The 200265-nt window shown below is 68.2% G+C and carries 205 protein-coding genes and 5 tRNA genes (1 of these 210 only partly in view); 110 read left to right on the top strand and 100 right to left on the bottom strand.

The features are described 5' to 3' along the window. The 7 genes from mutM (FJ887_RS05770) to coaD form a co-directional block, all read right to left on the bottom strand. Positions 1 to 650 (bottom strand): bifunctional DNA-formamidopyrimidine glycosylase/DNA-(apurinic or apyrimidinic site) lyase (gene mutM, locus FJ887_RS05770; RefSeq protein ID WP_250786163.1); only part of this gene is annotated, 650 nt, incomplete at its 3' end. After that, complete coding sequence (gene mutM / locus FJ887_RS05765) at positions 643 to 1590, bottom strand: bifunctional DNA-formamidopyrimidine glycosylase/DNA-(apurinic or apyrimidinic site) lyase (RefSeq protein ID WP_101624822.1); 948 nt, start codon at positions 1588 to 1590, stop codon at positions 643 to 645. The genes mutM (FJ887_RS05770) and mutM (FJ887_RS05765), both read right to left, overlap by 8 nt. Before the next feature lie 22 nt (positions 1591 to 1612). Further along, positions 1613 to 2317 carry a ribonuclease III gene (gene rnc, locus FJ887_RS05760; RefSeq protein ID WP_101624821.1) on the bottom strand — a complete coding sequence of 235 codons (705 nt, stop codon included), beginning with the start codon at positions 2315 to 2317 and terminating at the stop codon, positions 1613 to 1615. A 3-nt stretch (positions 2318 to 2320) separates the two neighbouring features. Further along, the gene (gene rpmF / locus FJ887_RS05755) at positions 2321 to 2524 is read right to left on the bottom strand and encodes a 50S ribosomal protein L32 (protein WP_063249041.1); all 204 of its coding nucleotides are present in this window, start codon (positions 2522 to 2524) and stop codon (positions 2321 to 2323) included. Positions 2525 to 2526: 2 nt separating this feature from the next. After that, a complete protein-coding gene (locus tag FJ887_RS05750) occupies positions 2527 to 3045 on the bottom strand; it encodes a YceD family protein (RefSeq protein WP_009378265.1) in 519 nt (172 codons plus the stop codon). Positions 3046 to 3176: 131 nt separating this feature from the next. Continuing rightward, positions 3177 to 4364, bottom strand: coding sequence for an MFS transporter (locus FJ887_RS05745; protein WP_009378263.1), 1188 nt, complete (start codon positions 4362 to 4364; stop codon positions 3177 to 3179). A 3-nt stretch (positions 4365 to 4367) separates the two neighbouring features. Continuing rightward, entirely contained in the window at positions 4368 to 4856 is a 489-nt protein-coding gene (coaD, locus tag FJ887_RS05740) for a pantetheine-phosphate adenylyltransferase (protein WP_009378261.1), read from the bottom strand. 79 nt (positions 4857 to 4935) lie between these two features. On the opposite strand from coaD, the gene FJ887_RS05735 reads away from it, so the two are divergent. After that, positions 4936 to 5442, top strand: a complete 507-nt coding sequence (locus FJ887_RS05735) for a hypothetical protein (RefSeq protein ID WP_009378258.1) — start codon at positions 4936 to 4938, stop codon at positions 5440 to 5442. 55 nt (positions 5443 to 5497) lie between these two features. Here FJ887_RS05735 and FJ887_RS05730 read toward each other — a convergent pair whose 3' ends face one another. The 3 genes from FJ887_RS05730 to FJ887_RS05720 are packed head-to-tail and all read right to left on the bottom strand — an operon-like array spanning position 5498 to position 7194. Next, a complete protein-coding gene (locus FJ887_RS05730) occupies positions 5498 to 5947 on the bottom strand; it encodes a hypothetical protein (RefSeq protein WP_009378255.1) in 450 nt (149 codons plus the stop codon). 43 nt (positions 5948 to 5990) lie between these two features. Beyond that, positions 5991 to 6440 (bottom strand): hypothetical protein, encoded by a 450-nt coding sequence (locus FJ887_RS05725; protein ID WP_131248111.1) that lies wholly within the window; start codon positions 6438 to 6440, stop codon positions 5991 to 5993. A gap of 4 nt (positions 6441 to 6444) precedes the next feature. Beyond that, complete coding sequence (locus FJ887_RS05720; RefSeq protein ID WP_009378251.1) at positions 6445 to 7194, bottom strand: GntR family transcriptional regulator; 750 nt, start codon at positions 7192 to 7194, stop codon at positions 6445 to 6447. 113 nt (positions 7195 to 7307) lie between these two features. On the opposite strand from FJ887_RS05720, the gene FJ887_RS05715 reads away from it, so the two are divergent. Genes FJ887_RS05715 through FJ887_RS05700 form a run of 4 tightly spaced genes read left to right on the top strand, consistent with a single transcriptional unit; the run spans position 7308 to position 10448 of the window. Next, positions 7308 to 8189 carry a transporter substrate-binding domain-containing protein gene (locus FJ887_RS05715; RefSeq protein ID WP_009378249.1) on the top strand — a complete coding sequence of 294 codons (882 nt, stop codon included), beginning with the start codon at positions 7308 to 7310 and terminating at the stop codon, positions 8187 to 8189. 21 nt (positions 8190 to 8210) lie between these two features. Beyond that, positions 8211 to 9002 carry an ectoine/hydroxyectoine ABC transporter permease subunit EhuC gene (gene ehuC, locus FJ887_RS05710; protein ID WP_063249045.1) on the top strand — a complete coding sequence of 264 codons (792 nt, stop codon included), beginning with the start codon at positions 8211 to 8213 and terminating at the stop codon, positions 9000 to 9002. Continuing rightward, a complete protein-coding gene (gene ehuD / locus FJ887_RS05705; RefSeq protein WP_063249046.1) occupies positions 9002 to 9658 on the top strand; it encodes an ectoine/hydroxyectoine ABC transporter permease subunit EhuD in 657 nt (218 codons plus the stop codon). The genes ehuC and ehuD overlap by 1 nt, the downstream gene beginning before the upstream one ends. Beyond that, on the top strand, positions 9645 to 10448 hold the full coding sequence (locus FJ887_RS05700; protein ID WP_140954586.1) for an amino acid ABC transporter ATP-binding protein: 804 nt from the start codon (positions 9645 to 9647) through the stop codon (positions 10446 to 10448). The genes ehuD and FJ887_RS05700 overlap by 14 nt, the downstream gene beginning before the upstream one ends. Positions 10449 to 10541: 93 nt before the next feature. On the opposite strand, the gene rsmD is transcribed toward FJ887_RS05700, so the two are convergent. Genes rsmD through thiL form a run of 4 tightly spaced genes read right to left on the bottom strand, consistent with a single transcriptional unit; the run spans position 10542 to position 15966 of the window. Next, on the bottom strand, positions 10542 to 11132 hold the full coding sequence (rsmD, locus tag FJ887_RS05695) for a 16S rRNA (guanine(966)-N(2))-methyltransferase RsmD (protein WP_140954587.1): 591 nt from the start codon (positions 11130 to 11132) through the stop codon (positions 10542 to 10544). 12 nt (positions 11133 to 11144) lie between these two features. Further along, positions 11145 to 13292, bottom strand: a complete 2148-nt coding sequence (locus tag FJ887_RS05690; protein WP_101624817.1) for an ATP-dependent DNA helicase RecG — start codon at positions 13290 to 13292, stop codon at positions 11145 to 11147. Continuing rightward, a complete protein-coding gene (locus FJ887_RS05685) occupies positions 13289 to 14947 on the bottom strand; it encodes a DAK2 domain-containing protein (protein ID WP_223289962.1) in 1659 nt (552 codons plus the stop codon). The genes FJ887_RS05690 and FJ887_RS05685 overlap by 4 nt, the downstream gene beginning before the upstream one ends. 5 nt (positions 14948 to 14952) lie before the next feature. Then, the gene (gene thiL, locus FJ887_RS05680) at positions 14953 to 15966 is read right to left on the bottom strand and encodes a thiamine-phosphate kinase (protein ID WP_137825215.1); all 1014 of its coding nucleotides are present in this window, start codon (positions 15964 to 15966) and stop codon (positions 14953 to 14955) included. Positions 15967 to 15998: 32 nt separating this feature from the next. On the opposite strand from thiL, the gene FJ887_RS05675 reads away from it, so the two are divergent. After that, entirely contained in the window at positions 15999 to 16526 is a 528-nt protein-coding gene (locus FJ887_RS05675) for a DUF3515 domain-containing protein (RefSeq protein ID WP_081590999.1), read from the top strand. Here FJ887_RS05675 and FJ887_RS05670 read toward each other — a convergent pair whose 3' ends face one another. The 7 genes from FJ887_RS05670 to leuC form a co-directional block, all read right to left on the bottom strand. Then, on the bottom strand, positions 16527 to 17642 hold the full coding sequence (locus FJ887_RS05670; RefSeq protein WP_140954590.1) for a D-alanine--D-alanine ligase family protein: 1116 nt from the start codon (positions 17640 to 17642) through the stop codon (positions 16527 to 16529). A gap of 70 nt (positions 17643 to 17712) precedes the next feature. Then, complete coding sequence (locus FJ887_RS05665; protein ID WP_009378233.1) at positions 17713 to 18246, bottom strand: YbhB/YbcL family Raf kinase inhibitor-like protein; 534 nt, start codon at positions 18244 to 18246, stop codon at positions 17713 to 17715. 41 nt (positions 18247 to 18287) lie between these two features. Continuing rightward, positions 18288 to 19301 carry an NAD(P)H-dependent glycerol-3-phosphate dehydrogenase gene (locus tag FJ887_RS05660; protein WP_009378231.1) on the bottom strand — a complete coding sequence of 338 codons (1014 nt, stop codon included), beginning with the start codon at positions 19299 to 19301 and terminating at the stop codon, positions 18288 to 18290. Then, entirely contained in the window at positions 19298 to 20104 is an 807-nt protein-coding gene (locus tag FJ887_RS05655; RefSeq protein WP_009378228.1) for a lysophospholipid acyltransferase family protein, read from the bottom strand. The genes FJ887_RS05660 and FJ887_RS05655 overlap by 4 nt, the downstream gene beginning before the upstream one ends. Then, positions 20101 to 21417: a UDP-N-acetylglucosamine 1-carboxyvinyltransferase gene (gene murA, locus FJ887_RS05650; protein ID WP_009378226.1), complete on the bottom strand. Its 1317-nt coding sequence runs from the start codon at positions 21415 to 21417 to the stop codon at positions 20101 to 20103. Before murA ends, FJ887_RS05655 begins: the two co-directional genes overlap by 4 nt. A gap of 120 nt (positions 21418 to 21537) precedes the next feature. Further along, positions 21538 to 22137, bottom strand: coding sequence for a 3-isopropylmalate dehydratase small subunit (gene leuD, locus FJ887_RS05645; protein ID WP_063249053.1), 600 nt, complete (start codon positions 22135 to 22137; stop codon positions 21538 to 21540). Between the two features lie 9 nt (positions 22138 to 22146). Then, a complete protein-coding gene (gene leuC, locus FJ887_RS05640) occupies positions 22147 to 23631 on the bottom strand; it encodes a 3-isopropylmalate dehydratase large subunit (RefSeq protein WP_063249054.1) in 1485 nt (494 codons plus the stop codon). A 185-nt stretch (positions 23632 to 23816) separates the two neighbouring features. Here leuC and FJ887_RS05635 point away from each other — a divergent pair, with 185 nt between their 5' ends. From FJ887_RS05635 to FJ887_RS05620, 4 genes are all read left to right on the top strand, one after another. Next, positions 23817 to 24533: an IclR family transcriptional regulator gene (locus tag FJ887_RS05635; protein WP_009378215.1), complete on the top strand. Its 717-nt coding sequence runs from the start codon at positions 23817 to 23819 to the stop codon at positions 24531 to 24533. 7 nt (positions 24534 to 24540) lie between these two features. Beyond that, positions 24541 to 25299 carry a DeoR/GlpR family DNA-binding transcription regulator gene (locus FJ887_RS05630; protein WP_119296440.1) on the top strand — a complete coding sequence of 253 codons (759 nt, stop codon included), beginning with the start codon at positions 24541 to 24543 and terminating at the stop codon, positions 25297 to 25299. A gap of 130 nt (positions 25300 to 25429) precedes the next feature. Next, positions 25430 to 27127, top strand: a complete 1698-nt coding sequence (locus FJ887_RS05625) for a sodium:solute symporter family protein (protein ID WP_119296439.1) — start codon at positions 25430 to 25432, stop codon at positions 27125 to 27127. A gap of 17 nt (positions 27128 to 27144) precedes the next feature. Then, positions 27145 to 27402 (top strand): hypothetical protein, encoded by a 258-nt coding sequence (locus FJ887_RS05620; protein ID WP_063249057.1) that lies wholly within the window; start codon positions 27145 to 27147, stop codon positions 27400 to 27402. A 13-nt stretch (positions 27403 to 27415) separates the two neighbouring features. Here the strand turns inward: FJ887_RS05620 and galK are convergent, their stop codons facing one another. After that, complete coding sequence (gene galK, locus FJ887_RS05615; protein ID WP_063249058.1) at positions 27416 to 28630, bottom strand: galactokinase; 1215 nt, start codon at positions 28628 to 28630, stop codon at positions 27416 to 27418. Then, complete coding sequence (gene galT / locus FJ887_RS05610) at positions 28627 to 29763, bottom strand: galactose-1-phosphate uridylyltransferase (RefSeq protein ID WP_063249059.1); 1137 nt, start codon at positions 29761 to 29763, stop codon at positions 28627 to 28629. Before galT ends, galK begins: the two co-directional genes overlap by 4 nt. 119 nt (positions 29764 to 29882) lie before the next feature. Here galT and FJ887_RS05605 point away from each other — a divergent pair, with 119 nt between their 5' ends. Further along, on the top strand, positions 29883 to 30809 hold the full coding sequence (locus FJ887_RS05605; RefSeq protein WP_063249060.1) for an aldose 1-epimerase family protein: 927 nt from the start codon (positions 29883 to 29885) through the stop codon (positions 30807 to 30809). 195 nt (positions 30810 to 31004) lie between these two features. Then, positions 31005 to 31814, top strand: coding sequence for a DUF4282 domain-containing protein (locus FJ887_RS05600; RefSeq protein WP_063249061.1), 810 nt, complete (start codon positions 31005 to 31007; stop codon positions 31812 to 31814). Positions 31815 to 31864: 50 nt separating this feature from the next. Here the strand turns inward: FJ887_RS05600 and FJ887_RS05595 are convergent. From FJ887_RS05595 to FJ887_RS05575, 5 genes are all read right to left on the bottom strand, one after another. After that, a tRNA-Glu gene (locus FJ887_RS05595) sits at positions 31865 to 31937 on the bottom strand. A gap of 37 nt (positions 31938 to 31974) precedes the next feature. Next, positions 31975 to 32046: transfer RNA gene (locus FJ887_RS05590), tRNA-Gln, on the bottom strand. A 136-nt stretch (positions 32047 to 32182) separates the two neighbouring features. Beyond that, a complete protein-coding gene (locus FJ887_RS05585) occupies positions 32183 to 33421 on the bottom strand; it encodes an alpha/beta fold hydrolase (protein WP_137826281.1) in 1239 nt (412 codons plus the stop codon). Between the two features lie 41 nt (positions 33422 to 33462). Continuing rightward, on the bottom strand, positions 33463 to 34929 hold the full coding sequence (gene gltX, locus FJ887_RS05580) for a glutamate--tRNA ligase (protein WP_140954592.1): 1467 nt from the start codon (positions 34927 to 34929) through the stop codon (positions 33463 to 33465). Positions 34930 to 34993: 64 nt separating this feature from the next. Continuing rightward, on the bottom strand, positions 34994 to 35800 hold the full coding sequence (locus FJ887_RS05575) for a fumarylacetoacetate hydrolase family protein (RefSeq protein ID WP_063249152.1): 807 nt from the start codon (positions 35798 to 35800) through the stop codon (positions 34994 to 34996). A gap of 55 nt (positions 35801 to 35855) precedes the next feature. Between FJ887_RS05575 and FJ887_RS05570 the strand changes: the two genes are divergently transcribed. From FJ887_RS05570 to FJ887_RS05555, 4 genes are all read left to right on the top strand, one after another. Beyond that, positions 35856 to 36887: an FAD-dependent monooxygenase gene (locus tag FJ887_RS05570; RefSeq protein WP_171007083.1), complete on the top strand. Its 1032-nt coding sequence runs from the start codon at positions 35856 to 35858 to the stop codon at positions 36885 to 36887. A gap of 12 nt (positions 36888 to 36899) precedes the next feature. Continuing rightward, entirely contained in the window at positions 36900 to 39536 is a 2637-nt protein-coding gene (gene hrpB, locus FJ887_RS05565; protein WP_137826283.1) for an ATP-dependent helicase HrpB, read from the top strand. 89 nt (positions 39537 to 39625) lie between these two features. Further along, positions 39626 to 40465, top strand: a complete 840-nt coding sequence (locus FJ887_RS05560) for a 3-methyladenine DNA glycosylase (RefSeq protein ID WP_137826303.1) — start codon at positions 39626 to 39628, stop codon at positions 40463 to 40465. An 89-nt stretch (positions 40466 to 40554) separates the two neighbouring features. Continuing rightward, on the top strand, positions 40555 to 41634 hold the full coding sequence (locus FJ887_RS05555) for an alcohol dehydrogenase catalytic domain-containing protein (RefSeq protein WP_063249066.1): 1080 nt from the start codon (positions 40555 to 40557) through the stop codon (positions 41632 to 41634). Between the two features lie 27 nt (positions 41635 to 41661). Here FJ887_RS05555 and FJ887_RS05550 read toward each other — a convergent pair whose 3' ends face one another. The 11 genes from FJ887_RS05550 to FJ887_RS05500 form a co-directional block, all read right to left on the bottom strand. Continuing rightward, entirely contained in the window at positions 41662 to 42240 is a 579-nt protein-coding gene (locus FJ887_RS05550) for a maltokinase N-terminal cap-like domain-containing protein (protein WP_063249067.1), read from the bottom strand. Between the two features lie 49 nt (positions 42241 to 42289). Then, positions 42290 to 43075, bottom strand: a complete 786-nt coding sequence (thyX, locus tag FJ887_RS05545; protein ID WP_137826284.1) for an FAD-dependent thymidylate synthase — start codon at positions 43073 to 43075, stop codon at positions 42290 to 42292. 56 nt (positions 43076 to 43131) lie between these two features. After that, complete coding sequence (locus tag FJ887_RS05540; RefSeq protein WP_137826285.1) at positions 43132 to 43569, bottom strand: hypothetical protein; 438 nt, start codon at positions 43567 to 43569, stop codon at positions 43132 to 43134. Beyond that, a complete protein-coding gene (locus FJ887_RS05535) occupies positions 43566 to 44282 on the bottom strand; it encodes a Type 1 glutamine amidotransferase-like domain-containing protein (RefSeq protein ID WP_137826304.1) in 717 nt (238 codons plus the stop codon). The genes FJ887_RS05540 and FJ887_RS05535 overlap by 4 nt, the downstream gene beginning before the upstream one ends. A 2-nt stretch (positions 44283 to 44284) precedes the next feature. Further along, positions 44285 to 45364, bottom strand: coding sequence for a lipoate-protein ligase small subunit (lplB, locus tag FJ887_RS05530; protein WP_137826286.1), 1080 nt, complete (start codon positions 45362 to 45364; stop codon positions 44285 to 44287). A gap of 49 nt (positions 45365 to 45413) precedes the next feature. Then, positions 45414 to 47633 carry a prolyl oligopeptidase family serine peptidase gene (locus tag FJ887_RS05525; RefSeq protein WP_137826287.1) on the bottom strand — a complete coding sequence of 740 codons (2220 nt, stop codon included), beginning with the start codon at positions 47631 to 47633 and terminating at the stop codon, positions 45414 to 45416. A gap of 70 nt (positions 47634 to 47703) precedes the next feature. Beyond that, positions 47704 to 48348, bottom strand: coding sequence for a GNAT family N-acetyltransferase (locus FJ887_RS05520; protein WP_137826288.1), 645 nt, complete (start codon positions 48346 to 48348; stop codon positions 47704 to 47706). Positions 48349 to 48577: 229 nt separating this feature from the next. Further along, positions 48578 to 50332, bottom strand: a complete 1755-nt coding sequence (locus FJ887_RS05515; protein ID WP_249356845.1) for an HNH endonuclease — start codon at positions 50330 to 50332, stop codon at positions 48578 to 48580. Between the two features lie 104 nt (positions 50333 to 50436). After that, complete coding sequence (locus FJ887_RS05510; RefSeq protein WP_137826289.1) at positions 50437 to 52107, bottom strand: MFS transporter; 1671 nt, start codon at positions 52105 to 52107, stop codon at positions 50437 to 50439. 281 nt (positions 52108 to 52388) lie between these two features. Further along, entirely contained in the window at positions 52389 to 53480 is a 1092-nt protein-coding gene (locus FJ887_RS05505; RefSeq protein ID WP_137826290.1) for a branched-chain amino acid aminotransferase, read from the bottom strand. A 213-nt stretch (positions 53481 to 53693) separates the two neighbouring features. Beyond that, positions 53694 to 54734: a 3-isopropylmalate dehydrogenase gene (locus FJ887_RS05500; RefSeq protein ID WP_137826291.1), complete on the bottom strand. Its 1041-nt coding sequence runs from the start codon at positions 54732 to 54734 to the stop codon at positions 53694 to 53696. Between the two features lie 233 nt (positions 54735 to 54967). Here FJ887_RS05500 and FJ887_RS05495 point away from each other — a divergent pair, with 233 nt between their 5' ends. Next, positions 54968 to 55819 carry an HpcH/HpaI aldolase/citrate lyase family protein gene (locus tag FJ887_RS05495; protein WP_137826292.1) on the top strand — a complete coding sequence of 284 codons (852 nt, stop codon included), beginning with the start codon at positions 54968 to 54970 and terminating at the stop codon, positions 55817 to 55819. Positions 55820 to 55935: 116 nt separating this feature from the next. Then, positions 55936 to 56559, top strand: a complete 624-nt coding sequence (locus FJ887_RS05490) for a phosphatase PAP2 family protein (RefSeq protein ID WP_137826293.1) — start codon at positions 55936 to 55938, stop codon at positions 56557 to 56559. Between the two features lie 10 nt (positions 56560 to 56569). Here FJ887_RS05490 and FJ887_RS05485 read toward each other — a convergent pair whose 3' ends face one another. Continuing rightward, positions 56570 to 57157 (bottom strand): TetR/AcrR family transcriptional regulator, encoded by a 588-nt coding sequence (locus FJ887_RS05485; protein ID WP_137826294.1) that lies wholly within the window; start codon positions 57155 to 57157, stop codon positions 56570 to 56572. Positions 57158 to 57219: 62 nt separating this feature from the next. On the opposite strand from FJ887_RS05485, the gene FJ887_RS05480 reads away from it, so the two are divergent. After that, positions 57220 to 57678 carry a nuclear transport factor 2 family protein gene (locus FJ887_RS05480; RefSeq protein WP_137826295.1) on the top strand — a complete coding sequence of 153 codons (459 nt, stop codon included), beginning with the start codon at positions 57220 to 57222 and terminating at the stop codon, positions 57676 to 57678. Positions 57679 to 57692: 14 nt separating this feature from the next. Here the strand turns inward: FJ887_RS05480 and FJ887_RS05475 are convergent, their stop codons facing one another. The 3 genes from FJ887_RS05475 to FJ887_RS05465 all read right to left on the bottom strand — a co-directional run bounded on the left by FJ887_RS05475 (position 57693) and on the right by FJ887_RS05465 (position 61507). Next, positions 57693 to 58298 carry a DUF805 domain-containing protein gene (locus FJ887_RS05475; protein WP_137826296.1) on the bottom strand — a complete coding sequence of 202 codons (606 nt, stop codon included), beginning with the start codon at positions 58296 to 58298 and terminating at the stop codon, positions 57693 to 57695. Positions 58299 to 58473: 175 nt separating this feature from the next. After that, on the bottom strand, positions 58474 to 60066 hold the full coding sequence (gene serA / locus FJ887_RS05470; RefSeq protein ID WP_137826297.1) for a phosphoglycerate dehydrogenase: 1593 nt from the start codon (positions 60064 to 60066) through the stop codon (positions 58474 to 58476). 148 nt (positions 60067 to 60214) lie between these two features. Then, a complete protein-coding gene (locus FJ887_RS05465) occupies positions 60215 to 61507 on the bottom strand; it encodes a GNAT family N-acetyltransferase (RefSeq protein WP_137826298.1) in 1293 nt (430 codons plus the stop codon). A 207-nt stretch (positions 61508 to 61714) separates the two neighbouring features. Between FJ887_RS05465 and FJ887_RS05460 the strand changes: the two genes are divergently transcribed. The 4 genes from FJ887_RS05460 to FJ887_RS05445 all read left to right on the top strand — a co-directional run bounded on the left by FJ887_RS05460 (position 61715) and on the right by FJ887_RS05445 (position 67189). Beyond that, positions 61715 to 62719 (top strand): ABC transporter permease, encoded by a 1005-nt coding sequence (locus FJ887_RS05460; RefSeq protein ID WP_140954593.1) that lies wholly within the window; start codon positions 61715 to 61717, stop codon positions 62717 to 62719. Further along, positions 62716 to 63714: an ABC transporter permease gene (locus FJ887_RS05455; RefSeq protein WP_140954594.1), complete on the top strand. Its 999-nt coding sequence runs from the start codon at positions 62716 to 62718 to the stop codon at positions 63712 to 63714. Before FJ887_RS05460 ends, FJ887_RS05455 begins: the two co-directional genes overlap by 4 nt. 93 nt (positions 63715 to 63807) lie before the next feature. Next, the gene (locus FJ887_RS05450; RefSeq protein WP_137826301.1) at positions 63808 to 65478 is read left to right on the top strand and encodes an ABC transporter substrate-binding protein; all 1671 of its coding nucleotides are present in this window, start codon (positions 63808 to 63810) and stop codon (positions 65476 to 65478) included. Between the two features lie 4 nt (positions 65479 to 65482). After that, a complete protein-coding gene (locus tag FJ887_RS05445; RefSeq protein ID WP_140954595.1) occupies positions 65483 to 67189 on the top strand; it encodes a dipeptide ABC transporter ATP-binding protein in 1707 nt (568 codons plus the stop codon). A 66-nt stretch (positions 67190 to 67255) separates the two neighbouring features. On the opposite strand, the gene ilvC is transcribed toward FJ887_RS05445, so the two are convergent. The 3 genes from ilvC to FJ887_RS05430 all read right to left on the bottom strand — a co-directional run bounded on the left by ilvC (position 67256) and on the right by FJ887_RS05430 (position 70863). Continuing rightward, positions 67256 to 68287 carry a ketol-acid reductoisomerase gene (gene ilvC / locus FJ887_RS05440; RefSeq protein WP_137826545.1) on the bottom strand — a complete coding sequence of 344 codons (1032 nt, stop codon included), beginning with the start codon at positions 68285 to 68287 and terminating at the stop codon, positions 67256 to 67258. A gap of 129 nt (positions 68288 to 68416) precedes the next feature. Continuing rightward, positions 68417 to 68929, bottom strand: a complete 513-nt coding sequence (gene ilvN, locus FJ887_RS05435; RefSeq protein ID WP_137826546.1) for an acetolactate synthase small subunit — start codon at positions 68927 to 68929, stop codon at positions 68417 to 68419. Beyond that, positions 68926 to 70863 carry an acetolactate synthase large subunit gene (locus FJ887_RS05430; protein WP_140954597.1) on the bottom strand — a complete coding sequence of 646 codons (1938 nt, stop codon included), beginning with the start codon at positions 70861 to 70863 and terminating at the stop codon, positions 68926 to 68928. The genes ilvN and FJ887_RS05430 overlap by 4 nt, the downstream gene beginning before the upstream one ends. Before the next feature lie 340 nt (positions 70864 to 71203). Between FJ887_RS05430 and FJ887_RS05425 the strand changes: the two genes are divergently transcribed. Both FJ887_RS05425 and FJ887_RS05420 read left to right on the top strand, forming a co-directional pair. Further along, positions 71204 to 73015, top strand: a complete 1812-nt coding sequence (locus FJ887_RS05425; RefSeq protein WP_140954598.1) for an ABC transporter ATP-binding protein — start codon at positions 71204 to 71206, stop codon at positions 73013 to 73015. Continuing rightward, positions 73012 to 74883 (top strand): ABC transporter ATP-binding protein, encoded by a 1872-nt coding sequence (locus FJ887_RS05420; protein ID WP_140954600.1) that lies wholly within the window; start codon positions 73012 to 73014, stop codon positions 74881 to 74883. Before FJ887_RS05425 ends, FJ887_RS05420 begins: the two co-directional genes overlap by 4 nt. Before the next feature lie 229 nt (positions 74884 to 75112). Here FJ887_RS05420 and FJ887_RS05415 read toward each other — a convergent pair whose 3' ends face one another. Next, positions 75113 to 76120, bottom strand: coding sequence for a PDDEXK family nuclease (locus tag FJ887_RS05415; protein ID WP_137826550.1), 1008 nt, complete (start codon positions 76118 to 76120; stop codon positions 75113 to 75115). Positions 76121 to 76375: 255 nt separating this feature from the next. After that, complete coding sequence (locus FJ887_RS05410; protein ID WP_250786162.1) at positions 76376 to 76966, bottom strand: protein-L-isoaspartate O-methyltransferase family protein; 591 nt, start codon at positions 76964 to 76966, stop codon at positions 76376 to 76378. Positions 76967 to 77095: 129 nt separating this feature from the next. Between FJ887_RS05410 and FJ887_RS05405 the strand changes: the two genes are divergently transcribed. Both FJ887_RS05405 and FJ887_RS05400 read left to right on the top strand, forming a co-directional pair. Beyond that, positions 77096 to 77614: an adenine phosphoribosyltransferase gene (locus FJ887_RS05405; RefSeq protein ID WP_140954601.1), complete on the top strand. Its 519-nt coding sequence runs from the start codon at positions 77096 to 77098 to the stop codon at positions 77612 to 77614. A 264-nt stretch (positions 77615 to 77878) separates the two neighbouring features. Next, the gene (locus FJ887_RS05400; RefSeq protein WP_140954602.1) at positions 77879 to 78700 is read left to right on the top strand and encodes an aldo/keto reductase; all 822 of its coding nucleotides are present in this window, start codon (positions 77879 to 77881) and stop codon (positions 78698 to 78700) included. Between the two features lie 84 nt (positions 78701 to 78784). Here the strand turns inward: FJ887_RS05400 and FJ887_RS05395 are convergent, their stop codons facing one another. The 12 genes from FJ887_RS05395 to FJ887_RS05340 form a co-directional block, all read right to left on the bottom strand. Continuing rightward, a complete protein-coding gene (locus FJ887_RS05395; RefSeq protein WP_140954603.1) occupies positions 78785 to 79327 on the bottom strand; it encodes a MerR family transcriptional regulator in 543 nt (180 codons plus the stop codon). A gap of 2 nt (positions 79328 to 79329) precedes the next feature. Further along, positions 79330 to 80265 (bottom strand): SDR family NAD(P)-dependent oxidoreductase, encoded by a 936-nt coding sequence (locus FJ887_RS05390; RefSeq protein WP_250786161.1) that lies wholly within the window; start codon positions 80263 to 80265, stop codon positions 79330 to 79332. 92 nt (positions 80266 to 80357) lie between these two features. Then, positions 80358 to 81299 carry a D-2-hydroxyacid dehydrogenase family protein gene (locus FJ887_RS05385; RefSeq protein WP_140954605.1) on the bottom strand — a complete coding sequence of 314 codons (942 nt, stop codon included), beginning with the start codon at positions 81297 to 81299 and terminating at the stop codon, positions 80358 to 80360. Then, positions 81299 to 83011, bottom strand: coding sequence for a dihydroxy-acid dehydratase (ilvD, locus tag FJ887_RS05380; protein WP_140954607.1), 1713 nt, complete (start codon positions 83009 to 83011; stop codon positions 81299 to 81301). Before ilvD ends, FJ887_RS05385 begins: the two co-directional genes overlap by 1 nt. Before the next feature lie 99 nt (positions 83012 to 83110). After that, positions 83111 to 84058 (bottom strand): 2-hydroxyacid dehydrogenase, encoded by a 948-nt coding sequence (locus FJ887_RS05375; protein ID WP_140954608.1) that lies wholly within the window; start codon positions 84056 to 84058, stop codon positions 83111 to 83113. A gap of 136 nt (positions 84059 to 84194) precedes the next feature. Next, positions 84195 to 84674, bottom strand: a complete 480-nt coding sequence (locus FJ887_RS05370) for a MarR family winged helix-turn-helix transcriptional regulator (RefSeq protein ID WP_137826557.1) — start codon at positions 84672 to 84674, stop codon at positions 84195 to 84197. 2 nt (positions 84675 to 84676) lie between these two features. After that, positions 84677 to 85384: a CE1759 family FMN reductase gene (locus tag FJ887_RS05365; RefSeq protein ID WP_140954610.1), complete on the bottom strand. Its 708-nt coding sequence runs from the start codon at positions 85382 to 85384 to the stop codon at positions 84677 to 84679. Continuing rightward, a complete protein-coding gene (locus FJ887_RS05360) occupies positions 85381 to 86610 on the bottom strand; it encodes an LLM class flavin-dependent oxidoreductase (protein WP_140954612.1) in 1230 nt (409 codons plus the stop codon). Before FJ887_RS05360 ends, FJ887_RS05365 begins: the two co-directional genes overlap by 4 nt. A gap of 199 nt (positions 86611 to 86809) precedes the next feature. After that, positions 86810 to 88741, bottom strand: a complete 1932-nt coding sequence (locus FJ887_RS05355) for an acyl-CoA synthetase (protein ID WP_140954614.1) — start codon at positions 88739 to 88741, stop codon at positions 86810 to 86812. Positions 88742 to 88806: 65 nt separating this feature from the next. Continuing rightward, complete coding sequence (locus FJ887_RS05350) at positions 88807 to 89766, bottom strand: fumarylacetoacetate hydrolase family protein (protein WP_137826561.1); 960 nt, start codon at positions 89764 to 89766, stop codon at positions 88807 to 88809. Then, the gene (locus FJ887_RS05345; RefSeq protein WP_137826562.1) at positions 89763 to 90908 is read right to left on the bottom strand and encodes a VOC family protein; all 1146 of its coding nucleotides are present in this window, start codon (positions 90906 to 90908) and stop codon (positions 89763 to 89765) included. Before FJ887_RS05345 ends, FJ887_RS05350 begins: the two co-directional genes overlap by 4 nt. Beyond that, positions 90871 to 92535 (bottom strand): bifunctional 3-(3-hydroxy-phenyl)propionate/3-hydroxycinnamic acid hydroxylase, encoded by a 1665-nt coding sequence (locus FJ887_RS05340; protein WP_181365592.1) that lies wholly within the window; start codon positions 92533 to 92535, stop codon positions 90871 to 90873. The genes FJ887_RS05345 and FJ887_RS05340 overlap by 38 nt, the downstream gene beginning before the upstream one ends. Before the next feature lie 59 nt (positions 92536 to 92594). On the opposite strand from FJ887_RS05340, the gene FJ887_RS05335 reads away from it, so the two are divergent. Continuing rightward, positions 92595 to 93350 carry a TetR/AcrR family transcriptional regulator gene (locus FJ887_RS05335; RefSeq protein WP_140954617.1) on the top strand — a complete coding sequence of 252 codons (756 nt, stop codon included), beginning with the start codon at positions 92595 to 92597 and terminating at the stop codon, positions 93348 to 93350. Between the two features lie 69 nt (positions 93351 to 93419). On the opposite strand, the gene FJ887_RS05330 is transcribed toward FJ887_RS05335, so the two are convergent. Next, complete coding sequence (locus FJ887_RS05330) at positions 93420 to 94037, bottom strand: TetR/AcrR family transcriptional regulator (protein WP_137826565.1); 618 nt, start codon at positions 94035 to 94037, stop codon at positions 93420 to 93422. Between the two features lie 200 nt (positions 94038 to 94237). On the opposite strand from FJ887_RS05330, the gene FJ887_RS05325 reads away from it, so the two are divergent. Genes FJ887_RS05325 through FJ887_RS05315 form a run of 3 tightly spaced genes read left to right on the top strand, consistent with a single transcriptional unit; the run spans position 94238 to position 97345 of the window. Beyond that, positions 94238 to 94846, top strand: a complete 609-nt coding sequence (locus FJ887_RS05325; RefSeq protein ID WP_137826566.1) for a hypothetical protein — start codon at positions 94238 to 94240, stop codon at positions 94844 to 94846. 11 nt (positions 94847 to 94857) lie between these two features. Then, on the top strand, positions 94858 to 96249 hold the full coding sequence (locus tag FJ887_RS05320) for a Dyp-type peroxidase (protein WP_250786159.1): 1392 nt from the start codon (positions 94858 to 94860) through the stop codon (positions 96247 to 96249). Between the two features lie 10 nt (positions 96250 to 96259). Next, a complete protein-coding gene (locus FJ887_RS05315; protein WP_140954618.1) occupies positions 96260 to 97345 on the top strand; it encodes a catalase family protein in 1086 nt (361 codons plus the stop codon). A gap of 18 nt (positions 97346 to 97363) precedes the next feature. On the opposite strand, the gene epsC is transcribed toward FJ887_RS05315, so the two are convergent. Beyond that, positions 97364 to 98029, bottom strand: coding sequence for a serine O-acetyltransferase EpsC (epsC, locus tag FJ887_RS05310; RefSeq protein WP_140954620.1), 666 nt, complete (start codon positions 98027 to 98029; stop codon positions 97364 to 97366). A 101-nt stretch (positions 98030 to 98130) separates the two neighbouring features. Beyond that, complete coding sequence (gene cysK / locus FJ887_RS05305; protein WP_137826083.1) at positions 98131 to 99060, bottom strand: cysteine synthase A; 930 nt, start codon at positions 99058 to 99060, stop codon at positions 98131 to 98133. 423 nt (positions 99061 to 99483) lie between these two features. On the opposite strand from cysK, the gene def reads away from it, so the two are divergent. Beyond that, positions 99484 to 100056 carry a peptide deformylase gene (gene def / locus FJ887_RS05300; protein WP_140954621.1) on the top strand — a complete coding sequence of 191 codons (573 nt, stop codon included), beginning with the start codon at positions 99484 to 99486 and terminating at the stop codon, positions 100054 to 100056. A gap of 41 nt (positions 100057 to 100097) precedes the next feature. On the opposite strand, the gene FJ887_RS05295 is transcribed toward def, so the two are convergent. The 11 genes from FJ887_RS05295 to FJ887_RS05245 all read right to left on the bottom strand — a co-directional run bounded on the left by FJ887_RS05295 (position 100098) and on the right by FJ887_RS05245 (position 115378). Next, positions 100098 to 101156 carry a hypothetical protein gene (locus tag FJ887_RS05295; RefSeq protein WP_137826081.1) on the bottom strand — a complete coding sequence of 353 codons (1059 nt, stop codon included), beginning with the start codon at positions 101154 to 101156 and terminating at the stop codon, positions 100098 to 100100. 159 nt (positions 101157 to 101315) lie between these two features. Next, entirely contained in the window at positions 101316 to 102797 is a 1482-nt protein-coding gene (gene gatB / locus FJ887_RS05290) for an Asp-tRNA(Asn)/Glu-tRNA(Gln) amidotransferase subunit GatB (protein WP_137826080.1), read from the bottom strand. Further along, positions 102794 to 104293 (bottom strand): Asp-tRNA(Asn)/Glu-tRNA(Gln) amidotransferase subunit GatA, encoded by a 1500-nt coding sequence (gene gatA, locus FJ887_RS05285; protein WP_140954622.1) that lies wholly within the window; start codon positions 104291 to 104293, stop codon positions 102794 to 102796. The genes gatB and gatA overlap by 4 nt, the downstream gene beginning before the upstream one ends. Continuing rightward, positions 104293 to 104598, bottom strand: coding sequence for an Asp-tRNA(Asn)/Glu-tRNA(Gln) amidotransferase subunit GatC (gene gatC / locus FJ887_RS05280; protein WP_140954623.1), 306 nt, complete (start codon positions 104596 to 104598; stop codon positions 104293 to 104295). The genes gatA and gatC overlap by 1 nt, the downstream gene beginning before the upstream one ends. A gap of 106 nt (positions 104599 to 104704) precedes the next feature. Further along, the gene (locus tag FJ887_RS05275; RefSeq protein WP_140954624.1) at positions 104705 to 107065 is read right to left on the bottom strand and encodes a molybdopterin-dependent oxidoreductase; all 2361 of its coding nucleotides are present in this window, start codon (positions 107063 to 107065) and stop codon (positions 104705 to 104707) included. Positions 107066 to 107078: 13 nt separating this feature from the next. Continuing rightward, a complete protein-coding gene (locus tag FJ887_RS05270) occupies positions 107079 to 107543 on the bottom strand; it encodes a hypothetical protein (protein ID WP_140954625.1) in 465 nt (154 codons plus the stop codon). A gap of 62 nt (positions 107544 to 107605) precedes the next feature. Then, positions 107606 to 109801 carry an NAD-dependent DNA ligase LigA gene (gene ligA / locus FJ887_RS05265; RefSeq protein ID WP_502799902.1) on the bottom strand — a complete coding sequence of 732 codons (2196 nt, stop codon included), beginning with the start codon at positions 109799 to 109801 and terminating at the stop codon, positions 107606 to 107608. Further along, complete coding sequence (locus tag FJ887_RS05260) at positions 109802 to 110941, bottom strand: uroporphyrinogen decarboxylase/cobalamine-independent methonine synthase family protein (RefSeq protein ID WP_140954628.1); 1140 nt, start codon at positions 110939 to 110941, stop codon at positions 109802 to 109804. After that, entirely contained in the window at positions 110898 to 112907 is a 2010-nt protein-coding gene (locus tag FJ887_RS05255; protein WP_140954630.1) for a S9 family peptidase, read from the bottom strand. The genes FJ887_RS05260 and FJ887_RS05255 overlap by 44 nt, the downstream gene beginning before the upstream one ends. A 69-nt stretch (positions 112908 to 112976) precedes the next feature. After that, positions 112977 to 114152 (bottom strand): tRNA 2-thiouridine(34) synthase MnmA, encoded by a 1176-nt coding sequence (gene mnmA, locus FJ887_RS05250; protein ID WP_140954632.1) that lies wholly within the window; start codon positions 114150 to 114152, stop codon positions 112977 to 112979. Beyond that, on the bottom strand, positions 114149 to 115378 hold the full coding sequence (locus FJ887_RS05245; protein WP_181365594.1) for a cysteine desulfurase family protein: 1230 nt from the start codon (positions 115376 to 115378) through the stop codon (positions 114149 to 114151). The genes mnmA and FJ887_RS05245 overlap by 4 nt, the downstream gene beginning before the upstream one ends. A gap of 138 nt (positions 115379 to 115516) precedes the next feature. Here FJ887_RS05245 and FJ887_RS05240 point away from each other — a divergent pair, with 138 nt between their 5' ends. Then, positions 115517 to 115867: a hypothetical protein gene (locus FJ887_RS05240; RefSeq protein WP_137826071.1), complete on the top strand. Its 351-nt coding sequence runs from the start codon at positions 115517 to 115519 to the stop codon at positions 115865 to 115867. Positions 115868 to 115905: 38 nt separating this feature from the next. Further along, on the top strand, positions 115906 to 116313 hold the full coding sequence (locus FJ887_RS05235; protein ID WP_181365621.1) for a hypothetical protein: 408 nt from the start codon (positions 115906 to 115908) through the stop codon (positions 116311 to 116313). A gap of 5 nt (positions 116314 to 116318) precedes the next feature. Here FJ887_RS05235 and FJ887_RS05230 read toward each other — a convergent pair whose 3' ends face one another. The 3 genes from FJ887_RS05230 to FJ887_RS05220 form a co-directional block, all read right to left on the bottom strand. Beyond that, positions 116319 to 118025: a hypothetical protein gene (locus FJ887_RS05230; protein ID WP_250786158.1), complete on the bottom strand. Its 1707-nt coding sequence runs from the start codon at positions 118023 to 118025 to the stop codon at positions 116319 to 116321. A 65-nt stretch (positions 118026 to 118090) separates the two neighbouring features. Continuing rightward, a complete protein-coding gene (locus FJ887_RS05225; RefSeq protein ID WP_250786157.1) occupies positions 118091 to 119035 on the bottom strand; it encodes a tetratricopeptide repeat protein in 945 nt (314 codons plus the stop codon). A gap of 22 nt (positions 119036 to 119057) precedes the next feature. Continuing rightward, positions 119058 to 120650 (bottom strand): DUF8094 domain-containing protein, encoded by a 1593-nt coding sequence (locus tag FJ887_RS05220; protein WP_140954917.1) that lies wholly within the window; start codon positions 120648 to 120650, stop codon positions 119058 to 119060. A 200-nt stretch (positions 120651 to 120850) separates the two neighbouring features. Here FJ887_RS05220 and orn point away from each other — a divergent pair, with 200 nt between their 5' ends. Then, positions 120851 to 121513: an oligoribonuclease gene (gene orn, locus FJ887_RS05215; RefSeq protein WP_350457220.1), complete on the top strand. Its 663-nt coding sequence runs from the start codon at positions 120851 to 120853 to the stop codon at positions 121511 to 121513. Here orn and FJ887_RS05210 read toward each other — a convergent pair. Continuing rightward, entirely contained in the window at positions 121510 to 122430 is a 921-nt protein-coding gene (locus tag FJ887_RS05210) for an SCO6745 family protein (RefSeq protein ID WP_140954635.1), read from the bottom strand. The two genes, orn and FJ887_RS05210, sit on opposite strands and share 4 nt — an antisense overlap. Positions 122431 to 122545: 115 nt before the next feature. On the opposite strand from FJ887_RS05210, the gene FJ887_RS05205 reads away from it, so the two are divergent. After that, positions 122546 to 123262 (top strand): LmeA family phospholipid-binding protein, encoded by a 717-nt coding sequence (locus FJ887_RS05205; protein ID WP_140954636.1) that lies wholly within the window; start codon positions 122546 to 122548, stop codon positions 123260 to 123262. A gap of 1 nt (position 123263) precedes the next feature. Here the strand turns inward: FJ887_RS05205 and FJ887_RS05200 are convergent, their stop codons facing one another. After that, positions 123264 to 124856 (bottom strand): MFS transporter, encoded by a 1593-nt coding sequence (locus FJ887_RS05200; protein ID WP_140954638.1) that lies wholly within the window; start codon positions 124854 to 124856, stop codon positions 123264 to 123266. Between the two features lie 109 nt (positions 124857 to 124965). Between FJ887_RS05200 and FJ887_RS05195 the strand changes: the two genes are divergently transcribed. The 5 genes from FJ887_RS05195 to FJ887_RS05175 all read left to right on the top strand — a co-directional run bounded on the left by FJ887_RS05195 (position 124966) and on the right by FJ887_RS05175 (position 129744). After that, positions 124966 to 126222, top strand: coding sequence for a sensor histidine kinase (locus FJ887_RS05195; RefSeq protein WP_140954640.1), 1257 nt, complete (start codon positions 124966 to 124968; stop codon positions 126220 to 126222). Then, positions 126219 to 126881, top strand: coding sequence for a response regulator (locus FJ887_RS05190; protein ID WP_140954641.1), 663 nt, complete (start codon positions 126219 to 126221; stop codon positions 126879 to 126881). The genes FJ887_RS05195 and FJ887_RS05190 overlap by 4 nt, the downstream gene beginning before the upstream one ends. 101 nt (positions 126882 to 126982) lie before the next feature. Next, complete coding sequence (locus tag FJ887_RS05185; protein WP_137826068.1) at positions 126983 to 127345, top strand: antitoxin; 363 nt, start codon at positions 126983 to 126985, stop codon at positions 127343 to 127345. A gap of 156 nt (positions 127346 to 127501) precedes the next feature. Next, the gene (locus FJ887_RS05180) at positions 127502 to 128836 is read left to right on the top strand and encodes a glutaminase (protein ID WP_140954643.1); all 1335 of its coding nucleotides are present in this window, start codon (positions 127502 to 127504) and stop codon (positions 128834 to 128836) included. Between the two features lie 95 nt (positions 128837 to 128931). Further along, complete coding sequence (locus tag FJ887_RS05175) at positions 128932 to 129744, top strand: siderophore-interacting protein (RefSeq protein WP_140954645.1); 813 nt, start codon at positions 128932 to 128934, stop codon at positions 129742 to 129744. 26 nt (positions 129745 to 129770) lie between these two features. Here the strand turns inward: FJ887_RS05175 and FJ887_RS05170 are convergent, their stop codons facing one another. The 5 genes from FJ887_RS05170 to FJ887_RS05150 form a co-directional block, all read right to left on the bottom strand. Then, positions 129771 to 130214, bottom strand: coding sequence for a MarR family winged helix-turn-helix transcriptional regulator (locus FJ887_RS05170; RefSeq protein WP_137826065.1), 444 nt, complete (start codon positions 130212 to 130214; stop codon positions 129771 to 129773). Then, positions 130204 to 130569, bottom strand: coding sequence for a transporter suffix domain-containing protein (locus FJ887_RS05165; protein ID WP_137826064.1), 366 nt, complete (start codon positions 130567 to 130569; stop codon positions 130204 to 130206). The genes FJ887_RS05170 and FJ887_RS05165 overlap by 11 nt, the downstream gene beginning before the upstream one ends. A gap of 42 nt (positions 130570 to 130611) precedes the next feature. After that, complete coding sequence (locus tag FJ887_RS05160) at positions 130612 to 132801, bottom strand: choice-of-anchor I family protein (protein ID WP_181365595.1); 2190 nt, start codon at positions 132799 to 132801, stop codon at positions 130612 to 130614. A gap of 245 nt (positions 132802 to 133046) precedes the next feature. Beyond that, positions 133047 to 133955: a dihydrodipicolinate synthase family protein gene (locus FJ887_RS05155; RefSeq protein WP_140954646.1), complete on the bottom strand. Its 909-nt coding sequence runs from the start codon at positions 133953 to 133955 to the stop codon at positions 133047 to 133049. After that, on the bottom strand, positions 133952 to 134836 hold the full coding sequence (locus tag FJ887_RS05150; RefSeq protein WP_140954648.1) for a ribokinase: 885 nt from the start codon (positions 134834 to 134836) through the stop codon (positions 133952 to 133954). Before FJ887_RS05150 ends, FJ887_RS05155 begins: the two co-directional genes overlap by 4 nt. A 100-nt stretch (positions 134837 to 134936) precedes the next feature. Here FJ887_RS05150 and FJ887_RS05145 point away from each other — a divergent pair, with 100 nt between their 5' ends. Further along, positions 134937 to 135608: a DUF1345 domain-containing protein gene (locus FJ887_RS05145; protein WP_181365596.1), complete on the top strand. Its 672-nt coding sequence runs from the start codon at positions 134937 to 134939 to the stop codon at positions 135606 to 135608. Between the two features lie 12 nt (positions 135609 to 135620). On the opposite strand, the gene FJ887_RS05140 is transcribed toward FJ887_RS05145, so the two are convergent. The 3 genes from FJ887_RS05140 to FJ887_RS05130 all read right to left on the bottom strand — a co-directional run bounded on the left by FJ887_RS05140 (position 135621) and on the right by FJ887_RS05130 (position 137038). Next, on the bottom strand, positions 135621 to 136034 hold the full coding sequence (locus FJ887_RS05140; protein ID WP_140954651.1) for a VOC family protein: 414 nt from the start codon (positions 136032 to 136034) through the stop codon (positions 135621 to 135623). 41 nt (positions 136035 to 136075) lie between these two features. Continuing rightward, entirely contained in the window at positions 136076 to 136702 is a 627-nt protein-coding gene (locus FJ887_RS05135) for a hypothetical protein (protein WP_140954653.1), read from the bottom strand. Between the two features lie 263 nt (positions 136703 to 136965). Next, a tRNA-His gene (locus FJ887_RS05130) sits at positions 136966 to 137038 on the bottom strand. 225 nt (positions 137039 to 137263) lie between these two features. On the opposite strand from FJ887_RS05130, the gene FJ887_RS05125 reads away from it, so the two are divergent. The 5 genes from FJ887_RS05125 (at position 137264) to FJ887_RS05105 (ending at position 141735) form a co-directional block, all read left to right on the top strand. Continuing rightward, a complete protein-coding gene (locus tag FJ887_RS05125; RefSeq protein ID WP_140954654.1) occupies positions 137264 to 139081 on the top strand; it encodes a hypothetical protein in 1818 nt (605 codons plus the stop codon). A 109-nt stretch (positions 139082 to 139190) separates the two neighbouring features. Continuing rightward, positions 139191 to 140762: a hypothetical protein gene (locus tag FJ887_RS05120; RefSeq protein ID WP_140954656.1), complete on the top strand. Its 1572-nt coding sequence runs from the start codon at positions 139191 to 139193 to the stop codon at positions 140760 to 140762. Between the two features lie 197 nt (positions 140763 to 140959). Further along, on the top strand, positions 140960 to 141247 hold the full coding sequence (locus tag FJ887_RS05115; protein ID WP_137826388.1) for a DUF3618 domain-containing protein: 288 nt from the start codon (positions 140960 to 140962) through the stop codon (positions 141245 to 141247). Next, a complete protein-coding gene (locus tag FJ887_RS05110) occupies positions 141240 to 141560 on the top strand; it encodes a GroES family chaperonin (protein WP_140954658.1) in 321 nt (106 codons plus the stop codon). The genes FJ887_RS05115 and FJ887_RS05110 overlap by 8 nt, the downstream gene beginning before the upstream one ends. Before the next feature lie 102 nt (positions 141561 to 141662). After that, positions 141663 to 141735, top strand: a tRNA-Lys gene (locus FJ887_RS05105). Here FJ887_RS05105 and FJ887_RS18490 read toward each other — a convergent pair. Beyond that, a complete protein-coding gene (locus FJ887_RS18490; RefSeq protein ID WP_140954919.1) occupies positions 141697 to 142032 on the bottom strand; it encodes a helix-turn-helix domain-containing protein in 336 nt (111 codons plus the stop codon). The two genes, FJ887_RS05105 and FJ887_RS18490, sit on opposite strands and share 39 nt — an antisense overlap. A gap of 134 nt (positions 142033 to 142166) precedes the next feature. Here FJ887_RS18490 and FJ887_RS05100 point away from each other — a divergent pair, with 134 nt between their 5' ends. Continuing rightward, positions 142167 to 142454 carry a helix-turn-helix domain-containing protein gene (locus tag FJ887_RS05100; protein ID WP_140954659.1) on the top strand — a complete coding sequence of 96 codons (288 nt, stop codon included), beginning with the start codon at positions 142167 to 142169 and terminating at the stop codon, positions 142452 to 142454. Positions 142455 to 142468: 14 nt separating this feature from the next. On the opposite strand, the gene FJ887_RS05095 is transcribed toward FJ887_RS05100, so the two are convergent. Further along, a complete protein-coding gene (locus FJ887_RS05095; protein WP_140954661.1) occupies positions 142469 to 142828 on the bottom strand; it encodes a hypothetical protein in 360 nt (119 codons plus the stop codon). Between the two features lie 226 nt (positions 142829 to 143054). Here FJ887_RS05095 and FJ887_RS05090 point away from each other — a divergent pair, with 226 nt between their 5' ends. The 49 genes from FJ887_RS05090 to FJ887_RS04850 all read left to right on the top strand — a co-directional run bounded on the left by FJ887_RS05090 (position 143055) and on the right by FJ887_RS04850 (position 182464). Continuing rightward, entirely contained in the window at positions 143055 to 143417 is a 363-nt protein-coding gene (locus tag FJ887_RS05090) for a hypothetical protein (RefSeq protein ID WP_140954663.1), read from the top strand. Further along, entirely contained in the window at positions 143417 to 143737 is a 321-nt protein-coding gene (locus FJ887_RS05085) for a hypothetical protein (RefSeq protein ID WP_140954664.1), read from the top strand. The genes FJ887_RS05090 and FJ887_RS05085 overlap by 1 nt, the downstream gene beginning before the upstream one ends. Before the next feature lie 110 nt (positions 143738 to 143847). After that, positions 143848 to 144651 (top strand): hypothetical protein, encoded by an 804-nt coding sequence (locus FJ887_RS05080; RefSeq protein WP_181365597.1) that lies wholly within the window; start codon positions 143848 to 143850, stop codon positions 144649 to 144651. Next, positions 144648 to 144836, top strand: coding sequence for a hypothetical protein (locus tag FJ887_RS05075; protein ID WP_140954668.1), 189 nt, complete (start codon positions 144648 to 144650; stop codon positions 144834 to 144836). Before FJ887_RS05080 ends, FJ887_RS05075 begins: the two co-directional genes overlap by 4 nt. Then, positions 144833 to 145189: a hypothetical protein gene (locus FJ887_RS05070; protein WP_140954669.1), complete on the top strand. Its 357-nt coding sequence runs from the start codon at positions 144833 to 144835 to the stop codon at positions 145187 to 145189. The genes FJ887_RS05075 and FJ887_RS05070 overlap by 4 nt, the downstream gene beginning before the upstream one ends. After that, entirely contained in the window at positions 145186 to 145539 is a 354-nt protein-coding gene (locus tag FJ887_RS05065) for a hypothetical protein (RefSeq protein ID WP_140954670.1), read from the top strand. The genes FJ887_RS05070 and FJ887_RS05065 overlap by 4 nt, the downstream gene beginning before the upstream one ends. Further along, a complete protein-coding gene (locus tag FJ887_RS05060) occupies positions 145533 to 146528 on the top strand; it encodes a DNA-methyltransferase (RefSeq protein WP_140954672.1) in 996 nt (331 codons plus the stop codon). The genes FJ887_RS05065 and FJ887_RS05060 overlap by 7 nt, the downstream gene beginning before the upstream one ends. Continuing rightward, positions 146525 to 147052 (top strand): hypothetical protein, encoded by a 528-nt coding sequence (locus tag FJ887_RS05055; RefSeq protein ID WP_140954674.1) that lies wholly within the window; start codon positions 146525 to 146527, stop codon positions 147050 to 147052. Before FJ887_RS05060 ends, FJ887_RS05055 begins: the two co-directional genes overlap by 4 nt. Beyond that, positions 147049 to 147288: a hypothetical protein gene (locus tag FJ887_RS05050; RefSeq protein WP_140954676.1), complete on the top strand. Its 240-nt coding sequence runs from the start codon at positions 147049 to 147051 to the stop codon at positions 147286 to 147288. Before FJ887_RS05055 ends, FJ887_RS05050 begins: the two co-directional genes overlap by 4 nt. Positions 147289 to 147433: 145 nt before the next feature. After that, on the top strand, positions 147434 to 147598 hold the full coding sequence (locus FJ887_RS05045; RefSeq protein WP_181365598.1) for a hypothetical protein: 165 nt from the start codon (positions 147434 to 147436) through the stop codon (positions 147596 to 147598). Positions 147599 to 147600: 2 nt separating this feature from the next. Continuing rightward, positions 147601 to 148431 (top strand): hypothetical protein, encoded by an 831-nt coding sequence (locus FJ887_RS05040; protein WP_140954678.1) that lies wholly within the window; start codon positions 147601 to 147603, stop codon positions 148429 to 148431. Positions 148432 to 148507: 76 nt separating this feature from the next. Beyond that, entirely contained in the window at positions 148508 to 148885 is a 378-nt protein-coding gene (locus FJ887_RS05035) for a hypothetical protein (RefSeq protein WP_140954680.1), read from the top strand. A gap of 2 nt (positions 148886 to 148887) precedes the next feature. Next, on the top strand, positions 148888 to 149169 hold the full coding sequence (locus FJ887_RS05030) for a hypothetical protein (protein ID WP_140954682.1): 282 nt from the start codon (positions 148888 to 148890) through the stop codon (positions 149167 to 149169). A gap of 2 nt (positions 149170 to 149171) precedes the next feature. Then, positions 149172 to 150368 (top strand): RtcB family protein, encoded by a 1197-nt coding sequence (locus tag FJ887_RS05025; RefSeq protein WP_140954920.1) that lies wholly within the window; start codon positions 149172 to 149174, stop codon positions 150366 to 150368. A 2-nt stretch (positions 150369 to 150370) separates the two neighbouring features. After that, a complete protein-coding gene (locus FJ887_RS05020; protein ID WP_140954684.1) occupies positions 150371 to 150712 on the top strand; it encodes a hypothetical protein in 342 nt (113 codons plus the stop codon). Beyond that, positions 150709 to 151179, top strand: coding sequence for a hypothetical protein (locus FJ887_RS05015; protein ID WP_140954686.1), 471 nt, complete (start codon positions 150709 to 150711; stop codon positions 151177 to 151179). Before FJ887_RS05020 ends, FJ887_RS05015 begins: the two co-directional genes overlap by 4 nt. Beyond that, positions 151176 to 151394 carry a hypothetical protein gene (locus tag FJ887_RS05010; RefSeq protein ID WP_140954688.1) on the top strand — a complete coding sequence of 73 codons (219 nt, stop codon included), beginning with the start codon at positions 151176 to 151178 and terminating at the stop codon, positions 151392 to 151394. The genes FJ887_RS05015 and FJ887_RS05010 overlap by 4 nt, the downstream gene beginning before the upstream one ends. Further along, positions 151391 to 151795, top strand: coding sequence for a DUF7574 domain-containing protein (locus tag FJ887_RS05005; RefSeq protein ID WP_140954690.1), 405 nt, complete (start codon positions 151391 to 151393; stop codon positions 151793 to 151795). Before FJ887_RS05010 ends, FJ887_RS05005 begins: the two co-directional genes overlap by 4 nt. A 16-nt stretch (positions 151796 to 151811) precedes the next feature. Next, positions 151812 to 152039, top strand: coding sequence for a hypothetical protein (locus tag FJ887_RS05000; RefSeq protein WP_140954692.1), 228 nt, complete (start codon positions 151812 to 151814; stop codon positions 152037 to 152039). 135 nt (positions 152040 to 152174) lie between these two features. Beyond that, the gene (locus FJ887_RS04995) at positions 152175 to 153359 is read left to right on the top strand and encodes a hypothetical protein (RefSeq protein WP_140954694.1); all 1185 of its coding nucleotides are present in this window, start codon (positions 152175 to 152177) and stop codon (positions 153357 to 153359) included. Then, positions 153356 to 153688: a VRR-NUC domain-containing protein gene (locus tag FJ887_RS04990; protein ID WP_250786156.1), complete on the top strand. Its 333-nt coding sequence runs from the start codon at positions 153356 to 153358 to the stop codon at positions 153686 to 153688. Before FJ887_RS04995 ends, FJ887_RS04990 begins: the two co-directional genes overlap by 4 nt. Further along, a complete protein-coding gene (locus FJ887_RS04985) occupies positions 153685 to 154458 on the top strand; it encodes a hypothetical protein (protein ID WP_140954695.1) in 774 nt (257 codons plus the stop codon). Before FJ887_RS04990 ends, FJ887_RS04985 begins: the two co-directional genes overlap by 4 nt. An 818-nt stretch (positions 154459 to 155276) precedes the next feature. Beyond that, positions 155277 to 155690, top strand: a complete 414-nt coding sequence (locus FJ887_RS04980) for a hypothetical protein (protein ID WP_140954699.1) — start codon at positions 155277 to 155279, stop codon at positions 155688 to 155690. A gap of 100 nt (positions 155691 to 155790) precedes the next feature. Further along, positions 155791 to 157317: a terminase large subunit domain-containing protein gene (locus FJ887_RS04975; RefSeq protein WP_250786155.1), complete on the top strand. Its 1527-nt coding sequence runs from the start codon at positions 155791 to 155793 to the stop codon at positions 157315 to 157317. A gap of 15 nt (positions 157318 to 157332) precedes the next feature. After that, complete coding sequence (locus FJ887_RS04970) at positions 157333 to 158715, top strand: phage portal protein (protein ID WP_219993814.1); 1383 nt, start codon at positions 157333 to 157335, stop codon at positions 158713 to 158715. 43 nt (positions 158716 to 158758) lie between these two features. Beyond that, the gene (locus tag FJ887_RS04965; RefSeq protein ID WP_140954702.1) at positions 158759 to 160252 is read left to right on the top strand and encodes a hypothetical protein; all 1494 of its coding nucleotides are present in this window, start codon (positions 158759 to 158761) and stop codon (positions 160250 to 160252) included. Positions 160253 to 160399: 147 nt separating this feature from the next. Next, positions 160400 to 161020, top strand: a complete 621-nt coding sequence (locus FJ887_RS04960) for a hypothetical protein (RefSeq protein WP_140954703.1) — start codon at positions 160400 to 160402, stop codon at positions 161018 to 161020. A gap of 20 nt (positions 161021 to 161040) precedes the next feature. After that, the gene (locus tag FJ887_RS04955; protein ID WP_140954704.1) at positions 161041 to 162021 is read left to right on the top strand and encodes a major capsid protein; all 981 of its coding nucleotides are present in this window, start codon (positions 161041 to 161043) and stop codon (positions 162019 to 162021) included. Between the two features lie 5 nt (positions 162022 to 162026). Beyond that, positions 162027 to 162458: a hypothetical protein gene (locus FJ887_RS04950; RefSeq protein ID WP_140954705.1), complete on the top strand. Its 432-nt coding sequence runs from the start codon at positions 162027 to 162029 to the stop codon at positions 162456 to 162458. An 18-nt stretch (positions 162459 to 162476) separates the two neighbouring features. After that, a complete protein-coding gene (locus tag FJ887_RS04945) occupies positions 162477 to 162887 on the top strand; it encodes a Gp19/Gp15/Gp42 family protein (RefSeq protein ID WP_140954706.1) in 411 nt (136 codons plus the stop codon). Further along, positions 162884 to 163273, top strand: a complete 390-nt coding sequence (locus FJ887_RS04940; RefSeq protein WP_140954707.1) for a DUF6093 family protein — start codon at positions 162884 to 162886, stop codon at positions 163271 to 163273. The genes FJ887_RS04945 and FJ887_RS04940 overlap by 4 nt, the downstream gene beginning before the upstream one ends. Positions 163274 to 163283: 10 nt before the next feature. Continuing rightward, the gene (locus FJ887_RS04935; RefSeq protein ID WP_140954708.1) at positions 163284 to 163661 is read left to right on the top strand and encodes an HK97 gp10 family phage protein; all 378 of its coding nucleotides are present in this window, start codon (positions 163284 to 163286) and stop codon (positions 163659 to 163661) included. Beyond that, complete coding sequence (locus tag FJ887_RS04930) at positions 163658 to 164077, top strand: hypothetical protein (RefSeq protein WP_140954709.1); 420 nt, start codon at positions 163658 to 163660, stop codon at positions 164075 to 164077. The genes FJ887_RS04935 and FJ887_RS04930 overlap by 4 nt, the downstream gene beginning before the upstream one ends. Positions 164078 to 164148: 71 nt before the next feature. Next, positions 164149 to 164433 carry a hypothetical protein gene (locus FJ887_RS04925; RefSeq protein ID WP_140954710.1) on the top strand — a complete coding sequence of 95 codons (285 nt, stop codon included), beginning with the start codon at positions 164149 to 164151 and terminating at the stop codon, positions 164431 to 164433. An 8-nt stretch (positions 164434 to 164441) separates the two neighbouring features. Next, complete coding sequence (locus FJ887_RS04920) at positions 164442 to 164951, top strand: phage tail tube protein (RefSeq protein WP_140954711.1); 510 nt, start codon at positions 164442 to 164444, stop codon at positions 164949 to 164951. A 91-nt stretch (positions 164952 to 165042) separates the two neighbouring features. Further along, complete coding sequence (locus FJ887_RS04915; protein WP_140954712.1) at positions 165043 to 165582, top strand: hypothetical protein; 540 nt, start codon at positions 165043 to 165045, stop codon at positions 165580 to 165582. 209 nt (positions 165583 to 165791) lie between these two features. Continuing rightward, positions 165792 to 165962, top strand: coding sequence for a hypothetical protein (locus tag FJ887_RS04910; protein ID WP_181365599.1), 171 nt, complete (start codon positions 165792 to 165794; stop codon positions 165960 to 165962). Beyond that, positions 165955 to 172248 (top strand): phage tail tape measure protein, encoded by a 6294-nt coding sequence (locus FJ887_RS04905; RefSeq protein WP_140954713.1) that lies wholly within the window; start codon positions 165955 to 165957, stop codon positions 172246 to 172248. The genes FJ887_RS04910 and FJ887_RS04905 overlap by 8 nt, the downstream gene beginning before the upstream one ends. A 2-nt stretch (positions 172249 to 172250) precedes the next feature. Then, a complete protein-coding gene (locus FJ887_RS04900; protein WP_140954714.1) occupies positions 172251 to 173123 on the top strand; it encodes a hypothetical protein in 873 nt (290 codons plus the stop codon). A gap of 12 nt (positions 173124 to 173135) precedes the next feature. Further along, a complete protein-coding gene (locus FJ887_RS04895; protein WP_140954715.1) occupies positions 173136 to 174146 on the top strand; it encodes a hypothetical protein in 1011 nt (336 codons plus the stop codon). A 10-nt stretch (positions 174147 to 174156) separates the two neighbouring features. Next, positions 174157 to 175272 carry a hypothetical protein gene (locus FJ887_RS04890; protein ID WP_140954716.1) on the top strand — a complete coding sequence of 372 codons (1116 nt, stop codon included), beginning with the start codon at positions 174157 to 174159 and terminating at the stop codon, positions 175270 to 175272. Further along, positions 175269 to 179156, top strand: a complete 3888-nt coding sequence (locus FJ887_RS04885) for a hypothetical protein (protein WP_140954717.1) — start codon at positions 175269 to 175271, stop codon at positions 179154 to 179156. Before FJ887_RS04890 ends, FJ887_RS04885 begins: the two co-directional genes overlap by 4 nt. Positions 179157 to 179165: 9 nt before the next feature. Then, on the top strand, positions 179166 to 179462 hold the full coding sequence (locus FJ887_RS04880) for a hypothetical protein (protein ID WP_140954718.1): 297 nt from the start codon (positions 179166 to 179168) through the stop codon (positions 179460 to 179462). A 17-nt stretch (positions 179463 to 179479) separates the two neighbouring features. Then, entirely contained in the window at positions 179480 to 179932 is a 453-nt protein-coding gene (locus tag FJ887_RS04875) for a hypothetical protein (RefSeq protein ID WP_101624032.1), read from the top strand. After that, positions 179929 to 180282, top strand: a complete 354-nt coding sequence (locus FJ887_RS04870; RefSeq protein ID WP_140954719.1) for a hypothetical protein — start codon at positions 179929 to 179931, stop codon at positions 180280 to 180282. The genes FJ887_RS04875 and FJ887_RS04870 overlap by 4 nt, the downstream gene beginning before the upstream one ends. A 74-nt stretch (positions 180283 to 180356) precedes the next feature. After that, on the top strand, positions 180357 to 181391 hold the full coding sequence (locus FJ887_RS04865) for a peptidoglycan recognition protein family protein (RefSeq protein WP_219993815.1): 1035 nt from the start codon (positions 180357 to 180359) through the stop codon (positions 181389 to 181391). Positions 181392 to 181406: 15 nt separating this feature from the next. Next, complete coding sequence (locus FJ887_RS04860; protein WP_140954720.1) at positions 181407 to 181967, top strand: hypothetical protein; 561 nt, start codon at positions 181407 to 181409, stop codon at positions 181965 to 181967. Between the two features lie 12 nt (positions 181968 to 181979). Next, on the top strand, positions 181980 to 182174 hold the full coding sequence (locus tag FJ887_RS04855; RefSeq protein ID WP_140954721.1) for a hypothetical protein: 195 nt from the start codon (positions 181980 to 181982) through the stop codon (positions 182172 to 182174). A gap of 134 nt (positions 182175 to 182308) precedes the next feature. After that, complete coding sequence (locus FJ887_RS04850) at positions 182309 to 182464, top strand: hypothetical protein (RefSeq protein WP_181365600.1); 156 nt, start codon at positions 182309 to 182311, stop codon at positions 182462 to 182464. On the opposite strand, the gene FJ887_RS04845 is transcribed toward FJ887_RS04850, so the two are convergent. The 9 genes from FJ887_RS04845 to FJ887_RS04805 all read right to left on the bottom strand — a co-directional run bounded on the left by FJ887_RS04845 (position 182433) and on the right by FJ887_RS04805 (position 188934). Next, positions 182433 to 182768, bottom strand: coding sequence for a helix-turn-helix domain-containing protein (locus FJ887_RS04845; protein WP_140954722.1), 336 nt, complete (start codon positions 182766 to 182768; stop codon positions 182433 to 182435). The two genes, FJ887_RS04850 and FJ887_RS04845, sit on opposite strands and share 32 nt — an antisense overlap. 102 nt (positions 182769 to 182870) lie before the next feature. Beyond that, entirely contained in the window at positions 182871 to 183014 is a 144-nt protein-coding gene (locus FJ887_RS04840) for a hypothetical protein (RefSeq protein ID WP_181365601.1), read from the bottom strand. A 67-nt stretch (positions 183015 to 183081) separates the two neighbouring features. Continuing rightward, positions 183082 to 183918, bottom strand: a complete 837-nt coding sequence (locus tag FJ887_RS04835) for a tyrosine-type recombinase/integrase (RefSeq protein WP_181365602.1) — start codon at positions 183916 to 183918, stop codon at positions 183082 to 183084. Between the two features lie 171 nt (positions 183919 to 184089). Further along, positions 184090 to 184329, bottom strand: coding sequence for a hypothetical protein (locus FJ887_RS04830; RefSeq protein WP_140954724.1), 240 nt, complete (start codon positions 184327 to 184329; stop codon positions 184090 to 184092). 248 nt (positions 184330 to 184577) lie between these two features. Continuing rightward, entirely contained in the window at positions 184578 to 185270 is a 693-nt protein-coding gene (locus FJ887_RS04825) for a FadR/GntR family transcriptional regulator (protein ID WP_140954725.1), read from the bottom strand. Between the two features lie 114 nt (positions 185271 to 185384). Further along, positions 185385 to 186206: a fumarylacetoacetate hydrolase family protein gene (locus tag FJ887_RS04820; RefSeq protein WP_140954726.1), complete on the bottom strand. Its 822-nt coding sequence runs from the start codon at positions 186204 to 186206 to the stop codon at positions 185385 to 185387. Positions 186207 to 186278: 72 nt separating this feature from the next. Continuing rightward, positions 186279 to 186818, bottom strand: a complete 540-nt coding sequence (locus tag FJ887_RS04815; protein ID WP_140954727.1) for a DoxX family protein — start codon at positions 186816 to 186818, stop codon at positions 186279 to 186281. A gap of 72 nt (positions 186819 to 186890) precedes the next feature. Further along, positions 186891 to 187805 carry a VOC family protein gene (locus tag FJ887_RS04810; RefSeq protein ID WP_137826393.1) on the bottom strand — a complete coding sequence of 305 codons (915 nt, stop codon included), beginning with the start codon at positions 187803 to 187805 and terminating at the stop codon, positions 186891 to 186893. A 490-nt stretch (positions 187806 to 188295) separates the two neighbouring features. Then, entirely contained in the window at positions 188296 to 188934 is a 639-nt protein-coding gene (locus tag FJ887_RS04805) for a GntR family transcriptional regulator (RefSeq protein ID WP_140954728.1), read from the bottom strand. Between the two features lie 375 nt (positions 188935 to 189309). Between FJ887_RS04805 and FJ887_RS04800 the strand changes: the two genes are divergently transcribed. The 12 genes from FJ887_RS04800 (at position 189310) to FJ887_RS04745 (ending at position 198653) form a co-directional block, all read left to right on the top strand. Further along, entirely contained in the window at positions 189310 to 190482 is a 1173-nt protein-coding gene (locus FJ887_RS04800) for an NRAMP family divalent metal transporter (RefSeq protein ID WP_140954924.1), read from the top strand. 1 nt (position 190483) lies between these two features. Then, complete coding sequence (locus tag FJ887_RS04795) at positions 190484 to 191254, top strand: LamB/YcsF family protein (RefSeq protein ID WP_140954729.1); 771 nt, start codon at positions 190484 to 190486, stop codon at positions 191252 to 191254. Next, on the top strand, positions 191251 to 192081 hold the full coding sequence (locus tag FJ887_RS04790) for a putative hydro-lyase (RefSeq protein ID WP_140954730.1): 831 nt from the start codon (positions 191251 to 191253) through the stop codon (positions 192079 to 192081). The genes FJ887_RS04795 and FJ887_RS04790 overlap by 4 nt, the downstream gene beginning before the upstream one ends. Next, positions 192078 to 193685 (top strand): 5-oxoprolinase subunit B/C family protein, encoded by a 1608-nt coding sequence (locus FJ887_RS04785; RefSeq protein ID WP_140954731.1) that lies wholly within the window; start codon positions 192078 to 192080, stop codon positions 193683 to 193685. The genes FJ887_RS04790 and FJ887_RS04785 overlap by 4 nt, the downstream gene beginning before the upstream one ends. Positions 193686 to 193688: 3 nt before the next feature. Further along, on the top strand, positions 193689 to 195443 hold the full coding sequence (locus tag FJ887_RS04780) for an acetyl/propionyl/methylcrotonyl-CoA carboxylase subunit alpha (RefSeq protein ID WP_137826398.1): 1755 nt from the start codon (positions 193689 to 193691) through the stop codon (positions 195441 to 195443). Between the two features lie 133 nt (positions 195444 to 195576). Then, entirely contained in the window at positions 195577 to 196053 is a 477-nt protein-coding gene (bcp, locus tag FJ887_RS04775; RefSeq protein ID WP_137826399.1) for a thioredoxin-dependent thiol peroxidase, read from the top strand. Between the two features lie 49 nt (positions 196054 to 196102). Then, a tRNA-Leu gene (locus FJ887_RS04770) sits at positions 196103 to 196184 on the top strand. A gap of 343 nt (positions 196185 to 196527) precedes the next feature. Then, positions 196528 to 196863, top strand: a complete 336-nt coding sequence (locus FJ887_RS04765) for an ArsR/SmtB family transcription factor (protein WP_137826400.1) — start codon at positions 196528 to 196530, stop codon at positions 196861 to 196863. Next, the gene (locus tag FJ887_RS04760) at positions 196856 to 197290 is read left to right on the top strand and encodes an SRPBCC family protein (protein ID WP_137826401.1); all 435 of its coding nucleotides are present in this window, start codon (positions 196856 to 196858) and stop codon (positions 197288 to 197290) included. Before FJ887_RS04765 ends, FJ887_RS04760 begins: the two co-directional genes overlap by 8 nt. 86 nt (positions 197291 to 197376) lie before the next feature. Then, positions 197377 to 197733, top strand: coding sequence for a nuclear transport factor 2 family protein (locus FJ887_RS04755; protein WP_137826402.1), 357 nt, complete (start codon positions 197377 to 197379; stop codon positions 197731 to 197733). Between the two features lie 4 nt (positions 197734 to 197737). Next, the gene (locus tag FJ887_RS04750; protein ID WP_249356857.1) at positions 197738 to 198127 is read left to right on the top strand and encodes a TfoX/Sxy family protein; all 390 of its coding nucleotides are present in this window, start codon (positions 197738 to 197740) and stop codon (positions 198125 to 198127) included. A gap of 61 nt (positions 198128 to 198188) precedes the next feature. Continuing rightward, positions 198189 to 198653 carry a GNAT family N-acetyltransferase gene (locus FJ887_RS04745; RefSeq protein ID WP_137826403.1) on the top strand — a complete coding sequence of 155 codons (465 nt, stop codon included), beginning with the start codon at positions 198189 to 198191 and terminating at the stop codon, positions 198651 to 198653. On the opposite strand, the gene FJ887_RS04740 is transcribed toward FJ887_RS04745, so the two are convergent. Further along, a complete protein-coding gene (locus FJ887_RS04740; RefSeq protein ID WP_137826404.1) occupies positions 198644 to 199093 on the bottom strand; it encodes an ASCH domain-containing protein in 450 nt (149 codons plus the stop codon). The two genes, FJ887_RS04745 and FJ887_RS04740, sit on opposite strands and share 10 nt — an antisense overlap. 31 nt (positions 199094 to 199124) lie before the next feature. Between FJ887_RS04740 and FJ887_RS04735 the strand changes: the two genes are divergently transcribed. Further along, on the top strand, positions 199125 to 199829 hold the full coding sequence (locus FJ887_RS04735; protein WP_137826405.1) for a hypothetical protein: 705 nt from the start codon (positions 199125 to 199127) through the stop codon (positions 199827 to 199829). Between the two features lie 85 nt (positions 199830 to 199914). Here FJ887_RS04735 and FJ887_RS04730 read toward each other — a convergent pair whose 3' ends face one another. Further along, positions 199915 to 200265, bottom strand: the 3' portion of a protein-coding gene (locus FJ887_RS04730) for a TetR/AcrR family transcriptional regulator (protein ID WP_137826406.1). Its footprint extends 306 nt past the window's final position; the window shows 351 of its 657 coding nt (coding positions 307–657); the start codon falls outside the window, past its right edge; the stop codon is at positions 199915 to 199917.

Genomic DNA, 200265 nt, shown 5'->3' with positions numbered 1-200265 from the left:
AGCGCGGCGGCCATGACGTCGCGCGCAGCATCGATCAGCGTTGAGATCCTTGGCTTGCTCAAGGACGATGCCGCCGTCTCCCCGTGCACCTTGGCAGCCCAGAGTGCTTCGTCGGCGTAGATGTTCCCGATGCCGGACACTACCGTCTGATCCAGCAGCACGCGCTTGATGCCGGTTTTTTTGGCCTTGATCACCGCAACTACCCCCGGCTGGTCGAACAGCGGATCGAAGGGATCCCTCGCGATGTGGGCGATCGGCGACGGGAGCACTGCTCCGCCCTCGTCGTACATCAGATGCCCGAACGTGCGCTGGTCATCGAACCGCAGATCGTGGCCGCCGTCGGTGAAGGTGATCCGCGCGCGCTCGTGCGCACCGACTGCAGCATCGGGGGACGTGATGAGCATCTGCCCGCTCATCCCCAGGTGCGCGAGCAGCGCGTCGTCGCCGTCCAAGATCAGCCACAGGTACTTGCCGCGGCGGGCGGTCCCCGTGATCGTCGCACCGACCAACCGCGCAGCCAGATCATTCGGGCCACCCACATGACGGCGCGCCGAACGAGGATGCCGGACAACAGCCGAGGCGATCGCCCGTCCGCGGACATGTTCGTCGAGTCCCCGGCGCACGACCTCGACCTCAGGAAGTTCAGGCACGGGTAGCACCTCGCATGATCCGGGACCCGGAGTTACGGCGGTGCGCTACTGAACAGGTAGGACCGTCGAATTGCTTGCCCCGTGCCTGGTCAGACTGCGGTATAGGTGGTCTACGCCCGACCGGTGCCCGGCACAGCCAATCGCGACCTTTGTGTCTGCGACTTGCTTCGACCCGCTCTACGTCAATGTCGAAGCGGCCGGACTCCCCGTTGACGTTGACATAGAGCGAGTCGAAGCTCGTCCCGCCCACGGCCAGGGCATCGCCCATGACGGTCGTCGCCGATTCGAGGACGGCGGCCAGGCGGGAGCGCCGGGTCCGCGCCGGCAGTGCGAGCGGGTGGACTCCGGCCCGGAAGAGCGCTTCGTCGGCGTAGATGTTGCCGATCCCGCTGACGAGCGTCTGGTCGAGCAGGGCCGCCTTGATCGGGGTGCGCTTGCGCGCGAGCGCATCGACCGTGGCCTCGACGTCGAAGGCGTCCTCGAGCGGGTCGGGCGCGATGTGGATCGCCGAGGCGGGCACGAGCCGACCGTGGGAGGCGACGAGGCCCTGCACGCTGAGATGGCCGAAGATCCGCTGGTCGACGAACCTCAGGTCATAGGGTTCCTCACCGCGTTCGAGGCGGAGCACGGCACGCGTGTGCCGGTGCGTCTCATCGGCGGCGAGGTGGACGCGCAGCTGACCGCTCATGCCGAGGTGGATGAGCAGCCCGGCATCCCCGTCGAGGGTGAGCCACATGAACTTCCCGCGTCGCTCTGCCCCGGTGATGGACGCCCCGGTCACGCGTTCGGCGAACGCGGCGGCGGTGGCCTCGTCGATGCGACGCGCCGAGGTGGTCCCGAGGATGCGGGGGTCGACCACCTCGGCGGCGGTGACCCGGGCACCCGCGGTCCATTCGTCGACGCCGCGGCGGACGCTTTCGACCTCGGGGAGTTCGGGCACGGTGCCGGGTCCGACCTGCGCGTCAGCGCTGGTAGTCGGGGTAGAGCGTCCGGATGGCCTTGACGGCGACCTCGGCGGCGGCCGCCTCGGCGGACTTCTTCGACGATCCGTCTCCCGAACCCCAGCCGTTGTCGCCGAGGCGGGCGGTGGCGGTGAAGATCATTGCGTGGTCGGGGCCGGTCGAGGTGATCTCGTAGCTCACGGGGCCGAGTCCGAGGTCGGCGGCGGCCTCCTGGAGCGTCGTCTTGTAGTCCATGCCCGCGCCGAGGTTGACGGCGTCGGCGAGCATCCCGTCGATGAGGCGGTGGACGAACGCGAACGCGACCTCGCGGCCGGAGGAGACGAAGGTGGCGCCGATGAGGGCTTCGACGGTGTCGGCGAGGATCGAGTCCTTGTTCCGACCTCCCGTGAGCTCCTCGCCTTTGCCGAGCAGGATGTGCTGGCCGATGTCGTGGCGGCGGGCGATCTGAGCCAGCGCCCTCGTGTTGACGACGGCGGAGCGCATCTTCGCCAGCTGGCCCTCAGGCAGGTCCGGGTTGTCGTAGTAGAGCGACTCGGTGGCGACGAGCCCGAGCACGGAGTCGCCGAGGAACTCGAGGCGCTCGTTCGTCGGGATGCCGCCGGCCTCGAAGGCGAAAGAGCGGTGGGTGAGCGCTAGACGAAGAGTCTCGGGATCGATGTCGATCCCGAGACTCTTCTGCAGTTCTGCTGTGGTGTCAGTTTCCACAGGTCAGGCGTCAGCGACCTTGCGTCCCTTGTACTCAAGGAACAGCGGAGTGCCGGCTGCGTCTTCGACGACCTTGGCCTGGTGGGGGCGCGAGTACACAACGCGACCGTTCTCCACAGTCTTGACCAGGTTCGGAGCCTGAGCCTTCCACTGCGAACGACGGTGGCGGGTGTTGCTGCGCGACATCTTACGCTTGGGAACAGCCACGTCTAGCTCTCTTTCTTCTCATCCAACAAGTTCTTCAGCTGCGAGAACGGCGAATCGGATTCGCTGTCGTCCTCCTCGATGTCCTCACCGAGGGTGTAGGAGAACTCCTCGCTTCCGTCCTGGGAAGGACTGAAGGGCAGAGCCATCACGACTGCGTCTCTGATCGCGGGTTCGAGGTCGAGCTGATCGCGATTGATGACGTAGGAGTCCTCGTCGCCATCGGCCTGCTCATAGACGTACATCTCGTTGATGTCGACATCTATGGGCAGCTCGATCTCGTCGAGAGTCCTTGCATCCTCGCCGCGGGCCACGGTCGAGACCGTACCCGTCACGTAGATCCCCTCGGAAACGCTCTCGAACATGAGCTCGAGATTCATCGGCGTTCCTTCGGCGACCCCGATCACTTCGATCTTGAGATCCGCCGGAGCCGGCACCGTGGCATTGACACGTTCCCACTCACCCGGATGACCGAGCAATCCCATGGATCGGAGATCGTAGACGAACTCTGACCGCTTCTTCATGCTCTCTCCTCCGGATGCGAATGAGATGCCGCTCCTGCGTTCACACGCGACTCACCATTCTAATCAACGCGGGCCACCATTGCCAATCGTCGCCTCATCCCCGCCGAGGTGTTCCTCGTCACCCCTGACTCTCACCACTTCTCGTGGCTGTTGCGCCAGGTCACCCCTCCGGCGAGGAGGAGCAGCGCCCCGGAGATCGTGAAGACGATGCCGGAGCCCGCGACGATCGTGAGCACCGAGGCGAGCGAGGGGATCGCGACCTGGCTCAGCCGGTTGCCGGCCAGCCGGATCGAGAGCACCGCCGCCCGGTTCGCCGGATCCGACAGCGTCGAGACCCACGTCATCGTCAGCGGCTGGGTGAGCCCGAAGCAGAAGCCCGCGATCGCCAGGAGGATCGCCAGCGTCCACGTCTGAGTGAGGATCGGGATGAGGATGACGCAGACGCCCGCCGTCGCCGAGGCGGTCCACAGCAGCGAGAGACTCCCCCACCGGTTCGCGAGCATCCCGATGATCATCCGCGAGATCACCGAGGCGAAGGTCCGCAGGGCGAGCAGCCACGTCACCGTCGTCACGCTCAGCCCGTTCTCCTGCCCGATGAGCGGCAGGTAGGCGGTCATGAGGTCGACGGCGGCCAGGGTCGCCATCGACGCGAGGATCGCCGGCTTCATCCCCCGGATCCGCAGCAGCGCCCACGGGGTGCGGACGGTTTCGGCCGCCTCGGCGCGGGAGACGTGAGGGGTCCGCCCGCGGAGCATGACGATAACGGCGGCGATGAGGGTGAGCGCCGAGAAAGCCGTCATGAACCACAGGGCGCCGACGATGTGCGGGGAGCCCCCGGTGGCGTCGGCGATCATTCCGGCCAGGGGCAGGCCGATCGTCTGCCCGATCGAGACGCCCAGGGTGAGGTGGCCGAACTTCGCCGTCAGCCGGGAAGCCGGGAAGCTCTGCGGGATGAGCGCCTGGGAGGCGACGGTCGTGAGCAGCTGCCCGAAACCGAGACTCATCGTCGCGACGAGGAGCACGCCGAGGTTGGGCGCGACGGCGGCGAGCGCGACGGGCGCGATCGAAAGGACGGTGCCGACCCAGAGCACCGCGGTCGCGTATCCGCGGTCGACGAGGCGGCCGACGAAGAGCGCGGTGAGCAGAGGGACGAGCGAATAGCACGCGGTCATGAGGCCAAGGACGACTCCGGTCCCGCCGAGTTCGAGGGTGCGGTAGGAGATGAGGACGCGCACACCGTTGTACGTCGCGTGCGCGAGGACAGTGTGGATGACGAGGCCCGTGAACCAGGCCCGAGAGGAGGAAGGAGTCGCGGCCATGCCTTACGTGTCGGCGCTCAGCGCCGCGAGCACGGGCTCGGGCACGAGGCCCGTGATGTCGCCGCCGTGCCTGTGCACCTCTTTGATGAGGGAGGAGGAGACGTGTTCGAACTCGGGGTTGCCGGGGACGAAGATCGTCTCGAGGTCGGTGAGGTGCTTGTTCATCAGCGCCATCGGCAGCTCGTAGGCGAAGTCCGTGCCCGAGCGCAGACCCTTGACGACGGCGGGGGCACCGATCTTGGCGCAGTAGTCGACGAGGAGGCCACCGGGGACGACGTCGATGGAGATGTTCTCGGCATCCCGGGTGCGTTCGTCGGCGGCGAGCGAGGCGCGGATGAGATCGGCCCGGGTCTCGGGGTCGAAGCGGCCGGACTTCGAGGGATTGTGGACGACGGCGACGACGACCTCGTCGAAGAGCTTCGCCGCACGGGCGATGATGTCGAGATGACCCATGGTGATCGGATCGTAGGATCCGGGACTGACGACCTTCATGGCCTCATCGTATCCCGCGCCGTACGCTTGGCCCGGTCGGTCCGCTTGCCGAGCACTCGGCTGAAGCTATGGTGCAGCCATGAGTTGTTTCGACACTGGCTCCCGAGTGATGGTCGGCGGACTCTCCCGGCAGCGACTGCTTGCCGCACTCGATTCTGCGGAGGTGCGCCTGAACGACCACGCACGCGTGCTCATCGCCGGACCGGCATTCGACCGCCGTGACCCGGAACCCATCAGAGTGATCACGCGCAGCCTCTCGACCCTCGGGCTTACTTCCGGAGGCACCCTGCGCCAGATCTTCTCAACCGCAGAAAGCCGAGGGCTTCACCCCTGCCCACCCGACAGCGGTCCGTACCTGAGAATTGCTTGGCTCTCCCAACCGCAGTCGCATGACTCGGTCCAGTCGACCGGGCGCGCGCCGGCCGGGGCCGTGACGATCGCCTCGGAGCCGATCGACGAGACGTTTGCAACGCCCAAGGGGTTCTATCTTCGCCTCGTCGATGGCCAAGCATGGCTGCGCGCTTATCGATGTGACGAGGCGTTCGAGTTCTCAGCCGATGACGTCTTCGCATTCCGAGCCGATTGATATCGGTGTCGAGCGGCGTTCGAATCGGTCAGGACCCGGTCGGTCCGCTTGCCGTTCAGTCCGGGTGGCCCCGCTGCTCCTTGAGCGCCGACCAGCCGTGCCAGGCAGCGGCGACGACGACCATGGCCCCGAAGAGGATGAGCGAGCTGAAGCTCTGAACCATCAATGCGAGTTTCGCCGACTCCCGTCCTCCCGCGGCGGCGAAGACCATCATGCCGCCGATCGAGACGGCGGCGGCGACGAAACCGACAAGGGCCACCCACGCGACCCGCAGCACATGCGAATGCTCCCACCGCAAGCGGGCGGCGAGGAGGCCGAGCCCGAATGCGGAGGCTGCCGCGGAGGCCGTGAAGATCAGCCCGAACCACGTGAGCACTCCCCCGTAGACGTGGACGAAGAACTCGGTGAGGACGACGACGAGGACCATGGCCACGAGCACCGTGACGACCGCTTCGCGCACGAGCGCCCAGTAGCGCGCGGCGTACGAGCGCCCGAGAGGATCCATGCCCAGATCGTATCGCCGGGCCCGTCATGCGATCCCGGTCGGGTCAGGATCCGGCAAGCAGCGCCTCGTGTGCGCGCCGGTCCCGCACCGACATCCACGCGTTCCAACCGAGGCCGACGACGAGGACGGAGCCGAAGAAGTACAGCGACTGCACCGCATACGCGGTGACGACCATGTCAGCGGGAGTGCCGCCGAGCGAGGAGAGCGCCCAGACAGAGATGACCACGAGCACCACGGCCCCGGCACCGGCGATGAGGATGCGGACGGCCGACCACAGCCTCGGTCGCGGGGATTCCCTCCTCAGCAACAGAGCGACAGCGGCCGCCGCGACGGCGAAGGCGATGAGGTAGATGAGACCGAACCACGCAAGGATCGACAGCGGGGAAACGAAGATCTCGGCGGCCATGAAGACGAGGAGAACCCCGACCGCGCCCACGCCCATCAGCTCTCTGACATCGGCCCAGAAACTGGAACGGCGTGGCATCTCACCCATACGCTCACTCTCGCAAGCTCGCCCACTGGTCGTCAACACCGGTCCTCCGCCCCTCACCGCGGACGACGACGGCGTCGGGCTCGGAGGCGGGATTGTGGAGGCGGGCGACCGCCTCGGCGGAGATCCGGCCGATGATCGCCACCGCCTCGGACTCGTCTCCGGCGGCGATCACCTCGGCGAGGCGACGGTGGATGTCGATGAGGTCGCACCTGACCTCGTAGCCGGCCGGATCGGACAGCGACAAGAGCCGCGTGTGGACCATCGAGGCCTTCATCATTGCCCGCAGCCGCGGCGACCCGGAGCACGCGACGATCGCATGGTGGAAGTCGAGGTCGGCGTCGCCGATGGTGCGGGCGGTGTTGTCCTCGATCGCCTTTTCGAGCGCGCTGAGCGCCTCGTCGATGAGCACGGTCGACCGTCTGCCCCGGATGATCATGCGCGCTGCCTGGACCTCGATGGCCTCGCGGACGGCGTAGACGTCGTCGATGTCGTCAGGTCCCATCCGCTTGACCCATGCGCCCCGGCCTGGAGCATGGCTGATGCTGCCCTCGCTGACGAGCCGCTGCAGCGCCTCACGCAGCGAGGGCCGGGAGACTCCGAGGAGTTCGGCCGTGCGGACCTCGCTGATCGACTGCCCGGGAAGCAGACTGCCCCGGTAGATTGCGTTACGGATCTCCTCGGCGACGAGGTCGATCGTCGACGAGCGCACGACTCTGCGGAGCACGGGAAGTTCCGAGGTGTGCGGATCGCTCATGTCACGAGCATATAACGTTGTCTGACAGTGTGACATCACGACTGTAAGAGGATTGAATGGGGCGATGAGACGCACGTCACCCAGTGCGCCGATGCTCACCGAAAGGACCCGCAATGAAATCCCTGAAAGGACTCGCAGCCGCGACCTCGATCCTCGCGCTCACCTTCACCCTCGGTGCCTGCAGCGGAGGAGGCTCAGACAAGAGCACCCTGCAGCAGGCCATCGACGACGGGAAGATCACGGTCGGCTTCGCCGGTGAGGCCCCGTACAGCTTCGAGGAGGGCGGGGAGCTCCAGGGCGCGAGCGTCGCGCTCGCCAAGGAGGTCTTCAAGAACCTCGGGGTCGACAACGTCGAAGGCGTCAACACGGAGTTCGGCTCCCTCATCCCCGGGCTCAACGCCGAGCGCTTCGATGCGATCTCCGCGGGCATGTCGATCCTCCCCGACCGCTGTGAGCAGGCGGCCTTCGGCAACCCCGAGTTCATGTACACCACTGCCCTGATGACGAAGAAGGGCGAGAACGAGGGGATGAAGAACCTCGACGAAGTCAAGGAGAAGGGCCTCAAACTCGCGACCATGACCGGTGCCGTCGAATCCGACTACGCGGAATCGCTCGGCATCGATTCGCAGAAGGTCGGGACTCCGCAGGACGGCATGGACGCCGTAACCACTGGACGCGCCGACGCCTTCGCACTCACCGGCATCTCACTCAACTGGATGGCGAAGAACACGCCTGACGCCGATGTCGCGGTGAGCGAGTCGTTCGTCCAGGAGATCGACGGGGTCCCCCAGGTCGGCGCCGGTGCCACGGTCTTCCGCACCGACGACACCGAACTCCGCGACGCCTGGAACAAGGAGCTCGACAAGATCGTCGGCGATGAGAAGGCCTACCTCGACATCGTCGGCGACTACGGCTTCACGAAGGAGGAGCGGCCCGACGGGTCGATCACGACCGATCAGCTGTGCAAGGGCGAGCTGCCGACCGCTGACTCCTGAGTCGCAGCGCTTCCCGCACTCATGACCGACAAGCTCAGTGCGCTCCAGGGTTTCCTCCCACAGGTGTGGGAGGGAATCCAGGTCACGCTCATTCTCACTCTCGCCGGTGCCGCAGGTGCGCTGGTCATCGCGATCGTCCTCGGACTCGCAATGACCTCCTCGCACGCGTGGCTGCGGATCCCTGCCCGGATCATCGTCGAGTTCTTCCGCGGCACGTCCCTGCTCGTCCAGCTCTTCTGGCTCGTGTTCGTCCTCCCGCTCTTCGGACTCCAGCTCGACCCGATGGCGTGCGGCATCGGTGCGCTGGCCCTCAACTACGGTGCCTATTCCGCCGAGGTGGTCCGGTCCTCGATCGCGACCGTGCCCAAGGGCCAGTGGGAGGCGGCGATCGCGCTCAGTCTCTCCCCGGCCCGCCGGATGCTGCGCGTGATCTTCCCGCAGGCGTGGGCGCTGATGATCCCGTCGCTCGCGACCCTGTTCATCCAGCTGCTCAAGGGCACTGCCGTCGTCTCCTTCATCACGCTCTCCGACCTCACGGACAAGATCGGGCAGCTGCGCATGGCGACGAACGACACGTTCTTCGCCTACTCCGTCGGACTGCTCATCTACTTCGTCATCGCCTGGCTCATCCAGGAGTTCATGAACCTCCTCGAGCGCCGCGCGGTCAAGAGGCTGGGCAGACGCCGTCCCGGTTCGCGCAACGACCGTCGAAGGGCCCGGCGCGATGCCCGTGTCGGCTCGACCGAGGTGACCGGCCCGCGCACGGCCGCCGGTCAGTCCACGGGCAACGTCGGATACGGACAGCCGCTGTGATGTGGAACTGGGAGTTCGCCGCCGAGGCGCTGCCGATCCTGCTCCGCGGCTTCGTCAACACGCTCATCGCCACAGTCGTCGGCACGATCATCGCCGCGATCCTCGGCCTCATCCTCGCCATCGCTATCCGCGGGCTGCCGCGATGGATCAACTGGGTCGTCCGGCTCTTCGTCGCGTTCGTCCGCAACACCCCGCTCGTCGTCCAGCTCGTCTTCGTCTACACCGCGTTCTCGGAGATCCCAGGGCTCGTCGACATCCCGGCGCTCGTCGTCGGCTCCGGGGTCATCGGCGTCCACTATGCGACGTACATGTCCGAGAGCTACCGTGCCGGCATCGACGCGGTGCCGCCGGGACAGCGCGAGGCCGCCATCGCCCTCTCCCTGCCCCCGGTGCGCACCTTCACCGCGGTCATCCTCCCGCAGGCGCTGCGGGCGACGATCCCCTCGCTCGGCAACTACGCGGTCGCGATGTTCAAGGACACCCCGTTCCTCTTCGCGCTCTCCGTCGTCGAACTCGTCACCTCGGCGCAGCAGTTCGGGGCGTCGAAGTTCGCGTACACGGAGGCGTTCACCCTGGCCGGACTCATCTTCCTCGCCGCCAGCTACCCCACCTCCCTCCTCATCCAACGATTGGAGCGGCGCCTTGCCACCTACTGAGAACACCCCGTCCCCGCACAACGACACCGCGCCGGCGATCGAGTTCAGGGACGTCGAGAAGCGGTTCGGGACGACGACGGTGCTCGAGAACCTCAACTTCACCGTCGCTCCCGGTGAACGGGTCACCCTCATCGGCCCCAGCGGTTCGGGCAAGACGACGATCCTTCGGCTCGTCATGACGCTCGAGGAGCTCACGGGCGGATACATCTACATCGACGGCATGCCGCTGACCTTCGAGGAGAGGGACGGCAAGCGCGTCGAGCTGCCGAAGAAGACTACTCGGGAGATGACGACGCGCATCGGCATGGTCTTCCAGCAGTTCAACCTCTTCCCCAACATGACCGTGCTCGAGAACATCATCGAAGCCCCGATCCACGTGCTGAAGAAGTCGAAGGAGACAGCGGTCGCCGATGCCCGGTCACTGCTCGAGCGGGTCGGGCTGAGTGAGAAGGCCGACGAGCACCCGACCCGGCTCTCCGGCGGTCAGCAGCAGCGGGTGGCGATCGCCCGGGCGCTGGCGATGAGCCCGGAGATCCTCCTCCTCGACGAGGTCACCTCCGCCCTCGACCCCGAACTCGTCGGCGACGTCCTCGCGGTGCTGCGCGACATCGCCGAAACCACGGACATCACCATGCTCCTCGTCACCCACGAGATGCAGTTCGCGCGCGAGGTCTCCGATCGGGTGATGATGTTCGACAGCGGCCGCGTTCTCGAGGAGGGCCCGCCCGACCTCATCTTCAACGACCCGAGCCACGAACGCACGAGGTCGTTCCTCTCGAGCGTGCTCTGAGCCGCTTCGACGGTGCTCTGAGCGCTTCGACGCGGTGATCCGACAAAAACGCGGTCTGCTCACCGCGTATTTGTCGGATCACCGCGTCGGTGGTCAGCTGTCGCCCGGACCCTCGACGGCGAGCTGGACGAAGTGGAGGGCGGTCTCCCCGAAGGTTTTCGAGCGGAAGACCTCGAGGCCGTCCGGCATCGTAGGCTCAGGGGCCCGGGAGGAGCGTTCGACAACGACGATCGACTCCTCGTCGAGGTGGCTGCGCAGGCGGCTGAGCACCTGGGTCACCGCGTCCTCGCCGAGCGGGTAGGGCGGGTCCATGAAGACGAGGTCGAAGACCCGGGACTCCGGATGGTCCGGGTCGGGGAGGTTCCCGAGGAACTGGAGGACGTCGCCGCTGCTCACCGACGCCGAATGCCCGATCCCGAGCTTGTCGGCGTTCGCTTCGATCGCCCTGGCCGAGGCGAGCGACGAGTCGACGAAGACGACCTGCGCGGCCCCGCGCGACATCGCTTCGAACCCGAGTCCCCCGGATCCGGCGAAGAGGTCGAGGACATTGGCGGCCTGGAGCACCCCGTAGCCTTCGAGCATCGAGAACAGCGACTCCTTGACGCGGTCCGAGGTGGGTCTCGTCCCGGTGCCGCCCGGTGTGACGAGCTTCGACCCCTTGTGCGCTCCTGCGATGATCCTCATCAGCTCCTCCTCTCAGCTCGCCTCGATGAAGTGGGCGTTGTCCGCGGGCAGCACCCGCTGCCGCAGCACCTGCAGGGCCGGCAGCAGTTCGAAGGTCGGATCGCGGTCGACGATGTGCTCGGCCTCGACCCGTGCCGCCTCGAGGATCTCCGTATCGCGGAGCACCGAGAGGTGCTTGAGCGAGGATCCGCCCCACTGCGAGGCGCCGAGCACATCGCCCTCTCCCCGGTTGTCGAGATCGTACTCGGCGAGGGCGAACCCGTCGAGGGTGCTCGCCACCGCCTGCAGGCGCTCGAAGCTCTCATCGGCCTCGGGACGCTCGGTGAGGAGGAAGCACATCGCCTCCGAGCCGTCACGGCCGACCCGGCCGCGCAGCTGGTGGAGCTGGGCGACGCCGAAGCGCTCCGCCTCGGCGACGAGCATGATCGTCGCCCGGGGCACGTCGACGCCGACCTCGATGACCGTCGTCGAGACGAGGATGTCGATGTCGCCGATGGTGAACGCGTGCATCACCCGGTCCTTCTCCTCCGTCGACATCCGCCCGTGGAGGAGGCCGAAGCTCAGCCCCTGGAGATGCGGGGACCGCTGGAGCTTCTCGATGAAGTCCTCGATGCTCTCCCGCTGACCGATGACGTCGCCGCTCTCGGGATCGACGATGTCGCTGCGTTCGATCCGGGGGAAGACTGCGAACGTCCCCCGTCCCGCCTCGGCAGCCTTCTGGACACGGGCGAGGGCCCGCGGCAGCCAGTCCTTGTGGTCCTCGATCGAGACGGCGAAGGTCGAGATGTGCTTGATCCCTGCGGGCATCTCCCCCAGCGTCGAGACGTCGAGGTCGGCGAAGACCGTCATCGCCACCGTCCGCGGGATCGGGGTCGCAGACATGACGAGTGTGTGGGGCACCGTGATCCCGCCCTTCGCGCGCAGGGCCTCGCGCTGCTCGACGCCGAACCGGTGCTGCTCGTCGACGACGATGAGGCCGAGGTTGTCGAACATCGTCGAGTCCGAGAGGAGTGCGTGCGTGCCGACGACGATGTCGATCTGCCCGGTCGCGAGGTCGAGGGCGAGCTGCTTGCGCTCCCTGGCCGGCATCGACCCGGTGAGGAGCGCCACCCGGACCTGGTCGTCACCGGAGAGCAGCGGGGAGAGGGCCATCTGGTCGCCGAGGAGCTTCTGGATCGACGCGAAGTGCTGGGAGGCGAGCACCTCGGTGGGGGCGAGCATCGCCGCCTGCGCCCCGGAGTCGACGGCCATGAGCATCGCCCGCAGCGCGACGACGGTCTTGCCGGAGCCGACGTCGCCGTGGAGGAGCCGGTGCATCGCCGTGGTCTTCGCGAGGTCCCCGGCTATCTCCTTGCCGACCCGGACCTGGGAGGAGGTGAGCGCGAACGGCAGGTCGGCGTCGAAGCGGCGGCTGCGCTCCCCGACCTCGAGCAGCGGGGTCGCGACGAACTTCTCGTACTCGGTGCGCCGGGAGACGATCTCGGTCTGCAGGGCCAGCGCTTCCTCCCACTTCCACCGCAGTCTCGCCCGCTCGGTCTCCTCAGTCGTCGACGGCCTGTGCATCGCGTTGAGTGCCTGCCGCAGGTCCGGCAGATCGTACTTCTCCCGCACATCGCGCGGCAGCGGATCGGCGAACTCGGCGGGGTCGGCGACGTCGAGGAGGACCTTGATCGCCTTCCACAGCCTCGTCTGCGCGATCCCCTGCACCCGCGGGTAGACGGGGAACGGCGAGTTGAGGTCCTCAGGCGTCCACTTCGTGTCGTGCTCGTCGCGGTTGAGCCACACCGGGGAGTTCAGCGTCAGCTGTCCCCGGAACTGCTCGACCTTGCCGGCGAAGACGACGACGAGTCCGGGGGTCAGCTGCGCGTCGAGCCATTTCTGGTTGAAGAACGCGATCTTCATCGACTGCCGCCCGTCGTGGACGATGACGTCGGTGATCGTGCCCTTGCGCTGCCGCATCCCGCGGGTCTCCACGGAGACCACCTCGGCCTGGATGATCGCCGTCTCCCCGAGCGGCAGGTCGCCGAGCGGCGTCTTCTCGCCGGGGACGAGGAAGCGCCGGGGGAAGAACCGGAAGAGCTCGCCCACCGAGGTGATCCCGCGCTTGCGCAGGGCACCGAGGTCGCGTTTGGAGAAGTAGTCCTCAAGTCGTGCGCTCATTCGACTCCCATGATGAGCAGGGTCGCCCGGTCCCGCGAGTCGATCTCCTGAAGGCGCACGTGCTCGTGGGACTTCGTGAGCCACCCGCGCAGGTGCGCGAGCACCTCGGTGTCGCAGCCGGGTCCGTGGACGACGGTGAGCAGCTCCCCACCGGCGCCGAGGAGGCGGTCGGCGAGCTTCTCGACGAGGTCCGACAGCTCCGTGCTCTGCGACTTCGCCTTCCCGTCGATGACGACCCGGTAGAACTGCGACGCCGAGGCGGCCGTCCGGTCGGACTCCACCGTGTCCTCCTCGACGACGGACAGCGCTCCCGTGGGCGGGTTGAGCGCAAGCTGTTCAGCGGAGACGATCGTGCCCACGCGCGTCCCGGCCGCCGCATCGGTCATGTCGGCGACGATCTCGACCGTCGGGGCGAACGGGTCGTAGACGGCGAGCGCCGAGAGCAGGGTCGCGACATTGCGCGAACGGATGAGGTGGGCGCCGTCCGTGCCGATCAGGGCAGTGAGCGTCGTCGAGGAGGCGGGGACGACGATGACGTCGCGCTCCTCTGAGGCGATGACCTCGGCGACCGCCTCGGCGATGGGATTCGACTCACCCCGACCAGTACTCGGCACGCCCCGACCCGGCGCGGCGGCAGGGGCGGCTGCGGCGAGGACTGCCGGGTCGAGGACGGTGGCCCCGTTGAGGGCGCAGTGGAGGAGGAGCCCGGTGCCGCCGACGAGGGCGATGAGCTTCGTCTCCCCCGCCTCCTCGTGGAGGCGCAGGTCCTCCATGTCGAGGCGGGCGATGCCGTAGTCGGTGAGAAGGTCGAGGGCCCGCGCGGCGCCGGTCTCGTCGGCGACGTGGACATGGACCTTGGGCCCGTTGAGGACGATCGAGGTTCCGCCGAGGCGATCGAGCGCCCCGGCGAGCCCGACACCTGGGACGGTGCCGAGGGTGGCGACGATCTCGAGCTCCTCGGCTCGGGCCTCGTGGACGATGCGCGGGGTCTTCGCGACCTCCCCGAGCATCGATGCCTGGCCGGTGCGACCGGTGACGGTCGCGTACAGGAGGTCGAAGAGTTCGACGATGCCGGTTGAGCCGGCATCGACGACGTCGGCCTCGCGGAGGACAGTGAGCTGCGCCGTCGTCTCCCTCAGCGCCTCACGGGAGCGCTGGCGCACCGCGGAGATGAGGTCGACGAGGGCGGCGCCGGCGTCGGCCTGTTCGCGGGCTTCGGTCGCCATCGCGTCGAGGACGGTGAGCATCGTCCCGTCGACGGGGCGGGCGACGGCCTGCCGGGCCCGGTGGGAGGCGAGTTCGAGGGCGGAGGCGAGCGCCTCCGGGGTCGCGACCGTCACTCCCTCGAGGGCGTCAGCGACCCCTTGGAGGGCGACGGAGAGGATGAGTCCCGAGTTGCCGCGGGCCCCGCGCGCGGCCCCGGCGGCCATCGCGGCGACGACCTGGGGCAGCGTCACGGGACCGGAGAGCTCCTCGACGGCGAGGTAGGCCGCGCGCAGCGTGTGGTACATGTTCGTGCCGGTGTCGCCGTCGGGGACGGGAAAGACGTTGAGCTCGTCGATCTCCGCGCGCTCACGGCGGAGACGATCGACCGCTCGCCGCGCCCATCTGGCGGCCAGGCGACCGTTGAGCCCGATGGCCGGATTGGGTCCCACGTCCGTCACTTCCCGAAATGGCTGAAGCCGCTCGTCGGCACGGGGGCGCCGTCGAGGCTGACTCCGCTGCCGTCCTGCATCTCTCCGATTCTCCGCCAGCCTACCGGGTCACCCTGACTCACCGGTGCCGACGCGACGAAGCCGTGGTCCTCTCCCCCGTCGAGCACCCAGTGCAGGGCGAGCTCGTCGATACCCGCATCTGTCGTCTCCCCGCCGCGGGCGTCGAGGACGTAGCGGGCGGCGGGGCGCAGCGCAGCGATGAGGTCCTCGAGCGCGGCCCGGTCGATGTCCGCGCGGACCCCGGAGGCCTCCGCGATGCGTCCGAGGTCCGTGCTCAGTCCGTCGGAGACGTCGATCATCGCCGAGGCGGCCGGACGGTGGGCGATCGCCGCGTAGTCCGGTTGCGGGGCGAGCTGGGTCCCGATGAGCCCGGCGATGTCGTCCGGCAGCTCGGGGTCGCTGCCGGCCCCGGCGAAGAGGAGGTCGAGTCCGGCCGCCGAGCGCCCGAGGGTGCCGGCGAGCCAGATCTCGTCACCCGGGCGGGCGCCCGCCCGGGTGACGGCCTCCCCGGGGGCGACCGTGCCGAGGGCGGTGATCGCGGTGACGATGAGACCCGACGAGGAGAGATCGCCGCCGATGATCGGCACTTGGGCGCCGAGTGCCCGACCTGCGCGCTCGGCCTCGGCGACGATCCCTGCGAAGAGCGCTTCGAGATCGGTCACGTCCGTGTCATCGGGCACAGCGAGGGAGGCGAGGAGGCCGTGGGGCCGGGCGCCCATCGCGCAGACGTCGGCGAGGTTCTGGGCGGCGGCCTTCGTGCCGAGGCGGGACCAGTCGAGCCAGTCGCGGGTGAAGTCCTCGTTCTCGACGAGCATGTCGGCCGTCGAGACGAGCCGGCCGGTGATCTTCGTCACGGCCGCGTCGTCGCCGGGGCCGACCTCCTCATGGGCCCCTGACCTGCGGTGGGCCAGGAGACGGCGGAGCACTTCGGATTCGCCGAGATCGGACAGTCGGGTCATGTCACCACCCTATCGGGCGATACGCTGGAACCATGCCTGCGAACTCCCGCCGACGCCTAAGCGCCACCTCGCCGCTCGTGCGTGCTGTCGCCGCTGTGACCATCGGCGTGCCCGTGCTCACGACGGTCCTGTCCGGCTGTGCGAAGACGGTCATCGTCGAACCCGCCGAGGATGCGGCGAACCCGAAGTGCGCGGACATTTTGCTCCGCCTGCCCGTCGAAGTGGGCGGCGAGCAGGAGCGCGACACCTCCTCGCAGGGGACGAAGGCGTGGGGCGACCCGAACGTCGCAGTGCTCCGCTGCGGCGTCACCCCTCCGGGTCCGACCACGGACAAGTGCGTGAGCGTGAGCGGGGTCGACTGGGTCTCCAAGGGAGGCGAAGAGGACGACACGTGGGTGTTCACGAGCTACGGCCGCACCCCGGCCGTCGAGGTCCTCGTCAACCGCAAGCTCGGCTCGGGCGCCGACGTCCTTGCCGGCATCTCGCCCGCGCTGCAGGCGTTCCCGCCCGAACGCGAATGCGTCGGTGCCGAGGACGTCGACGCTCCCCCGGAGGGCTAGTCAGCTCCGGCGGGCGTGGTCGGTGAGCGCGATGCCGATGAGTTCGCTGATGAGGCTCGGATAGTCGATCCCGGAGTTCGCCCACATGAACGGGTACGCCGAGGTGGGGGTGAAGCCGGGCAGCGTGTTGATCTCGTTGATGAGCACCTCACCCGAGTCCGTGACGAACGTGTCGACGCGGGCCAGCCCCGTGCAGTCGAAGAGCCGGAACACCGCCGCCGAGAGCTCGCGGATCCGTGCCGTCGTCGCATCGTCGACGTCCGCGGGGCACGTGAGCTTCGCATAGGCGAGGTCGAGGTACTTCGCTTCGAAGTCGTAGAAGTCGTGATCGCCGGAGACCTCGATCTCCCCGGGGTACGAGGTCCGCAGTTCGGCGTCGTCGAGGGATCCGAGCACGGCGCATTCGATCTCCCGGCCGATGACCTGGGGTTCGACGATGACCTTCGTGTCGTGCTCGTAGGCAGCGAGCAGCGCGGCCTCGAGCCCGGCGGGGTCGGCCACCCGGCTCACGCCCATCGACGATCCGGCTCGGGCCGGCTTGACGAAGACGGGGAAGCCGAGGGCTGCCACCCGGGCCTCCGCCTCGGCGCGGTCGGCCTCCCACATCGTCTCGGTGACCAGCTCCCACGGGCACGTGGGGATCTCCGCATGGGCGAGCAGGGACTTCGTGAAGTGCTTGTCCATGCTCGCAGCCGAGGCGAAGACGCCGGAGCCGACGAACGGGGTGTCGCTGAGCTCGAAGAGTCCCTGGAGGGTGCCGTCCTCTCCGTACTGGCCGTGGAGGACGGGGAAGAAGACGTCGACGGTCTCGAGCTCGGAGTAGACGCCGTCGGCGTCACGGTGGATGAGCGGGGCGCCTTCGGCGGAGACGCGCGGGATGATCTCGGTGCCGTCGTCGGTGACCTCGGGCATGTTCTCGGGGTCGAAGCGCATGCTCGCCCAGTCCTCGACGATGCGCCAGACACCGGACTTCGTGATCCCGATCGGCAGGACCCGGTACGCGTCGTCGTCGATGGCGCTGATCACCCCGGCGGCCGTGACGCAGCTGACGGAGTGTTCGCTCGACCGTCCTCCGAAGAGGACTGCGACGAAGGGCCGGTGATCGGTGTCTGACATATGTTTCCTTGCTCGGGGACTCTCATGTGTCCCCGCACGCTCTCACGTGCGGGGACGGGGGCGTGCAGGCTCAGCCGGCCTCATAGGTGCATTCGAGCCAGGCCCGGCCGATGCCCTTGAAGTACATGTTGAAGCCGGCGTAGGCCGGGCTCGCGCTCTCGTCGATGCCCAGCGGCTCGGAGAGTGCGGTGACGATGAAGTAGTACCGGTGCGGGCCGTGGCCCTCGGGAGGGGCGGCGCCGACGAAGCGCGGCTCGCCCGCGTCGTTCTTCAGCGTCACGGCACCGGCGGGCAGGAGGTCGGCCTCGGGGTTGCCGGCGTCGGTGGGCAGTTCGGTCACCGAGGCGTCGAGGTCGGTGACCGTCCAGTGCCAGAACCCCGACCCGGTCGGGGCGTCGGGGTCGTAGCAGGTGACGGCGAACGCCTTCGTCTCCTCGGGGAAGCCCGACCACGACAGCTGCGGGGACTTGTCCTCACCGCCGGGCACACCCATCGCTCCGGAGGCCTGCGCCGCCGGAAGCGGTGCCCCGTTCTCGATGTCGGTGCTGGTCAGGGTGAAGGTCGGCAGCTCGGGAAGGTTGTAGAACGGTGAGTTGACGCTCATGTCTGCTCCTTGGCTCGTGGGACTCGTGGGACGATTCCGGCTCACGCCGGCGGGCCTTCGTGCTTACGCTTCCGAGACAACAGCAATCCCGCGAGTTCGTCAACCTGCAGGTGACCGGCGAGCACCGCGCTCACCGCCTCGGTGATCGGCAGGTCGACGCCGTATCGCTCCCCGAGGGCGAGGACCGCGGGTGAGGACTTCACCCCTTCGGCCGTCTGCTCGGTGTGCGCGATCGTCTCCTCGAGGCTCATCCCCTCGCCGAGGTGGCGCCCGAACGTGCGATTGCGCGAGAGCGGGGAGGCGCATGTGGCGACGAGGTCGCCGAGCCCGGCGAGACCGGAGAGCGTGTGCGGCTGGGCTCCCATCGCCGCGGCGAGACGGGAGGTCTCGGCGAGGCCGCGGGTGATGATCGAGGCCTTCGAGTTGTCGCCGAGGCGCTGCCCGTCGGCGATGCCGACGGCGAGAGCGATGACGTTCTTCACCGCCCCGCCCATCTCGACGCCGACGACGTCGGTGTTCGTGTACGGCCGGAAGTACGCGTTCGCGCTGATCTCGGCGACCACCTCGGCGGTGGCGGCATCGGAGGAGGCGACGACGGTCGCAGTCGGCTGGCGTTCGGCGATCTCCCGGGCGAGGTTGGGCCCGGAGACGACGGCGATCCGTCCGGGATCGACCTCGGCGACCTCGGCGATGACCTCCGACATCCGCTTGCCCGTCTCGACCTCGATGCCCTTCATCAGGCTGACCAGGCGGACGTCGGGACGCAGGTGCGCCTTCCACCGGCTGAGGTTCTCCCGCAGGGTCTGCGCGGGCACGGCGAGGATGACGACGTCGGCGTCGGTGACGGCGGCGATGTCATCGGTGGTGGCGGTGATCGTCTCCGGCAGCTCACGGTCGCCGAGGTAGCGGGAGTTCGTGTGCGCCGTGTTGATCTCCTCGACGGTCTCCTCCCGGCGTGCCCAGAGCGCGACCGGGAAGCCTGCGTCGGCGATGACGGCGGCATACGTCGTCCCCCACGATCCTGCGCCGAGCACGGCGATCTTGTCTGCGCTCATGAGCCGGCCTCCTCGGTGCGGAACCTCTCGGGCAGCTCACGGCCGGAGAGATCGGCGACCATGCCTGCGATGGTGTTCGTCAGCCTCGTCGTCAGCGTCGCCATCGAGCTCCTCTCCCCCCGGTGCTCCCAGAGGTCGGTGTAGTCCAGCGGTTCGCCGAAGCGGACGACGCTGGTGTGCGTGAGCGGGCGCGGGCGGGGAATGAGCCGACCGCGGGGTTTGACGGTCTCGAGCCCCCAGTGCGCGGCGGGGACGATCGGCGCCCCCGTCTCGAGGGCGAGCCGGGCCGTGCCGGACTTGAAGCGCTCGGGCCAGAAGTGCTCGTCCTTCGTCAGCGTCCCCTCGGGGTAGATGACGACGGTCTCGCCCTTCTGCAGGGCCTCCTTCGCGTATTCGAGGGAGTCCCCCGCCTGCGCCGAGGCGCGCAGCACCGGGATCTGGCCGAGTCCCTTGAGGATGACGCCGAGGGGCCCGGAGAAGAGCGTCGACTTCGCGAGGAAGTGCGGGAGCCGGCCGCTGCGCCACACGGCGAGTCCGACGAGGATCGGGTCGAGGTGGTTGGCGTGGTAAGCGGCGACGATCGTGCCCTGACCCACCGGCAGCGCCTGGGCGTTCTCGATGCGCATCTTCGAGGTCAGGCGGAAGAGCCCGTAGGCCGCCGAGGCGACACCGAAGGCGACCCGGCGCTGCGAGGCGACGTCCTTGGGTTCGAACGAGACGATGTGCTCACCGGGCTGCCTGCTCGCGCCCCTGCCGCCGTTCGCGCCCCTGCCCGTGCCGGCATCCCTGCCGGTGCCGCTCATGCCGAGACCTCCGCACCGAGGCCCTGGAGTTTGTCGAGGAAGTTCTCGTACCCGCGGTTGATGAGCTCGATCCCGTGGACCTCGCTCCGGCCCTGGGCGGCGAGGGCGGCGATGAGATGGCTGAAGCCGCCGCGCAGGTCGGGGACGTCGATGCGGGTGCCCTTGAGCTCGGTCGGTCCGGACACGACGGCCGAATGCGCGTAGTTCCGCCGCCCGAACCGGCACGGGGTGCCGCCGAGGCATTCGCGGTAGAGCTGGATCTTCGCCCCCATCTCGACGAGGGCGTGGGTGAAGCCGAAACGGTTCTCATAGACGGTCTCGTGGATGATCGACAGTCCCTCGGCCTGGGTCATGGCGACGACGAGCGGCTGCTGCCAGTCGGTCATGAAGCCGGGGTGGACGTCGGTCTCGAGGGCGAACGAGGAGAGCCGGCCGCCGGGGTGGCGGAAGCGGATGCCGGTCTCATCGACCTCGAATTCGCCGCCGATCTTGCGGAAGACGTTGAGGAACGTGATCATCTCCGGCTGCGAGGCGCCCTCGACGACGATGTCACCGCCGGTGGCGAGTGCGGCAGAGGCCCACGAGGCGGTCTCGTTGCGGTCGGGCAGTGCCCGGTGGATGTACCCGTGGAGGGAGTCGACCCCTTCGATGCGCACGACTCGGTCGGTGTCGACGGTGATGATCGCGCCCATCTTCTGCAGCAGCGCGATGAGGTCCATGATCTCCGGTTCGATCGCCGCTCCCCGCAGCTCGGTGATGCCCTCGGCACGCACGGCCGTGAGCAGGACCTGTTCGGTCGCTCCGACCGAGGGGTACGGGAGTTCGACCTTCGTGCCCTGGAGGCGGCGCTTCGTCGAGAGCATGATGCCCCCGGCGGTCTTGTCCACCTCGGCGCCGAACTGCCGGAGCACGTCGAGGTGGAAGTTGATGGGGCGGTCGCCGATGTGGCATCCGCCGAGGTCGGGGATGAACGCCTGCCCGAGGCTGTGGAGGAGGGGTCCGCAGAAGAGGATGGGGATCCGGGAGGATCCGGCGTGGGCGTCGATGTCGACGATCGAGCCCTGGGCGACCTCGGAGGGGTCGAGGTGCAGCTCGCCGTCAGGCTGGTCCCCGTCGGGGGCCTGGCTCACCCGCACCCCGTGGAGTTCGAGGAGACCGGTGACGATCTCGACGTCGCGGATCTGCGGGACTCCGCGGAGGACGGACGGGGTCTCTCCGAGCAGGGAGGCGACCATCGCCTTGGGCACCAGGTTCTTCGCGCCCCTGACCCGCACGGTTCCCCCGAGCGGATTTCCGCCGCGGACTTCGAGCATGTTCCTCCCTCTGATCGTCGAACAGCGCACTCGTCGGCACCGCCTCGGGAGGCCGTCCCGAGTCGATTCCGGACTCGTCCAAGACTAGCGCAGACGACGCCCCGACCCGGAGTCGGCGGATCAGACCCGCGCAGGCAGGGTGCGGGGTTTGTGAGCGGGCCGCCCGGCCTCGTACGCCGCGATCTCGTCCTCTTTCGCCAAGGTCAGGCTGATGTCGTCGTGGCCCTCGAGGAGACGCCAGCGCGTGTAGTCGTCGATCTGGAAGGGCACCGTGAGCGAGTCGCATGTCACGGTCCTCGACTCGAGGTCGACGGTGATCGAGGTGCCCGGATGGTTCTCGAGGATCTTCCAGATGAGTTCGATGTCGTCCTGCTCGAGCTGGGCGGCGAGCAGGCCCTCCTTACCGGAGTTGCCGCGGAAGATGTCGCCGAAGCGCGAGGAGAGGACGACGCGGAACCCGTAATCCTTGAGCGCCCACACGGCGTGCTCACGGGAGGAGCCGGTGCCGAAGTCGGGGCCTGCGACGAGGACGGAGCCGGATGCGAAGTCGGGGTCGTTGAGGACGAAGTCCTCGGCCGTGCGCCAGCGGGAGAAGAGGGCGTCTTCGAAGCCGGTGCGGGTGACCCGCTTGAGGAACTTCGCGGGGATGATCTGGTCGGTGTCGACGTTCGACCGGCGCAGGGGCACGCCGATGCCGGTGTGGGTGGTGAAGGCTTCCATGGCTGCTCCTTACGCGTTCGCCGAGGTGGGGGTGAGGGGGATCGTCGGGCGCTCCGGGATCCAGTCCACCGGTTCGGCGTCCCGGGGCAGGTCGGCGACGTCCCCGGGCGAGGACAGGGTGCCGCGGACCGCGGTCGCTGCGGCGACGAGCGGGGAGACGAGATGGGTGCGTCCGCCCTTGCCCTGCCGGCCCTCGAAGTTGCGGTTCGACGTCGAAGCGCACCGCTCCCCCTCGGCGAGCTGGTCGGGGTTCATCCCCAGGCACATCGAGCAGCCGGCGAAGCGCCATTCGGCACCGAAGTCCTTGAAGATCACGTCGAGGCCCTCGGCTTCGGCCTGGAGGCGGACCTTCGCGGATCCGGGGACGACCATGAAGCGGACGTTCTCGGCCTTCCGCCGGCCCCGGACCACCTCGGCGGCGGCACGGAGATCCTCGATCCGGGAGTTCGTGCACGATCCGAGGAAGACGGTGTCGACCTCGATCTCGCGCAGCGGGGTGCCCGGGGTCAGGCCCATGTAGGCGAGCGCGTTCGCGGCGGCGACCTTGTCGTTCTCATCGGCGAAGTCGTCAGGCGAGGGCACCGCGGCCGACAGCGGCAGGCCCTGACCGGGGTTCGTCCCCCACGTGACGAAGGGTTCGATGTCGGCGGCCTCGAGGACCACCTCGGCGTCGAAGGTCGCGCCCTCATCGGTGTAGAGGGTCTTCCAGTACTCCACGGCGGCGTCCCAGTCCTCGCCCTCGGGGGCGTGGGGGCGGCCCTTGACGTAGTCGAAGGTCGTCTCGTCGGGGGCGACCATGCCCGCGCGAGCGCCGGCCTCGATGGACATGTTGCAGATCGTCATCCGCGCCTCCATCGACAGGGAGCGGATCGCCGAGCCGCGGTACTCGAGCACGTAGCCCTGTCCGCCGCCGGTGCCGATCTTCGCGATGATCGCGAGGATGATGTCCTTGGCCGTCGAGCCCTCGGGCAGCTGCCCGTCGACGGTGATCGACATCGTCTTGAACGGCTTGAGGCTGAGCGTCTGGGTGGCGAGGACGTGTTCGACCTCGGAGGTGCCGATGCCGAAGGCGAGCGCCCCGAACGCTCCGTGGGTCGAGGTGTGCGAGTCGCCGCAGACGACGGTCGTGCCCGGCTGGGTGAGCCCGAGCTGGGGGCCGACGACGTGGACGATGCCCTGATCGGCGTCGCCGAGGCTGTGGAGCCGGATCCCGAACTCCTCGGCGTTCTTCCGCAGGGTCTCGATCTGCGTGCGCGAGGTCGGTTCGGCGATCGGCTTGTCGATGTCCCACGTGGGCGTGTTGTGGTCCTCGGTGGCGATCGTGAGGTCGGGGCGGCGCACGGGGCGCCCGGCGAGTCGGAGTCCGTCGAAGGCCTGCGGGCTGGTCACCTCATGGACGAGGTGGAGGTCGATGTAGATGAGGTCCGGCGCTCCGTCCTCCCCCTCGGAGACGACGTGATCGGCCCAGACCTTCTCGGCCAATGTGCGTGGCATGGTTCCTCCCGCCGGTACGGAGATCCTCCGTACGCGTTGTGCTTCTTCTCGGCGTCCGAGTGCGGTCGCCTGGGGCATCCGATCGGCTCGCCGGATGCTCACCGATGGGTGTGGACAGGAATCTACTCGCCCGTATCGCATTCCGAACTTGCATCTCGCTCAATGAGACGCGCACAATGGTGTCTATGACAAGCAATGGTAGCGGCGTCGGCGTCATCGACAAGGCCGCAATGGTTCTCTCCGCCCTCGAGGCCGGACCTGCGTCTCTGGCCGAGCTCGTCTCGCTCACCGGACTCGCTCGACCGACCGCTCACCGTCTCGCCGTCGCCCTCGAGTTCCACCGCATCGTCGGCCGTGACCTCCAGGGACGCTTCGTCCTCGGTCCGCGACTGGCCGAGCTCTCGTCTGCCGCCGGCGAGGATCGCCTCCTCGCCGCCGCCGGACCGGTGCTCGGGCAGCTGCGCGACCAGACCGGCGAATCGGCGCAGCTCTTCCGCCGCCAGGGCGATCTGCGCCTGTGCGTGGCCGCGGCCGAACGCCCCGTGGGTCTGCGCGACTCGGTGCCGATCGGGGCGACCCTGAGCATGCGGGCCGGGTCCGCTGCCCAGGTGCTGCTGGCCTGGGAGGAGCCCGACCGCCTCCACACCGGCCTGCGCGGCGCCCGGTTCTCCGCGACCATGCTCTCCGGTGTCCGCCGCCGAGGCTGGGCGCAGTCGATCGCCGAACGCGAACGCGGCGTCGCCTCCGTTTCCGCCCCCGTGCGGGGTCCGAGCAACCGGGTCGTCGCCGCGGTCTCGATCTCCGGACCCGTCGACCGCCTCACCCGCCAGCCGGGCCGGCTCCACGCGAAGGCCGTCGTCGACGCCGCCCGGGCGCTCACCGAGGCCCTCGTCCGAGGCTGACGGCGCGATGATCGCCGCCCAGAGACGCCGCATCATCGTCGAGACGATCGAACGCGACGGCGCCGTCTCGATCTCCGCCCTCACCGAACTCCTCGACGCCTCGGCGGTGACCATCCGCCGTGACCTCGATCAGCTCGCCGACGAGGGCCGACTCCACCGCACCCACGGCGGTGCAGTGATCGCTTCGAGTGCTCGCGAGTCGAGCTACGCGGAGAAGCTCGAACAGGCGCTGGCTGAGAAGACCGCGATCGCGATCGCCGCGGCCGCCCACGTGCGCCCCGGCGACGTCGTGGCACTGGGGCCCGGGACGACGACCGAGCTGCTCGCCAAGGAGCTCGTCGGGCGCACCGGTCTGCGCGTGGTGACGAACTCCCTCCTCGTCGCCGAAGCCATGGTCGGCTCCCCCGACAACGAGGTCATCGTCGTCGGCGGCGCCCTCCGCCATCCGATCCGCGCCCTCGTCGGAGGGAGCACCGTGACCCAGTTGCAGGGGCTGCGCGTCGACACGGCATTCCTCTCCGGCAACGGTCTCGCCGCGGACTTCGGCCTCTCCACCCCGGCCGTCCCCGTCGCCGACACCGACCGGGCGATGGCCTCGCGGGCCGAGCGCGTCGTCGCCCTCGTCGACCACACGAAGATCGGCGTCCGCTCCTCCGTCCTCACCGTCCCCACGGACGAGATCGGCACGGTCGTCACCGATGGGAAGAGCGACGCGGGAGAGATCGAAGCCCTGCGCACGGCCGGGGTCGACGTCGAGGTCGCCTGAGACGACCGCGGAATAACGATCAAAACTTTTCAAACCCGTTCACTAGCGATCACGCGAACTCTGTTCTAGAGTGTCGATCTGAGACGGCTGTCATGATGCGCAGCCATTCACCGACGACGCTGGAGGACCCGTGGACGACATCCGACTCGACGCGCAGTGGATCGACTATCTGCTCATCGCGATCTACTTCGTCTTCGTCCTCGGAATCGGCTGGTTCGCCAAACGCGGCATCTCCTCGAGCATCGAATTCCTTCTCTCCGGACGCAGCCTTCCCGCCTGGGTGACCGCACTGGCCTTCGTATCCGCGAACCTCGGCGCCGTGGAGATCATGGGCATGTCGGCGACCGGTGCTCAGTACGGCATGCCGACGATGCACTACTTCTGGATCGGCGCCGTCCCGGCGATGCTCTTCCTCGGCGTCGTGATGATGCCCTTCTACTACGGTTCGAAGGTCCGCTCGGTCCCCGAGTTCATGCGCAGACGCTTCGGCACGGGAGCCCACCTCGTCAATGCGCTCTCCTTCGCGATCGCGCAGATCCTCATCGCCGGCGTCAACCTCTTCCTCCTGGGCACGATCGTCAACCGTCTTCTCGGCTGGCCGCTGTGGCTTGCGCTCGTCGTCGCCGCGGCGATCGTCCTCTCCTACATCACACTCGGCGGTCTCACTGCTGCGATCTACAACGAGGTACTCCAGTTCTTCGTCATCGTCGCCGCCCTCCTCCCGCTGACGATCATCGGACTCAATCGTGTCGGCGGCTGGGACGGCCTCGTCGAGAGAGTGAGCAATGATGGGATGCTCGGGGCGGAGCAGCTGAGCAGCTGGCCCGGCGAACAGCTCTCGGGCTTCTCCAACCCCGTGCTCTCGGTGATCGGGATCGTCTTCGGTCTCGGATTCGTCCTCTCATTCGGCTATTGGACGACGAACTTCGTCGAGGTGCAGCGGGCCATGGCCTCGAAGAGCATCAACGCTGCCCGACTGACTCCGATCCTCGGTGCCTTCCCGAAGATGCTCATCCCCTTCATCGTCGTCGTTCCCGGCATGATCGCCGCCGTGCTCGTCACCCAGCTCACGCAGTTCAAGCAGATCTCGATGACCGTCGACGAGGCGACCGCCCAGGCCCAGACCGGTGTGACCTACAACGACGCGCTCCTCCTGCTCATGCGCGAGGTCCTGCCCAACGGTCTCCTCGGCATCGCGATCGCCGGTCTCCTGGCGGCATTCATGGCCGGGATGGCCGCGAACATCTCCGCATTCAACACGGTCTTCAGCTACGACCTGTGGCAGCAGTACGTGGTCAAGGACCGCGAGGACGACTACTACCTCAAGGTCGGGCGGTACGCCACGGTGGGAGCGTGCGTCGTCGCAATCTTCACCGCCCTCATCGCCGGCAACTTCTCCAACCTCATGGACTACCTGCAGACGCTGTTCGGCTTCTTCAACGCTCCGCTGTTCGCGACATTCATCCTGGGCATGTTCTGGAAGCGCATGACCGCGACCGCCGGCTGGGTCGGTCTCGTCGGGGGCACCCTCTCAGCCGTGGCCGTCTTCATCCTCAGCGAAACCGGCGTGTTCGACCTGCCCGGACAGGGCGCAGCGTTCCTCGCCGCCAGCACGGCCTTCGTCGTCGACATCGTCCTCTCGGTGATCGTCACCTATCAGACCACTCCGAAACCGGCTGCGGAGCTGCGCGGACTCGTCTACTCGGAGACGCCGAAGGCCGACTTCGCCGATGCGAACGAGCCGACGCCTCCGATCTGGAAGCGACCGGTGCCCGTCGCCGGCGTCGCCCTGGTCCTTGTCATCATCCTCAACGTGACCTTCGGGTGAAGGAGAAGGAGAGCGCAATGAGCACACCGAACGAACTGACCAAGACCGCAGGCGCCTTCGACATCCGCAACGTCATCGGAGCCCTGTTGGGGATATTCGGAATCATCCTTGCCCTTGTCGGCATCATCGGTTTCACTCCGGACGAGGCGGCCCGGACCGGGGGAATCGACGCCAACCTCTGGACCGGCATCGGTCTCATCCTCACCGCGGCGGTCTTCTTCATCTGGGCGCGGATGCGTCCGATCCGCATCGTCGACGAGGATGCAGGCGAGTAGCCTCAACCGCGGATCAGGCGATGCGCCCTGCGCCCTCCCCCGCACTGACGGCGAAGATGTCGGGGGCGAGATATCCGCGTGCTGCGAACGCGGCCGTGATCGCCTCACCGACCACGTCGACGTCGGCGGCCTCGACAAGAGCGATCGCCGATCCCCCGAAGCCGCCTCCGATCATCCGGGCCCCCAGCGCGCCTCCCTCAAGCGCCGCTGCGACAGCAGCGTCGAGTTCGACGCATGAGACCTCGTAGTCCTCGGCGAGAGAGCGGTGGGAGGCGGTGAGGAGTGCGCCGATGCCGCGGATTCCGCCGCCACCGTCGAGATGGTCGATAGTCGCCCGCACCCGCGCGTTCTCACTGCGGACGTGCCGCACCCGCTTGCCCTGCTCATCGGTGAGCGGGCTGAGGTCGGTGTCGTCGTCGAGGTCGCGGAGGCTCTCGATCCCGAGGACTCTCGCGGCTTCCTCGCAGGTGCGTCGCCGCCGGCCGTAGCCGCTTTCGCTGTGGGAGTGGCTCACGCGGGTGTCGATGACGAGCAGGCGCAGCCCCTCGGCATCGAGATCGAACGGGATCTGACGCGTGCTCAGATCCCGACAGTCGAGAAAGAGCGCGTGACCGGCCGCGGTCATGATCGAGGCCGCCTGGTCGACGATCCCCGTGGGAGCGCCGACGAAGTCGTTCTCCGCCCGCTGGGTGAGCAGCACCTTCTCACGATCGTCGAGGCCGAGGCAGCAGATGGCGTCGAGGGCGATGAGTACGGCGACTTCGAGCGCATGGGACGACGAGAGACCGGCTCCGACGGGCACAGTCGAGGAGACGAAGAGATCGAGGCCGCCGACACGGTCTCCAGTGGTCTTGGCGATCTCGTCGACGACTCCGGCCGGGTGGCTGATCCATCCCTGCACCGCACCGGGGACGAGCTCATCGGCCGTGAACTGTCCGGCGAGCCGCCGCCCCGCGGCGTCTCTGTGGTCGGAGACGATGCGGATGCTCTCCACTCCCCGAGGCGGCTCCGCGCTGCCTCGCATGTGACCGGCCGGTCGCCGACCGATGGCCACGTGCACGGCCCGGTCGATGGCGATCGGAAGGACGAGACCTGAGTTGTAGTCGGTGTGCTCGCCGATGAGGTTCACACGCCCGGGAGCGCGGAAGGTGCCGAGAGGTGTGTAGCCGAAGAGGGCCGCGAACTCGCGGCCCAGGCTCTCCGGGGTCGGTGCGTCGACCGTGCTCATCGGCTCTCCTCCTTCAACGCCCGCAGTCGGGCGGCGGTCTCCTCGGCGGAGACGTCGCTGACGAAGGCCCCCATGGCCGCTTCCGATCCGGCGAGGAACTTGAGCTTGTGCTCGGCCCGGCGGGGGCTGGTGATCTCGAGGTGCATCCACTGCGCCCCCGCGTCCTCGCAGCCCACCGGCACCTGATGCCATGCTGCGATGTAGGGGGTCGGGGTGGAGTAGAGACCGTCGAGGCGGCGGAGGAGTTCGGGGTAGACCTCGGCGAGGTCCGCACGCTCGGCCTCGGTGAGGTCGGCCAGTGTCGCGACCTGCCTGTGCGGGACGAGGTGAACCTCGATCGGCCACCGCGCGGCGAAGGGGACGAAGGCCGAGAAGTGCTCGGAGGTGAGCACCATCCGTTCGCCTGCCGCCTGTTCTGCGGCGAGAAGATCGCCCATGAGCGGCCGGCCCGTCGCCTGCTGATACCTCGCTGCCCGCGCGGTCGTCCGGGCTGCACGCGCAGTGACATAGGGGTAGGCGTAGATCTGGCCGTGTGGGTGGTGCATCGTCACCCCGATGTCCTCTCCGCGGTTCTCGAAGACGAAGACCTGTTCGATGCCGGGCAGGGCCGAGAGCTCGGCCGTCCTCTGCGCCCAGGCGTCGATGACAGTACGCACCCTCCGGGAATCGAGGCCGGCGAACGAGTCGTGGTGGTCCGCGGTGAAGACGACGACCTCGCACCGTCCGACGTTGGGGGCGGCGAGGTGGGACTGCGCGTCGGCCGGGGCGGCGACCGCCTCGGCGAAGGCCTCACCGGGGTCGGAGGGAATCGTCCCGAGGGCGGGGCCGAGCGACGGGAACCTGTTCTCGAAGACGACGACATCGAAATCCGAGGCGGGGATCTCCGTCGGCCGCTCGGGAGTCGACGGGCACAGCGGGCAGTCTGCGGCATCCGGGAGATGGGTCCGGCTCTGGCGGTGGGTGGCCACAGCGACCCACTCACCGGTGAGCATGTCGAAGCGCAGCGCTCCGCCGCGGGGGCGATCAGCAGTGGGACGGCTGTCGGGGCGGATCTCGGTGGGGCTCGAGCCGGAGTCCTCGAAGAAGAGGAGCTGCCGACCGTCGGAGAGTTCGGTCCGTCGGAACAGAGTCATCAAACCTCCCAAAACTGATCATTTTCGATCATAATGCTAACACCCTGCGGTCGGGCGAGAGGCGAGGCACGTACAATCGTCGACCAGGACCACCGACCACGACGATACTCGGGAGCCGCATGACCGACTTCATCGACCTCGCCTATGGGACAAGCACTGCTGTCGTCTCCCCGGTCGGCGCGAGCCTGCGCGACTATACGGTTGCGGGACGATCCGTCGTCGTCGAGACGGGCACCTCCGACGGCGCGGTGCTCGCGCCGTGGCCCAACCGCATCGCCGACGGACGCTACGAGTTCGACGGCACGGTCCACCAGCTTCCGATCACCGAGCCGGCACGGAACACCGCTCTGCACGGGCTGGTCATCGACGTCGAATGGGACGTCGTCGAGGCGACGGAGACTTCGGTGACGCTCACGACGCAGCTCTCCCCTTCACCCGGGTACCCGTTCCGATTCCTTCTCACCGTCCGCTACGACCTCGGCGAGGAGGGACTGCGGGTCCACGCGCGTGCTGAGAACATCGGCACCGAAGCGGCTCCGTTCGGCTTCGGCTTCCACCCGTGGTTTCATCCGGGGGCCGAGTACGTCGACGCCGCGCAGCTGGTCATTCCCGCCGGAACCTGGCTCGTCCCCGATGAGCGCCTCATCCCCGTGGAGTCGCGCCCGTTCGACGACGGTTCGGAGGTCCCTCTCGACCACGAAGCGGAGATGTCCGATTGCCTCACGTGCAAGGACTTCCGCGCCCTGCGCAGCGTGGACGGGACGCAACTCGACGATGCGTTCGGTCAGCCGCGCCGAGACCCCGACGGCCGGTCGCGGGCGCGGCTCAGGGGTGCCGACGGTCGGGAGACGGTCATCGACGTCGACTCGGGATTCCGCAACTGGCAGGTCTACACGGGGGACGAACTCGGCGACGGACTCTCCCGCCGCGCGCTCGCGATCGAGCCGATGACCTGCCCGCCCAATGCCTTCGCGACCGGAGAAGACGTCGATGTCGTCGAGCCCGGCGGAACACTCGCGGTCGAGTGGGGCATCCGACTGGTCTGAGCCCGGTGCCTCTCCCGGTCCGCTCCCTTTCGACCTGCTCCGCTTGAATGGAACCTGTGTGTTCGCGTCGATGATCGGCGCGCTGTGACGGACAGCCAGCGGCCGGTGAAGATGCCCTGATAGATTGCGAAGACGCAGGTGGGCGGCGTCACATCGTCCATCTGGCAATCAGCACCGCCGAGAGAGAGGTCGACTATGACGACGTCCCCGCAGGACCCGAACCAGGACCCCAACCGCCCCGACACCCCGTCCTCCCAACCGGGCGATTCGCGGCAGCAGCAGGGCGATTCGCTCTCGTCGCGGGGCGATTCGCCGTCGTCGCAGGGCGGGCCTGACCGCAGCCACGATCCGGCGGCCGCCTCATCGAACGAATCGGTACTGCCGACCGGCAGTCAGCCGCCGCAGCAGTACGGCAGTCAGCCGCAGGCCGGCAGCCCGTACGACGGCAGCCCGTACGACGGCTACGCACAATCCAGCGGCTACGGCCAGTCGGACGGCTACGCACAGTCCGGCGGCTACGGTCAGTCGGCCAGCTACGGCCAGTCCGGCGGATACGGAGCACCCGGCCCCTACGGTCAGGCGGGGACGCACGGTCAGCATCAGCACTACGGTCAGGCCGCGCCCTACGGTCACGAGGCCGGCTACGGTCAGCCCGGTCAGCCCTCGGAGCCGGGATTCCTCAAGTCGCTCTTCGACTTCCGCTTCGAGAACTTCGTCGCCGTGCGCTGGGCCGGGATCATCTACCTGCTCGCCATCATCGTCGCAGGACTGTGGTGGTTGGGAGCGATCCTCTCGGCGATCGCGATCGGAGCCGCGGCGAACACCCCGACGATGTTCAACCCTGAGCCCTCGTTCAATGCGTGGCCGCTCGTCCTCACGATCATCTTCGGCTGGATCGGGCCGGCCCTGTGGGTGATCTTCGTCCGTCTCGTCCTCGAGCTCATCGTCGCCAGCGTCAAGACCGCCGAGCACACGAAGCGCATCGCCGACTCATCCGGTCGGTGAGGTTGAATAGAGTGAGCCCCGCACCGATGGATCGGTGCGGGGCTCAACCGTACCCCCGAGCAGATTCGAACTGCCGTTACCGCCTTGAGAGGGCGGCGTCCTAGGCCACTAGACGACGGGGGCCGATGAACAGATCCTCAGATCGCTCTGAAGCTGTCCGCTGGGGTACCAGGACTTGAACCTAGACTAAGTGAACCAGAATCACTCGTGCTGCCAATTACACCATACCCCACTGCTATGCGGGACTTCCCTGGAGGAATTCCCCTCAGCAACGAGATATAACTTTACACAGGCCCCTCCCCCGCCGCCAAATCCAAACCGTGTGACCTTCTTAACACCGCCGAGGCGGAGAGGGAGGACCGCGTCCCTCACGCCCTCGCGAGCGTGATGAGTCGGTCGAGGACCCGGTAGCCGTCGGCGCGCAGGCCGTTGTGCTCGTACTCGTTCGTCACCCACGGGCGCACGCCGTCCATGAGCTCGGCCGTGGCCAGAGAGTACTCGGCAGGGACGTAGGCGTCCTCGAAGTACACGGCAGCGGCCCCGCGCACGGTCGAGGCCCGCAGCGCATCGACGTCGTAGAGCTTCGGCCACTCATAGGCGGCGACGACCTCGGCCACCTCGGCGAACGGTGCGAGCTCGGGATCCTCGGCGAAGGACTCAGGGCCGGCATGCTCACCGGCGAGCAGGGTGGGATCGTCACGGACCTCCGCAGGCATCGCCCGCCTCGCCGCCCAGTTCGTCACGGTCCCGTCGGCCCAGCACGATTCGTGGACGACCGCGTACAGCGGGTTGCGTCCCGAGAACGGCAGGGCACCTGCGAGATCATGGCGCAGGCCGGAGGAGCCCGGATCGAGATCGAGGAGGTAGTGGAGGGCCTCAGGTCCGTCGGAGGCGCCGAGGTGGTGGCCGAGGAGGCGCACCCGCTCGGTCGTCGCCCGTGCCCCGCCGGGCAGCGCGATGCCGCCGTCGGCTCCGGCGAGGTCCATGAGCGCGGCCATCCGGTCGCGATCGCCGGGGAAGTTCCGGTAGTGCTGCTCGGACTTGCGCATCATCTGCGCCCACGTCGCCCGATAGACGTCGACGGGATCGACCCCGATCGCGAGCAGCCCGCCGGTGAAGTAGGCCTCGGTGAGCGACTCCGAGTGCGCGGAGACGTAGCGCAGAGCGGTGAAACCGCCGAAGGACTGCCCGAGCACCGACCAGCGGTCGACGCCGAGCTCACGGCGCAGCGCCTCGGCGTCCTCGACGATCGAGTCCGCCCGGTAGCACGCGAGCACCTCGGCGATGGCCTCGGGATCGTCGCCGGCGATGTCGAGACCGGTGATCCGGCCCTCGACCGAGCCGATCGGACTCGACTTTCCGGTCCCCCGCTGGTCGAGCATGACCACCTGGAAGTCCTCGAGCGCCCGGGCCAGCCACGAGCCCTGCCCCACCGGAGTCGTCGGGCGAGGCGCCTCGAATCCGGGTCCGCCCTGGAGGAAGACGAGGTAGGGCTTGGAGCTCTCGGCCTCATCGGCGACGATCCGGGCGAAGACCTCGATCCTCGCAGAGGCCGCCGAGTCCGCGTCGAGCCGACCGAAATGGTCGAGCGGGACCTCGACGGTCACGTCACGGAGATGAAGGACCCCGCGCTGCCATGGGTGGACGTTCACAGCTGCGCCGCCAGCGCGCGCAGACGGGTGAGCGAGGACTCCTTGCCGAGGATCTCGAGTGACTCGAACAGCGGCGGGGAGACGCGGCGCCCGGAGACGGCGACGCGCAGCGGGCCGTAGGCCAGGCGCGGCTTGATCTCCATCTCGTTCACCAGCTTCTCCTCGAGCACGGCCTGGAGCCTCTCCGTCCTCCAGTCCTCGAGTCCCTCGAGGACCTCGATCGAGGCGGCGAGCACCTCGGGGGCGGAGTCCTTGAGGGTCTTGAGCCCGTCCTCGGACATCGTCAGCTCGACATCGGGGGTGAAGAGGAAGGCGAGGAGGTCGGGCGCCTCGCCGAGGAGGTTCATCCGGGTCTGGACGAGCGGTGCCGCCTGGTCGAGGATCGCCAGCTGAGCATCCGTCGGTTCGGCCGGGAGCACCTCGGCGGCCTGGAGGTAGGGGATGAGGCGGTCACGGAAGTCGTCCGGGGCGAGCATTCGGATGTGGTCGGCGTTGATCGCCGTCGCCTTCTTGATGTCGAAGCGCGCCGGGTTGGGCAGGACGTCGTGGATGTCGAAGGCCTGGGTGAACTCGTCGACGGTGAACACGTCACGGTCGGGACCGATCGACCAGCCGAGCAGACCGAGGTAGTTGATGAGCCCTTCGGGGATGAACCCGTGCTCACGGTGGAGGAAGAGGTTCGACTCGGGGTCGCGCTTGGACAGCTTCTTGTTCCCCTGGCCCATGACGTAGGGCAGGTGACCGAACTCGGGGGTCGCCTCCGCGATGCCGATGTCTTTGAGGGCTTCGTAGAGGACGATCTGACGCGGGGTCGAGGAGAGGAGGTCCTCGCCGCGGAGCACATGGGTGATGCCCATGAGCGCATCGTCGACGGGGTTGACCAGCGTATAGAGCGGCTGGCCGTTCGCGCGGACGACGACGAAGTCGGGGATCGTGCCGGCCTTGAAGGTGATCTCGCCGCGGACGAGGTCGGTGAAGGTGATGTCGGCATCGGGCATGCGCACCCGCCACACGGGCTCACGGCCATCGGCCCGGAACGCGGCGATCTGCTCGTCGGTGAGGTCGCGGTCGAAGCCGTCGTAGCCGAGCTTGGGGTCGCGGCCGGCGGCGGTGTGGCGGGCTTCGACCTCTTCGTTCGTCGAATAGGACTCGTAGATGTGTCCGGCGTCCTTGAGCTTCTCGATGACGCCTGCGTAGATGTCACCGCGCTCTGACTGCCGGTAGGGGCCGTCGGGTCCGCCGACCTCGATGCCCTCGTCCCAGTCGAGCCCGAGCCACTTCATCGCCTCGACGACCTGGGAGAAGCTCTCCTCGGAGTCGCGGGCGGCGTCGGTGTCCTCGATGCGGAAGACGAAGGTGCCGCCGGTGTGCTTGGCGTAGGCCCAGTTGAACAGGGCAGTGCGGACCATGCCGACGTGCGGCGTGCCGGTGGGCGAGGGACAGAAGCGGACTTTGACGGTCATGTGGTGATCGGCTCCAAGGAGTGGTGGTTTGTGTAGTTTTCGTGCAGGGGCGAGCAGGTTCGGCTCAGGCGTCCATGACGGGGTTGGAGAGCACTCCGAGACCGTCGATGGCGATGTCGACGCGGTCGCCGGCGACGATCCGACCGACCCCGGCGGGCGTGCCGGTGAGGATGACGTCGCCGGGCAGCAGCGTGATCGTCTCGGAGAGGTGCTCGATGATCGTCGGGATGTCGAAGATGAAGTCCGCGGTCGTCCCGTCCTGCTTGAGGTCACCATTGACCCACGAACGGATGCTCAGGTCGTCGACGTCGAGGTCGGTCTCGATCCACGGGCCCAGCGGGCACGAGGTGTCGAAGCCCTTGGCCCGGGTCCACTGCGTGTCCGACTTCTGCAGGTCGCGCAGGGTGACATCGTTCGCCGAGGTGTACCCGAGGACGTGGTCGAGTGCGTTCTCCGCCTTCACGCCCTTCGACACGCGTCCGATGATGACGGCGAGCTCGGCCTCGTAGGAGACGTACTCACTGATCGCGGGCAGGCGGATGGGGTCGCCGGGTCCGATGACCGAGGTGTTCGGCTTGAAGAACGTCACCGGGGTCACCGGCACCTCGTTGCCGAGTTCGGCGGCGTGGTCGGCGAAGTTCCGGCCGACGCCGATGACCTTCGATCGCGGCAGGATCGGCGAGAGGAGGCGCACGTCGTCGAACTTCAGCCGCTCCCCCGTCGACTGCGCGGGAGCGAAGAAGGGGTCGGAGTCGAGGACGGCGAGGCTGAGACCCGAGGTGTCCCACTGCCCGTTCTCGATCGGCGGAACCTCACCTTCGACGACTCCGTAGGCGGGTTCGTCCTTGTGCACAAATCTCGCAATACGCATGATGCCCAGTCTAGACGCCGAGTTCGCTTCGCTCGGGTCGCGGTATCGTGACGGCATGACGAGCGTGCGGATCATCGGCAGCGGAATCGCCGGGGCGACCCTGGCCGCCGCGCTCGACCGGCCCGAGTGGACGGTGACCGTCCACGAACGCGATCCCCAGGCGAGAGCCCTGGACACGGCGTTCGCCCTCTTTCCCTCCGCCATGACCGCCCTGCGCCGGGCAGGCCTGAGCACTGCGGTCGAAAAGTCGGGCGTCCGCGTCGACGAGGCGACGATCCGCAGCTCCGACGGTCGCCTCCTCGCCCGGCCGCCCCGCCTCGGCGCGCTGATGATCGGCCGCGCACAGCTCCACTCCCTCCTCACCGCCGCCCGACCGGCCTCGACACCCCTGCTCACCGGGGAGGTAGCCGACCCGACGACGCTTGCGGCCGATGTCCTCGTCGGCGCCGACGGTGCCCGCAGCGCGGTCCGATCCGGAGCCTGGGGAGGCCGAACCGCGCCTCGACGCCCTCCGCTCACGGTCATCCGCGGAGTCATCGACGCCGACCTCTCCGCCGGCGCCGTCACCGAGTACTGGGGCGATCGGATGCTCTTCGGCATCACCCCGCTGCCGGGGAACCGGACCAACTGGTTCACCGCCTTCCCCGAACGCCGGTTTGCGACCACGGCGGCAGGGCTCGACCATCTCCGCAGGGCGGCGCGGGTCTTCCCCTCCCCGGTCACCGCGGTCGTCGAGGCCGCAAGGACCGGGCAGACCGTGATCAGCGGCATCCACGTGTCTCGTCCCCTGCGGTCCTTCGTCCGTGGCCGGACCGTGCTCATCGGCGACTCCGCCCACGCGATGCAGCCGAACCTCGGCCGTGGGGCGTGCGAGTCGATCTGCGATGCCGTCACCCTCGCCGAACTCCTCAACGCCGACGAACCGGCGTCGGCGCTCGCACGCTACTCTCGCCGCCGCGTGGTGACTCCGCAGGTCATCCACTCGGGCGCGAGCGTCGCCTCGGGAGTGGCGTTGGCCGGTGGACCGGTCGGGCGCGTCCGTGACCGTGTCCTCTCAGCCCTCGCGCGGCTGGGCACTGCACCCTGAGAGACTGGGGGCATGGACTCCTTCGACCTGACGACGATCGGCGCCGACCTCCCGGCGGCTGAGCTCATCGATCGTCTTCCCGCCGAGGTGGCCGACCCCTTCCCGCGCCTCGTCGTCGAAGCCCCGCCCGGCACCGGCAAGACGACCCTCGTGCCCCCGCTCATCGCCGAGCATCTGCGCACCACCGCCGGACCCGACTCCGGCCGCATCGTCGTCACCCAGCCGCGACGGATGGCGGCCCGCGCTGCGGCGAGGCGGCTCGCGCACCTGACGGGGACCCGCCTCGGCGAGGACATCGGCTTCACGGTGCGCGGGGAGTCCACGGTCTCGGCACGCACCCGGATCGAGTTCGTCACCACGGGAGTGCTGCTGCGGCGGATGCTCGGCGATCCGGAGCTGCCAGGCGTCGCCGCGATCATCCTCGACGAAGTCCACGAACGCCACCTCGACACCGACCTCGTCTTCGCCATGAGCAGGGAACTCGTCGAGCTCCGTGACGACCTCAGCCTCGTCGTCATGTCCGCGACCCTCGATGCCCGCGATTGGGCGAGTCGTGTGGGTGCCCCGACCGACCCGGCACCGGTCCTCTCCGTCGCCGCGCAGACGCATCCGCTCGACGTCCGGTGGGCACCGGCTCCCGAACGCCCCCTCGACGCCCGTGGGGTGAGCCGGGCCTTCCTCGACCACCTCGCCCGCACGACTGTCCGTGCCCTCGAGGAGTCAGCAGGCGGCGACGTCCTCGTCTTCGCCCCTGGAGCTCGCGAGGTCGACGAGGTGGCCGACCGGATCCGCGGGCAGCTGTCCGGATCCGCGGCGTCCCTCGGTTCCGGGATGCCTGCCGTGAGCGTCCACACGCTCACCGGCCGCACCTCGTCGGCCGACCAGGACGCGATCCTCCGGCCCCGGAGCCCCGACGACAGTGAGCGCCGGGTCATCGTCACCACCTCGGTGGCGGAATCTGCGCTCACGGTGCCCGGCGTGAGCATCGTCGTTGATTCGGGGCTCGCCCGTGGTCCCCGCCTCGATACCAAGCGGCGGATGTCGGGGCTCGTGACGACCCGGGAATCGAAGGCTTCCGGTGTCCAGCGCTCGGGTCGCGCCGCCCGCCTCGGCCCCGGCGTCGTCTACCGGTGCCTGTCCGAGGCCGACTGGGCCTCCCTGCCTGAGCACACCCCGCCGGAGATCGCGACCGCCGACCTCACCTCGGCGGTCCTCGACCTCGCTTCCTGGGGCGGTGACACCGAGCTGCTGCCCGACCCGATGCCGCAGCACGCGTGGGCCCTGGCCGTGGACAACCTCGTCGGCCTCGGTGCCGTCGAGGTCGACACCAGTGATAGGACGCCCCCGGAGGCGCGGCGCGCCGACCTGCACGTCACCGACCTCGGGCGGGCGATCGCCCGGGTGCCGGCGTCCGTGTGGGCGGCACGCGGACTCCTCGACGGGGCGGCGATGCTCGGGGCCCGGGCCGCCGCCGAGGCGGTCGCCTCAGTCGAATCCGACCGCCGCTCCCCCGGCGCCGACCTCACCGCGGTGCTGCGCGACCTCCGTGCCTCCCGCGACCGGCGCTTCACCCAGGACGTCGACCGGTTCACCCGCATCGTCGGCGAGTACAGCGGCGGCGGCACGGCGGGTGAGCGCCTGCGACCGGAGGACCTCGGGCTCGTCGTCGCCCTCGCCTTCCCCCACCAGATCGCCCGAGCGCGCAACGGTGCCGATGCCGAGTATCTGCTCGCCTCGGGCACGGCAGCCGCGCTGCCGAGGAACTCTCCGCTCATGGGCAGCCCGTGGCTGGCGATCGCCGAGGTGGGTCTGTCAGGCGGGCGGCCGACGATCCGCTCGGCCGTCCCCATCGACGCGGACACGGCCGAACTCGCCGGGGCGGGACTGCTCGCCACGGAGGAGTCGGCGACGTTCACGGGAGGCAAGGTGCGTGCGGTCCGGCAGACCCGCCTCGGCGGGATCGCACTGACGTCGACGCCGATCACGGCGAGCCCGGAGCTCGCGCGGGAGGCGATCGCCCGCTCGATCGAGGACAAGGGTGCGCGGGAGGTGCTGCGGCCGAGTCCCGCCTTCGACCAGCTGCGGGCACGGCTCGGGCTGCTCCGCCACGTCATCGGACAGCCGTGGCCGGACGTGCGGTGGTCGCATCTCACTCACACTCTGCCCGACTGGTGTCCGGCGGCGCTCGATCATATGGCCCGCGGCGCGGACCCGGGCGCCGTCGACCTCGTCGGTGCGCTGCGCACGCTCCTGCCCTGGCCGGAGGCGGCCCGTCTCGACGAACTCGCCCCGGAGACGATCGAGGTGCCGAGCGGATCGCGGGTGCGCCTCGACTACCCCGATCCGGACGACGTCGGCGACGACGACTCCCCGCATGGGCCGGTCCTCGCCGTCAAACTCCAAGAGGTCTTCGGGTGGACCGAGGTCCCGCGGATCGCCGACGGTCGGGTGCCCGTCGTCCTCCACCTCCTCTCCCCCGCACGCCGGCCGCTGGCGGTGACGAGTGACCTCGCATCGTTCTGGGAGGGCGCGTACCCGCACGTGCGGGCGGAGAACCGCGGCCGCTATCCCAAGCACCCGTGGCCCGAGGATCCGCTCAGCGCTCCCGCGATGCGCGGAACGAAGCGGTCTGGGACAATGGAACAGTGACTCAGACTCTCCCCTCCGCACCGCCGGCCCCCGCAGCTGACGCTGTCGCCGGGCCCGGTTCGCGGTTGTCGGCTCCCGCGTGGCGGACGTTGCGCGAGGAGCACGAAGCGCAGGTCGCCGCCCGCACCGATGCGCACGTCGCCCGCCGGATGGCCGGGGAGAAGCACCCCGTCGAGGACTTCCTCTTCACGTACTACCCGTTCAAGGCCGGTCAGCTCGCGAAGTGGAATCCCGGAGCCGGGGTCCTCCTCGAGCTCGAGACCTCAGGCGACCGCGAGTACGTCGACCGTCGGTGGTATCGCACGGACGGCACCGTCGCCGAGGTGGACCTCGAGTCCTGGAGAGCCGACCGCGGCGAGGGGGCTCGGTTCATCGCCGCGCTTCTGTCCGCCACCCTCGATCGCGAAGCGAACCTCGGGTGCTTCGGCCTCCACGAATGGGCGATGGTCTATCGGATGAGCGAGGACGAACGCCGCCATCAGCAGGTGCCGCTGCGGCTGAGCTCCGCGGAGACCGACGCCGTCGTCGAACGCCACCGCATCCAGTGCTCCCACCACGATGCGTTCCGCTTCTTCACCGCCGCTGCCAGGCCGCGCAACACGCTCCAGCCGACACGTGAGGGCATGGTCGGCAACGAACAGCCGGGTTGCCTCCATGCGGGCATGGACCTCTACAAGTGGGCGATGAAGATCGGGCCGATCGCCCCGTCGCCGCTCGTCCTCGACTGCTTCGATCTCGCCCTCGACATCCGCACGCTCGACATGGAGGCCTCCCCCTACGATCTGCGCGGCTGGGGCTACGGAGTCGTCGCGATCGAGACCGCGGCAGGCAAGGCGGAGTACATGGAGCGCCAGCAGGCCTTCAGTCACCGTGCGCAGGCGCTGCGCCGGCGCCTCCTCGACGCACTGGCCGCCGCCGGCATCAGCTGAGGCCGGACCCCATGGCCTGGGGCCGACGGTCATCGTCTGGGGCCGGACGCCACTGACGCGGCTTTGCCCCGAGGGCTATCATCGGCGGCATGCGCGCCATCGTCTACGACCGCTTCTCCACACCGCCGCAGCTTGCCGACATCCCTGCCCCGACGGCTCCCGACCATGGCGTCGTCATCGACGTCGACGCCACAGGCGTCTGCCGCAGCGATCATCATGCCTGGTCAGGACACGATGAGACGGTGAGTCTGCCGCACGTGCCCGGGCATGAGCTCGTCGGGCGGATCGCCTCGGCGGGGCCGGCGGTCGAGGGATTCCACGTCGGTGAGCGGGTGACGGTGCCCTTCGTGTGCGGGTGCGGGACGTGCCGGTGGTGCCGCTCCGGCAACGCCCACGTGTGCCCGAACCAGACGCAGCCGGGCTTCACGCACTTCGGGTCATGGGCTGATCAGGTCGTCATCCATCACGCCGACGCCAATCTCGTCGCCGTGCCCGAGGAGCTGCCGGACTCCGCACTCGTCGGGCTCGGGTGCCGCTTCGCCACCGCCTTCCACGGACTGCGGGTCCGCGCCGAGCTGCAGGCCGGTGAGACCGTGGCCGTGTTCGGCTGCGGCGGGGTGGGTCTCTCGACGATCATGATCGCCCGCGCGATCGGGGCACAGGTCATCGCGGTCGACATCAGCGATGCCGCCCTCGACCGGGCCCGGGACCTCGGAGCGAGCCGAACGGTCAGCGCACGCGGACTGGGACCCGGGGAACTCGCCGAGGCTGTCATCCGGGCCGCCGGGGCCGTCGAGCCGGCAGCCGACCGTCCGGGCGGCGTCGCCGTGACCGTCGATGCCCTGGGACGGCAGGACACGATCACCTCGGCGATCGCCTCCCTCGGCCCATTGGGCAGGCATGTGCAGATCGGGCTGCTCGACGGCGAGCCCGTCATCGACGTGCCCCGCGTCATCGCGCTCGAGCTGAGCATCCTCGGCTCCCACGGCATGGCCGCCGCCGGCTACCCCGAGCTCGTCGCCCTCGTCGCCTCCGGCGATCTGCGGCCGCAGGATCTCGTCACCACGACGATCGGTCTCGACCAGGCACCGCAGGCGATGCTCGATATGGATGACGCCGGCGCGGCGACGGCTGGGATGACGCTCATCGACCTCGGGCTCGGCCGCTGACCAGCGGCTCACGCCAACCGGCCGAGCTCACTCCATGACGGCGAGCACGACCGAATGGTCCTGACCGGGCCAGCGTCCGAGCAGGAGACCGGATTCGGTGCCCTCGAGCGGCGAGTCGAGTGTGAGCTCGGTGATGAGTTCGACGTCGCCGGCACCGGCCAGCGGGCCCGTGCCGTGGACGTGGGCGACATCGGTGATCTCCTCGACACGCTCGCCCGCGTCGTCGACGAGGTACTGCTTCGCCGAGGTGCCCGCGGTGGCGATCGTCGCGTCAAGGCGGCGCCGGAACAGGGGATCGCCCATGCCCGCATAGACCCAGCGCGTGCCGAGGACCGAATGCTCCATCGTCGTGATGAGGGCATCGGCGGCACCGTCGAGGGGCTCACCGCGGTACGTCAGCGGCACCTGGAACGTGCGACCGCCGCTCGAGACGATGTGGACCTCGAGCCCGACCTCACCGGCGGGGTCGTCGAACCGATAGGCGGTGACCTTCTGCAGCGGCTCACGCTCGAGGTCGAGGTCGGACGCCCAGTCCTGCGCGGCCACCCACTCCGTGATGACCTCGAGTTTGCCGGGGCTGAGCTCGGCGTCGAAGATGTCAGCCATGGTGTGCCCTTTCGTGGGTCGCGAGGGTGCGGGGCCGGCGGTGCGGTGGTCAGGCCTTGCGTGTGCCGGGGATCCACTCCCCGTCGACGATCTCGTAGTCGGAGAAGATCGCCGGAGCCTCGGTCTGCATGATCTCGCCGATCTTGTTGAACACGAGGCGGATCTCCTCCTCGGCGCCCTTCGCGGTGCGCATCTCGATGACGTGGCGCAGGGAGCGGAGGTTCGCGGTGTAGACGATGCCGGTGGCCAGGCCTTCGGGCGCGAAGCGGCGCATGAACGACGTCATGTGCTTCTTGTGCGCGAACTTCGTGCCCTCCTCGTCGAGGCCGAAGTGCTCGGCCATCCACTTCTGGTGCTCCTCGAGGGTGTCGAGGACCTGGAGGGAGCGCTCCATGAGCTCGGGATCCTCACGCGCCCAGTCGGGGAACCAGAACGGGATGTCGGCGAGGCGGACGTAGCGCAGCGACTCCTGCGAGAACGCGGATCCGGCGCGGTGGCGGATGAGCTCGTGGGTGAGCACCCGTGAGACGTTGTGGAGGACGAACGTGAAGTTCGCGTGCTCGAGCACCGAGCCGTGCTGGGAGGAGATGACGTTGCCGAGGTAGGAGGCCGAATCCGTGCGCACGCGCGAGACGTTGGGGTTGAGTCCCGGTTCCCACGAGCGGTAGCACATGCGGCCGGAGAATTCGAGGAGATCCTCGGCGTCCGGGGACTCGGCGGTCTCGACCCGGTCCGCCCATGAGGAGCCTCCGACGTCGTCGAGGTAGGTCCTCATCGCCTCCCAATCGATGCTGGGCTTGGCGAGCAGTTCAACGGACGGTTCGACCTGGCGCATGGTGCTCCTTGGAGATTGAGGACGACGTTCGCCCCAATCCTACAGAGTCACGACTCTCAGCGATCCGTCGGCGGTGCGTTCGGTCCGGAGCGGTTCCGCCACGCGAGGACGGCCAGCAGGATGCCGCCCCCGCCGAAGAACACGACGCCGACCGCGGCGATGAGCGCGAGGGTCCGCTGGGAGAGGTACGCGGAATCGAACGGCACTCCGGTCAGGGCGAGGATGAGGATCCCGGCGCATGCGGCCGCGAAGCCGAAGCAGCTGAGAATGCAGGCCAGCAGAGCGGTGCGGGCACTCACCCCGGGCAGGCGCATGATGCCGGCGAGCAGGCAGCCGGAGAAGAAGAGGATGACGAGGATCGCGACGACTTCGCCGGTCAGGGCGAGGATTCCACCGAAGAGGACGAAGATTCCCGAGACGACGATGAGGGCGATCGCCTCCCGCCGCTGGCTGCGCTCCCAGCGCTCACCGGGTGAGAGCTTCCGCCGGCTCATGTCGGCCCGCCCAGCGGGGTCGTCGCCACGGGCGTCTCGGAGACGCGGTCGATGAGGTGGGCACCGGCGCCCGGTTCCTCGGTGAGCGCCGAGGTGAGCGTTCCGTCCTCGAAGACGAGCGCTGTGCCGTCGTCGATGCCGTACCCCGGCCCCGGCAGTGCACCTTCGCCGATCCACGTGCGGAAGGAGTCGGCGCGGCCCTCCTCTCCGTGGAAGTGGGGGCAGGCGCTGCCGGCGAGGAACCCGAGGCCGTCGCGCAGCGGAGCGAGCGGACCGAACGAGTCCGTCGAGGAGCCCTCGAACCAGCAGTTCGCGCCCGCACTGATGCCGGCGAGGATCGTGCCGGAGGCCGCGGCCCTGGTCAGCACGGTGTCGACGCCGTGTCGGCGCCACAGGGAGAGCAGGTTGACCGTCGATCCCCCGCCGACGTAGACGAGATCCATGTCGAGCAGCATCTCCGGGTCCGTGTAGTCCCACGGGCTCTGCCCGAACAGCGAGAGCACGTGCGTCTGCGCACGGCCGGCGAAGGCCGCCTCGAAGCGCTCACAGTAGTCACGGCTGTCACCTGCCGCGGTGGGGATGAAGCAGACGGCAGGCAGAACGCCGGGCCGGGTCGCCCTGGCCCGCGCGAGCAGCCAGTCGTCGATCGCCGACTCCCCGGTCTCGGACATCGAGAACCCTCCCCCGCCGAGGGCGACGATCGTGCCGGGCATGCTCACGGGACCCGGTGCGTCCACGCCTCGGTGCCGAACTTCTCGGTGACGAGCTCACGCGCGCGGGCCAGCTCCGCCTCGGTGTACGTGTCCTCGGCGGCGCCGTAGCGGTCGGTGAAGGTCCGGGCCATCGTGTCGATGATGGCCTCACGGGACTCCCCGGTCTGACTGCGCAGCGGGTCGACGCGCTTCTTCGCACTCGCCACGCCTTTGTCCGAGATCTTCGCCTCGCCGATGCGCAGGATCTCGACCATCTTGTCGGCGTCGATGTCGTAGCTCATCGTCGCGTGGTGGAGCAGCGTGCCGTCGCGCAGGCGCTTCTGCGCGGCGCCGCCGATCTTCCCGGCCGTCGAGGAGATGTCGTTGATCGGCTTGTAGAACGCGTCGACGCCGAGGCCCTGCAGGGCCGCGAGCACCCACTGGTCGAGGAAGACGTAGGACTCCTGGTAGTCGAGACCGGCGACGAGCGAGGGCGGAACGAACATCGAGTAGGTGATGCAGTTGCCGCCTTCCATGAACATCGCCCCGCCGCCGGAGATCCGCCGCGCGACCTCGACGGCGTACTTCTCGACGCCTGCGGGCCGGATCTCGTTGGCGTAGGACTGGAAGGCGCCGATGACGGTGGCGGTGTCGTCCCATTCCCAGAACCGCAGGGTCGGTGCCCGACGGCCGGCGGAGACCTCTTCGAGGAGGACCTGGTCGAGGGCGACGTTGACTCGGGTGGGCAGCACGTCGCCGCGGATGAGCTGCCAGTCGAAGTCAGTGAAGTTCGCGGCCGAGCCGAGAGCGCGGCGCACGACGGTGGCGACATCGGCGGTGGAGAACCCGTGCATCGCGAGTTCGGACCCGTACGCAGCCAGGGCCGCGTCGAGGCGGTCGCGCAGCTGTGCGTTGTCGGCGGTGACGCTGGCACCGATGAGCGCGGGAGCGAGGTCGAAGTAGGCGTCCTCGGGTTCGAGGAAGAAGTCGCCGGAGATCTGCAGACCGGTGATGACCTGCCCGTCGGTCTCGACGTCGGCGACGACGAGCTTGCCGCCGATCACCTTGTATTCGGCGTGGAACTGCTGGGTCTCATTCGTCATGGTCCCACGCTACGCCGCCCCACGTGAGGCGGCCAGTTCGCTCACTCGGTCACTGTCCGGTCAGGGACCTCCAGAGGAAGCGGTAGCTGAGCGCGCGGACGAACGCCGCCTGCTTGTTGTCCGAGGCCGCGGCATGCCCGCCCTCGGTGTCCTCGAAGAACCAGACGTCGGGGATGTCCATCGCCTGCATGCGGGCGGCCATCTTCCGCGCCTGGACGGGGCCGACCCGGTCATCCGAGGTGGCCGTCCAGAAGAGGACGGGCGGATAGTCGGCGTCGGCGGCGAGGAGGTGGTACGGCGAGAATGTGCGGATGAACTCCCAGTCCTCCGGCACGTCGGGGTCACCGTATTCGGCCTTCCACGAGTAGCCGGCGCTCAGCTTCGTGTAGCGGCGCATGTCGAGCAGCGGCACGCCGCAGGAGACGGCGCCGAAGAGCTCAGGGTACTGCGTGAGCATGTTCCCGACGAGGAGGCCGCCGTTCGATCCTCCGGCGCAGCCGAGGTTCGCCGGGCGGGTGACGCCGCGGTCGATGAGGTCGCGGGCGACGGCGGAGAAGTCCTCGTAGGCGCGCATCCGGTTCTCGCGCATCGCCGAGGTGTGCCAAACCGGTCCGTACTCGCCGCCGCCGCGGATGTTGGCAAGCACGTAGACGCCCTTCCTGCCCGCTGGGAGCGACGCGTCGCCCGTCGTCTCCCGGCTCAGCCAGCCGAGGCCGACGATCGGCGAATAGACGGGGGTGCGGCTGACTTCGAATCCGCCGTAGCCGTCGAGGAGCGTCGGGTTGGCGCCGTCGAGGGTGAGTCCCTCCTCGGCGATCTGGAAGTACGGGATCCGGGTCCCGTCGGCGCTCGTCGCAAAGTGCTGTTCGACGCTGAATCCGTTTGCGGGGAAGAGCGCGGGCGAGGATTTGATGACGGCGGTGTCCTCGCGGTCGGCGTCTGCCGCATCGCGGTCGGCGTCTGCCGCGGTGCGGGCGCTGTCGAGGCTGCCGTAGGACAGCGTCGACGGGGTGAGGAACCCGGTGCTGACGAGCCAGAAGTCGTTGGCCGTCGCGTCGTCGTCGGGGTCGACGGGGCTGAGGCTGACCATGTGGTTCGCGGGCACTCCCGGCAGCGGCGTCGACGAGAAGTCATCGCCCGGGTCGAGGACGAGGAGTTCGGACTGGACGTCGTGGAGGAGTTCGAGGACAAGGAAGTCACGCGTCTTCGCCCACGACCGCAGGGCGGTGTGGCCATCGGGGGCGAAGATGACACGGGGTCGGATCGTGCCGGCCGTGACCTCGGCGGTGGGGGCGGCGGCCAGCCCGCCGGCGGGCACGACGATGCTCCCGGCATCCCAGGCCGTCTGCGGCCGGAAGAGCACGTAGTCGTCGTCGACGCCGACGGAGACGTCGGTCGGAACGTCGACGCTGATCCAGGCCTCCTCCCACGTCGCGGCGGTCGTCGGCAGGCTGCCGTCGTCGGCCCGGATGTCGTCGAGGTCGAGGAAGCTCAGCGTCGAGTTGAAGAAGTCGATGGCGTCGATGACGACGGCGCGGTCGCGGGTCCGCTGCTGCGGGGCGCCGACGTCGCTGCCGACGAAGATCGCGACGTGGTCGCGGGGCACTTCAGCGACGATGGGTGCCTCGGCGATCGCCTGCCCGCGGCGGAGGACACGTGCCTGGCGGGGGTAGGACGAGGTGGTCAGTGAGCCGGGTCCGGTGTCCGTGGCCACGAGGATCGTGTCGGCGTCGAGCCACGCGAAACGGGTCTTCGCGGCGGGAATGTCGAAGCCGTCGGCGACGAAGGTCTTCGTCTCGAGGTCGAATTCGCGCACTCGGTGGGCGTCGCCGCCGTCGGGCGAGAGCGACACGAGGGCCCGAGTGTGGTCGGGGCGCAACACCGAGGCACCCGCCCAGACCCACGGAATGCCTTCGGTGCGGGCGAGTTCGTCGACGTCGAGGAGGACATCCCACTCGGGGTCGGCGGTGCGGTAGCTGTCCCAAGTGGTACGGCGCCAGACGCCCTTCGGATGCTCTTTATCGCGCCAGAAATTGACGTAGTGGTCGCCGCGTTTGGTGACCATGGGGATCCGGTCGTCGGAGTCGAGGGCCGTGAGGATCTCGTCGGACATCTGGTCGAAGAGTCCGTCGCGGAAGTGGTCGAGGGTGGCAGCGTTCTGGTCGCGGACCCAGGCGAGCTGGTCATCGCCGTCGATGTCTTCGAGCCAGAGGTTCTCATCGTCGGGTTCGGGAGACTGGGCACTGGGTTCCGGCGAAGCACTGTTCATGCTTCCATCCTGCCAGCTCAGCGGGTCTCTTGCGACTCAGGTCACATGACTGCGCGGGGCCGGGCTCGGGTCACAGCGGCGGACGGTGCATGACGAGGCCGGGGCGGCCGTTGGGGGCCTGGGGTCCGTGTCCGAGCGCGGTGAAGCCGAGGCTTGCGTAGAGGCGGCGCGCGGGGCTGTCGATGTCATCCGTCTGCAGCCAGCAGCCGTAGCCGGCGATCGCGCTCAGCCAGGTCACGAGCGTGATGCGCCCGAGGCCGGAGGTCCGCAGCCGAGGGTCTCGGGCGAGGAGGTTGAGCGCGAACGTCCACTCGAGCGTCGGGGCGGCATCGCCGAGGCGGTCGCGGAGTTCGTAGGCCCATTCGTAGTTCTGCTCCTGCCATGCCCAGAAGTGGCCGTAGGCGATCGCGCGGAGTCTGCCGTCGCCGGCCGAGCGGACGAGGGCGGTGAGGACCTGGCCCTTGCGCACCGAGGCGTCGTAGACCTTCGCGAAGTGCGCCGCGTACTTCGGATCCTCGTTGAGCGGGGGTTCTGCGGCGGCGGCGCCGTAGAGTTCGCCGACTTCGTCCGGGGGCGGAAGCACGCCGTGCACGCCGACGGCCGATGCCACCGGCTCCCACGCATCGCCGAGGCCGCCGGGAAGCCCCCAGACGAGTTCGACAGGCAGTGTTGCGTCCGCGGCCGTCGGTGCCCCGGTCCCGGGAAGGTCGTTCATACTACAACCTTAACGACTTGAGTAGTCATTGCACTGAACACCAGGCAAACTGATGTCACAGTCCGGTGAGGGAATCGGCAGTGGACTGCGATCCGACATCGGGTTGCCGGTCGGCATTGGGCAGTCGGTCGACTGCCGCGGGTCATCAGGCACCTGTCCGCGCCGCGACGTCTCTGGCCAGCCGGGCTTCGACCGGGCTCTCCCCTGGCCGCCGACTCGCTCGCGGCGCTCATCGCCGCCGACCCGACGTAGCGCATCGACCATCCGGTGGCCGCTCTCGATCGTGGGGAGTCACGACAGACCCGTCCCCTCGAGTCAGTCCCGCGCTGAACTCATCGGTGATGCGCCATCTCGACTCCGACGACACCGGAACTGCTTCGACGATCTGCCAGATGACATGCGAGTTCGTCTGGTCCGAGACCTCTGACGTGACGCGTTCTCTCCCACGGGTCTCTGCTTCGCCCACGTTTCCCACACCGCCCGGGTCGCGGGCATGCGCTCGTTCGCCTGCGCGCTCGTCGCCGCGGGTCGGCTCGAGGGTGTGCCGTCGCTCGTCAGTGTGCTGCCGCCCCGTCTTCGGCTGCCGCTCCGCCTCTGGTTGCGCTCCGGCATCTTGTTTCCGTCCGGGGTCTGGTTGCGCGGCGGCACTCTTCCGCGCTCCGGCATCTGGTTGCCGCCCGGCGCCTGGTTGCGCGGCGGCACTCTTCCGCGCCCCGGCATCTGGTTGCCGTCCCACGCTGGATCTTCGGCTGTCGATCGGGCGGGTTCTCATTGTGTATCGGTGGCCGGTCGGCGTCGTGACGATGAGTTCTTCGGCGGTGGCGCGGTGCCGCCACCCCGCGAGCTCTTTCGTGTAATTGCAGGCGGCGCACAGTCCTGAAGCGTTGCCCCAGGTGGTGGCGCCGCCGTCAGCGACAGGCGTGGCATGGTCGACATGTCTGATCAGGGCGTCACACCACGGGGTCCGGCACACGTCATCGCGGACGAGGACCATCTGGCGCAGCAGGCCGCCGAACTCCCGGCGCTTCGAATCCATGGCGACGAGCTGACCATCCGCGGGTCGGGTGTAGAGCCGCCGCAGGAACACGCTCGCGTCGTTCTCGGCGATGAGCGACCGTGCCGCGCCGGCCGGAATCGGGCCGAATCCCGGCAGCCAGGCCGGGTCGTCACCGACGTCGAACATCGTCTCGTCGTTCATCACGACGAGCACGTCGAGCGGAACCGCCTCGGCGCTCTCCTGCCCGGTCACGCGCTCGACGAGCAGGTCTGCCATCGTCTGGCTCTGCGTGCTGCCACCGGATTCTCCGGTTCCCACCCGGGTTGCCGCGGATGTCGAGAGATTCGCGAATGCGGCGACGGCCTGCTGCATCGGCAGGAATGCCGTGAGGTAGGCCATGTTGCCCGGAGCCGGTCGAACGGTGACGCGGCGTTCGGTCGTGCAGTGATCGAGGTGGTCGACGGCCGCGACCTGGTCGAGCTTCTGTGCCAGCATCCGCACTTCGCTGCTGAGTCGCCCCACCCCCACCTCGGCGAGACGATCGGCCATCTGCGCATCGAGCTCCTGCTTCTTCTCCCGTGGCAGCCAGGAGGACTCCCGCGCGACCGCCTGGGCCTTCTCCTCCGAGATCTGTCCCTGCGACAGGGCCGAGTACGTGTGCGGCAGATCCATGAGCAGGGTGCGAGCGAATCCGATGAGCTTGCTGCCGCGCGCACGCGACACCTTGCGGGCGAGACCGACCTCCGCTCCCACTCCCCTGCCCTGACGTGCACTGGGCACACCGTCCTCGGCCTCCCGGTTGCGGCGATGCATGTCGAAGGTGAGGGCCTCACGTGCCTGGGCGGCAGCGGCGGCCGAGGTCAGCTCCTCGAGCGCGGTGATCCGCTCGATCGCCTCACGCTCAGTCGTCGCCGGAGGCAGAGCGGACAGCGCTTCGCGCCAGCGGACGATGTCCGCGATGACGTCTGACACGGTCTCCGACTCCATGACACAACCCTAGAGGTCGGTACTGACACGAGCCTGCCGAACGATGTCACCGCAGGTCAGGCCGCTTCCGCCGGATTCGGCGACGGGGCGCCCGACCACCCGGCTCAGACGAGCTTCTCCCCCGTCGTCTCCCGCGCGAGGAACCCCATGAGCACGACGGCGACGACGACGAGCACCCCGGTGAGGACGAACGTCGTGACGAGCCCGAGCACGGGCCACATGAACGCCCCGAAGACCAGAGGTGCGATGCCGGTGGCGATCCGGGACGCCGCTGACGCCCACCCGAAGCCGGAGCCGCGCAGCCGGGTCGGATAGAGCTCGGAGACGTAGGTGTAGAGCGTCGGGATGGCGATCTGGATGACGAATCCGAAGCCGATGATGCTCGCCTTCGCCGCAAAGCTCAGCTCCGATCCGGAGGCCTCGATGAAGACGGCCACGCACACGAGGAGGCCCGCCGAGACGATCGCCGTGACCCCGAGCACCAGTTTGCGTCCGAGGCGCTCGACGACGAGCGCGGAGACGACGACACCGAGGATGCCGACGGCGGTCATCGCACCGGTGACGAGGAAGGCCGCCTGGTCGCCGAGTCCCTGCTTCTTGAGGATCCCCGGCAGCCATGTCAGTACCGCGTAGTAGACAAGGAGGACGGAGACGAAGAGCGCCCACGACACCAGCGTCGTCTTCGCCGAGTACTGCCACAGCTGAACGAGCTGACCGCTGGCAGCCCGCAGCTGACCGCTGACGGAGGTGATGAGACCCGCAGAGTTCCCCTGCACGCCCGAGGAGTCCCCCGGGGTGCCCGCAGAGTTCCCCAGCACGCCCGAGGAGTCCCCCGGGGTGCCCGCAGAGTTCCCCCGCACGCCCGAGGAGTCCCCCGGGGTGCCCGCAGAGTTCCCCTCCATGCCCGCGGAGTCGCCCTGCCTGGCCGCCGCGCCCTCGCGCAGATCGACGATGTCAGTCCGGGTGCGGTCAGTCTGAATGCGATCAGTCTGAGTGCGGCGCCTGGTTTCCTCGCCGAGGCTGTCGTGGCCGTCGCTGGCGGACACCGCGGTCGGCACGTCGTGCGTCCAGGTCGTGACGTTCGCGCCTGTGCGCTTGACGAGTCTGGCGATGATGGCGTCGGCTTCGGCCGTGCGCCCGACCGAAGCGAGATAGAGGGGTGATTCGGGGATCCCGAACCGCACGGCGACCGTGAGCAGGGCGGGAATGATCATGACGAGCATGATGAGCCGCCAATCGCCCATGGTCAGCAGCCACGCGGAGACGAACGCGCACAGTGAGGCGCCGATCGGCCACCACCCGTCCATCGCGGTGAGGACGCGTCCGCGGTGCCGGCTCGGAGTGAACTCGCCGACGAGTGCGTAGTCGACGGGGATGCATCCGCCGAGCCCGAATCCGGCGAGGAACCGGAACGCGATGAACCACCCGAACTCGGGCGCGAAGGCTCCGGCGACGGTGAAGATCGAGAAGACGAGGAGCGTGAGTGTGAACGCCTTCTTGCGGCCGATGACATCGGCGATGCCGCCCCAGACGAAGGCACCGAGGGCCATGCCGATGAGGTTGGCCGTGGCGATCCACGCCGCCTCGCCGACGCTCAAATCCCAGTGCTCGCTGAGCAGGGGGATGAGGAAGCCGTTGAGGGCGACATCCCAGGCGTCGAACATGAAGCCGAGACCGCCGATGAGGAAGATCACGCCCTGCGTGTTCCATTTCCACGGCAGGTTTGCGATGACGTCGGAGGCAGTGGGCGTCGAGGTCGAGGCTGCGGCTGTCACGAGGACACAGTACAACGTTTAACGCACAGATGCGCAAAACATGCGTCGGGGCGAGATGCACCGAGGCGGACCCCGCTCGCGACCACGATGGTCAGCGAGCCGGCTCCGCCTCCGCAGAGCAGGTGGCGTTCGATGCCCGAGCGTCCGGATGTCGGAGCACCCGGGTACCCGATCGCCCGAATGTCGGCGCACCCGGGTACCCGGACACCCGACCTCCCGAGCGCCAGAGCCTCAGAGCGCCGCAGCGCCCGAGCCCCTCAGCGCCTCGAGTGCTCAGCTCCTCACGCGAGGCGCACGAGCCAGTTGTTCTTGTCCTCGGCGCGGCCGTACTGGATGTCGAGCAGCGCCTTGCGCAGCGCCATCGTCTTCTCTCCGGGCTCGTCGCCGTGGTCGATCGTGAACTCGTCGGACACGAGCTTGCCGATCGGCGTGATGACGGCGGCGGTGCCGCATGCGAACGCCTCGACGATGTCGCCGTTCTCCGCGCCCTCACGCCATTCGTCGATGGTGATCGGCCGCTCGACGGGTTCGAGGCCGAGGTCGGGTGCGAGGTCGAGCAAGGACCGCCGGGTCACACCGTCGAGGATCGTGTCGCTGAGCTCGGGGGTGAGCAGCTTGCCGTCCTTCGTCACGAGCATGAGGTTCATGCCGCCGAGCTCATCGATGTACTTGTGCTCCTCGGCATCGGTGAAGAGCACCTGCTGGCAGCCGTTATCCGCCGCCTCCTGCTGCGCGAGGAGGGAGGAGGCGTAGTTGCCGCCGCACTTCGCGAAGCCCGTGCCGCCGGAGCCGGCGCGGTTGAGCTTCTTCGACAGCCAGATCGAGACCGGCTTGATGCCGCCGGCGAAGTAGGGACCGGCGGGCGAGGCGATGACGTAGTAGTCGACCTCGTGGCTCGCCCGCACCCCGAGGAACCGCTCCGAGGCGATCATGAACGGACGCAGGTAGAGGCTCGACTCGTCACCGTCGGTGCCCGGCGTCGGCACCCACGCCTCATCCGTCGACACGAGTGCCTTGAGCGAGTTGATGAAGTCCTCTTCGCTCAGCTGCGGCAGCGCGAGGCGCTCGGCGGAGCGGTTGATGCGCACGGCGTTGCGGTCCGGGCGGAACGTCCACACCGAACCGTCGGCGTGACGGTAAGCCTTGAGGCCCTCGAAGATCTCCTGCGCATAGTGGAAGACCGCGGCCGCCGGGTCGAGGACGATCGGACCGTAGGGTTCGACCTGGTGGGCCTGCCACCCGTCCTCGTTCGTGTACCGGATGTGGGCCATGTGGTCGGTGAAGTACTGCCCGAACCCGGGATCCTTCTTGATGTCCTCGCGCACCAGCTCCGGCTGCGGCTGGATGTTCTTGAGGACGGCGAATTCAGTCATCAGAGCTTCTTTCCCAGTTGTGAGGCGTAACACGTCTCAGGGTAGTCCATCGGACGGCCCCGTCATCCATCGGGGGTCGACTCCCACTTCGCCGAGGCGGGGCTTCCCTCCGCGGCGAGGTGGCCTGTCGTCCCGGTGGGCCCGAACGACCCCTCCCCGCGGGCCCGAACGACCCGTCTCGGCGGGCCCGGACGACGCGCTCAGTTGCCCGGTTCACCCCAGTCGGGCGGCGATCGCGTCCCCCACCTCGGCGGTGGTCCGCGAGGTGCCGTCGCGCTCGGCGAGGTCGGCCTCGACGGCGGCCTCGATCGCGGCGGCCACGGAATCGAGTCCGAGGTGGGAGGCCATGAGCGCTCCCGAGAGGATCGACGCGGTGGGGTCGGCGATCTGCTTGCCGGCGATGTCCGGCGCCGAACCGTGGATCGGTTCGAAGAGGCTCGGCGCGGTGCCCTCGACGTTGAGGTTGCCCGAAGCGGCCAGGCCGATTCCCCCGGTCACCGCGGCGGCGAGGTCGGTGAGGATGTCACCGAAGAGGTTGTCGGTGACGATGACGTCGTAGCGCTCGGGGTCGGTGACCATGTAGATCGTGCACGCATCGGTGTGCTCGTAGTTGACGGCCACCTCGGGGAACTCCTCCCCGACCTTCTCGACGACGCGACGCCACAGGTGCCCGGCATGGACCATGACGTTGTGCTTGTGGACGTAGGTGAGCTTCTTCCGCCTGGCCTGCGCACGCTCGAAGGCATCGCGCACGGCCCGCTCGACGCCGTACCAGGTGTTGACCGACACCTCGGTCGCGACCTCGTGCGGGGTGTCCGTGCGCACCGAGCCGCCCATGCCGGTGTACGAGCCCTCCGTGCCCTCGCGGACGACGACGAAGTCGATCGCGGGACGGGCGGCGAGCGGGCTCTCGACGCCGGCGAAGAGCTTCGCGGGACGGAGGTTGACCGCGTGGCCGAGCCCGAAGCGCATCTTGAGGATGACCCCGCGCTCGAGGACGCCCGACGGCACACTCGGGTCGCCGCACGCGCCGAAGAAGATCGCATCATGGTCGCGCAGGGCCGCGAGTTCGTCATCGGTGAGCGTCTCGCCCGTCTCGTGCCAGCGCTTGGCCCCGACCTCGTAGTCGGTGAGCTCGAGGGCGACCGGCTCCCCGGAGACCTCGATCGCGCGCTGGAGGACCTTGAGCCCCTCCGGCACGACCTCGGTGCCGATTCCGTCGCCGGGCATGACCGCAATGGAGTACGTCTTCATGCCCGCCAGACTAGAGTGCATCTCATCATGCAACCAGCCCATATCAGTATGTGAAACGACCGCTCAGGTGCCCACCGATCCTCCCACAGGTCCGAACGTGGACAATTTCACGTCTCAAACTTCGTCTGCGGCTACAAATTCCTTGGTCGACCGACGAAAATGGTGGTCAGCCGTCGCGACTCGAGCGCGACCGCAGACTCGCCGACTCACCGCTTCCGAGAGAAAGTCGATCCTTGACAGAAACGATCCGCAATCGTCGCGCCGCCTCCCTCCCCGCCAAGCTGTCCCGCTCGTGGCTGCTCGTCAATGCGGCGAAGGAGGCCCTGTTCGCACCCGCACAGGCGTCCGAGGCCGATTCTGTCATCTTCGACCTCGAGGCCTCGGTGGCCGAGGACAAGAAGCTCGAGGCCCGCGACAACGTCGTCCGCGCGCTCGAGTCCGGCATGTCGGCGTGGGTGCGCATCAACAAGATGGAGTCGGAGTTCTGGGACGACGACCTTGCGGCCGTCGCGATGCTGCCCGGTCTGCGCGGGGTCATGCTGCCGGAGACCGAGCGCCCCGAACAGGTCTCCTACACCGCGATGCGCGCGAAGGCCGGACTGCCCGTGCTCGCGCTCCTCGAATCGGCCCGCGGCGTCGAGAACGCGACGAAGATCGCCGAGGCGCCCGGCACCTTCCGCCTCGCCTTCGGCACGAACGACTTCCGCAAGGACACCGGTTTCTCCGGTGACCCGATGGCGCTCGCCTACGCCCGGTCGCGCCTGACCATCGCCTCGCGCATGGGCGGTTTGCCCGGCGCGATCGACGGCCCCTCGGCCGCCGATGCCAGCGACGAGCAGGTGCGCGAGGACGCCGACGTCACCCACAACATGGGCATGACGGGCAAGCTCGTGCTGGGCATCGACCAGGTCAACGCCCTCAACGAGGCGATGAGCCCGAGCGAGGACGAGCGCACGTGGGCCCGCCAGATGCTCGCGGCGGCCGAAGGCGGCACGGAGATCACCGACGGCTCCTACCTGCCGCGTCTGGCGCGCGCGAAGAAGATCGCCTCGCTCGCCGACACCTACGGTCTCTGGAACGCCTGATCAGCGCCGATGCACCCGGGGCCGGGCAGCCGGCCCCGCGCTCCCGTCCGCCTTTCCCGGGACCGTCCGAGGTCGCCCCCACACCGCGGTGGGCGCTGTGGTCGGTGCTGCCGGCCATGCTCCTCGTCGGCGCGTTCGGCCTCTGGCTGCGCCTGACCCGCACCGGTCCGACCCCGCTCGATGTGTGGTGGGCCCACCTGGTCAAGGTGCCCCTCGACTCCGTGCCGTACTGGGTCGCGGTCACCCTCGCCGAGGTGGGCGGCGGCAATGGGGCGATGATGTGCACGGCACTGGCTGCCGCGATCTTCATCCTGTTGCGCCGGTTCCGCGCCGCTGTCGTCATCGTCACGACGATGCTGCTCGGCGTCGGCCTCTCCGAGCTCATCAAGCTGCTCGTCGAGCGGGCACGCCCGGGCGATCAGCTCTACTCGTCGCTGGGCTATTCCTATCCCTCCGGTCATTCGATGGGCGCGGCGGCGCTGGCCTTCGGGCTCGCGCTCATCGTCACGCGGGCGGCGACGAGCACCCGCGCCGATCCCCTGCGACTCCACTTCCACTGGTCGCTGCTGCTCGCCGCAGGCTGGGTGCTCGCAATGATGTGGTCGCGCACCGCACTCCAGGTCCACTGGCTCACCGACACGATCGCCGGCGTCCTCGTCGGGCTCACCGCCGCGATCCTCGCCGATGCCCTGTGGACGTGGATCGGCGTGCGCACCCGCTCACCCCTGCTGCTCCGTTAGGCGCTCTCCGCTAGCCCCTCCCGGCAGCGCCGAGCACATCGAGGGCGGCGCTGACCGTCTGCGCGACGAGGCGGTCGTCGATCGGGGGCAGGCCGGGGAGGACGAGGCGCATGAGGAGAGGCCCGGTGAGCAGATCGGCGAGCCAGTCGGGGTCGGCACCGGGGGCGATCTCGCCGCGGTCGACGGCGCGGGCGAGGATGACCTGCGTGAATTGCCGCCGCGGTGAGAGGTAGGAGTCGAAGAACGCCGCCGCGCCGGACACATCGCCGGCGATGTCAGCGGCCCATCCGGCGAAGCCGCGGGTGACGACGGGGTCGGTGAAGAGCCGCTGCTGGCGAGCCTGCACCTCAGCGAGGTCGCCGGCGAGGCTGCCGGTGTCGATGTCGGTGTCCGTGCCGTGGCGGGCGGCGAGCACGAGCGGCACCACCTCGGCGAGATTGCGGAACCGACGGTAGAAGGCGGGCTTGTTCGTTCCCGCGCGCTCGACGACGAGGTCGACGGTGACGGACGCGTATCCGCGTTCGATGACGAGATCGGTGAGGGCGCTGACGATCTCGGATTCCGTTGCGCTCTTGCGCGGGCGACCGGTTCGGCTCATAGTGTAACCAATAGTAACGTTAATCAGCGCGGACGACCCCCGGTCGCCGGTGAGGGGATCCCATGTACAAGCGCATCGTCAAGGCCCGCATCCGCGCGGTCTTCGATCAGATCAGCCGCGGCGAGGTCATGCCCATGGTCGACAGCCTCGCCCCGCGGTTCGTCTACGTCTTCCACGGCGACCATGCGCTCGGCGGTCGGCGCACCACCCGGGAGGCGATGATCCGCTGGTGGGAGCGGGTGGGGAGCATCCTGCCAGGCGCCCGGTTCGCCGTCGACGACGTCATCGTCGACGGCGGACCGTGGCACACGCGGATCGCTGTGCGCACCCGCGTCTCGGGCGCACTGCCCGGCGGCGGCCGCTACGAGAACACGATGTTCCAGTTCCTCACCCTGCGGTGGGGACGGATCACCGCGGTCGAGACGCTGGAGGACCTGCAGGTCCTGCAGCGGGCGCTCGCCGAGGTGGCCGCCGCGGGCAATCCGGACGCCGCGGCCGCACCGATCTCGGACTCGCCCTGACCGGCACGTCGGCCTCAGTGCGCGCCGACGGCGTCGAAGCGCGCACCCTCCGGCTTCGCCTCGAGCAGCATGAAGACGAGGACGATGAGCGGTCCGGCGAACGGGACGAGGGCGATGAAGAGCAGCGGCCCGGGCATGTTGACGTCGTGGAGACGACGGACCATGAGCGCGAGCAACGGCACGATGACGGCGAGGAAGACGACGACGAGGAGCACGAGGCCGAGCCAGATGAGGATCGCCGCCGGCGCATGGTTCATGATGCCCGGGGGCTGCTCGAAGGTGATCGCCTCACCGGTCGACGGGTCGACACCGAGTTCGGTGACCTTGGGGTTCGCAGCCGCCCACGCGAAGCCGATCGACATTCCGATGACGACGAGCGCATAGGGGATCGCCATGGCGATGGCGACGAACAGGTAGACCCACCAGAACTCGCTGCGCGAGGCGCGGCCGGAGAACACCGAGTACTTCTTGACGAAGCGGGCCAGCGCCTGCTTCGGACGGGCACCGCGCAGCGGCAGCGCCAGATCGCCGAGGCCGCCGGCAGCGGCCGTGCCGGCCGCCGGGGCCTGGTGGGTGTCCTGCCCGGGGACGGGCAGAGGGGACTGAGGGGAGTTGGTCATGAGGTTCCTTCATGGAGTGGAACCGGCCCGACGCAGGCCACCCGAGGACGACCAGCGCTGGACCGGCGATGGTCGATGCAGTCACCGAGGGATTCGATGTGCGCTGACCATCATAGCGGTGCCCCGCACCCGCCTGCGCGAATTCGGGGCACCGAGGCGTCTGTGACGGTCTCGCTCAGTCCTCGTCGAGCGAGACCGCGGAGAACGCCGAGGCGTTGACGGCGCCGGCGACGGCCCGCACGACCTCCTCGGGCACCGCCGAATCGACGGCCATGACCGAGAGCGCCTCGTTGTCCTCCGAGGACGGTGAGACCTGCATGCCCGCGATGTTGATCTCGTTGGCACCGAGCGCGAGCCCGAGCTGACCGATGATGCCCGGACGATCCTCGTAGCGGAAGATGAGGAGGTTGTCGGTGAGCTCGATCTCGAGGTCGAAGCCGTCAACCTCGGTGAGCTTCTGCACGAGCCTCGGGCCCGTCACGGTGCCGGCGACGGTGATCCGCTGGCCGTCCCCGGTCGTCGCGGTCAGGCGCGTGATGTTGCGGAACGATTCGCAGTAGGGATCGGTCGTCAGTTCGACCCCGATCCCCCGCTCCTCGGCGAGCAGCGGGGCGTTGACATAGGAGACCTGGTCGGAGACGACGTCCTTGAACAGGCCCTTGAGCGCCGAGAGCTTGAGGACGGAGACGTCCTTGTCGGCGATCTCGCCGTTGACCTCGACCTTGAAGTGCGTGACCGAGGATTCGGCGAGCGCGTTGACGACCCGACCGAGGCGCTCGGCGAGCGGAATGCCGGGACGGACGTCCTCGTGGATCGCTCCGCCCGCGACGTTGACGGCGTCGGGGACGAGCTCACCGGCGAGCGCCTTGCGCACGGACTTCGCGACCGCGACCCCGGCCTTCTCCTGGGCTTCGGCCGTCGACGCGCCGAGGTGGGGCGTGACGTTGACGGCGTCGAGCTCCATGAGCGCAGACGGCTCGGGCGGTTCGACGTTCCACACGTCGATGCCGGCGCCTCCCACGGTGCCCGCGGCGACCGCCTCGGCGAGGGCCTCCTCATCGATGATGCCGCCGCGGGCGACGTTGATGAAGCGGGCGCCGGGCTTCGCGAGCGCGAACTGCTCGGTGCTGATCATGCCGATCGTCTCGGGCGTCTTGGGCATGTGGACGGTGACGAAGTCGGAGACCGCGAGCAGCCCGGGCAGGTCGACGACCTCGACGCCCATCTGCGCGGCGCGCGCCTGCGTGATGTAGGGGTCGTAGCCGACGAGGCGCATCCCGAAGGCCTTCGCGCGTTCGGCGACGAGCCCGCCGATGCGTCCGAGGCCGATGATGCCGAGCGTCTTCTCGTAGAGTTCGACGCCGGTGAACTTCGAGCGCTTCCACTCCCCCGCCTTGAGCGAGGTGTTGCCGGCGCCGAAGTACCGCGCCGAGGCGAGGATGTGGGCCATCGTCAGCTCGGCGGCGGAGATGATGTTCGATGTCGGGGCGTTGACGACCATGACACCCGCCGAGGTGGCGGCCGGGACGTCGACATTGTCGAGGCCGACGCCGGCGCGGGCGATGACCTTGAGGTGCGCAGCCGCGGCGATCGCCTCGGCGTCGACCTGGGTGGCCGAGCGGACGAGGATCGCATCGGCGTCGACGATGTCGGTGAGCAGGCGGGAGCGGTCAGCGCCGTCGGTGTGACGGATCTCGAAGTCCCCTCCGAGTGCGTCGATGGTGGCCGGTGACAGGTTTTCGGCGATGAGCACGATGGGCTTGGGCACTGAGTTACTCCTTCAGGGATCCGGGACGGGCTCATCATATGAGACTGAGTGAAAACCTTCACAAGGTCTCAGGATCTGGGAACACCGTCCGCACCCCGAGCACCCCTGGAGCCTCGGGCACCTCGGGGCACCCCGAGCACCCCCGGCGTCAGAATCCGTTCGGCGAGTACGGCATCCGCTCGAGGCCGAACATCGACTTCGCCTGGACGGCGGCTCCCGGCACGTTCTCCTCGATGCGACCGGCGCGCACGAGGATGACCGGGTCCGCCCCGCCGAAGTAGAGGGAGCCGAGTTCGGCGATGCCGAGGCTGAGGTCGGCCGGCGTCGACTCCGAGACCGTCTCGACCGTGGCGCTCTGCCCGTCGGAGGTGAGGCGGAAGCGTCCTCCGGTGAGCTCCTGCGGGTCGTCGATGTCGAGGACGAGGGTGCCGGGGACGAACCATGCGCGGGCCTCGAGGGCGGCCCGGACGTCGAGGATCCGGATCCAGATGTTGTCCTCCGTCGACGTCGTCTTCACGCGGCGGGAGTCGGTGAGCAGCCACGGCAGCGGTGAGTCCTCGGCGGATTCGCCGAACTTCACGCGCGTCGAGAGGTCGATTGCGGCGAGGAAGGACCACAGTGAGGCGTATGCGGCGTCGGTGACGGCGACGAAGTCGATGAGCTCGATCGTCGGCGGGGTCGTCGACCAGCCCGCGAACTTGTAGGAGACATAGCCGTCGGGTTCGCCGTCCTCCCCGAAGTGCAGGGCCGCGCGGACGCCGCGATCGGCCTCGCCGGTCTCGGTGTTGAGCGCGCCGGTGGCCCGTTCGACGTAGGTCTGCTGCCGTTCCATCGCCCCCGGCGAGGTCTTCATGAACTCGCCGTAGATCTTCGGCGCGAGTTCGCGCAGGACGCTCGGCAGGCACATCTCCACCCGCCGGTCGGGTTCGCGGATCATCTGGAAGCCCGGTGAGGTGTCGACCTCGATCGCGTGCGACCACGTCGCCACCCCGAAGCCGTAGCGGGAGTAGATCCCGCCCTCGGTCGCGGTCAGGGCCGCGAACGGGTAGCCGGCGGCCTTCGCCTCGGCGAGGTCCGTGGTGATCATCGACCGGAGCAGTCCGCGGCGGCGATGGGTGGGCCGCACCGTCACCCACGTGATGAGGTGCGCGGGCACAAGCCGACCGGCGCCGACGTTGACGAGCTTCTCGAACCACGCGAAGGTCGCGACGGGGATGTCGGCGTCGAGCGCATAGTCGTATTCGGCGTCGGCGTAGACCGCGGTGAGACGGCGATCGTCGTCGATCGCCCGCTGCACCCGGGCCTTGAGCGCCGCATCGGTCGACCGGGAGTCGTGGAACCCCACACTCGTCGACGCGAAGTAGCCCTTCGTCCTGGCATCCGGCTCCCCCGTGGACTCGTCGAAGGCGGGAGTGAAGCTCTCGAATCGGTAGTTCGTCACGGTGTCGTCTTCCTCGAGTCGGCCAGGGTTCCCTGCCTGCGACTCTAGCACCGGGGCCCCTGGTGACGAACGGAGCAAACTGCGCTACTGTCACGGAACTTCATGAGTTTGCGCAGACGACGATCAGGCGCATAATTGTTGAGCAGTTCGGCGATCCCGGACGCGACCGAGCCCACCGTCCGACCGACCACGAATCGAAGGACCACGATGACAGCAGCCCCGCCCGAGCGGCCGGGACGCGCGACCCGCACAGACACCGTCTGGGCGCGCCTCAAGCGCTCCCGACCAGCGATGATCGGCCTCGGGCTCGTCGTGTTCTTCGTCCTCCTCGCCGTCCTCGCCCCGGTGTTCGCGGCCCTGACCGGCAACAGCCCCTACGCCTACAACCCGGAGCTGCTCGCCCCCGACACCGCTCCGGCCGGGCCGCTCGGCGGGATGAGTGCTCAACACTGGTTCGGTGTCGAGCCCCGCACCGGGCGCGATCTCTTCGCGATCGTCTCCTACGGCGCGCAGGTCTCCCTGCTCATCGGACTCGCCGCGACGCTCGTCTCCGTCATCGTCGGCGTGGCGATCGGACTCATCGCCGGCTTCTACGGGCACCTCGCCGATCGACTGCTCTCCCGGTTCACCGACATCGTCTTCGGCTTCCCGTTCCTCATCTTCGCCATCGCGCTCTCAGCGACCGTGCCCGCGAGCTTCCCGCGCCCGCTCCTGCTCATCCTCGTCATCGGCTTCTTCGGCTGGCCGCCGGTCGCCCGCGTCGTCCGCAGCGAGACGCTCTCACTCAAGGAGCGCGGGTTCGTCCGCGCCGCCGCCGCGCAGGGCACGAGCAGCGCGCGCATCCTCGTCCGCGAGATCCTCCCGAACCTCGCCGCGACGATCATCGTCTTCACGACCGTGTCGATTCCCGGCAAGATCGGCGCCGAGGCGGCTCTGTCCTTCCTCGGCGTCGGCGTCAACCCGCCCACGCCGTCGTGGGGACGGTCGATCTCCGACGCGATCTCCTGGGTCCAGGTCGATCCGATGTACCTCATCTTCCCCGGCATGGCGCTCTTCCTCGTCACGCTCGGGTTCAACATGTTCGGCGACGGACTCCGCGACGCCCTCGATCCCACCGCCGGACAGGGCCCCGACCGCAGTGCCGACCGGAGCCCGGACCGCGGCCCCGACACCCCGAAGATCGACCCGATGAGCGCAGGAGGCCAGCCGTGAACCGCGTGAAGTTCGCCGCGTCCCGGATCCTCGGGGCCGTCGTCGTCCTCATCATCATCGCCGCCGCGTGCTTCGCGATCTTCTACCTCATGCCCACCAATCCCGCTCAGCTCTCGTGCGGCAAGCCCTGCTCCCCCGAGCGCCTCGCCGAGGTCGAGGCCTACCTCGGCGTCGACCAGTCGTGGTGGAAGCAGCTCTTCGACTTCCTCGCCGGCATCATCGGCGGGCGCACCTTCGGCGAGGGGGCGGCGGCGATCCACTGCAACGCCCCGTGCTTCGGGTACTCGTTCCGGCTCCGGGACTCGGTGACGAACCTCATCCTCCAGCGGCTGCCGATCACCGTCTCCCTCACCCTCGGCGCCGCGGTGCTCTGGGCGATCGGCGGGATCGCGGCAGGACTCATCGCCGCACTTAGGCGGGGCCGGTTCACCGACTCCGCGGTGATGGGGGCGGCGATCACGGGAATCTCCGCACCGACGTATCTGCTCGGCCTCCTCGGCGTCCTCCTCTTCGGGTTCACCCTCAACGTCCTCCCGATCGGCGGCTACGTCCCGCTCACGGAGAACCCCCTGATGTGGGCCTTCCACCTCATCCTGCCGTGGATCGTGCTCGCGATCGCCAACGGCGCGATCTACGCGCGGCTCACCCGCGGGCAGATGCTCGACGTGCTCAGTCAGGACTACATCCGCACGGCCCGGGCGAAGGGCCTGAGCGAGACCTTCGTCGTCGGCAAGCACGGTCTGCGCAACCTCGTCGTGCCGCTGACGACGCTGTTCGCCATCGACATCGGCGGCCTGCTGGGCGGAGCGGTGATCACGGAGAAGGTCTTCGCCCTCGGCGGGGTCGGCACCCTGCTGCTCGAGTCGGTGTCGAGCCTCGACATCCAGGTCATCGTCGGCGTCACCCTCTTCGCTGCCGCCGTCGTCATCGTCGCGAACCTGCTCGCGGATCTCAGCTACTCGATCCTCGACCCGCGGATCGGAGCACGCGCATGATCCCGCACTGTTCCAGCCCACGGCTGCCAGCCCACAGCTCCTCCTGACCCTCTCCGCTCAACTCACGCAGCTCAACTCATGCAAAGGACCATCATGAAGCGCTTCGGCCTCCTCGCCGCCACCCTCGCCCTGGGGCTCGTCCTCACCGGGTGCAACGCGAATCCCGAACTCAACGACGACTCCCCGGGCAACACGCTCGGCGAGACGCAGAAGGGCGGGACCCTCAACATCTTCTCCGAGGACCCCGACATCGACTTCGACCCCGGCAAGAGCCAGGGGCTCGCGATCACCTCGCTCTCCCTCGTCCACCGCCGGCTGACGACGTGGGACATCCAGCCGGACAAGCCGGGCAAGGTCGTGCCCGACCTCGCCACGGACACCGGCACGGTCAGCGACGACGGCAGAACGTGGACGTTCACGCTCAAGGACGGGCTGAAGTTCGAGAACGGCGACCCGATCACGACCGCCGACATCAAGTACGGCATCGAACGGTCGTTCTCCACTGAGCTCTCGGGCGGACTGAGCTACCACAAGGGCCTCATCGAGGGCGGCGACGACTACGCCGGTCCGTTCACCGGCGACGACCTCGAATCGATCGAGACGCCGGATGAGAAGACGATCGTCTTCCGCCTCAATTCGACGTTCGGCGACTTCCCGTGGATCGTCTCGATGCCCGCTTTCTCCCCCGTTCCCGAAGGCAGCGACGACCCCGGCACGTACGGCCTCGATCCCGTCGCCTCGGGTCCGTACAAGGTCGAGTCGAACCAGTCCGGCGCCGAGGCGGTGCTCACCCGCAACGACCAGTGGAATGAGGAGACCGACCCGGTCCGCACGGCCGGGCCCGACCAAGTCGTGTTCAAGCTCGGACAGGACGCCTCGGTGACCTCGCAGGCGCTCATCTCCGACTCCGGGGACGCGAAGAACGGGTTCTCCGCGAGCTTCGTGCCCGCCTCGCAGCTCGCGCAGGTCCAGAACGATCCGAACGCGAAGTCCCGGCTCGTCACCTCGGGGCCCGGCGCCCTGTCCTACCTCGCGATGAACAACGAGCGGGAGGGGCTCAAGGACCCCAAGGTGCGGCAGGCGATCAACTACGCCGTCGACAAGAACACGTACCGGATCGCCGGCGGCGGTGAGATCTCCGGTGACTATGCGACGACGCTCATCACCCCCGGCATCCCCGGACGCGTCGACTACGACCTCTACCCGGCCGGTCCCGGCGGTGACGTCGAGAAGGCGAAGTCCCTCCTCGCGGAGTCCGGTGCCGACCTCGGCACTCTGCGGCTGCTGACGAAGAACTCCGCCACCGACGTCGCCCAGGCCGAGGCGATCCAGCAGGCGCTGGCCCGCGTCGACATCACCGTCGAGATCAGGTCCGTCGACACGAACACGTTCTCCGCCGACGCGACGAACGACGAGGGCGACTACGACCTCGCACTGACCTCATGGCAGCCGGACTACCCCTCGGCGTTCGGCAACATCCAGCCGCTCTTCGACTCCTCGCAGATCGGCGGCGGCAACTACAACATCTCCCGCTACTCCAACCCCGAGGTCGACGACCTCATCCAGCAGGCCACCGAGACCGTCGACGCGGCCGCGGCCGAGAAGATCTGGGCCGAAGCCGACAAGCGGATCATGGAGGACGCGCCGATCGTGCCGCTGACGTACAACCGGAACTCGTTCCTCCACGGCTCGAACGTCGAGAACTTCATCATCGGCGAGTTCCCGGCCTACCCCGTGTACTTCAAGGCCTCGCTGAAGGGCTGAGCCGATGACCGCGACCACCCCCGCCCTGAGCTACCGCGACTACTCGGTGTCCTTCGGTTCCCGCACCGTCACCCGGGACGTGTCCTTCGACCTCGTGCCCGGGTCGATCCTCGCCCTCGTCGGCGAATCGGGGTCGGGGAAGTCGGTCACCGCACTCGCCCCGCTCGGCCTCGTGCCCGGTGCGCGCCAGGCCGGATCCGTGAAGCTCTGGGATCCCGCCGGCCCGGCCGGTGGCGGGGTGGGGCTGACCGGGGCGATCGAGCTCGTCGGACTCGACCCCGCGGAGCTGCGTCCGATCCGCGGCGAGCGGATCGGCGTCGTCTTCCAGGAGCCGATGAGCGCGTTCAATCCGATGTTCCGGGTCGGCCATCAGATCGCCGAGGCGGTCCGGGCCCACGCCGGCAGCGACGGTGCGGGCGGGGCTGGGCGCGGGGACATCGGGCAGCGCGTGCTCGCGCAGCTGCGGGCGGTCGGCCTGCCCGATCCCGAGAAGGTCGCCGAGGCCTACCCGCATGAGCTCTCCGGCGGTCAGCTGCAGCGGGCGATGATCGCACTCGCGACGATCAACTCCCCACAGGTCCTCATCGCCGACGAACCGACGACGGCCCTCGACGTCACCGTGCAGACGGGCATCCTCGACCTCCTCGTCGACCAGGCCCAGGCCGGACAGGCTGTGCTCCTCATCACCCACGACATGGGCGTCGTCGCCGACATCGCCGACCGGGTGGCCGTGATGAAGGACGGGCGGATCGTCGAGACCGGCTCCGTCGAGGACATCTTCGACCGTCCCGCCTCGGACTACACGCAGCAGCTGCTCGCCGCCGTGCCGAGGCTGAGCGCGGTCGTCGATGCCCGGGCACCGCGCGAGGAGCGCCCGGTCGCCCCGGCGCCTGCCGCGGACACCGTTCCCGCCGCCGAACTCCGCGACGCCACCGTCGTCCACCGCTCGTCCGGACGCCAGGTCATCGCGCTCGACGACGTCAGCCTCGTCATCCCCGCTGGTCGGATCACCGGTCTCGTCGGGGAGTCGGGGTCGGGCAAGTCGACGATCGCGAACGTTCTCACCGGCGGTCAGGCGCTGACCTCGGGTGAGGCGTTCGTCGCCGGGGAGCGCGTATCCACTCGGCCGAACCGCCGCCAGCGCCGGCTGCGCGCCGAGGTCGGCGTCGTCTTCCAGGACCCGCGGGGCTCGCTCAACCCGCGCCGCTCGGTCGGGTCGCAGATCGCCGAACCCCTGAGGGTGCACACGGATCTCAGCGGCCGGGACATCGACGCCCGGGTCGATGTTCTGCTCACCGACGTCCAGCTGCCGACCGACTTCGCCGCCCGCTTCCCGCACGAGCTCTCCGGCGGACAGCGGCAGCGCGTGGCGATCGCCCGCGCCCTGGCGCTGCGGCCCAAGCTCCTCATCGCCGACGAACCGACCTCGGCGCTCGACGTCTCCGTGCAGCGCGGGGTGCTCACGCTCCTCGGTGAGCTCCACGCGTCGCTTGACTTCGCGTGCCTGTTCATCAGCCACGATCTCGCCGTCGTCGAACAGCTCGCCGGTCACGTCGTCGTCCTCAAGGACGGGCGCGTCGTCGAGCAGGGCCCGAGCCTCGAGGTGCTCACGGACCCGGCCGAGGCCTACACGCGCCGGCTCATCGAGTCCGCGCCCGTGCCCGATCCGCGGATCCAGGCGGCCAGACGGGCCGCCCGCCTCGCCGCGTAGGACACGCGCCGACGACGAAGGCGCCGCCGGAATCCCTCCGGCGGCGCCTTCTCACACTCTCGACTCTCAGCGAGCGGCAGTGCCCTCGGTGTAGTCGTCGTCGGTGTCCTTGAGCCAGGCGAACATCTTGCGCAGCTCCCGACCGGTGGCCTCGATCGGGTGCTTCTCCTCCTTGGCGCGCAGCGACTTGAACTCCTCGCCGCCGTTCTTCTGGTCGGTCATGAAGCGCTCGGCGAAGGTGCCGTTCTGGATGTCGACGAGGACGCTCTCCATGTTCTCCTTGACCTCGGGCGTGATGACCCGGGGACCGGAGACGTAGTCGCCGTACTCGGCGGTGTCGGAGATCGACCAGCGCTGCTTGGCGATGCCGCCCTCGACCATGAGGTCGACGATGAGCTTGAGCTCGTGGAGGACCTCGAAGTACGCGATCTCCGGCTGGTAGCCGGCCTCGGTGAGGACCTCGAAACCGTACTGGACGAGGTGGGAGACACCGCCGCAGAGCACGGTCTGCTCACCGAAGAGGTCGGTCTCGGTCTCCTCGGTGAACGTCGTCTTGATGCCGCCGGCGCGCAGACCGCCGATCGCCTTCGCGTAGGAGAGGGCGAGCTCCCAGGCGTGTCCGGTCGCATCGACCTCGACGGCGACGAGCACGGGCACGCCGCGGCCGTCGACGTACTCGCGGCGGACCACGTGGCCCGGGCCCTTGGGCGCGATCATGACGACGTCGACGCCCTCGGGGGCCTTGATGTAGCCGAAGCGGATGTTGAAGCCGTGGATGAAGACGAGGGTCTTGCCCGGGGCGAGCTGGTCCTTGATCTCCTTCTCGAAGATCTCCGCCTGCACCTGGTCGGGGGCGGCGATGGTGATGACATCGGCCCAGGCGGCCACCTCGGCGGGGGTGCCCACTTCGAGCCCTTCGGCAGCGGCCTTGTCCCGGCTCGATGAGCCTTCCTTGAGTCCGACGCGGACCTGCGCGCCGGAGTCGCGCAGGCTCAGCGCGTGGGCGTGGCCCTGACTTCCGTAGCCGATGATGGCGACCTTCTTGCCCTGGATGACGGACAGGTCGGCATCGTCGTCGTAAAAGCGTTCTGCTGCCATTGTTGCTGCTCCTTAGAGGTTTCGGGGTGCTCACCCCATTGTTTCACAGTTCGGTACAGTTGCTCACCCACTGAGACGGTCGGTGTTCCACGGCGTGGAACGCCGGCCGTCTCAGTTGCGCAGGGCGTCTCAGTTGCGCAGGGCGCGGTCGGTGATCGACTTCGGTCCGCGTCCCACGGCGACGACGCCGGACTGGACGATCTCCTTGATCCCGAAGGGCTCGAGGACTTCGCGGAGGGCTTCGACCTTGTCGAGTTCACCGGTGGCCTCGACGCTCACCGAGTCGGTGGAGACGTCGACGATCGAGGCGCGGAACATCTCGACGGCGGCCGCGACCTGCGGCCTGGTCGCCGCATTGGCCTTGACCTTGTAGATGACGTGGGCCCGGCGCACCGACGCCGCCGGTTCGAGCTCGACGATCTTGATGACGTTGACGAGCTTGTTCAGCTGCTTCGTCACCTGCTCGAGGGCGACGTCGCGGACGTCGACGACGACGGTGATGCGCGAGAGCTCATCGTGCTCGGTCACCCCGACGGCGAGGCTGTGGATGTTGAAGCCGCGGCGGGCGATGAGTCCGGTGAGACGCGCGAGCACACCGGGCTTGTTCTCGACGAGGACTGAGAGCGTGTGCCGGTTGTTCATTCCAGGCCTCCTTCGATCTGCGCCACGGAGCGCACCGTTCCGTCTTCACCGGCCGCGGCCTCGGCGATGGCCGCTTCGGCCTGCTCCTCACCCTCGTCCTCGAAGTCCGGACGGATGCCGTTGGCGTACTGGATCTCGTCGTTCGAGACTCCGGCGGCGACCATCGGCCACACCATGGCATCGGGCGGGACGGTGAAGTCGAGGACGACGGGTCGGTCGTTGATCTCGAGCGCCTTCTCGATCGCGGCATCGACCGCGTCATTGCTGTCGACGCGCAGCGCGAAGCAGCCGTACGCCTCGGCGAGCTTGACGAAGTCGGGGATCCGGATCGTCTCGTGCCCGGTGTTGAGGTCGGTGTTCGAGTAGCGGCCGTCGTAGAAGAGCGTCTGCCACTGCCGCACCATGCCGAGGGAGGAGTTGTTGATGATCGCGACCTTGATGGGGATGTCGTTGAGCGCGCAGGTCGCAAGCTCCTGGTTCGTCATCTGGAAGCAGCCGTCGCCGTCGATCGCCCACACGACACGGTCGGGTTCGGCGGCCTTCGCGCCCATCGCGGCGGGCACGGAGTAGCCCATCGTGCCGAGCCCGCCGGAGTTGAGCCACGAGCGGGGGCGTTCGAAGTCGACGAACTGGGCAGCCCACATCTGGTGCTGGCCCACGCCGGCCGCATAGACCGCCTCGGGGCCGGTGAGGGCGGAGATGCGAGAGATGACGTACTGCGGATCGCAGAGCTCGCCGTGGGAGGAGTACCCGCGCGGGTACGTCTGCTTGAGGCGCCGGAGGAACCGCCACCACGGCTCGCGCTGCCGCTCGAGGGCCTCAGGGAACCTGCCGCGCAGCTCGGTGAGGATCTCCGAGAGCACTTCGCGGGCGTCGCCGACGATCGCGACCTCGACCGCGCGGTTCTTCCCGATCTCAGCGGGGTCGATGTCGGCGTGGATGACCTGGGCGTCGGGCGCGAACGAATCGAGGTTGCCGGTCACCCGGTCATCGAAGCGGGCACCGATGGCGATGAGCAGGTCGGACTTCTGGAAGGCCGCGACGGCCGGCACGCTGCCGTGCATGCCGGGCATCCCGAGGTGGAGCGGGTGGGAGTCGGGGAAGGCGCCGCGGGCCATGAGCGTGGTGACGACGGGGATGTTCGTCGCCTCGGCGAGCTTGAGCAGCTCCTTCTCCGCCTCGGAGCGGATGACGCCGCCGCCGATGTAGAACACGGGACGCTGCGCCTCGCTGATGAGGCGCGCGGCCTCGCGGATCTGCTTCGCGTGGGGTTTGAGGATGGGCCGGTAGCCGGGCAGTTGCGGCTCCTCGGGCCAGACGAACGGGGCCTCACCGGTCTGCGCGTCCTTCGTGATGTCGACGAGGACGGGTCCGGGACGGCCGGTCGTGGCGATGTGCGCGGCGTTCAGTATCGCGGCGGGGATGTCCTCGGCCTTCGTGACGAGGAAGCTGTGCTTCGTCACCGGCATCGTCATGCCGACGATGTCGGCCTCCTGGAAGGCGTCGGTGCCGAGCAGCTTCGAGCTCTGCTGACCGGTGATCGCGAGCAGTGGCACGGAGTCCATGTGGGCGTCGGCGAGCGCGGTGATGAGGTTCGTCGCCCCGGGTCCCGAGGTCGCGATGCACACGCCGAGGCGGCCCGAGGCGGACGCGTAGCCCTCGGCGGCATGGCCGGCGCCCTGTTCGTGGCGGACGAGGATGTGGCGGATCTTGTCGGTCTCGAGCAGCGGGTCGTAGGTCGGAAGGATGGTGCCGCCGGGAAGCCCGAAGACGGTGTCGACGCCGAGGCGCTCAAGGCTGCGGACGATCGCCTGCGCGCCGGTGAGTACCTCCGGCGCCGAGGATCGCCGAATGCTGGTCGGGGTCGCGGTCACCGGGGGTGCGCTCTGCGCAGTCCCGGCGGCCGCCTTCTGAGCCGAGGGCGTGGCTGCCATCGTGTCGTATCCTTCCTGGGTTGACCCGCTCGCGTTTCGTCCCTGCATGAAAAAAGCCCCTCCGGTGTCGGTAGGGGCGCGCGGAACGTGTCGTACTGACAGGCTACGGATGATCCGCGCGCTGGCTAATGACGACGACGAGAAGGTGAGTCATGCCTCAATGGTTCACCGCCCCACCGGGAGTGTCAAACGGCAGAAACGATCGTCTCGCGATTCGGGATCAATGGCGTTTGATGGATGAGATCGACCGCCTCGGCGAGCAGGGGCCGTTCTCTCACCTGATCAGTGAAACTCCACTTCAGAGCACCATGGACGCGGGAGTAACCGCGGACTAGGCTTGATGTTCGTGCGCCCCCTTCTACGCTTCTGGCCCGATCTGCGAGCGCGGATCGGCATCTACCTCGTCGTTCTCGTCCTCACCCTGCTCGCGAACGGCATCCAGCTCATCGTCCCGGTCATCACCGGGTACATCATCGACGGCCCCATCACCTCGGGTGATCTCTCAGGTCTGTGGCTGCCCGTGCTCGGAGTCCTCGGCATCGGCATCGCCGAGGCGGTCGCGCTGTGGGCGCGGCGGATGATCGTCGCACCCGTGGTCTCGACGTGGGAGATCCGCTGGCGCGCCCGCCTCTTCGACCGACTCCAGTACACCTCGGTGGCGATCCACGACTCATGGGAGTCGGGCCAGCTGCTCTCGCGCGCGACCAACGACCTCTCGCAGCTGCGGCGGTTCTTCGCCTTCGGACTGCCGTTCCTCTTGGCGACCCCGATCGTCATCATCGTCGGCACGATCATGCTCACCGTCCTCCAGCCGGTCTTCGGCCTCATCATGCTCGTCATGGCCGTGCCGACGATCCTCGCCGTGGCGATGTTCGAACGGCGGTATCGGGAGACCTCGCGGCAGTCCCAGGACGCCGTCGGTGAGATCACGACCGATGTCGAGGAGTCGATCCAGGGCATCCGGATCCTCAAGTCCTTCGGCCGCTCGCCGTGGGCCGCCGAGCGCTTCTCCGTCCTGTCGCGGAAGTTCCAGCGCCTCGAGGTCCGCAAGGCGAAGCTCGACTCGTGGTTCTGGAGCGTCCTCATCCTCCTGCCCACCCTCGCCCAGGCCGCGATCGTCGGCATCGGGACCTTCGGCGTCGTCCAGGGCTGGACGACGATCGGCACCGTCGTCGCCGGGGTGACGATCTCCATGGTCCTGCGGATGCCGATCGAGATGCTCGGCTTCCTCCTCGCCGATGCCATCATGTCGATCACCGCGGCCGGCCGCTACTGGGAGGTCATCGACATCCGCCACGACATCACCGATGCCGCAGGCGGCATCGACGACGACCCCGATGTCGGTCGCCACCGCGGGGAGCTCGTCTTCGACGACGTCGACTTCCACTTCTCCGACACGGACCGCCTCACGCTCGCAGGCCTCGACCTCACGATCGAACCCGGGCAGACGCTCGCGCTCGTCGGCACGACCGGCTCGGGCAAGACGACGCTCGCCTCGCTCGTGCCGAGACTCCAGGACGTCACCGGCGGGGCCGTGCGCATCGACGGCGTCGACATCCGCGACCTGCCGGTCAACGAACTGCGCCATCTCGTCTCCGTCTCCTTCGAGGATCCGATCCTCTTCTCCGCCAGCGTCCGCGACAACGTCGTCATGGGCGCCCCGGGCTCCGACGACGATGCCGTGTGGCAGGCCCTGGAGATCACCGCGGCGAACGACTTCGTCTCCCGTCTGCCCGAGGGACTCGACACGCAGGTCGGCGAGCAGGGGCTCTCCCTCTCCGGCGGACAGCGGCAGCGCCTCGCCCTGGCCCGTGCGGTCATCGGCAAGCCGCGCATCCTCGTCCTCGACGACCCGCTCTCGGCCGTCGACGTCGACACCGAGGACCGCGTGCAGCTGAAGCTGCGGGAGATCCTGCCCGATTCGACGACGCTCATCATCGCCCACCGGCCGTCGACGGCCGCGCTCGCCGATGTCGTCGCCGTCCTCGACGAGGGCCGCATCGTCGCACAGGGCACGCATGAGGAGCTGCTCGAGACCTCCCCGCTCTACCGCGAACTCATGGGAGCCGGGATGCAGGCGACCGCCTCGGCGCGCGGCGAGGGAGCGACCGCCTCGGCGGGGAACCGTCCGACGGAAGGGGGCCCGGCATGAGCGCGCCGCGCCTGGCACAGGACGACGGAGTCGAGGAGCTGCCGCCGGACATCGCGGCCAAGGCGCGGGCGCTGCTCTTCTCGCTCGTGCGTCCCCACCTGCCGATGGCCGTCCTCCTCCTCGTCATCGTCGTCCTCACCTCGGCGACCCTCGTCATCGGGCCGATCTTCATCGCCGACGCCCTCGACACCGGCATCCCGCAGGCCGTCGCCGGCGACCCGACGGCGCTGACGCGGGCGATCACGCTCTTCGTCGCCTCCGCCGTCGCCTCGGCGGTGCTCGCGTTCACGGCGACGCGGCTCGTCGGCATCACCGCGCAGAAGATCATCTTCACCCTGCGGCAGCGCGTGTTCACCCATGTTCAGCGCCTTGACCTGGGGTATCACGAGAAATCGACGTCGGGGCGGCTCGTGTCCCGGCAGACCTCGGACATGGAGTCGGTCCAGCAGTTCCTCTCCTACTCGCTGTTCGAGACCGCGCTCGCGCTGCTCCAGATGGTGTTCATCGCGATCACCCTCATCGTCCTCGATGTGCCCCTGGCGATCGTCGTGTTCGCCGGGTTCATCCCGCTGTTCTTCATCACGAAGGCCGCGCACCAGACGCAGCGCGGGGCGTACCGGCGCACCCGGACGTCGATCGCGAAGGTCATCGTCCACTTCGTCGAGACGATGGGCGGCATCCGCGCCGTCCAGGCCTACCGGCGCCAGCCCGACCGTCGCGGCACCCTGCGCGAGCAGGACTCGGCGTACCGAGACGCCAACACCGATGCGCTGCGCGGAGTCGCGTGGTTCGCCGGGTGGACGCGGCTCGTCGGCAACGTCACGCAGACGGTCATCATCGTCGTCGGCGCGTGGCTCGTCATCGAGGGGTGGACGCAGATCGGCGTGCTCGCCGCGTTCATCCTCTATCTGCGCCGGTTCTACGGTCCGCTCGACGAGCTCGTGCAGTCGTTCAACCTCTACCAGTCGGCGTCGGCGGCGCTCGAGAAGATCGCCGCCGTCCTCGACACGGATCCCGGCGTCCCGGCACCGGCCCAGCCCACCCCCCTGCCCGCGCACACGGGGGCCGGGGGTACCGCCGGAGCTGCGGCCGCGGTCGCGGTCGGCACGGAAGGGTCAGCCGCCTCGGCGACGGGACGGTCGATCGACCTCACGGACGTCCGCTTCGCCTACGCCGACGGCCCCGACGTCCTCCCCCGCTTCGACCTGACGATCCCGGCGGGGCAGATCGTCGCGCTCGTCGGCGCCACGGGGGCGGGCAAGTCGACGCTCGTCAAGCTCGTCACGCGGTTCTACGATCCCTCGGAGGGCACGGTGTCCCTCGACGGAGTCGACCTGCGCGACCTCGATGACGCGGAGCTGCGCTCGAGCGTCGTCATGGTCACGCAGGAGTCGTTCCTCTTCGCCGGCACGATCGCCGACAACATCCGCATCGGCAATCCGGAGGCCAGCGATGCCGAGGTCGTCGCGGCCGCCGAGGCGGTGGGCCTCGACCCCTACATCCGCCGCCTGCCCGACGGGTACGACACGGACGTGAAGAAGCGCGGCGGCCGGCTGAGCTCGGGCCAGCGGCAGCTCGTGTCGTTCGCCCGGGTGTTCCTCGCCGATCCCGATGTCGTCGTGCTCGACGAGGCGACCGCCCACCTCGACATCCCGTCGGAGAGGCTTGTGCAGAAGGCGCTTGCGACGGTGCTCGAGGGCAGAACGGCGATCATCATCGCCCATCGGCTCTCGACCGTCGAGATCGCCGACCGCGTGCTCGTCATGGACGCCGGGCGCATCGTCGAGGACGGCACGCCCGAGGAGCTCATCGCCGGCACCGGTCGCTTCGCGCAGCTCCACCGCGCGTGGCGCGACACCCTCGTGTGAGGGCCGCGACGGCCCGTCCGCGTTCGACGCCCCGTGCCGACGCCGGCTCGATTCCGACGCCCGACGCCGGCTCGTCTCCGACGCCCTCAACCGACAAATACGCCCTGCGCCGACCTCCGCCCGTCTTCGACGCCCCCAACCGACAAATACGCCCGGGGCTAACGGCGTATTTGTCGGTTCACCGCGTCGAAGACTGGCGCGCGCGACGTGTGACTGCGTAACTGTCGCTTCACCGCGTCGGTGTCGCGGGCGTGCGGGCGCTGACGAGCCGTGCCAGATCGGTGAACGGGCGCCGGCGCCACAGGTCCTTCCAGAAGATGCGGACGACCGTGTAGCCGAGAGCCCTCAGCTGCCGCTCCCGTTCGCGCTCCTTGTCGAACGCGTCACGGGGATCCGTGTCGTCGATCGTGTATTTGATCCGGCCGTCGAACTCGAGGATCGTCTTCGATGCGGCGTGGAGGAAATCGACCCGAGCGACGAAGCGACCGTGGTCGTCGACGATCTCCACCTGCGGTTCGAATCCCGTGAGGCCGACCTCATGGAGCCTCACGGCGCTGATCGACTCTCCCGGTGACTCGCGCCGCGGATCGGCGAGGTCGAGAGCCGCCGCGACTCGGAATCGACCGCGCGTCTCGCGACATTGCCCAGCGGCGTCGCGGAGCCCGTCGGGCGTCACGACATGACGACGCAGCGCGTCATCGAGCATGGGCACGCTGATGTCGAGGTCGCAATCGCGGGCGACATCGATGAGCGTGCGCTCCCGTGTCGTCAGGGCGACATCGCCGAGGCGGTCGATCTGTCCTGGAGGAACATCGCGCCGTCGTATGAACAGGTGGGCGTGCCGCTTGTTCGTGGAGGTCCGGATGACTTCGACGAAGGGCTTGTCCATCTTCGCGATGGTGAAGTCCCACAGCAGAGCGGCCGACAGATGGGAGAAGACCTCCACGCCGAAGCGCCCCGACTCACCTGACCGACCGTTGACGAGATCGGCACGGGTGCGGATGAGGACCTTGACCCGAGCGAGCACGTCGCGCACATCGCCCACCTGCTCGAACAATTCGGCCTCGCCGAGCGTGACTGCCTCCGTGATCCGGGCGTGCCGGGGGTTGTCGCACCGGCGCTTGACCGCGAACCGCCCCCGAGCGATTCTCTCCAGGCAGCAGTCGGCTGCCACGCTGACGTCGCGGTCGGAGCAGCCGAGACGTCTCAGGTCGGCGGTTGTGAACACCTGATACATGACATCATTCTGCTCCTATGGTCATCAAACGTCAATAAACATCCGGCAATAAGACACATCGCGTCCAAACTGCATTGCGCCGCGAGTCGCGCGGGCACTCTCCACCGGCTGGCTCGCGACCCATTCCGCTCCGACGCCCCCAACCGACAAATACGCGGTTAGCGCAGAGCGTATTTGTCGGTTCACCGCGTCGGAGCCGTCGCGTGTGGAGTGTGACCGCGTATTTGTCGGTTCACCGCGTCGGTGCGCGCCGCCTCACTCCGTGATGAGAGGGACGAACCGGTAGCGGCCGTGCTGGGTGATCGTCACCTCGCCGGCGGCCTCGCCCGTGCGTTCGACGCGAAGCATCATCTCGGCGACCGGGATGACCATGACTCCGCCGATGGACAGTTGCGCGACGAGGCTGTCGGGCAGTTCATCGGCGCCGGCGGACACGAGGATGCGGTCGAAGGGCGCGCGCTCGGGTCGACCGAGAACTCCTGGCGTCGCCTCGGCGAATTCGAGGCAGTCGATGTCGAGCCCGGCGACGGCGGCGATGGAACGCTCGAGGAGCTCCCGGTGACGCTCGATGCCGAGGACATGGCCGCCGGGTCCGACGAGCGCGCCGAGGAGGGCGGTCGTCCATCCCGAACCGGACCCGAGATCGAGGACGGTCTCGCCCGGTTCGACGCCGAGAAGCGCGAGCATGTCGGCGACGGTGCTCGGCTGCGAGTTCGTCTGCCCGCATCCGATCTCGAGCGGCACATTGCTGCCCGACCAGCCCTGCTGGTCAGCTGGCAGGAAACGGTGCCGCGGCACCTGCGCGAACGCCTCGGCGAGCGTGACTGGATCGATCGGCGAGGCCAACTCGTCTCCTCTCCACGGCCGCCGCCCCAACGTCCCACGATAGACGGCGCCCGGCAACGGATCCGTGTCGACGAGGATACGCTCGTGCGATGCCCACGGGAAGCGAGCGGCCGCGAGTACAGTTGACCCGTGACGACTGCAGAGCTCGACCGCGCGCGGACCCTCATCACCTCGATCCCCGACTACCCGGAGCCCGGGGTGAACTTCCGCGACATCTCTCCGCTGCTCGCCGACGGCACCGCGTTCAACGCCGTCACCGATGCGCTCATCGCCCCGTTCGTCGGCCACTTCGACTTCGTCGGCGGACTCGAGGCGCGCGGGTTCCTCTTCGCCGGGGCGATCTCGGCGAAGACCGGGGCGGGCATCCTCCCCATCCGCAAAGCCGGCAAACTGCCCAAACCCGCCGCGGCCGTGTCCTACACCCTCGAGTACGGCACCGCGACGATCGAAGCCCCCGACGTCCTGCGCCCCGGCGATCGGGTCCTCCTCGTCGACGACATCCTCGCCACCGGCGGAACGCTCACCGCGGCGCAGGCTCTCGTCACCGAACTCGGCGCCGAGGTGGTCGGCTCAGCAGTCGTCCTCGAGCTCACCGATCTCGGCGGCCGCGCCCACACCGGCGACGTCCACACGGTGTTCGCAGACTGACATCCTGGCCGCGGACTGGACCGCCCACCGCCGACTGAAACGCCGGCCGCGCTGACGCGGCAATGCACCCTGCCTGCACGACCGCCTCGGCGCCGGAGAATTCACGCTCAGCGCAATCGGAGAAATCATCCAGATTTCGGGAATGATTCGGGCGGTGAGTGTCGTTGTACGCTCTGTTGTGTGCCGGATACCGGCGCGCGACTTCGGGTCGAGGCGTCCCACCGGGCGCCGACCAGACCATCATCCGTGACGAAAGGCGACACCATGTCGGTACCAGATCTCACCCTCAATGACGGCTTGACCATCCCGCAGCTCGGGTTCGGCGTCTTCAAGGTCGACCCCAAGGAGACCGAGCGCATCGTCACCGATGCCCTCGAAGTCGGCTACCGTCACATCGACACCGCCGCTGTCTACGGCAACGAAGAGGGCGTCGGACGCGCCCTGGCCGCTTCGGGCATCCCCCGCGACGAGCTCTTCATCACCACCAAGCTGTGGAACGACCGCCACGGCGCCGCCGAATCGCGCCGCGCGCTCGAGGAGAGCCTGACGAAGCTCGGACTCGACTACGTCAACCTCTACCTCATCCACTGGCCGACCCCGGCGCAGAAGAACGCCGTCGAGACCTGGGAGGCGTTCCCCGGCTACCGCGACGAGGGCCTCACCCGCTCGATCGGCGTGTCGAACTTCGACTACCGCTACCTGCCGGAGATCCTCGACACCGGCATCATCCCGGCCGTCGACCAGATCGAGCTGCACCCGCAGTTCCAGCAGATCGACACCCGCCCCCTCCTGGCCGAGAACGACATCAAGATCGAAGCCTGGGGACCGCTGGGTCAGGGCAACGTCGACTACGCATCGACCGTGATCGGCGAGGTCGCCGAGGCCCACGGCAAGTCGTGGGCCCAGGTCATCATCCGCTGGCACCTGCAGCGCGGCCACATCCTCTTCCCCAAGTCGAACAACCGTGAGCGCATGGCGCAGAACTTCGACGTCTTCGACTTCACCCTCACCGACGCCGAGATGGCCTCCATCGACGCGCTCGAGAACGGTGGCCGCGTCTCCGCTGATCCCGCCGACGTGAACTGACCTCACCGAGGCTGCTTGGGTCGGTAACACTGCACCGTGAGAACGCGGGCGAAATCGTTTCGCCCGCGTTCTGCGTTGGTGAGGTCAGTTCGGATCGGCGGCAGTGTGTTCAGCGTCGACGCCGACACCGTCAGCGTGATCCCCGCCGAGCACGTCACCGGTGCGACCGCCGTAAGCGGCGATCTTGTATTCGGTGGCCGCCAGCGACAGTGTGAGTTCGCGGATCCGGCGACGGATCGTGTCGCGGTGCTCGATGAGCAGGTCGAGCCTCTCCGGAACGGTCGCCTCCCCCGCCTCGACGAGGTCGACGTAGTGGGCGAGGTCGCGCATGGGCATCCCAGACAGCCGCATCCGAGTGAGGAACACCAACCGCCGCTGAGCCTCGGCGCCGTAGACACGGTGCCCGGCTGCGTCCCGGTTCACCGCGACGAGCCCCTTGCTCTCGTAATAGCGCAGGGTGTGGGGAGAGAGGCCGAGCAGCTCGGAGATCTCCGCGATCGGCAGCGGAGCGGCCTCGTCACCGGTGTTGACCATCCGGTGGATGATCTCGACGGGCAACGTCCCGTCGATCTCGGCGAAATCTCCGAGGTCCGCCAGGATCCGGCTCATGAGATCATCGGTCGCCATGCTCACACCGCCCGCTGTGAAGGTCGCATGCCGGGAAAGTCAGCGCTCTCCGCCACGGCGGCCAGGCGCTCGACCTCGGCCGCATTTCCACTGTACGCCGCCCGCAGACGTCGCACCGCCTCGGCGCCGAGAGGCAGACGCAAGGGCAGCCCACCGTCGGTTGCGAGACTTGGCTCGACCAGATCGACGATGATCGCTGCCGCACGGACCGGGTCTCCCTCCTGCCTGCCGTCTACCTCGGCGAGATCAGCGCGGGCTGGTCCGACGATCGCCGCATAGGCGTCCGTCTCCGACGTCATCCCCAGCGAATGCGCAGTATTGAACCCGGTCCGGAACCGTGAGGGCTCCACGAGCATCACGCCGATGCCCAGCGGCCCCACCTCGGCGGCCAATGCCTCCGACCAGCCCTCGAGCGCGAACTTGCTCGCCGAATAGGCCCCGGCCGCAGGAAACGACACCCGCCCTCCCTGGCTGCTCATCTGCACGATCGCCCCGCTGCCCTTCGCCCGCATGAGCGGCAGGACGGCGCGGGTGAGAGCGGCGGCGGCGAAGAAGTTGAGCTCCAGCTGCTCCCTGAGCTCACCGAGGCCGATCTCCTCGACGGCACCGACGATCGCCCGCCCCGCATTGTTGATGAGCACATTGACGTCGAGGTCGGTCAGCGCCTCACCCACCTCGGCGACGGCGGTCTCATCACGGAGATCCGCGGTGAGGACGGCGAGGCGCTCCCCGAATTCCGCCTTGAGCTCCTGCAGGGACTCCGGGTCGCGGACAACGACGACGGCATCGTGCCCGCGCGCCAGCACCTCCTCGGTCAGTGCCCGCCCGAAGCCCTGCGAGGCACCGGTGATCGCCCAGCGCCGCCGGTGCTCGGACGGCCCGCGGACCTCAGTCGTCATTGTCGTCGCTGCTGTGATGTTCTCGATGTGTGAGTTCATGACAGCGACGCTACGAGTTCGAGCGCGCTCGAACGCAAGGCTTCACGCCGACGAATTTCGCTGCCCCGGCACCCAGCGCGGCGCCGCGCCCTTTACGTCAGCACACGGATCGGCTCACCGGCGATCCACGCCGCGATGTCCTCGACCGCCTGCGGGTAGAAGATCCGATACGTGCCCTCGGTGACGTAGCCGAGGTGCGGGGTGAGCACGGTCCGCGGGCTCGTGCGCAACTCATGGTCGGCGGGCAACGGCTCGGCGTCGTAGACGTCGAGGCCCGCCCCGCGGATCGCTCCGGCTGCGAGCGCGTCGGTCAGCGCCGCAGTGTCGACGAGCCCGGCCCGCGAGGTGTTGACGAGGATCGCACTCTCCTTCATCAGCGCGAGCTCGCTCGCCCCGAGAAGCCCACGACTGCGATCGCTGAGCTTGTAGTGGATCGTCACGACGTCGGAGGTCTCCAGCAGCTCCTCCCGGCCCACGGCACGCACCCCCACCTCGGCGGCGCGCTCCGGCGTGAGATTGGCACTCCACGCGACGACGTCCATCCCGAAGGCCTGCCCGATGCGGGCAACGCGCGATCCCAGCCGACCCAGACCGATGACGCCGAGGCGGGACCCGGCCAGGTCCGCCCCGATCGTCTCCTGCCATCCCCCGGCCCGCATCCGCGCATCCTCGGCGGGGATGCTGCGAGCCACGGCGAGGATGAGACCCCACGTCAGCTCCGGCGTCGCCGTCCGCGGGGCGTCGGTGCCGCAGACCATGATCCCGTGCGCACGGGCGGCGTCGAGGTCGATCGAGGCGTTCGCCGCTCCCGTGGTCACGAGCAGCCGCAGGTCGGGAAGGGCTGCCAGACGCTGCGCGTCGAAGACGGTGCGCTCACGCATCGCGACGACCACCTCGGCGCCGGAGAGCAGCGCTGCCAGGTCAGCGGTGCCGGTGACCGGACGCGTGACGACGGTGAGGTCAGCCGGCAGCGTCGCCCAGTCCGCGAAGGACCGGGCGACGTCCTGGTAGTCGTCGAGGACGACGATGCGCATCAGCCGCAGACGGCTCCGGTCGACGCCGACTGGACGAGCTTCGCGTACTTGCCGAGCACCCCGGTGAGCCGGTGGTTCTCCGGGATCGTCCACGTCTTGCGACGCTCGGCGAGCACCTCCTCGTCGACGTGGAGCTCGATCGAGCGTGCCGCGATGTCGACGGTGATCCGGTCCCCGTCCTCGACAAGGGCGATCGGCCCGCCGTCGACGGCCTCAGGGGCGACGTGACCGATGCACAGCCCGGTCGAGCCCCCGGAGAAGCGGCCGTCAGTGATGAGGAGGACGTCCTTGCCGATGCCCGCGCCCTTGATGGCCCCGGTGATCGCGAGCATCTCACGCATCCCCGGCCCGCCCTTGGGTCCTTCGTAGCGGATGACGACGACGTCGCCCTTCTTCAGCTCACCGCCGAGCACCGCGTCCATCGCCGGCTGCTCCTGGTCGAAGACGCGCGCGGTGCCCTCGAAGACGTCGGCGTCGAAGCCCGCGGACTTGACGACCGCGCCCTCGGGGGCGAGCGATCCGCGCAGCACCGTGAGGCCGCCGGTCGCGTGGATCGGGTTGTTGAGCGCCCGGAGGATCTTCCCGTCGGGGTCCGGTGGGTTGATCGCGGCGAGGTTCTCGGCCACCGTCTTGCCGGTCACCGTCATGCAGTCGCCGTTGAGCAGACCCGCATCGAGGAGGGCCTTCATGATGACGGGCACCCCGCCGATCTTGAACACGTCGTTCATCACGTACTCGCCGAAGGGCTTGACATTGCCGAGGTGGGGCACCTTGTCGCCGATCCGGTTGAAGTCGTCGAGTTCGAGCTCGACGCCCGCCTCGTGCGCGATCGCCAGCAGGTGGAGAACGGCGTTCGTCGATCCGCCGAAGGCCATGACGACGGCGATCGCGTTGTGCAGCGACTCCTTCGTGATGATGTCCTTCGTCGTGATCCCCCGGCGCAGGAGTTCGACGACGGCCTCGCCGGACTGGCGGGCGAAGATCATCCGGTTGCGGTGGATCGCCGGGGGCGCTGCCGATCCGGGCAGGGACATCCCCATCGCCTCGGCGGCCGAGGCCATCGTGTTCGCGGTGTACATGCCGCCGCAGGCTCCTTCACCGGGGCAGACGGCACGTTCGATGGCGTCGACGTCCTCGCGGGTGATCGTCCCGGCCCGGCACGCCCCGACGGCCTCGAAGGCGTCGATGAGCGTGACCTCCTTCTCCGTGCCGTCGGAGAGCTTCGCGGTGCCCGGCATGATCGAGCCGTTGTAGAGGAAGACGCTCGAGAGTCCGAGGCGGGCGGCGGCCATGAGCATGCCGGGGATCGACTTGTCACAGCCGGCCATGAGGACGGAGCCGTCGAGGCGCTCGGCGCTCATCACGGTCTCGACCGAGTCGGTGATGACCTCGCGCGAGACGAGCGAGTAGTGCATGCCCTCATGGCCCATCGAGATGCCGTCGGAGACGGAGATCGTCCCGAACTCGAGCGGGTAGCCGCCCGCGGCGTGGACGCCTTCCTTCGCGGCCCCGGCGAAGCGCTGGAGGGAGAGGTTGCACGGGGTGATCTCGTTCCACGACGAGGCGACGGCGATCTGCGGCTTCGACCAGTCCTCGTCGCCCATGCCGACGGCGCGGAGCATGCCGCGCGAGGCGGTGCTCTCGAGCCCGTCCGTGACATCGCGGGAACGCGGTTTGATGTCCGGTGCTGAAGTGGGGGTATCAATGCTCATGGGGGCACTCTACGCTTCCGTCCGGCATACGTCGGCGCGGTTCTCGCATGGTGGAATCAATGTTTCGGGCCGCCCCGGACCCCCTCCTCCCCCGCGCGCTCAGTCGAGATCGACGACGTTGAGCAGCTTCTCCCCGTCGTTGATCCGGCGCACCTGTTCGGCGAGGATCTTCACCACGCGCGGCTCGAACGCCGAGGTGTCACCGCCGACGTGCGGGGTGATGAGCGTGTTCGGGGTCCCCCACAGCGGGTGGTTCTCCGGCAACGGCTCGGGATCCATGACGTCGAGGGCGGCGTGGAGGCGCCCGGTGTTCAGCTCCGCGACGAGAGCGTCGGTGTCGACGACCTTGCCCCGGGCGACGTTGACGATGAGCGCGTTGTCCGGCAGTGCCTTGAGGAACTCGGCATCGACGAGGTGGTGCGTCGAATCCGTCAGCGGCGTGATGAGGACGACGACGTCGGTGTGCGGGAGCAGCTCGGGCAGCTCGTCGACACCGTGGACGACGCCGTGGTCGTCTTCCCGGGCGGTCGTGCCCACCCGGGTGAGCTCGACCTCGAACGGGGCGAACCGGTCGGCGATCGCCCGCCCGATCTCACCGACTCCGACGACCATGACGCGCCGATCCTGGAGCGACCGGTAGCGCTGGTGATTCCACGTCCGCGACACCTGGTTGCGCACCGCATCGTCGATCCCGCGCAGGCTCGCCAGGGTCAGCGCGAGCGCGAGCTCGGCTGTGCCGCCCGTGTGGACACCCGACGCCGTGGCCACCTCGATGCCCTGTTCGGGCAGGTGGGCGACGGGATCGTAGCCGGTCGTCTGCGTGATGACGAGGCGAAGATTGGGCAGCTCGCCGAGGAGGTCGATCGTTCCCGCCGAATCCATGTACGGCAGGACGACGACGTCGACATCGTCCTTGCTCAGCTTCGCCGACTTCTCCTTGTCGGAGTAGACGACCAGGTCGACGTTGGCCCGCTGGTGGGCGGGGATGCGCGCGATGACGCGGTTGCGGAGTTCGGAATCGGGGAACGCGATGGTCGTGATCGTCATACGGCCATTGTGACACGGGCCTCACGGCCGCAGGCAAGACCGCTTGCCGGTCGGATGCGGACGGGCACGCACCCGACGCGAACGCGCGGTCGGACAGTGCTGTCCGACCGCGCGATGACGCAGTGGGAGCCTTTCCTCAGTCGAGGCCGGCGGCGATCCGGGAGAACACCGTGCCGATGACCTCGAGCTCCTCGTCGCCGACCTGCGAGAGGACCACCTCGTCGATGGCCCGCCGATGCAGCCGGGCGGCGTCGAGGAACCGCCGGGCCCCCACCTCGGTGAGGCGGACATTGTGGGACCGACGATCATCGGCACACGTCGTCTTCTCGACGAGACCGGCGTCCTCGAGGACCTTGATCCGGTAGTTCAGCCGCGACGGGGAGAACACGAGCCCCTTGGCCAGCGCCCCCATCGTCAGCGTCCGATCCGGTGCCTCCCACAGGAGCAGGAGGGCGTTGTAGTCGCTGACCGTCAGCCCCGCCTGCTCCTTGAGGCGATCGTCGAGCTCCTGGCGGATGCGCTGGGACGTCTCGAAGTACGTCCGCCACGCCCACTGCGCGCGCTCTTCGCGGCCGCGCCCGAACCGGATGACCGGGGCGGCTGTCGTCTCACTCATCGTCAGCCCTCGAGCAGCTGCGCGAACGGGGTGATGCGGTTCGGGTCGAACTCGTCGTCGACGCCGCGCTTCTCCCCGCGCCCGATCGTGATCCGATGCGGGGCGAGGCTGTCGGGACCTTCGTTCCCGTCGACCTCCCCGTCCTCGCCGCTCTCGCCGCCGGTCAGACCCCGGATCGACGCGGTCAGCGCCACGAGCTCCTCCCCGGCCTGCCTGACCCGCGAGTTGAGTGCGCGTCCGCCCTCGGCACTGCCCCAGTCGTCCGTGGCGGCGAACACCGTCGTCGGCACGACGATGCCCTTGAGGTAGGACAGCATCGGACGCATCGCCGTCTCACCGGCGAGCGAGTGCCGCGAGGTGCCGCCCGTCGAGGCGATGAGCACGGGCGTGCCCGCCAGTGCCTTCTCGTCGATGAGCTGCCAGAAGAGCGTGTGCAGCCCGACGGGGGCGACCTTGTAGACCGGGGTGACGGTGACGATGGCGTCTGCCTCGGCGACCTTGCGATAGGCCTCCTCGAGCTCCTCGGAGCGGAAGCCGGTGAGCGCCATGTCCGTGAGCGCGGTGCTGAGGCTGCGGACGTTGATGTGGTCCGTCTCGACCGTCAGGCCCGCGGCTCTGCCCGCCGAGGCGGCCGCATCGACGATCCGATCGCTGAGCTTCTGCGTCGTCGAGTCCTCGCTCAGCGAGGTCGTGACTGCGAGGATCTTCATTCGGTCTGCGCTCCTGTCTCCGCTTCGGCCTTCTTCTCGGCGTCGGCCTTCGCGGCTTCCTGGCGAGCCTGCTCGGCCTCGGCCGCGCGGGCTTCGCGATCCTTGTACGCCTGCGATCCGGGTCCGCCGCCGGGGATCGGATCCCGGCCCTCCTTGTGCCGCAGCACGAGCGACTCGTGGGTCGGGGCGTCGGGCACGTCGGCGGGACGGTTCTTCGCGAACTCCTTGCGCAGGACCGGCACGACTTCCTCACCGAGGAGGTCGAGCTGTTCGAGCACGGTCTTGTGCGGCAGGCCCGCGTGGTCGATGAGGAACATCTGACGCTGGTAGTCGCCGGCCCAGTCGCGGAAGCTCAGGGTCCGTTCGATGACCTCCTGCGGGGATCCCACGGTCAGCGGTGTCTGCTTCGCGAAGTCCTCGAGGCTGGGGCCGTGGCCGTAGACCGGGGCGTTGTCGAAGTAGGGACGGAACTCCTTGACGGCGTCCTGCGAGTTCTTCCGCATGAACACCTGCCCGCCGAGTCCGACGATCGCCTGGTCGGCACGACCGTGACCGTAGTACTCGTAGCGCTGACGGTAGAGCTGCACCATCCGCGCGGTGTGCGAGGTCGGCCAGAAGATGTTGTTGTGGAAGAAGCCGTCGCCGTAGTACGCGGCCTGTTCGGCGATCTCCGGGCTGCGGATCGAACCGTGCCACACGAACGGCGGAACGTCGTCGAGCGGCCACGGGGTGACGGTGAATCCGTTGAGCGGAGTGCGGAACTTGCCCTCCCAGTCGAGGTTCTTCTCCCGCCACAGACGGTAGAGGAGGTTGTAGTTCTCGACGGCCAGTGGGATGCCGGCGCGGATGTCCTTGCCGAACCACGGGTAGACGGGACCGGTGTTGCCGCGGCCCATGATGAGGTCGAGGCGTCCGTCCGCGAGGTGCTGGGCGTACGAGTAGTCCTCGGCGATGCGGACGGGATCCGTCGTCGTGATGAGCGTCGTCGCGGTCGAGAGCTGGAGCTTCTCGGTCTGCGCGGCGATGTTGGCGAGCAGCACGGGCGGGTTCGCGGGAGCGACGAACGGCGGGTTGTGGTGCTGTCCCGTCGCGAAGACGTCGAGGCCGACCTCTTCGGCCTTCTTCGCCAGCTCGACCGTGTTCTTGATCCGCTGGCGCTCGGAGATTGTGGTGCCGTCGGTCGGGTCAGTGGTGACGTCGCCGATGGTGAAGATACCGAATTCCATGACTGCTCCTCGTCTCTGTGGCCGGCCGTTGGGGCCAGCCTACAGTGGTTGAAACTTCAGTTTTGAAGCAACTTGTTGAAATCTTAACAGTCAAGGTTTCAGATGTATTCCCGCGGTTCGGGCACCATGTGCGGCGCCGACTCACCGTGGTCGTAGACGTGCGATTCTCTCTGATCATGGAGCAGTCAGTGCGAGGGCATCAGGACGAGGGTGTTGTCCGAACCTCGAAGGCGAAACCGTATCCGGCGAGCGCCCCGCTCAGGTCACCCGGTTGACCGGCCACTGTGATCTCAGCCATCAGGCCACGGGTCTCGTCCTGATGGACCGTCACACCGCTCAGCGTGACCTCGACCCGGCGTGCGGCCTCAGCGATGACAGACTCGATCTCCGCCATGATGAGCGCCGGCTTGAAGATCTTGCCGACCGCAGTCGTCGGCAACTGCTCGATGATGTGGACGGCTCTGGGTCGGGCTGCCCGTTCCGGCACCTTGGCGCGAGCGAATTCGAGCAGGTCCGACTCCGCGGCCTCGGCATCCTGAGACAGCTGCACGTAGACGACGGGAACCTCACCGGCATGGGTATCGGGACGTCCGATGGCCGCGGCCGCGGCGACGGCCGGATGAGCATGGAGGACCTCCTCGATGATCTGCGGATCAATGTTGTGTCCTCCGCGGATGATGAGGTCCTTGGCGCGCCCGGTGAGCCAGAAGCAGCCGTCCTCGTCCTGTCTCGCAAGATCCCCGGTGTTGAACCACTGTCGGCCGTCCGCGTCGAACCAGACGCCCTCATCGTGACGAGGATCGGCATAACCTGCGAACACGTTGGGACCACTGAGGAGCAGGGCCCCCACCTCGTCGGTGCGAGCCCAACGGTCGAACCCGCCGTCGGTGCCGAGCACGGCTGCGCGCATGTGCTGATAGGGCAGGCGCAGGCCGATCGACCCGATCCGCGCCGCGGCGGTCGGTGGGTTGACACTGGAGACGCATGCGCCTTCGGTCAGTCCGTAGGCTTCGAGGATGCGGATTCCGGTGGTCGACTCGAACCGGCGGAACACGTGTTCCGACAGAGGTGCGGCGCCGCAGAGTCCGTAGCGGATGGAGCTGATGTCACTCACTCCCACGGGGTGGTCGAGCAGGGTGGAGTAGATGGTCGGGACTCCGGAGAACGCGATCACCCGGTAGTGCTCGGCGATGTCCCAGAATGATGGCAGCACACCCTCGCCGCGGTAGCCCTGCGGTGTGCCGAGCACGACGTGTGCCCCCTGCGACCACGGGGCCAGCCCGGTCACGAGCTGGCCGTTGACGTGGAAGAGCGGCAGTCCGCAGAACACCGCATGGTGCGGCGCGAAGGCACCGGGCACGAAGGTCTGCATCGCCCAGCTGTCGAACACCTCGGAACCATGGGTGCGGCGGGCGATCTTCGGAAGCCCGGTCGTGCCTCCGGTGCAGAAGTACGACGAGATGTCATCTCTCCCCGGCAGGTCGAAGGTGAGGGCGTCGTCTCTCGCCCCGGCGATGGCGCAACGGAAGTCCTCGACGGGAACCGATCCCGCCGAGCGGCGCTGCAGCACCTCGCGAGTGCGGAGGACCACCCGGGCAGCGGGGCCGAGATACGGCGCGACGCTGACGGTGAGGATGCTGCGCAGGCCGGGAACGTCACGAGCCGCTGTCGAGACCCGCTCCCAGATGTCGGACCCTGGGTTTGGGCCGAGCGTGATGAGATGTGAGGCCCCCGAAGCACGCAGCAGCCGGGCGATCTGGTCGGTCTCCAGCAGCGGGTTGATCGCGAACGCGATGCCCGCGGCTTCGGCTCCCCAGATGACGAAGTGGGTCTCCGGAAGGTTGGGCAGCGCGAAGGCGACGACGTCTTCACGGCCGACGCCTCGCGCGCGCAGGGCGTTGGCCGTCCGGGTGATCTCTGCGAACAGCCCCGCGTGGGTCCAGACCGTCGGTCGTGCGAAGTCGCGGGACCGGAGGAAGAAGGAGAGCGCGGGGGCACCCGGACTGATCGCCGCACCGGCGGCGAGCATCTCATAGGTGGTCGCGGGCAGACGGCGATCGCTCAGCGGCACGGCTTCGATCGCTGCGATATCCGTCATTCCGGTGATGCCGGTGGGGGCAGTGGAGCTCATCGTGGGTCCTTGTCTGTCGAATCGGATGCGAGGTGCGGTACGGACTGCAGAGTGAGGTAGGTCGGTCATCGGTCGACGCGCACAGTCGTCCGCTGCGTACCGGCGTCGATGGCGCCGTCCTCGGTGGCGATGGTCGCCTCGATGAGGTCGCCGTCCTGGAGGTAGCGCGGGTTCTTCGCCTGTGCGGAGAAGAATGCCTGCCACCTCCTCTTCGGTGGGAGCAGCGAGCCAAGGATCTCGACGATCTTGGCGGGCGCTTTGAGCGCCGTGCCTCCCGGTGTTCCGGTGAGGACGACGTCTCCCGGGTCCAACCGCTGGAACCGCGCCAGGGACTGCAGAGCCTGTGCAGGGGGATAGATCATCTCCGCGGCGCTCGAGTCCTGTCTGGTCTCGCCGTTGACACTCAAGCTCAGGCGCAGGTCCCGGAAGCGCTGGGCGTCACCCGGCTCGAAGAGCGTCAGGGCCGGCCCCAGGGGCGTGAAGGTCGGGTAGGACTTCGACTCGTAGAACTGCGTCTTGGGCAGCTGCACGTCACGCGCAGAGACGTCGTTCGCGGTGACGACACCGGCGATCCAGCGGTCCCAGTGGTCCGGATCGATCGTCGCCCCCACGGGGATCGGTCTCCCGACCACGAGTCCGATCTCGACCTCGTAGTCGAGGTATTCCACGTGCGCGGGTCGGCGAATATCGGCATCGGGCCCGGCAATGGACCCCGATGCCTTGCGGAAGAAGGTCAGTGGCACGGTAGCGGGATCCATGCCCGAGTCCCGCACGTGCGACGCGTAATTGGTCATCTGCGCCACGACGCGGCAAGGCGGGGTCACTGGCGAGAGCAGTCGGAGGTCCTCGCGATCGATCAGACCCCGGTCCGTCGCGCGCGCCTCGGCGATGGCGTGCGCGAGCTCGCTTCGCTGGTCGAGCAGCTCTCGGGTCGAGTCGTACGGCAAGCCGAGGCCGACCATCCGACCCCCTGAGACGGCGTCCGCCCACCAGCCCTCGGCGGTGCGGTAGATGTTCACGCTCATGACCTCGGCACCTTGAGGAGTCCGCGCAGCCTGCGGAGATCGAATTCGTTGTCCGAGCTCGAGAGCGAGATGATGGTGTCGCGCAGCATCTGCAACGTGTCGCGCTGCACTCCGAGCCCGAGGAAGTCGGCGGTGGCACGAGGCCCCCACTGCGACAGCCCCGAGGCGGTCATCGCCGCCCACCCCGGATCCATAGAGCTGTCGAAGAGATCACCGTCGGCATAGTGCTCGACGAGGAAGCCGTCGGGATCACGCCAGTAATCGAAGATCTGACTTCCCTGGATGTGTCGACCGACTCCCCAGGAGCGTCCGTAGCCGCGATCGAGGAGGTACTCGCCTCCCGCCTCAACCGCGTCGAAGTCCGTGACCTCGTAGGCCGAGTGCACGTACCTGTTCGACGGTCCGAGCGTCATCGCCAATGTGTGGTGATCGGCGGCCTCGCCGCCGCGGTCACAGCGGATGAAGCTCATCACCGGCCCGCGGTGGCGCTGTCCGGGGTAGTAGAGGAAGTCGCTGACGATCATGCCGAGATTGTCGAGATACCACTGGAGGGCCCGCTGGTAGCGATTGCTCATCACGACGACGTGTCCCAAACGCAGGACCTGCGCGGGTGCGCGGGGTGGCCGCTGGGTCGCGTTGACGCGGTTGCGGGCGCGCCCGAAGTTGAAGTCGTGCACCTCGGCACTCGCCTCGGCGGCAAGGGGTGTCACGTCGGCGACGACACGCAGGGGCATGCCGCTCGGGTCTTTCATTCGCACCCCCAATCCATCCAGTGGGGTGTCGAGGCGCTCGAGGGGGCGCCCGAGAGCGTCGCCGAGGCGCAGCACATCCGAACCGTCGGCCGCGGTGAAGGCCGGTCCGAGGAACTTCGTCCGCGGCCCGCGGCGCACGATGACGCAGGGCGGATCGGGTGCGGCTCCGCGGAGGTAGAGGGTGTCCCGGGTCCGGTAGGCGGTGGAGAACCCGAAAGCGTGTGCGAAGGTCTCGGCCCGGTCGAGGTCGGGTTTGGCGAACTCCAGCCACGCGAGTCCGCGGACCTTGATGAGCGGGTTGCGGCTTCGTCCGGGGTGCTCCCCGCGCTGCGCGCCCTCCTCGCTATGCAGGTCATTGTGGTCGGCGCCGTGCGCATTCCTCACTGACATGGTGATCTTCTTTCCGGGTCGCCGAGCCGGCAGCCCTGGTTCGGGTGCGCACCGGCGCACACTGAGGCGGATGCTGGTGGGTGGGTTCGGGAGATGACGTTGCGACGGCGGGGACCCGGTGAACCGGGGTGCTCAGCAGGCGTTCGGCCTCCGCAACCCACCGCCCGGGACCATCGGGAGTCGACGAGTGCGCGACACGAGCACCATGGGCTACGCGGGCGTACCTCCGCAGACGGCGGAAGAAGCCGGAGGGCGTGCGTGCCGCGACCGCGATGACCCCATCGGGCCTGACCAGGATGAACGGCCTGCCGGCCGCTCCGATCATGAGGCCGTATCCCGTCGTGGAGGCGTTGTCGAAGATCTGGGGCGAAGCGAGGCGGCCCCGCAGCCGCCCGGCGAATCGCGTGCGGACGAGCGCACTCCTCCGCAGACGTGGGGTCGCGGCCGACGAGGCGAGCTGGCCGACCCCGGGGAGCCGGTGGGCCCTGGGCAGGATCGCTTCGCGCAGGAGGCGACCGAACGACGCAGTGTTCGTCATGGCCACCCCGATGAGCACAGCACGACGGATCATCGCTGTGGAATGGGGTCGGCGTTCGTCCTCGTAGGTGGCGAGGATTCGAGCCGACCCCGTGCGGAGAACCGAGGCGAGCTTCCAGGAGAGGTTCGCGGCATCGCGCAGGCCGGACCCGAGACCCTGCCCGATGAAGGGCGGCGTGAGATGGGCGGCGTCACCAGTGAGGAAGGTTCGACCCAGTCGCCACCGGTCTGCGACACGGGCATGGAACTCGTACTCCGCGCAACGCACGATGCTGATCTCCTCGTCGCGAACGTCGGGAAGCCACGGGGCGATGAGCGCTCGGAGTTCGCGCACCGAGGAGAAGTCGGCCGATGTCTCACCGGGCCAGAGCCGGAACTCCCAGCGGTGCCGGTCGCCGATGACGCGCATATACGTGCCCGGGCGGTCGCCGTCGAAGACCTGGTCGACCCCGTCCCACGTGTCGACCGCACCCGAGATGTCGACGTCGACGACGAGCCACCTCTGCCTGAAACCTCGATCGATCATCGCGGCACCGATGACCTCGCGGACCCGACTGGCCGCCCCGTCCGCACCGACCAGGTAGGCGCCCTGGTGGCTTTCCCTCGCCCCGGTGGCCCGATTCCTCACCTCGACGCGGACCCAGTCCTCAGTTTCACTGGCGCCGAGGAATTCGATCCCCTCAGCCAGCACGATGTTCGGCATCCGGTCGACGCGGTCGCGGAGGAGTCGCTCGAGTTCGGGTTGGTCGAACATGTTCGCCTCCGGGATCCCGGCGTCGTCGTCTACCGTCCGATCGAACTGAGCGAACACGTTGAGAGCGCGGTCGACGAGACACAGGCCTGACGCGGGGCGACTGATGCGACGAAAGGCCGATGCCACGCCCGCCGATTGGAGGATGCGGAACACCTCGGCGTCCAGATGCACCGCGCGAGGCAGCGGGTACGCCGCAGAATGGCGCTCGACGACGAGGATGCGATCGACGCCGAAGGCGCTCAGGAGAACAGCGGTGCACAGACCCACCGGCCCTGCACCGACGATGATGACGTCGGTGACGCTGTCGGGACGCGAACCCCCTGGAGATGTCGACACTCTGCCTCCTTGCTGAGCAACGGAGGCGATCCCGCCCTCGTTGAATTGACACTATTGTCATGTTTGACATTATTGTCAAGTTTTTTGACCGGGATCCCTTACGTCGATCTGGGAGGATAGTGGCCAGCAGCGACCGAGCCGGGGTCGGAACATCCGAGAAGCGAACGAGGTGGAGCGTGGGCCGGACACGACGGGACACTCAGCGGGAGCGCACCCGCGCAGCGCTCGTGTCGGCGGCCCAGCGCATGTTGGCGGATGGGCGAACCGCAGCGAGCGTGCAGGAAGTGACCAGAATGGCCGATGTCGGGCACGGGTCGTTCTACAACCACTTCGCCACGAAGGACGCGCTCTTCACAGCGGCTATCGAGGAGGCGCTCGAGGACTGGGCTCGGCTGCGTGACGCCGCGGTCGGCGGAATCGACGACCCCGCCCTCGCGTTCGCCACGAGCTTCCGGATGACTGGACGACTCCAGCGACGCCATCCCGACCTCGTCCGCGTGCTTCTGAGCGCGGGGGCGTCGATCCTCGTCTCCGAGCGCGGGCTGCGAGCGGATGCGAAGGCGGACATCGCACGAGGAATCGACAGCGGGCAGTTCTCGATCCCGGACGCCGAATCGGGCCTGATGCTCACCGGAGGAATCCTGCTCGGTCTGCTCCAGATGCTCGATGCCGACCCTCGCAGCGACGCCGAGGCCGCGGCGGACGAGATGGCGCAACGGGCCCTCATGGCGCTGGGGGTCACAGAGGTCGAGGCATCCGAGATGGCGAGGTCGGCGCTGCCCCCGTTTCCCGACCTCGTCGTCAGCCACAACTGAGCGCCCACGGCCGGCGGTGAACGCAGGCGCACCCGCATCGGAGCGACCGACAGTCGGCCCGATCCGCCCTCAGCGCGCCAGCCCGGCCCTGGCGATCTCCTCGGCGGTCGCTCCCGACGCCGACAGGAGCAGCGCGGCGATCTCGTCGACGAAGGCGTCGACCGACGCCTCGGATGCCTGGTCGCTGCGCAACCACGCGCGCACATGCCAGACGGTCCCGGCCGCGAGGAACTCCGCCCGTTGCTGTGCGGTGTAGGCCCCCGGTCGACGGCGGATGACGGGCCCGATCGGCGAGACGTTGAGGAGATGGTCGCCGAGGAAGGTGACGAAGTCATTGGAGATCGCCGTCTCTGCGAGGTCGAGCGCGCCGAGGTAGAAACGCGAGTGCCGCACGAGATCGGTGAGGATCCCGTGGAAGACTCCGCGGACGTAGTCCAGCCAGCTCTCCCCCAGGGCCGCCTCGGGAATGGCGTCGAAAGCACCGGCGAGACCGCTGCGCACCGCCTCCCGCACGAGCGCGGGGATGTCATCGAAGTTCTTGTAGAACGTCGGTCTGCTCACCCCGGCGAGGGCGACGACTTCGCTGATCGTGATCTCATTCGTGCCGTCGCCCTGCTCCAAGAGCGCCGACACCGCCTCGACGAGCGCGGTCCGTGACCGTGTTGTCCGTGCGGGCCTTTGAGCCATGCCACCTCCTGCTTCCCATGTTAACAGCTGTAAATCTTTAATGGTCGGATTCCGACTGGAGTTCGCATCCAGCAAACCCCCACTCGATACCGCTGGAGCTGAGTGTTCGCCGAGGATCCTCGTCGCGACTTGCCTCCTTAATTTTACATTTGTAAAGTTTGGAGTGTCGGACAGTCCGACAGCTGAGAAAGGAGAGGACCATGTCCACCACTGAACTCGAAACGCAGTACCGCAGTCTTCCCGAACGCATCCGCACCCGCGTCGAGGAGCAGCTGAGCGACGCCGCGATCGCCTTGAAGCTCAAAGTCGGCCTCATGCTGGCCGACCGCGAGGAGATCGCCGCGCATGCGGTCACACCGGCCGGACGCATCGGGCTGAAGAGCGGCCAGGTCTCCGAACTGACGGCGATCATGCCGCTCAAGCCCGGTGGGGCGGAACGCCTGCGGAAGTTCTTCAGTCTCCTCGACGGCAACCTCGCAGGAGCCGGACAGGTCGGCACCCTCCACAACATGCGTTTCGTCTTCCTCGACGACGACACCAAGCTCCTGTTCGCCACGGCCTACGACGGCGAGTGGGACCCCTACATCGACGACTTCGCCACGAAGATCCCTGAGATGATGGACTACCTCTTCGGCAACGTCGAAGGTTGGCCCGGCATCAAGTCGTCTGAGGTTAAGGACTTCATCGTCGGGTACCAGATCGGCGCGGCAGGCTGGTTCGTGGCGCACCCCACGCTCACTGTCGCCGAAGGCACCCGGCTGCTCGAGCAGGACGACAATGTCCGCGGCTTCGTCGAGACGCTCAACTGAGGGACTGGGCCATGGCTGCACTGCGCAAGGGTGGTCCGGGTATCCCACCCCCACCCAAGGGTCCGCTCCGGGGGCTGTTCCGCCGGCTCGTGCCCCCGACCCTCGACCTCGACGACATCCAGGCGCTCATCCTCCGCCCACGTCCGGCGCCGTACTACGGCAGCCACGCCTTCGTCGAGATCACCGATCCCGCCGGCGGACGTGAAGCCGTGCGCAAGCTGCTCACCCGAGTGACGTCGGCTGCCGACTGGCGGGAACCGCGTCCCGCGTGGACCGCGGCAGCGCTGACGTATCCCGGGCTCGAGGCGCTCGAGGTGCCGCGCTCCTCACTGGAGTCCTTTCCCCGGGCCTTCCGCGAGGGCATGGCGGCACGAGCGGACAGACTCCGTGACCACGGGCCGAACGACCCGTCGCGATGGCAGTCACCTTTCGGCACCGGGCGCGTGCACCTCATGGTCAGCGTGTACGCGGACTCGGAGGAGGCCTGGCGCAGGGAACTGACCGGCTACGAAGAGCAGCTGTCCATGCTCACCGGTCTCCGCGTCCTGCTGCGGCAGGACTTCGGGGCACAGCCAGACTCCCGCAACGCGTTCGGCTTCAAGGACGGCTTCACGCAGCCCGTCGTCGAAGGCAGCGGCGTGGAGGGATGGCCCGGGGACGGGCGTGCGATCCGACCCGGAGAGTTCATCCTCGGCTATCCCTCAGAGGGTGGCCACGTATTGGACTCTCCAGCGCCGGATTCGCTCGGCCGGAACGGCACCTACCTCGTCTTCCGCAAGTACCACTCCCATGTCGACGCGTTCAACCGCTACCTCCACCGCGGCGCCGACACGGAGGAGGGGCGTGAGCTCCTCGCCGCGAAGCTCGTGGGCCGCTGGCGCAGCGGCGCACCCCTCGAACTCGCCCCCGATCACGACGACCCCGAGCTCGGAGCCGACGACTCACGTAACAACGACTTCCGCTACAGCGGCGATGCGTTGGGACTGCGCACTCCGGTCGGGTCGCACATCCGACGGATGAATCCTCGCGACACGCAGTTGAAGGTGCTCAGCGACGTCAACATCCGCCGCATCATCCGTCGATCCACCACCTACGGAGAGCCGCTGGGCGATTCGCTGCGCGACGACGGCCGACCGCGCGGTCTCGACTTCATCGCCATCAGCGCCCGTGCGATCGACACCGTCGAGTTCCTGCAGAGCGAATGGATCAATTCCGGCAACTTCATCGGCCGGGGAACGGAGAAGGATCCACTGCTCGGCGTTCAGGACGACAACGCCTACTTCACCGTGCCCGGCACCCCGCCTCGGCGCATCTCCGGAATCGAGACGTTCAACACGCTCGACGGCGGGGAGTACTTCTTCATGCCCAGCCTCACGGCACTCAAGTGGCTGGGCGACCTCTGAAAGGACTGACGTGACAACGACCTTCACCCGCTACCGAGACGACCTGGAACAGCCGGCCGAGAACGAAGACGAGATCATCGCCACGATCCTCGCCTCGATGGGCCGCGCCAACCAGGCCGTCGCCGAGAAGCACAGACACGGCCTCCGCGATGCCCATGCGAAGAGTCACGGCATCCTCGCCGGAGAACTCCGCATCCATGCCGATGCCCCCGCACCCTACCGGCAGGGTCTGTTCGCCGAACCGGCGACTTATCCGGTGATCGTCCGCTTGAGCACGGCTCCGGGCGACCTGCGCTCGGACGAGTTGAACACCCACCGCGGCATGGCCGTCAAAGTGATCGGAGTGCCAGGCGAGCGCGCCGTCGACGACGGCGCGATCACACAGGACTTCCTCCTCGTCAACGACGAAAGACTGCCGTTCGGGACGCTCGAGAAGTATTTGGAGTTCCAGAAGGTTCTCGAAGCCCAGCCGGGTCAGACCGACTCCGAGATCCGCTCCTCGACCCGAGCGGCGAAGGCGGTTGCTGCGGTCCTCACCGCGGCCCGACGCCCGCTGCCGGTTCCCGTCGAGGTGGCCACTGCGAGCAACAACGACATCCTCGGTGAGACATTCAACTCGCTCGCGGCGCTGCGTCACGGGGACTACGTCGCGAAGATCAGCGCTGCTCCGCGCACCCCGGCGCTGCGAGCCCGCACCGGAGCCGCGATCCCCAAGGGTGAGTCCGCACTCCAGCAGGTGGTGGCGGACTACTTCGCCCACAACGCCGGCGAGTACGATATCCGCGCGCAGCTGTGCACCGATCCGGCCGAGATGCCCATCGAGGACGCATCGGTCACCTGGAACGAGGCGAAGTCACCGCACGTCTCCGTCGCCACCTTGCATCTGCCTGCGCAGGAGACATACAGCGATGCCCGCCGCATCTACGCTGACGACACACTCTCATTCAGCCCCTGGCACGCGCTGGCTGCGCATCGCCCGCTCGGAGCCATCATGCGCTCACGGGCCCGCGCGTATCCCTCGTCCTCACACTTCCGACATGGATACAACCAAGTCGCAGCCCATGAGCCGCGGGACATCTCGGAACTGCCCGACTGAGCTGAGGTGCTGGTCGGGTCAGATCCAGATCGCGGGGTCGAAGAGCTCGAAGTCGGCGTCCGCCGTCTCCTGCGGCTCCGGGGTCGGAGCGGCACCGGTGCGCTTGGGGCGGACCGTGGCGGGGATGCCGACCGCGCTCGATTCGGCGGGCACATCCTTGACGACGACGGCATTGGCCCCGACTGAAGAGTTGTCGCCGACGACGACGGGTCCGAGGATCTTCGCACCGGCGCCGACGAGGACGTGGTTGCCGATCGTGGGGTGCCGCTTCGTCTTCTCCATCGACGTGCCGCCGAGGGTGACCTGGTGGTAGAGCATGACGTCGTCGCCGATGTCCGAGGTCTCGCCGATGACGACGCCGTTGGCATGGTCGATGAAGAAGCGCCTGCCGATCGTCGCACCGGGGTGGATCTCGACTCCAGTCAGCGCCCGTACCGCTTGGGACAGGAGTCGCGCGGGGACCTTGAGCTCATCGTGCTGCCACATCCGGTGCAGCCCCCTGTGCGCCCAGATCGCATGGAGGCCCGGATAGGAGAGGATCGAGACGAGATCACTCGAGGCCGCCGGGTCGCGGCGCTTGACGGTATCGAGGTCCTCCCGCAGCGCGGCCCGGACCCCCGGCCTCGTCAGACCGTATGCCGCCGCACCCGCCGCGGCGGCCGCCGCCGCCCACAGTGCCTTCATGTCCTCATCTCCTCATCCCGCGTGCTTCTCTTCCCCTCACAGAGTGCTCAAGGGGCGCCGGTGACCGACGCCCCTTGAGCGATCCCGTGCCGTCGGTTCCCTCAGTCGTCGAGGTACTGGGAGAAGAGCGGCGTCGAGAGGTAGCGCTCGCCGAAGTCCGGGAGGATGACGACGATGCGCTTGCCGGCGAACTCCGGCCGCGAGGCGACCTGTTCGGCGGCGACGAGCGCGGCACCGGAGGAGATGCCGACGAGCAGGCCCTCCTCCTTCGCGAGCTCACGGGCCCGATCGAAGGCGGCGTCGTTGTCGATGTCGATGACCTCGTCGTAGATCTCGGTGTCGAGGATCGCCGGGACGAAGTTCGCACCGATGCCCTGGATCGTGTGCGGACCGGCCTTGCCCTCGGTGAGCAGCGGCGACGCCGAGGGCTCGACGGCGACGATCCGGACGTCGGGCTTCGCCTCGCGCAGGGCGGCTCCCGCACCGGAGATCGTACCGCCGGTGCCGATTCCGGAGACGAAGACGTCGATGTCGCCATCGGTGTCGGCGAGGATCTCAGGGCCGGTCGTCGCCTTGTGGATGGCGGCGTTCGCCTCGTTCTCGAACTGACGTACGAGCACCGCGCCGTCGGCGGCGATCTCCTCGGCCTTCTCGACCGCGCCCTTCATACCCAGGGCCTTGTCGGTGAGGACGAGTTCGGCGCCGAAGGCCCGCAGCAACGCGCGGCGCTCCTTCGACATCGACTCGGGCATCGTGAGGACGACCTTGTAGCCGCGGGAGGCCCCGACCATGGCCAGGGCGATGCCGGTGTTGCCCGAGGTCGCTTCGACGATCGTGCCGCCGGGCTGGAGCTGACCGGACGCCTCGGCGGCGTCGATCATCGCCACGCCGATGCGGTCCTTGACCGAGTTCGCCGGATTGTAGGATTCGAGCTTCGCGATGATCTCGGCCCCGGTGCGCTCGCTGGCCTGATTGAGGCGGATGAGCGGGGTGCGACCGACGAGTTCGGAGACGTTGCTGTAGATGGTCAAGTCATGTCCTTCCAGATGTCCGTGGGCAGTCGAGCCTCGGCTGCGGCTGTCATCTCGTGGAACGAGACGTCACACGCCCATCTTAACCACGCGGTCCCGACGATCGCCTCCTCACAGGTTGCTCAACAATCAGTGTTCGCTGGGGGCGAAATCCTGCGTCACATTCCGACGCACGGAATGAATGACCTGGCACCGTGCGCGTTCGTACGTGCCTGGTTGCTCCGAAGCTCGGAGTGGTGACGATAACCGCTGAGCAATTACAGGCGCAGTGGGCGCGCTCAGGCGCTTCGCCCGTTGACCGAGCGCTGCCGCACACAGGCGACCTCAGCGCGAATTCTGAGACAATTCGGCGGGTCTGCGGATGACGAAGCTCTCGTCCGCAGCGGGCCCCTGCCCTGCCTGCGGCTCGATACGATGGAGACCATGACCGTTCATCCCATCGTCATCTACGGCGAACCCGTGCTCCACCGCCCTGCCGACCCCGTCACGGAGTTCGATGACGCCCTCCGGACTCTCGTCGCCGACATGCACGAGACCCTCGATGCGAGCAACGGAGTCGGTCTCGCCGCGCCGCAGATCGGCGTGGGTCTGCGGATCTTCGTCTACCACGCCGAGGATGACGCCGGGGTGCGCCGCCGCGGGACCTTCGTCAATCCCCGACTCGTCGCCTCCCGGGTGCCCGACGGTCGCCCCGATCCCGGCGAGGACACCGAAGGATGCCTGTCGGTGCCGAGCCTCGTCTACCCGCTCAAGCGCGCCGACCGGGTCACGGTCACCGGCGTCGACGAGGCGGGCGAGCCCGTCTCGCTGAGCGCCGAGGGCTGGTTCGCCCGCGTCATGCAACACGAGTTCGACCACCTCCAGGGCACCCTCTACGTCGACAGGCTCGACAAGCGCTGGGCGAAGAAGTGGAAGAAGGAGCAGGCCGCCGCCGGCTACGGCGAACCGGGAATGTCCTGGATGCCGGGCGTCGACCCGGATCCGTTCGGCCACTGAGCGATCAGGTCACCGAGGCACCAGGCCACTGAGCAACGCGCTCACTGAGCGGGCGCGCCGTCTCCGGTCTCGAGTGACTTCTGCGCCGCGGCCAGCCGGGTGTCGAAGTCGTCGAAGGTGTCGGCAGTCTCCTCGAGCTCGGTGAGGAGACCGGAGATGACCTCGGCCTGGGAGTCCGCGTCGATGCGCAGCTCCCGGAACTGCCAGTCGGCGGAATCGTCGGCGGCGGTGCGGGAGAGGACGTCGAGGACCCGGTCGCCGAGCTCCCGCGAGCGCTCGGAGTTGTGGAGCAGCACGAGCTGCTGGTCGAGCTCGAGCAGCCGCAGATAGTAGTCGTGCATCGACACGACGCGATTGGCCATCGAGGTGAACGCGACCGCGAGCTTCGTCAGGTACGCATCGACGGTCTTCGCCGTGCCCGCGTCCTTGATGCTCTCGATCTCCTCGCGGAGGCGGACGAGTTCGCGCAGCCGCACACCGATCGACGCCACAGCGTGGTCGAGGTCGACGCGGGAGACGTGGTCGGTGAGGATCGGATGCGTCCAGGCGCGAGTGCGCACGATCTTGCGGGCGATGGTGACGGCGAGATGGAAGAGACGCTGCTCATCGGTGTCGCGTCCCTCCTTCCGGCCGGGCTGGAAGCCGAGGCTCGCCGGTGTCAGCCACTCCGCGTGTGCCGCGCGCTGCCGGTTGCGGCGGTTGAGGCGGCGGGGATCGCGCAGGTACTTCGGTCCCGTCACGGCGGCGAAGACACCGGTGCCCACGGCGGTCGCCCCACCGAGGACGCCGAAGGTCAGGGCGGCATCGAGGTACCCCGCGAGCAGCGCAAGGCCGCCGGGAGCGGCGAAGCCCGTGGTCACGGCGGCACCGGTGGCGGTCCCGCCCTTGAACACCGCGGAGGTGCGGAAGAAGTTCCGGCGCATCGCGCCGGTGAGCATGATCGCGCTCGGGGCTCCGGCCGTGTACCGGTAGCCGCGGGCCTTCCAGGCGGCGAGGATCTCCTCGTTCACGCTGTCGGGCACCAGCACCCGGTAGATCGGCACGGTTCTGCCGCATTCGTCCTTCCACAGCGACTTCCACGCATGTGCCACTGCGTCCACCTCCACGCTCAGCAGGGGCGAGCCGGCTCGGCCGCCGACGCGCGCTCCGGGGAGAATGCGAACAGCCACACCCTCCGACTCTCTGAGGGAACCCCCGGGGTCCCCATTGCTCAGAAGTCTAGAGGGTGTGGCTGGATCAACGCTGAGTCCGGCTGGGCGTCAGCCGTTGATCTTCGCGAGGATGAGCTCCTTGGCCTTGCCGGCGTCGGCCTGACCGCGGGTGGCCTTCATGATCGGCCCCATGAGCGCGCCGATGGCCTGCATCTTCCCGCCCCTGATCTTCTCGACGACGTCGGGGTTGCCGGCGATCGCCTCGTCGACGGCGGCCTCGAGCGCACCGGTGTCCTCGACGATCTCGAGACCGCGGGCAGCCATCACCTCGGCGGGGTCGCCCTCTCCGTCGGCGACTCCGGCGAGGACCTCCTTCGCCAGCCGGTCGTTGAGCTTGCCGTCGGCGAGCAGGGCCGTGAGATCGGCGACCTGGGCCGGGGTGACGAGCTCGGTCGGGTGGATCTCCCGCTGGTTGGCGAGCCTCGCGACCTCACCGGTCCACCATTTGCGCGCGGCAGCGGCGGGCGCCCCGGCGGTGACGGTGTCCTCGATGGCCTCGAGGAGACCGGCGTTGACGATGTCGCGCATCTCGAGGTCGGAGAAGCCCCATTCGGCGGTCAGTCGGCGGCGCTTCTGGGCGGGCAGCTCGGGCAGCGACTCCTTGATCTCGGCGACCCAGTCGCGGGAGGGCACGAGCGGGACGAGGTCCGGCTCCGGGAAGTACCGGTAGTCGTCGGCGTCGGACTTCAGGCGGCCCGAGGTCGTCTCACCGGTGTCCTCATGGAAGTGGCGGGTCTCCTGGACGACCTTCTCACCGGCGTCGAGGACGGTGGCCTGGCGGGCGATCTCGTAGCGCACGGCGCGTTCGATCGAGCGGAACGAGTTGACGTTCTTCGTCTCCGTGCGGGTGCCCAGCGGTGCCTCGGGGCTCTCCCGCAGCGAGACGTTGACATCGGCGCGGACGTTGCCCTGCTCCATCCGCGCCTCGGAGACGCCGAGGGCGCGGAAGATGTCGCGCAGGGTCCGGACATAGGCGGCGGCCACCTCGGCGGCCCGCTCCCCCGTCCCCGTGATCGGGTGGGTGACGATCTCGACGAGGGGCACCCCGGCCCGGTTGTAGTCGACGAGCGAGTGGTCGGCTCCGTGGATGCGGCCGGTCGCCCCACCCACGTGCGTGTTCTTGCCCGCGTCCTCCTCCATGTGGGCGCGTTCAACGGGGATCGTGAACTGGGTGCCGTCCTCGAGTTCGACCTCGACCTGGCCCTCGGAGGCGATGGGCTCATCGGACTGGCTCGTCTGGAAGTCCTTGGGCACGTCCGGGTAGAAGTAGTTCTTCCGGGCGAAGCGGCAGGACTCGGCGATCTCGCAGCCGAGCGCCAGACCGATCCTGATCGCGTACTCGACGCCCTTGGCGTTGACGACGGGCAGGGAGCCGGGCAGACCGAGCGAGGTCGGGGTGATGTTCGAGTTCGGTCCGCCGCCGAAGGTGTTCGGGGCCGCGTCGAACATCTTCGTCGCCGTGCCGAGCTCGACGTGGACCTCGATGCCGATGACCGGATCGTACTTGGTGATCGCCTCTTCGTACTTCACTTGGTCAGTCCTTCCGCAAGGGTGTCGAGGACACGGGATCCGGCGGCTTCGAGAGCGGCCTCGAGGGGGCCGGCGACGGCGTACATCCGCCGGTCCTCACGCGCTGGAGCGAGCACCTGGAAGCCGACGGGCAGGCCATCGGCGAGGCCGGCGGGCAGCGAGAGGCCCGGGATGCCGGCGAGATTCGCCGGCAGGGTCGCGACGTCGCCGAGGTAGAGGGCCATCGGGTCGGAGGCGGACTCCGCCCCGAACTTCAGAGCCGTCGTCGGGGCCGTCGGGGAGACGAGGACGTCGACGGTTTCGAAGGCCTTCGCGAAGTCCCGCTGCACGAGGGTGCGGATCTTCTGCGCCGACCCGTAGTAGGCGTCGTAGTATCCGGCCGAGAGCGCGTACGTGCCGAGGATGATGCGGCGCTTGACCTCCGCACCGAAGCCGGCAGCGCGGGTCGCGGCCATGACGGTCTCGGCGGTCACCGGCCCCTCGGTCGGTTCGACGCGCAGACCGTAGCGCATGCCGTCGTAGCGGGCGAGGTTCGAGGACACCTCGGAGGGCATGATGAGGTAGTACGCGTCGAGGGCGTAGGAGATCGAAGGCACATCGACCTCGATGATCTCCGCCCCCGCGGCCGCGGCGACGTCGAGGACTGCGGTGAACGCGTCGCGGACCCCGGCATCGTAGCCCTCGCCGATGAGCTGCTTGATGACGCCGAGCTTCTTGCCCTTGAGCGTTCCGTTCTGCGCGAGCGCGACGAAGTCGTCGACCGGGTCGGGCAGGGAGGTCGAATCGAGCGGGTCGTGTCCGGCGAGCAGCATGTGCAGAGCCGCGGCATCGGCGACGCTGCGGCCCATCGGGCCGACCTGGTCGAGGCTCGAGGCCATCGCGATGATGCCGTAGCGCGAGATCGACCCGTAGGTGGGCTTGACGCCGACCGTGCCGGTGAAGGCCGCGGGCTGGCGCACCGAGCCGCCGGTGTCGGTGCCCACCGACAGCGGGGCCTGGAAGCCGGCGAGCGCGGCGGCCGCACCGCCCGAGGAGCCGCCGGGAACGTGCTCGAGGTTCCACGGGTTGCGGGTCGTGCCGAAGGCCGAGTGCTCGGTCGTCGATCCCATCGCGAACTCGTCGAGGTTCGTCTTGCCGAGGACCGGCAGACCCGCGGCCTTGACCTTGAGATGGACGGTCGATTCGTACGGGGGAACCCAGTTCTCGAGGATCTTCGAGGCCGCGGTCGTGCGCACGCCCTCGGTGACGACGAGGTCCTTGAGGGCGACGGGCACACCGGCCAGCGCATGGAGGTCCTCACCGCGGCTGCGCCGGTCGTCGACGTCCTTCGCCGTCGCCAGGGCGAGGTCGTCGGTGACGGTGATGAAGGAGCCGAAGTCCTCCTCGGTGTCGCGGATGCGGTCGAGGTGGGCCTGGGTGACCTCAACGGAGGAGAACTCGCCGGATGTCAGTCCTGCGGCGAGTTCGAGGGCGCTCTTGGCAATGAATTCGCTCATCATTCCTCCCCGAGGATCTGGGGGACGAGGAACTTGTCGTCGGCTGCGGCCGGAGCGGCGGCGAGCGCCTGCTCGCTCGTCAGGGTCGCGCCGACCTCGTCGGGACGGAGCACGTTCGACAGGGCGATCGGGTGGCTCGTGGCCGGAACGTCGTCACCGACGACCTCGTTGACCCGCGCGACGTTCTCCAGGATCGTCGAGAGACCGCCGGCGAGTGCGGCCAGTTCGTCTTCGCTCATGGCGATCCGCGACAGCGACGCCAAGTGCGCCACCTGTTCGGGGGTGATTGCGGAGGACTCCGTCATTCCCTGCCTTTCATCGTCGTTCAACACTGCGCTCCAGTCTAATGTCTCGACCTGCGCGCACCGGCACGCTGTGACCGTGACCCATCCCTCGCCGAGGCGGGCGTGCTCACTCCGCGAAGACCGGCGGACGACTCGTCACCGTCACCGGCGGCAGGCCGGCGGCATCGACCGGTTCGACCCGCACGAGCGTCGACAGCGCCGCGGGTCCCTGCGCGAGGCGGGACGTGCCATGATCGGCGGTGAGGACATTGGGGTTGCCGTGGATCTCGAGCGAGGCGGGGTCGGTCGGGTCCGCGGCCTCGTACCAAGCCCCGGCGGAGAGCTGGACGACGCCGGGGCTGATGTCCTCGCTCAGTTCGACCCCGGCCAGGCACGCGCCCCGGGAGTTGACGATGCGGACGACGTCGCCGTCGGCGATGCCGCGGGCCGCGGCGTCGGCGGGGTTGAGGCGGCAGGGTTCGCGTCCGGCGATCTTCGCCGCCTGGCTCGTCTCACCCGTGTCGAGCTGGCTGTGGAGGCGCTGCCCCGGCTGGTTCGACACGAGATGGAGCGACCCGGCCGGGGCGTCGGCGGCGCCGAGCCATTCGGTCGGGGGCAGCCACGCGGGGTGTCCGGGGCAGTCGTCGTAGCCGAAGGCGTCGATGGTCTCGGAGAAGAGCTCGATCCGTCCCGACGGGGTCGACAGCGGATGGCCTGCGGGATCGGCGCGGAAGTCCCCGAGCAGCACCGTGCTGCCCTGCGGGACGTCGACTCCCCCGTCCGCCCAGAACGTGGCGAAGTCGGGCAGCGCGATGTCATGGGCGGCGGCGGCCTGCCGGGTGCGCGTGTAGAGGTGTTCGATCCACTCCATCTCGCTCCGGCCCGCGGTGAAGGACTCGTGCGTGCCGACCCGGGCCGCGAGCGCTGAGAAGATGTCCCAGTCGGCGCGGGCGGCGTGGCGGGGACTGAGCGCCCGGTGCATGGCGACGATGCGCTTGTCCCCCGAGGCGGCGCCGAGGTCGTTGCGCTCAAGGGTCGTCGTCGCGGGCAGGACGATGTCGGCCTGCCGGGCCGTGGCCGTCCAGAAGGGTTCGTGGACGACGATCGTCTCCGGCCGCTGCCACCCGCGGCGCAGCCGGTTGAGGTCCTGATGGTGGTGGAAGGGGTTCCCGCCCGCCCAGTAGACGAGACGGGTGTCGGGATACGTCCTCACCTCGCCGTTGAACTCGTAGTCCTCCCCGGGGTGGAGGAGCATGTCGGCGATGCGGGCGGCCGGGATCGGCGCCGTCACCGGGTTCTCCCCGACGGGCAGGCGCGGCGCGGGGAACGGGTACTGCCAGTTGCCCATCGTGCCGGCGGCCCCGTACCCGAAACCGAACCCCGCTCCGGGCAGGCCGATCTGCCCGAGCATCGCCGCGAGCGCGAGCGCCGCCCAGTACGGCTGCTCCCCGTGGTCGGCGCGCTGCAGCGACCAGGCGACGGAGATCATCGTCGTCGTGCCCGCCATCTCACGCGCCAGTTCGCGGATCGTCTCCGCGGGGATCCGGGTGATCTCGGCCGCCCAGTCGGCGTCCTTGGCGATGCCGTCGCTGTCGCCGAGGAGGTAGGGGCCGAAGCGCTCCCACCCGACGCAGTGGGTGATGAGGAACTCCTCGTCGTGGAGGTTCTCCGTGAGCAGCGTGTGGGCGAGTCCGAGCATGAGCGCGGTGTCCGTGTTCGGTCGCACCGGCAGCCACTGCGGGTCGAGGAAATCGGGGGCGTCGTCCCTGAGCGGGGAGACGGAGACGAACCGGCAGCCGTTGTCGTGGGTGGTCCGCAGCCGGTCGGGGATCGGGTGGTCGGAGAGGCCCCCGGATTCGAGCTGAGTGTTCTTCAGCGCGATCCCGCCGAACATCACCCACAGCCGGGTGTGCTCGGAGACGACGTCCCAGCTGCTGAGCCGACCGTTGGCGAACTGGGCGGGCCCGAGGACGTGCGGGAGGATCATCGCCGCCGCCCCGAAGCTGTAGTTGCCGACCTGCGAGGTGTGTCCGCCGAAGGCGTTGAGAAACCGGTGGAGCTGGGTGCGGGCGTGGTGGAATCGTCCGGCGCTCGCCCAGCCGTAGGACCCGCCGAAGATCGCCGCATTCCCGTGCTCGCTGCGCACCCGCTCCAGTTCCCCGGCGTCGAGGTCGAGGGCCTCGTCCCAGTCGATCTCGACGAAGGGCTCGGCGCCGCGCAGATCGGTTCTGCGCTCATCGGTGCGGTGGGCGGAGGCGTCCGGCGCCGATCCCGTCGCGCCGCGGCGTTCGGCGCGCACGGCCATCAGCCACGAGCGTCGCACGGCGGGTCGGCGCACGCGCAGGTCGGAGTCGACGGAGTCGGCGAAGTCGTGGATGAGTCGGCTCGGGCGGGCATCGGTGGCGGGCGGAACCGCCTCGATGAGGGTGTCGTCGTCGACGACTGCGGTGAAGGACCCCCAGTGCGAACTGTGCGGAACAGTGCTCATGGGGTCCTCTCTATCACACGCTCACGCGCTCCGGCCAGGTTCGCTCACCGCGGATGTAGCCCGCCATGTCGCCGAGGACGCGGTCGGCGTCGGCCTGGGTGAATTCGCCGGAGCGCACCCCTGCCTGGAGGTCGGCGGCGAGTTCGGTGATCCGCGCTTCGACCGATTCGCCTCCCGCCCCGGCAGCGAGTGTGAGGTTCGGTGACGTCGCGGCCGTGACGGTGGCGTCGGTGGTGCGCGGGGCGAGGGCGAGCGGGTCGGGTCTCTCGAGTCCCTCACCGCGTTCGGCGCTGCCGGGCAGTCCCCCGCCCCACGGTTCGCCCTGCTCCTGCGGAGCCCCGGCCGTCGCGGTGCTCCGCTTCGTGTGGTGGTCAGGGCTGAGGACGAAGTCGGCGAGACCCGCTCCCAGAGGTGCCGCGGTGAGAACTGCTGCCAGAGCGACCGCGGTGCCGGCGATCAAGCGGGGGAATGCCTTCATGGCTCCCACTCTGCCAAACCATTCTGTCCTCATTCTCCGCTCCGCCTGAGACGTTCCTGGTCTCAGGCAAGGGACCCGGTCGCCAACAGCGTCCGGAAGCCGTCTTCGTCGAGCACGGGCACCCCGAGCGATTCGGCCTTCTCGAGCTTCGATCCTGCGTTCTCCCCGGCGACGACGTAGTCGGTCTTCTTCGACACGGAGCTTGCTGCTTTGCCTCCGGCGGCGAGGATCGCCTCCTTGATGCCGTCGCGGGTGAACGTGCTCAGCGATCCGGTGGCGACGATCGTCAGCCCGGCCAGGGTCTGTGGCGCGGTCTCACCGACTTCGTCCTCCATCCGGACTCCGGCGGCACGCCACCGGTCGACGATCTCGAGGTGCCAGTCGACGGTGAACCAGTCGCGGATGCTCGCAGCGATCGTCTCCCCGATCCCGTCGACGGCGGAGAGCTCCTCGAGGCTCGCCTCGCGGATGGCGTCGAGGGAGTGGAAGTGTGCGGCCAGGGTCCGGGCGGCGGTCGGTCCGACGTGGCGGATCGACAGCGCCACGAGCACCCGCCACAGGTCCTGGTCGCGGGCCTTGTCGAGTTCGGCGAAGAGCTTCTTCGTGTTCTGGCTCGGGGCACTCGGCTTCTTCGCCGTCCCCCGGGTGTAGAAGTACGGGACGAGTTCCCGCTCCCCCGTCTCGACGCCCTTGACGCGCTTGTTCCGCCAGATCTTCACGTCCGCGAGATCGTCGGGGGTGAGGTCGAAGAGTCCGGCCTCCGAGGACAGCGGCGGGGTCGCGGGTTCGGCGGGCGCGGTGAGCGCGAGGGCGGCCTCCTCGCCGAGGGCTTCGATGTCGAAGGCGGCCCGGGAAGCGAGGTAGAAGATCCGGTTGGTCACCTGCGCCGGGCACGACTGCGCGTTCGGGCAGCGGACGTCCTTGTCGCCCTCCTTCTGCTCGCCGAGGAGGGTCCCGCACGACGGGCAGTGGGTGGGCATGACGAATTCGCGTTCGGAGCCGTCGCGGGCGGCGACGACGGGGCCGAGCACCTCGGGGATGACGTCTCCGGCCTTGCGCAGGGTGACGGTGTCGCCGATGAGCACGCCCTTGCGCTTGACCTCGTATCCGTTGTGCAACGTCGCGCGTTCGACGGTGGAGCCGGCGACGGTGACGGGTTCCATCACCGCGAACGGGGTGACGCGGCCGGTGCGCCCCACCTGCACCTGGATGTCGAGGAGCTTCGTCGTCACCTCCTCGGGCGGGTACTTGAACGCCGTCGCCCAACGCGGGGCCCGTGAGGTGTAGCCGAGCGCCTCCTGGACGGCGAAGTCGTCGATCTTGACGACGATGCCGTCGATCTCGTGGGAGACGTCGTGGCGGTGCTCACCGTAGTAGGAGATGAACTCCTCGATCTCCTCGACGGCCTCGAGGACCTTGTAGTACTCGCTGATCGGCAGCCCCCACGAGCGGAACTGCTCGTAGACCTCCGACTGCTCCTTCGGCTCCGGGTGCGAGGCGTCGGCGGGTGCCCATGCGGCGATGCCGTGGACGAGCATGTGGAGCGGACGGCTCGCCGTGACCGCCGGGTCCTTCTGCCGCAGCGACCCGGCGGCGGAGTTGCGGGGGTTGGCGAACGGGGGTTTGCCCTCGGCGACGAGCTGCGCGTTGAGTTCGGCGAAGGCCTCGATGGGGAAGAACACCTCGCCGCGGATCTCCACCTCGGCGGGCGGGAACTCCGTATCGAGGTGCTGCGGGATGTCGGAGATCGTCCGGACGTTCGCGGTGATGTCCTCGCCGATGCGCCCGTCGCCGCGGGTCGCGGCGCGGACGAGTTCGCCGTCCCGGTAGAGGAGGTTGACGGCGAGTCCGTCGATCTTGAGTTCGCAGAGGAACTTCGACTCAGCGCTCACCGCGCCGCTGACCCGGTCGTACCACTCGCGCAGCTCGGCGAAGTCGAAGACGTTGTCAAGGCTGTACATGCGCCCGATGTGCGTGACCGGGGAGAACGTCGTGGTGTCGACGGATCCGCCGACGGTCTGCGTGGGCGAGGAGTCGGTGACGAGCTCCGGGTACTTCTCCTCGAGCGCTTCGAGTCGGCGGGAGAGCTCGTCGTATTCGGCGTCGGAGACGAGCGGCGAATCGTCCTTGTAGTAAGCGGCGCGATGCGACTCGATCTGCTCGGCGAGTGCAGCGTGAGCCTTCGCCCGGGCCGCGGCGTCCTGCAGGTCCAAGGTGTCGTCCATGGTCGTGTCTCCGTCTCGCTGTGTCTGGCTCATCTATCCCTCCGTCAGGGCTCGCCGCAGTCCCGCCGCCAGCCGCATCGCCGGCTCATCGGCTCGCTCCGGCGTCGCCGCCGGAGCGAGCAGCGGCGGGTGCCCCAGCGGCAGCTCCTCTCCCGTGAGCACGCCGAAGTCCGCGAGGCTCGCCGCACCCATGCCGACCCGCTGCCACGGTTCGGCGATGCGGTCGAGCCACTGCCGCACGTCACCGGGTTGGGAACCGGCGTCGGCGGGCAGGCGGATCCACGTGCCGACTCCCGCCTCGGCGAGGATCGCCAGCTGCTCCCACCCTGCTGCCCTCAGACTAGCCAACGGCACGGACACGGCGCCGGCGCCGGTGGAGGCGACCACCTCGGCGGCGGGGATCTCCTTGCCGCGCAGCCGCAGGGGCGCGAGGTCGGGGAGGCTGAGCAGGGACGGCGGCAGGTGACCGAAGGTCGAGGTCAGCGCCGCGAACACCTGGGTCTCGCTGATCGCGGGCAGGCTCGCGAAGCCGGAGACGGTGGGCCAGGTGCCGGTGAGGACGGGGTCGAGCCGCATCTCGGCGAAGCGGATGACGGTGCGCAGCCCGAGCCTGCGCAGCCTCTCGGTGAGGCCGGCGATGCCGAAGGCGTAGGCCTGGACGACGTCGCGTCGCGCTCCGGCGTCGCCGAGGACGCGGCCTCCCGACGGCAGGCTGAGCGCGGTGACGAGCGTCCAGGGTCCCGGCAGGGAGACCTGCACAGCACCGGGGAAGCCCTCGCCGTATTCGGCGACGGCGTCGAGGGCTTCGCCGAGTCCGGAGGTCTCGAGCCGTTCGTCCCGTCCCGCCGCGGCCGTCAGCCGCCACCCATAGGACGCGCGGTCGACGTGGAGGTCGGTGAGCAGGCCGACGGCCCGGCCGATCGCGTCGGCGCCCCACCGGTCACCGGAGGGGTGGGCGATGAGCGGGACGGGAGGCAGGCCTGAGGCGAGGATGTCGAAGCCCGCCGAGGCGGCCCGCCGGGAGACGTCACCGGGACGGGGCGCGGCGCCCGAGTCGGAGGCGCCGAGGCTGTCCCCACCGGGAATCCACACCGACGTCGTCGTCGCCGACGGGGTCAGGGACTGCGTCTCAGCGGTGCCTGCGGCTGCGGGGGATTCCGAAGACGTCGACATAGAATCCGAACTCGCTTTCCAGGGAATCGATGATGGTCTCGGTGCGGACGAAGCCGTGGGATTCGCCCTTGTACAGACGGTAAATGTACTCCACTCCGGCCAACCGGAGCATGTCGACGAACTCCTGCGCCTGATTGGGCGGGACGATCGGGTCGCGGTCGCCCTGCATGATCGCCACGGGCACCCTGATGTCGCTCGTGCGGTGGATCGGCGAACGGGAGAAGAGCGCATCCTGCGCCTCGGGCCAGGGGCCGACGAGACCGTCGACGTAGTGCCTCTCGAAGTCGTGGGTGTCGACGACGAACCGCATGAGGTCGGTGACCCCGAAGTACGAGGTGCCGCACGCGAAGACGTCGGAGCTGATGAGCGCCGACAGCGCCGTCCAGCCTCCCGCCGAGCCGCCGGAGATCGCGATCCGCAGCGGGTCGGCGAGACCGGCAGCGATGAGGCCCTGAACGGCTGCGACGATGTCGGCGACGTCGACGATCCCCCACTGTCCGCGCAGGCGCTCGCGCCAGGCCCGGCCGAAGCCCGTCGACCCGCCGTAGTTGACCTCCATGACACCGATGCCGCGGGAGGCGAAGAAGCTCATCCGCGCCGACATGTCCGCCGTCGCCTGCCCGGTCGGTCCGCCGTGGGCGATGACGACGTAGGGCGGGCGCTCCCGGCCGAGGGCGATGAAGCGGGGATTGTGGGGCGGGTGGAGGACGACGGGGACTCCGCCGAGGACCGTCGTGTGCGGGTGCGCGTAGTAGTCGGCGTGAGCGTCGAGGCGCTCCGTTGCGATCTCCGTGAACGTCCCGGTCGCCCGGTCGACGGCGATGAGCGCGCCCGGGCAGTCCGGGGACTTCGCGGTGAGCAGGACGTGAGTGCGACCGAGATCGTGGAGTTCGATGCTCCCGAGCGTCGCGATCTCCTCGACGACGAGCGCCGAGGCGGCGGTGGCCTCCCCGGTGAGAGTGGCGGTGGCAACGGTGGCGGCGGTGTCGCGCGCCCGCACGAGGGCGGCCATGTCCGACTGCGCGTGCGCCCACACCTCGTGACCGTCGCCGAGGTGCCACAGCGCCCCGAGCTGCCACAGCGGTCCGCCGATCTCGGTTCCCGTGTCGAGGACGGGACGGAGGTCGGTCAGACTGAGGTCGACCGCCTCGGCGGCCGACGACGCAGCACCGGCCCCAGAGCCCACCACATCACCGAGGTCGAGTTCGTAGAGCGCCCAGTGCCCCTGATGATCCGAGCACAGCCGCAGCGTCGCCGGTCCGCTGAACTCCGGTTGGAGGAGGGCGACCTCGTCGCCGTGGAGGACTGCGGCGACGGACGGGTCTCCCCCGGCGCCGAGGTCGATGACCCACAGGCTCGTCTCGTCCCACGGCATGTGCGGGTGCTCCCACCCGATGAACGTGAGGAGTCGGCCGTCGGCGGAGATCCGCGGCCAGGCCATGAAGTGCGCCTGCGTCGCGAGCTCCCGCATCGTCCCGAAGCGGGTGATGAGCACGATCGAGCGCCGCCGCACCGTCGAGCGGCAGTCCTCGCGCACGCAGAGCAGCCCCCACGGGGTCATGTGGAGGTCGCCGTAGCGGATGAGACCCGAGGTCTCCGGTGTGAGCGCATGCGGCGAGCGGCCGGGGATGAGCTGCCAGACGCGCTGATCGGCGGCGTTGACGAAGTAGACGATCTCGCTGTCGGGGTCGAGCGCCCATGCTCCGCCGCCGTATTCGTGGACGGCCGAGCGGATGTTGAACGGCTCCGGCAGGATCCGCTCCCCCGAACCCGGATGCGGCAGGGAGGTGCGGACCAGACCTGTCCGGGAGTTCTCGGTGGGGAACTTCGCCGAATAGTAGACGTGCTCACCGCGGAAGGCGGCTTCGAAGATCGGGGCTGCCCCGGTGGCGACCTCCGCTGCGCTCAGCGGCGAGGACCACGTGCCGTACGGCGCGGTGACGACGTCCTGGGGCGATTCCTTCATTCCCCCAGGCTACCGCCCCCGGCGGGCCCGTCACCGGTGCGCATCACCGGTGCTCATCACCGGTGCTCATCACCGCGCGCCGAGGCGGTCCCTGCCGGTGACGTCGATCGTGGCCTGACCGAGGACGCGGGTGCCGCGGTAGACGACCATCGTCTGTCCCGGGGCGACGCCGGAGAGCTCCTCGGCGACGTCGACGTGGAGGAGCTGGCCGGCGGGCCGGGCCGCCGGCACCGCGGCTTCGTGGTCGGGCGCCTCGGTGACGACGTCCCCGAGCCATGCCCGGGCGGGCACGGGGTCGGAGTGGGCGCGGATCTGGACCTCGCAATCGATCCCCGTCTCCGGTGAGGTGCCGATGTCGGCGGGCGCGGGCCCGGCCCACGAGGTGCGGATGCCGGTGAGATGGGAGACGCCGAGGTCGGCGCGGGAGCCGACGGTCACGGTGTTCGAGGCGGGGTCGAGACCGGTGACGAAGCGCGGCTTGCCGTCGCCCGCGGGCTTCTCGATGCCGAGTCCCTTGCGCTGGCCGATGGTGAAGGTCATCGCGCCGTCGTGCTCGCCGAGGACTTCGCCTTCGGCGTCCTTGATGAGACCCGGGCGCATCGGGATCTTGTCGGCCAGCCAGGCCTTCGTGTCGCCGTCGGGGATGAAGCAGATGTCGTAGGAGTCGGGTTTGTTCGCCACCGAGAAGCCGCGCTCGGCCGCCTCGGCGCGGACCTCGGCCTTCGAGGCGGTCGCCCCGATCGGGAAGTAGCAGTGCTCGAGCTGCTCGCCGGTGAGGACGCCGAGGACGTAGGACTGATCCTTTGCGAGGTCCTCGCCGCGGTGGAGCTCGGGGCGGCCGTCGGCGTCGCGGACCACCTCGGCGTAGTGCCCGGTCGCGATCTGGTCGAAGCCGAGGGCGAGCGCCCGATCGAGGAGGGCGGCGAACTTGATGCGCTCGTTGCAGCGCATGCACGGATTCGGGGTGCGGCCGGCGGCGTACTCGGCGATGAAGTCATCGACGATGTCCTCCTTGAACCGCTCGGAGAAGTCCCACACGTAGAAGGGGATGCCGAGCATGCCCGCCACCCGGTGGGCATCGCGGGAGTCCTCGATCGTGCAGCAGCCCCGCGACCCGGTGCGCAGGGTGCCGGGCATCCGGGACAGGGCGAGGTGGACGCCGACGACTTCATGGCCGGCGTCGACGGCGCGGGCGGCGGCGACGGCGGAGTCGACTCCGCCGGACATCGCGACGAGGACCTTCATGCGCTCTCCTGACTCTCGTGTGCCGTCTGCCGCCAGCGCGGCGTTGCCGAGACCATGCCGGCCCGGCGGGCCTGGTCGACGACGGCGGGCAGCGCCTCGAGGAGCGCGTCGATGTCGGAGGCGGCGGTGTCGTGGCCGACGGTGAAGCGCTGCGCGGAGCGGGCGACGTCCTCGCTCATGCCCGCGGCGAGGAGGACATGGGAGGGGCGGGAGACGCCGGCCGAGCACGCCGATCCCGTCGACGTCGCGATCCCGCGGGCGTCGAGGCCGAAGAGCAGGGAGTCGCCCTCGCAGCCGGCGAACGTGAAGTGGGCGTTGCCGGGCAGACGGCCGGTCCCGCGCGGGCCCGACAGTCTCGCGCCCTCGATCGTCGCCTCGACGCCGGCGATGAGGCGGTCGCGGAGGTCGGAGAACTTCGCGGCCCGCGAATCGAGGTCGGAGGTCGCGAGGTCGACGGCCGCGGCGAAGGCGACCGCGCCGGCGACGTCGAGGGTGCCCGAGCGCACGCTGCGCTCCTGACCGCCGCCGTGGAGGATCGGGGTGGGCGAGGCGGCGCGGTCGAGGAGGAGGGCGCCGATGCCGACGGGACCGCCGATCTTGTGCGCGGTGATCGTCATCGCCGTGGCTTCCAGTTCGGCGAAGTCGAGCGGGATCTGTCCGAGCGCCTGGACGGCGTCGATGTGGAACGGGATGCCGAGGTCGCGGGCGAGGCGCCCGAGTTCGGCCAGCGGCTGGATCGTGCCGATCTCGTTGTTCGCGGCCATGACCGACAGCAGCGCGGTCCGGTCGGGGTCGCGCCGCAGTGCCGCCTCGGCGGCGGGCAGGTCGATCCGGCCGGTCTCGTCGACGTCGAGGAGGACGATCTCCGCGCCCTGGGACTCGAGCCAGTCGACGGAGTCGAGGATCGCATGGTGCTCGATCGCCGAGGTGAGGACGAGGGGTCGGGAGGGTTCGGCGAAGCTGCCGTTGTTGCGGGAGAGGTAGAGGCCCTTGACGGCGAGGTTGTCGGCCTCCGTGCCGCCGGAGGTGAAGACGACCTCGGAGGAGCTCGTCGCCCCGAGTGCCCGGGCGATGTCGTCGCGGGCCGTCTCCAGCCGCATCCGGCCGGCCTGACCGACCGCGTGCAGCGACGACGGATTGGCCCGGCGGCTCAGCTCGGTCGTGTAGACGTCGAGCACCGCCTGGGGCATCGGCGAAGTCGCGGCATGGTCAAGATAGATCGGCACGTCGAGTATTTTAGGCGCTCGGGCCCGGCCCCGGCCAGGTTCCGTGCCCGATCTCACCCGCCGCCGTGCCCGATCTCACCCGGTTCCGCCGGTCGGAGCGGTCTTCGCCGCGGGGCCCTGCGGACTAAACTTGTCCGGGTGTTCACCGTTTTCACGCTCGTGCTCTATGCCGTCGCCGCCGTGCTCACCGTGTGGGCGATCGTCGAGACGATCCGCAATCGACCTGCCGGCCCGCTGCTGCTCGGCTGCTCCGCGCTCCTGCTGCTCCTCCTCATCGTCGAGCTCGTCATCTCGATCGCGACCTTCGGGGGCACCGACGGCGTCGACCCGCTCCTCTACTTCGGCTATGTCATCACCGCGATCCTCGTCATCGCGCTCGCCGGGTTCTGGGCGTTCGCGGAGCTGAGCAGGTGGGGTCCCGGCGTGCTCGCCGCCGCCGGACTGACGGTGATCATCATGATCGAGAGAATGGACCAGATTTGGCTGTGAACAGACGTGCCACGGCACCGCGCTCACCGTACTCGGCGATGCATTCGGGCCCCGGTCGGGCCCTCACCGCGGTCTACGGGATCTTCGCACTGTCGGCGACCGCGCGGGCCGGCTACCAGGTCATCCGCGAATTCGACGTCGCCCCGGTCGCCTACACGCTCTCGGTCATCGCCGCCGCCATCTACATCCTCGCGACGGTGTGCTTCGTCATCGGCAACCGGGTCACGCACCGCATCGCGATCGCCGCGTGCCTGACCGAGTTCGTCGGCGTCATCATCGTCGGCATCCTCAGCTTCACGCATCCCGAGGACTTCGCGAAGCCCTCGGTGTGGTCGAACTTCGGCTCAGGCTACGGCTTCATCCCGCTCGTGCTTCCCCTCATCGGCCTGTGGTGGCTGCTGCGGGTGGGCCGGCGGGTGCGCCAGGAGCAGACGAACCCGGCGTGACCTCCTCACTCGATCCGTGAGGAGAGGATGTCCCAGTCGGTGTTGAGGGCGGTGATCGTCTCCCCGTCCTTGAGCAGGACGTAGGGCTGGGCGGTGTCGACCTTGACGGTGTTGCCGTCCTTGTCGTTCGTCTTCACGGCCTCGATCGTGTCACCGAGGTCGACCGAGTAGTCCTCGGGCACCTTGATCGTCAGCGTGCAGCGGATCTCGCCCATGCCGAGCGCGCCGTTCTCCGTCGTCAGCGTCATCGACCCGAAGTCGAGGTCCTGGTACGGAGTGCATTCGACGGTGACGTCGTCGAAGCCGGAGTCTTCGTTGCGCAGACCGCCGACGTAGTCCTGGAACGACTTGAAGCCGCCCTGGTCGAGTCCGGAGACGATGCCGCCGTCGACCTTGCCGTCCTTGAGGAACGTCGAGATCTGATCGGCTGCGGTCGCCATCTCCTCGGTGAACTTCTGCGGGGCAGGTTCGACCGCTCCGCTGCCGTCGGCGAGCAGGGTCGGGGCCTGATCGGCGGGAATGAAGACCGCGGTGCGCACGAGCGGCTGCACCGAGGCGGATTCGCGGGTGGCCAGCTGCACCTGCGTGAGCTTCTCGTCCCCGCCCGTCGTGCCGAGGGCGTAGAACCACATCGGGTAGTCGGTGAAGGCGGGTCCGCCGGCGACGACCTCGGTGAAGTTCGGGGCGCGCAGGTTCTGCTTCGTCTTGTCCGCGATCTGGATCTGCGCGCGGGTCCGGTCGATGAGCGGGGCGCCCTGGATCGTTTCGAGTCCCTCACCCTTGTCGGCGAGGATCTTGTCGAGCGACTCCGTGTACGCGGTCATGAACTCCCCGGCCTCGCCCGGGCGGACAGCAGTGCGCTCGTACGGGGTGACCTGCGGGGTGTCGGGCTGGGCGATGGGCAGCGCACCGCAGCCGGTCAGCGCCAGTCCCGAAGCCAGCGTGATGCCGGTGGCTGCACGCACCCGGGTGTTCCGGCGCCGAGGCGGGGCCGCAGGTTTCGCCGGCTCCCCGGTCGGTTTCCCGGTCGGGTCCCCGTTGCCGGTCGGGGCGCCGTCGGCGGGCTCCTGCCCGGTCGTCGAGGCGGACTTCCGGGACTTCCGGCGGGGCGCCTCGGTGCTGGGGCGGCGCTCCTTGAGCTTGCCGGACTGCTTGCGCGGGCGGATCCGACCGTTCCACCAGCGGAGGAAGAAGTAGGCGGCGAAGCCGAAGGCGATGATCGCGGCGGCCAGGCCGATGAGGCTGAGCGCGAGCACACCGGCCACGCGCATCTTCAGCTGCACGGTCGTCCCGTCGAGGTTCTCCCCCGCCGTCGCCGGCGCGATGACGAGGACCTGCGGGTCGGCGTCGAGGTCGAAGGTCTTCGACACGGTCGCCCCGGTCTCCGCCGATGTCCACCAGTCCCGACCGGCGATGTCCGCGGCGGGCGCCGGGTCACCGGGGATCGAACGATGGGTCGCCTCGTTGGGGAAGTCGACGTCGCTGATCTGGACCTGGGAGACCCCGTCAAGGTAGCTCGCGGTGTCGACGCCGTTCGCGGTGCCGAGGAAGAGCTCCTTGCCGTCGGCGTTCGTCGCCTCGATGGTGACGTTCGTGCCGGAGAACGGCACGATCGCTTCGTCGAGGACGACGGCGTAGGACCCGTCGGAGACTTCGAAGGCCGGGGTCTCGGTGACCTCGTCGGTGCCGACGACGGACATGGCAGAGGCCACCAGCACAGTCAGGATCACGCCGGTGATCGTGAACAGGATGGCGGTGGTGAGGCGGACTATCTGGTTCAGAACAATGCCCTCATCAGTTTGGTGCGTGCTTTGGCGACGGCCGGGTCATCGGGTCCGACGATCTCGAAGAGGTCGAGGACACGCAGGCGCAGCGCCTCCTTCTCCGGCCCCGTGGTCGTGCGGATGAGCGAGATCAGGCGGTCGAACGCCCCAGCCGGGTTGCCGCTGACGACTTCGGCGTCGGCGGCAGCCTTCGCGGCCTCGACATCGGCGGGGTCGGCGTCGGCGGCGGCGATGAGCTGCTCGGGGTCGGCGTCGATGAGGCGGCGGCCGAGGCCGGCGCGGGCGAGGCCGAACTTCGCCTCGTCATCGGCCGGTGATTCGGCGAGCGCGGCCTTGAAGAGGGATTCGGCGGTGTCGAAGTCCCCGGCGGCCAGGGCCTCCTCGGCCTCGGGATGCTTGGGGCCGGCCGGTTCGGGTTCGGCTCCCCCGACGACCGCGTGACCGCTCACGCCGTTCTCCGCGGCGAGGGTGAGGAGCTCGTCGAAGTAGGCTGCGATCTGCGGTTCGGGCAGTGTGCTCTGGAACAGCGGCACCGGCTGGCCCTTGATGATCGCGACGACCGTCGGGGTCGACTGGACGCCGAAGGCCTGGGCGACCCGCGGGTTCTGGTCGACGTCGACCTTCGCGAGCACGAGCCTGCCGCCGTAGGACGGGATGAGGCGCGCGAGGACGGCGGAGACCTCACGGCTGGCGTCACTGGCGCTCGAGGCGAGATCGATGACGACGGGCACGCGCTCGGAGAGCGCGACGATGTCGTTGAAGACCGCTTCGTCGACGTCGAGGACGAGCGAGGGCAGCGGCACCGCGGTGGGATCCGCGGCCGGCGCACCCGCCTCGTCGGCGGGCATGTTCTTCGTGCGGACCGCGGAGAGGTCGAGCCCCTGCTGAGGGGCGCTGCCCGACTGCGGGCCCGGACCCTGGTTCGGATCGAAAGACACGGGATCTCCTTTGCTGGGTGCGTCAGCCGAGCTTGGCTCCGCTGAGGGTTTCGAGGCCGCCGATGAGGCGGGGCTTGCCGTCCTGGGGCACGAGGAAGGTGAGCACCTGGTACGTCGTCGTCGTCACCGGCTGCTGCGTGCTGCTCTCCCCGGTGAGCTCCTTCTGCGGGGTGCTCAGGGTCAGCGTGCCCGTGCGACCGCCCGTCGACTGCGGGGTGATCGTCGATTCGGCGGTGATGACGCCGGTGACGACCGCGGAATCACCCGCCGTCTCCTGGGCGACGATCTGCTGTCCGGGCTCGTACGAGTACTTGACGCTGGCCTTGCCCTCCTCCGCGCTCTTCTTCTGCTCGTCCTGGTTCGCCCAGATCGACTTCGAGAAGTCGTCGGGTTCGAAGAGCTTCGCCTCCTTCGACGAGGCACCGCCGCCGAGGGCCTTCGCGTAGTCGGCGACGGTGGCCTGCGGGGTCATCGCGAAGCCCTCCGCGTTCGCGTCGAGCGGCTGCGAACCCTGGCGCGCGTCGGCGATCTCCGGCAGCTCGGTGCCGGGGACGAGAACGGTCTGCGACCACAGCTTGTAGTCGGACCGGGCGTCGTCCTGGGTGAGGACGAGCAGCTGCGTCTGATCCCCGGCCGAGGTGATGAGGCTCGTCATCCGCGGCCACGTGTCGGTCGCGGCCGTGAAGTTGACGACGATCTCGTCGGCGGCGATCGCCGGCGGCATCGTCTGGTCCTTGACCTTGTCCTTGACCTTGTAGACGGCGGTGCGCTGTTCGAGTGCGGGCCCGGTGGCGCGGGCCTCGAGCTTCTTCGCGTCAGTCTCCTTGTCCGCGGCGGCGATGTCGGTGGCCACGGCGCCGAGGATGCGCTCGGCCTGGCCGCTGCTCACCCCGGCCATCGGCGTCGTCGGGGCTGGTGAGGCTTCGGGGGTCGGTAGCTCGGTGGGGCCGCAGGCGCTGAGCGCGAGGACCGGGACGATGGCGAAGGCGGTGCCGTATTCGGCGAGCTTGCGCCGACGATCCTGCCGGGCCTGACGGCGGTTGGCTTCGCGCTTCGCGGTGCGACGGCCGAGGAAGAGGAGGATGAGGCCGATGACGAAGATCGCACCGCCGGCGATCATCAGCGGAATCGCCCAGGGGGTGTCGGCGCGGTTGGGCCAGGACAGGGACACCGAGGTGACGTCGCCGGGGGCGCCGGAGCCGGCGATGAGGAACCCGGTGCGGTTGGCGTCGGAGTCCCAGTCGAGGCTCACGGTGTCGGTGCCGGTGACTTCGGCCTCCCAGAGGTCGGAGCCGGCGGGGTTCGGCAGCTCCGCCTCGCCGTCCTTCGGTTCGACGGTGAGACCGTTCTCCGCGGCGAGTCCGGTGATGCGGGCGGCCGGGGAATCGCCGACCCAGGCGTCGATGCTCTCGATCGGGGCCTGCGCGATCGTGAGATCACCGGTGCCCTGGGCGGTCAGCGTCGCGGGCGTGTCATAGAGGTTGAGCATGCCCGGATCGACGATGACGGCCGGGGCCGACCCGTCGATCTGCGTCGTGGCGGTGATCGTGTCGGAGGGGGCCCACAGGGTCTTCTGGAGCAGCCCGAGCCCTGAGACAACGACACCCACCACCATGAGAATCACAGCAAGTGTGTAACGCACGCGAAAAACCTTCTCCTCGAGTCGGCACGATTCTTCCCACCCTGTCCGGGCAGAGGTCAGTACAAGTTTAGGTCACCGACGGCCGCGGTGTTCTGCGGATGCACTCAGCGTGTGTCAGCGGACACACAGGCCCACCTGGCTGGTCCCGACCCGCACACCGTTAAGCTTGCAGCGTGAGCAACGACAGAATTGTGTGGATCGACTGCGAAATGACCGGCCTCGACGAGGCGCGTGACGAACTCATCGAGATCGCCGCGATCGTCACCGACTTCGAGCTGCGACCGCTCGACGAGGGCATCGACATCGTCATCCGGCCCTCTGCGGAGGCCCGGGCGAACATGAACGACTTCGTCACGACGATGCACACCGATTCCGGGCTGATCACCGAACTCGATGCCGGCACGACCGTCGCCGAGGCGCAGGCCCAGGTGCTCGACTATGTGAAGTCGCACGTCAAGGAGGCCGGCAAGGCGCCGTTGGGCGGGAATTCGGTGGGCACCGACAAGGTGTTCCTCACCAAGCAGATGCCCGAGCTCGTCGCCTACCTCCACTACCGCATCATCGACGTCTCCTCGATCAAGGAGCTGTCGAAGCAGTGGTTCCCCCGCGCCTACTACCAGGCGCCGGCGAAGCTCGGCGGCCATCGTGCCCTCGGCGACATCCGGGATTCGATCGTCGAACTCGAGTACTACCGCCGGGCCGTGTTCTCCGCGGAGGGCCCGACCTCCGATGATGCCAAGCGCATCGCCGCCGAGGTGGTCGCCCAGTACTCCGCGGACGCGGAGCAGCCGGCGGGCGACGCTGCTGAGACTCCCGCCGACGCGCCGACGAACTAGCTCGACTTCCGCTCCGGCTGCGCGAAGACGGTGGACGGGAACGCCCCCGACTGGACGAGCACCTTGACGAGGGTGCGGCTCGGGGAGACGAGGGAGGCGATCTGCTCGTCGCTGAGCACCGACCAGGCGGCGGCCACGGTGCCGTCGGTGAGGATCTCGACCTCCTCTTTGAGCTGACGTCCCGCGTCGGTGATCTGCGGCAGCGGATAACCGCGGTCGTCGGTGCCCACGGTGATCAGCCCCGCCTCGGCGAGTCCGTCCTGGGCTCTCTGCCACTCCTCATCGGTGTAGCCGCGGGTCTTCTGCGCGGCCCGCGGCTTGAACGACGCGCCGGTGGCGACGTCGAGCATGAGGGCGTCGATGCCGGCGACTCCGGCGGTGACGAGCGAGGCGACGTGTCCGTCGCCGCGGAACTCGCGCGCCACGGTGGCGAGATCCCAGAGGGCTTCGAAGGCCGTGGTCGGGGTGTGGGCGGCGACGGCGTCGGCGGTCGAACCGGCCAGGGAGCGGCCGGTGAAGTCCATCGCCTCGCGCACGGGGGTGAGCGTCTCCGTGAGCTGGGCGGCCGCCTCGGTGAGGAGGGCGATGTCGTCACGGTCGCCGAAGAGTCCGTCGAGGTAGAGGGACACGGCGTCGAAGCGGGCGGAGACCATGACGTCCGGGGAGACGGTGTCCCAGATCCGCGGGATGATCGTCGCGATGAACGTCGGCGAGTAGTTGTAGAAGGTGCCGGCGACGACGCCGGCGTTGACGCGGCCCATCGGCGCCGAGCGGGCGGCCATGTTCGCCGGGATCCCGGGTTCGAGGCCGAGTTCGGCGAACGAGGCGCCGACGACCTCGGAGAAGTAGATCGAGGAGTGGAACGAGTTGAGGCGACCGGAGAGCGTCCTGATGTTCTGCGTGCGAGTCGAATCCATTCCCTCATCCTAGGCGGGACAGAGCCCTGCCGACAGGGCACGCGGGTGTCGGACCGGCACATCCGACAGCCAGGTCGCACGCATCCTGGGCAGGGACAATGGGAGAATGAGCGTCATGACGACTGGAGCAACCCGAGCCCATCCGAGCCGCCGGTCCCGCCGCCGTCCCCTCATCGTCTCCGCGATCATCGTCGTCGTCACCCTCGTCGTCGGGGTCATCGCCGCCGACCGGATCGTCGATTTCACCACCGAGCGCCGGATCGCCGAGGGGCTGGAGAACTACGGTGACGCGCAGGTCGATGTCAGGGGCTTCCCGATCCTCAACCAGTTGGCTGCGGGCAGGCTCGACGCCGTCGACGTCACGGCGACGCGGGCGACGTACGAGGACCTCGACGTCACCGATGTCGATCTCAGCCTCTTCGACGTGCCCACCGACTCCTCACGACCGATCGGCACCGTCGACGGGGAGGCGACGATCCCGCTGTCGACGATCGATCGGCTCGCCGGGCAGAACGCCTCCCTGCCCGACGGGATGACGTTCACGACGACCGACGGGACGCTCTACCTCACCGGCACTCTGCTCGGGCAGGATGTGCGCATCGGGATCGATGCGCAGCCCGACGGGCGGCAGATCCTCGTCTCGGCGACGACGCTCACCCTCGGCGCGGCCGAGGTCGACCTTTCGACGATGCCGGCGTTCCTCACCTCGGAGATCTCCGATATCGTCATCGATCTGGGCGACATGCCCGAAGGCCTCGAGGTCACCGGCATCGACGCCGTCGGCGACGGCATGCGGGTGAGCGTCCACGGCAACGGGGTGATGCTCGAGTAAGTCAGTCCGTCGAAGGCTGGGGTGCCTTCGGCACGATCATCCGGTAGCCGGACCAGAGGATGTCGATGAGGACGACGATCGTCCAGATCCGTGAGATCGAGCTGATCCACCTCTGCATGTCCGTTCCTCCGGCGTTCCAGCTCAGCAGAGTCGTCACCGAGGTCCCGCCCGTCATCACCTCCCACGGCCAGCTGGCGGCGACGAGGGCGAAGATCACCTGCGCGATCACGTAGATGCCGACGTGGATGGCCAGGGTCGCTGCTGTTCTCTTCATGGCTGGGCTCAGCCCCTTTCTCTCTGTGGTGGTGATGCTTCGGCGAGTGCCGTTTCGGCGAGTGCCGTTTCGGCGAGTACCGTGCTGGCGACTGCCGCGCGGGCGCTGGTCTCGCATGCGCTGGTCTGCCCCGAGGTCTGCGGCGGGGAAGCGGCGCAGACCCCGCCACCCGGTGAGCGCGGCGATGACGAGGACGATCGCGGCGGCGATCGTCGCGACATGCCAGAGGCCGGCGCCGAAGAGCGCTCCGGCCGCGAGCGTCCCGGCAGCGGTCCCGATGAGCTCTGCGCTCTGGGCGTACCCGAACCCGGCTCCCGCCCTGTGGCCGGAGACGACGGCGATGAGCCTGTCGAGCAGCGGTTCGAGCAGCGAAAAGCACAGGGCGGAGAGGACCCAGAGCACGGCGAGGGCGACCGGGGCGGGGCGGGTGACCATCGCCGCGGCGAACCCGGCGGAGCACGTGAGGCCGAGGAGGAAGATCCACCGCGGCTCGATGCGGCGGACGAGACGGTGGAGAGGACGCGGGGCGATGCTGAGCACGATCGCCCCCGGCAGGTAGACGAGCGCGATCTCTCCGAGCTCCAGCCCGAGCTCGACGGCGAGGTGGAGGATGAGGAGGAGTGAGATGATGCCCTCGGCGAAGGCGAGGACAACGACGAGCGCGAGGATGCCGCGCAGGGATCGCAGCAGATGCGCAGAGTCGGGCGCAGGCATGTGCCGAGCCTCTCCACGCCCAGGACTGTGCGCCCCGATCCGCGCGAGCAGGATCCCCGCGACGAGGCAGGCGGCCGCGCACGCGAGGAAGACGGCCTGCGGTCCGGCGACCTGGAAGAGCGGGATGCCGATGATGAATGCGATCCAGGCGCCTGAGGACTCGTTCTCCATGAGCGCGGCGAAGCGGTCATCGCCGACTCCGCTGCCCTCGTCGCGCTCGGCGATGAGGGCGCGCACCGCGACCCAGAAGAGCGCACCGGCGATGCCCCCGAGTGCGGCAGCGGCGAACGCCGGCGGCAGCGTCGTCGAGACGGCGAAGACGAGGAAGGAGAGAACCCCGACGCCCGATCCCGCCGCCGCGATCATCGCTGAGCTGCGCGGCGATCCGCACCGGTCGACGAGCCTGCCGGCCAGGGGTCGGATGAGAAGCGAGACGAGGAGCTGGACGGCGACGAGCGCTCCGGTCTCGGCCCCGCTCGCCCCGAGGTGCTGCGCGGCGACGACGGGGAGGACGAACGCTAAGAGCTCAGCGGGTCCGCTGAAGAATCCCGACGCCGGCGACGCCTGTGCCCTGCCAGAACTCCGGGCCGCCTCGGTGCTGTTCATGCCGCCACGCTATGCGGGAGGAAGGAGTCCCGTCGTCGGGAGGAAGTCGCACGTCGACATCCGACTTTGGGATGATTCCACCCTTCGGTGTCGTCACTAGACTCGGATCATGTCCGATAAACGGCACCTGAGAGTGCCGGGTCTGCCCGCGTTCTCCCTCGAGGATCTCCTCACCGCGCTCGTGCTCAGCGCGATCGGCATCCTCTTCATCGTCCTCGGCCCCCAGAATCAGTGGTTCGACACCGACGTCATTCCCGATCAGGTCGCGCAGCCCGTGCTCATCATCTGCGGTTTCGTCGGCACGCTCTACGCCCCGCGGGTGGCGATCTCGACGACGAGCTTCCTCATCGGCCTCGGTGTCGACGTCCTCGCCGGCGGCCACGACTTCGCTCTGTGGCTCGTGTTCCAACTCGTCTTCGCCCTCGTCGGACACGCTTCCCGGCGCGTGTCGACGGTCGTGTTCACCCTCGCAGGCGTCTCGACGATCGTCGCGGGTGTCGCCTCATTCGCCTCCGGATTCGATCCGTCGACATCGTTCCAGTTCTCGGTCCTCGCCGTCATCATCCTCTTTCTCCCAGCCCTGTGGGCGAGCAGCGTCCGCGAGCACCGCAACACCGCCGCCGCCGAACACGAACGGGCCGAGGCCGAACGCGCCCGCGCAGACGCTCAGGCGCAGGCGGCTCGCCTGGCTGCCGAGAACGCCGCGGTGAGCGCCCGGCTCGCCGAGCAGAAGGTGCGCACTGCCGCCGCCGAAGACCTCCACGACCTCGTCGCCGGGCACATCTCCGCGATCGCCCTCCACTCCCAGGCGGCGCTGGCCGCGCACGATGAGAGGATCCGCACCGAGGTGCTCACCACCGTCCACGCCGCCGCCGACCGGGCGCTGAGCGAGATGCGCCGGATGATCGATGTCCTGCGCTCCGACGTCGAGGCTGATCCGCCCGTCGCAGCGTCCGCGGCCGAGGCGATCGCCCTCGCCAGGAGCCTCGGGGTCACCGTCACCGGGGCGGAGGCGCTGACTGCGCTGCCCGACCGGCAGGAGGCGGCGCTGCGTCCGGTCATCGCCGAACTCATCTCTAACGTCGTCAAGCACGCGAGCGCACCGGAGCTGACGATCACCGTGACCGAGGCGGGGGCGATCGCCGCGTCCAATCCTGTCGCGCTCTCCCCCATCGCGAGGACGATCGACCGGGCGGGGCACGGACTCGACAACATCACCCACCGGCTCGAGCGCCTCGGCGGGGGTGCCGCATTCACCCGAACGACGGACACGTTCACCGCCACACTCACCCTGCCGGAAGACAGGGTGGCCCCCGAGTCGAACATCGTGTCGGAGGCGCCGCGACCGAAGGGAACGACTCAGTGACCACCGTCCTCATCGCCGACGACCACGGAGCCGTGCGCGCCGGCATCCGCCTGCTCCTCGACACCGCCGACGGCATCTCCGTGGTCGGTGAGGCCGCCGACGGGCGCACGGCGGTGAGCATGGCCGACGCGTTGCGCCCGGACATCGTCCTCATGGATGTGCGGATGCCCGTCCTCGACGGAGTCGCCGCGACCCGGCAGCTGCGGTCGGCCCCGGGCGGACCGACGGTTCTCATCCTCACGTCGTTCGGACTCGACGACATCATCCTCGCCGCCCTGCGCGCGGGGGCCGCGGGCTTCCTCCTCAAGAGCGCTTCGGCCGAGGAGCTCATCGGCGCCGTGCACCGCGCAGCCGCCGGGGACACCGTCCTCTCACCCGAGGTCACCGCGAGCGTCGTCACCATGCTCTCGGCACTTCCCGAGGAACCGGCACCCGCTGCCGTACTGCCCGACGATCTCACCGACCGGGAGCGCGAGGTCCTCGCGGGGATCGCCGCAGGCCGGAACAATCGCGCCCTGGCCAAGCAGCTCGGCATCACCGAGGCGACCGTGAAGACGCACGTCTCCCGAGTGCTCGTCAAGCTCGGGGTCGAATCGCGGGTGCAGGCAGCGCTTGCCTACACCGCCGCGACCGGCCCTGCCGCGGACAAGTCGGGTTGAGGCGAGGCGAAGCTCGCCCACAGGACCGACTCAGCCTTGCGGACTACGATCGGTGGCGACCATCACATCTGTGAAGCACACCTGTGAAGAAGGGCAGTCCCATGGGATTCGACAAGTTCATCAACAAGGCGAAGAACCTCGCCAACGACCCCAAGGTCCGCGAGAAGCTCAACAACCCCAAGGTCGAGAAGTTCAGCGATCAGGTTCTCGACAAGGCTGCCGGTGCCGCCGATTCGCTGACGAAGGGCAAGTACAGCGACAAGATCAAGAGCGCCCGCGATGCCGCGGACCGCGCAATCGGCCACGACGACCAGCGCCCTGGCGACGCCCGCCCGGGTGACCCGCGCACCGGTGATGTCCGGCCCGGTGACCCGCGTCCGGGAGATCCGCGCCCGGGTGAGCAGAACCCGGTCGACTTCCGCGATCGCCGCGACCCCGAGGACCCGCAGAGCCCACGGCGCTGAGCCGACTCAGCACCATCGACGATGCCCCGCCCGGCTGACGCCGTGCGGGGCATCGCGTGTCTGATCCCACACTCCCGGGACGGCCTCGTGTGTGAGAATGGCAGTCGGCCCGCGCCCGTGCGGCCGACTGCCGACACTGCCCCCGAAGGAGGTGCTGTGCGATCCCCCATTCCCGATTTCCTCGATGAGACGCTCGAGCGTCATCGCCACGACCGCAGCGGTGCGATGGCCGACTACATCCCCGACCTCGCGGCCGCGGATCCGAACAAGCTCGCGATCAGCATCTCGACGCTCGACGGCGTCCTCTACGACTCCGGGGACGCCGATTTCGAGTTCTCGATCCAGTCGATGTCGAAGCCCTTCATCTACGGCATCGCCCTCGAGGCCCTCGGCATCCCCGCCGTCCTCGACAAGGTCGGCGTCGAACCCACCGGTGAGGCGTTCAACGAGCTCTCGCTCGACAAGACCTCGGGCAAACCGCTCAACCCGATGATCAACGCCGGGGCCATCACCATCCACTCCCTCCTCGGCGGTCAGAACGCGACCCTGGCCGAGCGCACGGAGATCGTCCGCGCCGGCCTCTCTCGGTTCGCCGGCCGGCAGCTGCGCGTCGATGAGCACATCGCCGCCGGGGAATGGCAGCAGGCCTACCGCAACATCGCGATCGCCAACATGCTCCGGTCCTACGATGTCATCACCGATGATCCCGACGAGGTCGTCCAGGGCTACATCAACCAGTGCTCGGTCCTCGTCAGCGTCCGGGACCTCGCGATGATGGCCGCCACCCTCGCCGGCGGCGGGGTCAACCCGATCACCGGCGAGCGGGTGCTCTCCCCCAGGGTCAACCGGCAGGTGCTCGGAGTGATGATGACGTGCGGGATGTACGATGCCGCCGGTGACTGGATGACCGAGGTCGGGGTGCCCGCCAAGAGCGGCGTGTCCGGTGGCCTCTTCGGTGTCCTGCCCGGTCAGGTGGGCATCGCGACGTATTCGCCGAAGCTCGACAAGCACGGCACGAGTGTGCGCGGAGCGAAGATCTTCCGCTCGCTGTCGGCCGACCTCGGCCTCCACATCATGAACGCCCCCGAGCCCGCCCGCTCGATCATCCGCCGTGACCGGCGCTTCGTCGATGCGAAGGGCCATATGGTCCGCATCGTCAGCCTCCAGGGGCTCATCCAATGGAGCGGCGCGGAGAACGTCATGCGCGAGATCGCCTCCCCCGACGATGCCATCGACGTCTTCGCCCTCGACCTGCGCCGGGTGTACTCGATCAACGAGGTGGCCCGCCGGATGATCGTCGAGGCGCTGCGCCGCCTCGGCGAGGAGGGCAAGCAGGTCGTCCTCCTCGACCCGGAGAACTCGATGGGCTGCAGCGGACCGGCCTCGGCGCTGCCCGGGGTCGAGATCCTCGAGTCGCCGAAGCAGCTGCGCAACCTCGACCTGCGCGGGCTGCGACGGGTGCGCGACGACTTCGCCGATCAGGTGTCCTGACCGCCTCGCCGGCCAGCGGGGTCGCGAAGCCGGCGACCACCTCGGCGAGGTTTGCTAAGGTGAACCTAACTCCACCCTCAGCGAAAGGCCCCCGCATGTCGACTCCCGCCCCCGCCCGCACGAAGCGCCCGGATCGCCCGCAGGCCATCCTCTCCGTCATCAGCACGGAGACGGTGAGCCCGCATCTCGTCCGGATCGTCGCCGGCGGCGAGGGGTTCGACGCGATCAGGAACAACGACTCGACGGACAAGTACGTCAAGATCATGTTCGCCGATCCCGCGCACGGCCTCACCCCGCCCTACGACCTCGCCGCCCTGCGGGAGACCGCCCCGGAGACCCTGCCCCGCAACCGCACGTACACGGTCAGGGAGATGGATGTCGCGGCCAAGCGGGTGACGATCGACTTCGTCGTCCACGGCGACGAGGGCATTGCGGGCCCGTGGGCGAAGGCAGCACAGCCCGGGGACACGCTCGTCCTCATGGGCGCCGGCGGGGCCTACCGCCCCGATCCGGCCTCCCCATGGCATCTGCTCATCGGCGATCACACGGCGCTGCCCGCGGTGAGCTCGGCGATCGAGGCGATGGACGCCGAGGCGACCGGCCACGTCCTGCTCTCTGTCGCGCACTCCGCCGACCGCCTCCTGCCCGCGGTCCCGGCAGGACTGACCGTGACCTGGGTCGACTCCGATGAGGACCTCATCGCGGCGGTGAGCGACCTGTCCTGGGCGACGGGGACGCCGCAGGTCTTCGCTCACGGTGAGCGCGAGACGATCAAGGTGATCCGGCGGATCCTCAAGGAGCGCGAGGTGCCACGGGAGGCGCTGTCGATCTCCGCGTACTGGGCGCGCGGACGGGCCGAGGACCAGTTCCAGGCCGAGAAGCGCGAACCCATCGGCCAGATCGAGTGATCGACCCGGCCGACGTGATCAGCGCGTCAGTCGGAGGTGAACGCGCCCTTGAGTTTTGACAGGGCCGCGGCGATCTCGGTGAGGTCGTCGGCGGAGAGCCGCTCGAGGTAGCGGTCGACGAGGAAGTCCTCGTAGCTGACCAGCGCATCACGGTACTTCCTGCCGCGGTTCTGCAGCTCGAGGACCTGCACGCGCCCATCGCGTTCGCTGCGGCGGCGGGCGATGTAGCCTCCCGCCTCGAGGACGCCGAGGTGCTGGCTGATCGCCCCTTTCGTCACTCCGAGGTCGGCCGCGAGCTCCCCAGAGGTGATTTCGGGGTTGTTCGCGATCCGCTCGAGGACGGCGTGCTGCTGAGCGCTGAGCTCGAAGTCGTCGTACTGCGGGCCCTCCCCCTCGGAGACGCGCCACAGCTCGATGAGCAGCGTATTGATCCGCGCGGCGGCCGCGCGGGCCTCGGCCTCATCCGGCATGACGGGCCTGCCTCACGCCACCGACCACGGCGGGCTTCGCCGTCGGGGCGTCGGTCGTCGTCTCGGTCGCCTCCTCCACGGGCTTCTTCTTCCGGCGGAGGATCTTCGCCTTGATCGCCTGGAACGCCTCCTTGCCGACGCACGCGATGGCGAGCAGCAGGACGCCTTCCCCGGCGGCGAGGACGCCGGCCACGAGGCCGACCTTGCTGCCGGCGTCGATGGGCAGGAACGGAGCGATCGGGATGATGAGGAAGAAGAGCGGATAGAGGATGAGCAGGGCGATTCCGAACTTGAAGCGGAGTGGTTTCTTCGCTCCCCTGACGGGAGCCTTGCGGGTGCGGGGGTTCGTTGTCATGTCATTTAGTTTAGCTCTCTAAACTAAATGAGTCAACTCGGGTCAGCGCTTCCTCCGCGTCACGACGAAGGCGATGACGCCGATGGCGATGAGCCCGACCGCAAGTGCCCCCATGAGCAGGTACTGCCCGAGGTCGGCACCGGTGCGCGGCAGCGATCCCGCGTTCTCGTCGCCGCCGTCGGCCGAGTCAGCGCTCGCGCCCGGATCGGCGCCCTGCGCGTCCGCGGAGGCCGATGAGCCGCTCGCGTCCGCGTCAGTCCCCTGCGCGTCCGCGTCGGATCCCTTCGCGTCAGAGCCGTCGGCGTCCTGGCTGCCTGCGGTCGACCCGGTCGCCGCGGTGGTGCCCTCGGCGCCAGCGTCCGCCTCGGCGCCTGCGGTCTCGTCCGCACCGGACGCATCCGCGTCGGCGCCAGCGCTGTCATCGGACCCGGCGGTGCTGTCGGCCCCGGCGTTGTCCCCGGCTGAAGCATCCGCCTCGGCGCCGGCATTGTCATCGGCACCGGCGTCGGATCCGCCACCGCCGTTGCTCAGGTCGGCGATCGAGTAGATGCTCGTCGTCCCCGACACCTCACTGCCGACGACGAGAGCGGCCTCACCGGACGGCGATTCGTCCGGGCTGAGGAACGTGATGCCCTCCGGACCGAGGTCACCGGCGCTGGCGAGCAGGGCCGCCGGATCCTCGGCGGTCTCGATCTCGTCCTCGACTGAGACGGAGAAGTCGCGGTTGTTGAAGTAGGTCGCGAACTTCGGCTGCGCGGGATCCGAGAGGTCGTAGGCGGCGATGCCGCCGACGCGTTCGAAGCCGATGAACGCATACGTCGTTCCGCCGACCTCGCCGATCGTCAGCGCCTCGGGCTCCGGGCCCTTGTCGTCGCTGCGCCCTTCGAGGTTCGACTCGGAGTGGTTGGAGTTGAAGAAGTCGGGATTCGCCTCCGCGGTGAGCCGCTCGAACTCGTCACCGGAATCGGCGACGAGCTGACCGTCGGTCGTCCACACCGCGAACGAGCGGGCGCCGAAGGAGTAGAGCTCCTCGTAGCAGCTGCCGTCCTCGCTCAGGCCGAGGTCGGTGATGACGTTGAGGCGTCCGAGCTCGTCATCGCCGAGCCGGTCGGCCAGCGGCGAGGACTCGCAGACGGGGGCGAGACCGTCGTCGCCGAGGTCCTTGGCGCGCGCGGCATCGGAGAAGTCACCCCATTCGCGGGAGTCGCCCTCATTGGCGGTGACGAGGTAGTCGGTGCCGCCTGCGGAGAACGCCGAGATCGTGTCGGGCATGTAGGTGCCCTTGAGTCCCGGGTATTCGTCGATGTTGATCGTCGGGGCGTCCTCGGGATCGCGGTCGGAGGGATCGAGGCCGTTGCCCGGCTGCCCGTGGTCCTTGAAGCCGAGCGGGAAGATCTCGGTGACCTCGGCGGAGGCGATGTCGACGACGGCGACCGAGTTCGCCTCCTGCAGCGTCGCGTACGCCTTGCCACCGGCCACGGTGATGTACTCGGGTTCGAGGTTCCGCGACACCGGCAGGTCGCCGTCGGGGTTGGGGCCGAAGACCCGGACGTCGGCGGGCAGGGTCTTCGAGCCGCCCTCCTCGAAGTCGTTGAAGTCCGCGATCCGCACCGCGTCCTGGGACGGGGCGGCCACCTCGGCGGGGAGATCGACAACGCCGATCGACCCTTCGGGATCCGTCGAGAAGTCGTCGGCGGGTTCGCCCTCGTTCGCGGTCAGCGCCCGGGTGCCGTCGGGGGTGAGGGCGACCATGTCGGGCAGGGAGCCGACGGTGACCGAGCCGAGCACCGTCGCCTCGGGTGAGTTCGCGTCGAAGAACATCAGCGTTCCCGGCTGGGTCTTGTCCGCGTCCTCGAGAGCGATGACGCCGAGGCCGTCGTCGCGGATCGCCACCGAGTTCGCGACCCCGGTCCCGGTGATCTCACCGGTCTTCGTCGGGCTCGTCGGGTCGGAGGCGTCGATGATGTCGACGGTCGCCGCCTGGGCGTTGACGGTGAAGACGGTATCGCCGTAGGTGGCGGTGATCTCTGCGGCGGATTCGTCGAACTGGCCGGTCTCATAGGTGCCGAGGAAGCCGAGTTCGACCTCGGCGTCCGGGGCCGAGGTGCTGATCGGGTTGGGCACTTCCGCCGCGCTCGCCCCGGCACCGCCGGTGACGGTGAGTCCGGTGGTGAGACCGGTGGTGAGGAGAAGTGAGGTGAGGGCGGCGGTGATCGTCTTCGTATGCGTCATCGGGTCTCCGAGTCGTGGCGGCGGCAGGCGGGAACGGCCCGCCCACCTCCATATACGGGCAGGGAGTTGTCCCGGGCCAGAACCTCAGATGGACGGCAGGTGAAGAGCCGGGGTCCGTCTGCGCGCCGGTTTTCCCGTCACCGGCAGCCTCAGGCAGGGCCGGTTGCCGGTGCGCTGGGTCCGGTCACCTGCGGTCTCACACAGGCCCAGTTGCCGACGCCCTGGACCCGGCTGCCGGCGGAGTCTCAGCGCAGATCGAGGGCGTCGACGACCTCGGCGACTGTGCGCTTGGCCTCGGCGTCGAGGCCGCGCAGGGGTGCGGGCAGGCTGTCGCCGTTGACGAGGCCGAGGTGCTCGGCGATCGCCGCACCCACCCGCAGACTCCCGCCGTGGGCGGCGAAGAGGTCCCACAGCGGCTGGAGTTCGCTCGCGAGCTCGCGGGCAAGGTAGGTGTCGCCGGACTGTGCGGCGCGGGTGATCGCGAGCATCGGCTCGGGCAGGGTGCCGCCGATCGCCGTGTACCATGCGTCGCACCCGGCGATGAGTCCCTCGGCGCCGTATGCGTCGACGGAGACGCCGATCGCGGTGCCCTCCGCGGTCGCCTCCCGGATGCCAGTCACCCGCTGAGTCCATTCCCCTGCTGAGAGCGGCAGGCCGGGGATCTTGATCGCCGCGACCCCGTCGAGCTCGCTCAGCCGTCCGTAGAGTTCGGTCGTGAACGTGAAGTGCGTGGTCCCCGGGTTGTCGTAGACGATGACGGGCAGGTCCGTCGTCGAGGTGACGGCGCGGAAGAGCTCGACGACCTCGTCCGCGGTGAGCGGGTGATAGCTGACCGGGGCGAGGAGGAGCGCTGAGGCCCCGGCCTCCTCGGCCGCGGAGGCGTTGGCGAGCACATCGCGCTGGTTGAGCGCCCCGATCCCGACGATGACGGGGATGCCCTGAGCGCGCTCCACGGCGGCGCGGGCGACGAAGGCGCGGGTGCCGACGCTGAGGTAGGGGCCCACCCCGGTCGACCCGAGCGGGGCGATCGAATCGACGCCGGCGGCCACGAGGCGGTCGATGAGACCGTCGAAGGCGGCCTCATCGAGACTGCCGTCGCGGATGGGCGTGAGCGGGAAGGCGCTGAGGCCGGTGAGGGCGGCAGGTGCGGTCATGGCGATGTCCGTTCTCTCGTCGTCGACGGGTGTGCGTCGACGGTGGCGATGAGGTGATCGAGCGGCGGGAAGGGCGGGCGCGCGTCGTCACTGGCCACGGCGATCGCCCCGACGGCGTTGGCGACGCGCAGCGCCTCGGCAGCGGGGATGCCGGAGCGCAGGGCGATGGTCAGGGCCGCACAGAAGGCGTCGCCGGCCCCGACGGTGCTCACCGGGGTGAGCGCCTCGGCGGGTGCGAACGCGGTCTGCTCACCGTTCTCGAGCAGGGCCGACCCCTGTGCCCCGTAGGTCACGGCGACCCGGCGAGCCGTGGCCAGCTGCGGAAGCGCGGCGTACTCGGACTCGTTGACGATGATGAGATCGGCACGGTCGACCACCTCGGCGGGCAGAGGAATCGCGGGGGCGGCGTTGATGACGAACCAGCCGCGCACGGTGCGGGCAAGATCGCTGATGACCTCGAGCGGGATCTCGAGCTGCGTGAGCACGGTGTCGGACTCGTCGAACCTCAGTCCGGCGGCGCTGACGTGGGCGTTCGCCCCTTCGCACACGGCGATCGTGTTCTCACCGCGGGCGTCGACGGTGATGAGCGCGGTCCCGGTCTCAGCGTTCACCTCGGCGATGGCGCTGACATCGACGCCGGCCTCGCGCAGGGCCGCGGTCATCTCCGTGCCGGTCGGGTCCGTGCCGACGGCCCCGACCATCCGGGTCACGGCGCCGAGGCGGGCCGCCGCGGCTGCCTGGTTCGCGCCTTTCCCTCCGGGGCTGCGTGAGAGGGTGCCACCGCCGACGGTCTCTCCGGGACCGGGCAGGCGGTCGGTCACCGCGGTGATATCGGCGTTGATGCTGCCGACGACGGTGAGCGGGATGGCGAATGCGGACACACCTCACTCTAACCCTCGCCTCGGACACGGGAGGAGAACCGAGCGCGGGAGGTGTCTCGGCACCGGGGGTCGGAGTCGGGGGATGCCGTATATTCGGGCCATGACCGATGATTCGAGGCAAGCGCGCCCGACGGTTCGGCGCTCCGGGGCGGGACAGTGGATCAGCGGTGCGGCGCAGACGCTCATCGTCCTCACGTGCGTCCTCTACCTCGTCACCAACACCCTGTGGGCGCTGCTGCTGTGGGAGGCGGTGACGGTCGTCTACCTCGGCGTCGGACTCATCGTCGTGTGGAACGGCAGCCGACAGCCCGAGGCCGGCGATCGCACGGAGGCCCGTGCGGTCGTCAAGTGGCTGTGGATTCCCCCGCTGCTCGCCGCGGTCGCCGGGTCGAACGCGGCGATCACCGCGATGGTCACCCAGGACTCCGCGGACGGCGGTGCCGACCAGACGACGATCCTGTTCGCTGCGAGCGCGGGCATCATCCTCTCGTGGCTCATGCTCCACATCGCGTTCGCCGAGATCTATGAGGTCACCGAGGCGGCCAATGACGAACGGGAGCTGCGCTTCCCGACGAACGACGTCCCAACGACGCTCGACTACCTCTACTTCTCCTACACGATCGGCACGTCGTTCGCGACCTCGGACGTCGAGGTGTGCGGGATCGCCGCCCGCCGCATCGTCCTGCTGCAGAGCATCATCGCGTTCTTCTACAACGCCCTCGTCGTCGCCGTCGCCTTCCAGGTCCTCCAGAAGCTCGTGACGATGGCCTGAGGAGCAGCAGCCTCAGGCGACGAACACGCAGAAGGGATGGCCGGCGGGATCGGCGAGGACGTAGAGGGGCTCGTCAGGGTCGTCCGTGCGATCGAAGAGCTGGCGCGCCCCGAGCTCGAGAGCCCGAGCGCGGTGGGTCTCGAGCGCCTCGGTGTCAGGCACCGTGAAGTCGAGGTGGAGCTGCATGGGCACCGCCGGATCGGGCCAGGTCGTCGGAGTGAGCTCGTCGGTCTGCTGGATCGCGAGCGTGCGACGGCCCTCGGCGTCGATGAGGACGAGCCAGTCGGCGTCGTCGGGGCCGCCGTCGACCGGCGGCTTGTCGCCGCTGCGGTAGCGCAGGCCGAGGAACTGCCGGTAGAACTCCGCGAGGGACCGCGGGTCCTCAGCGTCGAGAACGGTGTGGAGCAGGCGCGGGAATTCGCTCATGCCTGACCCTAACCCTGGATGCCTCGTTCAGGAGGCCCTGCTCAGGATGCGGGAACCTCGAAGTCGCCGCGGAACTCGGGGATCGTCTGATCCTCGCCGAGGACCTTCGCCTCGGGTCGGACGTACGCACCTTTGAGCGTGTCGGCCGTCTGGCTGACGTAGACCGGGATGAAGCCCGTGTGCTCACCGTCGCGGCGCGGCGCGCGTTCGAAGTAGGTGAAGCCGGCGGCCGTGAGCTCGTCATCGGCCGTCGAAGCGTAGTTGACCTCCTCGCCGGCACTGTCGAGGTAGAAGTCCGAGGCGCTGATCGTGCCGCCGTAGTCCTCACCGGGAACGACCTTGACCTCGAGGTAGACCATCTCACCGTCGGGGTTGTCGCTGGCTTCGTAGTATTCGGTGGGATTGTTGCGGACCGCGGAGACGATGGTGATGACATCGCCGGTCTCACTGTCGGTGAGCTCCTGGCCGATCTCGACCTGCGTGCCCTCACCGGCCGGGGCAGCCGCCTCGGTGGATGCGACTTCGGTGGTCTCCTCGACGGCGACGTCACCGGCTTCGGAACCGGCCGACTCCTCCGCGTCTCCGGCGGCACCGCAGGCTGAGAGGGTGAGCAGGGCAGCGGCGGCGAGTGCGGCGGAGCGGGCGACGAGTGCGGTGGGGCGGTTCATGATGTCCCTTTCACGGAGTGGTCGTCACCGGCTCTCGGCCGGCGACTGGTCGAACGAGATCGACGTTAGCCGCGCACACCCTGCCCACAGGTGCTCAACAGGGCACAGACGGTGACAGGACTGGAACATCGGATCGCCGAGGCACGCCTCGGTGCGGGACCACCTGGGCGCAGGCACGCCTCGGCACGGGACCGCCTCGGTGCGGGCATGCGAGAAGCCCCGCGGATCCTGATTCCTCAGGACCCACGGGGCTTTCCCATCGGGGTGAGTAACGGGACTTGAACCCGCGACATCCGCGACCACAACGCGGCGCTCTACCAGCTGAGCTATACCCACCACACAGCCCGCACAGAGGTGCAGACAGCAAGATATAGCTTAACCGCCCAGGCCGCTGCCGGGCAAACCAGCAGGCGCGGACGGGAATAATGAGACGCAGATCTCCTGACGTGCAACGATTCCGTAGAGATCTATAACGGTTTCGGAAACTCGGTGGGAGGCGCACGACTCATTCACTAGGATTGTCACCGCCCTGCCGTCGACCTGCTCAAGGACCCCTATTACATGCCACGTGCGCTGATCTCTGTCTCCCAGGACGGGTATGCCTACCTGTCCCTCGAAGGGGCGACGAGTCGCTACACCGACACCGGTCAGGCCATGGCGTACCTCGGCGACTATGCGCGCGCCACGGAGACTCCGGTGACCGTGACGATCGGCGACGGCGCGCAGGGAGTCGACGTCGAGATCGATGTGACCGGCAGGATCGTCCCGGCGGAGACCGCGGAGACCGCGGAGACCGAACTCGGCGCGACGAGAAGCCCCGCGCCCGAACCGACCCCGGGATCCACCTCGGCGCGGGACACCGACGACACTCAGCCGATCACCGTCCCGGCCGGGGCCGACTCCGAGATCGACTCCCCTGGTCAGGAGCACGCACCGGACACCTCCCCTGCGTCCGCCCAGTCCCCCGCGCCTGCCCAGTCCTCGACGTCCGCGCAGGCCCCCGCCGAGGCGAACGCCGCCCACCGCGCGACCGACCGCGCCGACCGCGCCGGCGACAGCACCGGGCCGGGAACGACCGATGCGGGCTCGACCGCCGATGAGTATCCGCTCGGCACCCCGTACTCCGGTCCGGCCGCGCAGGCACCTGCGGCACCGAAGCAGAAGGCGGCCCGCAAGCAGCCCCCGCGCACACGCGTGCCGCGGACGGGGAAGACGCGACTGGGCAGGCTCACGGTTCCCGGCCTCGTCCTCATCGGCATGGCCATCCTCATGATCGGGGCCTTCGTCGTGCCCAACATCGTGCCGACGAACGCCACGGACTCCCCGCAGACCATCGCCTCCGACCAGCAACTCAATCCCGCCTCCGACATCTCGGTGGAGAAGACCGACGACATCGTCCCGAGCTTCGCGAACACGCCGACGTGGCAGGCGAAGATCCCTGGCACCGCCTCGGTGACGGCCTCCGACCGCGGAGTCCTCGTCGTCGACGGCGGCAACCTCGAGGTCCTCGACGCCGCCAACGGCACGGTCCGCTACTCCGGCCAGACCGATGAGGCCCCGACCTTCGCCGTCGACACCCGCATCGACGGCCGCGCCGCCCTCCTGTGGCAGGTCGGCGACTCCGCGCAGGCGCTCTTCGACGGCGAGAGCACCCCGAAGACCTACCAGCTGCCGACGAACGCGCGGATCTCCTCGGCGGGCACGAGCGTGCTCGTCAAGTCCGGCAACAAGCTCGCGACCTTCGGCCAGGACGGCCTCATCGACATTCCCACCCCCGACAGCGGGTCGACCCCGATGGCCGTCGAGAACGGCGAGCTCTACAGCGCCGACTACGACGGACCCGTCGTGGCGACGAACATCAGCAGCGGCGACGAGCGCAGCATCGGCCTCGAATCCCCGGCCGACGGGCTGCGCATCATCAAATGGATCTCCGCCGGCCACGGCAAGGTCATCGCCCTGTGGGGCGAGCAGGGCGCGTCGACGAACAGCGGCCACCGCATCCAGCTCGTCGTCCACTCCCTCGAGGACGGGTCGATCCTCTCGACGGTGACGACGACGACCGACATCGTCGGCGAGATGTCCTGGGTCCGCGGGCAGGGTGGGCAGCGCGCCTACATCGGCCCGTACCTCTTCGACCTCGAAACGGGTCTGCTGCTCGTCGACGCCTCCGGACGCGACATCAACCTCTCCGAGCCCAAGGGCACGATCGTCCCCTGCACGATCGACAGCGAAGCGGCATGCCTCCTTGCCGGGCAGACGGCGTACCGGTCCGACACGCGACTGCTCGCCGTCGCCGACGCGGGCAATCTCGCCATCGTCGACGGCCCCGACTCGACGATCCGGGCGTACCCGAAGAAGCCCGCGACCCCGGGCGGATGAACCGGAGCTTTAACAGCGTTCGCTCAGCCACTATGATGGTGGCCGGCGCGCCTTCGCGTCATGCCACCCTGAAGGGACGTTGACCGGAATCTCCACCCGAAGGACCACAGTGTCGATCACCACTCGAGAGCTCAGCCGCGCCGTGGCCGCTTTCGGCACTGCTCTTACCCTCGTGGCGCTGCCGTTGACGTTGGCCCCCACCCCTGCCCACGCTGCTCCGGCCGTCGCCGAGGCGGATGCCGGGTCAGCGGCGACCGCTGACTCCGATGCGGGTGCGGGCGGGGCGAGTGCGGATTCCGGTGCAGGAGCCGATGCCGGCGCAGGAGCCGACGGCACCGCCTCATCGGGCGGCTCCACCTCGGCGGACGGATCGACCGCGAGCGCCGATGGCACGAGCGAATCCGACGGCATCATCCCCGGAGACGATGCGAACAGTGACGGCGCTGCCGACGGCGGTGGGAACGAGGACCCCAGGTGCGAGGACCCGAACACCGCACCGGAGGGCGAGCCCTGTGTGGCGAAGACCGTTCCGCTGCGCGCCGATTGGGACGCCGGTAAGAAGCAGCTCAAGCTGCCGACCGGGGACGCCGGCATGCCCGAGAGCTGGATCGGCAAGGAATTCTCCGGACCCCCGTCCCGGGCTCGCGTGCCGGCGCAGTCGACCGAGGCGCCGTCCGATTCCGGTGCCGAGGCCGATTCCGGCGCTGCCGGGGACTCCGCGGACACCGACACCGGTGCCGAGGCGAACGGTGAGACCGATGACAGCGGCAACCCCATCGACAACCGCGCGCCCGCCGCGGTGCCGACGACGTTCTCACTCAACGCGGCCGGTGAGGTCATCGATCCGGCGACGGACCGTCCGGTGACCTTCGCGAACTTCACGAGCAACCCGGACTGGGACTTCAAGGTCAGGAACGTCAACGGCACGAACACGATCACCGTCGCCGGGACGCCCTACCCAGATTCCGACGGCGGATCGACGGGGTCGAACGACGGCTCCTCGACCGCCGGGGGCGGCGGCAGCTCGAGCGGCGGCTCCGACGGCACCGGCGCCGACGGCGGCGATTCCTCGACGTCGTCCGACGCGAACTCACCCGGTGACGACAGCGGCTCCGGATCCTCGGGTTCAGACGGTTCCGGGTCCCGCGGGGATTCATCGGCGGCCTCGAACGGACGCGCTGACGCAGGAGCAACGGCAGAGGGCTCGTCGAATACCGCAGCGAACGGCGGCGACGAGCGCCCGAGCCCGTCACCGAGCACCGGTGCCGACGGAGCCGACGCGAATGCCTCTGCTGGTGCCGACGGCGGCGATGGCGCCGGCGACGAGGAGAACACCGAAGCGCCGTCGACGGGCAACGGCCAGGGCAACGAGCGTGATGTCATCCCCGGCGATGCGGGCGACAGCTGGGTGCCCGGGGGCGGAAGCGCACCGCACCCGGACTATTCTGACCCGGTCCCCCGCAACCCGGATGTCCCGACGCCCGAGGACGACACCGACCTCATCACCGGCGGCGACCAGACGGCCCCGCGCGGCAACAATCAGCCGGCAAGCTCGTTCGGCGAGTCGCTCATCTCGACGATCGTGAGCTCGTGGCCGGTCTTCGTCCTCGCCGCGTTCGGCATGGCCGCTGTCGGCTTCATCCTCTTCCTCGTCGGTCGTCGCAACAAACAGCAGGACTGAGCGGCTGCCCCGCGCACCAGTCTGCGCGGGCACTATCCGGACATGCCGGGCGATTCCACAGTCGACGCCGTGAGATTCCGGCACTCCGAGCCGCGTATCTGACACCGGGAGAAGTCAACGGCTAAGCTGGACGGCAAGGTCCTGTGACGCCCAGTCACAGGTGAACAATGCACTCGCGACTCGGAGGATTCGACCCGATGACTGACAACGTCTACACCTCAGATGTGACCGTCGACAACGCCACCCAAGCCCAGCTGGCCGAATCGATCCGGCTGCGCGAGGAGCGACTGACCGGCAACATCGACGAACTGGTGGGACGCCTGCACCCGAAAGCCCTGCTCAACCGCGCCGTCGACAAGGCGAAGTCGACTGTCATCAACGAGGACGGCTCCCCCAAGACCGAGGCCATCGCCCTCGGCGCCGGTGCCGTGCTCGGCGTCGCCGCCCTCATCGTCGGATTCTCCGGTCGGGACGAGCGTGCCTGACACTGCTCTGCCGATCCGCATGCTCCACGACCGGATCCTCGTCGATCCGGGCGAGGAGGCCGGTGAGCGCAAGTCGGCCGCCGGTATCGTCATCCCCGCCACGGCCACGATGGGCAGGCGGCTGGTCTGGGGCGAAGTCGTCGCCGCCGGTCCGCACGTGCGACAGGCCAACCTCGGCGACACCGTGCTCTACGATCCCGAAGATCGCGCCGAGGTGGAACTCGAAGGTCAGGCGTACGTGCTGCTGCGGGAGCGCGACGTCCACGCGATCTCCGAGCCGGCCGAGCAGTCGAGCGCGGGAATGTACCTCTGACCTGCGACCTCAGTCACAAAACCGGAAAATCCCCGGATTCGGTTTGCACGCGAGGCTGGCTCCTGAGTAGTATTAATTCTCGTTGCGCAACGTGCGCGGCACGCGCCTCTAGCTCAATTGGCAGAGCAACTGACTCTTAATCAGTGGGTTCCGGGTTCAAGTCCCGGGGGGCGCACAGCGAACATGAACGGCCATCTGGATGATCCGGGTGGCCGTTTTCGTCATTCATCCCCGTGACGAGGTAGGCCGCCGAGATGCCGGCGGCGCTCTCGATGAGCTCGAGGTCGTCGAGCGAGAGCGCAGTCGTGCCACGGTAGCGGCGGTTGAGCCACATAGGGGTCACGCCCATCTTCGCCGCCAGAGTCTTCTGGCTGATCTGGCGACCAGCGAGCTGCTGGCGGAGTCGCCGAGCTGCAGCTTCGGCAAGGGGGCCAATACCTGCGAGGTCTGCTTCTACGGGGTGCGTCGTCATAACGGGAGAATATCTCGCTCAACGGTATAGCCGCAAGTGCCGGCGGTATCGAATCACGAGAAATGTCCACCGCGACACGCTGAGCGATACCATCACCTTGCTCCAATCACGCTGTCCGTGATTGGATACCGATCATGAACTCAAAGATCGCCCACCGACATCTCTCCGGCATCCGGGCAGAGATCGCACGAGCGGGACTCAGCCAGAAGGACCTGGCATCGATCCTCCACCTCTCAACGGCAGCGCTCAACCGGCGAATGCTCGGCCAGGTCAGCTTCCGACTCGACGAGCTCACCATCATCGCTGACTACCTCGACATCCCCATCACTCGCCTGGTCGACGCGTCGCCCGCGCTCGCCGCCGGTGAGACGCCCGTGACCGCCGACCACTCCCCCGCCGTGCCGAAGCGGGCTGCGTCGTGAGCCCGGTCGGCAAACTACTCGCTGGGTTCGCTCGCCAGAACGCTCTCGAACGCATCTCGAAGGGACATGAGATCGACGACTCGCTCGTGCAACGCCTTCGCCGAGAACTTCCACAGCAGGTCCTCGAACTCTTCCGCAAGATCGGGAAGGTGGCGATCCGTGTATTCGAACCTTGGCGGATTACACGGCCCCACGAGGACAACGATCGTGGAGTAACCGTCACGAGTAGTTTCACCCTCCCACATGCCGAGCCGCACTTGATAGCCGATGCCATCGCGGTGCAGAGCCGACATGACCGCCTGCATTGCTCGGACGATTTCGGGTTGAGCGTTGTAGATGACGTCGTTTCCAAAGACGATTCGCGCTTCGGACATGAGAACTCCCTTACGGGTTACGGTGACGCGCTGCTCGCGTCCCCTATGGCACCAGGAGAGGCGGACACCTCGCCTGGTGGGGACATCGTAAGGGACGGCACTGACAGAACTCCCGGGACGAGAACCCCGGTCGCAGATGTCGGTGCCTCGGGTGCGGCCGCTAGTGAGGGGTCACCGTCGCGGCCGCACCCGCACACCCACCCCACCACCGAGCGAGAGGTCGATGATGACCGCTGAACCCACGCCCACCCCATCCACGGTCCGCCGGCAGGACACCATCAACGAAGCGATCATCGCCGCTGAGCGTCTCGTCTCGGTCCTCCGCGGCTACCGAGCTGCGAAGCGTGACGGGTTCCCCATGGCCCACCTCGCCCGCATCGAGGCCGTCCTCGCCCGAGTGACCGACAAGACAACTCAGGTCATCGTTGGTGAGCAGGACGACCTCATTGCCACCGGTGCCGCAGTTGAGGAGGAAGAACGCATCAGACATTCCACCTCCCGGCTCCGCTTCACCGTCCTCACCCCGGAACCGACAGTCCCCACCGCACTAATCGCCCACCCCATCCAATCGGCAGGAGACTGCAACTGATGACCACACTCGGCTTCACCACTGACCCCAATGCGAAACGCGATCGCGAGAAGTTCGTCGGCCAGATCTTCGCGGCCAGGCAGGTCGCGATCCTCCGCGTCAAGCAGCTCGAGAAGGAACTCCGCACCCTCGGCTTCGACTACAACACTCCCGTCGAGAACCTCGGCCTCATCGCCACCGCGATCCTCCGCGTCGTCGACGAGACCACCGATTCCATCGCCGAAATCGCCGCAAACACCGAAGACGAGATCGTGGCACCGCTACGCGCTCGCCTCATCCCGGACGAGGACCTCGCCGCCGAGGTGCCGTCCGCCCATTGACGGGGTGGGTGCTGGTGGAGGGGGAAGCCCCGGCATCCACTCTGACCCCGCAGAAAGAAGTAGCCCCCGCCGTGCAGGGCGAGGGCTGGGATTCCTGAAAGGAACCGAACATGTCTGATTCTACCAGCACCATCGTCCCAGAGAGGCTCGCGAGGCTGGACGAGATCGGTCTAGCACCGGGCTCGCATAGTGACTTCGAGGACGGACACTGCGCGATGGAGGTCGTGTCGTGGCTCGCCGGTGAGGGATTCACGGATGCCCCTGAGTGCGCGTCACTGGCTCTGCGGGTCTTCACGATCAGTCTCAACGACGCCTGGGGTGATGAGCAGCGGCAGGAGCTCAAGCCGTTCTTGCCCCGCATGGTCGGCACCGGGAGTGATGGGAAGGACACGGTCCGCTCGTTCATGGCTCTCGATTGGATGATCCGCACGTACACGCCGGCGTGGTTGGATATCGGTGGGTTTACCGCCGAGGCGCAAGAGCTACGGAGCCTGCGCCGGATCGTCGACATGGCGGCAGCTGAGGCTGCGGGTCCGGTGGTCCGCAAAGCCAACGAAGCACCGTCTGCCGCGTGGTCTGCCGCGTGGTCTGCCGCGTGGTCTGCCGCTGAGTCTGCCGCTGAGTCTGCCGCGTGGTCTGCCGCGTGGTCTGCCGCTGAGTCTGCCGCTCGGTCTGCCGCTCGGTCTGCCGCTGAGTCTGCCGCTGAGTCTGCCGCTGAGTCTGCCGCGTGGTCTGCCGCTCGGTCTGCCGCTCGGTCTGCCGCTCGGTCTGCCGCTGAGTCTGCCGCTGAGTCTGCCGCGTGGTCTGCCGCTCGGTCTGCCGCTGACGAGGTGCTCGCACCGACCGTGGTGGAGTTGCGTTCCTCGGCGATCAAGCTCCTCGATCGGATGATTACCGCCGAGGTGTCGGCATGAACCGCGACGTCTACGCCCGCCGGCGGTTCTTCATACTCTGGCTGCCCCTCATCGCGGTCGGTGCTCTCACGTACCTCGTCGCCTCAGCGGCGACTCTGACGACGAACGGCCTGAACGTTGCCGGCTTCGCCCTCATGGCCGCCGGCGTGCTCGCCGCGGCGTGGGATGCGGGTGAGAAGCGATGACCGCGGTGCGTGGCCCCCATGAGGAGGCCGTCGACGCGGTGAACGCGTCGACGCACGTGCACGGCCGGGATCAGCGCCGCATCGACACCGCGGTGCGCACGGTCGCTCGCCGAGAGGCCGGCTTCGTTGACCCGAACATGGTGCGCGCTGAGCTCACGAACGAGCACGGGCTGGTCGTCAACCCGCGTGTCCTCTCAGCCCGGTACCGGAAGCTGCTCCACCACAGCATCATCGCACCCGCGGGCACGACGACGAACCTCGACGTCGCCGGCGGCAACCACGGCAAACCGATGCGCCTCTACGAAGTCATCGACGAGGCGTGGCTGAACGTGGAGGACGGTGACGGGCAGTGAGCGTCTTCACCATCCGCGTGCAACGCGTCACGGTCCTGCCGGCAGGTCGGAAGCAGCCCCTCACGATTCCGTTCGCGAAGCGCGTGTGGGAGATCTGCGAGGTCGACCCGGTGACGGGTGCCGCCGAGTACTACGGGTTCACGCTGACTCAGGAGGCTGCGATGCGGGTTGTCTCTGACGTCCTCCGTGCTCGACTCCGCCGGGCCACGCTCAAGGGGTTCGTGGACCTCATCAACGGGGGTTCGACCGCGTGGAGAGCCAGGATCGTCCACCGCGCGCCTGATGCTCCTCGCCATCGCATCTCCCGCCACGACCCGGACACCGGGGAACTCGTGGAGGTGCCATGCTGAACGCCTACTACGACGACCAGAACATCACCCTCTACCACGGCGATGCGCTCGCCTCACTGCGACAGCTTGGTGATGGGGTCGCGGACTGTATCGTGACGTCACCACCGTACTTTGGTCTCCGCGACTACGAAGCTGATGGTCAGATCGGTCTTGAGCCCACCCCTGTCGAGTACGTGGACCGGCTCGCGGCCGTGTTCGCCGAAGCGCACCGGGTGCTCGCCGACGACGGCACCATGTGGCTCAACCTCGGCGACTCGTATTCGACGCGGCCGCGCGGGAACGATGCGGGGTGGGACAAGTCCCGCCTAAACAACCCCGGACGCGTGCAGAAGGCACAGTCAGCTGCGCTGCGGCCTCGCCAGTTCGACCGGCCACCGAAGAGCCTCCTCGGGGTCCCCTGGCGCGTGGTGTTCGCCCTCCAAGACCAGGGATGGATTCTCCGCAACGAGATCATCTGGGCGAAACCCAACTCTCTACCCGAGTCCGTGAAGGACCGGCTCGCGACCAGGCATGAACGTCTGTTCCTGCTGGTGAAGTCAGAACGGTATTGGTTCGACCTCGACCCCATTCGAGAACCCCACGCACCCGCGACCCTTCGCCGAACAGCCCCTCACCGAGCCGACCCCGGACGGGCCGCCCGTGAAGGCCGAGGTGTCCCCGGCGGCGTCGACTACCAAACCTTCAAACTCACCCAGGCCATGCACACCAAAGGCCGCAACCCCGGCACCGTGTGGACCATACCCACTCAACCCTTCGCCGACGCCCATTTCGCGACCTTCCCTATCGAACTGCCGCGCCGATGCATCCTCGCCGGCTGCCGCCCCGGTGGAACAGTGCTCGACCCCTTCTCGGGTACCGGCACCACCGGCGCAGCAGCGCTCGCCAACGACCGCAAGTACATCGGGATCGACATCAGCGAGACATACCTCGACCTCTCGATCAAGGCACGGTTCCCACAGCCGGCCCTGCCCTTCGGGGAGGTGTCATGAAGAACGTGCCCGGTCAGATCGATCTCCTCGAGGTCCTCAGCGCGCACGGCGACACGAAAGACCGCACCGCGGTCCGCCTCGCCAGTGGGGAACAGGACCGCGCGAAGGTGAAGCTGCCCGAAGAGATCTCTGCCTGGTATCGGGACCACACGGATGACTGGTGGTACGGCGAAGAGGAGTGCATCGGGTGCGGTCAGGTCGAACCCCGCAAGGGCCTCTACGTGGGCCACGGCGTCCAGTTCGACGAGACCGGCACCCAACTCCTCCCTGCCGGTCCCGGCATGGCGGAGAACGGTGTGTGCATCCTCATGTCGTTCGTCGCGATGCACGCCAACATCGCCCAGGCGGTCGCCGACGACGACCCCCGCTACGAGGGCTGGCGCCGCCGCTGCCACCTCCACGACACCCCGACGAACAAGAAGAAGTGCCCGAAGTCCCACTTCACCGCTGACGCCGAGCTCAGGGCACGCCTCGCCACGAAGGTATGGGGGTCGGCCGCGTGGAAGGAACTGGCCTGGTCATGAGCTACCTCCGCATCACCAAAATCCACCCCGACGGCGACGAGAAGGTCACCGTCTCCGAGCTGCCTGGCGTCTCGGCCGCCGAGGCGTTCGCGAACGGTGTGAACTGCCTCCACATCACCAGCCCGCCCGACCTGGTCGACCACACGACCCGCACGATCCGCCTCAACCCCACCAACGTCGTTCCCTGCACCCGCTACTACGAGTACGCCGACAACTACGAGGACTTCCCGGTATGAGCGGCCAGAAGAACTACACACCCGGGCGCGCTCGCCGCCGATGCCGGCATTGCGCGGCCACGGAGATGACGTGCCAGACGCTAGGCCGCGACACGGGCCGCCCGTGCTGCCCCGACTGCCACCACGACACCGAGGAGGACAACTGATGGTGCTGATGAAGAACTGCTCGCACAAGATGTGCGACCACCCCGTGTTCGCGTGCCGCCACTGCGGTGCCACCGTCATCCAGTGCAAGACCACCCAGCATCTGAAGCAGGGCTGGTGCTGCGACGGATGCGATCACACGAAACCGAAACGAATCGAGGAGTGACCATGCCCAACGCTGATGACGCGAAAGAGCACCTCGCTGTAGTCGAGGACTTCATGGAGGGTAAGCAGGCCCGTGAGGCCCGCCGTATCACCCGTGACCTCTCTGCCCGCCTCAACCCCATCGACCTCACTCAGGCGCTCGCTGCGGCGTTGCCGCATGTGCCGAAGGACGCGGAGTCGGGCAAGCACATGGTCGGTGTCGTGTTCACTGCCGAGCATGTGCTGGTCGTGGCGACGTCGGGGCTGACGATGATCGTGTGCAAGGTCGCGGCGATCGACGGCGCCCGGGTCACCGGTGATGTGCTCGCTGATTCGATCATCCTCACCCCCACCATGGCCTCCCAGCTGATGGGGTTCGCGGGTCTCACTCCGAAGGAGTCGTGGGACCCGGAGGTGGAGGTCACTGTCACGGGCACGGGCCCGGAGAAGATCCGCATCCGCGCCACCGACCGCACGGGCCTGTTCGAGGGCAAGTCGATCACCCTGCCCGCCGCCGAACCCGCCCAGGAGCTCGCCCGGGCGGTGCACGTCCTCGAGTCCATGGCCGCACAGAACCCGCGCAGCACCCGCACCACTGACGTGCCGGCGGACCGGTTGAAGGTGTTCCTCGATTCGGCGAAGAAGTACGGCGGGGAGATCGAGATCGAAGAGATCACCGCCGCACTGTGGCGGGTCTCCTGCGGGAAGTACTTCTACGGCCTGGCAACGAACCCGGTCGCCCCGACCGACGAGAAGGAGAAGATGCTCACCGCCGACACCCGCCGGCAGACCCGCCTCCAATGGTCCGACGACCTCACCGGGGTGGGTCAGGAACTCGTGAAGGGATTCCGCTGATGCGCCACCTCATCGACCGCATGCTCATCCTCCCCGCCCACGTGTGGGTGTGGATCATCACCAGGAGAAACCGCAAATGACACTCCAACTCGCCGCCACCCTGGCACTCATCATCGTCCTCCTGATCCTCATCTGGCAGCTGACGCGCGCGATCAAAACCAACCGTGAGACCACGGCAGCTGCCCGCGAGGGCCAGGAACTCATGAAGGCCGCCGAGGAACACCGGCAAGCCGAACAGGAGAAGGAACGACAACTCGCCGCGCTCTTCGGTGCCCTCACCGGAATGACACCAGTCGAACCGATCAAGATCACCGACATCAAACACAAGGACGAGGTGTGCTGGCACTCCACCGACGGACGCCGCCACGAACACTACTTCGCCGGCTACGACGGCGACCCCGGCCCATCCACCGACGGCATCCACGCCCGACCCCTCATCACGAAGCGACCCTGACCATGGTCACGTCAACGATGTGGCGGATGCGAGACACCGACAACCGCGACGACGACGGCGGCCCCTACGAGATCGTCAACTACCCCACAGAGATCGCCGAGTACGTCGACGGACCAGTCCGCAGCGACCTCACCTTCCACGCCGACTCGGCCGAACTCAACCGCCTCGTCACCGCATGCACGAACTCCGACCTCACCACAGCTCAGAATCTCGGCCCACAATTCTCGATCTACATCGACCTCTTCACCGACGAAGAACCGATCACCACGGGAGACGCACCATGACCATCCACCAACTCGCCCCCAAGCTCTACAACTGGGCATCCATCCTCGAACCCCACACACGCGACCAGGCGCTCACCACCGCGGCGATGCCGTTCGTCCACCCGCACCTCGCGCTCATGCCCGACGCGCACCTCGGGAAGGGCGCCACCGTCGGTTCCGTCATCCCGACCCTCGGCGCGATCATGCCCGCCGCGGTCGGAGTCGACATCGGGTGCGGCATGATCGCCGTCCGCACCCAGTGGACCGGTGTCGACCTGTACGAGGTTGGCGGTGTCCCCGGCGTCAGGAAGCTGCGTGAGGACATCGAGTCCCGCATCCCGCTCTCCGCCGGCAACCACAACACCGAAGTGTCCCCCGGCGGCTGGGACCGAATCAACGAACTCGAAACCATGTGGGACAACACCTGCACATCCCACGGTGTCGAGCTGCCCTCGGCGTACTCGACCCACTGGCGGCTCCAACTCGGCACCCTCGGCTCAGGCAACCACTTCATCGAGATCACCCTCGACGAAGACTCCCGAGTGTGGGCGTTCCTCCACTCAGGGTCCCGCGGCATCGGCAACCAGATCGCCCGCCACCACATCAAGGTCGCCACCGAGCTGATGAAGAAATGGTGGATCGACCTCCCCGACCCCGCCCTCGCCTACCTCGTCGAAGGCACACCCGAATTCGACCACTACATCGCCGAACTCAACTGGGCACAGCACTTCGCACTCCTCAACCGCGAAGAAATGATGGATCGCGTCCTCGACGCCCTCGCCCTGCACATGGGCACCGAGGTGGTGGAAGAGCAGCGCATCAACTGCCACCACAACTTCACGCAGAAGGAACACCACTTCGGCCGCAACCTCTGGATCTCCCGCAAGGGTGCGATCAGCGCGCGGGAGGGCCAGCTCGGGCTCATCCCCGGTTCCATGGGTACCGCGTCCTACGTCGTCGAGGGCCTCGGCAGCAAGATGAGCTTCAACTCATCCCCACACGGCGCCGGCCGCAACTTCTCCCGCTCGAAGGCCCGCAAGACCTTCACCCACGAGCAGTTGCGTGAGGCGATGAAGGGCATCGAATACCGCGACACCGACGCGTTCATCGACGAGATCCCCCAGGCCTACAAGGACATCGACCAGGTCATGGCTGACGCCGCCGACCTCGTCAAGATCAGGCACACGTTCCACCAGGTCATCAACGTCAAAGGAGACTGATCATGTCTGAGATGAACTTGCCGAGCATCGTGTGGTCCGGAGACGCGCACAACTGCCTTGAGCAAACAAGCGACGGAGGCGGGGTGTTCCCGGACGGGTACCAGCTCACGTCCAGAGGTGTCGCGGTCGTCGCCAAGTGGCTGACGGAGAACGCATCCGCCGACTTCGAGGACTGCGATGCCTGCACCGTGGTCAACGAAGGAGGCCACGACGGCTACTGCCCCGTACACCTCGGCGCCGCAGCTGGCATCGACGACATGTGCGACAAGCTCAAAGCCCTCGGCGACGACCCCGAGCTCTTCGCGCTCATCCCGGTCCCCACAGAACAAGGTGACCCACGATGACCCGATACGCCGAGAACACCTCAGTCACCTCCGAGGCATCCCGCAGCGAGATCGAACGCACCATCAGCCGCTACGGCGCCACCTCATTCGCCTACGGATGGGAAAACGACCGCGCCGTCATCGGCTTCAGAATCGACGACCGCCAAGTCCGCTTCGTCCTCCCCATGCCAAACCGCAACGACCGCGAATTCACCCACACGCCCACCCGAGGCACACCCCGCACACCCTCAGCCGCAGCCACCGAATACGACAAAGCCGTCCGCCAACGCTGGCGCGCGCTCGCCCTCGTCGTCAAGGCGAAGCTCGAAGCGGTGGAGGCGGGGATCGTGACGTTCGATGAGGAGTTCCTCGCCCACATCGTTCTCCCGGGCGGTCAGACGGTGCACGACACGGTGATGCCGCAGGTAGCTCGCGCTCTCGAAACCGGCGTCGCGCCGGGAATGCTGCAGATCGGAGCGGAACCGTGATGCTCCCCGGCCACGAGCACTGCGAGCAGGTGCAGATCGAGGAGAAGCGACTGTGCCAGATCGAACCCGACGTGACTGTCATCTGCCGCCACGAGCACAAGGAACCCGTGTACGCCACCGACGGACTCGACGAGATCGCTGTCGCCTGGCACTGCAACTGCTGCGGAAACACCTGGCCAGACCGCAACTACATCGAGAAGGGAACCCGACCATGAACGAAATCGAACCCGACACAGCGCTCGCCGGTGAGGTGATGGACCCAATCGTCGCACTCCGGAAACTCAGGACGAGCAGATTCAACTCCGGCCTCTATCCAGACGAAGAGATCGCCGGCCTCATCAACGTCTTCTCGAAGTACGAAGGCGGCTACGAATGGGAGTCGTTCGGCGCGTGGCGCGACGACCACAGGTACTACTGGTTCTCGGACTCAGGATGCTCCTGCTACGGCCCGGGCGAAGAAATCGCAACGCTCGCCGACATGGAGAACGGCGACGCCGCCGCACTCGTTCGCGCCTACAGGACATGGGCGGCCGACGCGTACTTTCTCTCGGACAATGACAAGGTCGAGGCCGATGCACAGATCCGAGTAGCGATCCGGGAGGCACGTCGTGGGTGACCGATACGAGCCGAGGGTGAGGCAGCTGAATGTCACGCGCGCTGCACCAACGGTTGAACAGACGATCACCCGAAGCTTCGGGCCAAACCTCGGCGACAGCTACGACACGACTGTCACGCGAACTGGCAATTCAGTCCGCATCTACCAGACGGGAGCGTCGAAGCTCGATTGGTCGATGAACCTCGCCGAGGCCAGAGCCCTCCGCGACGTGCTCAGTAACATCGTCGACTGGTTTGACAACTGATGAACCCGGACTGTCGAGACGGTAAGCACCGCGCCTGCGACGGCAGCGGATGGGACCACGAGCGCGACGAGCCCGCTCCGTGCCCGTGCGAATGCCACAACCACTGAACCCCACCTACGAGAGGAGACGACCCGGATGCCATGGCTGCGCAATGGTGACACGTCCGCCAACCACCCCGTCGTCCTCGCAGTCCTCGAAGACCAGCGATGCGACGACCGCCTCCTCAACGAGGCGTTCGGCTTCGTCCTCCGTTGCGCACTCCAATCCACTGCCCACCTCACCGACTACATCATCAGCCACGGCACCGCCGTCCAAATGGCCGGGCAGGCACGCTCCCACGAGCTCATCAGCGTCGCGATCACCGCGGGTTACCTCACCGAGGTGACTGACGGGGATGGGCGACGTGCGTACAAGCTCATCGAGGACGACACCTTCATCCACATGCGAACGAGAGAGGAGATCGAATGGGAACGGCAACGCAAGCTCGACAACGCGAACCCCGGCCTCACGATCCCCGTGCGCCTCCGTGACGGCGACGCGTGCCGTTACTGCGGCCTGGTCGTGAACTTCCACGGCGACCGGCGCGGGCAGAAGGCAGGAACGTATGACCATCTCACGAAGCAGGTGCAGTCACCAGACGACATGGTGGTCGCCTGCAACCGATGCAATTCAGCCCTGCTCGACGCACCGCGGGCTCATCGCGAGAAGCAGATGATGCCCCCGCCGAAGCGCCCGTACTTCAAACCGAAGACCCTCGAGTGGTTGCGCGCTCACGAGTACGTGATCGCTCACAACATCGTCCTCCCCGACGCTGCCGAACCCGACACGAAGGCCGGGCAGGTACCGCCCGGCCGCGACGCCGGCACCGTAGCCACGAGGGCACCTGAAGAGAACCCTGCATCCCGGTCCGAGGGACTATCCGACACCCAGTCGGAGTCAGACCCCGCGGGAGACGTTCACCGGTCCGAGGGACCGCACGGCGACCAGTCGTGTGATGACCCCGCGGTGGACACAGTCTGGTCCGAGGGACTATCCGACACCCAGTCGGAGCGAGACCCCGCAGACACCGGCTCTGGTCCGATGGGACCGCCCGACACCAACCAGTCGGAGTGTGACCCCGCAGAGCCACCCAGCAGGTTCCAGCAGATCCCAGCAGGTCGCCGGCATCCAGGATCTGGATATGCCGGGTCGGGTCGGGACGGGACGGTGACGGGCTCGGTTAGGGCCGGGCCTGGCCGGGCTGGGACGGGACGGTCGGCGCCACCTCCTGCCCTCGTGAACCCTGGTCCTTCGAAGAAGCGTGGGAGGCGAAGACGGTGAAGCTCGATGACTACCGTGCCCTGCGGGCGAAGGGCATGACGGAGAGACAGCTGCAGGATCAGATCGTGGAGCTCGCGAAGCGGATGGGCTGGTTGGTGTATCACACCTACGACAGTCGCCGCTCTGAGCCGGGGTTTCCGGATCTGGTGCTGGTGCACCCGAAGCAGATGCGCCAGCTGTGGCGTGAGCTGAAGTCGGAGACGGGAGAGACGACCTCGGCGCAGAAGGTGTGGCTCTCTGCGCTACTCCTGGTCGGCGATGACGTGGATATTTGGCGGCCCCGCGATTGGGTGAGTGGTCGGATCGAGAGGGAATTGAGGGGACAGTGACGATGTGGGATGCGCGAGAGGTGCGCTCGGCGAGCCTGCCTGATCTGATCCGGTTGTGTGGGCCGTTGGCTGCACAGCTGAGGGTGTCGGTGCTCAGGCAGGATGCGGTGGCCCCGGCCAGTGGTGGGCGGTCATCAGACGTCACCCCGATCCTGTATCGGGTGGGTGCGGCTGATGTGCTCGATGAAATCACCTCGGTGTTGCGTGCGATCCTCGGCGTGTGGGTGCTTGAGCAGGAGCGGCCCACGTTCCGGATGCTCGGTGTGCCCGAGCTCGTGGCCAGCCTGGACCCGCTCAGGGATTGGGTGGTCAAGCACGAGCAGGCTGAGGCGTGGCATGAGCGTCTGCTCGAGCAGTGTCTCGCTGGTCTGAGTCAGATCGACATTCCACCTGAGCGTGTGTTCGTAGGCCAGTGTCCAACAGCTGGGTGTGGTGCTGAGCTGTGGCCCACCATCGGTGAGGACGTGACTGTGTGCCCGAGGTGCAAGGCGCAGGTGGATGTGCGTGCTCGTCGTCGTGAGGGACTGCGCCGCATCGAGGCATACGAAGCACCGTTGCCTCGCATCGTTGACACGCTGAGGGCAGCAGGTGAGAAGATCACCTACGATCAAGCGAGGCAGTGGGCAACGAGGCGAGACGTTCGTGGTCGTGTGCTGTTGCGTCCGATCGGTCAGGATCAGCGTGGTTCGCGTCTGTATCGTCTTGGTGATGTGCGATCGGTGTTGCTTCGCACGACACGCCGCAACACGCACAGGTCCCGAGGTGCTTGACATCTGTCACGTACCATTCTCGTAGAGTCACCAGAGGTGGCGATGAAGGTCTGACAGGTTCATCCGGTCAGGCCTTCCGTCATGTTCGGAGGCAGTCGATGAAGAAGCTCTGCTCGGTCAAGGGATGCCCGACCCTCTTCGACGGCCCCAAGTCCCGGTGCCCAGCCCATGAGCGTACCGCCGACCGTACTCGTGGCACGTCCCGTCAACGTGGGTACGACCGCGAGCACGAGAACCGATTCCGCCGAACCGTCCTTCAACGCGATCCGATCTGCGTCGTGTGCGGCCGCCGACCTTCCCGCGACGCCGACCACTTCCCGAGGTCACGTCGCGAACTCGTCGCCGCCGGCCTCGACCCGAACGATCCCCGCTATGGTCGCGGCTTGTGCGGACCGTGCCACTCGGCGTCGACCGCCCGCCGGCAGCCCGGAGGCTGGGCGGCAGGGTGACTTGCCTCCAACGCACCCCAGGGGGAGGCAACCGAACCTGTTCTCAACCCGTACCGACGGGGAGGACTCAGATAACCAAAACGGGTTCAAAGTTTTCCGAATTCCCAGGTCAGAAACCATGTCCGCCCGACCGGCGATGACCGGTCTGACCCTCTGGGTCAGTTGCTCCGCGAGCGATTCGCGGGGCACTTCTCATGTCGGCGCGATGCCGAAGAACGGAGTACACCCATGGTCAGTGGAGGCCCCCGCAGCCGATCCGGACCACCGGTCGACCCGAAGTCAGGGCGATCCGACCGCCGCGGCCTGACGTTCAAGCAGCTCCCCGCCGAGGGCTACCTTGGCCCGGTTCCGGAGTTCCCTCTACCGAAGATGATTCGACACCGTGTGGTCGTCGTCGACAAGACGCGCACCGTCGAGGTCGACAGCACGGCCACAGTCTCCCTGCGCCGGCGGGAGATGAAGATCTGGCGCGACGTCTGGGCCCTCCCCCAGGGTCGCGCGTGGTCGGCGCCGCGGTACCGGTGGCTGTGGTCCTCGATCGGCGAGTACTGCCGGCTCAAGGCGCTCGTCGAGAAGGAGCCCGACGCGAACGCCACCCTGGTCGCCCAGTTGCACCGCTACAGGGACCAGGTCGGTCTCACCCAGGCCGGTATGCGCGAGCTCGGATGGGACATCGCCGACGACGAAGTCGCTGACAAACGCGCCGAGGTTGCGACGAAGGAGCCCGACGTGCCGACGCCGTCGGCGCGCGACAGGCTGAAGGCCGCCGGTGGACGCTCGTGACGAGCAGCCGGCATCTCTGACTCTCGATTTCGACACCCGGCACACACTCGGATTCCTCGCCACCGACTGGATTGAGGCTCACTGCCGGGTCCCTGGCGGCGTGTACGAGGGTGAGGCGCTGACGTTCAACGGGTGGCAGCTCTACTGCACGGTCAACCACTACCGGATCAGGCCGGACGCGGTCGTCGATCGCCGTCGACTCCTCGCCCCGTTCCACTACCGCCGCTCAATCGTCGTCGGCCCCCAAAAGTGCGGGAAGTCACCGTGGGGCGCCGGCCTCCTCCTGCTCGAGGCCGTCGGCCCTTCGCTCTTCGACGGGTGGGCGCTCGCCGGCGACATCTACCGCTGTGAGGATCACGGCTGTGGGTGCGGCTGGGAGTACGTCTATGAGCCCGGTGAGGCGAAGGGACGGTCGCGCAGCAAGTCCCTCATCGGACTCGTCGCGTTCGCGGAGTCCCAAACGAACAACGTCTATGAGCCCCTGCAGTCGATGATCCTCTCCGGACCCCTGCAGGAGTTCGTGCACGTGCGCGAGGGCTTCATCCGGCTCCCGAACCGCGGGAAGATCGTGCCCCTGTCCTCAGCGGCGAAGTCGAAGCTCGGCCAGCCGCTCACCGGGGCGCTCGGCGACGAGTCGGGCCTCTACACCGAGACGAACAAGATGCTCGACACGTGGAACACGATCTCGCGTGGTGTCGCCGGCATGCAGGGCCGCACGATCGAACTGACGAACCCGTGGGACCCGATGGAGAACTCCGCCGCGCAACGCGGGTTCCAGTCCCGGCAGAAGGACATCTTCCGCTACCACCGCAAACCACCGGTCGACCTCGACTACAAGAAGAAGCGCGACCGGGCGAAGATCCACAAATTCGTGTACTTCGACTCCCCCTGGGTCGACACCACCTCGGCGATCGACCCGCTCGCCGAGGAGCTCGTCGAGACCGACCCGACCCAGGCGGAACGCTTCTACGGCAACCGGCTCGTCCAGGGCCTCGGCTCGTACATGCTCGAAGCACTCTGGGACCGCACTCAAGCCCAAGTCACCGTGCCAGACGGCACCATGGTCACCCTCGGCTTCGACGGCTCCCGATCCGGGGACTGGACCGCGCTGCGCGCCGAGACCATCAACGGCCACCGCTTCACCCCCACCTACGGCCCCGACGACCGCCCCACCTACTGGAACCCCGACGAGTGGGAAGGTCGCATCCCCCGCTCGGAGGTCAACGCGGCCGTCGACGAGCTCATGGCCCGCTATCGCGTCAACCGCTTCTACGTCGACCCCCGCCACTGGGAGACCCAGGCCGACACCTGGGCCGCCAACCACGGCGAGGACGTCGTCGTCATGTGGCCGACGAACCAAACCAACCGCATGTACGACGCCCTGGTCCGATTCCTCGAAGACACCACCGAGGAACTGACCACCCACGACGACTGCGAACAGACCAAAACCCACGCGCTCGCCGCCCGCAAGGTCGCCAAGCCCGGGGACAAGTACATCCTCGGCAAACCGTCCGAACACCAGAAGATCGACCTCCTCATGGCCGACGTCCTCACCCACGAGGCCGCGGCAGACTCCCGTGCCGAAGGCTGGGACGAAGTCGACAACCGCATGTGGGTCTACCGATGACAGAAAGGGGTGAGCGTGGCTCTCTCAAACGACGAGCAGACCCTGTTCTCGGAACTGCGGAACCGGCACGAGAAGACTCGCCCCGTCCTGGCTCGACTGGACCGCTACTACGAGGGCATGCAGCGCCTCGAGCACATCGGCCTCGCCGTACCCCCTGAACTGCGCCGTTTCGAGACGATCGTCAACCTGCCGCGGATCGCCGTCGACGAACCCGAACGCCGCCTCGACGTGAAGTCCCTCATCCTCCCCGGCCACGAGCTCGCCGACGCCGGCCTGCGCGAGGGCTGGGAGTACAACGACATGGACGCCCAGGCCCCGCAGGCCCACCGTGAAGCGATGATCTTCGGCCGCTCGTTCATCACCGTCGGATCGAACGAAGACGACCGCGATCAGCCGTTCATCACCGTCGAGTCCCCGCGCTACATGAACGCGCTCATCGACAACCGCACCCGCCGCATGAGGGCCGCCCTCCGCCAGTACATCGACCCCGAACGCCGGCAGGACTCCGCGACCCTCTACCTCCCCGACGCCACGATCTGGCTCGAACGGGAGAACAGCGGGGCGTGGAAGGAAGTCTCCCGCGACGAGCACACCCTCGGCCGCGTCCCAGTCATCATGCTCCTCAACCGGCAGCGCCTCGGCTCGTGGGACGGCACGAGCGAGATCCACGACATCATCCCGATGACCGACGCCGTCGCACGCACGCTCACGAACCTGCAGATCGCCGCCGAGACCCACTCGGTGCCCCAGAAGTACGTCCTCGGCATGACAAAGGGCGACTTCGTCGACAAGAACGGCGACCCCATCCCCGTCTGGGAGTCCTACTTCTCCGGCATCTGGGCTCACGCGAACAAGGACGCGAAGGTCGGCAGCTTCACCCCGTCGTCGCTGAAGAACTTCCACGACACCGTCAACCACTACATGGCGCTCGCCGCGGCGATCACCGGCCTGCCGACTCGGTACATGGGCCAGCAGTCGGTCAATCCGGCCGCCGAGGGTGCGATCCGCGCCGATGAGGCGCGGCTGGTGAAGAACTGCGAACGCAAGCAGGTGTCCTTCGGTGCCGGTTGGGGGTGGACCATGGCTCTTCGCGAGCGGTTCCGCACCGGTCAGTGGCCTGTCAACGGTCGCATCCGGGTCGAATGGCACGACGCCGGCACCCCGACGATCTCTCAGCGCTCTGACGCGATCCAGAAGCTCGCCGGCGGCACCCCGATTCTCTCCCGCGAGGGCGCGTGGGACGAGATGGGCTGGTCTGAGGCACGCAAGGCGAAGGAGCGCGAGTACTTCGCCCAGCAGGACGCCGACCCGTACCTGAACCGCGAGCGGGAGAAGGAGCAGGAGCAGGATGTCTCTGCCCTCGTCGGCGCTGACGTACCAGCGGCAGATCGGGGCTGAGAAGCTCGAAGCTCTCGACGCGGTCACCCGTCAGTGGTCGCGCATGGGCAACGACTTCGATGCCGGCTGGTCGCGGGTCGGTCCGCAGATCACGAGGATCGTCACCACCGCGCAACTGCGCATGGCCCGCGCGGCCGCCGACTACCTGCCGTCTGAGCTCGGCGAAGTCGGGCTCGACCCTCGGTTGTCCGGCCAGATCGTGCCGAGCGCGTTCGCCGGCGTCAACGGTGAGAACGGGCTCCTCCTCGCCGAGGCGTTGAGTTTCTCCGTCGTCCGCGCGAAGATGAGCGTCGCCGAGGGCGCGCAGCCGGGGTTGGCGCTCGAGCGGGGCGGCCAGTGGCTCACCCTCGCCGCCGGCACCGCGATGGCTGATGCCGGCCGGTCCGCCGAGGCGGCGGGTATTGCTGCCTCGACGGCGACAGGGTTCGTGCGGATGCTCAACCCGCCGTCGTGCTCGCGGTGCGTCATCCTTGCCGGCAAGTGGTACCGGTGGAACGCCGGGTTTGACCGGCACCCGGGCTGTGACTGCCGTGGCGTGCCCGCCTCGGAGGGCATGGCCGGTGACATGGCCACCGATCCCTACGCCTACTTCGACTCGCTGTCGCCTGAGATGCGGGCAAAGACCTTCGGTGCCGCCGAGGCGCGCGCGATCGAAGAGGGCGCGGACATCTTCCAGGTCGTCAATGCCCGCCGCGGCATGACGACCAGCGGCAGGTTCACCCGGGAGGGCACGTCCCGTCGAGGCTCGTTCCGGTCCATGTCAGCTGCAGGGCGGGCTGGTGACCGGCGACTGTCGGTGCAGGAGATCATTCGTCGCTCCGGTGGTGACCGTGGCGCCGCCAGGCAGCTGTTGCGCCGGTACGGCTACATCACCGAGCAGGGGCAGAACCCGCACGGTGTGATCCGCATGGGTGGTGGCGCGTCGTCGGGCGGTATTCGCCGCGTGGCGACGGGCTCGGGCGGCTCACGTCCCCCGTCTCGCTCCCCCGGTTCGTCGGCGCCGGTGGTGTCGGGGGCTGGGGGCGGTGCGAAGCCGCCACGGACGCCTCGCGCCGCGGCGTCGGCGCCGGACCCCGGCGACGACATGCGTGATCCGAATGTGCGAGCGTACTGGGCTCGGCGGCAGGAGCAGATCGGCGTCGACACGCGTGGTGAACGGCTTGAGCCGCACGAGGTGCGGTTCCTCGAGCGGTTCACGGTGGACAACCGAGTGCGTTGGATTCCAAGGGACCGATCGACCCTCAAACCGACCTCCGACTTCGAGTGGCTCAACGCCGGCGGCATCAAGGTCGAGTTGAAGTCGACGCAGCCGAAATACCAGTCGGTGAAGAACCACATTCAACGGTCGGTGGTCAAGGCTCAGGCGGCCGGCGTGGTGAAGGAGAACTTCATCATCGACCTCGGTGACCGACAACTGTCCGAGAAACTCGTGAAGCAGCTCGCCCTCTACAACCTGCGCACTCCGTCAGCGCGGATACGCAGGCTCTGGGTGATGTCGCGAGGTGAGCTCGTGGAAGTCGATCTCACCGGAACGTGAAGACCGAGGTCAGAACCCGCGTGTTCTGACGGCTCATTATTTCAGAGCTGACGCAGGAGACCTCGGTCACCCCGTATTTTACCACCCTCGCCCGTGCGATGCAGGCGAGGCAGCTACTGCGCGATGCAGTCAACCAAGGAGGCTCTCATGCTTCGCACCACTCCCGGTATCACTCTCAACCCGTTCTCTCCGAACCACCCTCACCTGCGGTTCTTCGCAACCCCGGCGGCCGCGACGTCCGCCGGCGGTGACCCTGGCGACCAGGGTAACGGCGAAGGCCAGCAGTCGAACCCGCCGTCGAACTCCGGCCAGCAGTCGAACCCGCCGTCGAACTCCGGCCAGGGCGACGACCTCGGCGAGGGCGGTCTCAAGGCACTGCAGTCCGAGCGTGATGCTCGCAAGCACGCCGAGAAGGAGAACGCGGATCTCAAGGCGAAGATCCAGGCGTTCGAGGACGCGAACAAGTCTCAGGCCGAGAAGGACGCTGAGGAGCGGGAGAAGCTGCAGAAGGCCAACACCGAGAACGCGTCCCTCGTCCTCAAGTACCAGGTCGCCGAGGCCAAGGGCCTGTCCCTCTCAGCGGCACAGCGTCTGAAGGGTTCGACGAAGGAAGAGCTCGAGGCCGATGCCGACGAGCTCAAGACGATCCTCGGACAGGCAACCCCGCCTCCGCCCCCGACACCGCAACCGGACCGCTCCCAAGGCAGCGGTTCGGACAAGCCCAAGCCCAAGAACCTGGCTGATGCTGTCACCCAGCATTACGCCTGACCCAGTGAAAGGACAGCGCAATGCCTGTCACGCTCGTTGAAGCGAAGAACAACACCCAGGAAGACTACGATCCGGCAGTCATCGACGAGTTCCGCAAGGAATCCTCGATCCTCGACTCCCTGGTCTTCGACGACGCGGTCAACCCGGCCGGTGGTGGGGCGACCCTCACCTACGGGTACCGTCGACTCAAGACTCAGGCGAATGCCGCCACTCGTGCGCTCAACACCGAGTACACGCCCGGCAACGTCGAGACCTCCCACCACTCCACGGAGCTCGCCGTGCTCGGTGGGTCGTTCGAGGTTGACCGTGTCATCGCCGCGCTCGGCCCCGCCGCCTCGGCCGCCGTCGCGCTGAACATGGGACAGAAGATCAAGGCCGCGGTGACGAAGTTCCAGGATCTCGTCATCAACGGCGACACCGCCACCGACGCCGCAGGATTCGACGGGCTCGACAAGGCTCTCGTCGGCTCCTCGACCGAGATCAACGGCAACGCGGACTGGACCGACTTCGACACCAACCCGCGCGCCGAACACAAGGCACTCGACCTCATCGACGAGTTCCTCATGTCTCTCGACGGCACCCCGACGGTCATCCTCGGCAACAAGCGCGCCATGGCACGTCTCCGTGCAGCCGCGCGCCGCGCCGGCGAGTACGTCAAGAACCCGGTCGAGGACCTCGTGGGTCAGGATGGGCGCCCCATCGTCCGCGAGACCTACGGCGGCATCCTCTTCGCCGACCCGGGCGCGAAGCCGGGAACCAACGACCCGATCATCCCGATCGCGGCCGACGGAACCACCGACATCTACGCCTACCGCGTGGGTCTCGACGGGTTCCACGGTGTCACCACGGTCGGCTCTCAGATGGTGCGCACGTGGCTGCCGGACTTCACCACCTCCGGTGCCGTGAAGAAGGGTGAGGTCGAACTCGGTCCGGCCGCGGTCGCGCTCAAGTCCACCAAGGCCGCCGCGGTCCTCCGCGGCATCAAGGTCAAGGCAGCGTGATCCGCATGAAGCGCGTGACCACCCCCGTCAAGGGGTACACGGGAATCGTCGCTGGTGTGGCCTTCACTGACGGTGAAGGCCACACCGACGACGCCGCGGCGCTCGCCTACTTCTCCCGCCACGGCTACCGCGTGGCCGACGAAGAGGAGACGCCGGCCAGCGACGATGAGTCGACAGGCAACGGTGACGATTCGACCGGCGCCGGAGAGTCCACAGCCGGCGGCACCCCCGCCGGCGATTCCGGGCCCGACCCTGAGGACGATCCCGACACCGTTGGTGACGAGGACTCCGACGAAGAGCACCCCGGCGCCGCAGTGAAGCCCGGCGGCAACGGTTCGGCGCAGGCATGGCGCGACTACGCACTCGCCACCGGACACACCGAGGACGAGCTCGAGGGTCTCAACCGCAATGAGATCCGTGAGCTCGTCGAGAACTGAGTGAAGGGACTGGATGGTATGGCTTTCGCGAATCTCCAAGACGTGCAGACCCGCCTCGGCCGCCGCATCGACGATGCGGTCGAGATCGAGCAGGTCAACGCGTGGATCGCGGACGTGGAAGCCACCATCCAGTCCCGCATCCCCGACCTCGCGGTGCGAGTCACCACCGACCCGGTGTACTCGGCGCTGGTCACGAAGATCGTCGCCCAGGTCGTCGGCCGCAAGGTCAAGAACCCTGACGGCAAGCAGAACGAACGCATCGACGACTACTCCTACGGCCTCGGCTCCGAGGCGGCCCGCGCCGACCTCAAGCCGACCGCTGATGAGTGGGAGGAGCTCGGCCCGGGCACCGAGGGGTCTGAGGCGTTCTCGATCATGATGCAGCCCCGCCCGGGGTTCGCGGAAGTGTGGCCGGACCGGTGGCCATGAGCGCGCTCCGTGCCGGTCGTGCCCTCGCCGAACGGATGATGGTCGACCACGTCATCATCCGCCGCATCACCGGCGAGCGAACCGACCGGATCACGGGCAAGGTCACCCCGCTCACCGAGGCCGTGTACGCCGGGAAGTGCAAGCTGCAGTCCTACGAGGGCTACGAGCAGTCCCGCGACACCGCCGGCGTCCAGTACACGGTGCAGCGCCTCTCGATCCACCTGCCCGTCGGTGCGTACCGGATCAACGTTGGCGACGTCGCCGAGATCGTCACCTCCACCATCGACCCACTCCTGGTTGGCCGCCAACTGCGTCTGGTCTCCGAGGCCCCGTTCAAGACGTTCGCCACCGCATACAGGGTGTTCGTCGACTACATCGCGGACTGAGGAGGACCCAGTGCCCATCGACACCTCGGAGACTCAGAAGCTCATCGACGCTCTCGACCGGTTCGAGACCGCAGTCCGCGTCGAGGGTGAAGCGATCGTCACCAAGGGCGCGGTCGAGGCCCGGAAGAACCTGCAGGCCGACGCCCAGAAGTCCCCCCACTTCAAGCAGATCGCCCGCTCGATCAGCTTCGACAAGCGCCGCACCGCGACCAGCGTCGAGATCGAGCTCGGCCCCGACAAGGACCGCGATGACGCCGGCAAGCTCGCCAACATCGGCTACTTCGGCGGGGCGAACGGTGGCGGCGGCACCCTCGACTTCGACGGCCCAGTCGAACGCGAACTCGACGTCATCGACGACTACCTCCAACGCCTCGGAGGCCTGCTGTGAGCCTCCTCGCCCTCACCGACGCGATCGAAGCACTCTTCCCCGAGGACACCCACTTCGAGGCCGTGAAGCCGAACGAGAAAGGCCAGTACCTCGACACCCTTTTCCCCTGGACCGTCGCCCGCGTTCAGATCCCCAACACCCGTTCACGATCACTCGCCCGCACCCGACTCGGACAACGAGTCCGCGTCAAGGTCACCGTCGCCGGCATCACCTACACCTCGGTGCGCACCATCGTCGCCAACCTCGACCCGCACATCCAGGGCGCTCGCCCCATCGCGGAGGGGTGGTCGACATCGCCGTTGGATCTCGTCAACGCCAGGGAGATCGCCGAGGACGACTCGATGACCCTGACGACGGCGAATCGGCATCCCGTGTTCACGGTGCTCGAGTACGAGCTCACCGCTACCCAGCACTGACCGCCCCCGACCCTGTAAGGCCCCGCACCGACCCGGTTCGGGGCCTTCGTCATACCCGAAAGGTCCGCCTCATGCCCTACTTCGTCCGCGTCAAGGACACCTCAACGAAGCATCAGTTCGATGTGCGGGAAGACGATCCCCGCATCGGTTCCGCGTTCGAGCTGCTCAACGACGACCGCTACCCGCGCGCCCGCGCCCCGCGGCCGCCGAAACATCACGTCCCCGCGAAGCGGTCCAGCTCCGCTGACCGGGACTCGTCCGGCGACAGCCAGGAGTCGGACGGTCAGGCCAAGGCATCCGCCGACGCCACTGAATCCCCTGAGTCGAAGCCGGCTCGGGCCAACTCAAGAAAGTGAGGCCAGTCATGGCTGAAATTCCATCGACGCCGGCGGACGGCAACTTCAAGGTCGTCTACGTCCCGGCGATCGCCGACACCACCGCTCCGAAACTTTCCGAGCTCAACGCGGATGGTGCCCTCGACATCAGTTGCTACCTGACCGGTGACGGGTGGAACCCGACGAAGGAACAGGCGACGATCGCTGATCCGCGCCTGTGCTCCCGGCAGGAGTTCGGTCGCCCGGGCCGGAAGACTCCGGGCCTGTCGATCACCGTCATCGACAACACCAACTCGGACAACGCGACGGACGCGAACGAGGCCGTCGAGACGATCACGGAGCGCTCGCAGGGTTACTTCGTCGAGCGCATCGGCGTCCCCTACGAGGAGCCGTTCGCGGCCGGTCAGAAGGTCTCGATCTACCCGGCGACTGCCGGGGAGAAGCAGCTCCTCGCACCCGAGGCGAACTCTGTCACCCGGTCCACGATCCCGCAGTTCATCTTCGCTGACGTCCGCACCGACGTCGCGATCGCGGCCTGACCGTCCCTACCACCTGTCCCCGCGCGGCACTCCCGTCCGCGCGGGGACAGGTCTCCATTCATCACTCACGGGAGGAACGGGAGAACACATCATGTCGAAGCTTGGAATCACTCGTCCCACCGCCGTTGTCGACCTCGTCACGAACCTCGACCTGCTCGCCGACCATCAGGCCGCGCGGGAGGAACTCGACCGCCTCAACCGGCTCACCACCGCCGCCGAGCGGTTGAACAACCCGTACTCCGCGGACATGCGCAAGGTCGCGAAGAAGATCGCTGACCTCGAAGCCCAGATGGACGAGTCGACGGTGTGCGTGAAGCTCAAGGCCCTCAAACGCTCCGAGTATGCCGAGCTCGTCGCGGCCCACCCGGCACGCGAGGACAACGACGTCGACGGCCACTTCGGGTTCAATACGGACACGTTCGCTGACGCTGCCATGCCGCGCTCGATTGTCGCGGCGTGGAAGAAGGGCACGAACAAGAAGGTCGACTTCACCGGTGACGACTGGGCGGAGGTGTCCGAGGAGTTCACCGACGCCCAGTACTCCGACTTCACCTCAGCACTCATCGGCATCAACCGGCAGGCCACCGCGGTCCCTTTCTCACAGACCGCCTCCGCCGTGAACCGCAGCTGAGACGCGAGGTCGAGGCGGCTGAACGCCTCGGCATCAGCATCAAACGGTTCAACGGTTGGGAGCCGACCATCACCTACGTCTACGACGACGATGGTCGGCTCCTCTCGTCCCAGGCGGAACCGGAATGGGACGACACCCAGCGTGACTGGTTCCTCTCCCTCGCCGAGTACCGGGCGGGTCTGTGCCCGATCTGCGGGTACGAGAAGGCCGTGTGCCAGGCCTTGGAGAACGTCGGCAAGTTCGTCCCCAATCCCCCAGCCCGGTGTCACGCGACGACGGCGCTGCGCCAGTACCAGAAGGACCGCGAGTACGACGTCCCTGACGCCCTCGTGTGGTCTGTCGGACTCCAACCCACCCCTGAGGAGGTGACCAGTGGCTGATCGTTCCGTTGCCTGGCGGATGACCCTCGACTCGACGGGAATCGTGACCGGGGCGCGCCTGGCGAAGTCCGCCCTGCTCGACCTTGAGCGCGGTGGCATCGCCAAGGCCCGCGTAGGTCTGGCCGGGTTGGAGAAGTCAGCCAAGGAACACCCTCAGGCGTGGCAGGCCGCCGGCACTGCCGCGGTCGGCTTTGGTGGTGCTGTAGCGGTCGGGTTCGGCATGGCCGGTCGCGCAGCCATGCAGTGGCAGTCCGATTGGGCGGGTGTCACGAAGACGGTCAACGGCACCGAACGGCAGTTGTCGGGCCTCGAACAGGGCCTGCGCAACCTCGCACGCAAGGAACTGCCAGCCTCGACCACGGAGATCGCCGCCGTCGCTGAGGCCGCCGGCCAGTTGGGCGTCAAGACCGGCAACGTCCTCATGTTCACCAAGACCATGATCGATATGGGCGAGTCGACGAACCTCTCCGCCGAAGAGGCCGCGAGCTCCCTGGCCCGGTTCTCCAACATCATGGGCACCAACCAGAAGGACGTGGGCCGCCTCGGCGCCGCCGTCGTCGGCCTGGGCAACAACTTCGCCACCACGGAACGCGAGATCGTGGAAATGGCGATGCGCATCGCCGGCGCCGGCCGCCAAGCCGGCATGACCGAGGGCGACGTCCTCGGCCTCGCCGCAGCACTCTCCTCCGTCGGCATCGACGCCGAGGCCGGTGGCACCGCGATCTCCATGGTCATGAAAAAGATCGGCGACGAGGTCTCCGGTGGCGGCGACAAGCTCGACACGTTCGCGAAGACCGCCGGCATGTCGTCTGACCAGTTCTCCGCCGCGTGGCGCGACAACGCCTCCGGTGCCCTGCAGACGTTCATCGCCGGCCTCGGCGAAGCCCAAGCCAACGGCGAGAACGTCAACGGCACCCTCACCCAGCTCGGCATCACCGGCATCCGCGAGTCTGACGCCCTGCTCCGTCTCTCCGGCGCATCCGACGTCCTCAAGCAAGCTCTCGCCACCGGCAATGAGGAGTATGCGCGCGGGATCGCGCTGATGGAGGAGGCGAACAAACGCTACGACACCGCCGAGTCGAGGGTGCGCATCGCCGGGAACGCGATCAAGGACTCCGCGATCAGCTTCGGCGACGTGTTCCTCCCCGCCGTCGCCGGTGCCGCCGACGGTGTCGCCGGCTTCGCGAACTGGATCTCCGACCTGCCCCAACCCGTCCAGCAGGCCGCGGCCGGCATCGGTGGCCTCGCCGGTGCCGCGGGCCTCGCCGGCGGCGGGTTCCTCCTCCTCGCCCCGAAGGTCTTCGACGTCATCGACGGGTTCAAGACCCTCAACCGCGAGCACCCGCAGGTCGCTGGCGGCCTCAGCTCGATGAGCAAAGCGATCGCCGTCGTCGGTGCCGCGTTCGCCGCCGCCCAGCTCACCGGTGCCGCGTTCACCGCTGTCCTCAAGCAGGGCACCACCACCAGCGCCGAGATGACGGCCGCGCTCGTGCAGCTGCAGAACCCGGAGAAGACCGGCGTCAAGGACACCATCCTCGACCCGAAGATGTGGGAGAACACGCAGGGGTTCTGGTCCAGCACTGGAGACGAGATCAACAACTGGGGTGACGCCCTCGAACGCACCACCGCCGCCGGTGCCGGGTTCACCGTGTGGATGGACAAGCTCACCAACACCCAGTCGGACATCTCGAAGGCCAACGAGAACATCGAGGCCACCGACAAAGCCCTCTCCGATCTCGTCTCCTCCGGCGGCCTCGAAACCGCCCAGCAGGGCTTCGCCGCGATCGCCGACGAAGCCAAACGCTCCGACGTCGACCTGCAGACCACGTTCGAGAAGTTCCCCCAGTACCGCGACCACCTGACGAACATCGCGCTCGCCGCCGGTCAGGCCACTGACGATCAGACACTGATGAAGATCGCGACTGGTGAGATCACGCCGGAGATGCTCGCGGCCGGCGCGGCCTCGGACGAGCAGGCGCAGAAGCTCACCGAGCTGGGCGTCCAGGCACAGTCGACGGGCGACAAGATCTCCGAGCTCGCCGAGGAGATCCGCGGGTTCGGTTCGGCGACGCTGAGCGAGCGTGAAGCTCAGCGTGCGTTCCAGGAGTCCCTCGACACGGCCACCGAGGCGTTGGAGAAGAACGGGAAGACTCTCGACATCACCACGCAGAAGGGCCGCGACAACCAGGACGCGCTCGACGGAATCGCGCAGTCCGCCAACGAGGCCGCCGCGTCCATGGCGGAGAACGGTGCCTCGGCTGAACAGTTGCGGTCGTCGCTGCAGACCTCCCGTGAGGAGCTGGTGCGCACCGCGCGCAGCTTCGGCATGACGAAGTCCGAGGCCGAGGCCTACGCCGACCAGGTGCTCATGACACCTGAGGAGGTACGCACCCGCGTCAAGGCCCTGGGCATCGACGCGGCTCTCGACGGCATCACCTCGGTGCAGGAGGCCCTGGACAAGGTCAAGGACAAGAACGTCTGGGTGAAGGTCAACGAGGTCTACGTCCGTCAGGAGGGCAACGAGAAGGTCTACTCCTCCGACCCGAAGAACTCTGGCGTCCAGAAGTTCAAAGCCGACGGCGGAATTCTCGAGTACATGGCCACTGGTGGTCTGCGACCCATGTCCCCGATCGCCGAGATGGTGCCTCCGAACACGTGGCGGGTCGTCGGCGACCGCATGGACGTCGACGAAGCATACGTCCCGCTCGATGGTTCGCGCCGGTCGTGGAAGATCCTCGCCGAGGCGCTGCAGCGCATGCCGGGGGCGCTCCCCATGGCGAAGGGCGGTATCGCCTCGGCGCAACGCCGCGTCGATCTCGCCTCAGATGATCTCAAGACCGCTCGTCGTGCGAAGCAGGACGCGAAGTCGAAGTCGGCCAAGGCCGCGGCGGCGAAACGGGTTCGGGTCGCCGAAGACGCGCTCGCGACCGCGAAGAAGCAGCTCACCGCGTCGAAAGACGAGTCGAAAGCCGCCGAGCAGGCTGCGAAGCTCGCGAAGGAGCGCGCCAAGGAGGAACGCGAACGCCAAGCCCGGATAGGAGAACTCCGCACCGACCTCCGCACCGACCTCCGCCGCGGCGACGTCCGCCAGCAGGTCACCGGCGGTCTCTCCGGTGCATACTCTGCCGTCGACCGGCTTCAGGCGCTCGCCGACAACAAGGACCTCTCCGGGGGCGCTCGCCGCCGCGCAGGCATCGACGCCCGCCAGTACGAGAAGTCGCTGAAGTCGCTGTACGGGTCCTTGGAGAAGCTCGAGGAGCGCACGACCAAGGCGAAGGACAAGCTCGACGAGCTCAAGCAGATCCAGAACTCCGTGTCCTCGTCGATCCAGAACAAGGCATACACGCTCGACGTCGACTCCCAGTGGGCACAGAACAAGGCCGGCGTGTGGCAGCAGACGCAGGGCGTGTCCGGGGTGCGCACGAACGCCGCGGCCGCAGCCAAACGCGTCCGTGACCTCTCCGACAAACTCAAGCGCCTTCAGCGCATGGGCTACTCGGGCGCGATCCTTCAAGAAGTCGCCCAGGCCGGGTCCATCGACGAGTCGATCACCATGGCCGACGAACTCCTCAAAGGCACCGGCTCCGACGTCCGCTCGATCAACGCCTCCTACAAGGACATCGCGAAGTACGCCGACCAGGCCGGCGCCTACGTCACCGAGGGGTTCTACAAGGGCGGCGTCAACGCCGCCGCGGGCCTCGTCAAGGGCCTCGAATCCCAGCAGAAGGCCGTGGAGAAGACGATCGAGCGCATCGCTCGCGGCATGGAGAACTCCCTCAAACGCGCCCTCGGCATCAAGTCCCCGTCCACGGTCATGTACGCCCGCGGCCTCGACACCGCCGCCGGTCTCAACAACGCCCTGATCGACTCGCTCGCCACCATCGAGGACACCGCCGCCCAGCTCGGCCTCGCCGCCGTACCCCCGCTCACCGGGCTCGGCCCGATCCCCCTCGACGTCGCCGCGACCACGGACACCTCGGCGCTCGCCTCTGGTCCGGTTGCGGCCGCCGCGGTGCCGGCGCCGACGGACTTGGCGGGGTCGCAGGCCGGCGCGGAGGTGTCGTGGGATGACACGGTCGCGACGACGACGGACGCGCTGACGTCCATGCAGGCCCTCACAGCCGCCGCGTACCTGCAGATGACCGCTGACACCGATGCGTCGCTGACGGCCCGTCAGGAGTCCACCCTGACCGCGATGACGGCCATGTCCGAGACTCAGTCGGCGAACCTCGTGGCGATGTCGACGAATCAGGCGTCGTCGCTGCAGGCGATGACTGCGAACCACTGGTCGAATCTGACGACTATGGCTGGGGATCAGGCGAGGAACCTCTCCAGCATGGCCACCACCCAGCGTGACGGGTGGAGGGCGATGAACGACCAGACTGCCGCCTCGGTGGCGTGGATGCGTTCGGGTGTGGATTCGACGATGCGCGGCATGGACCGGGACGTGTCCGGCCGCCTCGGCGAGCTCGAACGCACCACCGATAGCGGGTTCTCCTCGATCAGCCGCAGTGGTCGCGACAGCTTCGAGGGGATGCGCGCGGGCATCGACCGGACGATGGGCCGCACCCCCGGCGACGTCGGGGACTCCCTGAATCGCACGATCAGTGTCCTCGGCGGGTTCGCCTCGGCGGTCAACGCTGCGTTCGCTGAAGTCGGGGTGAAGCTCAAGGCCCCGGCGAAGCTGAAGTACGCCGACGGGGGCACCCTGCCCGGGTACTCGCCTGGGCAGGACATCCACCAGTTCTACTCTCCGACGGGTGGGCGCATCGACCTCTCCGGTGGTGAGGCGTTCATGGTGCCCGAGTGGACGAAAGCGATGGGCGGCGAGGCCGGAATCAAGGCCCAGAACCGTGCCGCCCGGGAGGGTCGCCTCGATGACCTCTACGAGATGCAGGCCGAGCACTTCGCCGACGGCGGTGTGTGGCGGGGCCTGTGGGGCATCGTCAAGAGCAAGTTCCCGTCCGCGACTCTCAACTCCGCCTACCGCGGTGGGGCGACCACAGTGTCGGGCAACACCTCGTATCACTCGCGAGGAATGGCGGTCGACCTCGGCGGGCCGATGCGGCAGATCTTCGATTTCCTCTACAACAACTACCGCAATTCCAACGAGATCATCTACTCCCCGGCGGGTGGACGTCAGATCAAAAACGGCCGCCCCTACACCTACTCCGGTGCGGTGCGGAAGATCCACTGGAACCATGTGCACTGGGCAAACCGTGCCGTCCCCGGTGGTGCCGGTGCCGACATGACCCCGGGCGCGTTCACAGGTGGCGACGAGTTCATGCCACCCTCGCACCCGTTCCTCGAGCGTGCGAACGTCGACCCCGGTGCGAACCTCGAGAAGGCATACCGTCGGGCCGCGCAGAAGCTCTCCACCGACATCTACGGAAAGTTCGCGCCGAAGCTCCCCGCAGGGCTGGCCGGTCAGATGGGCCGCGGCATCATGTCCCGCGCTGCCGAGGGCCTGGTGAAGAAGGCCGCCGAGTTCGGGAAGTCGCAGACGTTCGTCATGCCCGGCGGGTCCGGGGTCGAACGGTGGCGTGACACGGTCATCCAGGCCCTCAAGCGTGTCGGTCTGCCCACCACCGATGACTACGTGAACGCGTGGCTGCGGCAGATCAAGTCCGAGTCCGGTGGCAACCCGAGCATCCGCCAGCAGGTGCGCGACGTGAACTCGGGTGGCAACGAGGCGATGGGTCTCGTGCAGGTCATCCCGGGCACGTTCGCCGCCTTCCGCGACAAGTCGCTGCCCAACGATCGCACGCACCCCCTCGCGAATCTCGTCGCCGGCATGAACTGGGCGAAGTACAAGGCGAAGCGCCGCGGCTGGAACATGCTCGACTTCATCGGCAAGGGCCACGGCTACGCCGACGGCACCCTCGCCGCGATCCCGGGTCTCGCCGAGGTCGGGGAGGACGGCTTCGAGCTCGTCCGTGACCGGTTCGGCAAGTGGGCGCGCCTCGGCGGCGACGGGTCGAAGGTCGTGAACTTCGCCGGCGGCGAGCAGGTCATGCCGCACAAGGAGTCCGTGGCGATCGAGAACCAGGTGATGCGCGGTGTGCCCTCGACGATCGGCCTCGACGACGCCTCCGTGGCCGCGATCGCCGCGGCGGCGGCCGGCCAGATGACGAAGGCCGACATCGCGGGTCTCCTCGACGGCGTCCAGATCACCGTGTCCGTCGATGGGCAACAGATGACTGGGTTCGTCCATTCCGCGGTCGCGAGTGGCTACACCGACGCGAAGCGCACCCTCGCCCGTTCCTCGACCCTCCTCGGGAGTTGACCATGCCGACCCTGTCCCATTCTGAGTTCGATCTGCGCGGGTACCGGTTCGGACCCGACCGGCCCGTGTATCTGAACGGCATCGAAACGCCGGGCCTGGTGTGGCGTGACCAGGATGTCCTCAACCCCGTCGCCGCGGGCGTGTTCTTCGGACGCGACTACAAGGACGTCAAACCGTGGGGGTTGAAGTTCACGATCACCGGAGCGGACCCCGCCGAGGCCGCGGAGAACTACTTCGCCCTCGTCAAGGCGTGGGAGGCCCCGGACGTGCGCGACCCGGGTGACGAGGTGCCGCTCGACTTCGCGCTGCACGACACGGTCCGCCGCATCTACGGCCGCCCCCGCGACCTCAAGCTCACCGACCCCTCGGACCTCTTCGTCCTCGAGACCCTCAAGGCCGAGGGTACGTTCCAACCGTCGTCACCGGACCTTGTCGACGGCGTGTCCAGGCAGCTCAAGATGACGATGACCCCCGGCCGGGCCGGGGGTTTCGTGTTCCCGATCGTCTTCCCCTGGGGCACCACGCAGGGCGGCACCCGGCAGGGCATCATCTCCGACGGCGGCGGCACCACTCCCACCCACGACGTGCTCGTCGAGGTCCACGGCCCCGTCAGCAAGGCCGTCGTCACCGGCCCCGGGTGGCGGTTCGGGGTCACCCAGAACCTGCCGTATGACCGCTCCATCATCCTCGACACCCGCCGGCGAACAGTCCTCTGGGACACCGGCACCTCCGCGGCCGGCCTCATCAGCCCGGGCACCCGCCTCGATGACATCACGATCCCGCCCGGTCCCTCGGAGATCAAGTTCACCGGCGAGGACCAGTCCGGCACCTCCACCGTCACTCTCACGTGGCGGCCCACCATCACCACACTCTGAGGGAGATCACTCATGGCCTTGCAGAACATCCCCTGGGCGATCGGCGGCGGCGCCGAGAACGAAGTCGAAGGCGCTCGCCTCGCCCTGTACGCGGCGACGAACGGCGGCCGCGGCATCATGGCTCCTCGTGACCTGCGGGTCTCCGCGCTGCCGACCCCGGGCGGTGCGGTGCGCATCCACGCCGGGGCCGGTGTCACCCCGAACGACTACCTCGGCCCGGGCGGTGCAGGCCAGTCCTATGCGGTGCGTGAGACCTCGTCGACGGACTTCCCTGTGCCGGCCACCGGGTCATCGGGTGGCGCGGTGCGGTACCTCATCATCCGGATCAAAGATGAGCAGTACGAGGGACCGAAGCCGGCGAACCCTGCCACCGACCCCCGCAACTTCTACGAGTGGGTGGGTGCGCTGCCGACGACGGTGCCGTATGTGCCGTTGAAGAAGCTCAACCAGCCGGCGAACACGGCGACCATCACGAATGCGATGCTCACAGACATTCGGGAAATGGCGAACCCTCGCATCCTCGTCGTCAACCGGTCCCGCGCCTCGGTGGCCTCCGATCAGGGCATGGCGTTGAACTCGAAGACGTCGGCCGGCGAGTGGTTCCCCGGCGACGGCACCCCGACCGGTGCCCGTCAGCAGATTTTCTGCCCGGCCTGGGCGACGGCGATGGTCGTCGAACCCGCCTGGTACCAGGTCCGCTACTCGGCGGCGAACGTGTGGGGACGGTACTGGATCAACTACGGCCCCTCCTCCGCCGAGGGCAACTACTCGGGCCAGCCGTTCCCGCACAGCACGCAGGAGTTCGCGTTCGACGCCGCCGAGGGCAACATTCAGAGGCAGCCGTGGTTGATGTCGGACTACCGCACCATCAGCTCGTCGATGCGCGGACAGATGATGACGTTCGCGTTCCGAGCCCGTCGCCACGACTCCTCGACCGCCACCGGCGTCGTGCGCATGGACGGCCTCTCCGGCCTGTCGCTGAAGGTGACGTTCCTCGAAGAACCCGACCCGTCCACCGAGTGAGCACACGCCCATGACATGGCGCTACCTCGCAACCAGACTCAACGGTGACGGCACCGAGACGTTCCTGAACACGAACGTGCCACTGACCGACGTGGAGATCCACCAGGTCGTCAACGGCCACGGCGGTATCAAAGCCACCATCGAACCCGAACACCCCTCCCTCAAACAGAACGGGCAGTTCATCCTCGAGGCCGGCACCACCGGCATCTACGCCGAGGTCGACGGCCTCATCCGCGGCGGCGGCATCCTCGAAAACATCGACACCGACGGCCCGAAGCTCGGACTCGACTGCATCGGCCACACCGGGTACCTCACCGGCATGCCCTACACCGGACACAAGGTCATCGAACGCGACGACCCCCTCAAGGTCTCCCGCCACCTGTGGGACCACACCCAAGCCCGCAAGAACTTCAACCTCGGCATCGAATTCGACGGCGCCACGAAGTCCCGCACCATGTTCATCGGCGACGACACCATCCCCCCATCCACCACGCCGGTGAAGGTCACCCCCTACGTCCTCGCATACTGGCAAACCCACGACCTCGCGAAAGAGTTCGACGAACTCGCCGACCTCGCCCCCTTCGAATACACGCTCACCCACACCTGGAACACCGACAAAACGCGAATCCACCACACCCTCACCTACGGCTACCCACGCCTCGGCGCTCGCCGCACCGACCTCCGGTTCACCGTCGGAGAGAACGTCACCGTGCTCCCCCAGTTCAAGACCGACGCGGACTCCTACGCCTCGAACGTCATCGTCCTCGGCGCAGGCGAGGGACAGAAGATGATGCGAGCCGAAGACGCCGACCCCGCACCCGGCCGCCTCGGCCGCTACGAGGTCGTCGCCGACAAATCCATCACCACCCCCACAGCGGCCCGGCAACGCGCCGCAGCCGAACGCCGAGCCCGCACCGGCCAGGACGACATCAGCGACCTCGCCGTCGCCCAACACCCAAACGCACTCCTCGGCTCCTACCAAGTCGGTGACGACATCCTCATCAACACCGCCGACGGCTGGCAGGGCCGACACAGCGTCTGGGTGAAGATCCTCGGCATCCAGATCCGCCCCAACACGAACACGACCACCCTGCAGGTCCGACGCGCAGAGAAGGTGAGCAAGTGAGACCCCTCGACCGCATGGTCCGCGACATCGAGAACCTCAAGAAGGCACAACGCGCGCTCGCCACGGGGCCGCAGTTGGCGAATTCGTCGTTGGAGAACGGCACTCTCGATGTCAACGACGCGGACGGGAATCTGCGGATGATGGTCGGGCTGCAGGATGACGGCCGGCAGACGGTCACAGTGATCGGCGGCCCGACCCCGCCCACCCCTTCGGCCCCACAGGTCTCGGTCGACAACGGCACGATCGTTGCCCGCTGGGATGGGAACTTCGTCGACGAACTCGTAGCTCCCACGGATTGGTCACGCACGGAGATCCACGCCGTGCCCGGCGCCGCCGAGTTCGTCCCGACGAGGGCCACGGCCCGCGATTCCATCGTGGCCGCGTCGGGTGGTGAGGTCACGATCGGTGTCGAGAAGGGCACCTGGACGGTGTGCTTGGTCTCCTGGTCCCAGGCGGGGAAGCTCTCGCCGGCGTCCGGGTTCGTGACGGTCGAGGTTCCCGGGTATGGGGATCTCGTGCAGGCCGCGATCGATGAGGCGCAGAGACTCATCGACCAGGCGAAGCAGGCGTTGGAGGGGAGCCAGGAAGAGCTCGCGAAGAAGATCGCCACCGCCGAGACTGCGCTCAGCGAGCTCAAGACCTCTCTCGGCGATCTCGCTGACACGACGCTGCCGAAACTGCGTGAGGATCTCACCGCCGCGGAGGGCCGCCTCGACGATGCCGAGCAGGATCTCGCCGCGGTGCCGGGAGCAATCTCGGGTGCAGTCCAGTCCGCAGCCGACGCGGCAGCGCGCTTCGATGCCGAGTTGAAGTCGCAGATGGACCAGGCACTCGCGAACGCCCGCACCGCGCTTGAGGGTGACATCAGCACGGTGCGCACACGCGTGGATGGGAAGAACTCGATCACCCAATCCGTGTCGTCCCCGCCCGTCCAGTATGCGGGTGTGGTGGGTGACCGGTGGGAGGTCATGTCGACGATGGGCTCGGGCGGGCTTGTCCTCTCGTCGTGGCGGTGGAACGGCAACGTGTGGGTCTCCACGATCCTCTCCTCCGCGGTGCTCGCGAAGATCGACATCGGCACGGGCACGTTCGGGGATCTCGACGGCAACCGACTCCGCGTCGGCTCGGTGATAGCTGACAAGCTACTTATTGGCTCTGACCGGAACTTGATCCCGAACGGAGACCTGTCGAAGGGCAGCGCTGTCGGATGGTCGGCACTCGCCACGTTCGACCCGTCAGACGCTCCAAGCGGACTCCCAGCATCAGTGAAAACGGTCGCCGGTCAGGGAACGGCAAAGTTCTCGTACAACTTGCTGCAACCTGTGACACCCGGCCGTGGCATCGCCATAGAGGTTTGGCTCAAAGCGGACAAGCCTGGCTCAAGATTCATCCTCGAGTTCCGAGACCAGACCGGGGAACACTTCGGTCGATCCGGATACCCGTGGACGACCGGTGTCGGCAATCAGTCGTACCCCTTCGTCATCAACAACGTAGCGACGACCTGGACAAGATATGTGTCGTTCAACGTGGTGCCACCCGGCGTATCGGCCGTTCGGATTGCGAACTGGTACTTCAACCACTCCGCAGGAGCGGAGAGAACCGCAGCCTACAGCGTCGCGGGACTCAAGGTCTACGAGCAGCTTGGCGGCACCCTCATCGAGGCCGGCGGCATCCAGACCCCGCACCTCGCAGCCGAAGTCCTCGAGGTCGGCAACCTCAAGGCGGGGCTGGCGGCTATGGCTGAGGCTGTGGTGCAGAAGATCGCCGCGGCGACAGCGTCGATCCAGCAGGCCGACATCAGGAACCTCTTCGTCACCGGCCAGTCCACCCTCTCCACCGTCGTCGCCCAGACCATCGCCGCCGACGTCGCGAAGTTCCTCAAGATCGAGGTCGGACAGCTCCTCGCCGGCACCGCCACCATGGACCAGGCGACGGTCCGGAAGCTCTTCGCCGACGTGGTCGTCGCCGGCATGGCCGTGGCGACCGAGTTCATCGGTGAGAACGCGATCCTCACCGGAGCAGTGACAGCGTCGAAGATCACCGCTAGCGAGGAGCTGTGGGCGAAGATCGGTGAGTTCGTGCGCATCCGCACCGGCATGCTCGAGGCCGATGCGATCGACGGCATGGTCATCACCGGTGCCACCATCCAAACCGCCCGCACCGGGGCCCGCGTCACCCAAGACGCTTCGGGCCTCTCCGTCTACGACGACGCCGACGATTGGCGAGTCCGCCTCACCCCCTACGGGTCGACGTTCAAGGGCGATCTTGAGGCCGAGTCCATGGTGGCGACTGGCCCGGCGGAGTTCCGGCACACGGACAACAAGCTCGGGCAGGGGGCGAAGCTCGTCCTCGAGGCGGGTGTCACGGACCCGACCGCGCCCCCGGTGGTGCAACCGTACTGGGCCTCGGTGGGGTTCACGCCTCCCGAGGGTGGAGTCCTCTACGGCCTGGCCTACGCGGATGGGAAGTACTGGACGTTTGTCGACGTCCCCAACGCTTCCGAGGGCGACCGCCTCATCTCGATCGACCCGGCCACCGGAGTCGTCGGCGACAACATTCCGATAACGGACCAGTTCTGGGCTTCCGGGGGTGTCACCGCGATCGGCTCCGAACTGTTCCTCCTGGGCCAGAAGTCCGGCACCCCGTACAAGTACTTCTTGCGCGTGTACTCCACCGCCGGCGCGTTCCTCCGCGAGTGGGAGTACACCGATGTCGGCTGGTCGAAGTCGAACCCGCTCGCCTACAAGCCGGGCATCGGTACGGACGGCACGAACGTCGTCATCGCCCAGTGCGCTGACGGGGGCAACCTCCTGTGGCGCACCTACAACAAGACGACCGGTGCGACGATCGCGACCGTCGACTGCAAGGACGGAACGAAGTCCGACGTCGGCGGAATCTACATCGGCCCCGGCGACTGGGGTGGCGGCACGTTCGTCACCGTCCGCAAGACCTCCGGCAACGTCGGGGACGCGATCGTGACGTTCTCCACGTCCGGGGTGTGGGATCCCGCGAAGTCGTGGAAGACCGCTGAGAACGGCCGCGACACCGGGCTCGTGTTCGCTGACGGGAAGTTCCGCACTCTCAATGGCGGTGCCGGAAGTATCAACGAATACGCCCCACCCACGACAGGTGATGACTCTCCGGATTGGTGGGCGGCGTATGCGTGGGAGACCGATCTCGGTGACGACGGTTCGCTTGACTACGATTCGCGGATCAGCCCAGGAACTCGGTTCACGTGGCCGCGCCGCTCGCGGTTGAAGGTGATGGGTTCACCGCTGCCGGTGGGCGTCGGCAATATCGGCGGGTACACGGCGAAGAAAGCGACCCGCCCGGCGCTGTCAGAGTACCGTCGCACGTTCACCCACTTCCGCTCCGACGAGTCGGTCGCAACCTGGCACTACTTCGATCCGGCGGGAATGGCAGCAACGGATGCGAACACGTATCCGCGGGCCACCCCATCGTCGATCGCGTCGACGACGCCGATGTTCGAAGTCAGGGGCGATGGGTCCGGCAAGTGGGGGACTCTGGCGTTCAATGCCAACGGAACAGCGACTGCTGCAGGCGTGCCCCTGGCCGACACGGGGTGGATTGATCTGCCAGCCCCGCGGGCACCGTTCACGGAGCGCACGAACGGGCAGTACAAGGTCCGTCACGGCGTCGTCTATTTCCGAGGACAGTATTCGTTTACCTGGTCGGGCATGCAGACGGTGATGACTCTGCCTCCGACGATCCGACCTCCCCACCTGTATCAGACGTCGGCAGCGTCGAACACGACCGTGAACCTGTACTGGGAGGTGCGCACCGACGGGACCGTGGCCGTGTGGGCCTCGGGAGCGACAGGTGCGTGGGTGAACATGACCGCGATCAGCTACCCGCTCGACTGAGGAGGAACCATGGATTTCAGCCATCACGACGACCAGGCTCTTGAGGCTCTGCGTTCGGAGGTGGTCGCGGAGCAGAACCGGCGGTGGACTCTCGCCCAGGCGGGTGCGACCCTCGACTCGCTCACTCGGTCGGTGCTCACCGCCAACGGTGTCACCGAGGGGGATGAGTGGGTGCGGCCGGCGGATGCCACCACCTCCTACCCGAAGGGGTGGCGGGTCACGCTCGACGGGAAAACCTGGACGAGCACGAGGTCAGGGAACACCCTGAAACCGGGCGGTGCAGGGTGGACGGAGGAGAAACCGTGAGGGGCCGGCACTCGTACATGCTGCTGTCCATCCTGCGGGTCAAATTCCGGCTCGAACCAGCCCCAGAATGGCTCCTCACCGCGCTGCTCATCATCCTCGCCGGACGGGGACTGGGCAGCGGACTCGACCTCGCCCTCGATCCGGAAACCAGCAGCGACATCTACGCCTACGCCGACATCATCGGCGCTAACATGTGGGGGTGGCTACAGGCTACCGCCTCCATGCTGCTCATCGCCGCGTTGGCTTCTCGGTGGATATCGGCGATCCTCGCCACCCAGGTGGTGATCACTACGATCTGGTTCGTCTACGGTATCGCGATCTTCCAGGGCACTCTCCCGATCATCACCGAGGCCGGTGGGCTGCGGAACGCGTTCAACCCGTGGGCAACCGCAGGCTGCCTGTTCGTCGCGTTCCTCGCCACGGTTGACCAGATGCGCCGGAGGATCGCTCGGGACGGGCGGCCCGCATGATCCCCACACTGCCACCGTCGATGCTCGATGCCCTCGTCCAGGCTGGTGGTGGTGCCGGGTTCATCGCGTTCGCGATCGCTCTCATCGTCCAGGGCCGCCGCAGGGGCCTTAAGGAGCGCGCTGAGGAGGCGGAGAAGGGACACAAGGACGCGACCGCGCAGATCGCCGAGCTCAAGAACCAGCTCGAGGAGATGGAGGCGAACTTCAACACGAAAATCGCTGATCTCAAGGAACAGTTCACCGGGCAGATCGAGAAACTCCAACGTCAGAACGTGGGCCTCCTTGATGCGAACTACCGCCTGCGCCAACGCCTCGCCGAGAACGGTCTCGCTCACGACGACATCACCTGACCACCAACCACCCCACCATCACGCCCCAGACACACGGTCTCGGGGCGTTTCTCATGCCCGAAGGAGGCAACACCATGGCGTATGCGCTCGCCCCACGGATCGCGAGGGCGGTGAAGAAGTCCGGTCTCGATGTCGTGTGGGTCGGTGACTGGGAGGGCCGGGGCCGCGCGACCATGCGCGGCGTGAAGACGATCACCCTTCACCACACGGCCACCCCGAGATCGTTCAAACGCTCCACGGAGTACCCGACGTTCAACGTCGTCAAGAACGGGCGCCCGGGCCTACCTGGCCCGCTCGCCCAGTTAGGTCTAGGCCGCACCGGGGTCGTGTACGTGTTCGCGGCCGGCGTCGCGAACCATGCCGGGAAGTCCCGGTCGAGCACGATGACGAACTCGTATGCGATCGGCATCGAAGCTGAGGGTGCGATGGAGGACTGGCCGAAAGCCCAGTACGACGCGTACCTCAAGCTCGTGCGTGCCCTCCTCGACGAGTTCGACCTCTCCGAGTCCCGGGCGCTGCGGCACGCCGAGACGTGCTCCCCACCCGGGCGGAAGTCGGATGCCTCGTTCAACGGGGACACGTTCCGCAAGCGCCTCAAGCTCACGAAGACCGGTGGCCGACCGCCGGCCCCGAAACCCACCAACCCCACACCCGCACCCAGGAAGGGAATCCTCGACATGTCATTCAAGACCTCCGACCGTCGCACTGCGAAGCAGCCTCTGCCGCCGAACCGGGAGACGACGCTCAAGACCCGCGCGAAGAACACCTGGTCGTTCCTCACCTCCACGAAGCGTGGGGAGACGTTCATGGTCAACACCCACCTCACGATCAACGGCCTCCGCGAGGGGCAGGTCGTCGAGGTGTGGCTGCGCCTCGGCGAGTACAACTCGAAGACGAAGAAGGGCGCCACCCGCTACGACTACAAGCGGGTCACCGTGCATGGTCGCGCCGGCGGCGGTGACGTGCACGCCGAACTCACCCAGTTCGACAAGTGCAACATCGGCCCGAAGATGGGCGGCGACATGCGCCTCTACGTCGTCGCGAAGAACGTCTCCGGCGGCGGCGACGTCGCGGTCACCGACATCAAGTGGACCGAACTCACGGACTGACAAGGAGCAACCATCATGAAGATCGTCACCACACCCAACGCATCCGCCACCCAGACCGAGCATCCCGCCCGCGCCGCGATGCGCACGTTCATCCAGGCCTGGATCCCCGGCATCATCGGCGCCCTCGTCGTCGTGCCCGAGATCGTGAGAATCGTCCTCGACGAGTTCACCAGATCCAACGTCGAACCGCCCGAGCAGCTGAGACTCATCCTTGTCACGATCGCCACCGGCGCGGCCCTCGTCTCCGCGGTCATCGCTCGTGTCATGGCGATCCCCGCCGTCGAACGCGCCCTGCGCACGCTCGGCCTCGGAGCCGCACCGACGGACCCTGACTTCGGCAACTGGGACGGCCTCGACTCCGAGGAGGTCGAACCCGTCGGCGACGGCGCAGACGACCCCGACGACGCGACCGCCGTCGACGGTGACGCCGCTCCCGACGGAGACGCCGACGGGGAAGGGTACACCGTGACGTCGGCGTTCAGACCAGAGTCTGCCGGCGACGCCGACCCGGAAGACGACCCGGGCACCGAGGTCGACGCCACTCCGCCCCCGGACGGGTACGAACCCCGCCACTGAAAGGTCACCCGAATGCCTGCCCTGATCCTCCGCTATTTCACCTACGACCACCTCACCAACCCTCTGCTGCGCGCGACCTCCGCGAAATTCGCGGCGCTCGCCGCTGAGGTCGATGACGCACTGCCGGATGGGCCTGAGAAGTCGGTCGCTCTGCGCAAACTCCTCGAAGCCAAGGACGCCGCGGTGCGTGCGGCACTCGACGCCTGACCGTCCGTTCCACGACTTGGCCCTCACCGTCACCGCGGTGGGGGCCACTTCGTCGTGCCTGGGGAGAGTCGTATACTTCGGCCGCCGGCGTCGTCATACTGGACCACACACAGCTCGATGAGAGGAACTGCATCATGAACGACAACGAACTCTGGACCCGCGGCGTCCACGAACTCCTCGCCCCGGCGGTACCCGACGGCAAGCCGGCCCCGCTGGTGGAACAGCACGAAGCGAACATCGCCAGGCTCCGCGCCGAGACTACCGACGGCCCAGACGGTGCTGGCGGATAAGCTCTTCGACTCCGGACACGCTGCGCCCGAGCACCGCGGCCCGCTCCGCCACAGTCAGATCCGTCCGAGACAACGCGAACTCCGCGTCCTCGACGCTCCACGGTTGGCACTGATTCGGCGCGAGCAAGCGTTCGCCGGGGTTCACGCCCCAGGCGCGCAGCCATTTGCCGAGTGCGGTGGGGCTGACGCCGAGTGCGGCGGCGATGTCGGCGATGCCTTGGCCGGCTTCGCGTCGGCGGGTGGCCTCGGCGCGCAGGCGTGCCTTGCCGGCCGCTGTGGTGTAGGGGCGCGGTGGCAGGGTCATGCTGGTGCCGCTGACGAGTCGTGTTCGGCACCTGTTGCAGAGGCCGCGTGAGACGGCGTCACGGTCGCACCACAGCGTTGCGCACGTGGCCATGGAGGACTGCTACCGGGAATCTCGCGGCGGCCTGGATGTGTCCTGGGCGGCGTCCTTGCGTGCCCACCGCATGCCGAGTCGCACGGCGAAGGCAATGATGAGGACGGCGACGACGAGGACGGCGAGCAGGATGAGGATGTGGAGGGGCGTCATGGGCAGAGCCTAAGCCGCTGCACGGCGGTGTGTCTGCTGGTTGGCGAACCTCGTGGCCGTTTCGTTATCAGGCGATCTCGGCGAAGGCCGCGGCGTGGTGGAGAGTGTCGTCGTTGATGTGGACGTAGATCTGGGTGGTCTGTGGGTTGGCGTGGCCCATGAGTTTCTGGACGGCGCGGAGGTCTTTGCATCCGTCGTAGGTGACGGTGCCGTAGCGGTGGCGCAGGGAGTGGCCGGCCCAGTCGCCGGGGAGGGTGTCGGCGAGGAGTTCGATGACGCGCTTGTTCGACAGGTGTCCGTCGATCTTGCCGGGGAACAGCCACCCGCCGGGGTTCTCGCCGGCGGCCGCGCGGATGAGGGCGGCGAGGCTGGCGGGTAGGGGCACGCGCCGGTCCTTGTTGCCTTTGCCGTGGGCGATGATCGAGGGGCGTTGGTGGGGGCCGACGATGTCGCGGATGTTGACGAGGCAGATCTCGCAGGAGCGTAAGCCGACTTCGGCGCCGAGGCGGATCATGAGGCGTTCGCGTTTGGGTGCGGTCGCCAGGGTGCTCGTGAGGAGTTCTTCGGGGAAGGGGCGGGGCAGGCCGGGCGTAGTGCGCACGCGCGGGAGGTACACGGTGGGGTCTTCGTCGATGCGTTTGGTGAGTGTGGCCCACCGGAAGAACGACTTGAGGGTGGACTGGTGGCTGCGCCGGGTCTCCTGTTTCCAGTCGCGTGCGCCGAGGTAGGTGATGAGGTCCTCGAGGGTGACCTCGGTGATGGTGAGTTCGGTGGTGGTCGCGAACCGGCGGAGGTGGTAGTTGCGCATGCGCCGGGTGGAGCGGGGGTGGTCGGCTGCGCTCATCCAGCGGTCGAAGGCGTCGAGGTCCCCCAGCCACGCTGCTGGGGTGGGAAGTGTCTGCATACGCTGATCTTGCTGAGAATGGATTGAAACAACACTCCCTATTACCATTTCGTGACCCATTCTCAATCGTCGTGTTATTGAAGTTGACCTGTCGGTAACTTGCCTCCGAGACTGGAAATTTACTCGCGGCTCACCTGGGAGAACACAGGGTATCCGCGCAGTTCTCAGGTCTTAGTGGCTGCTCGGGATACCGAGGAGCGCGGCGTATTCGCGTCTGACTTCGGCGAGTTCGTCGCGGGCGTTTCGGTAGTCGATGACGCGGGCCTCGAACGTCACGTTCATGGTCTGGCCGGACGCGGCGAGGTCGGCGATGTCGCGTGCGAGGTACGCGGTGTGGGCTTCGAGGTGGTCGCGTCGGCGTCCGAGTTCCACGAGTCGGTCGGCAGCGAGTTGGAGTGGTGTGGTGCTCATCGCGCACCTGCCTCGACGTCGTCGGCGGGTGCGGGGAAGGTGAGCACCTCGGCGTCCCCACCGCTCGCGGAGCCGGCTCCCGGACGGGGGTGGAGGCGCACGACATCCGCACCCTCTGACGTGGGATTACTCAGCCGGGACTCCGAAACAGTGGGTTCCGGGTTCAAGTCCCGGGGGGCGCACAGCACACAGGAACCGCCGTTCGGATCATCCGAACGGCGGTTCTTCGCGTTGGCGGGCGGGCGCCCTCAGCGGTGCGCCTCCTCATGGAGCTCCATCGCCTCGGCGACCGCGTCCGGGTCACCGGATTCGATCGCCTCAAGCAGCGCACGATGCCCCTCGACACGGGTCCGCTTCTGCTCAGGCGTCTTCGGCAGGATCGCCTCGGCGTGGCCGGCGATGTGGTCGAGCAGGCCACGGCAGATCGAGGCGAGGACCTCGTTGTCCGCGGCGGCATAGACCGCTCGATGGAAATCCCAGATCGCGTGGGCGAGTCCGAGGTCCTCATCGACTCTGGCCTCGATGACCCGCATCCGCTCGCGGAGCAGCGCAAGGTCCTCCTCGGACCGATTGAGTGCGGCGTCGAGCACGACTTCCGGCTCGAGCGCATTCCTCACCACGGCGGATTGGGCCACCGACCGCGCGTCGTCGCGGACGCGGATCATCGCCTGCCCGATGTGGACGAACGGATCGGGTTCGGCGGCGAACACACCGCCACCGGGGCCGGTGCGCATCGTGATGAGCCCCTGCGCCTCGAGCATCCGCAGCGACTCGTTGAGGGTGCCCGGTGCCACCCCGATCTCCTTGCACAGGCTCTGCTTCGTCCCCAGATGCGTGTTCGGGTCGGCCTTCTGGGACCTCTGCGCGATGAGGTCGGCCACCTCGACGGCCCGTGACCGTCCGCTGCCCGCACTCACCTGCACCGTCATCTCCCGTGCCATTCGCCCTCCATCATCGTCTTCGCACGCGCTGCCATGGCACGTGCCGCCATTGCATTGTACGAAAGCGGCGTCGCGGTCGCCGCTGCAGGCGACGCCGCGACCCCGCCTGCGGGCTCAGGAATGTTCGACGATCTCGTTGCGCAGCTTCCCGATCGATTCGACCTCGACCTCGACGACATCACCGGGTCCGAGGTACCGCGGCGGGGTGAGGCCGAGCCCCACTCCCCCCGGCGTCCCGGTCGCCACGACATCGCCGGGCAGCATCGTCACGGTATCGGTGATGTAGGCGATGAGATCCTCGATCTTGAAGATGAGGTCGCGCGTGTTGCCGTTCTGCATCACCTCGCCGTTGACCGTCGTCGTCACGGTGAGATCGTCGACGTCGCCGATCTCGTCGGGTCGGTAGAGTTCGGGACCGATCGGACCCGAGCGGTCGGCATTCTTTCCGAGTGTGAACTGCGTCGTCGCGAGCTGCTTCTTTCGCGCACTGATGTCGTTGAACGCGGTGTACCCGAGCACGTGGCTGCGAGCGGTCTCCTTGTCAGCCATCCACACCGTGTCCTTCATGACGAAGGCGAGTTCGACCTCCCAGTCGAGTCCTTCGTTCGCCGGAACGGGCACCGTCGTGCCGTTGGTGACGAGTGTCGATTCCCACCGGCCGAAGATCATCGGGAACTTCGGCAGATCCTGCCCGGCACCGCGCTTCGACTCCTCGGCATGGCTGTGATAGTTGATTCCCACGCAGAAGACCCGCGAGGTCTCGGGCACGAACGGGGCTTCGGTGAGTTCGGCACGTGCGATCGGCGCGGCGTCCTCGGCGGGCGTGTCGACCTCCCCCGCGTAGAACGCTTCGACGGTTCCGATGGGGTACACGTCGTCCCCGCGGACCTCGCCGATGTGGCGGACTCCGTTGTCGAGGTATCCGATGAGTGGCATGTCTGTCTCCTTCGTCTGTATGGTGCGTGTCTGTCGTGCGTGTCTGTGTTCGTCGTCGCCCTGCCCTCGGTCCTAGGACTGGGTGCTGGCTGCGGCCTCGCGGATGGCTCTCCTCGTGCGCATGACCATGGGAATCGCGCCGAGGATGCCGACGACGACCGCGATCGGCAGGATGATCGGGTAGAGGGCCGCGATCGACGGCATGAGCACGGTGTCGAGCGACAGGGCGCCCTGCCCTGTGATCCCGAGCATAGCGACGATGGCGGCGATGAAGAAGGGGTATTCTCCTCCGCCGAGCGCGTTCCAGAACGTGCCGCTGACCGCGCTCAGTGCCGCTCCGGCGACGATCATCGTCGCAACCGCCAGGCCGATCCCGATCGGTGTGAGGATGCCGAACAGCAGGCTGACAGCGGCGATGAGCTCGAACACCGAGGCGACGCGGACCATGACATGTCCGGGTCGTTGTCCGAGCTTCTCGAACAGTCCCGCTGTCGCTGCGGGGCCCGACCCCGAGAACCACCCGCACAGCTTCTGCGTCGAGTGGGCGAAGAGGATGAGGGCGATGATCACCCGCATCCCTGCGATGCCCCAGTCCATGGTGGACGGTTCCATAACGATCCCATTCCTTCCGACTCTGATATGTCCGGCCTCCGCCCCGAGGTGGGCGGACCCGCCGGGCTCAGCTCACACCGAGAAGCTCGATTCGGGAGCGAGCGCCGTATTCTGCTCGACCCATTCGATCGGCGGCCGTGAGCCCCAGAGGTCGACGAGCTTCCAGTTCGAGAGGTTCTCCCCGGGATCGACGACTCGCGGCTCCGCGTAGATGTCGTCGATGACCTCCATCTCCGCGATGCATTCGATGAGGAAGTCCGAGGAGTTCGTGAAGTACATGAAGAGGTTGTCGCCGGCCCCGTGTCGCCCCGGCCCCCAGGTCAGGCGCCGCTCGTCGGGGATGAGCGAATCGGCGATGCCCCGGAAGTCCTGGAAGCTGTTGAACTCCCAGCTCGTGTGGTGGAGACCGCCGACGTCGCTGGCGACGATCGCCACCGTGTGGTGTCGCCCGTCGGCTCCGCGCAGCCACGCGATCTCGTGCCCGGTGCTGCGTTCGCTGAGGAGGAACCCGCAGGAGACGTTCATCTCGTGCGTCCAGCGCTCCGGGTCGGCAGCGGTGAAGTTGACATGGTCGAGGCCTTTGGGGCGCATGCCCGGTCCCTTGTAGCGCAGCGCGCGATCGTGGCGCATCGGCGTGTGGACCTCGAAGACATGGCCCTCAGAGGTCACGAAGGTCACCGACTTCTCGATCGCCTCCGACGACGGCGTCGTCGTGAGCACCTCGAGCCCGCCTTCCTCACAGCGGCGCCTGACCTCGTCGATCGCGTCGGCGCTGACGGCTTCGAGGCCGCACTGCGCGTGCCGGTTCCCGTCGGCCTGTTTGATGATGTACTCGGCATGACGCTGATTGGAGGACATGAGGATCGTTCCGTCCTCGGCCCTCTCCACGACGCGTGCGCCGATCTTGTCGGCGGTGTCCTGCGCGAGCCCCTCCGGGTCGGACGACTCCACCGTGACGTATCCCAGTCGCTGCACCAATGGTCGCATCGGGCTACTCCTCTCCTCGGTCGGCACCCGGCTTCTTCTGCGAATCGGGGGCCGATCACTTCTCTGTGATCCCTGACACGTCAATTCATAGTATTCAATATACTCAATGTCAAGGAGTGGGTGCCTCGACCGGGATATCGGGGGCGCCGGTGCGCGGTCATGGTGCGTCGGCGAAAAGTGGTGGCGCGTGCAAAAGGTGGTGTCGCCAGCGAAAAGTGCCGGTGTCGGCAAATGCGAGGTGCTCGCGGAAAGTGCGGGCGTCGGCGAAAAGTTCATGAGCACCCGGCACTGCAGGCGAGAAGTCCAGATGCCGGCGACTGGTCGAGGGCATATCGACTTCTGGCCGACAGCCAGCCGGGCGCGTCGCCCGCACCACCTCAGCAGACGCGGCTCACCTCAGACGGGGCGCGTCGCCCGTATCGGTTCAGCGGCCACAACTCACCTCTGCCGGGTCGCGTCTCCTCAGCAGCCTCTGCCCACCAGCCTCGGCTCACGCCTGGCCGGCGCGAGCGTAGGCGCCGAGGACCTGCCGCTCGGAATCGCCGAGGTAGGTCCCGAGCAGCGCGGCCGCCTGAGCTGGGCTGTCGTTGACGTAGGCGTTATAGACCTCCTCGTTGCGCTCGACGAACGGCGCGTGGAGGAAGTCGAGGAGTTCGACCTTGAGGAAGGCCAGCCGCAGCTCGGCGAGGACATTGCCGAACGAGCGCATCAGCCGCACGCTGTCGGAGAGGGAGACCACGCCGTTGTGGAACTCCATGTTCGACGTCCCCACCTGCAGCCAGTCGCCGGCCTCGGCCGCGGCCTTCGCCTCCTCGATGGCCCGCAGCATCCGCGCCCCCGCCGGATGGGCGCGCGGCGCACGCGCGAGCACGGTGCATTCGACGGTGCGGCGCACGCGGTAGATGTCGATGACGTCGGCGGTGCTCGGCGAGGCGACGGAGACCCCGCGATTGGGGACGTGGTCGATGAGCCCCTGTTCGCCGAGGACCCGGAAGGCCTCGCGCAGCGTATTGCGCGAGACGTCGAACTCCTTGGCCAGCGCCGCCTCGGACAGGCGCGTCCCGGGTCGGAGAGAGCCTGCGATGAGACGATCGGTGAGGCGATTGACCAGGGACGATTCGTGATTCACACCACCATCGTAGTCACTCACCCCACCACACAGCCACACAGGCGCGGCCGCGTGCACGACAACCTCGGCGCCCGAACTGTGACGCAGGTCTATTCTTGTTGAACAATCAGTGCTACATTGTTTACCAATATTCGGTGAACCTGTGGGGCACGACACAGCAGTCGGCTTCTGCGCGCGATCCGGAACCGCCTTCGAACTCACCGTGGAGAACGCATGTCACAGTCATCAGGGTCCCCGTCGCCGGATCCCGGTTCCGGGTCGACGCCGCACAGCGACGAATCGGCCCACCTGCTCACGACCGCACAGACGGACTCGGCTGCGGCGGCGACGAAGTCCGCGATCAGCCGCAGCGCAATCGTCGGGGCGATCTTCCTCATGGCCACCTCGGCGATCGGACCGGGCTTCATCACCCAGACCGCGACGTTCACCGCGCAGATGGGGGCGGCGTTCGCGTTCGCGATCCTCGTCTCGATCCTCATCGACATCGCCATCCAGCTCAACATCTGGCGGATGATCACCTCCTCGGGCAAGCGCGCCGCGCAGCTCGCCTCCTCCGCGGTGCCCGGCTCCGGGATCGTCCTCTCGATCCTCATCGTCGTCGGCGGCCTCGCCTTCAACATCGGCAACATCGCCGGCGGCGGGCTCGGCCTCAACGCGCTGCTCGGGATCGACCCGAAGCTCGGCGGGCTGCTCACCGGCGTGCTCGCGATCGGCATCTTCCTCTTCAAACGCGCCGGCAAGGTCGTCGACGCCGTCGTCCTCGTCCTCGGCGTCGGGATGATCGTCCTCACCGTCATCGTCGCCATCGTCTCCCAGCCGCCCGTCGGCGAGGCCCTGCGCCAGAGCGTCCTGCCCGACTCGATCAACTTCGCGACCGTGACGACGATCGTCGGCGGCACCGTCGGCGGCTACATCACGTACTCCGGGGCCCACCGCTACCTCGACTCGGGCAAGACCGGGCCGGAGAACGCGCCGTCGGTGATGCGCTCGGCACTCTCGGGCATCGTCGTCACCGGCATCATGCGCTACGTCCTCTTCCTCGCGATCCTCGGCGTCGTCGCCTCCGGGGTCGTCCTCGACATCGAGAGCCAGGTCGCCAACCCCGCCGGTCAGGCCTTCGCCGCGGTCCTCGGCGATGCCGGCATCCGGATCTTCGGGGCGATCTTCTGGGCTGCGGCACTGAGCTCGGTCATCGGGGCGGCCTACACCTCGGCGACGTTCCTCTCCGCGTTCTCGAAGCGCCTCGGCGGCGGCTGGCCGCTGCAGCTGGCGACCGTGGCCTTCATCGTCGTCTCCCTCGTCGTCTACCTCATCGTCGGCACCGCACCGGCGACCCTGCTCGTCTTCGTCGGCGGCTTCAACGGCCTCATCCTGCCGATCGGTCTGACGATCTTCATGTACATCGGCTGGTTCCGCCCGCAGCTGCTGCGCACGGATTCCTACCCCAAGTGGCTGCTCTTCATCGGCACGGCCGCGACCCTGCTCACCTGGTACATGGCCGTTCAGTCGATCGGCCCCATCTTCGCCATGATCGGAATAGGAGCCTGATATGACCACCATCGACCTCAACTCCGACCTCGGGGAGAACGTCCCCGACCGGATCGTCAGCGACGACGATGCGATGCTCGGCATCGTCACCAGCGCGAACGTCTCGTGCGGGTTCCATGCGGGCAGTCCCGAGGGGATCAAGCACACCGTCGCCGAGGCGACCGACCGCGGCGTCGTCATCGGCGCCCATCCCGGCTACGACGACTACGAGGGCTTCGGCCGGCGCCCCATGGACGTGCCCGCAGCGACCCTGCAGGCCCAGGTCGAGTACCAGATCGGTGCCCTCATCGGCCTGACCACGGCCGTCGGCGGCCGTGTCCGCTACGTCAAACCCCATGGCGGTCTCTACAACACGATCGTCCACGACGAAGCGCAAGCCAAGGTCGTCGCCGCCGCCGTCAGGGCCGTCGATCCGAGCCTCGTCCTCCTCGGCCTCGCCGGCAGCGTCGCCAACCGGATTGCCGCCGAGGCGGGACTGAGCGTGGCCGCCGAGGCCTTCGCCGACCGCGCCTACAATCCCGACGGCTCGCTCGTCTCCCGCACCGAGTCCGGGGCCGTCCTCGACGATCCGGCGCTCGTCGCCGCCCGCGTCCTGCGCCTCGTCGAGACCGGCGAGATCGAAGCGATCGACGGATCGACGATCACCGTCGACGCGCAGTCGATCTGCTTCCACGGGGATTCCCGCGGCTCGATCGAGATGGCCCAGGCCTCCCGCGACATCCTCACCGACGCCGGGGTGAGCATCGCCCCGTTCGTTGGGGCACAGCCGTGACACCGACGTCGGCAGGGGCGGCTCCCTCGACCCCGGCAGAGACGTCGGCCGGGGCGACGGCCGGGGCCGAGGCCCGTGCCCGCATCCGTGCCGGCTTCACCGGTCCCACCTCGGGGATGGCGCCCGGACTCGTCCAGGCCAACCTCATCGCCGTGCCCGCCGACTGGGCCTTCGACGTCCTCCTCTTCGCTCAGCGCAACCCGAAGCCGTGCCCGGTCATCGACGTCCTCGAACCCGGCCGGGTCGAATCGGCTCTGGCAGCGGGCAGCGATCTGCGCACCGACCTGCCCCGCTACCGGGTGTGGGAGGACGGACAGCTGACCGCCGAGGTCGACGACGCCTCGTCCGTCTTCGCCGACCACCCCGACCTCGTGTCATTCCTCATCGGCTGCAGCTTCACATTCGAGGCCGACCTCGCACGGGCCGGCATCCCCATCCGCCACCAGGAAGCCGGGCGCAACGTGCCGATGTACCGCACGTCGACCGCGTGCCGTCCTGCCGGGCGGATCTCCGGGGACATGGTCGTCTCGCTCCGGCCGATCCCCGCCGCACAGGTCGCCGAGGCGGTCCGCATCACCGACCGCTTCCCCGCCGTCCACGGCGCTCCCGTCCACATCGGCGACCCGGCAGCCCTCGGGATCCGCGACCTCGACGCCCCCGACTTCGGCGACCCGCCCGTCATCGAGTCCGGCGATGTGCCCGTGTTCTGGGCGTGCGGGGTGACCCCGCAGGTCGCGATCGCCGAGTCCGCCCCGCCGTTCGCCCTCACCCACTCCCCCGGGCGGATGTTCATCACCGACGCCCCCGAAAGCGACTACCGCCAGTGACCGTCTTCCGCACCGCCTCACGCCGGCATCTCCTCGTCGAATCCGCCGACCTCGCCGCGTCGATGCGGCTCAACCACGCCCTCGAGGCGGCGGCGCTGCCCGGCGTCGTCGAACTCGTGCCCGCCGCGCGGACCGTGCTCATCCGCTTCGACCCGGCCCGCACCTCGGCGCCGGCTCTCGAGGAGGCCATCACCGGCCTCGACGTCACCGATTCCGCAACCGGGTCCGGGCGCACCGTGACCATCGACGTCCGCTACGACGGGGAGGACCTCGCCGAGGTGGCCGCCCTCCTCGGCGTCTCCCCCGCCGAGGTGGCCGCCCGCCACCAGCGCGCCCGCTGGGAGGTCGCGTTCTCCGGGTTCGCCCCCGGGTTCGGGTACCTCGCCGGCGACGACCCGCTCTTCGACGTGCCCCGCCGATCGTCCCCGCGCACCCGCGTGCCCGTCGGGGCGGTCGGCCTCGCCGGGGAGTTCACCGGGGTCTACCCCCGGTCCTCCCCCGGCGGATGGCAGCTCATCGGCTACACCGATGCCATCCTCTGGGACCTCGACCGGCAGCCCCCGGCGCTCTTCGTACCCGGGACGATCGTGAGATTCGTCGACGCAGGGAGGGCGAGTGCGCGAGCGGCTGAGGCGCCTGCGTCGGCGGAGTCGTCGACGGCGGAGTCCTCCGCGTCCCACTCCCTCAGCGTCATCGAGCCGGGCCTCCAACTTCTCATCGAAGACCTCGGGCGTCCCGGGTTCGCGTCGATGGGTGTGTCGAGCGCGGGAGCCGCCGACCGGTCCGCCCTCGCCGAGGCCAACCGCCTCGTCGGCAACGCCGAGTCCGCCGCGGTCCTCGAGAGCTTCGGCGGCGGGGTCAGCCTGCGCGTCACCGGTGATGGGGTCGCCGCCGTCACCGGTGCCGGCGGCCCGATCACCGTGACCGCCGCTGACGGAACGGTGTTGCGCCACCGCCTCGGCGAGGCGTTCTCCCTCGTCGCTGGGGACCTGCTCGAGCTCGGGCCGACTGAGACGGGCGCGCGTCGGTACCTGGCAGTCCGCGGGGGGATCATCGCGGACACGGCGCTCGGCAGCGCCTCGGCGGACACGCTCGCCCACCTCGGGCCCGCCGCGCTCACGGCCGAGGAGACGATCGACCTCGCCGCTCCGTCCACCGCCCCACATCTCGTCGATCCCGGGCCCCGCCTCGGCGCGGATCGGGTCCTGCCGGCACCGGGCGACCTCGTCGAGCTCACCGTCACCCTCGGGCCGCGGGACGACTGGTTCACCCCTGCCGGCATCGACACCCTGCTCACGCAGGAGTGGACGGTCACGCACGAATCGGATCGGGTCGGTCTGCGGCTGGCCGGTGAGGTGCCGCTCGAGCGGGCGCGGACCGGTGAGCTGCCGAGCGAGGGCGCGGTGACCGGTGCCCTGCAGGTCCCGCCGAACGGCCAGCCGGTGCTCTTCGGACCCGACCATCCGCTCACCGGGGGCTATCCGATCATCGCCAGCGTCGACGACACCGACCTCGCCGCGCAGCTGCCCCCGGGGGTGCGCATCCGCTTCCGTACGGCCGCAGCCGCCGATTCCACCTCCCCTGACCCCTCCGACGAAAGCTGAGCCATGCCGACCATCCTCATCGCCAACCGCGGCGAGATCGCCGTCCGCATCATCCGCGCGTGCGCCGAAAACGGGCACACTTCCGTCGCCGTCTACGCCGATCAGGACGCCACGGCCCTGCACACGCAGCTCGCCGATGTCGCCGTCGGACTGCCCGGCACGACCGCCGCGGAGACCTACCTCAACATCCCGGCCATCATCTCCGCGGCACAGGCCTCCGGGGCCGAGGCCGTCCACCCCGGATACGGGTTCCTCTCCGAGAACGCCGAGTTCGCGGCCGCGGTCGAAGACGCGGGGCTGATCTGGATCGGGCCGAGTCCGGAGGCGATCACCGCGCTCGGGGACAAGGTCACCGCCCGGCAGCTCGCGCAGAAGGTCGGAGCACCGCTGGCTCCGGGCATCGACCGGCCGCTGACCGGCGCCGCCGAGGTCGAGGACTTCGCCCGCGAAGCCGGTCTGCCGATCATCATCAAGGCCGCGCACGGCGGCGGCGGGCGCGGAATGAAGATCGTCCGCGATTTCACCGAGGTGGCCGGGGCCTTCGAATCGGCGACCCGAGAGGCCGTCGAGGCGTTCGGTCGTCCCGAGTGCTTCGTCGAGAAGTTCCTCGAGCATCCGCGGCATGTCGAGGTCCAGGTCGTCGGCGACGGGTTGGGCACCGTCGTCGCCGTCGGTGACCGCGACTGTTCGGCGCAGCGGCGCAACCAGAAGCTCGTCGAGGAGGCCCCCGCCCCGAATCTCAGTGCTGAGCAGCGGGACCGTCTGCAGCGGTCGGCTGAGGCGATCTGCGCCGAGGTCGACTATCGAGGCGCGGGCACCGTCGAGTTCCTCCTCGCCGCCGACGGCACGATGACGTTCCTCGAGGTCAACACCCGTCTCCAGGTCGAACATCCCGTCACCGAGGCGGTCACCGGGGTCGACCTCGTCACCGAGCAGTTCCGCATCGCCTTCGGTCAAGGGCTGTCGCTGACGGCGACTCCCGAGGTGCGGGGGCACGCGATCGAGCTGCGTCTCAACGCTGAGGATCCCGGTCGCGGATTCCTTCCCACACCGGGCCGCATCGACGCCCTCACCGTGCCCGGCGGGCCGGGAGTGCGCTGGGATGCGGGCGTGCGCGCCGGTGACACCGTGCAGCCGGCCTTCGATTCGCTCTTCGCCAAGCTCATCGTCCACGGCCCTGACCGGGCGACGGCGATCGCCCGGACGATCACTGCCGCACGCGAGCTCACCGTCACCGGGCCCGCGACGGTGCTGCCGGCATCGCTCGCGATCCTCCGCCATCCTGCGTTCGCCGGTGACGTCATCGGCATCGACACGCAGTGGATCGAAGCGGAGCTGCTGCCCGAGTTCGCCCCGCAGGACCGGCCGGCGCCGGTCGCTGCCGAGGGCCTGACGCGGATGGACATCGAGATCGACGGGCGGATGACGACGATCGGTCTGCCGGGCGCTCTGCTTGCCTCCCTCGGGTCGGTCGGGGGCGCTGCGTCGACGGGTGCGGACGCCGGACCTTCGCCTGATTCCGCGGGGAATGCGGACTCCGATGACGGGTCGGCTCTCGTCACGGCACCGGTGCCGGGCAGCCTCGTCGACTTCCTCGTCGCCGACGGCGCCGAGGTGGCCGCCGGCGACGAGGTCGCCGTGCTCTCGGCGATGAAGATGGAGACCCGCGTGACCGCGCCGGCAGCGGGGACGCTGACTCGCCTCGCGGCGGTCGGCGACACCGTCGCCGTCGGGGAGGCGATCGCCAAGGTCCGGTGACGGACGGACCCGCGGTGGGACTGGGACGGTGCACCGCCTCCGCGATGGTCGTGTCCGGCCGCGTGAGGGTCGTGTCCGATGTCGCGGCTAGAGTGGAGGGGCAGCAACGATCGAATGCACCAGAGGAGATTCCATGCCACGTCTGACAGTCGGCGACACCGCCCCGGACTTCACGCTCGTCGATCAGAACGGGAAGTCGGTGAGCCTGTCCGACTTCAGGGGTCAGCGGGTCGTCGTCTACTTCTACCCCGCAGCGATGACGCCCGGCTGCACGACCGAGGCGTGTGACTTCCGGGATTCGCTCTCGGCGCTCACGTCTGCCGGTCTCGTCGTCCTCGGCGTCTCCCCCGATTCGCCGGAGAAGCTCAAGAAGTTCGAGGAGAAGGAAGGGCTCACCTATGAGCTGCTCTCCGACCCGGACAAGACGATGATGGACGAGTGGGGTGCCTTCGGCGAGAAGAAGAACTACGGCAAGGTCGTCCAGGGCGTCATCCGCTCGACCGTCATTGTCGATGCTGAAGGCAAGGTCGAACTCGCCCAGTACAACGTCAAGGCCACCGGGCACGTCGCGCGACTGCGCAAGGCGCTCGGCATCGACGCCGCCGCCTGATTCCCGTTCCGCCGCATGCCCGTGCCCTGCTAGGCTTGGTGCGGCCTGCGCGCGAGTGGCGGAATTGGCAGACGCGCTGGATTTAGGTTCCAGTGTCTTCGGACGTAGGGGTTCAAGTCCCCTCTCGCGCACATGAGATGAACGGCCCCCGACCACGGTCGGGGGCCGTTCGGCGCTTGCGGGAACGAGCCCCCTCAATCGGTCTGGTGAGGGGTTCGCCGCCTGCCTCGACGCGCCAGGCGAGTCCGGGTTTGCGCCAATTCACACCGAGATGGCCAGTTCCTGCACTGTCCGTCTAAGTCGCAACTGGCCCCAACCGGATCGTCGCGCGAGATTCCCGCGCACGACTGCTCAGTCGGCTTCTGACCCCCACTCGTGAGCCGTCACCCGCCTTTCTCCACTCACGTCTATAAGTACAAATGAATATTTGTGTTATGGTGAGGGTGCCAGCGCATCCGAGCACCGAGGACCACGATGAGCGCAGTACCCGAACCAGAGCTCGACCGGGCGCTGCGTGCGCTCGCCGACGGGAACCGCCGGGCGATCCTGCGCGCGGTCCGCTCGGCACCGAAACCAGTGGGAACGATCGCCGAGGAGGTCGGACTCTCCCAGCAGACGACGTCGCACCACCTCGGCGTACTGGCGAAGGCGGGCCTGACCACCGGCACCCGGGAGGGCACGCGCCACCTCTACGCCGTCGACACCGACGGACTGGCCGCGGTGCGGTCGTACCTCGACGATTTCTGGCCGACGAAGCTCGCCGCCCTCAAGGCCGCTGTCGAGAGTCAGGAGAGGAGCGGCAATGGCTGAGTTCACGGACTCTGTCGACATCGCCGCCGCGCCGGAGACGGTGTTCTCCTATCTGACGACGAACGAGGGCATGACGGCGTGGATGGGCGAGTTCGCCGACCTCGATCCTCGCCGAGGCGGTCGGTTCGCTGTCGACATCGCCGGCCATCCGGTCCGCGGCGAGTTCATCGACATCGACCCGCCCCACCGTGTCGTCGTCTCCTGGGGCTTCCCCGGAAGTGCGGATCTGCCGGTCGGTGCCTCGACCGTCGAGTTCCGACTCACGGCAACCGACTCGGGCACCCGCGTTGATCTCATCCATTCGGACCTGCCTGACGCCGAGGTGCCCGGCCACGCCCACGGCTGGGCGCACTTCCTGCCGCGGCTCGTCGTCGCCGGCGCCGGTGCCGTCAACGACCCCGACGATTGGCGGCCCCTGCCGGGCTGATGATCGCACGGTTCGCCGCCGCACCACTGACGCTCCACCGCACAGGATCCACCACTCAGGTTCCATCACTCGAAGAGGAGAGAACAATGGCAGAGAACACCGCAGCGGACGTCGTGCAGCGATACCACGACGCGTGGACGAACAACCGGATCGACGAGGCGATGGCCCTCGTCGCCGACGACATCGTCTGTCGGGCACCCGGCCAGGACATCACCGGCATCGAGGCCTACACCGAGTTCATCGGCGGTTTCGCTCCGATGCTCACCGGCATCGAGGAGATCGGCGAATTCTCCGACGGGGACCGCATCGTCCGTCTCTACTATCCGCAGACCGCTGAGACCGGAACGACTCCGGCGGCCGAGCTCTTCACCGTGCGCGACGGCAAGATCACGGAGACCGTGCTCATGTTCGACCGCCTCTCCTACGGCCCTCCCCCGCAGTGATGCTGTGCCGAGCATCGCTGCCGTCATCGCCGGGCGTGAGCCGATGATGACCCCGGAGCAGACGCGCCTCGTCGACCGTGTGCGCACCGCGCTCGCGGGAGAAGCCGTCGTGCGCGAGGTCTCGATGTTCGGCGGACGTTCGTTCATGGTCTACGAGAAGCTCGCCGTGTGTGCGCTGAAGACCGGTGCCCTGCTCGCCCGCGTCGATGCCGATCGGCACGCCGAGCTGCTTGACCGCCCCGGCGCCGCGCAGGCCGAGATGGGTGCCGGGCGAACGATGGGGCCGGGCTGGATCGAAGTCGCTGCAACGGCACTCGAGCGCGAGGCCGATCTCACCCGGTGGGTCGGCCTCGCGCTCGAGCACAATCGGGCGGTCAGCGGAACACGCGGCTGATCCCGGCGCGGAGCTGCGCCGACTCTTCCTCATCGGGCGAGTTCGGTCCTACAGTGGCCACATGAGTGCGAATGCAGAGGTGACCGTCCGCCCGGTCGAATCAGCCGATGAGACCCGCTGGCGCGAGCTCTTCCGCGCCTACCGCGAGTTCTACCACCTGCCCGAATCCGAGGACGTCGTCGCTCGGGTCTGGGGCTGGGTGAGCGATCCGTCCCATGAGAGCGAGAGTCTTGTCGCCGAGGCGGATGGTCAGATCGTCGCAATCGCCGACTACCGTCGCTTCGCCCGGCCGTCGACCGGCACGACCGGGATCTGGCTCGACGATCTCTTCACTGCACCCGAGGCCCGCGGCACGGGGGCCGGGCGCGCTCTCATCGCCCGGCTCCAGGACCTCGCCGCTGCCGAAGGACGGTCCGTCGTCCGCTGGATCACCGCCGATGACAACACGCAGGCCCAGGCCCTCTACGACAAGGTCGCAACGAAAACGCACTGGCTCACCTACGACGCAGCTCCGTCTCAGCGATAGACGAGCCGGAACCGTTCGCACACGACCGGCATGTCAGGCCGAAACCCGGACGGATGGACAGCGCGCCAGAACTCCTCGTGCTCGGCTCTCCAGTGGGCCAGTGATCGATCGCCCTCGCCTTCGGCCCACGCATGCTCCGCGGTCACCTCGGCGAAGGGAAGGATCTCCACCGCCGAGGTGACGATGACTGCCCGCGGTCGGTCCCGGCCGTCGAGGACGATGTTCGCATCTCCAGCTCGGGGCAGGGGATCTCCGTCGACGTCGTAGTCGTCGAGCGCCGAGGCGGTCGCCGTCTTGACGCCGGCGAGGACGAGCGCGAGGAGGTCATCGGCCTGCGCAGGAGTCGCACCGAAGGCCCACGCCGCAGGAACGGCCGGAGGCAGAGTCGGCTCGGCCGCCCGCGCCGCGGCCCAGAAATCGGCAAGCCTCGTGTCATCCATGGAGTGACCCTACCCCGGTAGTGTTGCTCCCATGCTTGAGACAGACCTCCTGCGATTCGTCGGCGCCGCCGTCAGCCTCATCGGGCTCGGCCTCGTCATGGGCATCAGTCCGACGACGATCGCCGAGTCCCTGCGCGTCCTCACCGACGTCCCGCGGGCCAAGCGTGCGATGGGCTTCATGCTCCTCGGTCTCGTCATCGGCGCCACCGTCATCCTCCTCGCCCTCCAGGTCATCGACCCGCACACGCTCGAGACCCTCGTCAGCCGCGACGTCGAGAAGGTCCTCGTGCGCCGCGGCGTCGACCTCGCCGCAGGCGTCCTCTTCCTCATCGCCGGCATCATCATGGCCCTCCAGCTGCGCCGTCCGCCGAAGCCGAAGAAGCCGCACAAGAAGCCGACCGGCAAACCGTGGGCGATGATCGTCATCGGCGTCTCGAACACCGTCATCAGCTTCAGCGACTTCGCGACGATGTACATCGTCGCCCGCATCGTCCGCGCCGTCAGCGAGGACATCGCCGTCCGCGGCGCCACCTTCACAGTCTTCATCGCCGCGATGATCGCACCGTACGTGCTCCTCACCTGGGCGTGGAACCGCTTCCCCCGGATCTCCGACCGCATCTCCGGGTTCTTCGCCCGCCTCGCCGAGGCGGACCTGCGACCGTGGGCCACCGGCTTCACGCTGCTGGCCGGCCTCGTCTTCCTCGCCATGGGCATCTGGGGCGAGCCGAAGCTCTGAGCGGCCGTCTGCGGTCACAGAACCGAGCCCACCTCACCGTTTCGGCCGGTTCGCGACCACGAACGGTTCACCCGACGGCGTCTGCTCAGGCCGCTGCCGCCAACCGCGAACGCAGCCCGTCGATGAGAGCGGCCAACCCGAGGTCGAACGAGGGCGCCGCCCCATAGGAGTCGGCATTGTGGGTGGCGAGCGCGGCGTGGACCGCCGGGAACTCCTCCCCCGCGGCACCCTGTACCAGCAGATCTCCCGGTGCGACGATGTCGAGGGCCGATCCGAGCACATGCGCCTCGACGGTGCGCACGACGGCGATGACCTCAGATTCCGGCCAGCCGCCGCGGCGCAGCCCGGCGACGACGACGTCGTACATCGCATACGTCGACCGATCCCGGATCGACGTCGTCGCCAGCAGGCGGATGAGGTTCGGGTGCGCGGCGAA

It is taken from the genome of Brevibacterium sp. XM4083, assembly GCF_006489205.2.
In the GTDB taxonomy this organism is placed as follows: Bacteria; Actinomycetota; Actinomycetes; order Actinomycetales; family Brevibacteriaceae; genus Brevibacterium.
Note: the sequence above shows the minus strand (reverse complement) of the source record. Positions and strands in the feature narration are given on the sequence as shown.

Coding starts and splice junctions, on each gene's coding strand:
- FJ887_RS05750 (WP_009378265.1), bottom strand. CDS start 3,045: ATGAAGAAGCGGTCAGAGTTCGTCTACGATCTCCGATCCATGGGATTG.
- FJ887_RS05745 (WP_009378263.1), bottom strand. CDS start 4,364: ATGGCCGCGACTCCTTCCTCCTCTCGGGCCTGGTTCACGGGCCTCGTC.
- coaD (WP_009378261.1), bottom strand. CDS start 4,856: ATGAAGGTCGTCAGTCCCGGATCCTACGATCCGATCACCATGGGTCAT.
- FJ887_RS05735 (WP_009378258.1), top strand. CDS start 4,936: ATGAGTTGTTTCGACACTGGCTCCCGAGTGATGGTCGGCGGACTCTCC.
- FJ887_RS05730 (WP_009378255.1), bottom strand. CDS start 5,947: ATGGATCCTCTCGGGCGCTCGTACGCCGCGCGCTACTGGGCGCTCGTG.
- FJ887_RS05725 (WP_131248111.1), bottom strand. CDS start 6,440: ATGGGTGAGATGCCACGCCGTTCCAGTTTCTGGGCCGATGTCAGAGAG.
- FJ887_RS05720 (WP_009378251.1), bottom strand. CDS start 7,194: ATGAGCGATCCGCACACCTCGGAACTTCCCGTGCTCCGCAGAGTCGTG.
- FJ887_RS05715 (WP_009378249.1), top strand. CDS start 7,308: ATGAAATCCCTGAAAGGACTCGCAGCCGCGACCTCGATCCTCGCGCTC.
- ehuC (WP_063249045.1), top strand. CDS start 8,211: ATGACCGACAAGCTCAGTGCGCTCCAGGGTTTCCTCCCACAGGTGTGG.
- ehuD (WP_063249046.1), top strand. CDS start 9,002: ATGTGGAACTGGGAGTTCGCCGCCGAGGCGCTGCCGATCCTGCTCCGC.
- rsmD (WP_140954587.1), bottom strand. CDS start 11,132: ATGAGGATCATCGCAGGAGCGCACAAGGGGTCGAAGCTCGTCACACCG.
- FJ887_RS05690 (WP_101624817.1), bottom strand. CDS start 13,292: ATGAGCGCACGACTTGAGGACTACTTCTCCAAACGCGACCTCGGTGCC.
- thiL (WP_137825215.1), bottom strand. CDS start 15,966: ATGACCCGACTGTCCGATCTCGGCGAATCCGAAGTGCTCCGCCGTCTC.
- FJ887_RS05675 (WP_081590999.1), top strand. CDS start 15,999: ATGCCTGCGAACTCCCGCCGACGCCTAAGCGCCACCTCGCCGCTCGTG.
- FJ887_RS05670 (WP_140954590.1), bottom strand. CDS start 17,642: ATGTCAGACACCGATCACCGGCCCTTCGTCGCAGTCCTCTTCGGAGGA.
- FJ887_RS05665 (WP_009378233.1), bottom strand. CDS start 18,246: ATGAGCGTCAACTCACCGTTCTACAACCTTCCCGAGCTGCCGACCTTC.
- FJ887_RS05660 (WP_009378231.1), bottom strand. CDS start 19,301: ATGAGCGCAGACAAGATCGCCGTGCTCGGCGCAGGATCGTGGGGGACG.
- FJ887_RS05655 (WP_009378228.1), bottom strand. CDS start 20,104: ATGAGCGGCACCGGCAGGGATGCCGGCACGGGCAGGGGCGCGAACGGC.
- murA (WP_009378226.1), bottom strand. CDS start 21,417: ATGCTCGAAGTCCGCGGCGGAAATCCGCTCGGGGGAACCGTGCGGGTC.
- leuD (WP_063249053.1), bottom strand. CDS start 22,137: ATGGAAGCCTTCACCACCCACACCGGCATCGGCGTGCCCCTGCGCCGG.
- leuC (WP_063249054.1), bottom strand. CDS start 23,631: ATGCCACGCACATTGGCCGAGAAGGTCTGGGCCGATCACGTCGTCTCC.
- FJ887_RS05635 (WP_009378215.1), top strand. CDS start 23,817: ATGACAAGCAATGGTAGCGGCGTCGGCGTCATCGACAAGGCCGCAATG.
- FJ887_RS05630 (WP_119296440.1), top strand. CDS start 24,541: ATGATCGCCGCCCAGAGACGCCGCATCATCGTCGAGACGATCGAACGC.
- FJ887_RS05620 (WP_063249057.1), top strand. CDS start 27,145: ATGAGCACACCGAACGAACTGACCAAGACCGCAGGCGCCTTCGACATC.
- galK (WP_063249058.1), bottom strand. CDS start 28,630: ATGAGCACGGTCGACGCACCGACCCCGGAGAGCCTGGGCCGCGAGTTC.
- galT (WP_063249059.1), bottom strand. CDS start 29,763: ATGACTCTGTTCCGACGGACCGAACTCTCCGACGGTCGGCAGCTCCTC.
- FJ887_RS05605 (WP_063249060.1), top strand. CDS start 29,883: ATGACCGACTTCATCGACCTCGCCTATGGGACAAGCACTGCTGTCGTC.
- FJ887_RS05600 (WP_063249061.1), top strand. CDS start 31,005: ATGACGACGTCCCCGCAGGACCCGAACCAGGACCCCAACCGCCCCGAC.
- gltX (WP_140954592.1), bottom strand. CDS start 34,929: ATGACCGTCAAAGTCCGCTTCTGTCCCTCGCCCACCGGCACGCCGCAC.
- FJ887_RS05575 (WP_063249152.1), bottom strand. CDS start 35,800: ATGCGTATTGCGAGATTTGTGCACAAGGACGAACCCGCCTACGGAGTC.
- FJ887_RS05570 (WP_171007083.1), top strand. CDS start 35,856: ATGACGAGCGTGCGGATCATCGGCAGCGGAATCGCCGGGGCGACCCTG.
- hrpB (WP_137826283.1), top strand. CDS start 36,900: ATGGACTCCTTCGACCTGACGACGATCGGCGCCGACCTCCCGGCGGCT.
- FJ887_RS05555 (WP_063249066.1), top strand. CDS start 40,555: ATGCGCGCCATCGTCTACGACCGCTTCTCCACACCGCCGCAGCTTGCC.
- FJ887_RS05550 (WP_063249067.1), bottom strand. CDS start 42,240: ATGGCTGACATCTTCGACGCCGAGCTCAGCCCCGGCAAACTCGAGGTC.
- thyX (WP_137826284.1), bottom strand. CDS start 43,075: ATGCGCCAGGTCGAACCGTCCGTTGAACTGCTCGCCAAGCCCAGCATC.
- FJ887_RS05540 (WP_137826285.1), bottom strand. CDS start 43,569: ATGAGCCGGCGGAAGCTCTCACCCGGTGAGCGCTGGGAGCGCAGCCAG.
- FJ887_RS05535 (WP_137826304.1), bottom strand. CDS start 44,282: ATGCCCGGCACGATCGTCGCCCTCGGCGGGGGAGGGTTCTCGATGTCC.
- lplB (WP_137826286.1), bottom strand. CDS start 45,364: ATGACGAATGAGACCCAGCAGTTCCACGCCGAATACAAGGTGATCGGC.
- FJ887_RS05525 (WP_137826287.1), bottom strand. CDS start 47,633: ATGAACAGTGCTTCGCCGGAACCCAGTGCCCAGTCTCCCGAACCCGAC.
- FJ887_RS05520 (WP_137826288.1), bottom strand. CDS start 48,348: ATGAACGACCTTCCCGGGACCGGGGCACCGACGGCCGCGGACGCAACA.
- FJ887_RS05515 (WP_249356845.1), bottom strand. CDS start 50,332: ATGGAGTCGGAGACCGTGTCAGACGTCATCGCGGACATCGTCCGCTGG.
- FJ887_RS05505 (WP_137826290.1), bottom strand. CDS start 53,480: ATGACTGAATTCGCCGTCCTCAAGAACATCCAGCCGCAGCCGGAGCTG.
- FJ887_RS05500 (WP_137826291.1), bottom strand. CDS start 54,734: ATGAAGACGTACTCCATTGCGGTCATGCCCGGCGACGGAATCGGCACC.
- FJ887_RS05490 (WP_137826293.1), top strand. CDS start 55,936: ATGCTCCTCGTCGGCGCGTTCGGCCTCTGGCTGCGCCTGACCCGCACC.
- FJ887_RS05485 (WP_137826294.1), bottom strand. CDS start 57,157: ATGAGCCGAACCGGTCGCCCGCGCAAGAGCGCAACGGAATCCGAGATC.
- FJ887_RS05480 (WP_137826295.1), top strand. CDS start 57,220: ATGTACAAGCGCATCGTCAAGGCCCGCATCCGCGCGGTCTTCGATCAG.
- FJ887_RS05475 (WP_137826296.1), bottom strand. CDS start 58,298: ATGACCAACTCCCCTCAGTCCCCTCTGCCCGTCCCCGGGCAGGACACC.
- FJ887_RS05460 (WP_140954593.1), top strand. CDS start 61,715: ATGACAGCAGCCCCGCCCGAGCGGCCGGGACGCGCGACCCGCACAGAC.
- FJ887_RS05450 (WP_137826301.1), top strand. CDS start 63,808: ATGAAGCGCTTCGGCCTCCTCGCCGCCACCCTCGCCCTGGGGCTCGTC.
- FJ887_RS05445 (WP_140954595.1), top strand. CDS start 65,483: ATGACCGCGACCACCCCCGCCCTGAGCTACCGCGACTACTCGGTGTCC.
- ilvC (WP_137826545.1), bottom strand. CDS start 68,287: ATGGCAGCAGAACGCTTTTACGACGACGATGCCGACCTGTCCGTCATC.
- ilvN (WP_137826546.1), bottom strand. CDS start 68,929: ATGAACAACCGGCACACGCTCTCAGTCCTCGTCGAGAACAAGCCCGGT.
- FJ887_RS05430 (WP_140954597.1), bottom strand. CDS start 70,863: ATGGCAGCCACGCCCTCGGCTCAGAAGGCGGCCGCCGGGACTGCGCAG.
- FJ887_RS05425 (WP_140954598.1), top strand. CDS start 71,204: ATGTTCGTGCGCCCCCTTCTACGCTTCTGGCCCGATCTGCGAGCGCGG.
- FJ887_RS05420 (WP_140954600.1), top strand. CDS start 73,012: ATGAGCGCGCCGCGCCTGGCACAGGACGACGGAGTCGAGGAGCTGCCG.
- FJ887_RS05415 (WP_137826550.1), bottom strand. CDS start 76,120: ATGTATCAGGTGTTCACAACCGCCGACCTGAGACGTCTCGGCTGCTCC.
- FJ887_RS05400 (WP_140954602.1), top strand. CDS start 77,879: ATGTCGGTACCAGATCTCACCCTCAATGACGGCTTGACCATCCCGCAG.
- FJ887_RS05395 (WP_140954603.1), bottom strand. CDS start 79,327: ATGGCGACCGATGATCTCATGAGCCGGATCCTGGCGGACCTCGGAGAT.
- FJ887_RS05390 (WP_250786161.1), bottom strand. CDS start 80,265: ATGAACTCACACATCGAGAACATCACAGCAGCGACGACAATGACGACT.
- FJ887_RS05385 (WP_140954605.1), bottom strand. CDS start 81,299: ATGCGCATCGTCGTCCTCGACGACTACCAGGACGTCGCCCGGTCCTTC.
- ilvD (WP_140954607.1), bottom strand. CDS start 83,011: ATGAGCATTGATACCCCCACTTCAGCACCGGACATCAAACCGCGTTCC.
- FJ887_RS05375 (WP_140954608.1), bottom strand. CDS start 84,058: ATGACGATCACGACCATCGCGTTCCCCGATTCCGAACTCCGCAACCGC.
- FJ887_RS05370 (WP_137826557.1), bottom strand. CDS start 84,674: ATGAGTGAGACGACAGCCGCCCCGGTCATCCGGTTCGGGCGCGGCCGC.
- FJ887_RS05365 (WP_140954610.1), bottom strand. CDS start 85,384: ATGAAGATCCTCGCAGTCACGACCTCGCTGAGCGAGGACTCGACGACG.
- FJ887_RS05360 (WP_140954612.1), bottom strand. CDS start 86,610: ATGGAATTCGGTATCTTCACCATCGGCGACGTCACCACTGACCCGACC.
- FJ887_RS05355 (WP_140954614.1), bottom strand. CDS start 88,741: ATGAGCTCCACTGCCCCCACCGGCATCACCGGAATGACGGATATCGCA.
- FJ887_RS05350 (WP_137826561.1), bottom strand. CDS start 89,766: ATGAGCGTGAACATCTACCGCACCGCCGAGGGCTGGTGGGCGGACGCC.
- FJ887_RS05345 (WP_137826562.1), bottom strand. CDS start 90,908: ATGTCAGTGAGGAATGCGCACGGCGCCGACCACAATGACCTGCATAGC.
- FJ887_RS05335 (WP_140954617.1), top strand. CDS start 92,595: ATGTTTGACATTATTGTCAAGTTTTTTGACCGGGATCCCTTACGTCGA.
- FJ887_RS05330 (WP_137826565.1), bottom strand. CDS start 94,037: ATGGCTCAAAGGCCCGCACGGACAACACGGTCACGGACCGCGCTCGTC.
- FJ887_RS05325 (WP_137826566.1), top strand. CDS start 94,238: ATGTCCACCACTGAACTCGAAACGCAGTACCGCAGTCTTCCCGAACGC.
- FJ887_RS05320 (WP_250786159.1), top strand. CDS start 94,858: ATGGCTGCACTGCGCAAGGGTGGTCCGGGTATCCCACCCCCACCCAAG.
- epsC (WP_140954620.1), bottom strand. CDS start 98,029: ATGAAGGCACTGTGGGCGGCGGCGGCCGCCGCGGCGGGTGCGGCGGCA.
- def (WP_140954621.1), top strand. CDS start 99,484: ATGACCGTTCATCCCATCGTCATCTACGGCGAACCCGTGCTCCACCGC.
- gatA (WP_140954622.1), bottom strand. CDS start 104,293: ATGAGCGAATTCATTGCCAAGAGCGCCCTCGAACTCGCCGCAGGACTG.
- gatC (WP_140954623.1), bottom strand. CDS start 104,598: ATGACGGAGTCCTCCGCAATCACCCCCGAACAGGTGGCGCACTTGGCG.
- FJ887_RS05275 (WP_140954624.1), bottom strand. CDS start 107,065: ATGAGCACTGTTCCGCACAGTTCGCACTGGGGGTCCTTCACCGCAGTC.
- FJ887_RS05270 (WP_140954625.1), bottom strand. CDS start 107,543: ATGAAGGCATTCCCCCGCTTGATCGCCGGCACCGCGGTCGCTCTGGCA.
- ligA (WP_502799902.1), bottom strand. CDS start 109,801: ATGAGCCAGACACAGCGAGACGGAGACACGACCATGGACGACACCTTG.
- FJ887_RS05260 (WP_140954628.1), bottom strand. CDS start 110,941: ATGTCGACGTCTTCGGAATCCCCCGCAGCCGCAGGCACCGCTGAGACG.
- FJ887_RS05255 (WP_140954630.1), bottom strand. CDS start 112,907: ATGAAGGAATCGCCCCAGGACGTCGTCACCGCGCCGTACGGCACGTGG.
- mnmA (WP_140954632.1), bottom strand. CDS start 114,152: ATGAAGGTCCTCGTCGCGATGTCCGGCGGAGTCGACTCCGCCGTCGCC.
- FJ887_RS05235 (WP_181365621.1), top strand. CDS start 115,906: ATGCATTCGGGCCCCGGTCGGGCCCTCACCGCGGTCTACGGGATCTTC.
- FJ887_RS05220 (WP_140954917.1), bottom strand. CDS start 120,650: ATGGTGGTGGGTGTCGTTGTCTCAGGGCTCGGGCTGCTCCAGAAGACC.
- FJ887_RS05210 (WP_140954635.1), bottom strand. CDS start 122,430: ATGGATTCGACTCGCACGCAGAACATCAGGACGCTCTCCGGTCGCCTC.
- FJ887_RS05205 (WP_140954636.1), top strand. CDS start 122,546: ATGACGACTGGAGCAACCCGAGCCCATCCGAGCCGCCGGTCCCGCCGC.
- FJ887_RS05200 (WP_140954638.1), bottom strand. CDS start 124,856: ATGAACAGCACCGAGGCGGCCCGGAGTTCTGGCAGGGCACAGGCGTCG.
- FJ887_RS05195 (WP_140954640.1), top strand. CDS start 124,966: ATGTCCGATAAACGGCACCTGAGAGTGCCGGGTCTGCCCGCGTTCTCC.
- FJ887_RS05185 (WP_137826068.1), top strand. CDS start 126,983: ATGGGATTCGACAAGTTCATCAACAAGGCGAAGAACCTCGCCAACGAC.
- FJ887_RS05175 (WP_140954645.1), top strand. CDS start 128,932: ATGTCGACTCCCGCCCCCGCCCGCACGAAGCGCCCGGATCGCCCGCAG.
- FJ887_RS05170 (WP_137826065.1), bottom strand. CDS start 130,214: ATGCCGGATGAGGCCGAGGCCCGCGCGGCCGCCGCGCGGATCAATACG.
- FJ887_RS05165 (WP_137826064.1), bottom strand. CDS start 130,569: ATGACAACGAACCCCCGCACCCGCAAGGCTCCCGTCAGGGGAGCGAAG.
- FJ887_RS05160 (WP_181365595.1), bottom strand. CDS start 132,801: ATGACGCATACGAAGACGATCACCGCCGCCCTCACCTCACTTCTCCTC.
- FJ887_RS05155 (WP_140954646.1), bottom strand. CDS start 133,955: ATGACCGCACCTGCCGCCCTCACCGGCCTCAGCGCCTTCCCGCTCACG.
- FJ887_RS05145 (WP_181365596.1), top strand. CDS start 134,937: ATGACCGATGATTCGAGGCAAGCGCGCCCGACGGTTCGGCGCTCCGGG.
- FJ887_RS05140 (WP_140954651.1), bottom strand. CDS start 136,034: ATGAGCGAATTCCCGCGCCTGCTCCACACCGTTCTCGACGCTGAGGAC.
- FJ887_RS05135 (WP_140954653.1), bottom strand. CDS start 136,702: ATGAACCGCCCCACCGCACTCGTCGCCCGCTCCGCCGCACTCGCCGCC.
- FJ887_RS05125 (WP_140954654.1), top strand. CDS start 137,264: ATGCCACGTGCGCTGATCTCTGTCTCCCAGGACGGGTATGCCTACCTG.
- FJ887_RS05115 (WP_137826388.1), top strand. CDS start 140,960: ATGACTGACAACGTCTACACCTCAGATGTGACCGTCGACAACGCCACC.
- FJ887_RS18490 (WP_140954919.1), bottom strand. CDS start 142,032: ATGACGACGCACCCCGTAGAAGCAGACCTCGCAGGTATTGGCCCCCTT.
- FJ887_RS05100 (WP_140954659.1), top strand. CDS start 142,167: ATGAACTCAAAGATCGCCCACCGACATCTCTCCGGCATCCGGGCAGAG.
- FJ887_RS05095 (WP_140954661.1), bottom strand. CDS start 142,828: ATGTCCGAAGCGCGAATCGTCTTTGGAAACGACGTCATCTACAACGCT.
- FJ887_RS05090 (WP_140954663.1), top strand. CDS start 143,055: ATGACCGCTGAACCCACGCCCACCCCATCCACGGTCCGCCGGCAGGAC.
- FJ887_RS05085 (WP_140954664.1), top strand. CDS start 143,417: ATGACCACACTCGGCTTCACCACTGACCCCAATGCGAAACGCGATCGC.
- FJ887_RS05080 (WP_181365597.1), top strand. CDS start 143,848: ATGTCTGATTCTACCAGCACCATCGTCCCAGAGAGGCTCGCGAGGCTG.
- FJ887_RS05075 (WP_140954668.1), top strand. CDS start 144,648: ATGAACCGCGACGTCTACGCCCGCCGGCGGTTCTTCATACTCTGGCTG.
- FJ887_RS05070 (WP_140954669.1), top strand. CDS start 144,833: ATGACCGCGGTGCGTGGCCCCCATGAGGAGGCCGTCGACGCGGTGAAC.
- FJ887_RS05060 (WP_140954672.1), top strand. CDS start 145,533: ATGCTGAACGCCTACTACGACGACCAGAACATCACCCTCTACCACGGC.
- FJ887_RS05055 (WP_140954674.1), top strand. CDS start 146,525: ATGAAGAACGTGCCCGGTCAGATCGATCTCCTCGAGGTCCTCAGCGCG.
- FJ887_RS05050 (WP_140954676.1), top strand. CDS start 147,049: ATGAGCTACCTCCGCATCACCAAAATCCACCCCGACGGCGACGAGAAG.
- FJ887_RS05045 (WP_181365598.1), top strand. CDS start 147,434: ATGGTGCTGATGAAGAACTGCTCGCACAAGATGTGCGACCACCCCGTG.
- FJ887_RS05040 (WP_140954678.1), top strand. CDS start 147,601: ATGCCCAACGCTGATGACGCGAAAGAGCACCTCGCTGTAGTCGAGGAC.
- FJ887_RS05035 (WP_140954680.1), top strand. CDS start 148,508: ATGACACTCCAACTCGCCGCCACCCTGGCACTCATCATCGTCCTCCTG.
- FJ887_RS05030 (WP_140954682.1), top strand. CDS start 148,888: ATGGTCACGTCAACGATGTGGCGGATGCGAGACACCGACAACCGCGAC.
- FJ887_RS05020 (WP_140954684.1), top strand. CDS start 150,371: ATGTCTGAGATGAACTTGCCGAGCATCGTGTGGTCCGGAGACGCGCAC.
- FJ887_RS05015 (WP_140954686.1), top strand. CDS start 150,709: ATGACCCGATACGCCGAGAACACCTCAGTCACCTCCGAGGCATCCCGC.
- FJ887_RS05005 (WP_140954690.1), top strand. CDS start 151,391: ATGAACGAAATCGAACCCGACACAGCGCTCGCCGGTGAGGTGATGGAC.
- FJ887_RS04995 (WP_140954694.1), top strand. CDS start 152,175: ATGCCATGGCTGCGCAATGGTGACACGTCCGCCAACCACCCCGTCGTC.
- FJ887_RS04980 (WP_140954699.1), top strand. CDS start 155,277: ATGATTCGACACCGTGTGGTCGTCGTCGACAAGACGCGCACCGTCGAG.
- FJ887_RS04965 (WP_140954702.1), top strand. CDS start 158,759: ATGGGCAACGACTTCGATGCCGGCTGGTCGCGGGTCGGTCCGCAGATC.
- FJ887_RS04960 (WP_140954703.1), top strand. CDS start 160,400: ATGCTTCGCACCACTCCCGGTATCACTCTCAACCCGTTCTCTCCGAAC.
- FJ887_RS04955 (WP_140954704.1), top strand. CDS start 161,041: ATGCCTGTCACGCTCGTTGAAGCGAAGAACAACACCCAGGAAGACTAC.
- FJ887_RS04950 (WP_140954705.1), top strand. CDS start 162,027: ATGAAGCGCGTGACCACCCCCGTCAAGGGGTACACGGGAATCGTCGCT.
- FJ887_RS04945 (WP_140954706.1), top strand. CDS start 162,477: ATGGCTTTCGCGAATCTCCAAGACGTGCAGACCCGCCTCGGCCGCCGC.
- FJ887_RS04940 (WP_140954707.1), top strand. CDS start 162,884: ATGAGCGCGCTCCGTGCCGGTCGTGCCCTCGCCGAACGGATGATGGTC.
- FJ887_RS04925 (WP_140954710.1), top strand. CDS start 164,149: ATGCCCTACTTCGTCCGCGTCAAGGACACCTCAACGAAGCATCAGTTC.
- FJ887_RS04920 (WP_140954711.1), top strand. CDS start 164,442: ATGGCTGAAATTCCATCGACGCCGGCGGACGGCAACTTCAAGGTCGTC.
- FJ887_RS04915 (WP_140954712.1), top strand. CDS start 165,043: ATGTCGAAGCTTGGAATCACTCGTCCCACCGCCGTTGTCGACCTCGTC.
- FJ887_RS04900 (WP_140954714.1), top strand. CDS start 172,251: ATGCCGACCCTGTCCCATTCTGAGTTCGATCTGCGCGGGTACCGGTTC.
- FJ887_RS04895 (WP_140954715.1), top strand. CDS start 173,136: ATGGCCTTGCAGAACATCCCCTGGGCGATCGGCGGCGGCGCCGAGAAC.
- FJ887_RS04890 (WP_140954716.1), top strand. CDS start 174,157: ATGACATGGCGCTACCTCGCAACCAGACTCAACGGTGACGGCACCGAG.
- FJ887_RS04880 (WP_140954718.1), top strand. CDS start 179,166: ATGGATTTCAGCCATCACGACGACCAGGCTCTTGAGGCTCTGCGTTCG.
- FJ887_RS04875 (WP_101624032.1), top strand. CDS start 179,480: ATGCTGCTGTCCATCCTGCGGGTCAAATTCCGGCTCGAACCAGCCCCA.
- FJ887_RS04870 (WP_140954719.1), top strand. CDS start 179,929: ATGATCCCCACACTGCCACCGTCGATGCTCGATGCCCTCGTCCAGGCT.
- FJ887_RS04865 (WP_219993815.1), top strand. CDS start 180,357: ATGGCGTATGCGCTCGCCCCACGGATCGCGAGGGCGGTGAAGAAGTCC.
- FJ887_RS04860 (WP_140954720.1), top strand. CDS start 181,407: ATGAAGATCGTCACCACACCCAACGCATCCGCCACCCAGACCGAGCAT.
- FJ887_RS04855 (WP_140954721.1), top strand. CDS start 181,980: ATGCCTGCCCTGATCCTCCGCTATTTCACCTACGACCACCTCACCAAC.
- FJ887_RS04850 (WP_181365600.1), top strand. CDS start 182,309: ATGAACGACAACGAACTCTGGACCCGCGGCGTCCACGAACTCCTCGCC.
- FJ887_RS04845 (WP_140954722.1), bottom strand. CDS start 182,768: ATGACCCTGCCACCGCGCCCCTACACCACAGCGGCCGGCAAGGCACGC.
- FJ887_RS04840 (WP_181365601.1), bottom strand. CDS start 183,014: ATGACGCCCCTCCACATCCTCATCCTGCTCGCCGTCCTCGTCGTCGCC.
- FJ887_RS04835 (WP_181365602.1), bottom strand. CDS start 183,918: ATGCAGACACTTCCCACCCCAGCAGCGTGGCTGGGGGACCTCGACGCC.
- FJ887_RS04830 (WP_140954724.1), bottom strand. CDS start 184,329: ATGAGCACCACACCACTCCAACTCGCTGCCGACCGACTCGTGGAACTC.
- FJ887_RS04825 (WP_140954725.1), bottom strand. CDS start 185,270: ATGGCACGGGAGATGACGGTGCAGGTGAGTGCGGGCAGCGGACGGTCA.
- FJ887_RS04820 (WP_140954726.1), bottom strand. CDS start 186,206: ATGCCACTCATCGGATACCTCGACAACGGAGTCCGCCACATCGGCGAG.
- FJ887_RS04815 (WP_140954727.1), bottom strand. CDS start 186,818: ATGGAACCGTCCACCATGGACTGGGGCATCGCAGGGATGCGGGTGATC.
- FJ887_RS04810 (WP_137826393.1), bottom strand. CDS start 187,805: ATGCGACCATTGGTGCAGCGACTGGGATACGTCACGGTGGAGTCGTCC.
- FJ887_RS04800 (WP_140954924.1), top strand. CDS start 189,310: ATGGCCACCTCGGCGATCGGACCGGGCTTCATCACCCAGACCGCGACG.
- FJ887_RS04795 (WP_140954729.1), top strand. CDS start 190,484: ATGACCACCATCGACCTCAACTCCGACCTCGGGGAGAACGTCCCCGAC.
- FJ887_RS04780 (WP_137826398.1), top strand. CDS start 193,689: ATGCCGACCATCCTCATCGCCAACCGCGGCGAGATCGCCGTCCGCATC.
- bcp (WP_137826399.1), top strand. CDS start 195,577: ATGCCACGTCTGACAGTCGGCGACACCGCCCCGGACTTCACGCTCGTC.
- FJ887_RS04765 (WP_137826400.1), top strand. CDS start 196,528: ATGAGCGCAGTACCCGAACCAGAGCTCGACCGGGCGCTGCGTGCGCTC.
- FJ887_RS04760 (WP_137826401.1), top strand. CDS start 196,856: ATGGCTGAGTTCACGGACTCTGTCGACATCGCCGCCGCGCCGGAGACG.
- FJ887_RS04755 (WP_137826402.1), top strand. CDS start 197,377: ATGGCAGAGAACACCGCAGCGGACGTCGTGCAGCGATACCACGACGCG.
- FJ887_RS04745 (WP_137826403.1), top strand. CDS start 198,189: ATGAGTGCGAATGCAGAGGTGACCGTCCGCCCGGTCGAATCAGCCGAT.
- FJ887_RS04740 (WP_137826404.1), bottom strand. CDS start 199,093: ATGGATGACACGAGGCTTGCCGATTTCTGGGCCGCGGCGCGGGCGGCC.
- FJ887_RS04735 (WP_137826405.1), top strand. CDS start 199,125: ATGCTTGAGACAGACCTCCTGCGATTCGTCGGCGCCGCCGTCAGCCTC.